Annotated in this window: 196 protein-coding genes, 2 pseudogenes and 1 riboswitch (2 of these 199 running past the window's edge); of the genes and pseudogenes, 105 read left to right on the top strand and 93 right to left on the bottom strand. The window is 65.0% G+C overall.

Annotated features, from left to right (window positions below; all coding sequences use genetic code 11):
• From LRC39_RS20665 to LRC39_RS20605, 13 genes are all read right to left on the bottom strand, one after another.
• On the bottom strand, positions 1 to 220 hold the start of the coding sequence (locus tag LRC39_RS20665; RefSeq protein ID WP_346295490.1) for an ABC transporter substrate-binding protein. Its footprint begins 1061 nt before the window's first position; only the first 220 of its 1281 coding nucleotides appear in the window; its start codon is at positions 218 to 220; its stop codon lies beyond the left edge, outside the window.
• 57 nt (positions 221 to 277) lie between these two features.
• On the bottom strand, positions 278 to 1351 hold the full coding sequence (locus LRC39_RS20660; protein ID WP_346295489.1) for a branched-chain amino acid ABC transporter permease: 1074 nt from the start codon (positions 1349 to 1351) through the stop codon (positions 278 to 280).
• 163 nt (positions 1352 to 1514) lie between these two features.
• Positions 1515 to 2408: a branched-chain amino acid ABC transporter permease gene (locus LRC39_RS20655; protein ID WP_107346705.1), complete on the bottom strand. Its 894-nt coding sequence runs from the start codon at positions 2406 to 2408 to the stop codon at positions 1515 to 1517.
• 253 nt (positions 2409 to 2661) lie between these two features.
• Complete coding sequence (locus LRC39_RS20650) at positions 2662 to 4593, bottom strand: long-chain fatty acid--CoA ligase (RefSeq protein ID WP_346295488.1); 1932 nt, start codon at positions 4591 to 4593, stop codon at positions 2662 to 2664.
• Positions 4590 to 5417 (bottom strand): ABC transporter ATP-binding protein, encoded by an 828-nt coding sequence (locus LRC39_RS20645; RefSeq protein WP_264074461.1) that lies wholly within the window; start codon positions 5415 to 5417, stop codon positions 4590 to 4592. Before LRC39_RS20645 ends, LRC39_RS20650 begins: the two co-directional genes overlap by 4 nt.
• A 280-nt stretch (positions 5418 to 5697) precedes the next feature.
• Complete coding sequence (locus tag LRC39_RS20640; protein WP_346295487.1) at positions 5698 to 7650, bottom strand: glycosyltransferase family 39 protein; 1953 nt, start codon at positions 7648 to 7650, stop codon at positions 5698 to 5700.
• A 120-nt stretch (positions 7651 to 7770) separates the two neighbouring features.
• Complete coding sequence (locus LRC39_RS20635) at positions 7771 to 8349, bottom strand: hypothetical protein (protein WP_346295486.1); 579 nt, start codon at positions 8347 to 8349, stop codon at positions 7771 to 7773.
• Positions 8350 to 8520: 171 nt separating this feature from the next.
• A complete protein-coding gene (locus tag LRC39_RS20630) occupies positions 8521 to 9216 on the bottom strand; it encodes an ABC transporter ATP-binding protein (RefSeq protein WP_107345718.1) in 696 nt (231 codons plus the stop codon).
• Entirely contained in the window at positions 9216 to 9965 is a 750-nt protein-coding gene (locus LRC39_RS20625) for an ABC transporter ATP-binding protein (RefSeq protein ID WP_346295485.1), read from the bottom strand. Before LRC39_RS20625 ends, LRC39_RS20630 begins: the two co-directional genes overlap by 1 nt.
• Positions 9962 to 11263 carry a branched-chain amino acid ABC transporter permease gene (locus tag LRC39_RS20620; RefSeq protein WP_107356697.1) on the bottom strand — a complete coding sequence of 434 codons (1302 nt, stop codon included), beginning with the start codon at positions 11261 to 11263 and terminating at the stop codon, positions 9962 to 9964. The genes LRC39_RS20625 and LRC39_RS20620 overlap by 4 nt, the downstream gene beginning before the upstream one ends.
• Positions 11260 to 12207, bottom strand: a complete 948-nt coding sequence (locus tag LRC39_RS20615; protein ID WP_107345715.1) for a branched-chain amino acid ABC transporter permease — start codon at positions 12205 to 12207, stop codon at positions 11260 to 11262. The genes LRC39_RS20620 and LRC39_RS20615 overlap by 4 nt, the downstream gene beginning before the upstream one ends.
• 128 nt (positions 12208 to 12335) lie before the next feature.
• Complete coding sequence (locus LRC39_RS20610) at positions 12336 to 13568, bottom strand: branched-chain amino acid ABC transporter substrate-binding protein (protein ID WP_107345714.1); 1233 nt, start codon at positions 13566 to 13568, stop codon at positions 12336 to 12338.
• Between the two features lie 243 nt (positions 13569 to 13811).
• Positions 13812 to 14657 (bottom strand): uroporphyrinogen-III synthase, encoded by an 846-nt coding sequence (locus LRC39_RS20605; RefSeq protein ID WP_346295484.1) that lies wholly within the window; start codon positions 14655 to 14657, stop codon positions 13812 to 13814.
• Between the two features lie 131 nt (positions 14658 to 14788).
• Here LRC39_RS20605 and purU point away from each other — a divergent pair, with 131 nt between their 5' ends.
• Positions 14789 to 15652: a formyltetrahydrofolate deformylase gene (gene purU, locus LRC39_RS20600; protein WP_107346704.1), complete on the top strand. Its 864-nt coding sequence runs from the start codon at positions 14789 to 14791 to the stop codon at positions 15650 to 15652.
• Positions 15653 to 15654: 2 nt separating this feature from the next.
• On the opposite strand, the gene LRC39_RS20595 is transcribed toward purU, so the two are convergent.
• Both LRC39_RS20595 and LRC39_RS20590 read right to left on the bottom strand, forming a co-directional pair.
• Complete coding sequence (locus LRC39_RS20595) at positions 15655 to 16242, bottom strand: DUF2939 domain-containing protein (RefSeq protein ID WP_346295483.1); 588 nt, start codon at positions 16240 to 16242, stop codon at positions 15655 to 15657.
• Positions 16243 to 16297: 55 nt separating this feature from the next.
• Entirely contained in the window at positions 16298 to 16594 is a 297-nt protein-coding gene (locus LRC39_RS20590; protein WP_346297534.1) for a hypothetical protein, read from the bottom strand.
• A gap of 340 nt (positions 16595 to 16934) precedes the next feature.
• Here LRC39_RS20590 and LRC39_RS20585 point away from each other — a divergent pair, with 340 nt between their 5' ends.
• From LRC39_RS20585 to LRC39_RS20560, 6 genes are all read left to right on the top strand, one after another.
• The gene (locus LRC39_RS20585; RefSeq protein ID WP_346295482.1) at positions 16935 to 18113 is read left to right on the top strand and encodes an ABC transporter substrate-binding protein; all 1179 of its coding nucleotides are present in this window, start codon (positions 16935 to 16937) and stop codon (positions 18111 to 18113) included.
• 150 nt (positions 18114 to 18263) lie between these two features.
• On the top strand, positions 18264 to 19130 hold the full coding sequence (locus LRC39_RS20580) for a branched-chain amino acid ABC transporter permease (protein ID WP_164573241.1): 867 nt from the start codon (positions 18264 to 18266) through the stop codon (positions 19128 to 19130).
• A complete protein-coding gene (locus LRC39_RS20575; protein WP_346295481.1) occupies positions 19130 to 20158 on the top strand; it encodes a branched-chain amino acid ABC transporter permease in 1029 nt (342 codons plus the stop codon). The genes LRC39_RS20580 and LRC39_RS20575 overlap by 1 nt, the downstream gene beginning before the upstream one ends.
• A complete protein-coding gene (locus tag LRC39_RS20570; protein WP_346295480.1) occupies positions 20155 to 20907 on the top strand; it encodes an ABC transporter ATP-binding protein in 753 nt (250 codons plus the stop codon). The genes LRC39_RS20575 and LRC39_RS20570 overlap by 4 nt, the downstream gene beginning before the upstream one ends.
• A 38-nt stretch (positions 20908 to 20945) precedes the next feature.
• Positions 20946 to 21662: an ABC transporter ATP-binding protein gene (locus LRC39_RS20565; protein ID WP_346295479.1), complete on the top strand. Its 717-nt coding sequence runs from the start codon at positions 20946 to 20948 to the stop codon at positions 21660 to 21662.
• Positions 21663 to 21677: 15 nt separating this feature from the next.
• Complete coding sequence (locus LRC39_RS20560) at positions 21678 to 22799, top strand: cobalamin-independent methionine synthase II family protein (protein ID WP_107345705.1); 1122 nt, start codon at positions 21678 to 21680, stop codon at positions 22797 to 22799.
• Positions 22800 to 22912: 113 nt separating this feature from the next.
• On the opposite strand, the gene LRC39_RS20555 is transcribed toward LRC39_RS20560, so the two are convergent.
• The 7 genes from LRC39_RS20555 to LRC39_RS20525 all read right to left on the bottom strand — a co-directional run bounded on the left by LRC39_RS20555 (position 22913) and on the right by LRC39_RS20525 (position 30385).
• Entirely contained in the window at positions 22913 to 23872 is a 960-nt protein-coding gene (locus LRC39_RS20555; RefSeq protein ID WP_142884215.1) for an IS110 family transposase, read from the bottom strand.
• Positions 23873 to 24154: 282 nt separating this feature from the next.
• Positions 24155 to 24859: an ABC transporter ATP-binding protein gene (locus tag LRC39_RS20550; protein WP_107357596.1), complete on the bottom strand. Its 705-nt coding sequence runs from the start codon at positions 24857 to 24859 to the stop codon at positions 24155 to 24157.
• Positions 24852 to 25634 (bottom strand): ABC transporter ATP-binding protein, encoded by a 783-nt coding sequence (locus tag LRC39_RS20545; RefSeq protein ID WP_107356687.1) that lies wholly within the window; start codon positions 25632 to 25634, stop codon positions 24852 to 24854. The genes LRC39_RS20550 and LRC39_RS20545 overlap by 8 nt, the downstream gene beginning before the upstream one ends.
• Positions 25631 to 26575 carry a branched-chain amino acid ABC transporter permease gene (locus LRC39_RS20540; RefSeq protein ID WP_346295478.1) on the bottom strand — a complete coding sequence of 315 codons (945 nt, stop codon included), beginning with the start codon at positions 26573 to 26575 and terminating at the stop codon, positions 25631 to 25633. Before LRC39_RS20540 ends, LRC39_RS20545 begins: the two co-directional genes overlap by 4 nt.
• Positions 26576 to 26578: 3 nt before the next feature.
• On the bottom strand, positions 26579 to 27451 hold the full coding sequence (locus tag LRC39_RS20535; RefSeq protein WP_346295477.1) for a branched-chain amino acid ABC transporter permease: 873 nt from the start codon (positions 27449 to 27451) through the stop codon (positions 26579 to 26581).
• Positions 27452 to 27618: 167 nt separating this feature from the next.
• The gene (locus LRC39_RS20530) at positions 27619 to 28800 is read right to left on the bottom strand and encodes an ABC transporter substrate-binding protein (RefSeq protein ID WP_346295476.1); all 1182 of its coding nucleotides are present in this window, start codon (positions 28798 to 28800) and stop codon (positions 27619 to 27621) included.
• A 274-nt stretch (positions 28801 to 29074) separates the two neighbouring features.
• The gene (locus LRC39_RS20525) at positions 29075 to 30385 is read right to left on the bottom strand and encodes a UDP-glucose dehydrogenase family protein (protein WP_264053220.1); all 1311 of its coding nucleotides are present in this window, start codon (positions 30383 to 30385) and stop codon (positions 29075 to 29077) included.
• Positions 30386 to 30595: 210 nt separating this feature from the next.
• On the opposite strand from LRC39_RS20525, the gene LRC39_RS20520 reads away from it, so the two are divergent.
• From LRC39_RS20520 to ahcY, 3 genes are all read left to right on the top strand, one after another.
• Positions 30596 to 31948, top strand: coding sequence for a hypothetical protein (locus LRC39_RS20520; RefSeq protein ID WP_164573095.1), 1353 nt, complete (start codon positions 30596 to 30598; stop codon positions 31946 to 31948).
• Between the two features lie 64 nt (positions 31949 to 32012).
• Positions 32013 to 33209, top strand: coding sequence for a methionine adenosyltransferase (gene metK / locus LRC39_RS20515; RefSeq protein WP_107345697.1), 1197 nt, complete (start codon positions 32013 to 32015; stop codon positions 33207 to 33209).
• 238 nt (positions 33210 to 33447) lie between these two features.
• Positions 33448 to 34857 (top strand): adenosylhomocysteinase, encoded by a 1410-nt coding sequence (ahcY, locus tag LRC39_RS20510; protein WP_264074447.1) that lies wholly within the window; start codon positions 33448 to 33450, stop codon positions 34855 to 34857.
• Positions 34858 to 35060: 203 nt separating this feature from the next.
• Here the strand turns inward: ahcY and LRC39_RS20505 are convergent, their stop codons facing one another.
• The 4 genes from LRC39_RS20505 to LRC39_RS20490 form a co-directional block, all read right to left on the bottom strand.
• Positions 35061 to 37175 carry a DEAD/DEAH box helicase gene (locus LRC39_RS20505; protein ID WP_346295475.1) on the bottom strand — a complete coding sequence of 705 codons (2115 nt, stop codon included), beginning with the start codon at positions 37173 to 37175 and terminating at the stop codon, positions 35061 to 35063.
• Entirely contained in the window at positions 37175 to 38098 is a 924-nt protein-coding gene (locus tag LRC39_RS20500) for a HamA C-terminal domain-containing protein (RefSeq protein WP_346295474.1), read from the bottom strand. The genes LRC39_RS20505 and LRC39_RS20500 overlap by 1 nt, the downstream gene beginning before the upstream one ends.
• Positions 38099 to 38276: 178 nt before the next feature.
• Positions 38277 to 38534, bottom strand: coding sequence for a type II toxin-antitoxin system Phd/YefM family antitoxin (locus LRC39_RS20495; RefSeq protein ID WP_346295473.1), 258 nt, complete (start codon positions 38532 to 38534; stop codon positions 38277 to 38279).
• A gap of 182 nt (positions 38535 to 38716) precedes the next feature.
• Entirely contained in the window at positions 38717 to 39418 is a 702-nt protein-coding gene (locus LRC39_RS20490) for a helix-turn-helix transcriptional regulator (RefSeq protein ID WP_346295472.1), read from the bottom strand.
• A gap of 114 nt (positions 39419 to 39532) precedes the next feature.
• On the opposite strand from LRC39_RS20490, the gene LRC39_RS20485 reads away from it, so the two are divergent.
• The gene (locus tag LRC39_RS20485) at positions 39533 to 39988 is read left to right on the top strand and encodes a PaaI family thioesterase (protein ID WP_346295471.1); all 456 of its coding nucleotides are present in this window, start codon (positions 39533 to 39535) and stop codon (positions 39986 to 39988) included.
• 85 nt (positions 39989 to 40073) lie between these two features.
• Here the strand turns inward: LRC39_RS20485 and LRC39_RS20480 are convergent, their stop codons facing one another.
• The 4 genes from LRC39_RS20480 to LRC39_RS20465 form a co-directional block, all read right to left on the bottom strand.
• Positions 40074 to 40460 carry a hypothetical protein gene (locus LRC39_RS20480; RefSeq protein WP_346295470.1) on the bottom strand — a complete coding sequence of 129 codons (387 nt, stop codon included), beginning with the start codon at positions 40458 to 40460 and terminating at the stop codon, positions 40074 to 40076.
• Positions 40461 to 40660: 200 nt separating this feature from the next.
• Positions 40661 to 41212, bottom strand: coding sequence for a DUF6790 family protein (locus tag LRC39_RS20475; protein ID WP_346295469.1), 552 nt, complete (start codon positions 41210 to 41212; stop codon positions 40661 to 40663).
• A gap of 135 nt (positions 41213 to 41347) precedes the next feature.
• Positions 41348 to 41749 (bottom strand): DUF1398 domain-containing protein, encoded by a 402-nt coding sequence (locus tag LRC39_RS20470; RefSeq protein WP_346295468.1) that lies wholly within the window; start codon positions 41747 to 41749, stop codon positions 41348 to 41350.
• A gap of 12 nt (positions 41750 to 41761) precedes the next feature.
• Complete coding sequence (locus tag LRC39_RS20465; RefSeq protein ID WP_346295467.1) at positions 41762 to 42217, bottom strand: MarR family winged helix-turn-helix transcriptional regulator; 456 nt, start codon at positions 42215 to 42217, stop codon at positions 41762 to 41764.
• A 251-nt stretch (positions 42218 to 42468) separates the two neighbouring features.
• Here LRC39_RS20465 and LRC39_RS20460 point away from each other — a divergent pair, with 251 nt between their 5' ends.
• Positions 42469 to 43740 (top strand): acyl-CoA dehydrogenase family protein, encoded by a 1272-nt coding sequence (locus LRC39_RS20460; RefSeq protein ID WP_107356676.1) that lies wholly within the window; start codon positions 42469 to 42471, stop codon positions 43738 to 43740.
• 104 nt (positions 43741 to 43844) lie between these two features.
• Here the strand turns inward: LRC39_RS20460 and LRC39_RS20455 are convergent, their stop codons facing one another.
• Complete coding sequence (locus LRC39_RS20455; RefSeq protein ID WP_346295466.1) at positions 43845 to 45965, bottom strand: DEAD/DEAH box helicase; 2121 nt, start codon at positions 45963 to 45965, stop codon at positions 43845 to 43847.
• A gap of 216 nt (positions 45966 to 46181) precedes the next feature.
• Entirely contained in the window at positions 46182 to 49499 is a 3318-nt protein-coding gene (locus tag LRC39_RS20450) for an adenylate/guanylate cyclase domain-containing protein (RefSeq protein WP_346295465.1), read from the bottom strand.
• 122 nt (positions 49500 to 49621) lie between these two features.
• On the opposite strand from LRC39_RS20450, the gene LRC39_RS20445 reads away from it, so the two are divergent.
• The 4 genes from LRC39_RS20445 (at position 49622) to LRC39_RS20430 (ending at position 52294) form a co-directional block, all read left to right on the top strand.
• On the top strand, positions 49622 to 50665 hold the full coding sequence (locus LRC39_RS20445; RefSeq protein ID WP_346295464.1) for a radical SAM protein: 1044 nt from the start codon (positions 49622 to 49624) through the stop codon (positions 50663 to 50665).
• A 4-nt stretch (positions 50666 to 50669) separates the two neighbouring features.
• Positions 50670 to 50903: a PqqD family protein gene (locus LRC39_RS20440; RefSeq protein ID WP_264053206.1), complete on the top strand. Its 234-nt coding sequence runs from the start codon at positions 50670 to 50672 to the stop codon at positions 50901 to 50903.
• A 2-nt stretch (positions 50904 to 50905) separates the two neighbouring features.
• Entirely contained in the window at positions 50906 to 51442 is a 537-nt protein-coding gene (locus LRC39_RS20435; protein ID WP_346295463.1) for a hypothetical protein, read from the top strand.
• 141 nt (positions 51443 to 51583) lie between these two features.
• Positions 51584 to 52294, top strand: coding sequence for a Crp/Fnr family transcriptional regulator (locus LRC39_RS20430; protein WP_346295462.1), 711 nt, complete (start codon positions 51584 to 51586; stop codon positions 52292 to 52294).
• Between the two features lie 39 nt (positions 52295 to 52333).
• On the opposite strand, the gene LRC39_RS20425 is transcribed toward LRC39_RS20430, so the two are convergent.
• The gene (locus tag LRC39_RS20425; protein WP_346295461.1) at positions 52334 to 52792 is read right to left on the bottom strand and encodes a hypothetical protein; all 459 of its coding nucleotides are present in this window, start codon (positions 52790 to 52792) and stop codon (positions 52334 to 52336) included.
• A gap of 315 nt (positions 52793 to 53107) precedes the next feature.
• On the opposite strand from LRC39_RS20425, the gene LRC39_RS20420 reads away from it, so the two are divergent.
• Positions 53108 to 54145: a sensor domain-containing diguanylate cyclase gene (locus tag LRC39_RS20420; protein WP_346295460.1), complete on the top strand. Its 1038-nt coding sequence runs from the start codon at positions 53108 to 53110 to the stop codon at positions 54143 to 54145.
• Between the two features lie 6 nt (positions 54146 to 54151).
• Here LRC39_RS20420 and LRC39_RS20415 read toward each other — a convergent pair whose 3' ends face one another.
• Positions 54152 to 60106 (bottom strand): DUF3320 domain-containing protein, encoded by a 5955-nt coding sequence (locus tag LRC39_RS20415; protein WP_346297533.1) that lies wholly within the window; start codon positions 60104 to 60106, stop codon positions 54152 to 54154.
• 290 nt (positions 60107 to 60396) lie between these two features.
• Here LRC39_RS20415 and LRC39_RS20410 point away from each other — a divergent pair, with 290 nt between their 5' ends.
• Positions 60397 to 61254 (top strand): NAD-dependent epimerase/dehydratase family protein, encoded by an 858-nt coding sequence (locus LRC39_RS20410; RefSeq protein WP_346295459.1) that lies wholly within the window; start codon positions 60397 to 60399, stop codon positions 61252 to 61254.
• Here the strand turns inward: LRC39_RS20410 and LRC39_RS20405 are convergent, their stop codons facing one another.
• The 4 genes from LRC39_RS20405 to galE form a co-directional block, all read right to left on the bottom strand.
• Complete coding sequence (locus LRC39_RS20405; RefSeq protein WP_263989448.1) at positions 61255 to 61383, bottom strand: hypothetical protein; 129 nt, start codon at positions 61381 to 61383, stop codon at positions 61255 to 61257.
• A gap of 82 nt (positions 61384 to 61465) precedes the next feature.
• Entirely contained in the window at positions 61466 to 62167 is a 702-nt protein-coding gene (locus LRC39_RS20400) for a fumarylacetoacetate hydrolase family protein (protein WP_346295458.1), read from the bottom strand.
• Between the two features lie 60 nt (positions 62168 to 62227).
• On the bottom strand, positions 62228 to 64030 hold the full coding sequence (locus LRC39_RS20395; RefSeq protein ID WP_107356670.1) for an ABC transporter ATP-binding protein: 1803 nt from the start codon (positions 64028 to 64030) through the stop codon (positions 62228 to 62230).
• Between the two features lie 121 nt (positions 64031 to 64151).
• Entirely contained in the window at positions 64152 to 65165 is a 1014-nt protein-coding gene (gene galE / locus LRC39_RS20390) for a UDP-glucose 4-epimerase GalE (protein ID WP_346295457.1), read from the bottom strand.
• Between the two features lie 182 nt (positions 65166 to 65347).
• On the opposite strand from galE, the gene waaC reads away from it, so the two are divergent.
• The gene (gene waaC, locus LRC39_RS20385) at positions 65348 to 66292 is read left to right on the top strand and encodes a lipopolysaccharide heptosyltransferase I (RefSeq protein WP_346295456.1); all 945 of its coding nucleotides are present in this window, start codon (positions 65348 to 65350) and stop codon (positions 66290 to 66292) included.
• Here waaC and LRC39_RS20380 read toward each other — a convergent pair.
• From LRC39_RS20380 to waaF, 3 genes are all read right to left on the bottom strand, one after another.
• A complete protein-coding gene (locus tag LRC39_RS20380; RefSeq protein ID WP_346295455.1) occupies positions 66289 to 66831 on the bottom strand; it encodes an HAD family hydrolase in 543 nt (180 codons plus the stop codon). The two genes, waaC and LRC39_RS20380, sit on opposite strands and share 4 nt — an antisense overlap.
• On the bottom strand, positions 66828 to 67415 hold the full coding sequence (locus LRC39_RS20375) for a D-sedoheptulose 7-phosphate isomerase (protein ID WP_346295454.1): 588 nt from the start codon (positions 67413 to 67415) through the stop codon (positions 66828 to 66830). The genes LRC39_RS20380 and LRC39_RS20375 overlap by 4 nt, the downstream gene beginning before the upstream one ends.
• 70 nt (positions 67416 to 67485) lie before the next feature.
• Positions 67486 to 68562, bottom strand: coding sequence for a lipopolysaccharide heptosyltransferase II (waaF, locus tag LRC39_RS20370; RefSeq protein WP_346295453.1), 1077 nt, complete (start codon positions 68560 to 68562; stop codon positions 67486 to 67488).
• 182 nt (positions 68563 to 68744) lie between these two features.
• Here waaF and rfaD point away from each other — a divergent pair, with 182 nt between their 5' ends.
• The 3 genes from rfaD to LRC39_RS20355 are packed head-to-tail and all read left to right on the top strand — an operon-like array spanning position 68745 to position 73188.
• Complete coding sequence (gene rfaD / locus LRC39_RS20365) at positions 68745 to 69725, top strand: ADP-glyceromanno-heptose 6-epimerase (protein WP_346295452.1); 981 nt, start codon at positions 68745 to 68747, stop codon at positions 69723 to 69725.
• A 24-nt stretch (positions 69726 to 69749) separates the two neighbouring features.
• Positions 69750 to 71222, top strand: coding sequence for a D-glycero-beta-D-manno-heptose-7-phosphate kinase (gene rfaE1, locus LRC39_RS20360; protein WP_346295451.1), 1473 nt, complete (start codon positions 69750 to 69752; stop codon positions 71220 to 71222).
• A 40-nt stretch (positions 71223 to 71262) separates the two neighbouring features.
• Positions 71263 to 73188 (top strand): polysaccharide biosynthesis protein, encoded by a 1926-nt coding sequence (locus LRC39_RS20355; protein WP_264053191.1) that lies wholly within the window; start codon positions 71263 to 71265, stop codon positions 73186 to 73188.
• 20 nt (positions 73189 to 73208) lie between these two features.
• Here the strand turns inward: LRC39_RS20355 and LRC39_RS20350 are convergent, their stop codons facing one another.
• Together LRC39_RS20350 and LRC39_RS20345 are read right to left on the bottom strand one after the other, a co-directional pair.
• Entirely contained in the window at positions 73209 to 74213 is a 1005-nt protein-coding gene (locus tag LRC39_RS20350; protein ID WP_346295450.1) for a glycosyl transferase, read from the bottom strand.
• Between the two features lie 57 nt (positions 74214 to 74270).
• Positions 74271 to 75230, bottom strand: a complete 960-nt coding sequence (locus LRC39_RS20345) for a lysylphosphatidylglycerol synthase transmembrane domain-containing protein (protein WP_346295449.1) — start codon at positions 75228 to 75230, stop codon at positions 74271 to 74273.
• Between the two features lie 183 nt (positions 75231 to 75413).
• On the opposite strand from LRC39_RS20345, the gene LRC39_RS20340 reads away from it, so the two are divergent.
• The 4 genes from LRC39_RS20340 (at position 75414) to murJ (ending at position 80463) form a co-directional block, all read left to right on the top strand.
• Positions 75414 to 76406, top strand: a complete 993-nt coding sequence (locus tag LRC39_RS20340) for an NAD-dependent epimerase (RefSeq protein WP_346295448.1) — start codon at positions 75414 to 75416, stop codon at positions 76404 to 76406.
• 140 nt (positions 76407 to 76546) lie between these two features.
• Positions 76547 to 77542, top strand: a complete 996-nt coding sequence (locus LRC39_RS20335; protein WP_107356659.1) for a Gfo/Idh/MocA family protein — start codon at positions 76547 to 76549, stop codon at positions 77540 to 77542.
• 55 nt (positions 77543 to 77597) lie between these two features.
• Positions 77598 to 78749, top strand: coding sequence for a DegT/DnrJ/EryC1/StrS family aminotransferase (locus tag LRC39_RS20330; protein ID WP_346295447.1), 1152 nt, complete (start codon positions 77598 to 77600; stop codon positions 78747 to 78749).
• A gap of 184 nt (positions 78750 to 78933) precedes the next feature.
• Positions 78934 to 80463 (top strand): murein biosynthesis integral membrane protein MurJ, encoded by a 1530-nt coding sequence (gene murJ / locus LRC39_RS20325; protein WP_346295446.1) that lies wholly within the window; start codon positions 78934 to 78936, stop codon positions 80461 to 80463.
• Here murJ and LRC39_RS20320 read toward each other — a convergent pair whose 3' ends face one another.
• A complete protein-coding gene (locus tag LRC39_RS20320; RefSeq protein ID WP_346295445.1) occupies positions 80464 to 82269 on the bottom strand; it encodes a carbamoyltransferase family protein in 1806 nt (601 codons plus the stop codon).
• A 425-nt stretch (positions 82270 to 82694) separates the two neighbouring features.
• Between LRC39_RS20320 and LRC39_RS20315 the strand changes: the two genes are divergently transcribed.
• The 4 genes from LRC39_RS20315 to LRC39_RS20300 all read left to right on the top strand — a co-directional run bounded on the left by LRC39_RS20315 (position 82695) and on the right by LRC39_RS20300 (position 87080).
• Positions 82695 to 82988 (top strand): hypothetical protein, encoded by a 294-nt coding sequence (locus tag LRC39_RS20315; RefSeq protein ID WP_107345668.1) that lies wholly within the window; start codon positions 82695 to 82697, stop codon positions 82986 to 82988.
• Between the two features lie 245 nt (positions 82989 to 83233).
• Positions 83234 to 85555 (top strand): xanthine dehydrogenase family protein molybdopterin-binding subunit, encoded by a 2322-nt coding sequence (locus LRC39_RS20310; protein ID WP_346295444.1) that lies wholly within the window; start codon positions 83234 to 83236, stop codon positions 85553 to 85555.
• A gap of 111 nt (positions 85556 to 85666) precedes the next feature.
• Positions 85667 to 86116 carry a c-type cytochrome gene (locus LRC39_RS20305; protein WP_346295443.1) on the top strand — a complete coding sequence of 150 codons (450 nt, stop codon included), beginning with the start codon at positions 85667 to 85669 and terminating at the stop codon, positions 86114 to 86116.
• 34 nt (positions 86117 to 86150) lie between these two features.
• Complete coding sequence (locus LRC39_RS20300) at positions 86151 to 87080, top strand: c-type cytochrome (protein WP_346295442.1); 930 nt, start codon at positions 86151 to 86153, stop codon at positions 87078 to 87080.
• A 7-nt stretch (positions 87081 to 87087) separates the two neighbouring features.
• Here the strand turns inward: LRC39_RS20300 and LRC39_RS20295 are convergent, their stop codons facing one another.
• Complete coding sequence (locus tag LRC39_RS20295; RefSeq protein ID WP_107345664.1) at positions 87088 to 87333, bottom strand: Lrp/AsnC ligand binding domain-containing protein; 246 nt, start codon at positions 87331 to 87333, stop codon at positions 87088 to 87090.
• Positions 87334 to 87471: 138 nt separating this feature from the next.
• Between LRC39_RS20295 and thiD the strand changes: the two genes are divergently transcribed.
• The 5 genes from thiD to LRC39_RS20270 all read left to right on the top strand — a co-directional run bounded on the left by thiD (position 87472) and on the right by LRC39_RS20270 (position 91969).
• Positions 87472 to 88272 (top strand): bifunctional hydroxymethylpyrimidine kinase/phosphomethylpyrimidine kinase, encoded by an 801-nt coding sequence (gene thiD / locus LRC39_RS20290; RefSeq protein WP_264053181.1) that lies wholly within the window; start codon positions 87472 to 87474, stop codon positions 88270 to 88272.
• 92 nt (positions 88273 to 88364) lie between these two features.
• Positions 88365 to 89021, top strand: coding sequence for a class I SAM-dependent methyltransferase (locus LRC39_RS20285; protein ID WP_107345662.1), 657 nt, complete (start codon positions 88365 to 88367; stop codon positions 89019 to 89021).
• A gap of 54 nt (positions 89022 to 89075) precedes the next feature.
• Entirely contained in the window at positions 89076 to 89873 is a 798-nt protein-coding gene (locus LRC39_RS20280; RefSeq protein WP_164636744.1) for a UDP-2,3-diacylglucosamine diphosphatase, read from the top strand.
• Positions 89873 to 90928 carry a glycosyltransferase family 4 protein gene (locus tag LRC39_RS20275; RefSeq protein ID WP_346295441.1) on the top strand — a complete coding sequence of 352 codons (1056 nt, stop codon included), beginning with the start codon at positions 89873 to 89875 and terminating at the stop codon, positions 90926 to 90928. The genes LRC39_RS20280 and LRC39_RS20275 overlap by 1 nt, the downstream gene beginning before the upstream one ends.
• Before the next feature lie 45 nt (positions 90929 to 90973).
• The gene (locus tag LRC39_RS20270; protein ID WP_346295440.1) at positions 90974 to 91969 is read left to right on the top strand and encodes a threonine/serine dehydratase; all 996 of its coding nucleotides are present in this window, start codon (positions 90974 to 90976) and stop codon (positions 91967 to 91969) included.
• A gap of 44 nt (positions 91970 to 92013) precedes the next feature.
• Here the strand turns inward: LRC39_RS20270 and LRC39_RS20265 are convergent, their stop codons facing one another.
• Positions 92014 to 93480: a hypothetical protein gene (locus LRC39_RS20265; protein ID WP_346295439.1), complete on the bottom strand. Its 1467-nt coding sequence runs from the start codon at positions 93478 to 93480 to the stop codon at positions 92014 to 92016.
• A 76-nt stretch (positions 93481 to 93556) separates the two neighbouring features.
• Between LRC39_RS20265 and LRC39_RS20260 the strand changes: the two genes are divergently transcribed.
• Positions 93557 to 94765 (top strand): MFS transporter, encoded by a 1209-nt coding sequence (locus tag LRC39_RS20260; protein WP_346295438.1) that lies wholly within the window; start codon positions 93557 to 93559, stop codon positions 94763 to 94765.
• Here the strand turns inward: LRC39_RS20260 and dgcA are convergent.
• Positions 94735 to 95730, bottom strand: coding sequence for an N-acetyl-D-Glu racemase DgcA (gene dgcA, locus LRC39_RS20255; RefSeq protein WP_346295437.1), 996 nt, complete (start codon positions 95728 to 95730; stop codon positions 94735 to 94737). The genes LRC39_RS20260 and dgcA overlap by 31 nt on opposite strands.
• 104 nt (positions 95731 to 95834) lie before the next feature.
• Here dgcA and LRC39_RS20250 point away from each other — a divergent pair, with 104 nt between their 5' ends.
• The 3 genes from LRC39_RS20250 (at position 95835) to LRC39_RS20240 (ending at position 98793) form a co-directional block, all read left to right on the top strand.
• The gene (locus LRC39_RS20250) at positions 95835 to 96986 is read left to right on the top strand and encodes an ABC transporter permease (protein WP_346295436.1); all 1152 of its coding nucleotides are present in this window, start codon (positions 95835 to 95837) and stop codon (positions 96984 to 96986) included.
• 2 nt (positions 96987 to 96988) lie between these two features.
• A complete protein-coding gene (locus LRC39_RS20245; protein WP_107345654.1) occupies positions 96989 to 97762 on the top strand; it encodes an ABC transporter ATP-binding protein in 774 nt (257 codons plus the stop codon).
• A gap of 137 nt (positions 97763 to 97899) precedes the next feature.
• Positions 97900 to 98793, top strand: coding sequence for an MlaD family protein (locus LRC39_RS20240; protein WP_263989422.1), 894 nt, complete (start codon positions 97900 to 97902; stop codon positions 98791 to 98793).
• Between the two features lie 248 nt (positions 98794 to 99041).
• Here LRC39_RS20240 and LRC39_RS20235 read toward each other — a convergent pair whose 3' ends face one another.
• The 3 genes from LRC39_RS20235 to LRC39_RS20225 all read right to left on the bottom strand — a co-directional run bounded on the left by LRC39_RS20235 (position 99042) and on the right by LRC39_RS20225 (position 108087).
• Positions 99042 to 99845 carry an NYN domain-containing protein gene (locus LRC39_RS20235; RefSeq protein ID WP_346295435.1) on the bottom strand — a complete coding sequence of 268 codons (804 nt, stop codon included), beginning with the start codon at positions 99843 to 99845 and terminating at the stop codon, positions 99042 to 99044.
• 255 nt (positions 99846 to 100100) lie between these two features.
• Positions 100101 to 101585 carry an amidase gene (locus LRC39_RS20230; RefSeq protein WP_346295434.1) on the bottom strand — a complete coding sequence of 495 codons (1485 nt, stop codon included), beginning with the start codon at positions 101583 to 101585 and terminating at the stop codon, positions 100101 to 100103.
• A gap of 424 nt (positions 101586 to 102009) precedes the next feature.
• Complete coding sequence (locus LRC39_RS20225; protein ID WP_346295433.1) at positions 102010 to 108087, bottom strand: negative regulator of septation ring formation; 6078 nt, start codon at positions 108085 to 108087, stop codon at positions 102010 to 102012.
• 440 nt (positions 108088 to 108527) lie between these two features.
• Between LRC39_RS20225 and LRC39_RS20220 the strand changes: the two genes are divergently transcribed.
• Positions 108528 to 108887, top strand: a complete 360-nt coding sequence (locus tag LRC39_RS20220; RefSeq protein WP_346295432.1) for an Hpt domain-containing protein — start codon at positions 108528 to 108530, stop codon at positions 108885 to 108887.
• 96 nt (positions 108888 to 108983) lie between these two features.
• Positions 108984 to 109304, top strand: coding sequence for a 2Fe-2S iron-sulfur cluster-binding protein (locus tag LRC39_RS20215; protein WP_011159492.1), 321 nt, complete (start codon positions 108984 to 108986; stop codon positions 109302 to 109304).
• Between the two features lie 180 nt (positions 109305 to 109484).
• Here LRC39_RS20215 and LRC39_RS20210 read toward each other — a convergent pair whose 3' ends face one another.
• On the bottom strand, positions 109485 to 109940 hold the full coding sequence (locus LRC39_RS20210) for an acyl-CoA thioesterase (RefSeq protein WP_107356641.1): 456 nt from the start codon (positions 109938 to 109940) through the stop codon (positions 109485 to 109487).
• Between the two features lie 161 nt (positions 109941 to 110101).
• Between LRC39_RS20210 and LRC39_RS20205 the strand changes: the two genes are divergently transcribed.
• The gene (locus tag LRC39_RS20205; RefSeq protein ID WP_346295431.1) at positions 110102 to 111130 is read left to right on the top strand and encodes an NAD(P)/FAD-dependent oxidoreductase; all 1029 of its coding nucleotides are present in this window, start codon (positions 110102 to 110104) and stop codon (positions 111128 to 111130) included.
• A 175-nt stretch (positions 111131 to 111305) separates the two neighbouring features.
• Positions 111306 to 112583: a chloride channel protein gene (locus tag LRC39_RS20200; protein ID WP_346295430.1), complete on the top strand. Its 1278-nt coding sequence runs from the start codon at positions 111306 to 111308 to the stop codon at positions 112581 to 112583.
• Positions 112584 to 112609: 26 nt separating this feature from the next.
• Here LRC39_RS20200 and LRC39_RS20195 read toward each other — a convergent pair whose 3' ends face one another.
• Positions 112610 to 113662 (bottom strand): glycosyltransferase family 2 protein, encoded by a 1053-nt coding sequence (locus LRC39_RS20195; protein ID WP_346297532.1) that lies wholly within the window; start codon positions 113660 to 113662, stop codon positions 112610 to 112612.
• A 136-nt stretch (positions 113663 to 113798) separates the two neighbouring features.
• Between LRC39_RS20195 and LRC39_RS20190 the strand changes: the two genes are divergently transcribed.
• The 3 genes from LRC39_RS20190 (at position 113799) to LRC39_RS20180 (ending at position 117206) form a co-directional block, all read left to right on the top strand.
• Complete coding sequence (locus LRC39_RS20190) at positions 113799 to 115139, top strand: glycosyltransferase family 4 protein (RefSeq protein WP_346295429.1); 1341 nt, start codon at positions 113799 to 113801, stop codon at positions 115137 to 115139.
• Between the two features lie 7 nt (positions 115140 to 115146).
• On the top strand, positions 115147 to 116415 hold the full coding sequence (locus LRC39_RS20185) for an O-antigen ligase family protein (RefSeq protein ID WP_346295428.1): 1269 nt from the start codon (positions 115147 to 115149) through the stop codon (positions 116413 to 116415).
• A gap of 89 nt (positions 116416 to 116504) precedes the next feature.
• Positions 116505 to 117206 (top strand): DUF2147 domain-containing protein, encoded by a 702-nt coding sequence (locus LRC39_RS20180; protein WP_346295427.1) that lies wholly within the window; start codon positions 116505 to 116507, stop codon positions 117204 to 117206.
• Positions 117207 to 117349: 143 nt separating this feature from the next.
• Here the strand turns inward: LRC39_RS20180 and LRC39_RS20175 are convergent, their stop codons facing one another.
• On the bottom strand, positions 117350 to 119431 hold the full coding sequence (locus LRC39_RS20175; protein ID WP_346295426.1) for a hypothetical protein: 2082 nt from the start codon (positions 119429 to 119431) through the stop codon (positions 117350 to 117352).
• A 93-nt stretch (positions 119432 to 119524) separates the two neighbouring features.
• A complete protein-coding gene (locus tag LRC39_RS20170) occupies positions 119525 to 120631 on the bottom strand; it encodes a UPF0104 family protein (RefSeq protein WP_346295425.1) in 1107 nt (368 codons plus the stop codon).
• Positions 120632 to 121025: 394 nt separating this feature from the next.
• On the opposite strand from LRC39_RS20170, the gene LRC39_RS20165 reads away from it, so the two are divergent.
• On the top strand, positions 121026 to 121532 hold the full coding sequence (locus tag LRC39_RS20165; RefSeq protein ID WP_104512319.1) for a ferritin-like domain-containing protein: 507 nt from the start codon (positions 121026 to 121028) through the stop codon (positions 121530 to 121532).
• Between the two features lie 101 nt (positions 121533 to 121633).
• Here the strand turns inward: LRC39_RS20165 and LRC39_RS20160 are convergent, their stop codons facing one another.
• The gene (locus tag LRC39_RS20160; RefSeq protein WP_107345639.1) at positions 121634 to 122071 is read right to left on the bottom strand and encodes a hypothetical protein; all 438 of its coding nucleotides are present in this window, start codon (positions 122069 to 122071) and stop codon (positions 121634 to 121636) included.
• A 116-nt stretch (positions 122072 to 122187) separates the two neighbouring features.
• On the opposite strand from LRC39_RS20160, the gene LRC39_RS20155 reads away from it, so the two are divergent.
• The gene (locus LRC39_RS20155; RefSeq protein ID WP_346295424.1) at positions 122188 to 122817 is read left to right on the top strand and encodes a hypothetical protein; all 630 of its coding nucleotides are present in this window, start codon (positions 122188 to 122190) and stop codon (positions 122815 to 122817) included.
• Positions 122818 to 122838: 21 nt separating this feature from the next.
• On the opposite strand, the gene LRC39_RS20150 is transcribed toward LRC39_RS20155, so the two are convergent.
• Entirely contained in the window at positions 122839 to 123270 is a 432-nt protein-coding gene (locus LRC39_RS20150; RefSeq protein WP_346295423.1) for a universal stress protein, read from the bottom strand.
• 46 nt (positions 123271 to 123316) lie between these two features.
• Complete coding sequence (locus tag LRC39_RS20145) at positions 123317 to 123847, bottom strand: SixA phosphatase family protein (protein WP_107345636.1); 531 nt, start codon at positions 123845 to 123847, stop codon at positions 123317 to 123319.
• 140 nt (positions 123848 to 123987) lie between these two features.
• Between LRC39_RS20145 and LRC39_RS20140 the strand changes: the two genes are divergently transcribed.
• The 3 genes from LRC39_RS20140 (at position 123988) to LRC39_RS20130 (ending at position 127728) form a co-directional block, all read left to right on the top strand.
• Positions 123988 to 125448, top strand: coding sequence for an NAD(P)/FAD-dependent oxidoreductase (locus LRC39_RS20140; protein ID WP_346295422.1), 1461 nt, complete (start codon positions 123988 to 123990; stop codon positions 125446 to 125448).
• 134 nt (positions 125449 to 125582) lie between these two features.
• Positions 125583 to 126080, top strand: a complete 498-nt coding sequence (msrB, locus tag LRC39_RS20135; protein ID WP_346295421.1) for a peptide-methionine (R)-S-oxide reductase MsrB — start codon at positions 125583 to 125585, stop codon at positions 126078 to 126080.
• Positions 126081 to 126234: 154 nt separating this feature from the next.
• Complete coding sequence (locus LRC39_RS20130) at positions 126235 to 127728, top strand: glycosyltransferase family 39 protein (protein ID WP_346295420.1); 1494 nt, start codon at positions 126235 to 126237, stop codon at positions 127726 to 127728.
• A 36-nt stretch (positions 127729 to 127764) separates the two neighbouring features.
• On the opposite strand, the gene LRC39_RS20125 is transcribed toward LRC39_RS20130, so the two are convergent.
• Both LRC39_RS20125 and LRC39_RS20120 read right to left on the bottom strand, forming a co-directional pair.
• Positions 127765 to 128037 carry a hypothetical protein gene (locus LRC39_RS20125; RefSeq protein WP_107345633.1) on the bottom strand — a complete coding sequence of 91 codons (273 nt, stop codon included), beginning with the start codon at positions 128035 to 128037 and terminating at the stop codon, positions 127765 to 127767.
• Between the two features lie 189 nt (positions 128038 to 128226).
• Entirely contained in the window at positions 128227 to 132384 is a 4158-nt protein-coding gene (locus tag LRC39_RS20120; protein ID WP_346295419.1) for an ATP-binding protein, read from the bottom strand.
• 357 nt (positions 132385 to 132741) lie between these two features.
• Here LRC39_RS20120 and LRC39_RS20115 point away from each other — a divergent pair, with 357 nt between their 5' ends.
• From LRC39_RS20115 to LRC39_RS20040, 16 genes are all read left to right on the top strand, one after another.
• Positions 132742 to 134538 (top strand): flagellar hook-basal body complex protein, encoded by a 1797-nt coding sequence (locus LRC39_RS20115; RefSeq protein ID WP_346295418.1) that lies wholly within the window; start codon positions 132742 to 132744, stop codon positions 134536 to 134538.
• Positions 134539 to 134576: 38 nt separating this feature from the next.
• Complete coding sequence (flgK, locus tag LRC39_RS20110; protein ID WP_346295417.1) at positions 134577 to 136448, top strand: flagellar hook-associated protein FlgK; 1872 nt, start codon at positions 134577 to 134579, stop codon at positions 136446 to 136448.
• 8 nt (positions 136449 to 136456) lie between these two features.
• Entirely contained in the window at positions 136457 to 138064 is a 1608-nt protein-coding gene (locus LRC39_RS20105; protein ID WP_346295416.1) for a flagellar biosynthesis protein FlgL, read from the top strand.
• 307 nt (positions 138065 to 138371) lie between these two features.
• Positions 138372 to 141038, top strand: coding sequence for a DUF1522 domain-containing protein (locus tag LRC39_RS20100; protein ID WP_346295415.1), 2667 nt, complete (start codon positions 138372 to 138374; stop codon positions 141036 to 141038).
• A gap of 155 nt (positions 141039 to 141193) precedes the next feature.
• Positions 141194 to 142114 carry an FkbM family methyltransferase gene (locus LRC39_RS20095; protein ID WP_346295414.1) on the top strand — a complete coding sequence of 307 codons (921 nt, stop codon included), beginning with the start codon at positions 141194 to 141196 and terminating at the stop codon, positions 142112 to 142114.
• 122 nt (positions 142115 to 142236) lie between these two features.
• Positions 142237 to 142905 carry an SIS domain-containing protein gene (locus tag LRC39_RS20090; RefSeq protein WP_011159463.1) on the top strand — a complete coding sequence of 223 codons (669 nt, stop codon included), beginning with the start codon at positions 142237 to 142239 and terminating at the stop codon, positions 142903 to 142905.
• A 141-nt stretch (positions 142906 to 143046) separates the two neighbouring features.
• Positions 143047 to 143985: an NAD-dependent epimerase/dehydratase family protein gene (locus LRC39_RS20085; protein WP_346295413.1), complete on the top strand. Its 939-nt coding sequence runs from the start codon at positions 143047 to 143049 to the stop codon at positions 143983 to 143985.
• Positions 143982 to 145019, top strand: coding sequence for a GDP-mannose 4,6-dehydratase (locus LRC39_RS20080; protein WP_346295412.1), 1038 nt, complete (start codon positions 143982 to 143984; stop codon positions 145017 to 145019). The genes LRC39_RS20085 and LRC39_RS20080 overlap by 4 nt, the downstream gene beginning before the upstream one ends.
• A gap of 8 nt (positions 145020 to 145027) precedes the next feature.
• On the top strand, positions 145028 to 145687 hold the full coding sequence (locus LRC39_RS20075; protein WP_346295411.1) for a class I SAM-dependent methyltransferase: 660 nt from the start codon (positions 145028 to 145030) through the stop codon (positions 145685 to 145687).
• Positions 145684 to 146661: a thiamine pyrophosphate-dependent dehydrogenase E1 component subunit alpha gene (locus tag LRC39_RS20070; protein WP_346295410.1), complete on the top strand. Its 978-nt coding sequence runs from the start codon at positions 145684 to 145686 to the stop codon at positions 146659 to 146661. The genes LRC39_RS20075 and LRC39_RS20070 overlap by 4 nt, the downstream gene beginning before the upstream one ends.
• An 11-nt stretch (positions 146662 to 146672) precedes the next feature.
• Positions 146673 to 147725 (top strand): alpha-ketoacid dehydrogenase subunit beta, encoded by a 1053-nt coding sequence (locus LRC39_RS20065; protein ID WP_346295409.1) that lies wholly within the window; start codon positions 146673 to 146675, stop codon positions 147723 to 147725.
• A 150-nt stretch (positions 147726 to 147875) separates the two neighbouring features.
• On the top strand, positions 147876 to 148931 hold the full coding sequence (locus tag LRC39_RS20060) for a zinc-binding dehydrogenase (protein WP_346295408.1): 1056 nt from the start codon (positions 147876 to 147878) through the stop codon (positions 148929 to 148931).
• 5 nt (positions 148932 to 148936) lie between these two features.
• On the top strand, positions 148937 to 150421 hold the full coding sequence (locus LRC39_RS20055; protein WP_346295407.1) for a PfkB family carbohydrate kinase: 1485 nt from the start codon (positions 148937 to 148939) through the stop codon (positions 150419 to 150421).
• Positions 150418 to 151332: a nucleotidyltransferase family protein gene (locus LRC39_RS20050; RefSeq protein ID WP_346295406.1), complete on the top strand. Its 915-nt coding sequence runs from the start codon at positions 150418 to 150420 to the stop codon at positions 151330 to 151332. The genes LRC39_RS20055 and LRC39_RS20050 overlap by 4 nt, the downstream gene beginning before the upstream one ends.
• Positions 151329 to 152135 carry an SDR family NAD(P)-dependent oxidoreductase gene (locus LRC39_RS20045; RefSeq protein WP_346295405.1) on the top strand — a complete coding sequence of 269 codons (807 nt, stop codon included), beginning with the start codon at positions 151329 to 151331 and terminating at the stop codon, positions 152133 to 152135. Before LRC39_RS20050 ends, LRC39_RS20045 begins: the two co-directional genes overlap by 4 nt.
• 22 nt (positions 152136 to 152157) lie before the next feature.
• Complete coding sequence (locus LRC39_RS20040; RefSeq protein ID WP_346295404.1) at positions 152158 to 153960, top strand: thiamine pyrophosphate-binding protein; 1803 nt, start codon at positions 152158 to 152160, stop codon at positions 153958 to 153960.
• Positions 153961 to 153972: 12 nt separating this feature from the next.
• Here LRC39_RS20040 and LRC39_RS20035 read toward each other — a convergent pair whose 3' ends face one another.
• Positions 153973 to 156120 (bottom strand): tetratricopeptide repeat protein, encoded by a 2148-nt coding sequence (locus LRC39_RS20035; RefSeq protein ID WP_346295403.1) that lies wholly within the window; start codon positions 156118 to 156120, stop codon positions 153973 to 153975.
• A 520-nt stretch (positions 156121 to 156640) separates the two neighbouring features.
• Between LRC39_RS20035 and LRC39_RS20030 the strand changes: the two genes are divergently transcribed.
• The 3 genes from LRC39_RS20030 (at position 156641) to flaF (ending at position 160269) form a co-directional block, all read left to right on the top strand.
• Positions 156641 to 159301 carry a DUF1522 domain-containing protein gene (locus LRC39_RS20030; protein WP_346295402.1) on the top strand — a complete coding sequence of 887 codons (2661 nt, stop codon included), beginning with the start codon at positions 156641 to 156643 and terminating at the stop codon, positions 159299 to 159301.
• Between the two features lie 215 nt (positions 159302 to 159516).
• On the top strand, positions 159517 to 159897 hold the full coding sequence (gene flbT, locus LRC39_RS20025; protein ID WP_264074367.1) for a flagellar biosynthesis repressor FlbT: 381 nt from the start codon (positions 159517 to 159519) through the stop codon (positions 159895 to 159897).
• 3 nt (positions 159898 to 159900) lie between these two features.
• Positions 159901 to 160269 (top strand): flagellar biosynthesis regulator FlaF, encoded by a 369-nt coding sequence (flaF, locus tag LRC39_RS20020; protein ID WP_107345617.1) that lies wholly within the window; start codon positions 159901 to 159903, stop codon positions 160267 to 160269.
• A 116-nt stretch (positions 160270 to 160385) separates the two neighbouring features.
• Here flaF and LRC39_RS20015 read toward each other — a convergent pair whose 3' ends face one another.
• From LRC39_RS20015 to LRC39_RS20000, 4 genes are all read right to left on the bottom strand, one after another.
• Positions 160386 to 160757: a hypothetical protein gene (locus LRC39_RS20015; protein WP_164636656.1), complete on the bottom strand. Its 372-nt coding sequence runs from the start codon at positions 160755 to 160757 to the stop codon at positions 160386 to 160388.
• Between the two features lie 179 nt (positions 160758 to 160936).
• Positions 160937 to 161428, bottom strand: a complete 492-nt coding sequence (locus LRC39_RS20010) for a hypothetical protein (RefSeq protein WP_164636654.1) — start codon at positions 161426 to 161428, stop codon at positions 160937 to 160939.
• A 17-nt stretch (positions 161429 to 161445) separates the two neighbouring features.
• Positions 161446 to 161781 (bottom strand): flagellar assembly peptidoglycan hydrolase FlgJ, encoded by a 336-nt coding sequence (gene flgJ, locus LRC39_RS20005; RefSeq protein WP_107345614.1) that lies wholly within the window; start codon positions 161779 to 161781, stop codon positions 161446 to 161448.
• Positions 161781 to 162902 (bottom strand): flagellar basal body P-ring protein FlgI, encoded by a 1122-nt coding sequence (locus LRC39_RS20000; protein WP_107345613.1) that lies wholly within the window; start codon positions 162900 to 162902, stop codon positions 161781 to 161783. The genes flgJ and LRC39_RS20000 overlap by 1 nt, the downstream gene beginning before the upstream one ends.
• Positions 162903 to 163199: 297 nt before the next feature.
• On the opposite strand from LRC39_RS20000, the gene LRC39_RS19995 reads away from it, so the two are divergent.
• Both LRC39_RS19995 and dksA read left to right on the top strand, forming a co-directional pair.
• Positions 163200 to 163610: a flagellar assembly protein FliX gene (locus tag LRC39_RS19995; protein WP_346295401.1), complete on the top strand. Its 411-nt coding sequence runs from the start codon at positions 163200 to 163202 to the stop codon at positions 163608 to 163610.
• Between the two features lie 138 nt (positions 163611 to 163748).
• Entirely contained in the window at positions 163749 to 164159 is a 411-nt protein-coding gene (gene dksA / locus LRC39_RS19990) for an RNA polymerase-binding protein DksA (protein ID WP_107345612.1), read from the top strand.
• A 110-nt stretch (positions 164160 to 164269) separates the two neighbouring features.
• Here the strand turns inward: dksA and LRC39_RS19985 are convergent, their stop codons facing one another.
• Together LRC39_RS19985 and LRC39_RS19980 are read right to left on the bottom strand one after the other, a co-directional pair.
• Entirely contained in the window at positions 164270 to 164551 is a 282-nt protein-coding gene (locus tag LRC39_RS19985) for a DUF3551 domain-containing protein (protein ID WP_263989384.1), read from the bottom strand.
• A gap of 197 nt (positions 164552 to 164748) precedes the next feature.
• A complete protein-coding gene (locus LRC39_RS19980) occupies positions 164749 to 165312 on the bottom strand; it encodes a TetR family transcriptional regulator (protein ID WP_346295400.1) in 564 nt (187 codons plus the stop codon).
• A gap of 154 nt (positions 165313 to 165466) precedes the next feature.
• On the opposite strand from LRC39_RS19980, the gene LRC39_RS19975 reads away from it, so the two are divergent.
• Both LRC39_RS19975 and LRC39_RS19970 read left to right on the top strand, forming a co-directional pair.
• Positions 165467 to 166654, top strand: coding sequence for an efflux RND transporter periplasmic adaptor subunit (locus LRC39_RS19975; protein ID WP_263989382.1), 1188 nt, complete (start codon positions 165467 to 165469; stop codon positions 166652 to 166654).
• Between the two features lie 12 nt (positions 166655 to 166666).
• Entirely contained in the window at positions 166667 to 169798 is a 3132-nt protein-coding gene (locus LRC39_RS19970) for an efflux RND transporter permease subunit (protein ID WP_346295399.1), read from the top strand.
• A 266-nt stretch (positions 169799 to 170064) separates the two neighbouring features.
• Here LRC39_RS19970 and flgH read toward each other — a convergent pair whose 3' ends face one another.
• The 4 genes from flgH to flgF are packed head-to-tail and all read right to left on the bottom strand — an operon-like array spanning position 170065 to position 173431.
• Positions 170065 to 170823 carry a flagellar basal body L-ring protein FlgH gene (gene flgH / locus LRC39_RS19965; protein ID WP_264074362.1) on the bottom strand — a complete coding sequence of 253 codons (759 nt, stop codon included), beginning with the start codon at positions 170821 to 170823 and terminating at the stop codon, positions 170065 to 170067.
• A gap of 5 nt (positions 170824 to 170828) precedes the next feature.
• Positions 170829 to 171857 (bottom strand): flagellar basal body P-ring formation chaperone FlgA, encoded by a 1029-nt coding sequence (flgA, locus tag LRC39_RS19960; protein WP_346295398.1) that lies wholly within the window; start codon positions 171855 to 171857, stop codon positions 170829 to 170831.
• 11 nt (positions 171858 to 171868) lie between these two features.
• Positions 171869 to 172657, bottom strand: coding sequence for a flagellar basal-body rod protein FlgG (gene flgG, locus LRC39_RS19955; protein ID WP_011159436.1), 789 nt, complete (start codon positions 172655 to 172657; stop codon positions 171869 to 171871).
• Positions 172658 to 172669: 12 nt separating this feature from the next.
• A complete protein-coding gene (gene flgF / locus LRC39_RS19950) occupies positions 172670 to 173431 on the bottom strand; it encodes a flagellar basal-body rod protein FlgF (RefSeq protein WP_107345605.1) in 762 nt (253 codons plus the stop codon).
• A gap of 364 nt (positions 173432 to 173795) precedes the next feature.
• Between flgF and fliL the strand changes: the two genes are divergently transcribed.
• The 6 genes from fliL to LRC39_RS19920 all read left to right on the top strand — a co-directional run bounded on the left by fliL (position 173796) and on the right by LRC39_RS19920 (position 179043).
• On the top strand, positions 173796 to 174296 hold the full coding sequence (gene fliL / locus LRC39_RS19945) for a flagellar basal body-associated protein FliL (protein ID WP_107345604.1): 501 nt from the start codon (positions 173796 to 173798) through the stop codon (positions 174294 to 174296).
• A 6-nt stretch (positions 174297 to 174302) separates the two neighbouring features.
• Entirely contained in the window at positions 174303 to 175505 is a 1203-nt protein-coding gene (gene fliM / locus LRC39_RS19940; RefSeq protein WP_011159433.1) for a flagellar motor switch protein FliM, read from the top strand.
• Positions 175502 to 175933, top strand: a complete 432-nt coding sequence (locus tag LRC39_RS19935) for a DUF6468 domain-containing protein (protein WP_346295397.1) — start codon at positions 175502 to 175504, stop codon at positions 175931 to 175933. The genes fliM and LRC39_RS19935 overlap by 4 nt, the downstream gene beginning before the upstream one ends.
• Complete coding sequence (locus LRC39_RS19930) at positions 175930 to 176694, top strand: MotE family protein (protein WP_107345602.1); 765 nt, start codon at positions 175930 to 175932, stop codon at positions 176692 to 176694. The genes LRC39_RS19935 and LRC39_RS19930 overlap by 4 nt, the downstream gene beginning before the upstream one ends.
• A gap of 176 nt (positions 176695 to 176870) precedes the next feature.
• Positions 176871 to 177494 carry a TetR/AcrR family transcriptional regulator gene (locus tag LRC39_RS19925; RefSeq protein ID WP_346295396.1) on the top strand — a complete coding sequence of 208 codons (624 nt, stop codon included), beginning with the start codon at positions 176871 to 176873 and terminating at the stop codon, positions 177492 to 177494.
• 25 nt (positions 177495 to 177519) lie between these two features.
• The gene (locus LRC39_RS19920) at positions 177520 to 179043 is read left to right on the top strand and encodes a carboxylesterase/lipase family protein (RefSeq protein ID WP_346295395.1); all 1524 of its coding nucleotides are present in this window, start codon (positions 177520 to 177522) and stop codon (positions 179041 to 179043) included.
• A gap of 29 nt (positions 179044 to 179072) precedes the next feature.
• On the opposite strand, the gene LRC39_RS19915 is transcribed toward LRC39_RS19920, so the two are convergent.
• Complete coding sequence (locus tag LRC39_RS19915; RefSeq protein ID WP_346297531.1) at positions 179073 to 179402, bottom strand: GrlR family regulatory protein; 330 nt, start codon at positions 179400 to 179402, stop codon at positions 179073 to 179075.
• Between the two features lie 476 nt (positions 179403 to 179878).
• On the opposite strand from LRC39_RS19915, the gene LRC39_RS19910 reads away from it, so the two are divergent.
• Positions 179879 to 183622: a tetratricopeptide repeat protein gene (locus tag LRC39_RS19910; protein ID WP_346295394.1), complete on the top strand. Its 3744-nt coding sequence runs from the start codon at positions 179879 to 179881 to the stop codon at positions 183620 to 183622.
• 168 nt (positions 183623 to 183790) lie between these two features.
• On the opposite strand, the gene fliP is transcribed toward LRC39_RS19910, so the two are convergent.
• Together fliP and LRC39_RS19900 are read right to left on the bottom strand one after the other, a co-directional pair.
• Positions 183791 to 184555 (bottom strand): flagellar type III secretion system pore protein FliP, encoded by a 765-nt coding sequence (fliP, locus tag LRC39_RS19905; RefSeq protein ID WP_164574507.1) that lies wholly within the window; start codon positions 184553 to 184555, stop codon positions 183791 to 183793.
• Positions 184552 to 185707, bottom strand: a pseudogene (locus LRC39_RS19900) (flagellar biosynthetic protein FliO). Before LRC39_RS19900 ends, fliP begins: the two are co-directional and overlap by 4 nt.
• Before the next feature lie 319 nt (positions 185708 to 186026).
• Between LRC39_RS19900 and flgB the strand changes: the two are divergent.
• The 9 genes from flgB to LRC39_RS19855 all read left to right on the top strand — a co-directional run bounded on the left by flgB (position 186027) and on the right by LRC39_RS19855 (position 194564).
• Positions 186027 to 186434, top strand: a complete 408-nt coding sequence (gene flgB / locus LRC39_RS19895) for a flagellar basal body rod protein FlgB (protein WP_012497251.1) — start codon at positions 186027 to 186029, stop codon at positions 186432 to 186434.
• A 21-nt stretch (positions 186435 to 186455) separates the two neighbouring features.
• The gene (gene flgC / locus LRC39_RS19890) at positions 186456 to 186881 is read left to right on the top strand and encodes a flagellar basal body rod protein FlgC (RefSeq protein ID WP_011159423.1); all 426 of its coding nucleotides are present in this window, start codon (positions 186456 to 186458) and stop codon (positions 186879 to 186881) included.
• 35 nt (positions 186882 to 186916) lie between these two features.
• Positions 186917 to 187222 carry a flagellar hook-basal body complex protein FliE gene (fliE, locus tag LRC39_RS19885; RefSeq protein WP_104513080.1) on the top strand — a complete coding sequence of 102 codons (306 nt, stop codon included), beginning with the start codon at positions 186917 to 186919 and terminating at the stop codon, positions 187220 to 187222.
• A 157-nt stretch (positions 187223 to 187379) separates the two neighbouring features.
• The gene (fliQ, locus tag LRC39_RS19880; protein WP_011159421.1) at positions 187380 to 187643 is read left to right on the top strand and encodes a flagellar biosynthesis protein FliQ; all 264 of its coding nucleotides are present in this window, start codon (positions 187380 to 187382) and stop codon (positions 187641 to 187643) included.
• A 106-nt stretch (positions 187644 to 187749) separates the two neighbouring features.
• Positions 187750 to 188517, top strand: coding sequence for a flagellar biosynthetic protein FliR (gene fliR / locus LRC39_RS19875; RefSeq protein WP_107346693.1), 768 nt, complete (start codon positions 187750 to 187752; stop codon positions 188515 to 188517).
• Between the two features lie 26 nt (positions 188518 to 188543).
• Entirely contained in the window at positions 188544 to 189617 is a 1074-nt protein-coding gene (gene flhB / locus LRC39_RS19870; RefSeq protein WP_346295393.1) for a flagellar biosynthesis protein FlhB, read from the top strand.
• A gap of 187 nt (positions 189618 to 189804) precedes the next feature.
• Positions 189805 to 192369 (top strand): cell cycle histidine kinase CckA, encoded by a 2565-nt coding sequence (gene cckA / locus LRC39_RS19865; protein WP_430624949.1) that lies wholly within the window; start codon positions 189805 to 189807, stop codon positions 192367 to 192369.
• A 329-nt stretch (positions 192370 to 192698) separates the two neighbouring features.
• Positions 192699 to 193730: a Tim44 domain-containing protein gene (locus LRC39_RS19860; RefSeq protein ID WP_346295392.1), complete on the top strand. Its 1032-nt coding sequence runs from the start codon at positions 192699 to 192701 to the stop codon at positions 193728 to 193730.
• A gap of 123 nt (positions 193731 to 193853) precedes the next feature.
• On the top strand, positions 193854 to 194564 hold the full coding sequence (locus LRC39_RS19855; RefSeq protein ID WP_346295391.1) for a glutathione S-transferase: 711 nt from the start codon (positions 193854 to 193856) through the stop codon (positions 194562 to 194564).
• A 157-nt stretch (positions 194565 to 194721) separates the two neighbouring features.
• On the opposite strand, the gene LRC39_RS19850 is transcribed toward LRC39_RS19855, so the two are convergent.
• The 3 genes from LRC39_RS19850 to LRC39_RS19840 all read right to left on the bottom strand — a co-directional run bounded on the left by LRC39_RS19850 (position 194722) and on the right by LRC39_RS19840 (position 196077).
• On the bottom strand, positions 194722 to 195081 hold the full coding sequence (locus LRC39_RS19850) for a GFA family protein (protein WP_164607741.1): 360 nt from the start codon (positions 195079 to 195081) through the stop codon (positions 194722 to 194724).
• A gap of 145 nt (positions 195082 to 195226) precedes the next feature.
• The gene (locus LRC39_RS19845; RefSeq protein WP_205512636.1) at positions 195227 to 195397 is read right to left on the bottom strand and encodes a hypothetical protein; all 171 of its coding nucleotides are present in this window, start codon (positions 195395 to 195397) and stop codon (positions 195227 to 195229) included.
• A 215-nt stretch (positions 195398 to 195612) separates the two neighbouring features.
• Complete coding sequence (locus LRC39_RS19840; RefSeq protein WP_264053134.1) at positions 195613 to 196077, bottom strand: hypothetical protein; 465 nt, start codon at positions 196075 to 196077, stop codon at positions 195613 to 195615.
• Between the two features lie 449 nt (positions 196078 to 196526).
• Between LRC39_RS19840 and LRC39_RS19835 the strand changes: the two genes are divergently transcribed.
• Together LRC39_RS19835 and LRC39_RS19830 are read left to right on the top strand one after the other, a co-directional pair.
• Positions 196527 to 198023: a hypothetical protein gene (locus LRC39_RS19835; protein WP_346295390.1), complete on the top strand. Its 1497-nt coding sequence runs from the start codon at positions 196527 to 196529 to the stop codon at positions 198021 to 198023.
• A gap of 89 nt (positions 198024 to 198112) precedes the next feature.
• Positions 198113 to 199768, top strand: coding sequence for a fumarate hydratase (locus tag LRC39_RS19830; RefSeq protein WP_164572130.1), 1656 nt, complete (start codon positions 198113 to 198115; stop codon positions 199766 to 199768).
• Positions 199769 to 200120: 352 nt separating this feature from the next.
• Here the strand turns inward: LRC39_RS19830 and LRC39_RS19825 are convergent, their stop codons facing one another.
• Positions 200121 to 200417, bottom strand: coding sequence for a hypothetical protein (locus tag LRC39_RS19825; protein WP_011159411.1), 297 nt, complete (start codon positions 200415 to 200417; stop codon positions 200121 to 200123).
• 260 nt (positions 200418 to 200677) lie between these two features.
• Between LRC39_RS19825 and LRC39_RS19820 the strand changes: the two genes are divergently transcribed.
• Positions 200678 to 201388 carry an Ig-like domain-containing protein gene (locus LRC39_RS19820; protein WP_346295389.1) on the top strand — a complete coding sequence of 237 codons (711 nt, stop codon included), beginning with the start codon at positions 200678 to 200680 and terminating at the stop codon, positions 201386 to 201388.
• Positions 201389 to 201395: 7 nt separating this feature from the next.
• Here the strand turns inward: LRC39_RS19820 and LRC39_RS19815 are convergent, their stop codons facing one another.
• Both LRC39_RS19815 and LRC39_RS19810 read right to left on the bottom strand, forming a co-directional pair.
• Positions 201396 to 201989 carry an inner membrane-spanning protein YciB gene (locus LRC39_RS19815; protein WP_107356588.1) on the bottom strand — a complete coding sequence of 198 codons (594 nt, stop codon included), beginning with the start codon at positions 201987 to 201989 and terminating at the stop codon, positions 201396 to 201398.
• A 153-nt stretch (positions 201990 to 202142) separates the two neighbouring features.
• Positions 202143 to 202772 carry a hypothetical protein gene (locus tag LRC39_RS19810; protein ID WP_346295388.1) on the bottom strand — a complete coding sequence of 210 codons (630 nt, stop codon included), beginning with the start codon at positions 202770 to 202772 and terminating at the stop codon, positions 202143 to 202145.
• A 139-nt stretch (positions 202773 to 202911) separates the two neighbouring features.
• Here LRC39_RS19810 and LRC39_RS19805 point away from each other — a divergent pair, with 139 nt between their 5' ends.
• Complete coding sequence (locus LRC39_RS19805; protein WP_346295387.1) at positions 202912 to 203652, top strand: SET domain-containing protein; 741 nt, start codon at positions 202912 to 202914, stop codon at positions 203650 to 203652.
• Between the two features lie 119 nt (positions 203653 to 203771).
• Here LRC39_RS19805 and LRC39_RS19800 read toward each other — a convergent pair whose 3' ends face one another.
• A complete protein-coding gene (locus LRC39_RS19800; protein WP_346295386.1) occupies positions 203772 to 204185 on the bottom strand; it encodes a hypothetical protein in 414 nt (137 codons plus the stop codon).
• A gap of 135 nt (positions 204186 to 204320) precedes the next feature.
• Here LRC39_RS19800 and LRC39_RS19795 point away from each other — a divergent pair, with 135 nt between their 5' ends.
• Both LRC39_RS19795 and LRC39_RS19790 read left to right on the top strand, forming a co-directional pair.
• A complete protein-coding gene (locus LRC39_RS19795; RefSeq protein ID WP_346295385.1) occupies positions 204321 to 205142 on the top strand; it encodes a helix-turn-helix domain-containing protein in 822 nt (273 codons plus the stop codon).
• A gap of 72 nt (positions 205143 to 205214) precedes the next feature.
• Positions 205215 to 205880, top strand: a complete 666-nt coding sequence (locus tag LRC39_RS19790) for a DsbA family oxidoreductase (RefSeq protein WP_346295384.1) — start codon at positions 205215 to 205217, stop codon at positions 205878 to 205880.
• Here LRC39_RS19790 and LRC39_RS19785 read toward each other — a convergent pair whose 3' ends face one another.
• Positions 205881 to 207035 (bottom strand): GNAT family N-acetyltransferase, encoded by a 1155-nt coding sequence (locus tag LRC39_RS19785; protein WP_346295383.1) that lies wholly within the window; start codon positions 207033 to 207035, stop codon positions 205881 to 205883.
• Positions 207036 to 207263: 228 nt separating this feature from the next.
• Here LRC39_RS19785 and LRC39_RS19780 point away from each other — a divergent pair, with 228 nt between their 5' ends.
• A complete protein-coding gene (locus tag LRC39_RS19780) occupies positions 207264 to 208715 on the top strand; it encodes a caspase family protein (protein ID WP_346295382.1) in 1452 nt (483 codons plus the stop codon).
• Positions 208716 to 208771: 56 nt separating this feature from the next.
• Here the strand turns inward: LRC39_RS19780 and LRC39_RS19775 are convergent, their stop codons facing one another.
• Complete coding sequence (locus LRC39_RS19775; RefSeq protein WP_346295381.1) at positions 208772 to 209233, bottom strand: PaaI family thioesterase; 462 nt, start codon at positions 209231 to 209233, stop codon at positions 208772 to 208774.
• A 128-nt stretch (positions 209234 to 209361) separates the two neighbouring features.
• On the opposite strand from LRC39_RS19775, the gene LRC39_RS19770 reads away from it, so the two are divergent.
• From LRC39_RS19770 to LRC39_RS19760, 3 genes are all read left to right on the top strand, one after another.
• Complete coding sequence (locus tag LRC39_RS19770; protein WP_107345578.1) at positions 209362 to 209490, top strand: peptidylprolyl isomerase; 129 nt, start codon at positions 209362 to 209364, stop codon at positions 209488 to 209490.
• A 40-nt stretch (positions 209491 to 209530) separates the two neighbouring features.
• Complete coding sequence (locus LRC39_RS19765; RefSeq protein WP_346295380.1) at positions 209531 to 209797, top strand: hypothetical protein; 267 nt, start codon at positions 209531 to 209533, stop codon at positions 209795 to 209797.
• A gap of 160 nt (positions 209798 to 209957) precedes the next feature.
• Positions 209958 to 210635, top strand: coding sequence for a Crp/Fnr family transcriptional regulator (locus LRC39_RS19760; protein WP_107345576.1), 678 nt, complete (start codon positions 209958 to 209960; stop codon positions 210633 to 210635).
• Positions 210636 to 210706: 71 nt separating this feature from the next.
• Here the strand turns inward: LRC39_RS19760 and LRC39_RS19755 are convergent, their stop codons facing one another.
• From LRC39_RS19755 to LRC39_RS19745, 3 genes and pseudogenes are all read right to left on the bottom strand, one after another.
• A complete protein-coding gene (locus tag LRC39_RS19755; protein WP_164571537.1) occupies positions 210707 to 210847 on the bottom strand; it encodes a hypothetical protein in 141 nt (46 codons plus the stop codon).
• A gap of 293 nt (positions 210848 to 211140) precedes the next feature.
• Positions 211141 to 211525, bottom strand: a pseudogene (locus LRC39_RS19750) (hypothetical protein).
• A 388-nt stretch (positions 211526 to 211913) separates the two neighbouring features.
• The gene (locus LRC39_RS19745) at positions 211914 to 212060 is read right to left on the bottom strand and encodes a hypothetical protein (protein WP_164571538.1); all 147 of its coding nucleotides are present in this window, start codon (positions 212058 to 212060) and stop codon (positions 211914 to 211916) included.
• A 293-nt stretch (positions 212061 to 212353) separates the two neighbouring features.
• Between LRC39_RS19745 and LRC39_RS19740 the strand changes: the two genes are divergently transcribed.
• Positions 212354 to 212542: a hypothetical protein gene (locus LRC39_RS19740; protein WP_346295379.1), complete on the top strand. Its 189-nt coding sequence runs from the start codon at positions 212354 to 212356 to the stop codon at positions 212540 to 212542.
• 17 nt (positions 212543 to 212559) lie between these two features.
• Here LRC39_RS19740 and LRC39_RS19735 read toward each other — a convergent pair whose 3' ends face one another.
• Positions 212560 to 212817, bottom strand: coding sequence for a hypothetical protein (locus LRC39_RS19735; protein WP_264053120.1), 258 nt, complete (start codon positions 212815 to 212817; stop codon positions 212560 to 212562).
• Positions 212818 to 213313: 496 nt separating this feature from the next.
• Between LRC39_RS19735 and recA the strand changes: the two genes are divergently transcribed.
• On the top strand, positions 213314 to 214405 hold the full coding sequence (gene recA / locus LRC39_RS19730; RefSeq protein WP_107345572.1) for a recombinase RecA: 1092 nt from the start codon (positions 213314 to 213316) through the stop codon (positions 214403 to 214405).
• Between the two features lie 414 nt (positions 214406 to 214819).
• Here the strand turns inward: recA and gcvP are convergent, their stop codons facing one another.
• From gcvP to gcvT, 3 genes are all read right to left on the bottom strand, one after another.
• A complete protein-coding gene (gene gcvP / locus LRC39_RS19725) occupies positions 214820 to 217726 on the bottom strand; it encodes an aminomethyl-transferring glycine dehydrogenase (protein ID WP_346295378.1) in 2907 nt (968 codons plus the stop codon).
• 182 nt (positions 217727 to 217908) lie between these two features.
• On the bottom strand, positions 217909 to 218274 hold the full coding sequence (gcvH, locus tag LRC39_RS19720) for a glycine cleavage system protein GcvH (protein ID WP_013501273.1): 366 nt from the start codon (positions 218272 to 218274) through the stop codon (positions 217909 to 217911).
• Between the two features lie 9 nt (positions 218275 to 218283).
• Entirely contained in the window at positions 218284 to 219432 is a 1149-nt protein-coding gene (gene gcvT / locus LRC39_RS19715) for a glycine cleavage system aminomethyltransferase GcvT (RefSeq protein WP_346295377.1), read from the bottom strand.
• Between the two features lie 133 nt (positions 219433 to 219565).
• Positions 219566 to 219670, bottom strand: a riboswitch (glycine riboswitch).
• A gap of 228 nt (positions 219671 to 219898) precedes the next feature.
• On the opposite strand from gcvT, the gene alaS reads away from it, so the two are divergent.
• The gene (gene alaS, locus LRC39_RS19710; protein ID WP_346295376.1) at positions 219899 to 222568 is read left to right on the top strand and encodes an alanine--tRNA ligase; all 2670 of its coding nucleotides are present in this window, start codon (positions 219899 to 219901) and stop codon (positions 222566 to 222568) included.
• Position 222569: 1 nt separating this feature from the next.
• Positions 222570 to 223325 carry a GNAT family N-acetyltransferase gene (locus LRC39_RS19705; RefSeq protein ID WP_346295375.1) on the top strand — a complete coding sequence of 252 codons (756 nt, stop codon included), beginning with the start codon at positions 222570 to 222572 and terminating at the stop codon, positions 223323 to 223325.
• A gap of 87 nt (positions 223326 to 223412) precedes the next feature.
• On the opposite strand, the gene LRC39_RS19700 is transcribed toward LRC39_RS19705, so the two are convergent.
• On the bottom strand, positions 223413 to 225191 hold the full coding sequence (locus tag LRC39_RS19700) for a cation:proton antiporter (RefSeq protein ID WP_346295374.1): 1779 nt from the start codon (positions 225189 to 225191) through the stop codon (positions 223413 to 223415).
• A 166-nt stretch (positions 225192 to 225357) separates the two neighbouring features.
• Between LRC39_RS19700 and ybaL the strand changes: the two genes are divergently transcribed.
• Positions 225358 to 227109 carry a YbaL family putative K(+) efflux transporter gene (gene ybaL / locus LRC39_RS19695; RefSeq protein WP_346295373.1) on the top strand — a complete coding sequence of 584 codons (1752 nt, stop codon included), beginning with the start codon at positions 225358 to 225360 and terminating at the stop codon, positions 227107 to 227109.
• 30 nt (positions 227110 to 227139) lie between these two features.
• Here ybaL and LRC39_RS19690 read toward each other — a convergent pair whose 3' ends face one another.
• The 3 genes in view from LRC39_RS19690 to LRC39_RS19680 are tightly spaced (at most 20 nt apart) and all read right to left on the bottom strand, a layout consistent with a single transcriptional unit that may run on beyond the window.
• Positions 227140 to 228222, bottom strand: a complete 1083-nt coding sequence (locus LRC39_RS19690; protein WP_346295372.1) for a PepSY-associated TM helix domain-containing protein — start codon at positions 228220 to 228222, stop codon at positions 227140 to 227142.
• 20 nt (positions 228223 to 228242) lie between these two features.
• A complete protein-coding gene (locus tag LRC39_RS19685; RefSeq protein ID WP_346295371.1) occupies positions 228243 to 228773 on the bottom strand; it encodes a hypothetical protein in 531 nt (176 codons plus the stop codon).
• A gap of 18 nt (positions 228774 to 228791) precedes the next feature.
• Positions 228792 to 230686 carry the 3' portion of a TonB-dependent siderophore receptor gene (locus LRC39_RS19680; protein WP_346295370.1) on the bottom strand. 328 nt of this gene lie beyond the right edge of the window, so 1895 of the gene's 2223 nt are visible here — the last part of the coding sequence; its start codon lies beyond the right edge, outside the window; it ends in the stop codon at positions 228792 to 228794.

The raw sequence follows: 230686 nt of genomic DNA, 5'->3' as shown, positions 1-230686 counted from the left end.
CGTTGGTGTCGACGTTCAACTGCTTTCCGGCGACGCCGCCGTTCTTGTTGACCCAGGCGAAGGTATCGGCGACGGCCTGGCCGTAGGGCGTGCCGACGTCCGAGGTGCCGCCCGAATAATCGGCCAGGTGGCCGATCGCGATCTGCGCCTGCGCGGTCGCGGAGGCGCCGGCGATCACCAGCGCCAGCGCGGCGCTGCTGAGCAGGGATTTCATCGTCATGGTGTTCTCCTCCAGTGTCGTTTTTATTGCCGTCTCGTGGTCCGTCCGTTCACGCGCTCAATGCGAGAACGGGTAGAGTTTCCAGTACGCCTTGATCTGCCGCCAGCGGTGCGCCAGCCCATCGGGCTCGAACACCAGGAACAGGATGATGATCAGGCCGATCGCGATTTCGCGCAGGAAGGTCAGGTTGTTGTTCAGCCCCAGCGCTTGGTCGATCGCGCTGCCCTTCAGGCCGCTGCTGAGCCACTCCATCGTCTCCGGCAGCAGCACCACGAAGGCGGTGCCCATCAGCGTTCCCGAGATCGAGCCGATGCCGCCGATGATGATCATCGCCAGGAACAGGATCGAGCGCTCGATGCCGAAGCCCTCGTTGGAGACGACGAGCTGGTAGTGCGCGTAGAGCGCGCCGGCGATGCCGGCAAAGAACGCCGCGAGCGCGAACGACAGCGTGCGATATTTGGTGAGGTTGATGCCCATGATCTCGGCCGAGAGATAATGGTCGCGCACCGCCACCAGCGCGCGGCCGTCGCGGGTCCGCATCAGGTTGGTCACCAGGATATAGCTGACCAGGAGATACGCCAGCACGACGTAGAAATACTGCTTGTCGCCCTGCAGGACGTAGCCGAACAGCGAGAACGGATTGGCCATCGCCGGCACCGAGCCGCCGGAGAACCATTCGGCGCGCGAGAAGAAGTCGATCAGGATGTATTGCGCCGCCAGCGTGGCGATGACGAGATACAGCCCCTTCAGCCGCGCCGCCGGCACGCCGAACACCAGCCCGACCAGCGCGGTGACGAGACCGGCGAGCGGGATCGCGAAGAACACCGGGATCGGGAAGTGGTTGTTCAGATAGGCCGAGGTGTAGGCGCCGAGCAGGAAGAACGCGGCGTGGCCGATCGAGATCTGGCCGGTGAAGCCGACCAGGATGTTCAGCCCGAGCGCCGCGATGCCGAAGATGCCGATCTGGATCAGGATGCTGAGCCAATAGCCCGACAGCACCAGCGGCGCGAAGCACACCAGCACGACGCCCAGGATCGCCATGTTGCGGCTGGTCCTGGTCGGGAAGATCGTGGTGTCGGCGGCGTAGGAGGTGCGGAAATCGCCGGCGGGGATCAGAGAAGCATTCGCCATCGTTAGAGTCCTCCAGCCTTCCACATCATCCTTCGAGACGCCCGGTTTCGCCCTCCGGGCTGCACCGGGCTTCTCAGGATGAGGCTGCCCTCATGGTGAGGAGCGCGGCGGCACGCCTCGCGTCTCGAACCATGAGCTGTTCCGTTTCGGCCCGCGCCTAAGCTCATATCCGCTCGATGTCCTTGGTACCGAACAGGCCGTAGGGCTTGATCATCAGGATGATGATCAGCACGTAGAACGGCGCGATTTCGTAGAGATTGCCCCAGTGCAGATATTCGCTGTCGACATACTGGGCGATGTTTTCCAAGAGGCCGATAATGATTCCGCCGAGCACGGCGCCGCCGATCGAGTCGAGTCCGCCGAGGATTGCGGCCGGAAACACCTTGATGCCGTAGGCGGACAGGCCCGACGATACGCCGTTGACCACGGCGACGACGACGCCGGCGACGGCTGAGACGGTGGCGGAGATTGCCCAGGCCATCGCGAACACGCTCTTCACCGAAATGCCGAGCGACTGCGCCACCTGCTGGTTGAACGCGGTGGCACGCATCGCGAGGCCGTATTTCGACACTTTGAAGAACCACGCCATGCCGATCATCATCGCGACCGAGACGACCAGGCTCATCACATAGACGGTCTGGATCTGCAGGCCGCCGATCGAGATCGATTGGGTGGTGAAGATCTGCGGGAACGGCTGCGGGTTGACGCCGTAGATCCACTTCAGTGCCGCCTGGAATACGGTCGACAGCGCGATCGTCACCATGATCACCGAAATGATCGGCTCGCCGATCATCGGCCGCAGCACGATGATCTGCACCGCGATGCCGAAGATAAACATGAACACCAGCGTGATCGGCATGCCGACCCAGAACGGCAGCTGATATTTCGCCAGCAGCGTCCAGCACACCCAAGCGCCGATCAGCAGCAGTTCGCCCTGCGCGAAATTGACGACCTGGGTGGCCTTGTAGATCAGCACGAAACTCATCGCGACCACGCCGTACAGCGTGCCGACCACGAGGCCGTTGACGAGGAGCTGGATCAGGAGGTGTGAGTTCATCTTCTTGCCTCCCACGTCATTGCCGGGCTTGACGCGCCTGCGCGGCCGTAGCCGCTTCGGCGCGGCGAAGGCCCGGCAATCCATCTTCTTTGAACGATGGATGCGCGGGTCAAGCCCGCGCATGACGCCGTTAGACGACGATGCTTTTCCACGTCATGGCCGGGCTCGTCCCGGCCATCCACGTCTTGCCGCCGCCGCTGTTCGTGGATGCCCGGGACAAGCCCCGGCATGACGGTAATGGGGAGGGCGCGGGTCATTCCGCAGCCTCCGCATGGGCGTGGCCGCCACCGAGATCCACCACCTTCAGCGTGGTGCGGATCCGCTGGGTGGTGCCGTCCTGGAACTGGATGGTGGTGTCGACCGGGATGTCGCTCTTGCCGCCATAGATGCCGTCGATGATGTCTGCGTATTTGTCGTTGATCACGCTGCGGCGGACCTTGCGGGTGCGGGTCAGTTCGCCGTCGTCGGCGTCGAGCTCCTTGTAGAGCAGCAGGAAGCGGGCGATTCGCTGCGCCGGCGGCAGGGTGGCGTTGACAGTCTCGACCTCGCGCCGCAGCAGCTCGTACACTTCGGGACGGGAGGCGAGGTCCGAATAGGTGGTGAAGGCGATCCGCTTCTTCTCCGCCCATTTCGAGATGATCGAGTAGCGGATGCAGATCATCGCCGCCAGCATGTCGCGGCCGGCGCCGAGGATCACCGCTTCGGCCACGTAGGGCGAGAATTTCAGCTTGTTCTCGATGTATTGCGGCGAGAACCGCTCGCCGTGCGACAGCTCGGCGAGATCCTTGATGCGGTCGATGATGACGAGCTGGCCGGCGCCGTTGAAATAGCCGGCGTCGCCGGAATGCATCCAGCCGTCTTTGATGTCGGCAGTCGATGCTTCCGGGTTCTTATAGTAGCCGAGGAACATGTTGGGGTGGCGCACCACCACCTCGCCGATGCCCTGGACGTCAGGGTTCAGGACCTTGATCTCGATCTCGGCGCCCATCGGCACGCCGGTGGTGTCGGGATCGACCGCGTCTGGCTTGTGCAGTGTATAGGCGCCGAGCAGCTCGGTCTGGCCATACAGCGTGCGCAGCGGCACGCCCATGGCGCGGAAGAACCGGAAAGTGTCGGGGCCGAGCGCGGCGCCGCCGGTCGCCGCCGAGCGCAGCCGCGTGAAGCCGAGCCGGTCGCGCAGCGCGCGGAACAGCACCGCGTCGGCGAACGCCGAATGCTGCCCCTGGTCGAGCGCGGCGAGCCCGGCCTTCATGCCGACTCCATACAGCCGCTGCTTCAGCGGCGAGGCGTCCATCACCCGGGCGCGGACGTCGGCGGCGATGCCTTCCCAGACCCGCGGCGCGAACAACACGAAGGTCGGTGCGATCTCGCGGAAGTCGTTCATCATCGTGTCGGGTTCTTCGACGAAGTTGACCTTCATCCGGCACAGCAGCCCTTTGCCGAGCGCGTAGACCTGCTCCATGATCCACGGCAGCGGCAGTACCGAGACGTATTCGTCGTCCGGTCCCTTCGGATCGAAGCTCAGATAGGTCGCGCAGTGTTTCAGCACGCGCCCGGATGCCAGCATCGCCAGCTTGGGATGCGCGGTGGTGCCCGAGGTGGTGCAGAGGATCGCGACGTCCTCGCCCTGCGTGGCGTCGACCAGCCGGTCGTATAGGCCCGGCTCCCGGCCGGCGCGATCGCGCCCCAGCTTGGCGAGCTGATCGGCCGGCAGCAGCCGCGGATCGTCGTATTTCCGCATCCCGCGCGGATCGGAATAGACGATGTGCTTCAGATGCGGCGCGCGGTCGGCGAGGCCGAGCAGTTTGTCGACCTGCTCCTCGTCCTCGGCGAACACCAGCTTGGCCTCGCCGTAATTGAGCAGATAGTCGGCTTCCTCATCGAGCACGTCGCGGTACAGACCGAGGCTGAGGCCGCCGATCGCATGCGCGGCGATTTCGGCCGCGACCCAGTCGGGCCGGTTGTCGCCGATGATGCCGATCACGTCGCCGCGGCCGAGGCCGAGTTCGATCATGCCGAGGGCGAAGTCGTGCACGCGGGCCTGATAATCGGCCCAGGTGAACACCCGCCACAGCCCGAGATCCTTTTCGCGCAATGCGATCTGGTTGCCGAATTCCTTCGCATTGAGCCGCAGCAGCTTTGGGAAGGTGTCGGCTGCCGCGACGCGGCCGGCATAGTCCATCATGCCACGCGCTCCGCCGCCGTCGGGTGATCCGGCGCATCGTCAGGATCGACCAGCACCTCGTCCTCTTCGCCGAGATAGGCGCGCTTGACGTGCGGATCGGCCAGCACCTCGGCCGGATCGCCCTCGGCGATCTTGCGGCCGAAATCCAGCACCACGACGCGGTTGGAGATGTCCATCACCACGCCCATGTCGTGTTCGATCATCACCACCGTCATGCCGAACTCTTCGTTGAGGTCGACGATGTAGCGGGCCATGTCCTCCTTCTCTTCGAAGTTCATGCCGGCCATCGGCTCGTCGAGCAGGATCAGCGTCGGCTCCAATGCCATCGCGCGGGCGAGTTCGACGCGCTTGCGCAGGCCATAGGACAGGGTGCCGGCGGTCGCCTTGCGCACCGACTGGAGGTCGAGAAAATCGATGATCTCTTCGACCTTCTGGCGGTGGACGAGCTCCTCGCGGCGCGCGCCAAACCAGTACAGCGCGCCGGTCAGGAAGTTGTTTTTGAGGAGGTGGTGGCGCCCGACCATGATGTTGTCGAGCACGCTCATGTGGTGAAACAGCGCGAGATTTTGGAAGGTGCGGCCGATGCCGAGCGACGCGCGGGCGTTCGGCTTCAGGCCGGTGATGTCGCGGCCATGGTAAAACAGTTGGCCTTCGCTCGGCTGGTAGCGGCCGGAAATGCAATTGACCACGGAGGTCTTGCCGGCGCCGTTCGGTCCAATGATCGAAAACAGCTCACCGTGATTCACGGCAAAGCTCACCTCGCTCAGCGCGCGGACGCCGCCAAAGCGCAAGGAGACATTGCGCACTTCCAATGCATGTTCCAAGCCCGATTTCCTCCCGGACACCGGCCGGCGCGTTGCTCGCGCCTGATCCTCGTGCCGCAGCATTCTTTTGAGCCGCCTTCTGGGAGGCGTTGCTGTCATTTTGCCGAAGCGTAGCTTAGCCGGCCACCCGACGATATTCGACTATTTGAGTTTGGGAAGAGAGACTTGACGCAAGCCGCTGCGTAATCCCGCCTATCGTTACCGTTGACGCAGATATCGGGCCGGCAAGGCGACCCGATGCCGCAGCGGTCGTGTTTTATCGCAATGCAACAAACACGGTTTAGCGGCGGCGCCAGACCGTTGCAGTGGCATCGCCGATGGGCAGCGCGTAGCTGGTGCCGCGTAAGTAGCGGGTCTGGTCGGCCATCGCATCGACGATGCCGACCATGTTGGCGTACACCCATCCGAAGGCGGGGCCTTCGTCGCGGCTGTGGGGCGCGTCGATGATCACCACGACATCGGCGGTCGATTGCGCGATGCGCTCGCTCATCAGCGCCCGGGCGTCCTCGCGCGAGGTTACGCCGGCGATAAACGGGTCATCCACGATGGTGTGGCAACGGCAGCGTTCGCGGACCACCCAGGCGAACAGCTTGCTCATGCCGAACGTGGTGAACATCGCCACCTCGTGCGCGCCGTCGAGTTCGGCCAGATACGGGCGGATCAGTTCGAGATCGCTCGGACCTGAAGCATCCTGCAGTGCGTAAGTTGCAGCCGCTTTAGGCATCGGCGACGTCAGGTTCACCGCGAGCAGCACAACGGCCAGAGCGGTTGCGACCGCCACTCGCCACAGCGGTGACAGCCAGCGACGGGTCAGAGCCAGCAGCACGCCGGCGCCCACGCCGGAGCAGATCCACACCGAAAACACCCAGGTCGACATGAACCGGCCCTGGTGCTGCGGATGCGCGATCACGCCGACCCAGGCCAGCAGCGCGAACAGGAAGACGGCGCGGGCTCCAGGCGTCAGCTTCGGAATCGCGATCAGTCCGATCAGCGCCAGAGCGATGGCAATCGGCGCCAGCCACGGCACCAGATGAAAACCGTCGGCGAACACGCGCCAATAGAACTGGAGGCCGAGGGAGAGGCTGTGGTTCGGATCGGGATTATTGGCGGGGCTGACGAACCAAAGGAATTTCGACAGCCGGTGCGGCAGCAGAAACGAGATCGCGATCGGCGTCAGGTGCCAATACAGCAGCGCCCGCCCAGTGGTGCCGAGGGTCCGGTCGATCGTGGCGCGGTGCCGCAACCAGGTGAACGTCCACCAAAGGAAGATCAGCGCATAGGCGGCCGTGGTCAGGTTTTCCGGCGGATACAGCGACACCGAGCGGCCGAACAGCTCCAGCGCGGTCGGCCCGTGCGCATAGATCGCTGCGACCAGGCCTGCCACCAACGCTGCGAGGATCAAGAACGGTGAGCCGGTGGTAGCCTTCAGCACCGCCTTCACACGTGTCGCCGTCCAGATCTGCCGAAGCGTTCGGACGATTGGTGCCCAATGCTCGGAGGCATAGGCGATCGCCAGCGGCGCGATAAGCAGTCCCCAATAGTTGCCCTTGTGGAAGAACAGCACGGTCAGGATCAGCGCCAGCAGCCGCCAGCGTCCGGGTGCATCCGGCGTGGCTTCGGCCCGCAGATAGGCCCACAGTCCGGCAGCCGACAGGCCGGCGCCGGCGCCTTCCAGCATCACGTCGGCGCTGATCAGGCGGAAGGCCGGGCTGGCGGCGGTGAAGATCACCGCAACCGCCGCGGCGAACAGGCCGCTGCAACGGTCGACGAACAGCCGCCGTGCGATCAGCCAGACGAAAGCGACCGTCATCACCCAGCCGATCAGGCTGGGGACGATGCCGAGCCGATGGTCGATGCCGCCGAGCAGCAACACGGCGCTCAGCACCAGCCCGTGAAACGGCGGCCAGACCTTGGCCTTCTCGAGCTCGCCGAAAAACCAGGCGGGATCGAAGGTCCGGATCGCCAGTGCGAGATCGAGTCCAAAGCTGTAGTGCGAATTGCGGTCGTGGTGAAAACCGCGCCACAGTAGGTCAGGCGCGTGATAGTAGCCGGCGAGCATGATCCCGGCGATGCCGATCGCCGCGGCGAGCACGATCAGGAACGCCCCGATGTCGAGCCAATCGCGGGATTGGTCGCGTAGCTGGCCGACAGCCGGAGATGCCGCAGGGATCGGACGTGGCGCGATCACCTGCGTGCCTGTCGTCCGGTCGTCCTGCCGCCCAACATCCACCATCGAGATCCCCAGCGATCGCGACCACCGTGATGTCCGGCCGCTCCGATCATCCGATAGCATGCCTGCGGCGGCTGCGATAAGGCGGGGTGTTTCTCGATCTTTCTGCTGACGGCAGAAACGCTATGCGCCGGTCCGGTCAGCCGCGTACAGGCGCGAGAAGACCATGCCGATGAAGATCGAGATCATGGCGGCGCTGAAGGCGTTCATCGAGAACAGGCCGGCATATTCGGCCGGCTGGTAGCTGTGCGGCGGCGGCGCGTAGCGATCGTGCAGGAAGAGGTAGGCCGCGACCGGCACGCCAGACAGCGGCAGCATCAGCAGGCGCTCGCTGGGACGAAACAGCACGCTGGCCAGCATCGCGCAGGGCAGTAGAAACAGTTCGACGCCGGAGGGCACGCCGAGCAGCCAGGTGCAGAATATCGTGTTGCCGGTCGCGATCAGGGACAGCGTCACCCGCCCGAGCCGTGATTGGAGACGGGCCAGCGCCGGCACCGCGAGGAAGCACGGAAACGACAGCAGCGTCAGCAACAGCCATGGCATCCCGCCTGTGCCCCCGACGAATGCGACATACAGCGGATAAAACGGCCCGTTGCCGGCCAGCACCAGGGCCACCAGGTTGCCGGTGGCGGCGAGGGGATCGGGATTATCGGCGTAAGCGCGAAACCAGTCGGTGGCGCGGAGCAGGGCAGGGGGCAGCATCGGTCTCACAAGGGATCGGCGATCGGGCCGGAAGGGTAGCCTGGAACCTGACCGCCGGGAAAGCGTCCGTGATGTGCGCTGCTCGGGTGCCAGGGCTCACACCGCGGGGATCTTCCCGTCCGGAGAGGCAAGTCCAAGCCGCCTCCTTGCCGAAACTGAGCCGCTCGCGGCTTACACCTCCAGCCATTCCTTGCGGATGGCGGCGTTGGCCTTGAGGTCGTCGGGGGTGCCTTCGAACACGATCTTGCCGTGGCCCATCACATAGACCCGGTGCGAGATCCGCATCGCGATCGACAGCTTCTGTTCGACCAGCAGGATGGCGACGCCGCGGCGGGCGATTTCGGCGATCAGGTCGCCGACCTGCTGCACGATGATCGGGGCCAGCCCTTCGGTCGGCTCGTCGATCATCACCAATTCGGGATCGCCCATCAGCGTCCGGCAGATCGTCAGCATCTGCTTCTCGCCGCCGGACAGCACGCCGGCCGGAGTGTCGGCACGGGCCTTGAGGTTGGAGAACATGTCGAGCATGTCCTCCAGCTTCCATTTGCCGGGGTTGCGCGGGTTCTTGATGCCGAGCATCAGGTTCTGCCGGACCGTCAGGCCCGGGAAGATGTCGCGATGCTCGGGGACGTAGCCGAGTCCGAGATGTGCGATCTTGTAGCTCGGCAGCCCGGCGATGTTCTTGCCCTTGAACAGGATGCTGCCGTGCGGAGGCACTTCGCCCATGATCGCCTTGACCGTGGTGGAGCGGCCGACACCATTGCGGCCGAGCAGGCTGACCACCTCGCCGGCGTCGATATGCATGTCGACGCCCTGCAGGATGTGGCTCTTGCCGTAATAGGCGTGCAGGTCTTTGACCTCGAGCATCAGGCCGCTTCCTCGCCGAGATAGGCTTCCTTGACCTTCGGATTGCCGCGGATTTCGTCCGGCGTTCCCGAAGCGATGATCTGGCCATAGACCAGGACCGAGATGCGGTCGGCGAGGCCGAACACCACGCTCATGTCGTGCTCGACGATCAGCAGCGTGCGGCCTTCTGTGAGGCGGCGGATCAGCGTCACCGCGCGTTCGGTCTCTGCATGGCTCATGCCCGCGGTCGGCTCGTCGAGCAGGATCACATTGGCGCCGCCGGCAATCGTGATGCCGATCTCGAGCGCGCGCTGCTCGGCATAGGTGAGCAGGCCCGCAGGGACGTCGCGACGCGAGGTCAGGTGGATGTCTTCCAGGATCTGCGCGGTGCGCTCGCGCACCTCGGGCAGATTGTCGACGTTCTTCCAGAACGCGTAACGATGCCCCGTCGCCCACAGCACCGCGCAGCGCAGGTTTTCCCACACCGTCATGTTGGCGAACACGTTGGTGACCTGGAACGAGCGCGAAAGCCCGCGGCGGTTGATCTGGAACGGCTTCATGCCGGCGATCTCTTCGCCGCGCAGCAGGATGCTGCCGGTGGTCGGCCGCATGTAGCCGCTGATCAGGTTGAAGGTGGTCGACTTGCCGGCGCCATTCGGGCCGATCAGCGCGTGGCGTTCGCCTTGGGCGATCGTCAGGTTGATGTTCTGGATCACCTTGGTGACGCCGAAGCTCTTTTCGACGCCGCGGAGTTCGATCGTGGTGCTCATAGGGCATGAACCTTGGCGCGGGCGGCGGTCAGCGTGGTGTCCCAGGTCTGTGTGACCCGGCTCCACGCCATCTTGGCGAGGATGAAGCCGCCGATGATCAGCACGGCCGAAGCCGCCCAGGTCAGCGGGCTGGCGGCATTGAACGGAATGCCGAACGCCACCCGGTTCGGATCTTCGTGCGGATTGACGGTGTAGTGCACGGTGGTCTCGATCATCAGCATCAGCCCGACGCACAGCGCCAGCGTCGGCAGGGCGGCCATCACATAGCTCGGCAGCATCCGCGTCAGCATGCCGGCGCGCAGCAGCGGTCGATGCATCATCAGCACGCCGGTGATGCCGCCCGGTGCGAACAGCACCACGATGATGAAGAACAGGCCGAAATACAGTTGCCAGACCTGGGTGAGGTCGCTCAGCACCAGCGACAGCACGGTGACGAAGATCGCGCCGACGATCGGGCCGATGAAGAAGCCGATGCCGCCGATATAGGCCGCGAACAGCACGGTGCCGGACTGCACCGCGCCGAGATAGGCCGAGTTGGCGATTTCGAAATTGATCGCCGCCAGCGCGCCGGCGATGCCGGCGAAGAAGCCCGAGAAGCAGAACGCCAGATAGCGCACCACGTGCGGATCGTAGCCGACGAATTGCACCCGCTCCGGGTTGTCGCGGACGGCGTTGCACATCCGGCCCAACGGCGTCCGGGTCAGCGCGTACATCGCGATGATGGCGATCAGAGTCCAGGCGGCCACCAGATAATAGATCTGAATCTGTGGGCCAAACGACAGGCCGAATACCTTGAACAGCTTGGTGCGGTTGGCCGAGATGCCGGCCTCGCCGCCGAAGAAGCTGCGCAGGATCAGCGCCGAAGAGGCGACCAGCTCGGCGAGGCCGAGCGAAATCATTGCGAACGCGGTGCCGGAGCGCTGGGTCATCACCCAGCCGATCAGAGCGGCAAAGAACAAGCCGGCGAACCCGCCGATCAGCGGCACAAATGGCAGCGGGATCGGCCATTTGTTGAAGCCGAGAATGTTGATGGTGTGGATCGCGAGGAATCCGCCGAGGCCGTAATACACCGCGTGGCCGAACGACAGCATCCCGGTCTGGCCGAGCAGGATGTTGTAGGACAGCGCGAAGATGATCGAGATGCCGACCAGGCTGAACGTCGTCAGAGATCCGCCGGAAGCGAACAGCTTCGGCAGCAGCAGCAGCACCAAAGCGGTGGCGATCCAGAGTCCGTAGAACTTGGCACGTTCGGACAGCGTCGGCCGGGGCGGCGCGGCGCTGGAGGCGAGGTCGGTCATGTTTCGCGGGTTCCCAACAGCCCCATCGGCCGGAAGATCAGGATGAGCACGAGCAGCAGATACGGCATGATCGGCGCGATCTGAGCGATGGTCACGTTCCAGATGTCATTGAGCCAGGAGGCCGCGAGATCAGGACCGAGCGGACCGAACAGCGAGGCGGGCGAGGCATTGATCGACACCGCAAAGGTCTGCAGCAGCCCGATCAGCAGCGAGGCGATGAACGCGCCGGGCAGCGAGCCGAGGCCGCCGACCACCACGACGACGAACAGGATCGGGCCGAGCAGCGCAGCCATGTTCGACTGCGTCACCAGCGACGGGCCGGCGATCACGCCGGCAACGGCGGCAAGCGCGGTGCCGACGCCGAACACCAGCATGAAGATGCGTTCGACGTTGTGGCCGAGATGGGCGACCATGTGCGGGTGGGTCAGCGCCGCCTGAACGATCAGCCCGATCCGGGTCTTTTTCAGCGCGACCAGAAGGCCGACGAAGATCACCACCGACACCGCCAGCATGAACATCTTGTAGGCGGGATAGTTGGTCGAGAAGATCGTGAAAGCCGGGAAGTCGAGCAGCGCAGGGGTGCGGTAGTCGACCGGGACCTTGCCCCAGATGATCGAGACCACTTCCTCGATCGCGAAGGCGAGCCCGAAGGTGAACAGCAGTTCGGCGACATGGCCGTTGCGGTGGACGCGGCGCAGGCCGAAACGTTCGACCGCGGCACCGATCGCGCCAGCGAGCAGCGGCGCGATCAGCAGCGCCGGCCAGAATCCGGTCCAGCGGCTGATCTGATAGCCGAAGAACGCGCCGAGCATATAGAAGCTGGCATGAGCGAAGTTCAGCACGCCGAGCATGCTGAAGATGACGGTGAGCCCGCTCGCCATCAAGAACAGCAGCATTCCGTACAGAACGCCATTGAGGGTGGAAATGACGATCAGTTCGAGCATGATGGGATGAGGCCGCCTGACGATGTGAGGTCGTCATGGCCGGGCTTGTCCCGGCCATCCACGTCTGTTGTCAGTCCACGCCGAAGGCGTGAATGCCCGGCACGCGGCCGGGCATGACGGGGTGAGGCTTACGGCCGGTCCATCTTGCAGGTGGTCGGCAGCATGGTCTGAGCGGTGTCGATCTTGGCGACCTGCTTCCAGCCCCAGCCGGTCTTTTCTTCATCGAACTGGCCGGCCGGAATGTCACCGAACGACGAGATGTAGATCGGCTGGAAGAACTGGTGGTCGTCCTTCCGCATGATGCCTTCGCCGCCGTCCAGCACTTCGAACTTCATGTCTTCGAGCGCCTGGGCGACCTTCACCGGATCCAGCGACTTGGCCTTTTCGGCCGCGGCCGCGAACATCCGCATCTCGTTCACGGCGCGCGGATACCAGAGGCTCAGGTCGACCTTGGCGCGGAACGCCTTTTCGAAGTCCTGCGACGGCTTGTGGTCGACGTTGGCGAAGCCTTCGGTGATCTGGAACACCTGATGGTTGAGGCCGGTCTGCTTGATCGCGGTCGGGCCACCGGCGCCGCCGGCGTAGTAGGTGTACCAGCTCACCTTGAGGCCGGCGTCGGCGGCCGCTTTCAGCAGCAGCGCGATGTCCTGGCCCCAGTTGCCGGTGACGACGGTGTCGGCGCCGGACGCCTTGATCTTGGCGACGTAGGGCGCAAAGTCGGAGATCTTGAGCAGCGGATGCAGTTCGTCACCGACGATCTGGATGTCCGGACGCTTCTTGGCCAGCATCGCCCGGGCCTGGGTCCGCACCGACTGACCGAAGGAGTAATCCTGGTTGATCAAATAGACCTTTTTGATCGCCGGGACGTCCTTCATGTAGTTGGTGAGCGCCTCCATCTTGATGTCGGAGTTGGCGTCCCAGCGGAAGTGCCAGAAGCTGCACTTTTCGTTGGTCAGTACCGGATCGACCGCGGCGTAATTGAAGTAAAGAACTTCCTTGCCGGGGTTGCGCTCATTGTACTTGGTGAGGAAGTCGGACAGCGCGCCGGCGACCGACGAGCCGTTGCCCTGGGTCACGTAGCGCACGCCGGCGTCGATCGCCTTCTGCGCCTGGATCAGGCTTTCCTGCGGATTGGTCTTGTTGTCGAGCGGAACGATCTCGACCTTCTTGCCGAGGATGCCGCCCTTGGCGTTGAGCTCGTCGGCGAGATATTGGAAGGTCTTGAGGCCGCCTTCGCCGACGCTGGCGCCGCCGCCGGACAACGGATCGATGTAACCGATCTTGACGGTTTCTTGCGCCATCGCAACCGATCCGAACATCGGCAGCGCGATAGCGACGGCTGCAAGCAGAGCTTTACGCATTTAGCAGTCCTCCCTGAAATCTTTATTCGTTAGATCGTTGTTTCGGTGTTAGCCCAGATCAGTCGTGCGTTTCAACCGCCCTTTGCTGACGATTAGTTAATAAACACCGGCTCAGTCATTGGTCGGTAGCTAGTTGCCGAGCGCCGCATCATGCCGTCCAAAAGATGGACGACGCCTCCGGTTCAAATTCCGTGCAATGGAACCAAAACGATCGGCTGGGCCGAGGGTGGACGACGTGGCGCATTAACCTGCCGCGGTGTTACGCGGCGTGCGTCTGCCGAGTGCGACGATCATCGCGCTGATCAGCGGTTTCATGAAGAATGCTTCATTGGCAGGGGTGATGGTCGGTGCAAAGCCGTGCGCGGCGAGTTCCTCGGTGACCACCGGCCCCACCGAAGCGATCGGCGTACGGCTCAATCCCTCGCGCAGGCGGTCTTCGCAGGCGTGTGTGCGGGCGACGTCGAACAGCCGCCGCACCTGACCGGAACTGGTCAACGCCAGCGCATCGACGCGGCCTTCCGCCATCTCCTCGACAGCGGTGACAACGGTCTGTTCAGCCGCGCGCGCGTCGTAGGCATAAGGCAGCACCGCATCGATGGTCGCCCCTTGCGCCGTGATGGCATCGAGCAGCGCGGCGTGGTCACGTTCGGGATAGAGCTGAACGCCGATCCGGCGACCCGCGAGATTATAATGTTTCAGCGTGGCGGCGACGCCCTCGGAGGTCGGCGCTTCGGCAGTCACCTGCGGCTCCAGCCCGATCTCCCGCAGGGCCCGGCCCGGCTTTGGTCCCCGGATGAAGGTTCGCGTCCGGCCCACGGCCGCGACGAAAGACTGTTCGCGGTCGGTCGCGCGGGCAAGCTTGGTCAGGCGCCGCAGCCCTTCGCCGGTCAGCAGCACCAGATCGTCGAACGGCGCAGCGATCATCCGGTCGATCCAGGCCGAGACCGGGGCCGGGTCGGGCGCATCGCGGATTTCGAACATCGGGCACTGCAGGACGTCGGCGCCCTGTTCAGCCAGCAGCCGGGCGAACTGAGCCTCCTCGCGCGTCTCCAGGATCAGGATACGGGTGCCTTGGAGCCGTTCGGCCATGCAGTCTCGCCCTTCGCCCATTGTCGGGGCATCTTGCGCCGGTCTCCGGGATTGGCGCAAGCGATGCGGCGATGCTACAGCAGGGCACCGCAACGAGTTCCAGCGCCGTCGGCGCTGCCGCCCAGATCGCCATGCCCCATCATCAGTATGTCCTGACTCTGTCGTGCCCGGATCGTGCCGGGATCGTCTCCGCGGTGAGCACGTTTCTGTTCGAGAACGGGCAGAACATTCTCGACGCGCAGCAATACAACGATACCGAGAGCGGCCACTTCTTCATGCGGGTGGTGTTCAACGCCGCCGAGAAGGTGATTCCGCTGGCGTCGCTGCGGACCGGCTTCGGCGTGATCGCTGCCAAGTTCACGATGGGCTGGCACATGCGGGACCGCGAGACCCGGCGCAAGGTGATGCTGCTGGTGTCGCAGTCCGACCACTGTCTGGCAGACATTCTGTATCGCTGGCGGGTCGGCGACCTGCACATGATCCCAACCGCGATCGTCTCCAACCACCCGCGCGAGACCTTCAGCGGGTTCGATTTCGGCGACATCCCGTTCTACCACTTCCCGGTGAACAAGGAGACGCGACGGCAGCAGGAGGCGGCGATTACCGCACTGATCGCCCAGACCCACACCGATCTGGTGGTGCTGGCGCGCTACATGCAGATCCTGTCGGACGAGATGTCGGCGCGGCTCGCCGGCCGCTGCATCAACATCCACCACTCGTTCCTGCCCGGCTTCAAGGGTGCGAAGCCGTACCACCAGGCGTTCGACCGCGGCGTCAAGCTGATCGGCGCCACCGCGCATTACGTCACCAGCGCGCTCGACGAGGGCCCGATCATCGATCAGGACGTCGAACGCATCAGCCATCGCGACACCCCGGCCGATCTGGTGCGTAAGGGCCGCGATATCGAGCGCCGGGTGCTGTCCCGGGCGCTGCACTATCACCTCGACGACCGGGTGATCCTGAACGGTCGCAAGACGGTGGTGTTCACCGATTGAGGCTATTTCACCGGTAGCGTTGCCGCGAGCTCGCGGACGGTGTTGCCCGGCAGCACGAGGCCGGCGAGCTGCCAGCCCGAGCCGGCGAAGTGTAGCCGGATTTCGCTGTAGCTGTCGGCATCGGTGGTGTCGCTGACCCGCACCGCGAACTCGACCGACTCGACGAAGCGGAACCGGCCGAGCGTCGCCAGCACGTTCTTGGTGTCGATGGTGCCGAGCTGCGGCAGGCCGGCGATCGGTGGCAGGTCCTGAACGCCGTCGAGCTTTCCGGTCTTCAGCAGCTGCGTCAGATGGTCGGGCGTCAGCATCTTGGCGATCATCGCGTCGGCGATGCCGAGGCCGGCGGCGCGCACCAGCATGCGCTCGGAGGGACGGATCTCGCGGGTCTGTCCGATCCGTTCGAGATAGGCCGCGACGATCTGTTCGGCCAACGACTGCGTCAGCGATTTGACGTCGGTGCGGGCGATCACGCCGGCGCCGTCGCCGCTGCGCACTGCGTCGGCAAGGCCGCCGAGCGAGGCGACTGCGGAGCCGACATAGACGATGACCAGAATGATGAGCGCGGCGAGGCCGCCGAACAACCAGCGCATGATGGTCCAAAACTCCGAAAGGCGCGGGAGTTGAGGACGACCGCTGAGGTTCGTCCTATCTGGCCGGCGCGCCCGCGGGCGGCTGTCCGGTTTCGGCGGCCCTTGCCGCTTCGAGCTTTTCCCGCTCGGCCGCCGGCATTTTCCGGAGCCGTTCCTGCTCCTTCATATAGGCGTCGTACCTGGCGGTACCAGGGCGCGGCGGGGCGTCCGCCGGCAGTCCGCCGGCCCACTGCGGCACATAGTCCGCCATCCCGGTGGTGAGCGCGCTGTTGATCGAGCCGCAGCCCGTCAGCGCGCCCAGCATCACCACGGCGCACGCCAAGCGCAGTCCCCGAACCATCCCAACTCGCATCGATACATCTCGCTTCGTCGTCACCGGCAGAAGGCGCCGGCGCGGCTGTCTACCGCGTTCGGACGATCGCTCCAAACCCGCACCGCTATTGGATAACAGCATACCTGATATCGCACCATCATTTCAGTTTCCGTGGCAATGATATGGCCAAGCCTGCGGCGGGACCGTGGACGTCGGATCGTCGGCAATCTCGCTGTCGTTGGCCGGTGGGACATCATCCGGCGCCTCGACGTGTCGCCCGCCGACCATCACGCGCTTCGTGAGACAGCGCGGCGCCGCGTCGGCTAAGGTGGGATGGGCCATAAGCCTCGACAAAGAGGCAAGGGAAAAGGAAACACTCATGCGGATGGGCAGACGAACGCTGTTGCAGGCAGCCTGCATCGCACTGGCAGGCGCCGCGCCGATCGCGGTAGCGCACGCCGAGGATACCGTGAAGATCGGTCTGATCGTGCCGATGACCAGCGGCCAGGCGTCGACCGGCAAGCAGATCGACAACGCCATCAAGCTTTACATCAAGCAGAACGGTGACACCGTCGCCGGCAAGAAGATCGAAGTGATCCTGAAGGACGACGCTGCGGTTCCGGACAACACCAAGCGGCTCGCGCAGGAACTGATCGTCAACGACAAGGTCAACGTGATCGCCGGCTTCGGCATCACCCCCGCCGCATTGGCCGCGGCGCCGCTCGCCACCCAGGCGAAGGTGCCCGAAGTGGTGATGGCGGCCGGCACCTCGATCATCACCGAGCGCTCCCCCTACATCGTCCGCACCTCGTTTACGCTGCCGCAGTCCTCGACTGTGATCGGCGACTGGGCGGTGAAGAGCGGCATCAAGAAGGTGGTGACGCTGACGTCCGACTACGCGCCCGGCAACGACGCGCTGGCTGCGTTCAAGGAGCGCTTCACCGCCGGCGGCGGCCAGATCGTCGAAGAGGTCAAGGTGCCGCTCGCCAATCCGGACTTCGCGCCGTTCCTGCAGCGCGCCAAGGACTCAAAGCCGGACGCGATGTTCGTGTTCGTGCCGGCCGGGCAGGGCGGCAACTTCATGAAGCAGTTCGCCGAACGCGGCCTCGACAAGTCGGGCATCAAGGTGATCGGCCCCGGCGACGTGATGGATGATGACCTGTTAAACAGCATGGGCGATGCCGCGATCGGCGTGGTCACCGCGCACATCTACTCGGCGGCGCATCCGTCGGAGAAGAACAAGGCGTTCGTCGCCGCTTACAAGAAGGAATTCGGCCAGCGGCCGGGCTTCATGGCGGTCGGCGGCTACGACGGCATCCACTTGATCTACGAAGCGCTGAAGAAGACCGGCGGCAAGGCCGACGGCGACTCGCTGATCGCCGCGATGAAGGGCATGGCCTGGGAGAGCCCGCGCGGCCCGATCTCGATCGATCCCGACACTCGCGACATCGTCCAGAACGTCTACATCCGCAAGGTCGAGAAGGTCGACGGCGAGCTCTACAACGTCGAGTTCGACAAGGTCGACGCGGTCAAGGACCCGGGCAAGACGAAGAAGTAAGCGACCGCGCGCTCCGGATTGAATGTTGTCATTCCGGGGCGCGCGAAGCGCGAACCCGGAATCCATAACCCCTGCAGGGAGTATGGATTCCGGGCCTGCGTCCCAAGAGGGGCGCATCCCGGAATGACGAACGCTGATGATTGAATCGCGATGACCCTGCTCACCATCCTGTTCGACGGCGTTGCTTACGGCATGCTGCTGTTCGTGCTCGCGTGCGGGCTGGCGGTGACGCTGGGCCTCATGAATTTCGTCAATCTCGCGCACGGCGCGTTCGCGATGGCTGGTGGCTATGTCTGCGCCGTGCTGGTCAATCGCGCCGGTTGGCCGTTCTTCGCTGCGCTGCCGCTTGCCTTCCTCGCCAGCGCCGCGATCGGTGCGGTGCTGGAGCGGCTGCTGTACCGGCATCTCTACACCCGCTCCCATCTCGATCAGGTGCTGTTCAGCGTCGGGCTGGTGTTTATGTCGGTCGCAGCAGTCGACTACATCATGGGCTCGTCGCGGGTGTTCATGCAGCTGCCGGAGGCACTGCAGGGGCAGATCGACCTGTTCGGCGTCGGCATCGGCCGCTACCGGCTGATGATCATCGTGATCTGCGGCCTTCTGACCGTCGGCCTGCAACTGACCCTGGCGAAGACACGGTTCGGCAGTCGGCTGCGCGCCGCGGTCGATGATCCGCGCGTCGCATCCGGCCTCGGCATCAACGTGCCGCAGGTGTTCGCGCTGACCTTTGCGTTCGGCTGCGGGCTGGCCGGCTTCGGCGGTGCGCTGAGCGCCGAGATCCTCGGGCTCGATCCGTATTTCCCGCTGAAGTTCATGATCTACTTCCTGATCGTCGTCACCGTCGGCGGCTCCTCTTCGATCACCGGGCCGTTCCTTGCCTCGCTGCTGCTCGGCATCGGCGACGTTGCCGGCAAATACTATCTGCCCAAGCTCGGGCCGTTCGTGATCTACACCATCATGATCGTGATCCTGATCTGGCGTCCCAATGGCCTGTTCGGTCGCACCGCGGCGCGCTGATGAGCATGTCGACTCCTCCCGAAATCGTCGGCTTCCACGCCCGCCGTACCGCGCGATGGCACTGGTCTGAATTGGCGTTCTGGGTCTTGCTGATCGGCTGCGGCCTGCTGTTTCCGTCGCGCTATCTGATCATGACCGAGATCGTCCGGCTCGGCCTGTTCGCGCTGTCGCTCGATCTGATCCTTGGCTATGCCGGCATCGTCTCGCTGGGTCATGCGGCATTCTTCGGCGTCGGCGCCTATAGCGCCGGCCTGCTGGCGCTGCACGGCATCGTCGGCGAGCCGGTGCTGGCGCTGCTGGTCGCAGGCCTCGGCGCCGCGGTGCTCGGCTTCGCCACCAGCTTCCTGGTTATTCGCGGCGTCGATCTCACCCGGCTGATGGTGACGCTCGGCATCGTGCTGCTGCTCGAAGCGCTGGCGGAGCGGTTCTCCAACATCACCGGCGGCACCGACGGCCTGCAGGGGATCGTGATGCAGCCGCTGCTCGGCATCTTCGAGTTCGACATCTTCGGCAAGGTCGGGTTCTGGTACACCGTTGCAGTGCTGTTTGTGCTGTTCCTGCTGGCGCGCCGGGTGGTGCATTCGCCTTTCGGCTTGAGCTTGCGCGCGATCCGCAACAACCCGCTGCGCGCCTCGGCGGTGGGTATCCCGGTCAACAGCCGGTTGGTCGCGATCTACACTTTCGCGGCGTTCTACGCGGGTATCGCCGGCGCGCTGTTTACCCAGACCACCCAGCTCGCCTCGCTCGACGTGTTCTCGTTCGAGCGTTCGGCTGATCTGATCCTGGTGCTGGTGCTCGGCGGCACAGGTTATCTGTATGGCGGACTGATCGGCGCGGTGGTGTTCAAGCTACTGCAGGAGACCTTCTCGATCCTTACGCCGCAATACTGGCTGTTCTGGATCGGCCTGGTGCTGGTGGTGATCGTGCTGATCGGCCGCGAGCGGCTGCATCGCTGGGTGCTGTTCCTGCCGCGTGCGATTGCGCGCGCGGTGCGCGGCGGTAAGCCGGCGGCGGGAGGCGCGAAATGACCCTGGCGCTGCAAACCATCGGGCTGGAGAAGCACTTCGGCGGGCTCAACGTCACCCGCAACCTGTCGCTCAGTGTCGAAGCCGGCGCGCGCCATGCCCTGATCGGTCCCAACGGCGCCGGAAAGACCACGGTGATCAATCAGCTCACCGGCGTGCTCAAGCCCAACGGCGGGCGCATCCTGCTCGAAGGCCACGACATCACCCATATGCCGGTGCACGCCCGCGTGCTGCGCGGGCTGTCGCGCACCTTCCAGATCAACCAGCTCTACGCCGACCTCACCCCGCTCGAGACCATCGGGCTCGCGGTGTCGGAGCGCTCCGGCCACGGCCACGACTGGTGGCGGCGGATGGGCACCCGCGCCGACATCAACGGCGAGATCGCCGAGAACCTCGAGCGCTTCAAGCTGCTCGACGTGATGAACGAGCCGACCGGCACGCTGCCCTATGGCAAGCAGCGGCTGCTCGAGATCGCGGTGGCGATCGCTACCAAGCCGCGGGTGCTGCTGCTCGACGAGCCCGCCGCGGGTGTGCCGGAGAGCGAGCGCCACGACATTCTCGCCGTGGTCGCCGGCCTGCCGCGCGAGGTGACGGTGCTGCTGATCGAGCACGACATGGACCTGGTGTTTTCCTTCGCCGACCGCATCTCGGTGCTGGTCTCCGGTGCGCTGCTGACCGAAGGCACGCCTGAAGAGGTTGCGCGCGATCCGCAGGTCAAGGCGGTGTATCTCGGCGAGGATGCCCATGTCTGAGCTCGTAATGTCTGAGCGCGAAATGCCTGAGCTGGCCAATGTCTGACTTGCTTACGATCGATCAGCTTCGCGCCGGCTATGGAGAGGCGGTGGTGCTGCCGTCGATGTCGCTGCGTCTTGCCGAAGGCGAAGTGCTGGCGCTGCTCGGCCGCAACGGCACCGGCAAGACCACGCTGATCAACTCCATCGTCGGCGTCACCCGCCGCTTCTCCGGCACCATTGCGGTCGGCGGCGTCGATGTCACCGCGCTGCGCCCGGATCAGCGGGCGCGCGCCGGCATTGGGTGGGTGCCGCAGGAGCGCAACATCTTCAAGTCCCTCACCGTTGAGGAGAACCTCACCGCGGTGGCGCAGCCGGGGCTGTGGACGGTGGCGCGGGTGTACGAGATGTTTCCGCGGCTGGAGGAGCGCCGCAGCAATTTCGGCAATCAGCTCTCGGGCGGCGAACAGCAGATGCTGGCGATCGGCCGTGCGCTGACGCTCAATCCCAAGGTGCTGCTGCTGGACGAACCGACCGAGGGCCTCGCGCCGATCATCGTTGACGAATTGCTAACCGCGCTCGGCACCATCACCCGCTCCGGCGGCATCTGCTCGATCATCGTCGAGCAGAACGCGCGAAAAATCCTCCAGCTCGCGGATCGGGTTGTGATATTGGAACGCGGCGCGATCGTGCATGATGCGGCGAGCGCGGCGCTGAAGGATGATGCCGCAACGCTGGAACGCTATCTGGGCGTCTCCGGCGGAGCCAAGAGCTGACCTTGGGGAGTGACAATGACGCAAAGAACAAAGCCACCGTTCCGCGCCGACGAGGTCGGCAGCCTGCTGCGGCCGCAGAAGATCAAGGAAGCCCGCGCCAAGCTGGAAAAGGGCGAGATCACCGCCGCCAATCTGCGCGAGATCGAGGATATGGAGATCGAGAAGGTCGTCCATAAGCAGTCGGCGATCGGGCTGAAGCTTGCGACCGACGGCGAGTTCCGCCGCTCATGGTGGCACTTCGACTTCCTGAGCCATCTCACCGGCTGTGAGCTCTATCACCCCGACACCGGCATTCAGTTCGCCGGCGTGCAGACCCGCAACGATTCGATCCGCGTCATCGGCAAGCTCGACTTCCCCGATGACCACCCGATGCTCGATCACTTCCGTTTCCTCAAGAAGCACGCCGACATCGCGCATGTGACGCCGAAGATGACCATTCCGTCGCCGGCCGTGCTGCACTTCCGCGGCGGCCGCAAGGCGATCTCCAGCGAGGTCTATCCGGATCTCGACGGCTTCTTCCAGGATCTCGCCAAGACCTATCGCAAGGCGGTGAAGGCGTTCTACGACGCCGGCTGCCGCTATCTGCAATTCGACGACACCGTGTGGGCGTATCTGTGCTCGCAGGATGAGCTGCAGAAGGCGCGCGCTCGCGGTGACAATCCGGACAATTTGCAGCAGATCTATGCGCGGGTGATCAACTACGCGATCGCCGATCGGCCGGCCGACATGGTGATCACCACCCACGTTTGCCGCGGCAATTTCCGTTCGACCTGGATTTCCTCCGGCGGCTACGAGCCGGTGGCGGAGACGCTGCTCGGCGGGATCAATTACGACGGCTACTTCCTGGAATACGATTCCGAGCGCGCCGGCGGGTTCGAGCCGCTGCGTTTCCTGCCCAAGGGCAACAAGGTCGTGGTGGTCGGCGTCATCACCTCGAAGTTCGGCGAACTGGAGAGCAAGGACGCGATCAAGCGCCGGCTCGAAGAGGCGTCGAAATTCGTGCCGCTCGACCAGCTCGCGCTGTCGCCGCAGTGCGGCTTCGCCTCGACCGAAGAGGGCAACATCCTGTCCGAGCAGGAGCAGTGGGACAAGCTCCGCCTCGCGGTGGAAGTGTCCTGGGACGTCTGGGGCAAGTAAGCGTCTCGTTCCGACCTTTGGATCTGCTTGATGGCCGGGCTTGTCCCGGTCATTTGCGTTTCAAACGAGCCCCGTCATTCCGGGGCGCGCGAAGCGCGAACCCGGCGACTGTCTCATGTGTCAAGGGTCTTACCTTGATATGGCGTGTCGGCTTTGACGAGTGCGTTGGCCGTGACGAGCAGTTTTCGGGCGATTGCGATGAGCGCGACCTTTCCGGGTTTTCCTTGCAGGCGAAGGGCGTTGTAGTCGTCGCGGAGCTTGGGGTGGTGGCGGGCGGCGACCAGGGCTGCCATGTAGAGGGCGGCGCGAACGCAAGGACGTCCGCCGGCGATGGCGGCGCGAGGCGGTGCTGCGCCGGATTGGCTGACGTGCGGCGCGAGCCCTGCGAGGCTGGCGATGGCCTTGCGATCGCGCTGGCCGAGTTCGGGTAGGTCGGTGATGAGGAGCGTAGCCACCCGTTCGCCGATGCCGGGGATCGATTTGAGGATGTGAAGGACGCGGCGGAGTTCGGCGTCGTCGCCGATGCGCCTGGCGAGTTCGGCCTCGATGGCTTGGCACTGCGCCGACAACGCGGCGATCGCGGCCCGATGACTATCGAGCAGGAGCGTGCCGCGGACCTGCTTCATCCGGGTCTTCTCCATCGCGATCATCTCGGTGAGCTGGCGGCGTCGCAGCGACAACGCCTTCAGCTCGAGTTGGGTGTCGGTCGGCAGGGGGCGCAGGGTCTCGGGCATAGTGAGAGCGAAGCGCGCAATCAGCCGCGCGTCCAGCCTGTCGGTCTTGGCGCGACCGCCTTCGGCCTCGCGGAACGCCTTGATCCGGCGCGGATTGACGATGCCGACTTCGAAGCCGGCGACCGAAAGCGCTTTGACCAGCGGTTCGGCATAGGGACCGATCGCCTCCAGAACCACCCGCCTGACGCCGGAGCGTTCGAGGCGGGCGATGATCTCGGCGATGCCCTCGGCCAGATTAGGCATCCGGAAGGTCTGGCCCGACGGAGCCAGCGCGACATCGAGGAAACGTTGGCCGGCATCGACGCCGGCCGCAACCGCAAGCGGCACTGCAATCGTCATGGGCATCGGTCCTGTATGCGGGCGATCACCGCAACGGCAATGCCCGTGCGACTGTTCGATCAAGCAACACCGACAGAGGCGCCCGCACCGGGTTACGGCGAGATGATCGGCCGGGAATCCACCGAGCGGCCTCCGTCGTGCTGACTATGCACCAGCACCTCGCAGATACAGGAATCCAGGAGTTATGGCGATGCCGGGTGCTCAACAGCTCCGAATTCCGGGGGGCGGGCTCCGGAATGACGGTGTGGGGAGGGAGACTGACGACGCGCCTATCGCCTGCCGTCAATCGATCCCCAGATACGCCGCCTTCACCTTCGGATCGGTGAGCAGTTCTGCGGCCGGCCCTGCGTGAACGATGCGGCCGGTTTCGATCACGTAGCCGCGGTCGGCGATTTCAAGGGCGGCCGCGGCGTTCTGTTCGACCAGCAGGATGGTGATGCCACTGTTGCGCATGGCCACCACGGCGTCGAGGATCTGGTCGACCAGGATCGGCGACAGCCCGAGCGAGGGCTCATCGAGGAGCAGCAGCTTCGGCTGGCCCATCAGGGCGCGGCCGATCGCCAGCATCTGCTGTTGGCCGCCGGACAGGCCGCTGGCTTGCTGGTCGCGCTTGTCCTTCAGGATCGGAAACATCGCATAGACGCGCTCGCGGTCGGCCTCGATGCCGTCGTCCTTGCGCAAATAAGCGCCGAGCCTGAGATTGTCGGCGACACTGAGCGGGCCGAAGATCTGGCGCCCCTCGGGCGACTGGGTGATGCCGAGGCCGACGCGCTTGTGCGGCGCCAGCTTGTCGATGCGTTGGCCGAGAAACCGGATTTCTCCGCCGGACACCGGCTGCACGCCGGACAGTGCGCGCAGCAGCGTGGTCTTGCCGGCGCCGTTGGAGCCGATCAGCGCCACTACCTCGCCAGCACGCACCTCAATGCCGATGCCCTTGAGCACGTCGATCCGGCCGTAGCCGCTGTGCAGGTCCTTCACCTCAAGCACGCGCCGCCTCCCGCGCGCCATGGCGTCCGAGATAGGCTTCCGCCACCAGCGGATTGTGCCGCACCTCGTCGGGCGTGCCTTCGACCAGCATCCGGCCCTGATTGAGCACCAGGATGCGATGCGAGATCTTCATCACCAGCTTCATGTCGTGCTCGACCAGCACCACCGCGATGCCCTGGTCGGCGACGCGGCAGATCAGGCGGTCGATTTCCTCGGTCTCGACCGAATTGCACCCGGCTGCCGGCTCGTCGAGCAGCAGCACCCGCGGTTCGGCGGCGAGCGCGCGGGCGATTTCCAGCCGCTTGCACGCGCCATACGACAACGAGCCCGCCGCGACGTCGGCGACGTCGCGTAGGCCGACCTGATCGAGGAGCATCAGCGCTGCCACGCGGGTGGCGCGGTTCTGCCGCGTCACCGAGGGCAGGCGCAGTAGATCGGCAAACAGGCTGCAGCGCTCCTGCAGATGCCGACCGACCATCACGTTTTCGGCGGCGGTCATGCGGTGGAAGATCTGCAGGTTCTGGAAGGTGCGCGATAGCCCGCGGGTGGCGAGTTCGTCCGGCGGCAGGCCGGTGACGTCGCGGCCGTCGAGCTCGATCCGGCCGTGGTCGGCGGCGTACATGCCGGAGACGACATTGAACAGCGTGGTCTTGCCGGCGCCGTTCGGGCCGATGATCGACAGGATTTCGCCGGGCGCCACCGTGAAGCCGACGCCGTCGATCGCTTTGACGCCGCCGAATGCGATGCCGACGTCGCAAACCTTCAGAAGCGTCATCGCCGCGCCCTCATGGTCAGCTTTGCCAGCATCGGCACCATGCCGTCGCGCATGAAGATCATCGACACGATGATGATCAGGCCGAGCAGGAAATGCTCGTAGTCCTGAAACACCGTCAGCAGCTGCGGCAGCACCACCAGCACCGCGGCGCCGACGATGCTGCCGACGATCGAGCCGAGGCCGCCGAGCACCACCATCGTCACCAGCTCGACCGAATGCAGGAAGCCCGCCTGATCCGGATTGACGAAGCCGTTCATCATCGCCAGCGCCGAGCCGGCGATCGAGGCGTACACCGCCGCGATGACGAAGGCCTGCAGCTTGAAGCGTTCGACATGCACGCCGGCGGTGCGCGCGGCGATCTCGCTGTCGTGCAGCGCCCGGAAGGCACGTCCGGTGGGCGTGTCGTCGAGGTTGAGCGCGAACCAGGTGCCGATCAGCAGCAGCCCCGCCGTGATCCAGTACCAGGTGTTCGAGCCGGAGACGCGCCAGCCGAACAGACTGAGCTTCGGCACCGGCATGCCGTCAGGCCCCCCGGTCCAGCCGCTTTCGGTGGTGATCACCATCGCCACCAGCACGCCAAGCCCGAGCGTGGCGATGGCGAGGTAATGTCCCTTCAGCCGCAGGATGGGGCGGCCGACCAGAAAAGCGAGCAGGGCGGAGAGCAGAGCGCCGACCAGCACCGCGAGCAGCGCGTTGAGGCCTAAATGCGCCGGCCCGATCGCCACCGCATAAGCGCCGATGCCGAAGAAACCGGCATGGCCGAGGCTGACCTGGCCGGCTTTGCCCATCAGAATATTGAGCCCGACCGCCGCAAGCGCCGACACCCAGACCAGCGAGGCGACGCGGAAGTAATAGCTCGATGGAAACAGCAGCGGCAGCACCGCCATCATGACGGCGAGCGTGACCAGAATGACGGACCGGCGTCCGAACAGGTTCAGCATCACTCAAACCCGCTCGACGGTACGACGGCCGACCAGCCCCTGCGGCGCGACGAACAGCACGGCGAGGATGACGATGAAGGCGATGGCGTCCTTGTAGGTCGACGACACGTAGCCGGCGCCGAACGATTCCAGCAGGCCCAGCAACAGGCCGCCGATCACGGCCCCGAGCGGGTTGCCCATGCCGCCGAGCATCGCGGCCGCAAAGCCCTTCAGCGCCAGCAGCGTGCCGACGTCGTAGCTGGTCAGGGTGATCGGGGTGATCAGGATTCCGGCGATGGCGCCGATCGCGGCCGAGCCGCCGAAGGCGAGCGCCATCACGGTGGCAACGTTGACGCCGACCAGCCGTGCCGCGAGCCGGTTGGCGGCTGTGGCGACCACAGCCTTGCCGATCAGCGTCCGCTCCATCACGTAGTACAGCGTCAGCACCACCAGCGCTGCGCCGCCGAGCACCCACAGGCTCTGCGGCTGAATCACCGCGCCGAGCAGGTGGATCGGCATGTCGCCGGAGAATGCCGGCAGCTTGTGGAATTGCTTGTCGAACACGATCTGGGCCGCGCCGCGCAGCAGGATCGAGGCACCGATGGTGATGATAATCAGCGACACCGCGGAGGCGCCGCGTGCCGGTGCGATCGCCAGCCAATACAGCAGCAGCCCGACCACCACGGCGACGATCACCGCCAGCAGGGCCGCCAGCGGTAGCGGCACGCCAGCCGCGTACGCAAACACGGTGACCATGCCGCCGAGCATGACGAATTCGCCCTGGGCGAAATTGACGACGTCGGAGGCGTGATAGACCAGCGTGAAGCCGAGCGCGACCAGCGCATACACCGCTCCGACCGTCAGCCCCGAGATCAAGAATTGCAGTAGTTCGGACATGGCGCGGGAGTGACTTTCAGATCGATTGAACGCGCGACAGATCGCCCAGAGCTCTCGTCATTCCGGGGCGCGCGTGAAACGCGCGAACCCGGAATCCAGAAGTTGTTAGGTCGAGATTCCGGGTTCGCGGGCGGGTGCCCACGCCCCGGAATGACATCCGACTTTGCTCAGCTTCCCGGCTGTACCAGCATCCAATCGCCGTTCTTGACCTCGAGCATCCGGAACGCCGACAGGTCGAGGCCGAGGTGATCGGTCGGCGACATGGTGACGATGCCGCCGGTGCCGACGAAGCCCTTGGTGGCTTCGATCTCGTCGCGAACCTTCTTCGGATCGGTCGACTTCGCCCGCTTCATCGCATCCACCAGGATGTAGAGGCCGTCATAAGCGTGACCGCCGAAGGTCGAGACCGGCTGCTTGGTGGTGTCTTCGTAGGTCGCCTTGTACTCGGTCACGACCTTCTTCTGCGGATCGTTGTCCGGCAGCTTGTCGGCGACGAGCAGCGCGGCGGCGGGCAGCCGCACGCCTTCAGCTGCGGGGCCGGCGAGCTCGATGAAGCTCTTCGAGGCGACGCCGTGGCTCTGGTAGAACGGCGTCGACGACATGCCGAGCTGCGCGTAGTTGCGGGTGACGATCGCCGGGCCCTGGCCGAAACCGGGATTGACCACCGCCTCCACGCCCGGAGCGGCCTTGATCTTGGTGAGCTGCGCCGTCATGTCGCTGTCGCGCGGGCCGTAGGTTTCTTCGGCCACGATGCTGACGCCGTAGTTCGGCGCGACCTTGAGGCACTGCGCCCGCATCGACGAGCCGAAGCCGTCGGTGCCGGAGATCATCGCCACCTTGGTGAATTTGCGCGCCTTGATGTTCTCGAAGATTTTCTCGCACGCCATCTTATCGGTGTGCGGGGTCTTGAACACGTATTTGCGGATCGGATCGATGATTTCGACCGCGCCGGCAAACGAAATGAACGGGATCTGTGCTTCCTCGAACACCGGGATCATCGCCATCGTGGTGCCGGTGGTCGAGCCGCCGATCATCGCCACCACCTTGTCGTCCTCGACCAGGCGGGTGGCGAAAGTGCGCGCCTTGTTGGCGTCGCCGCCGTCGTCATAGACGACGAGTTCGATCTTCTTGCCGTCGACGCCGCCCGCGGCGTTGATCTTGTCGACATACATCTTCAGCGTCTTGTCCTCGGGATCGCCGAGGAAGGACGCGGGGCCGGTGATCGACAGTACCGAGCCGAGCTTGATGGTGGATTGCGCGAGCGCGCTGTGCATCAGCGAAAAGCTGGACAGTGCCAGAGCCGTCGCGCCGACGGCGACGCTGCGCAGGACATGCGTGTAGCGAGACATGAATCTGTTTCCTCCGTTGCAGGCTGCGCTTCTTGCGAGCGTCTTTGGCCTGATCCAATCCCGGTGCCTTGTATACGACGCCGACCGCGCCGATCGCACCTTATGCTTTCTGCTGATCGTAAAGCTTAACCGAACGGTCGGTCAATAGTGTTACGCAAGCGCGCGCGACCGCGACCGCTGGTGCGGCGCGATCAGCAAGCAGGATGGAGATCGGAGAGGCGGGTGCCGTGCCGCCGCGACCGGCGCTAAGAAATCAGCAGCGCCGGCGGCGTAACTACGCGTCGCCGCGGCCGACGCTGTGATAGTCGAAGCCGTGCTCGGCCATTTCGGCGGGACGGTAGATATTGCGCAGGTCGACGACGATCGGCTGGGCCATTGCGGCTTTCAGCCGCGGCAGATCGAGCGCGCGGAATTGCACCCACTCGGTGACGATCACCAGCGCGTCGGCGCCCTTGGCGCAGTCGTAGGCGTCTTCGCAATAGGTGATATCCGGCAGCTCCGCCTTGGCCTGCGCCATGCCGGCGGGATCGAACGCCTTCACCTTGGCGCCCATGTCAGTCAGCCCGGTGACGAGCGGAATCGACGGCGCCTCGCGCATGTCGTCGGTATCCGGCTTGAAGGTCAGGCCGAGCACCGCGATGGTCTTGCCGCGCATGTTGCCGCCGAGCGCGTGCGAGACCTTGCGGGCCATTGCGCGCTTGCGGTTGTCGTTGACGGCGAGGACCGCTTCGACGATCCGCACCGGCACGTCGTGGTCATGGGCGGTCTGCACCAGCGCGCGGGTGTCCTTGGGGAAGCACGAGCCGCCGAAGCCTGGGCCGGCGTGGAGGAATTTGGAGCCGATCCGGTTGTCCATGCCGATGCCGCGGGCGACGTCCTGGACGTCGGCGCCGACCTTCTCGGCGAGGTCGGCCATCTCGTTGATGAAGGTAATCTTTGTCGCCAGGAACGCGTTGGCGGCGTATTTGATCAGTTCGGCGGTGCGCCGCGCGGTGTACATCAGCGGGCCCTGGTTCAGCGACAGCGGACGGTAGATCTCGCCCATCACCTTGCGGGCGCGCTCGTCGGCCGTGCCAATCACGATCCGGTCGGGGAACTTGAAGTCGCGGATCGCCGCGCCCTCGCGCAGGAATTCGGGGTTCGAGGCCACCGCCGCGTCGGCGGTGGGATTGGTCTCGCGGATCAGCCGCTCGACCTCGTCGCCGGTGCCGACCGGAACCGTCGACTTGGTCACTACGACCGTGAAGCCCTTTAGGGCAGCGGCGATTTCCTTTGCGGCGGCATACACATAGGACAGGTCCGCGTGGCCGTCGCCGCGCCGCGACGGAGTTCCGACGGCGATGAACACCGCGTCCGCTTCGCCCACCGGGGCGGTCAGATCGGTGGTGAAGTCGAGCCGCCCGGCCTTGACGTTGGCCGCGACCAGCTCGTCAAGTCCTGGTTCGTAAATGGGAATTTCGCCCCGATGCAGGGCCGCGATCTTGCCGGCATCCTTGTCGACGCAGGTCACCTGGTGGCCGAAGTCCGCAAAGCAGGCCCCAGACACCAACCCCACATAACCCGTCCCGATCATCGTGATGCGCATCGCTCAATCCGTTCCGTAGGCTACCCAGCCGTTCCAGGGCTCGCCCGCCTCTTAGCAGATCGATTGCTGTTTCCCAATGACAGACTATTAGGCGCTTAATCGGATTTGCACCGATTTATCGATGGTACTCATCTCATCGTCGCCCTTCCGGCGGTGGGAAATGCGTGCTATGGGACTTCACCGAAGTGGAATTGCCCACCCCGCCGTTGCATGAATAACGATCAGCTTCTCAACCGGATATCGGACTACTGCCGTCAGGCCGGGATGGCCGAGACGACGTTCGGCCGGCGTGCGGTCAATGACGGCAAGCTGGTGTACCGGCTGCGCGAGGGTAAACGCATCACACTGGACACTCTGGAGCGGATTGAGGCGTTTGTTGCTGCTGGGCTGGGCGTTGCGCCGCCGCCGCGGGGGCTGGTGGTGCCGCTGGAGCGGCGGGACCCGCGCAGCAACTTCCGGTTCTTCGAGAACCGCCAGAAATATCTATTGTTCGTCCACACTTGCGGGGAAAAGCGGGTGGTGGCGGACCGCGTCGCGCTGGAGCTCGCCAACATTCACCCCCGCCCGCCCGCGCTGCGCGTGTTCGATGCGGGGTGCGGCGACGGGACGGTGCTGGCGCGCGTGTTGCGCGCGATGCATGGGCGGTTCCCCCAGATACCGTTCTACGTCTCCGGCAAGGAGCTCAGCGTCGAGGACCTGAGGCTGACGCTCGACAAGGTGCCGGACCGGCTGTTCGAGCACCCGGCCTCGGTGTTCGTGTTCACCAACATGAACTACGCCGAGGCGCCCTGGCTGACGCCGGCGTCTTCCGCGGCCGCCGCCGGGATGATCTGGCACGAGGTGGCGCTGCGCGGCGGCTCTTCGGGCGAATTCGAGACCCAGATCGCCGAGCTGGCGCCGTTCCTGCAGGACAACTGGCGCGCCAATGTCAGTCCCCGCACCGGGATGCCGGTGTACGAGCGCCCGGTCGCGATCGTGCTGTACCGCGAGGACCACCGCTTCCTGCTCGACGCGGTGATCCCGCGCGCCGGCCGCACCGAGGCCAATTTCGACCTGATCATCGCCTCGCAGCCCTACCGGGCGAAATCATCCGTCAACTTCCGGGCCAAGCGGATCATCGCGCCGCTGGCCCGCGCGCTGCGCCCCGGCGGCCGGCTGATCGGCATCCATTCCCACGGCCACGATCCCGGATTGGAAATCGTCCAATCGATCTGGCCGGACGAGAACCCGTTCTCGGTCAGCCGCCACGAATTGTTGCGCGCGGTCAAATACGAGCTCGGCTCTGCTGGTAGAGACCTGAACTTCAATGCCTACGCCGATAACCGCTCGATCTTTCGCTACGATATGGAGGCTTTGCCCAATGAGGTCACCGGACCGATCGGCAATTCGACGGCCTTTGCAGCATGGAATGCCGCGGTGTATGTCGCGCAGATCGAGGACGACCGGCTCACGGAAGTGACCCGGGACGGCCAGTACTTGGAAGCCACCAGAGAAGTTCTGCGCAAGCACAGCGGTCTCTGGTTCAACGACGAATCCTACGTCATCTCGCGCAGGCGCGACTGACATCTCTCAGGATAGGTATCTTTCACGAAAACACCGCCGGGGTCCGGCGGACAAGGGGTTGGTGATGCGCGCGTCTTATATGTTCACGAGTGAGTCCGTGTCCGAAGGCCATCCGGACAAGGTCTGCGACCGGATTTCCGACGAGATCGTCGATCTGTTCTACCGCGAAGGGCCGAAGGCCGGGATCGATCCGTGGGCGATCCGTGCCGCCTGCGAAACGCTCGCGACCACCAACAAGGTGGTGATCGCCGGTGAGACCCGCGGCCCGGCCTCGGTCACCAACGAGCAGATCGAGCACGTCGTCCGCGAAGCCATCAAGGACATCGGCTACGAGCAGGACGGCTTCCACTGGAAGACCTGCGATATCGAGATCCTGCTGCATCCGCAGTCGGCCGACATCGCGCAGGGCGTCGACGCGCTGCAGCCCGGCACCAACAAGGAAGAGGGCGCCGGCGACCAGGGCATCATGTTCGGCTACGCCACCAACGAAACCCCCGACCTGATGCCGGCGCCGATCTTCTACGCCCACAAGATCCTACGGCTGATCTCGGAAGCCCGCCACTCCGGCAAGGAGAAGGTGCTCGGCCCGGACTCCAAGAGCCAGGTGACGATCCAGTACGAGAACGGCAAGCCGCAATACGTCCGCGAGATCGTGGTGTCGCACCAGCACCTGGTCGAGGATCTGACCTCGAACCAGGTTCGCGACTGCGTCGAGCCGTATGTGCGCCAGGCGCTGCCCGCCGGCTGGATCACCGACAAGACGATCTGGCACATCAACCCGACCGGCAAGTTCTTCATCGGCGGCCCGGATGGTGACTCCGGCCTAACCGGGCGCAAGATCATCGTCGATACTTACGGCGGTGCGGCCCCGCATGGCGGCGGTGCGTTCTCCGGCAAGGACCCGACCAAGGTCGACCGCTCGGCTGCTTATGCGGCGCGCTACCTCGCCAAGAACGTCGTCGCCGCCGGCCTCGCCGACAAGTGCACCCTGCAGCTCGCCTACGCGATCGGCGTGGCGCGCCCGCTGTCTATCTACATCGACACCCACGGCACCGGAAAGGTCGCCGAGGACAAGCTCGAGACCATCGTGGCCGAGGTGATGGACCTGACCCCGCGCGGCATCCGCACCCACCTCGACCTCAACAAGCCGATCTACGCCCGGACCTCGTCCTACGGCCATTTCGGCCGCACCCCGGACGCCGACGGCGGCTTCTCCTGGGAGAAGACCGATCTTGCCGACGCCATGAAGCGTGCGGTGTAACTAGAGCGATACCCGCCCTCTCGACCTCTCCCCGCCTGCGGGGAGAGGTCGACCGCGAAGCGGTCGGGTGAGGGGGCGCTTCAGCGCAGCCGAGCCTCTCGGCCTCGCGGCGACGCCCCCTCACCCCACCCCTCTCCCCGCGAGCGGGGAGAGGGAGCGCAAATGCACTGCCTCAAACTGCCCGATTCAGTTCGTAGTGCTCAGTTCGACTGACACAGACATCAGGAAACCCATCCGCATGACCGCCAAGTTCACCGATTACATCGTCAAGGACATCGGCCTCGCCGAGTTCGGCCGCAAGGAGATCTCGCTGGCCGAGACCGAAATGCCGGGCCTGATGGCGACCCGCGAGGAATACGGGCCGAAGCAGCCGCTGAAGGGCGCCAAGATCGCCGGCTCGCTGCACATGACGATCCAGACCGCGGTGCTGATCGAGACGCTGGTGGCGCTCGGCGCCGAGGTGCGCTGGGTGTCGTGCAACATCTACTCGACCCAGGATCACGCCGCCGCCGCGATCGCCGCAGCCGGCATTCCGGTGTTCGCCGTCAAGGGCGAGACGCTGAAGGATTACTGGGACTACACCGCCAAGCTGTTCGACTGGTCGGACGGCGGCACCCCGAACATGATCCTGGACGACGGCGGCGACGCCACCATGTTCGTGCATCAGGGCCTGCGCGCCGAGAACGGCGACACCATGTTCCTTGATCAGCACAATTCGGAAGAAGAAGAGATCTTCTTCGCGCTGATCAAGCGCATCCTCAAAGAGAAGCCGAAGGGCTACTTCGCCACGCTCGCCAACAACATCAAGGGCGTGTCGGAAGAGACCACCACGGGCGTGCATCGTCTGTACGATATGGAGAAGGCCGGCAAGCTGCTGTTCCCGGCGATCAACGTCAACGACTCGGTCACCAAGTCGAAGTTCGACAACCTCTATGGCTGCCGTGAATCGCTGGTCGACGGCATCCGCCGCGGCACCGACGTGATGCTGTCGGGCAAGGTCGCGATGGTCGCCGGCTTCGGCGACGTCGGCAAGGGCTCGGCCGCTTCGCTGCGCCAGGCCGGCTGCCGCGTGATGGTGTCGGAAGTCGATCCGATCTGCGCCCTGCAGGCGGCGATGGAAGGCTATCAGGTGGTGACCATGGAAGACGCGGCGCCGATCGCCGACATCTTCGTCACCGCCACCGGCAACAAGGACATCATCACCATCGACCACATGCGCGCGATGAAGGATCGCGCCATCGTCTGCAACATCGGCCACTTCGACAACGAGATCCAGGTCGCGCACCTGAAGAACCTGAAGTGGGACAACATCAAGCCGCAGGTCGACGAGATCACCTTCCCGGACGGCAAGCGGATGATCCTGCTGTCGGAAGGCCGCCTCGTGAACCTCGGCAACGCGATGGGGCACCCGAGCTTCGTGATGTCGGCGTCGTTCACCAACCAGACGCTGGCGCAGATCGAGCTGTTCCAGAACCAGGGCAAGTACGAGAAGAAAGTCTACGTGCTGCCGAAGACGCTGGACGAAAAGGTCGCCCGCCTGCACCTCGCCAAGATCGGCGTCAAGCTCACCGAGCTGCGCAAGGACCAGGCCGACTACATCGGCGTCAAGGTCGAAGGCCCGTTCAAGGCGGATCACTACCGGTACTGATAGTTCAAGTCGTCATGGCCACGCTTGACCCGGCCATCCATCGCGCGCGAAGCGGGGCGCTCTAGGAGCGCTTTTCACGCAGAGGATGGATTGCCGAGGCAAGCCCGGCAATGACGGTCGAACGGCAGCCATTCATCGGACAACAAAAAAGCCCCGGAGCGATGCTCCGGGGCTTTCTGCTTGCCGGCACTCCGTCGACCACTTCACCCAAATACATCGACCAGCTCAGGCTCATCAGCAGTGATTCCATCAAAGAAGAATTTTACGATATAGCGGTCGAATGGTCCTAACGTTTGAGCGGCGAGAACGCCTTCTATACCAAGTGAATTGAACTCGCCGATGCTTTTGAGAAGGTCCATGTCTGGATCCTCAAAGTTGATTAGACCTGCCGCATGGATTTTCTTGGAAACTGTGCGTGGAAGTCCGTATTCCTCTAATTGGTAAACGGCGCCTGGCAAGAACGCATGACTCATTCTGCCGACAAAAGCCGAAACATCGACTGTGGGGTTGATGATTGTTTTGTGTAATTGGTTTACGTCGCTTATCAGTGCCGACAGCTTGAATGTTATTGTGCGCTCTAATCGAAAGAATTCTTCGATTTGAATGCCAGCTTTCCTCAGGCTGCTAATTATTTCAGATAGGCTCAATCTCCAATTATTGGCGATTGTTCTAACAACCGTCACGACGTTGGAGTGGCGAGTCTCCCACGCTCCGGCCTTGAGTTTCAGGATCTTATATAGCGTCGAATCCCAATCGTTTGGGTTTGATGAATTCAAATAGGCGAATCCGCGCCATTCCTCCGGGCTTTCTTTCATGTCACTAGCTAATTTAAGCAAGAAATCGGCGTCGCTGTCTTGGAGGAGATTCTGCTTCATGAGTCTGGTGAAGTGCTCTTCACCGACTATGGATGACATTTGCGCGCGATATTGAATAATCCTGTCAATTTGTTGCTTGGAGAGGCGTTCTGCATCTTGGTCTTCGTCCAGAGTTCCTAGTATTTGCTCTGGAAACTCGATTTCTAGCTGCGCATCTTCCGCTTTCGGCGGGGCGTCCAAAAGATAGATGTTGCCAATAAAATACTTAAACATCCGGCCGCCGCGCCCAATGATGTTTTTGTAAGTGAAGTCTTTCAGATTTGCTGAGCCTGTTCTGCTGCGCCAGACAATTACGTTCTGAGCAGATGTGTTAACTCCTTCGATTATGGAAGATGTGGAGACGATGCTGTCGAGCCCGTCGCTGTATTCGAAGAGCTTTATCTGAATCTGGCTGAGGCATCTGTGCATACTGCCGTTGTGAACGCCAACGGCGCGCTCAATTAGGTCGGCTAATACCCAGTCAGATTGGTAGTTTTCTCTAAGCCATTTCGCGAATGGTGAGGTGTAAATTCTATCGACCGGATCCATATGCTTGATGACTAAATCAGATACGTTGCGAATTTCACTATACGTTCCTGCGTAAACTAATGTCTTCGCTTCTCTTGGAGAGATCAATTCAATTAGCTTTGCAGATTTCCTATCTGGGTCTTTGTCAAATTCCTTGAATGGTTCTTGGATGTTGAGATAGACCGTATTGAAATCGAGTAATTCAATAAATTCCATGTCTTTGGTAAGGGGGTTTTCGCCCAAGCGCTTGATGTTCGGTGCTAGGTAGTATCGTTGTTTTGAGATTTTCGAGAGTTTTAGAAGTGCCTTTATTAAAGAAGGGGAGCGTTCGCGGTCATGTGTGCTGCTGGCTTTGTAGAATTCGTCGACAACGAGTAGGTCGATGGCTTTGAGTTGTTGCAGATAGCCGAAGGCTCGTTCCTGAGGAAAAATGAGTATGTTCTTGGAGCCAAGTCTGGTGTCTGGTGCGGTTATCACCGTGTGAGTTTTGGAGAATTTCTTAAAAATGCGCCTGCGTGTTTCGTCCATCAAGGCAATCGTTGGGACGATGATGACGACCGTGTCGGGATTCTTTGCGGCAATAAAGGCGTCGATTATGAAGCTCTTGCCGAAGCTTGTTGGAGCGCTAACCGCGATGTTCTTTCCATCCAGCAGTTTGGAGAGCACGCTGGATTGTTCTCGATGAAGTGTCGCTATTCTCTGGCCAACATTTACAGCAAATGCGCTATGTACGTATTTTTGATCCCATGATGCGCTTTCGATTTGAATGTATGGGAATAGGCCGGTCGCTCGGATCATCTCGTTCACAAGCGCTGAGTATTGCAATTTATCGCGATCGAGATCGGCTAGGAGGCGAATCAATAGATTGCGCGCTGCTGATTCTTGATGTTCGGTCAGTAGGCTGTTGATCTCTTGGCAGGTAGCGAAAACATCCATTATTGTCGCCTCTTATAGAATGTGGCTGCTTCCACAAAGGTCTCGACGATTTGTACTTTGCTCGGGACTGGAAATAGAATGATGTGAAAATTCAGTTCGTTGTATTTGTGGATGTGTCCGGATGCCTCGAGCTGCTTCGCGAAATATGTCTCGGCGCGCGATTTGTGGAAGGCGATTATCTCTTCTCTATATTGAGGGGTGAGTTCCGTCGCTGTCGCTGTCGCTGTGCATTCGTGTAAGAGCAAGATCGGAATGTGGATACGCGACTTGAGGTTGTCGATCGACTCTCTGTTGTCTAGAGCGGCCTTGATTTTTTCCCGAAGGCGAGGAGACATTTCAAATTCATCAAGGTCCGACACGTTGGTGATGATGGAGTTCTCTTTTTTCAGCTTGTCGGTCGATAGCGAGTTCATCACCGATTTCACTATGGCATCTAAGCGAGCGTCAGCGATCGAATTGTAAAATTTGGCCTCGCCAAACCAGAGCGTGAAATCGTCTTCACTCAATACTATGTGAACGCTATCAGCGCCTTTCGCGTTGTCCTGAGAGTTCTGTTTGTAGAAAATCTTAGGCACCACAGGCAGTGCGCCGAACCTGTGGTGCATCAGTCCGTATAAGAAGACTTCCGCAATCTCGCTCCCTTGGCCGACTTCGTCGTTGTCGGTGAGTCGTAGGTTGCGTGCCGCGGCGACTAGGCTGCTGTGGGATCGATTCACAAGAGCGAGGCGCTCTCGGCGGGACAGGGCGGTTTCAGCAACATTGTCCCAAAGGAAACTCTGAAATTTTGAATAGCGCCATTTGGCGTCTTCAAAATCATTTATCAGGCTCAAGATGCGCTTGTTAAGAACTGTTCTCAGATGGTCGGCTGAGGCGATCTCAGACAGCGTGTCATCGATAAGTATTTCAAACACTAAATCTGGCATGGGATTTCGATCGGAGGGTTGATTCTAGTTCCTACAATTTTCGCGCGAAAGTTCCTAGTCGCGCCCTTGGAAATGACGCCGGTGACTGTTCGGCGGGTTACGCCTTTGGCTAACCCGCCTTACGATGGTGCAGCTGTTTTTGTAGTCTGAGACAGCGTGACGGCACCGATCTGGAACGTCACTGCTCGACGTCGCGTATCCGCACGGCGTCGCGCGAAAAGTCGCCATCGTCCTGCGGTATCGCCAACAGCACATCGGCGGACGACGGGGCGGTGGCGCGTTCGAGTTGCTGGAGTCGTTCGTACTCGGCCACGTCGATCACGACGACAGCGGGCTTGCCGTGCTTCGTCACCGTCTGCGGACTGCGCCGCGCGGCCTCGACCAGCTCGCTAAAGCGGTTCTTCGCATCCTGCATCGACCAACGGTGCTCTGTCATCTGCGTGGTTCTTTGGAGCTAGGATTGCGAGCCAGAGTGCGCAGCGGAACGATTGCGGTCAAGTCGTGGCAGGAGCCATCCGTATTGGTGGAATAGCCCGCCGCCTATGGGCTTCCGCACCTTCACGCCGAGCTATGCGCCTTGAATTGGCGGACATTCAGGTCATAAGCTGGGCCGACCATTCATCTACGCGCGCCCCGACGATAAGATTCATTCCCGCGTTCCGAAAAGTAGGCCGCCAGTTCGCGCTCGGCTTGGTACGGGAAGGTTTGCTTCGAAAGCTCGCAAGCCAGAATGCGGTCGAGGCGGAAGACTCGGAAGGCGCCGCGGTGATTGCACCACGCAATCAGCAGCCAGCCGGCATGAAACGCGCGGAGCCCGAGCGGGCGGACGTCGCGGGTGGATCGGCCTCCATCCTCGGCCGCATAGTCCAGCTTGATGATGCGGCGCTCCCGAATGGCTCGGCGGATCGAACTGGTGAAGGGCGGGGCTTTGCGGTGCGGCAGCTCGCGCGCCAACAGATGTCGCTGCGATGGCGCCGGTGTCGGTTGGTCGCCCCAGGTCGCGTCGATCTTGGCGCGGGCGCTGACGGCTGCCTGCGCGAGGTCGTCATCGCCGATCCATTCCACCAGCGACAGGCCGAGTGACACCGCGTCGAGCTGATTGTGGCTGAGTGTCAGCGCCGGCAGGTTCACGTTCCCGCGCAGCATGTAACCCACGCCGGCTTGGCCATCGATCGGGAGCCCCTGCGCCTGCAAGGTAGCAATATCGCGGTACACGGTGCGAACCGACACCTCCAATTGCTCGGCCAATTGCTCCGCAACAACCAGTTTCCCGCCCTTCAGCCGCGCGATCAAATCCAGCAGTCGATCTGCCCGCCGCACCGTCGCCTCCTGACACCACGCTGTCAGGAGCCATCCTATAGCGAATATCCATCGCGGGCACGTGCCGGGTTGTCTTTCAGCCCGGGCGAAGCGTCTTCCAAAGGAGAGTCTTCGATGACAAATCGGGTGGGACAGTTCTGGGACATGATTGAAGGCCGCCGGACCGCACCGCCCGCCGCGCAGCTATTGGGTTGGAAGCTGCTAGCCATCGATCCGGCAGCGGGGAGCATCGAGGTCGAGTTTCTGGCAACCGAATCCTTCCTCAATCCGGCCGGATCGGTCCAAGGCGGCCTTCTAGGCGCGATGCTCGACGATACGGTTGGACCGGCGGCGATGGCCTTTCTTGGCGGCGACCGGATGGCGCAGACCCTGGAGCTGAAGGTGAGCTTCATGCGGCCCGCAAGGCCCGGACGACTGGTCGGACGAGGTCGCGTGGTACACAGAGGTCGCGAAATCCTGTTCCTCGAAGGGGAGCTGCGCGATTCCGATCACAGGCTGATCGCGACCGCCACGGCAACCGCGAGAGCGGTTGCGGTGCACCGCGGCCCTCAGCAGACGAAGCTCGCTTGAAGATGCGTGGCCCGGCTGAGCGCGGCGGCACGCGGCCTTGAAACGCTCGCTCACGCGGATATCGCTCCCTTATCCGCGCCGCCGCTCACCGCCATCTGTTCACCACCCAGATCGCGCCCCACGATCCCGCCAGCGTGACGATCATCGCGCCCGCGAGCGCGGCGGCCATCACCGGGCCGCCGGCGGCGGCGAGGGAGGAGGAGCCCTGCACGAACGGGGCGAGCAGCATGGTCACGGCCATGCCGCCGAGCGGGGCACAGAGGAAGGCGCCGGTGAGTGCGACGGCGATGCTGACGATCCAGCCGAGCGGACCGCGTTGGCTCGTTCGGGCATCGTGGATGCCGACCGCCACGGCGCCGAGCAGGAAGGCCAGCGCGATCAGCATCGGCCCGCCGACGCTGCCTGCCGGGATCGCGCCGGTCGCTTGCAGAAACAGGATGCCGATCACGGCACTCAGCATGATGATGGGCATGCGGCGCGTCCTCGCTGCTGGGCGGCGCCGAGAAGCTCGCGGCGGCCCGTCGGCATGATCGAGATGGGGGCGGCGCGGAGCCGCCGGCTGCGGCGTCGGTCGACTTTCCCCTTTGTTCGGCAAGCGGGCTTGCAAGTTCAACGCGCTGCGCTCGGGATGATCACCCGGCCTATCGCTTGTTTGTCCGGCGCGATCGGCGCTCAGGCCGCGCGGCCTGACGGCGCCGCAGTCACGCGATCGGCTCGGCTGCGATGCTGCAGCCACAGCAACGCCGCGCCGAAAAGCGGGATGAGGATGTCGGTGTAGAACACCACGCCGGCGTTGCCCGGGGCGAAATTGTGCTGCGTCACCATCTGATTGATATGACCGGCGGCGGCGCCGAGCGTGAACAGGCCGGGGCCGACGATCGCAGCGAGGCGGAGGTCGAAGCTGCGGAAGGCGGCGAGGAAGCCGACGACGGAGTATCCGAGGCTCGCGGTGGCGACTTCGAACTGGAACGGACTGTCGGCCCAGCCGATGAACGCCGCCGACATCTTGCCGAAGAAACCGTGCATCACGAAGTTGTAGAAGTAGCAGACGCCGATCGACCAGAACAGGTGCCAGGCCAGCAGCCGGTCGATCACGTCCGGGAAGCGCAGCGGCTTCGGCGCGCGCGCGATCGCGACCAGCCCGAACAGCAGGCCGATGACGAAGAAGCTCAGGGAAAAGTTCGACAGCACGAATACGATTGTCGCCTTGATCACTTCCGCCATGCCTGGTTCTCCGTTCGGTGATGATCGCCGCAGCCATGGAGCTGCAGCGGCGCGATCGGGTCGATGGTAACACTCATTCGGACCGCAGCAATCGAGCGCGACGCCGTTGGATGATCAGCAGGCGAGGGCGCTTCGCTAAGTCGGGAACTGCTCGACGTGGAACTCGGCGGTGCGGCCGAGATACACCGCGCGGCGCCCGCTGAACGACACGACATAACAGGCGCAGCCCGCCGCCATCACCCGGCTGCAGAAACCCGCATAGCTGTAGCCGGGCGCAAGCTGCTGCGCGTCGCGGATCGCGGCCTGCACCGCCGGGGCGTCGAACGCGGCTGCGACCGGCACCTCGTGCCGATACGTCGCCAGTTCGATGCTGTCGCCATCGGCGCGATAATAGATCGCCGTGGCGCGGCGGAAATCGACCGCATAGCTTTCGAACCCCGCTTCAATCAGCGCGCCGACGATCTGTGGGAAGGTCATGGTGCCATCTTCCGCTGCTCGCAGGCAGTGTTCGGCGACGGCGGCAAGGCGAGTGTCCATCGCGCAATCCTTTCAGTCGACCGCGACCGCGGTGATGCCGAGCCGGGCAACGCTGTCGCGCAGGATGCGCTGCAGCGCGGCCCGATCCCTGTCGCTGAGATGCGCAAAGCACTCGCGCTCGTTCTGATCGGCCAGCGCGGCGAGTTGCGGCACCAGCCGCGCGCCTTGCTTGGTCAGCCGCAGCGTCTGCGCCCGGCCGTCGGTGGCGCTGGCCTGCCGCACCACCAGCGATTTTGCGATCAGCCGCTCCGCCAGTTTGGAGATCGCACCGCGCGTCATCCCCATCTCGTCCGCCAGCCGGCTGGGCGCGACGTTGCCGGTCTCGTACAGCACGCGCATCATCGCCCATTCGGCGACGGTGACGCCCTTGGCCGCGACCTTGCGGGCGAAAGCCTGCGAGACATGGTTCGACACCTGGCGCAGCCAGTAGCCGAGGTGATCGGTGAGGTCGGGGACGGCGGCGGTCATCACGGGCTCGACTAATTGACTAGGAAACCAAATAGGTCGCTGCGGTTGCCTAGTCAACTATCTTCGGTGCGGTGAGCGCGGAGACGATTTTTCGCAGTGCGGGATTAGGTTCACACGCTGTTTTAAACGCAGTTCGATCAAGACAACCCGGCGGGTTCGTGTCTATAACCGGTGCGCGGCTGTCCCACGCGGGACGGCTGCCAACGACGCCAAGAAACGCAACCAAGAAAAGCCACGAGGAGCACGCCCGCATGCAGACGGCCTACGTCCCCCGCCAGACCCCTTACACGCTCGCGCCCGAAGACGCGCTCAACGATCTGCGGATGAGCGAAGCCGTCCGGCCGCTCTACGACCATGTGAAGAAGTTCATCGCCGAGACCGTCGAGCCGATGCAGCACGAGTTCGATATCGCGGAAGCGAAGAATCCGAACCGCTGGTCGTTCTCGCAGGAACAGCTCGATCTGCTCGGCAAGGCCAAGGCCAAGGCCAAGGAAGAAGGCCTCTGGAACTTCTTCCTGCCCGACGCCGAAACCGGCGAAGGCCTGAGCAATCTCGACTACGCCTATATCGCGGTCGAACTCGGCAAGGCGCCGCTCGCCTCCGAAGTGATGAACTGCTCGGCGCCCGACACCGGCAACATGGAAGTGCTGGAGCGCGTCGGCACCCCTGAGCAGAAAGAGAAGTGGCTGAAGCCGCTGCTCAACGGCGAGATCCGCTCGGCCTATGTGATGACCGAGCCGAACGTCGCTTCGTCCGACGCCAAGAACGTCTCGACCTCGGCCGTGCTCGACGGCAACGAGTGGGTGATCAACGGCGAGAAGTACTACATCTCCGGCCTCGGCGATCCGCGCTGCAAGATCATGATCGTGATGGTCAAGACCGATCCGACCGCCGCGCCGAGCAAGCAGCAGTCGCAGATCCTGGTACCCGTCGACACCCCCGGCGTCGAAGTGCTCGGCCCGATGCATGTGTTCGGCCACGACCACGCGCCGCGCGGCCACATGCACATGCGCTTCAACAATGTCCGGGTGCCGAAGGAGAACATCCTGCTCGGCGAAGGCCGCGGCTTCGAGATCTCGCAGCTCCGGCTCGGCCCCGGCCGCATCCATCACTGCATGCGCACCATCGGCAAGGCCGAGAAGGCGCTCGACCTGATGGTGGCGCGCGGCCTGACCCGCGAAGCGTTCGGCAAGAAGCTGGCGCATCTCGGCGGCAACATGCAGATCATCGCGCAGGCGCGCTGCGAGATCGAAGCGATGCGGCTGATGGTGCTGAAGGCCGCCAAAGCGATGGACGTGCTCGGCAACAAGGAAGCGCGCGTCTGGGTCAGCATGGTCAAGGCGATGGTGCCTGAGCGCGCCTGCAAGATCATCGATCAGGCGATCCAGATGCACGGCGCCACCGGCATCTCGCAGTGGACCCCGCTCGCCGAGATGTACACCGACGTCCGCCACCTCCGCTTCGCCGACGGTCCGGACGAAGTGCACTGGATGGTGGTCGGCCGCCACGAGCTGACGCTGTAAGCCACTGCTATCGGCTTGACGACATCAGGGCCGGGGGCATTGTCCCCGGCCTTGTTATTTGTGGGATGCGCGGCGCGAGGCCGGCGTCACGACGAACTCACGCCTCAGCGAAACTTCTTCTTCGCCTTCTTCTTGAACGGCGGGTTCTTGGCCGACGGATCGGCGCGGCGGGCCTTGCTGACGTAAGCCGGCTTGTCGCCCTTCGCCTTGCCCGCCTTGAAGCCGTCTTTCTTGAACGGCTTGGCTTTGAAATCGCCCTCGAAGGACTCCTCGCCGCGCGGCTTGAAGCCCTTGTCGTTGAAGCCCTTGTCCTTGAAGCTTTTGTCCTTGAAGCTTTTGTCCTTGAACCGCGCCGGCTTGCCGCCGCGCGGAGCGTCGTCGTGCGGCGCGCGCTTGCCCGGACGCGGCGCGCCCTGCTCGCGCGGATCGGGCAGCGGTTCGCCCGACAGCGGCGACCACGAGTCGGGGCGCTTGGCGCGGCGCGCGTCGCGATCCGGCTTGCGCTCCGCATCTTGCCGCGGCGGACGTTTGTCATCGCGCGGCGGGATCGGCTTGGCGCCGATCAAGGGCTCGATCCGGATGTTGTCGTCGTGATCCGGCCGCTTGATCTGCGCAGCGAAGGCGTCCGCGGCGGCCGGCGAGATCTCGAACTCGGTGGTGGTGTCGAGGATGCGGATCGCGCCGATGTCCTGCCGGGTGATGCCGCCGCGGCGGCAGATCATCGGCAGCAGCCAGCGCGCCTCGGCATTCTTGCGCTTGCCGATCGCGGCGCGAAACCACACACCGCCCGCCATCGCGTGCTTCTCGCCGGCCTTGGCCGAGCGTGTCCGCGGCGCCTTATCGCGCGCCTCGTGATCGCGCGGCTCGCGCACAGCCTTGCCGCCACGCTCGTCGCGGCCGCGGGTCGGCCGCTCGCCGGGATCGAGAATGTCCTCCGGTGCCGGCATCCGGGCGCGTACCACCCTGGCCAGCGCCACTGCGATCTGCTCGGGCGAGCGCTCGGCGAGCAGCGCCTGCGCCAGCGCCTGATCCTCGGCGGTCGGCTCCTCGGTGAACAGCGGGTCCTGCAACATGCGCTGCTGATCGAGGCTGCGGATCTCGTCGGCCTGCGGCGCGGTGCCCCAGTTCGCCTCGATGCCGGCGAGCTGCAGCAGCAGCTCGGCGCGCCGCCGCCGCGCCGGCGGAACTAACAGGACGCTGATGCCCTTGTTGCCGGCCCGCCCGGTGCGGCCGGAACGATGCTGCATCACTTCGGCGTCGTTCGGCAGCTCGGCGTGAATGACGAGGCCAAGGTTCGGCAGATCGATGCCGCGCGCCGCGACGTCGGTGGCGACGCAGACCCGGGCGCGGCCGTCGCGCAGCGCGTTGAGCGCACCGGTGCGTTCATTCTGGGTGAGTTCGCCGGATAGCGCCACCACGGCGAAGCCGCGCTCGAGCAGCGCGGTCTGCAGATGCGTCACGGCGCTGCGGGTGTTGCAGAACACGATCGCGGTCGGGGATTCGACGTAGCGCAGCACGTTGACCACGGCGTGCTCGACATCGCTCGGCGCAATGCGGATGGCGCGATACTCGATGTCGGCGTGGCCGCCCTCGGCGCCTTCGACCTCGATCCGCATCGCGTCGTGCTGATAGGTCTTGGCCAGCGCGATGATGCCGCGCGGCAACGTCGCCGAGAACAGCAGGGTGCGGCGGGTCTCGGGCGTGGTTTCGAGGATGAACTCCATGTCCTCCCGGAAGCCGAGATCGAGCATCTCGTCGGCCTCGTCGAGCACCACGGCCTTGAGCTGCGAGACATCGAGCCGGTTGCGGCGCAGATGGTCGCACAGCCGCCCCGGCGTGCCGACCACGATGTGGGCGCCGTCTGCCAGCTCGCGCTGCTCGCGCCGCGGGTCCATGCCGCCGACGCAGGAGACGATCCGGGCGCCGGCGTGGCGATACAGCCAGCTCAGCTCGCGGTGTACCTGCAGCGCCAATTCGCGGGTCGGCGCCACGATCAGCGCCAGCGGTGCGGCGCCGGGCTCGAACTGCTCGGCGTCGCCGAGAAGATCGCGCGCGATCGCCAGCCCGTAGGCGACGGTCTTGCCGGAGCCGGTCTGCGCCGACACCAACAGGTCGCGGCCGACCGTGTCGGGCGCCAGCACCGCGCTCTGCACCGGCGTCGCCTGGAGATAATTACGCTCCGCCAAAGCTCGCGCGAGCGGCGGGGGACTGGTCGGAAATGTCACGAACGACAACCTTCTGGGCGATCACGCCGAATGGGAAATCCCGGGACCGGATCGGTCGACCGGCGGGCCTTGGACGATGTACGTCGCAACAAGCCGCCGATGATGGGAGGTTGCGCTCTTTTAGGCTAATCCTGGTCCCGGCGCCATTGGTTCCTCACCCAGGTCCGATGAGCGGCCCCAAAAGCCCCCGTAATGGCTGTGGCGCCCCACGTTCGCCTAGCGGCGATGCGTTGCCGCCAGTTCGATGACGCGCGCGGCCTCGGCAAGGTCGGCGGTGGCGAAGCCTTCGGTCATGGCGGCGCGCAGCCGCTCGAGACGCTGGAACGGAGCCGAGCTGTCCCGATGCGGCGAAGCCGAGACGAGACTGACGAGGGCCCGCAATTCCAGCATCGGCGAGCCGAGCGCGTGCGCCAGATCGGCCGCTTTCTCAAGGTCGTGGCCGCCCGCGTCGTCCTGCGGGTCCGCCGCCAGCAACAGCGATCCGCGAAGCCGGTACAGTTCTGGCCCGCAAAACAGCGTCCTGTTGGCCTCTGTGATGTCGAGCGCTTCGTTCAGCAAAGCCAACGCATCCTCAACCGCGCCTTCGGCACCAAGTGTCTCGGCGAGCAGCATCAGCCCGTAGGGCCGGATCAGCTCGGCGCCCGTGGCGCGATAATCGTCCAGCCCGGCTTTAATTTCGACTACGCCCGCTGCCGGGCGGACCAGCCTGCCGATGGCCCAGCCGCGCAAGATCCGCCCCCAGGCGCTCCAGTAGGGGAAGCGATAGCTCTGGCCGATCTGAATTGCCTGCTCGGCGGCGTGGAGCGCTTCGTTCGACTCACCACGGCTCTGCCGGATTGAGGCCTCGAAGCTGAGCGCGAAGCCGAGGCTGTGGGGATGATTGAGCTGGATCGCCCGCGCCATCGCCTGTGCGCTGTCCGCGACGGCCGTATCCGGCAAACCGACGAACCACTCGGTCCAGGCGAGATTGCATTGCGCCAGAACCGCCGGATCGGAGCCATATTCGAACCGATGGTGATGATGCCGATCGGGATCGTACAGCTGCAGCGCCTGCTTCAAAGTCTCCTTCGCGCTACTGAATTGGCCGAGATAGAACTGGGTCAGTCCAAGCGGCCGCTTGGCCTGCAGCTGAAGGCCGTCGTCGCCGGCGCGCTCTGCCTGTTCGATCAAGCGCACGCCGCATTGATGCGCCTTTTCGAGCTGACCTCGCACGATGAAGAACATCATGAGCCCATAAAGGGCCCTGAACAGCAGCCGGTGCTCGCCCAGTCTCCAGCTGAGCTGATAGGCACGGGTGAAGACTTCCTCCACCTGCGGCGCGGCATTCCCCTTGATGGCGAGAAGTTGCGAGCCGCGCTCCAACTCGAGCGATAGTTCTCGCCGTGCCCGCTCGGCCGTGTCGGGTAATCGTCGAAGGATCGCAAGAGCACTGGCAAAGTGGCTGGCAGCCTCGACATTGGCCGAACGCTCGGCGGCCTTGTTGCCGGCCGCCTCCCAATGCGCGATCGCCGCTTCCGCAAGATCCGCAGCTGCATAATGCTCGGCCAGGACCTCGGGAGTTGCCGCGACGACATCAGCGAATTGGGTGGAGATGACTTCCGCGATTCTGCGGTGCATCGATCGTCTCTCGCTTTTGAGCAGCGAGTCGTAGGCAGCCTCCTGGATCAGGGCGTGCTTGAACGAGTATTTGGCCTGAACCTGCGTTCCGTGCTGATGGATGAAGCCCTGGCGCAACAGTTCGTCGAGCTGCGCGCGGAGCGCGGGCTGACTCTCTCCGGTGACGGCCGCCAACACTTCGCTGTCGAACGTCCGGCCCAGCGTCGCGGCGACCTGCGCCAGCGGCTTTGCGATCTGAAGGCGGTCGAGCCTTGCCGCCAACGAGCCACGGAGCGTGGATGGAATGCTATCGACGAGCGCCGTCAGTTGCACCGGATCATGATCGGCGGAAGAAGCCCCGGCGAGAACCGCTTTGGTGAGCTCTTCGATGAACAACGGAATTCCGCCGGTCTTGGCGACGATCGACGCAATGATGTCTTCCGGGACGGTCGAGGTCTCGGCAATCTGTGCAGTCAGCGCTCTTGCTTCGTTCTTGGAGAGGCGGCGCAGGCCTAGCCGGGTGACCTGCGGTCCCAGCAGCCATTCGGCCGTCAATTCCGGTCGGAAGGTGAAGATGGCCATCACCCGCCAGTTCGAGAGCCGTTCCACGATGTGCCGGAGCAGCGTGGTGGTGGACGCGTCTGCCCAATGCAGATCCTCGATGACGAGGACGACAGGAACGTGCTCGGATTGTTTGAGGACCCACTGCGTCAGCACTTCCAGCAGCAGTTCGCGACGTCGGGCCGGCGGGATGTCCTTGATCGCGGCGGAAACCGGCAACTCGAGTAGCTCGGCAACCAGCGCCGTGGCCTCCGGGGTGATCGTCTCCAAGCCGACGAAGGCGCGCTGCAGATTCGCCGCCAATTCGTCGGCATCCGCCTCGCCGTCAGGTCTCACGACGCGACGGATCATCTCGATGATCGGATAGAATGCGCTGGAGCGGCTGTAGGCCGAGCAGTAACAGGTCATCGGCAGAAACGCTGCTGGATCGAGGCGGGCCTTGAATTCCCGCACCAGCCTGGTCTTGCCGGCGCCGGCTTCGGCTGTGATCTGCACGACCTGGCCTTCACCGTCCTGTGCGCGGAAGAACCGGTCCTGTAGCAGCGCCAGTTCCTGCTGGCGCCCGATCATCTTGTGGCTGGCGGCAGGCCGTTCCCGGACCGCCTCAGTCCGCTCGCCGGCAACCTCAAACAGATGCAGCAGTTCATCGAGGCCGCGGACCTGCTGCAATCCGAGATCGATGAGATCAAATCGTTCGCCGAGGAGTTGCGCGGTCTGATTGGTGATTATCAAACGATCAGGAGCGGCGAGGCTCTGCACCCTCGAGGCAATATTAGGCGTTTCGCCGAGGATACCCATTGCCTCGAAACTGTCCGAGGATCTGAGGTCGCCTGCGATGACGATTCCGGTGTGCATGCCCATCCGCACGTGGATCGCCTTCATCTCCTCTTCGGCATTGAAGCGCTGCAGATTGTCGAGAAGTGCAAGGCCGGCGCGCGTGGCCCGGATCGGATCGTCCTCATGGGCGAAGGGAAAACCGAAACATATAAGGATGCCGTCGCCGATATAGCGGACGATGCAGCCATCGAATTGACGTACCGCGCTCGCGCAGATGTCGCGGTAGCAATAGATGACCTCCTTGAAGTCTTCTTCGTCGAGACGGACCGACATTTCGGTCGAGCCGATCATATCGACGAACAAAATCGTGACCTGGCGCCGCTCCGGTCGCTGATCGCGAACGGGCGCAAAGCCGCTCGACGCACCGGTGACGGCCGTCTCGGAAGCCTCGATGAGGGAAGCGCCGCAGCCGCCGCAGAAGTGCGACCCGAGCGGGCTCCGAAATCCGCAACTCTGGCAATGCAGGCTGAGCTTTGCGCCACAACGTGGGCAGAAGCTCGCCTCCGTCGGGGCCGAGAAGCCGCAGGCAGAGCAACGCATACTGATTAGTGTCCGTTGCTATTTAGACGATAGTATGATTAGCTCACTCCCATCTCTAACGATCGAACATTGGACGACAGGGGCTTAGATTCGTTCATCTCACAGCGAAATGGTTCAAGGCCATGGCGCAAATCGAGAATCCGTTCGCCCTCGAGCAGCCGCTGAAGCTCTCGATCTGTTTTACTGAGACCTGCAACCTCGCGTGTCAGCACTGCTATTCCGATTGCTCGCCTGACAAGGCGGGGGCGGAATTGAGCAGCGAAGACTGGTCACGCTTTCTGGATGAGATTGCCGAACTCGGCGTGATCTATCTCTACATCGAAGGCGGTGAGCCGTTTCACCGGCCGGACTTCCTGCCGTTTTTGGCATCCGCATCCGGCCGTTTTCTCACCGAGGTGCGTACCAACGGCACGCTGATCACGCCGCAGACGGCCCGCTATCTGAGGGACATTCGTGTCGGCATCGTGCTGGTCGATCTATTCAGCGCACGGGCGGAGGTGCATGATGAGATCACCGGCGTATCCGGGAGCCACGCTCGCGCTTGCGACGGGATCAGCTCCATGTTGCAGGCCGGCATCGAGGTGCAGACTCTGTGCATCCTCAGCCGTAAGAACGTTGCCGATCTTCAAGGTTACATCGATCTCGCCGACCGGCTTGGGGTCAAAACCGCCGGTGTTCTGCGCCCTTATCCCCTCGGTCGGATGAAGTATCGCTGGGCGGAGTTCGCGCTGTCCCTGGACGAGATGCATGCGGCGCTCGATGCGCTCCGCCTGCCGCCCGGCATGAAGCTGATGCAGTCGTGGCATCCGAATGACGGCAACTCCTGCTGGCAGATGGCGGCGGTGAATGCCTTCGGAGATTCGATCGGCTGCGCTTATCTGCGCGAGTACGTCAACTACGGCAACATCAAGCGGGTCTCCTTCATGGAGACCTGGGAGCATCCGCTCTACCGGGAACTCAGATCCGGGCGCGTCAAGGATAGTTGTCCGAGTTGTGCATCCAGCCAAGGTTCGCATGGGGGGTGCCGTGCGACAGCTTATGCGTTTCACGGGGCCTGGGACGCCCCCGATCCGTTCGATAAGGTGCTGAACAGGGGAGTAGACCTGCGTGTCCTACCCGAATGGCTGTTACAACCACACCCAAAACCTCCGACTGCGACCACTTAAGGAAATGAAGAGCTGCGTGGTGTTTCGGCCTGATCCGCCGAAGCTGTTCATGCTGAATCTGAACGCGTGGTTTATCCTCGAGCTCTGTGACGGCAGCACCGCCGAGCAGATCGAGCAAAAGTACGTCGAACAGGTTGCGACCAAGAACCCGGAGGAGGATGCACGAAATCACCTCAGAGCTGGACTTCAACGATTGCAGGAACAGGGATTGATCGAACTGACACACCAAGGAGATTGATCATGGCTAACATCGAGTCCCCCGGACTTGCCGCCAGTTTGATTGCTGGCGAAACGCTGGTGCCCCCAACCGTTGCGGCAATTGAGCCGGAGGTCCGATCGGGCGGTTTCTTTCCATTTTGCGATCTTCTCAAGCACGGCGAAGGCAAGCAGGAGATCGAGAGTCTCCTGAATGACAGCGTTCTGCTGGGAGCTCTGGTGATCGAGTGGGGCTACGATGTTCCTTTCAACAAGCATGACGAGTTTCGGAAATGGCTGATCGCCAACGAACAGAAACTCGATCAGGTAACCCCCGAGGGGGTCACCTATCGCGGGACCTACGCGGTTTCGTCGACGAGTGAAAAGGGCAGTGGCCTCTACCGCACGATCTGGGCATTTCGGACGCTCGCGGCGCTGCAGACGTTCAACGATGCGATGCACGCGGGCACTGATTTTGCCCGTCTGATCCACGATCTGTCGAGTTATCGTGATCGCGAGCGCGGTGCCGCAAACAGTCAGCAGATCTATCAACCGGTTCGCTGCGCCGATCGGCTAGGATGATCAAACTGGCATTGTGACCAACCATTCTGGACGGCAGAGCGGAGGCCTCCGCTCTGTGGCAAGCAAGCGGCCCCGGCAAACGTGTCGGGTGAGGAGGAACGGGCTTGAGTCTCGTTGGGGACTTGGCCCGTCGAAACACTGATGACGTCGATGACAACGAACCTGGGTCGCAGGTCGACCAAGATAATTGATGTCGTCCGTGCCCACCGGCTGTTTCAGGATCTTGCGCCCGACGCGCTCGACCAGCTCTGTCGTTCCGCATGCATCGTACGGTTCAGACGGGGAGAGACGATCTTCCTCAAGGGAGACGCCGCCAACGCTCTCTTCATTGTGGTCGAAGGCGCGATCCGGGTGAGCTCGGGGTCGGCCGATGGACGCACCGCGATGCTCAATCTGATCGGCAATGGCGAGATCTTTGGTGAAGTTGCCGTGTTGGACGGGCTGCCGCGGACGACGGATGCCATCGCGCACTGCGATTCCGTCTTGCTGTCGATCGCGCGGCGCGAACTCATCGATCTGATCGACATGCAGCCTCATCTGATGATGAAGCTCATTGTTCTGCTCTGCGGGCGGGTTCGCGCGACCAGTCAGCAGGTCGAATGGTTGATGCTGCAGTCGATGCCGGCTCGGCTCGCCGGCACGATCATGCGGCTGGCGGAGCGTGACACCGACCGGGCTCGGCTTCGTATCGAGCTGACCCAGCAGCAGGTCAGTGAGATGGCTGGGATGTCACGTGAGAGCGTCAACAAGCAGCTGGCGCGCTGGGCTTCGCAAGGGTGGATCAGGCTTGGACCGCAGACCTTGGAGATTGTTCAGCCTGACGCCCTCCGTGCGGTTGCAGGTGAAGGTTGATTAGTTCCTTGTCTCCTCTTGGAGGTTAAGCCGGCCGCCTCAGGCGGCGTCGCGAAGCTGGGCGGGGGCCACCAGGATCGACCGCCGAGGCGGTCGATTGTCACCATAGCGCGCCACGCCGGCTGCCGCGATTTGAAGGACCACGCCGCCGATCCAGCTGGCGGCGAGCAGGGAAAGCCAGACGGCCGGAGGGTCTGCGCCGATGACGAGCACACCGACCGATGTCAAAGCCATGACCGAGGTTAGAAACGTGCCGGCGGCGCACAGCAGACAAACCGGATCGAGTCCTGAGCGTCGCGTCTCCCGGTACTGAAGTCCGCTCGCGGCAGCAAAGCCGATCCCCCCTGCCACCACAATGACCAGCGACGCCCATTCGGACTGCAGGATGCCAATATCGGCATGACCGACCGAAGCCGCGACGAATGTGCCGCAAGCAAGTCCGGTCATTGCAAGACCGATCCGCTCGATGAGTTGCGTCATATGCTTGATCGTATCCATGATGCTCGCTCCCGAACCATCTCCTCTGCTCACTGTAGTTCGAGGTAGCGCGCACCGTTGTGAACTGGTTCACACCGTCGACACTGGCGCTATCAAGGATCGGTGACATGAGTCGGTTATCTGGCGGCTGGTAATCGAGTCTGACGTCGCACTTCACGAGGCTCATCTGTGGCCGTCGCTGATGCGCCGCGGCCGCTGTCTTCATTGTGTATTAACCACGCGGCCGAAATGCTGCTGTGCAATTTATTAGTTGTTGTCTGCTGCCGTGCAACTCGTGGTGTAAGTGAGTCACTGGCGCGTCCTGGAGGCGTGACAATGCACAAGAGACGACCTGAGGAAACGCACTACGCCGCGGGATCGCCGGATCAGCCGGCGACCGCGGGGCTGCGGCGCGAGCTGGCCGAGGCCAGGCAGGCGCTGGAGACGCTGTACGCCGCGCTCGACAATGTCGACGCCGGGCTGTTGATTCTGAATGAAGAGCTGCGCGCCGTTTACAGCAATCCGGTGCTCCACGTGATGTTCAGGGCCAACAGCGCCGAAGAGATCCGGCAGAACCGTCCGCTCTATGCCGAGATGCTGGCCGCCTCCGCGCAGGCGGTTGCGGTCAATCTCGACGACTACGTCTCGCGGCGACTGGCCTGGGTGCAATCCGGCGATCCGAAGCCGATGGATCTGGCGATGACCGACGGTACCGCGCTGCGCTGCCATCTCGCCGTGCTGCCCGGCGGCGGCCGGATGCTGATCTACAGCGATGTCACCGACATCGTGCGTAACGCTGAGGAGCTGGAACGGTTGGCGACCACCGACGGCATGACCGGGGTGTACAATCGCCGTCACTTCCTGACGCTGGCCGACCGTGAATGGTCGCGCGCCCGCCGCTACGAGCGGCCGATGTCGTTCCTGATGATCGACATCGATTACTTCAAGGCGATCAATGACGGCTTCGGGCATCAGGTCGGCGACGAGATGATCGTGCATCTTGCCAGGCTGGCGCGCGACTGCAAGCGGGATTGCGACGTGCTGGCGCGGCTCGGGGGCGAGGAGTTCGCGCTGCTGCTGCCGGAGACTGATCTGGCGCAGGCGGAAGTCGTCGCCGAACGGCTGCGCCGCGAAGTCGCCGGCAACGCCCTGGTGGTCGCCTCGCACGCGATCCCCGCGACGGTTAGCATCGGCGTCGCCACCGCATTGCCGGGCATGAAGGACGTCTCCGACCTGATGAAGGCCGCCGATCAGGCGCTCTACGACGCCAAACACGCCGGCCGCAACCGCGTCATCTGCCGCGCCTGTCAGGATCCGGCGCCGCCCCTGGTGCCAGCCCTCACGCCGCGCTGCGAGGCGGCGACAATGAGGTGAGCGGCATCAGCCCCTCAGTGTCTGAGCTTTCTCAATCGCCTCTTGAAGCCGCTCCCGCGAGGGAGCCGCTAGTCTTTCGATGTCCAGAAGTCGGGCATAGACCAGGGGCGGGTCGTCCTCGTTGAGGGCGTGCGTGTGCGCGAGTATAAAGTCGACCAGTTCCGCGAGCGCGATCTCGGCCAGAGGTCGGCGGTGATCCGGGCCGTGGGGCCTGCGAAACGCAAGACGTTCAGTCACCGTGCCCGGCAGCCACAAGAACGAGCCGGGCGTTTCGTTCGTCTGCTCGTAGTTCTCAAGGTGCCGCGACACCTGATCCCGAATGCGCGCGCCCGTCCGCTGCCAGCCATGCGCTCGTGCGATGCGCTGAGCGAGGACGTCCTCCCTCACAGGAGCTTCGGCGATCATCACGGCATCGATCATTGCCTCGATCGTTGGGCGGTACGAGAACTCGAAGAAGCGATCCGCCTCCGTATTGAAGCCGGAGAGATCGACAATGCGGAACGTCGTGCGGGTTTCCTGTGCGGCATGACCGGCCGACGCAATCCGGGCTTCGCTCACCTGCTGCGCGGCCGTAATCGGAAGCTCCACGTCGTCGTCGGCGGTGGCGCGCTCACCGTTTTCCTTCGGCCCCTCCGATTGTTGGGTGTCGAGGACATCGACCGACAGGTCGATCTCGTCCGCAAAGCCGGCATTGCTCTTGCTGGCCGGTTCGCCCGCACGTTCGCTTTCAGCATCGGCACGGCTGGCCGTCAGGAGATTATTCAAGGCGGTATGGACTCGCTCGATCGCATCGTCCGCATTGAACCACCAGTCGGTCGACCAGATCCGCAGGATGTTCCAGCCCAGACCACGCAGCACTTGCTCGCGCACCTTGTCGCGATCGCGTGCGGTGGCTGAGCTATGGTAGGTGGCGCCGTCGCATTCGATGCCGGCGAGATACAGTCCCGCATGATCGGGATGGCGGATGCCGAGATCGATCCGGAAGCCGGACACGCCGACCTGCGTCACGACCTGCCAGCCGCGGGTTTGAAGCGCGACTGCGACGGCCTGCTCGAACGGCGACTCGAGCCCGCCGAGCGATCCCTCGTCCTGTGCGGGCAGGGCGAGCGCGCCGCGAGCCGCGTAGTCAAGAAACGCCTTCAGGTGACGGACGCCGACCGCTTTGCTGCGGTCGAGATCGATGTCGTCGGCACGTATGCCCGAGAACACTTTCAGTTCACTTCGGGCGCGCGTGACCGCCACGTTCAGGCGTCGTTCGCCGCCGTCGTTGTTGATGGCGCCGAAATTCATCGGCAGCTTCCCGGCGGCATCGCGGCAGAAGGTGATCGAGAAGTAGATCACGTCGCGCTCGTCGCCTTGGATGTTCTCGAGATTCTTCACGATCACCGGTTCGATTCGGTCGTCAGAGAAGAACCACTCAAGGTCGGGATCCGCGCGGCACACCTCGTCGAGCAGGTCCTGAATCAGCGCCTGCTGCTGGGCATTGAACGTGATGACGCCCACCGTAGGGCGCTCGGCCTCCGGCAAGTCGAGCCAGCTCTTCAGCTTGGTTCGGATGTCGGTGGCGATTGCGCGCGCCTCCTCGCGATTGGTCCGGCTCTTGCCCCGATCATAGACGCCGGTCGGCACCAAGTTCAGGGAGACCGCACGATCCTCCGTCACCGGGCTTGGGAAGGTGACGAGATGATTGTCGTAGTAATGCCAGTTCGAGAATGCGATCAGGGATTCATGACGGCTTCGATAGTGCCACCGCAGGTGCCGAACAGGGAGCCCTGAAGCCCGCGTTTCGTCGAGAATACTCTCGAGATCGCGATCGAACTCAGGCACGCTGTCATCTTGATCGTCGGCGCGACCGAAGAAGTTCGTCGGCGGCAATTGCTTGGGATCGCCCACGATAATCGTCTGCCGGCCGCGGGCGATCGCGCCGACCGCGTCCCAGGTGGCGATCTGCGACGCCTCGTCGAAAATCACGATGTCGAACAGCGCTTGATCGGGTGGAAGATACTGCGCGATCGACAACGGTGACATCAGTACGCACGGCGCGAGCTTGCCGAAACTCTCCGGCATCGCAGAGATCATCTCGCGGATCGAACGGCTTGGCCGCTTCAGGCCCATCTGATGCCGCAGCTGTCCCAGTTCGGATTGTCGAGGCACCGATTCGGAGGACGGAAGGCCATGCGCCAGCGCGCTGACCACCTTGTCACTGGCATGGGCACGGACCAGATCGTCCACCGCTCTGAAATCGTCGATCGCATTCTCGTGGGCGAAGCGGCGGAAGCTCCGTAGCTCTTTGCTGTCGTCGATCGCGAGCGGCAGCCACCAACGTGCGTAGCCGAGCCTGAACGCCGACACGCTGCTGTCGGCCGGCACGGCGCCGGTCTGGAGAGACTCCACGAGGGGAGCCAGTCCACGTGCGATGGCGCGCTTGCGGACCAAGCACCACGACGACCAATCGCGGAATAACGAGCGAGCATGTTCGATCTCGTCCATCTGTCGAATGATCGTGCCGAGAAAGTCATCGTCGTTATGGTCGAGCGGCAGACCGGCCGCCTGTTCGAAGCTGGCGATGCAAGCCTGCAATTCCTGGTAGCGGGCCAGATAGTCCCTGGCGGCCGAAAGCTGCGGCTGGTTGACCTGTCCCTTCAGGTTGGCAGCGATGCTGGCCGCGACCTTTTGCACGTCGCCGGCAAATTCACCGAGCTGGACCAGCGAGGTCCTGAGCCGCTCTGCCTTTTCCAGATGGCCTGTCAGCGCCTTGCAGTCGGTATCGAGGCCATTGAAGGCCAGTGGGGCTTGTGCGATCGCATTGTTCTGGATCGACCGAAGCTTTGCTTGCAGATCGCGGAGCAGCCCAATGTCAGTGCCCGGGTCGGTCGTTTTGGCTCCGGCGTATGATCCGAGCAGCCGTTTTACGCGCCGCGTCCCGAGCCAGGACTTCGGCCACATGGCTGCTTTCGCTTCGTGCCAGTCGCGCTCGATCTCGGCGATCGGAATGCGTGCCACGGTGTCGGGCGCGTAGCGGACCGACAGGCCGGTTTCACTGTGGCGATAAGCCGAAATCGCCGTTTCGAGCTCGGACAGCGCGCGGGCCAGGGCGGCGAAGTCGCGATGCAGAATGATCGTTTGATCTTCGCCGGAGGTTGCGATCAGATCCTGCGCGAGGTCGGCGAAGTATTTCAAGCCGTCCGCACGGCAGTCCTTAAAGCCATCGAGCCCGAGGCGGGGACTGATCCCGGCTAGCGCCGTGCGTGCTTCAGTGGCGGCCCGTGCGAGAGCCCGTGCTGCAGTCAGCAGCTTCTCCTGCCAGGCATTGGTCCATTCTTCAACATGCAGCAGGCGGAGCACGGGACGGACGGTCACGGCCGCATAAGTCCGACCGAGGTCGCCGGCTAGATCTTGCAGTTCCGTGTAGGTCCGCGCGTCGTGGGTATCCTTGCTTGGCCACTCGAACTTCGGCGCATAGTTGTCTTGTCCGAGAGTCGCGATGCCAATCGCCGCGTAGGGCGTCAGTCCATTCGGTGACTTGTGATGCAGCGCATCGACGTAAGCGTTCAACTCGTCGCGCCGGATCTGCAGCCGATGATTGAGCGTGACCCATTGGGTTTCGCGATTGGCCGCGCGCTTCTCCCACGAGTTCTTCAATTGGCCGAAGAAGTGCTTTCGATCCGCTTTGCTCGAATGCAGTTCGAGACAGTGGTCGCCGAGCCGGTGCTCCCGCAAACGCCGATACACGACGTCGAGGGCCGCGGTCTTCTCGGCGACGAACAGCACGGTCTTGCCGGCGGCCAGGCACATCGCGATCATATTGGCGATCGTTTGGCTCTTGCCAGTGCCGGGCGGACCGATGATGACGAAGTCGCGCCCCTGTGCGGCCGCAAGGCATGCGGCGATTTGAGACGAGTCCGCCGGGAGCGGCAGCACCAGATCGGCCGAGGCGTATTGGCGGTCGATATCGGCTGCATCCGGGAACGGCTGGTCGGCGCCCTCGAGAATCCGATCGGGATTGTCGATGAGGTGTTTGACGACACGATTCTGCCGCAACGCCGTAACGCGGTCGGTCAGATCCTTCCACATAAGATATTTGGCGAAAGAGAAGGTCGACAGGGCGATGTCATCGACGACTTCGAAGCCCGGAACGTCGCGCACGCTTCGGCGCACGCTGTCGAGGACTTTCGAAACATCGATGCCTTTGTCGTCCTTCGGAAGGCCTTCGCGAAAGTCCGGAAGCGAGACCTCGAAATCCCGCTTCAGGAATTGCAGCAGCGTCGCATTCAGTTGTGGTTCGTCTTCGTGGAATTTGAGGCGGAAGCGATCTGACGCGCCCGAGCGTTCGAGTTTCACCGGCAGCAACAGCAGTGGTGCACGATAGGTTCTCTCGTCGGTCGGTGTCTTCTTCCACTTCAGAATTCCGACAGCGAGATAAAGCGTATTGGTACCACCTTCGGTCAGGTCATTCTTGGCCTGGCGATACAGATCGGTCAGCCGAGACGACAGGTCCTTGGGCTCGAGCTTGGAGGAGAGTTCGTCTCGCTTCAGTGCTTCGGCTGCGAACGTCCGATTCAGGTCGTCGCCGCGCCGATCGCGATGGAGAGACGCGTCCCGATCACCCAGCGGATTTTGCTGGGGCAGCGAAATGATCTTGATCGAAGCTCCCTCGGCTAGACGATCTTCGAGATAGGCGACATCGGGGCAAACAAAGGGGATCGTCCGTTTGCCTTCGGAAAAGTTCAGTAGGCGGTTACGGAGCGATAGATCGAGCAGCCGAGATCGCCACCGTTCGATGCGTCCCTCCGGCGTCGTCGGCTTCTCGTCGACTTGGTCGGCTGGGGAGAGAATGTCAGGTGCGGGAGGCAGGGGGAGTTCGGCGGACGTTTCTTCCTCATCGACCACCGCCTCCATCCTCGGCGTGTGGGATGCCAATGGCAAGATGCCGGACGAGCGCGAGCGCGCGACGTCGACTGCGGCCACGAAAGGCTGCAGCGCTTCTTCGTTGAGTTTGTCTTCGCCGACCTTCCGGGCTTGTTCGAACGTCATCGCAGGCCGGTGCGTGACCCCGGTCGCTTCGAACACGATAAGCTCCCGGGCCGCGATTGCCTTGCGGAGTTCGCTGACATCGTCTTCGATGGTTTTCGGCAGAGTTCTTTTAACGAGCCAAACACCGACAAACGCATGGCCGTCGAGCAAGACGGAGACAGGATTCAAACCGACAGCCTCTAGGGCGGCAGCGAAAAGAAGAGTAACGTCAAGGCAAGTCCCGAGCTGATCTTGGATCAGTTTGCTCGGTCCGCGCACTTTCTGCCCGCGCTTCTCGAAACTGGCAGGCGGCTCGGCGTAGTGCAGTCCCAGTGCCGCGATCGCCGAATAGACTGCTGCCGCGAGCATGTAGGCGCGCTTCGGATCGTTGCTCTGGTAGCCGTCCAGGGCCGATGAGTGGCCATGCGAGGCAAGGCATTCGGCTGCCGATCGCAGCACCCGATGAATTGCCGGGTCGTTCGGCATCACAAATGCCGGAAGCAGCTGTGCCATGTCAGACACGCCGCCCCATTCGTCACGGGCCAGCAGGCGCACAGGAACGACGGCCTCAGCGATAAGGGTATCTGCCTGGAGCAGCCGCAACGTGATGTCGCCTGCCTCGGCTTCATCAAGGCCTGCCAGATAAGAGGGATCCAGATCCACGCGTCGGTCGCTGAGCGTATGTCTGTCGCCCGCGATGATCCTGTCGATCGTCCAGGTTTTTGGCCGCAGGAATGCGGGACTCGAGACCAGCTCCAGACGAAGCCTCTCAAGCGGCTCTTGGCTAGCGTTGCTGATCGCAACCGCGCGGAGGACGGGAATCGAATTCTGATGCGAGGCGAAGGTGAATTTCTCAGCCAGATCGGCTTCGATCTTTACGGTGTGGTCTTGCGCGCTCGAACTCGCACCGTCAGCTGCAAGTTCGGCGAATTCACTTTCAGCCTTCATCACCCAACGTCACTCCTCACTGCAATCATTGCGGCATTGAAAATTCATCCGCAAGCATGAAGTGTGCAGTCTTCGACAGGTCAGATTGGTTCTCCAGAGCATTTAGCTACCGAAGAGCTTTCGGACAGGAACGGCCGGGGCTGGCCTCGAATCCAATCCGTCGATCCTTTCGCTCGTTCGGTCGTCGCGCCTCTCGCGCCATCGGGCCCCTATTCCTGCTATTCAACCTTACTAAATAGCAGCGAATCAAATCCTGGCCCTGTCTGGCTGGGACGAGCCGTGGAGTCGCAATGAGTGAGCCGCAGCCTTTCGTGATCGGGGCCACCGGGATGGTCGGTGGTGCGATCGTTCGTCGGTTGATCGCGGAAGGCGCGCAGCCGGTGGGGCTGTCGCGACAGACGCGGTCGCCTGCGGATGGTGTGCGGTGGATCGCGGGGGATCTCGGCGATCTGAGCCGCGCCTCGCTGCCGCCGCTCGATGTGGTGTTCGCGACTGCGCCGGTTGGGCGCGTTGCTGATGCGGTGCCGGTGCTGGCGGCGGCCGGCATGACCCGGCTTGTGGTGTTCACCTCGACCAGCATCGAAACCAAATGGGATACGCCCGATCCCGACGAACGCGCTTTCATTCGCGACTGGGGCGCCGGCGAAGCGCGCGTCATCGCGGCCTGCGCGGCCCACAATGTCGGCTGCACCGTTCTCCGGCCGACCCTGATCTATCTCGAAGGCCGCGACGGCAATGTCAGCCGGATCGCCGGACTGATCCGGCGCTTCCGGTTTTTTCCGCTGATGGCGGGCGGCGAGGGGCTGCGCCAGCCGGTGCATGCCGACGATCTGGCTGCAGCGGCGGTCGCTGCCGCGGCGCGGCCGCATGCGATCGGCAAGACCTACAATCTGCCGGGCGGCGAGACGCTGACCTATCGTGAGATGGTCGGCCGGATCTTCGATGGGCTCGGCCTGCTGCGGATCATTGTGCCGGTGCCGGATTGGGCATGGCGGATGATCCTGCCAGTGGCGGTGAAGGTATTGCCTGGGCTGTCGGCCACGATGGCGACCCGGATGGCGAAGAATATGACGTTCGACGTCGGCCCGGCTGCGGCCGATCTCGGCTTTCAGCCGCGCCGGTTTCGGCCGCAGTTCAGGTCGAACTGACTACTGATTGGCCGCGATCGCGATCTGAGGTTGGCCGCGCCAGCTCAGGCCGCCGGCAGTCTGGGCCGTGGCCAGAAACGCCACGGTCGCGAGGACAGCCAGAAGATATCTTCCGAAGTCGGACATCATCGCGGCAGCTCCTGGTCAGCCCCCGCCGCGATACTCCCGGTTTATGGTTAATGGCTTGCTAACGCGCCACCAACCGGCCCGGTCAGGCCGGCTTGCCGATCGTCACGTTGAGGGTGCCGATGCCGTCGACGCCGCAGGCGATGCTGTCGCCGGGCGACAGCGCCGCGACGCCGGCCGGGGTGCCGGTCATGATGATGTCGCCGGCGGCGAGCTCGACCTGCGCCGACAGCTTGGCGATGATCTCCGGCACGTTCCAGATCATCTCCGACAGATCGCCGGTCTGCCGCTCGGTGCCGTTGACCGACAGCCAGATCTTGCCGGTGGCGGGATGGCCGATTTCGGAGGCCGGGCGCAGCGCGCCGCACGGCGCCGAGGCGTCGAACGACTTGCCGATCTCCCAGGGCTGCTCCTTCTTGCGCGAGGCGATCTGCAGGTCGCGGCGGGTGAGGTCGATGCCGACCGCATAGCCCCAGACGTGATCGAGCGCCTTCTCGACCGGAATGTTCAGCCCGCCGCTCTTCAGCGCGACCACCAGCTCGACCTCGTGGTGCAGATCCTTGGTCAGCGGCGGATACGCGATGGTGGCACCATCGGGCGCGACCATGTCGGCGTGCTTGGCGAAGAAGAATGGCGGCTGGCGCTCGTCATTGCCCATCTCGCGGATGTGTTCGAGATAGTTGCGGCCGACGCACCAGATCCGGCGCACCGGAAAGCGGTCGGCCGAGCCGGCGACGGCGAGGGCGGGCTGCGGCGGCGGGGCGATCACGAAACCAGCATTGCTCATGAGTGTCTTTCGCAAGCCAAGGAGGCGGGGCGGGAGGGCGCGGGATCAGGTCCGGTCAGGTTAGGCGGTGGCGGCGGCCGGCGCCAGCGGCGCGGTGTGGCGCTGTTGCAGCCGGAAGAACGAGGCATAGCGGCCGCCGCGGCGCAGCAGGTCGTCATGGCGGCCCTGCTCGACGATCTCGCCGGCTTCGACCACCAGGATGGAATCGGCATGCATGATGGTGTGCAGCCGGTGCGCGATCACGATCGTGGTGCGGCCGCGGGCGAGATGATCGATCGCCTCCTGCACCAGCTTTTCCGATTCCGAATCGAGCGCTGCGGTGGCTTCGTCGAGCAGCACGATCGGCGCGTCGCGCAGCAGCGCGCGGGCGACCGCGATGCGCTGGCGCTGGCCGCCGGACAGTTGCGCGCCGTGCTCGCCGACCGGAGTGTCGTAGCCGAGCGGGAAGCTCATGATGAAGTCGTGCGCGCAGGCGGCCTTGGCTGCGGCGACGATCTCGTCATCGGTAGCGCCGAGCTTGCCGAACGCGATGTTGGCGCGGACGGTGTCGCGGAACAGATAGACGTCCTGGCCGACATAGGCGGTCTGCTGCCGCAACGACTCGCGCGAGATGGTCGCGGTCGACTGTCCGTCGATTCGGATCTCGCCGGATTGCACTTCGTACAGCCGCAGCAGCAGCGCCAGCACCGTCGATTTGCCGCCGCCGGAAGGACCGACCAGCGCGGTCGTCTGGCCGGGCTCGGCGACGAAGCTCATATGATTGAGCACCGGCTCGTCGGGCCGATAGGCGAATGAGACGTGATCGAACTCGACCCGCGCCTTGGTGAGTTGCAGGGCCGGCTTGTGGCTGTCGTCCGGCTCGCTCGGCGGGCTGTCGATGATCTCGAGCAGCATCCGGGCGCCGACCAGGCCGCTGTTGAGTTCGATGTTGAGCCGCGCCAGCCGCTTGGCCGGCTCGTAGGCGAGCAGGAACGCGGTCAGGAACGAGAAGAACTCGCCGGGCGTGGCGCCGGTCGCGACCACGCGGTAGCCGCCATACATCAGCGAAGCCGCTACGGCGAAGCCGCCGAGCGTTTCCATCAGCGGGCTGGAGCGGTTCGACACCTTCGCCATTTTGTCGGCGTTGGCCTGCACCGCGGCGATGTTGGCGTCGATCCGGTCGCTCATGGTCTTTTCGAGCGAGAACGCCTTCACGGTGCGGATGCCCTGCAGCGACTCCTGCATCGTCTCGAGAATCTGCGCGTTGCCGGTGAACTGCGTCAGCGCCAGGCCCTTCACGCGCTTCACCAGCTTGCGCACCACAAACGCCGCCGGCGGCGCGACCAAGAGGCCGAACAGCGCCATGAACGGATCCTGCACCACCATCACGATCACCAGACCGATCAGGGAGAGGAAATCGCGGCCGATCGCGTTGATCAGCAGATTGAGCACTTCGGTGACGGAGTTGGCGCCGGCGGTGAGGCGGGCGAGGAATTCGGACGAATGCCGCTGCGAGAAGAAGCCGATGCTTTCGCTCATCAGCTTGTGGAACATCCGACGCTGATTATTGGCGAGGATCGCGTTCTTGATCTGGGTGAGGATCACCGACTGGCCGTAAGTTGCCGCGCCCTTCAGGCTGAACACCACAAGGGTGACGACCGACCAGAACATGATGCCCTGCAGGTCGCGATCGACATAGGCCTGGTTGATCACCTTGCCGAGCAGGAAGGCCGAGCCGGAGGTCGCGGCGGCAGCGATCGCCATCAGGCCGAAGGCCAGCGCATAGCGCCGCCAATAGGCTGCGGCCTGTTCCATCACCAGGCGGCGGATCAGCTGCCACGCGCCATAAGGGTCGTCAGTGATCTTGCGTGGGGCTTCGGTCATTCCCGCATTCCATCGACGGCGTCGGACAAGGGTCGCGCGCGAGGAAGGCGTGCGTCTTGGCGGAGTCCTTGCCCCCGATGGGCCGGATTTTCAAGCCAAAACGGCGGAACCAGAGGCGTTGTCAGGCCGGAATCGCTTGCAATTCAACCACTTGGCGTTGGCGCAGCAGCTTTTCCTCCCACGCCAAAGCGTGGGCCGCGATGGTGTCGAGATCGTCGTAACGCGGGGTCCAATCCAGCGTGCGGCGGATTCGGCGGGTGTCAGCGACCATCGTCATGATGTCGCCGGGCCGGCGCGGTGCCGCGGCGACGGCGAAGTTGCGCCCCGCGACGCGCTTCACCGCATTGATGGTTTCGAACACCGAATAGCCGTGGCCGTAGCCGCAGTTCAGCGTCGCCGGACCGCCGCCCGCGCGCAAGTAACCGAGCGCGGCGCCGTGCGCTTCGGCGAGATCGGCGACGTGAATGAAGTCGCGAATGCAACTGCCGTCCGGGGTCGGATAGTCGGTGCCATAGACGTCGATCCGGCTGCGCTGCCCGGTCGCAGCTTCCACCGCAATTTTCAACAGATGCGTGGCGCCCACGGTGGCAAGCCCGATCCGGCCCAGCGGATCGGCACCGGCGACGTTGAAGTAGCGCAGCGCCACGTAGTTGAGGCCGTAGGCTTCCGCCGCGTCATGCAGCATGATCTCGGTCATCAGCTTGGAGCGGCCATACGGCGACAGCGGCCGTGTCGGCGCGTCTTCGCCGACCGGAATGCGGTCCGGGTTGCCGTACACCGCTGCGGTCGAGGAGAAGATGAAGTTCCTGACGCCGCGCCGCGTCGCGGCGGCGAGCAGATTGCGCGACGTCGAGGTGTTGTTGCGATAATAGCCGAGCGGATCGAGCATCGAGTCCGAGACGATCACCGAGCCTGCGAAATGGATGATGGCGTCGACGCGGTGCGAGGCGATCACGCCATCGACCAGGTTTTCGTCGCCGGCATCGCCGATGAACAGCGGAACGCCCTCAGGCACAAACTGCGAAAAGCCGGTGGAGAGGTTGTCGATCACCACCACGCTTTCGCCGGCCTCGACCAGCGCCAGAACCGTGTGGCTTCCGATGTAACCGGCGCCGCCGGTGACGAGTACGGTCATCGTGGTTTCCGTCCAAGGTGCTGGTTCGTCTCGCGCATTTGCGCCAGCCTGTCGACAAACAATGGAATTGCGGTATAGCGGGGCCGCCTCAGCGGCGAATTGCCAGCGTTTTTGCCGGGGATTCGACTCTATGGTTGTCAATCCTGTAACGAGGACCGCGCAATTGCGGGCCTTTTGCGTCAATGTCGGACATCCTCATCATCAAGACCTCTTCCCTCGGCGACGTGGTGCATCAGATGCCCGCGGTCACCGACGCTGCGCGCGCCCAGCCCGGCTTGCGCATGAGCTGGGTGGTGGAGGAGGCGTTCGCGCCGCTGGCACGGTTGCATCCCTCTGTGACCGAAGTGATTTCGGTGGCGACGCGGCGCTGGCGGTCGCATTTGGCGAGCCGTGCCACCTGGCGCGAGATCGGCGATTTCAACACCCGTTTGCGTGAGCCTGAGTTCGACAAGGTGATCGACACCCAGGGCCTGATCCGTTCGGCGATCATCGCCCGGCTCGCGCAAGGCGAGCGCCACGGCTACGACGCGCAGAGCATCCGCGAGCCGCTGGCGTCGCGGTTCTACGACGTCCGCCACAGCGTCAGCCGGTCGCTGCATGCGGTGGCGCGCAACCGCGCGCTTACCGCGCTGTCGCTGGGCTATCAGCCGGCGGACGACATCGACTACGGGCTGATCAAGCCGGCGCGTGGCGCTGATGCGCCTTACGCACTACTGCTGCACGGCACCTCGCGCGTGTCGAAGGAATGGCGCGCCGAGGATTGGATCGAAATCGGCCGCTGGCTGCAAGCCCGCGGGTTGCAGCCGGGTCTGCCGTGGGGGACCGACACCGAGCGGCAGACCGCCGAACGGCTGTCGAGCGCGATTCCCGGAAGTCGCGTGCTGCCGCGTCAGCCACTCGATCTCACCGCCGGTGTGATCGCGGGCGCCACGGTGGTGATCGGCGTCGATACCGGCTTGCTGCATCTGGCCGCCGCGTATCGGGTGCCGCTGGTCGGGATCTATGTTGCGACCGATCCGGGACTGACCGGTCCGGTCGGCAGCGGTTCGCTGCGAGTGCTCGGCGGTAAGAGCGGCGGCCCCTCGGCGCGGCAGGCGATCGAGGCGGCTGAGCAGCTGCTCGGTTAGTTGGATGCAGCGGCGCGCTGCATCTTGATCAGCACCTGTTTGACGAAGCCGTCGATGTCTTCGCCTTCGAAGCGAAACCCGGGAATGCCGGCAGCCTGCGCGGCTTCGACATCACTTGGGCTGTCGCCGATCACGAAGCTGCGGGTCATGTCGACCGGCCAAGCCTTGGCCAGATCCAGGATCATTCCGGGGCCCGGCTTGCGATGCTCGCAGGCGACCCGATAGGCGTCGATCGTTCCTTCGACATGATGCGGGCAGAACCGGACATCGTCAATCTGCGCGCCTTGCGCCTGCAATTCATCCTGCATCCAGCGATGCAGGGCACGGACGTCGTCCTCGCTGAACATGCCGCGGGCGACGCCGGACTGGTTGGTGATGACGAAGACGTAGTAGCCGGCGGCGTTGAGCTGCCGGATCGCCGCGGCGATGCCCGGCATCCAGCGCAAGCGTTCGCGCGTGCCGACATAGTGATCGTTGTAGTTGATGACGCCGTCGCGATCGAGGAAGGCCGCGGGACGGCGCGGCGCGGAAGCGGTCATGGCGACGGCTTGCCCAGCACGACTTCAATCTCGTCGCAGATCGCATGCGCGGCCATCAGATGAATCTGCTGAACCAGCGCGGTTTCGGGGGCAGGCGCAATCAGAAGATGATCGCACAGCGTGCCCATCGATCCGCCGCTCGGGCCGGTCATGCCGACGGTGACGAGGCCGCGTTGACGCGCGACTTCGAGGGCCGCGATGATGTTCGGCGAGCGGCCGGAGGTGGTGATGCCGATGAAGACGTCGCCGGGTTGCCCGAGTCCTTCGACCTGCCGGGCGAACACCCGCTCGAAGCCATAGTCGTTGGCGATCGCCGTGAGTGCCGAAGTGTCGGTGGTCAGCGCCACTGCCGGCCAAGCGGCGCGGTCACGCTTGTAGCGACCGATGATCTCCGCAGCGATGTGCTGGGCGTCGGCGGCACTGCCGCCATTGCCGGCGAGCAGAATCTTGCGGCCCTGCTGCAGCGCCTGGATCGATGCCGCAGCGATCGCCCGCGATGCGGACAGCAGCGCTGCATCGCCGGCGGCAGCAGTCATCGCGGCAAGCGAGAGCTGGAAATGGGCGGCGATCTTGTCCTGGCTCACGTCACACCTGAAGGCTGAAACTGAAGGCTCTGGTAAAGCCCAGGGCCGGGTCCGGCGCAAGCCGAAGGGCTCAGACTGCCGGTGCGATGCCGGCGGCCTGCAGCGCGTGCAGCGCCGCGTTGGTCACGTCCTCGACCGCGATGTCCCGCATACAGCGGTGATGCTGCATCCGGCAGACCGGCTTGTGGCAGGGCCGGCAGGGGATATCCCCGGGCGCATGGATCACCGTCTCGATCGGGTTGAGCGGGGCATAATGCCAAGGGCTGGTAGGGCCGAAGATGCCGATGGTTCGGCTGCCAATCGCGGCGGAAACGTGGAGCAGGCCGGAATCGTTGGAGATCACCAGATCGGCCGCCGCCAGCGCCAGGATGCCGTTGCGCAGGTCTGTGCCCGTGAGATCGCGGACATGCGGGCCGCCGGCTGCGACGATTTCCTGCGCCTTGGCGGTTTCGCCCGGGCCGCCGACCACCCAGACCTCAAAACCACGCTCAGCCAGCGCCTTGCCGGCCTCGACGTAGTAGCTCCAGCGCTTCGCCGGCCCGACAGCGCCGGGCGCGAGCGCCACCACGGTCCGGCCGTGCAGGCCTTTGGCCTGCCGCCAAGCCGCAATCTCGGCTTCCGGCACCTGAAGCTGCGGCTCGGGCCAGTCCAGCGGCAGTTCCGGCAGCGGCGGCAGCGCCAGCGCGGCGCAGCGGTCGATCATCCGCGGCAATGCCTTTTCGCCGCGCCGCCAGTCATTGAGCAGGCCGAACCGGACCTCGCCGATGAAGCCGGTGCGTTTCGGAATACCGGCAAGCCAGGGCGCGATGGTGGATTTGAAGGTGCGCGGCATCACCACCGAGGCGCCGTAGCCCTGCTGCCGCAGCTTCGCTGCCAGCGCCCGCTCTTCAGACAGCGAGATCTTGCTGCGCGGCAGGTCCCAGACGATGCCCTGGCGCACCCCGGGCATGTAATCGACCAGCGGCGCGCACAGCGTGGTGGTGAGGACGTCGACCGGCCGGTTCGGCCAACGGTCCTTCAGGACCCGCACCACGGTGTGGCAGCGCACGAAATCGCCGATCCACATATACGGGACCAGAAGCACCGGGCTGGTCTCGTTGCGGTCCGGCGCAGTCGCCAGGCTGGCTTTGAGTGATTCGTAATTCATCGTTTGTTCTGTTGCCCTGCCTAGCAGGGGCTGATCGGCCCAGCCGGTTAACGCCTGCGGCGGCCCGCGTCCAGCCGGCATTTCGCGCCGTGCCCATTCCGCATTCACAGCAATTCAGAGTTGAAGTTGCCTGCCCCGGCGGAGTGGGGCAAAGGTGGCGCGCAAATCGAGGCGGAGAAGTCATGCTGCTGGTCACCGGGGGCGCCGGGTTCATCGGATCGAATCTGGTCGCGGCTCTGAACGACGCCGGGCGGGCCGACGTCGCTGTGTCCGACTTTCTCGGCCACGACGGCAAGTGGAAGAACCTCGCCAAGCGGCAGCTGGCCGATTTCGTGCCGCCGGCGGAACTCGCCGACTGGCTGAAAGGCCGCAGGCTCGACGCCGTCTTCCATATGGGGGCGATCTCCGCGACCACCGCCACCGACGGCGACATGGTGATGGAGAACAATTTCCGGCTGTCGCTGCGGCTGCTGGACTGGTGCACCGAGACCGGAACGCCGCTGATCTACGCCTCGTCGGCGGCGACCTATGGCGACGGCGAACACGGGTTCGACGATGACTCCTCGCTGGCGGCGCTGAAACAGTTGCGGCCGATGAACCTATATGGCTGGAGCAAGCATCTGTTCGACCTGGTGGTAGCGGAGCGCGCCGCCAAGGGCCACAAGCTGCCGCCGCAATGGGCCGGCCTGAAGTTCTTCAACGTGTTCGGCCCGAACGAATATCACAAGGACACCATGGCCAGCGTGCTGGCGCGGCGGTTCGACGACATCAAGTCCGGCCGGGTGGTCCAGCTGTTCAAGTCGCACCGCGAAGGTATTGCCGACGGCGACCAGCGCCGCGACTTCATCTATGTCGACGACGTAGTGCGGGTGATGATGTGGCTGTTCGCTTCGCCTAGCGTCAGCGGCATCTTCAACGTCGGCACCAGCCATGCCCGGAGCTTCCGCGACCTGATCCTGGCCGCCTATGCGGCGCTCGGCACGGCGCCGCAGATCGAGTACATCGACATGCCGGAACAGATTCGCGGCAGCTATCAATACTTCACCCAGAGCGAGGGCGACCGGCTGCGTGCCGCTGGCTACAATGGCGGATTCACCCCGCTCGAAGAGGCGGTCACGTCTTACGTCACTGGTTACCTCGACCGCAGCGATCGCTTCCGCTGATCGCACGCAACCGTTTGGATTCGGATGTTCAGCTTCGACGCCTTGCTGCAAGCGATCGCTCGTCAGACCGTCCTGTGTGTCGGCGACCTGATGCTCGACGAGTTCGTCTATGGCGAGGTGTCGCGGATTTCTCCGGAAGCTCCGGCACCGGTGATCGCGGTTCAACGCAGCGAGACCAATATCGGCGGCGCCGGCAACGTAGCTCGCAATATCGCGGCGATCGGCGCGCGCTGTATCTTCGTTGGCTTGATCGGTGATGACGCTACAGGGCGTTTTTTGGAATCTGAGCTAGGCAGCGAGCCGCGGATCGAGCCGGTGCTAGTCCGTGATGCCTCGCGGCCGACGACCCGGAAAGTGCGATTCGTCTCCGAGCACTTTTCGACCCACATGCTGCGGGCCGATTGGGAGACGGCGGCGCCGGCCGCTACGGACGTCGAGCAGCGCCTGCTCGATGCGATCCTGCCGCAGCTTGCCCGTGCCGACATCGTGCTGCTGTCCGACTATGCCAAAGGCGTGCTGACGGCGAGGGTCATTCGCGACACGATCGATGCCGCCAAAAAACTCGGCAAGCGGGTGATCGTCGATCCGAAAAGCGCCAACTTCGCGATCTATCGCGGCGCCACGCTGCTGACGCCGAACCGCAAGGAATTCACCGCGGCGACGCGAAGCGCAGCAGCGACCGATGACGAGATTGCCACGGCGGCTCAGGACGCGATGGCGCTCGCCGAATGCGAGGCGATGCTGGTGACCAAGAGCGAGCACGGCATGACGCTTGTGCCGCGCGGAGGCGAACCGATCCATGTACCGGCGCTGCCGGTAAAGGTGCGCGACGTCTCCGGCGCCGGCGATACGGTGGCGGCTGTGCTGGCCGTGGTGTTGGCTTCCGGGGCGAACTGGGCAACCGCGATGCGGGCGGCGAGTGCGGCAGCGGCGGTGGCGGTGAGCAAGAACGGCACCGCAGTGGTGACGCCGGCCGAACTACGCCGACGAATCCTGCCGCATGCCTCGCTGGCGGCGGAAGAGAAGATCATCGGCAGCGATGCCGAGCTCGACGAGCGGCTGAAGCAGTGGCGCCGCGAAGGCCTTCGGGTCGGGTTCACCAACGGCTGCTTTGACATTCTGCACCCGGGCCACGTCAAGGTGTTGACCGCAGCGCGCGGTGCTTGCGATCGGCTGATCGTCGGGCTGAACAGCGACGCCTCGGTGCGCCGCCTGAAGGGCGAAAGCCGGCCGGTGCAGCACGAACGCGCCCGCGCCGAGGTGCTGGCCGCGCTCGAAGCGGTCGACCTGGTGGCGATCTTTGAAGAAGATACCCCGCTCCGGCTGATCACGCGGATCGAGCCGAGCGTCCTGGTCAAAGGCGGCGACTACACCCGCGAGCAGGTGGTTGGCCACGAGATCGTGGCGGCCAAGGGCGGCGACGTGCTGCTGGTCGACGTGCTGCCGGGTTTCAGTACCACCTCGCTGGTAGCGCGAGCGCGCGAGGGGCAGTCCTGATCATGGTGACCGTGTCGGATCATCGCGAGAAAGCCGCACGATGCTGACGTCGATCCGGTCGTTTACCTATCGCAATTGGCTGATCGCGCTCCACGATCTGCTCGCGACCGCTGCCGCTGTGTTGCTCAGCTTCTATCTGCGGTTCGACGGCGAGAACCTGCTGGATCGTTTGCCGCTGCTGCTGAAGATCCTGCCGTACTTCGTCGTCTTCAGCTTTTTCGTTTGCTATCTGTTCCAGCTCACCACCACCAAGTGGCGGTTCATCTCGATCCCGGACCTGCTCAACATCCTACGGGCCGCGAGTGTTCTGACGATCGCGCTGCTGGTGCTCGATTACATTTTCCTCGCGCCCAACATGTACGGGACGTTCTTCCTTGGGAAGACCACCATCGTCCTGTACTGGTTTCTCGAGGTGTTCTTCCTCGCCGGCTCTCGGCTCGCGTACCGTTACTTCCGCTATACCCGCACCCGCAACAAGGCGCGACGTCTGGATGCGGCGCCGACGCTGCTGATCGGCCGTGCAGCCGATGCCGAGGTGTTCTTGCGTGCCGTTGAGAGCGGAGCGGTGCAGCGGCTGTGGCCGGTCGGGATTCTGTCGCCGGCGTTCTCGGATCGGGGGCAGACCATCCGCGGCCTTCCAGTACTCGGCGGCATCGATGATCTACACAATGTCGTCGCCGACTTTGCGCACCGGAACAGGCCGATTGAACGCGCCGTGATGATGCCGTCTGCCTTCGAGGCGGAGGCTCAGCCGGAATCGGTGCTGATGCGGGCACGCAAGCTCGGGCTGACCGTCAGCCGCCTGCCCTCGCTCGAGGAGAGCCGTGATACGCCCCGCCTGGCTCCGGTCGCGGTCGAAGATCTGTTGCTGCGCCCAAGCGTCAAGATTGACTACGACAGGCTCGAAGGTCTGCTGAAAGGCAAATCGATCGTCGTCACCGGTGGTGGCGGATCGATCGGATTCGAGATGTGCGACCGGGTGACGACGTTCGGTGCCGCCCGATTGCTGGTGATCGAGAATTCGGAGCCGGCGCTGTACGCAGCGATGGAGAAGCTCTCGGGCAAGGTCAGCAAGACCAAGGTTGAAGGCCGGATCGCCGATATCCGCGACCGTGAGCGAGTCTTCGACCTCATCGGTGCCTTCAAACCCGACCTCGTGTTCCACGCCGCCGCGCTGAAGCATGTGCCGATCCTCGAGCGCGACTGGGGCGAGGGCGTCAAGACCAACATTTTCGGCTCGGTCAACGTTGCCGATGCGGCGCGCGCCGCTGGCGCCGAGGCGATGGTGATGATTTCGACCGACAAGGCGATCGAGCCGGTGTCGATGCTCGGCCTCACCAAGCGGTTCGCCGAACTGTATTGCCAGGCGCTCGATCGTGAACTCACCACTTCTCTAGGTGACAAGCCGGCAATGCGGCTGATCTCGGTGCGGTTCGGCAACGTGCTGGCGTCGAACGGCTCGGTTGTGCCGAAGTTCAAGGCGCAGATCGAGGCTGGGGGACCAGTGACGGTGACGCACCCGGACATGGTCCGCTACTTCATGACCATCCGCGAGGCCTGCGATCTTGTCATCACTGCTGCGACCCACGCTCTCAGGTCAAAGCATGCCGACGTGTCCGTGTTCGTGCTGAGCATGGGCCAGCCGGTGAAGATCGTCGAACTGGCAGAACGGATGATCCGGCTGTCCGGTCTGCAGCCGGGTTACGACATCGAGATCGTGTTCACCGGCGTTCGACCGGGTGAACGGTTGCATGAAATTCTGTTTGCCGAGCACGAGCCGACCACCGAGATCGGCATTCCCGGCATCATGGCTGCGTGTCCGAACGAGTTGCCGTTGGCGACCTTGCGCCAGGGCCTCACCGCACTCGAGACGGCGATCGCGGCAGGTCGCCATGATGAGGTCGTGGCGATCTTGAAGGGGGCGGTGCCTGAATTTCGGATCGAACCGACAGTGCCTGCGCCGTAGCTGCACCCGTGGTTGACGCGTCACGCTTTACGACGCGCAAACCGCATTAGTAGGGCCGCGACCACCGCGACGCCGACGGCGAACAGCACGCCATCTGCGGCGATGGAACTCAGCGCGATCGAGACTCCGGCCAGTAGCGCCAGCGCCAGATTGGTCAGCAAGACAAGCCCAACGACTTCGCGTACCGAAAAGCCGTTGTCGGTGGCTCGCTGATAAAAATGGGACCGGTGCGCCAGCCAAAACGGTTCGCGCCGCAGCATTCGCCGCAACAACGTCAGGGTACTGTCGGCGAGATAGTATAGCGGCAGGAGCAGTGCCGCGGTGACATGCCCTTGCAAGGCAAGCTGCAGCAGGCACCAGCCGAGCAGGAGGCCGATCGGCAGACTGCCGACGTCGCCGAGAAAGACTTTGGCCGCTCCCGGCCGGTTGAACGGGGCGAAACCCACGAGTGCTCCACCGAGCGCAGCCGCAATCAGCATCGGCGACTGCGTCAGCGCACCGAGCAAGCCGAACACCGCCAGGGCGGCCGTGACCGGCACGCCTTCGGCAACCGTCATCCAGTCGAGTCCGTCCATGAAGTTCACGAGGTTGACGAACCACAACCCGCCGATCAGCAATGCCGCGCGTTCGAACCACAGCGGCAGGACAGGGATGATCTGCTGGTCGGAGGGCAGCGTGAGCACGACCGCCCCGACGCACAGCGCCTGCAGCGTAAAGCGTGGCAGCACAGGGATCGGTCGGATGTCGTCGATCGCACCAACGATGGCAATGATGATGGCTGCGGCAAATAACGGCAGGAGCGCCAGCGCCGGCGTGGTCGCGCCGAGAGCCAAGGTCGTAACGACCAGTGTTGCGGCGATGACGGCAATTCCGGCACCCTGCGGCGTGGGGATTTTGTGCGACGAGCGCGCGTTCGGACGGGCCAGCGCGTAGCGGGCCAACAGCGGCATCAGCGCCCAGGTGAGCACGGCACATCCGACTGCTGCGGACATGAAGGCGAATAGCGCGGTCAGACTCGTCCCCATTAGTCGTTGAGCCTGACGCTTAAAGACATCCTGTCGCCCGTGGCGCTGCGCATCGCGCTACTCCGGAACTTCGATCGGCGCATCGCCCTTGGCGGCCTTTTCGGCACTCATGATCCAGATCAGTCCGCCGATGCCGCCGACGACGAAGTACACCGCGCCGAACAGCAGCGAGACGGCGACGCCGTCGCTGGGGTTGAGGCCGGCATAGCCGAACGCCAATCCCATGCTGGCTTCGCGCACGCCCCAGCCGGCGATCGAGATCGGGATCATCGTGATGAGCATGATCGGTGGGACGAGCTCGAACAATTGCACGAAGCTGCTCGGCGATTCGATCGCCCGCGCCACGCACCAGGCGATCACCACCGCGAGAACTGGAATGATCAACGAGGTGGCGACGAGGATCGCTGCGCTTTTCGGAGTTGACAGAACCTTCAGGGCGACTTCGGAGCAGCCGCGCATATGGCGGGTGGCCCAGATCCGGTCGAGCAGACCGAACCGCAGAAACGGCAAAGCCAGGAACACGATGCCGGCGCCGAGCGCGGCAAAATCGAGCAGCATCAATCCGAGACGCCCGTCGGCATTGTCGATCAATCGCAGCGTCCACGGCAGCGTCACGAAGATGATCGCCGACAAGGCGATCAATCCGGTCGCCCGATCGACGAAGACCGAATAGGTGGCGGCGCGCCAGCCGGCACCGGCCCGCGCCAGCAGCCAGACACGCACCGCGTCACCGCCGATCGCGGACGGCAATGTCTGATTGAAGAACGAGCCGATCATCGCGTAGCGCATCGATCGCCCCGTGGTCAGCGGCGCTTCGCAGCACGCACCGATCGCGCGCCAGCGCACCGCGTTGACGAACAGCTGGAAGATCGTTGCAGCGACGGCAGCCGCCAGCCAGCCCAAGCTGGTCGCATCGATCCGTGCGGCGAGGGCGGCAAAATCGGTCTTTCGGAGCGCCAGATACAACAGCGCCGCTGAAACCAGGATCTTGGCTGCTGAAAGCAGAAACCGGCGCATGAGAGATCGCTGGGGTCGGAAGTTAACAGGTCGTCAAGAGCGAGCGGCGCCCGGCCATCACGAAAGTCGCCGCCTTGGTAGGGACTTGCGTCCAATCTGGCAATAGCGCCCCGGTTCCCCTTGCCGCTTCGGTAGCCGGCTGGCTAAACAGGCGCGCATCGGATCGCGAGGGGCGGAAACGAGATGGCAGAGACAGCGGTCCTGGTCACGGGCGCAGCAGGCTTCATCGGCTATCACATCGCCCGGGAGCTGTTGCAGGCGGGACATGCGGTCGTCGGCCTGGACAGCCTCAACACCTATTATGACCCGGCGCTGAAGCAGGCGCGGCTCGATCTGCTGACGCCTTATCCGCGTTTCAGCTTCGTTCATGCCGATCTGTCCGACCGGAGGACGATCGCGGACTTGTTTGCAAACCACCGTTTTCCGGTGGTGATCCACCTCGCCGCCCAGGCCGGGGTCCGACATTCGCTCAGCCATCCACACGATTATGCGGACTCCAATCTGGAGGGCTTCCTTAACGTGCTGGAAGGCTGCCGCCACAATGGCTGCGGCCACCTGATCTATGCCTCCTCGTCGTCGGTCTACGGCGCCAATACCAAGCTGCCGTTCTCGGTGGATGATCCGACCGACCACCCGATCAGCCTGTATGCGGCGACCAAAAAGGCCAATGAATTGATGGCGCATTGCTACAGCCATCTGTACCGGCTGCCGACCACGGGCCTGCGGTTCTTCACGATCTACGGACCATGGTACCGACCTGATATGGCCCTGTACCTGTTCGCCAAAGCCATCACCGAAGGCCGTCCGATCAAGCTGTTCAACCACGGCCAAATGCGGCGCGATTTTACGTTCATTGACGACGTCACGCGCGTCGTGACCCGGCTGATCGAGCTGGTGCCGACAGCCCAGCCCGGCCAAAATGGCGGCGCACCCGCGCGAGTCTACAATGTCGGCAACCATAGCCCCGAAGACCTGATGCACGTGGTGGCGTTGCTCGAGGACGCACTCGGCCGGCCTGCCGTCAAGGAGATGCTGCCGATGCAGCCGGGCGACGTGCCGGCGACGTTTGCGGATGTCGAAGCTCTGGTTCGGGATGTCGGCTTCCGGCCTTCGACCCGAATCGAGGATGGGGTCCGCGCCTTCGTGACCTGGTTTCGCGACTACCACCGGGTGTAGTTTCCTGCGTCTAATTCGCAGCTTTGGCCTTTCGTGTAATCAATTGAATCAAAACGTGTTTGGGTAGGTTTCCCGAACGTTCGCCACATCTGTGGCCGCGTGCTAGGAAGCCGCACCTTCAATTTCCAAGGCGCGATGCCATGACTTCCAGCACTGAAACGGCCAAGACCCCCTCACTCCGGATCGGCGTCATCGGCGCTGGGGTTATGGGAACCAACCACGGCCGGGTGCTGGCGGGATTGCCGGGAGTGACGCTGGTCGGGATCGTCGATCCGATGCCTGAGCACCGCGACCGCGCGATCGAGCTGATCGGCTGTAAAACCTTCGCAACGCTGGACGAATTGCTGCTTGCCGGGGTCGACGCGGTGACCATCGCGGCCCCCACCCACCTGCACCATGAAGTGGCGCTGACCTGCATCGGTCGCGGTATTCACGTGCTGGTCGAGAAGCCGATCGCTTCGACGGTGGCCGAAGGCCGCGAGATCGTCGCCGCCGCCGAGAAGGCTGGTGTCACGCTGATGGTCGGCCATGTCGAGCGCTTCAATCCGGCGGTTGCGGCGATCAAGCAGGCGATTCGCGACGAGGACATCCTGTCCATCGGCATCACCCGGGTCGGCCCGTTCCCGCCACGGATGTCCAATGTCGGCGTCGTCATCGACCTCGCGGTCCACGACATCGACCTGATCCGCTGGTTCACCGACTCGGAAATCACCGAGGTGCAGCCGCAGCTCTCGAGCGCCATCGCCGAGCGCGAGGACATCGCGCTGCTGCAATTCCGCACCGCCTCGGGCGTGCTCGCGCACATCAACACCAACTGGCTGACGCCGTTCAAGGCCCGCACCGTGACGGTTGCGACCCGCGGCAAATACGTGATGGGCGATCTGCTGACCCGTCAGGTCACCGAGTGCTTCGGCTTCAAGGCGGACGGCAGCTATTCGATGCGCCATCTGCCGGTCGGCCACGACGAGCCGCTGCGCGCCGAACTGATCGGCTTCATCAATGCGGTTCGCGCCAAGCTGCCGCCGCCGGTCACCGGCGAAGAGGGCGTCGCCAGCCTCGAAATCGCGATCAAGTGCCTCGATCAGCCGGCCCGGCCCGCAGCGAGCGCGACGGCGCCCCGCCGCGCCGCCGGCTAGACCGACTTAGCGACCCTTCTCAGCGCTTTCCCGTCATCCGAACCCGGCAGGACCCATGAATCAGCATCTCCGCAACGACCCGGTGCCCTTCATTGACGTCGGCGCTCAGCGCCGCAGGTTGGGGGCCGGTATCGACGAGGCGGTCGGCAAGGTGCTGAACCACTGCCAGTTCCTCAACGGTCCGGAAGTGATCGAGCTGGAGGCGAAGCTCGCCGCCTTCGCCGGCGCGCGCCACGTCGTGACCTGCTCCAGCGGCACCGATGCGCTGTTGATGGTGCTAATGGCCAAGGGCATCGGTCCCGGTGACGCGGTTCTGTGCCCCTCCTTCACCTTCTGCGCGACCGGTGAAGCGGTGGCGCTGACCGGCGCCACGCCGCTGTTCGTCGACGTCGACGAGGTCACCTTCAACATCGATATCGCGTCGCTGAAGCGCGGCATCGGCACCGCCAAAAAGCTCGGCTTGAAGCCGCGTGCGATCATTCCGGTCGATCTGTTCGGCCAGGCCGCTGATCACACCGCGGTCGGCGCGGTTGCGACGGACGAAGGGCTGTTCGTGCTCGATGACGCGGCGCAGGGCTTCGGCGCCAGCCATCGCGGCAAGAAGCTCGGCAGCTTCGGCCTCGCCACCGCCACCAGCTTCTTCCCGGCCAAGCCGCTCGGCTGCTTCGGCGACGGCGGCGCGATCTTCACCGATGATTCCGAATTCGCCGAAGCGCTGAAGAGCGTTCGCGTTCACGGCCAGGGCACCGACAAGTACGACAACGTCCGGCTCGGCCTCACCGGCCGTCTCGACACCATCCAGGCGGCGATCCTGCTGCAGAAGCTGACGATCTTCGAAGACGAGATCGCGGCGCGCAACGTCGTCGCCGAGCGCTATTCGGCAGCGCTGGCCGATGTCGTCACCGTTCCGCGCCTTGCCGAGGACTGCACCTCGGTGTGGGCGCAGTACACCATCCGGTTGCCGCACGGCGTCGACCGCGACGGTTTTGCCGCAGCGCTGAAGGCGCAAGGCATCCCGACCGCGATCTACTATCCGAAGTCGATGCATCAGCAGACCGCGTATCGCGGCTTCCCGGTTGCCGACGGCGGCCTGCCGGTGTGCGAGCGGCTGTCGCGCGACGTCATCGCCCTGCCGATGCACGCCTATCTTGATGCGCCGACGCAGGATCGCGTGATCCAGGCGGTGCGCGGCGCGCTGGGGCGGTAAGGCCGTTAGCTGCCGTCATTCCGGGGCGCTCGCGTAAGCGAGCAAACCCGGAATCTCTGCCTTCACCACATCGGGATTCCGGGTTCGCGCCCTGACCGGCGCGCCCCGGATTGACCCCCGTGTGAGGGGACCGTAGCCAGCCATTCCTGTTTTGCGGTCTCGCGACTTCCTGTAGAAGCGCCTCATGCTCAAGCGCATCTTCACCGTCGGCGGCTTCACCCTGCTGTCGCGTCTGACCGGATTTGCCCGCGACATCATGCTGGCGGCGATCCTCGGCGCCGGTCCGGTGGCGGATGCGTTCTTCGTCGCGCTGCGCCTGCCGAATCACTTCCGGGCGATCTTTGCCGAGGGGGCGTTCAACGCTGCCTTCGTGCCGGCCTATGCGCATGTCCATGGCGAGAAGGGCGAGGCCTCGGCGAAGCTGTTCGCCGACCGCATCTTCACGCTGCTGTTTCTGTCGCAGTTGGTGCTGCTCGCCGTCGCGCTCGCGTTCATGCCGCAGATGATGAGCATTCTGGCGCCGGGTTTCACCGACGATCCAGAGCAGCGCGCGCTGGCGATCGAGCTGACGCGGATCACCTTTCCTTATCTGCTGTTGATTACCCTGGTGACGCTTTACGGCGGCATCCTCAATGTGATGCAGCGCTTCGCCTCGGCTGCTGCCGCCTCGATCTTCCTCAACATCTCGATGATGGCGACGCTGGCGCTTGCCGCGTTCTTCCCCAGCGCCGGCCATGCCGCTGCCTGGGGCGTGCTGATTTCCGGCGTGCTGCAGTACTTCCTGCTCGCCGGCGACCTGTCGCTGCACGGCGGCCTGCCGCGGTTTTCCCGGCCGAAGCTCGATGAGGATGTCCGCGCATTCTTCCGGGCGCTGGGGCCGGCGACGCTCGGTTCGATGGGCACGCAGCTTGCGCTGTTCGCCGACACGATCATCGCCACCTTCCTGCCGGCCGGAGCGCTGTCGGCGTTGTACTATGCCGACCGGCTCAACCAATTGCCGATTGGCGTGATCGGCATCGCGATCGGCACCGTGCTGCTGCCGGAGATGTCGCGGCAGCTTACCGCCGGTGATGATGCCGGCGCCAAGGCATCGCAGCGCCGCGCGTTCGAATTCACGCTGTTGTTCTCGGTGCCGTTCGTCGCCGCATTTCTCACAGTCCCGGACGAGATCATGCGGGCCATGTTCGCGCGCGGCGCCTTCACCCGCGCCGACGCGATCTCGGCCGGCACCACGCTCGCCGCCTATGCGATCGCGCTGATCCCGTTTGTCCTGATCCGCAGCGCGGTGGCGCCGTTCTATGCACGCAAGGACACTGCGACTCCGGTGAAGGCGGCGCTGACCGGCGTCGCCACCAACGTTGTGCTGAAATTCGCCCTGATGGGCTCGCTGGCGCAGGTCGGTCTGGCGCTCGCGACCGCTGCAGGCGCCTGGATCAATCTGCTGCTGGTGATCTTCTTCTCGGTGCGGGCAGGCTACCTCGAGTTCGATCGCGAGCTGGTGCGCGCGATCCTGAAGTTCGGCGTTATCGGCGTGCTGCTCGGCGCCGCGTTGTGGCTGACCGCCTGGTTCGCGCCGCCGTATCTCGCACTGTTGCCCGCGTTGCGCAGCGAAGCCGCGCTGGCGCTGTTGATCGCGGTCGGCGCCGTCACCTACGGCGCCGCGATCCTGATCCTGTTCGGGCCGCGCTGGATCAAGCGCCTGCTGCGCGGCTGATCAAGCCGCGGTGGTCGACCGCACCAGATTGGTGACGTCGGAATACACCTGCAGCACCGGGTTGATGAAACGGTGCGCCTTGTTCTTCGACACGATGGTGTCGTGCATCACCAGATGATCGATGCCCGTCGTGAGGAAGCAGGCCATCGCGTCGCGCGGCGTTTCGACGATCGGCTCGCCCTTGATGTTGAACGAGGTGTTGACCAATACCGGCACGCCGGTCAGCGCTTCGAACTCTTTCAGGATGTAATAGAGGTCGGGCGCGGTCTCTTCGTCCACCGTCTGCACGCGGGCGGAGCCGTCGACGTGGACCACGGCCGGAATCTTGTCGCGCCATGCCGGCGCCACCGGTTTGGCCATCAGCATGAACGGCGAGTCGCCCTTGCCCTCGAAGATCTCATCCGCGCGCTCCTTCAGGACGATCGGGGCGAACGGGCGGAATGGCTGGCGATGCTTCACGCGGCTGTTGAGGATGTCCTTCATCTCGGCCCTGCGCGGATCGGCCAGCAGGCTGCGATGGCCGAGCGCGCGGGGGCCGAATTCAGAGCGGCCCTGAAACCAGCCGATCACCTTTTGATCGGCGAGTAGCCGCGCGGTTTCTTTATAGACCTCGCTCGAGCGGACCACGTTGATCTGCGGTTTGACGAAGAAACGTTGGGTCGCTTCTTCGACCTCGGCATCCGCATAGGGCCGGCCGACGTAAGCGTGCTTCATCTCGAAGCCGCGTGGTTTCTGCTGGATCACCAGGTGGCCGTAATAGGCACAGCCGATCGCGATGCCATCGTCGCCAGCCGCGGGCTGGATCCAGACATTCTCGAAGCCCGCCTCGCGGGCGATCCGGCCATTGGCGACGCAGTTGAGCGCGACGCCGCCGGCGATGCACAGGTTCTTGGCGCCGGTGGTTTCGCGCAGCCAGCGCGCGCGCTCCAGCAGCACCCGCTCGGTGTCGTCTTGCACCCGCCAGGCGAGATCTTCCCAGTGCCGCATCGACGGGCTGTCTTCCCACTTGCCGGGGCTGTCCATGATGTAGGGCTGGTCCAGCTCCGGCGTCCAACGTGGCACGGTAAGCTTGTTATTCTCGAACTGCAGCATCGGCGGGATCGCGTCGGGGCGGCCGTAAGGCGCCAGCCCCATCAGCTCGCCGCATTTGTTCCAGTCGCCGAACACGTAGGTGGAGGCCCGGCTGTAGTACGCGCCAAGACCCGGCATGTTGTAGAATTCGTCGCTGAGGAAGCCGCGTTCCGGCTCCATCCAGATCTTCTTCAGGCACTCCAGCTTGGTGCCGCTGAATTTGTAGTAGCTCTCGGATTCGCGGGCGAGCGGCGAGGCGTCGTCGCCGGGAAACTGCTCGTCGACATCGGCCCGGTAGCTGCCGACGCCGTCGACGATCATCACCACGCCTTCTTCGAACGGACACGGCGCGAACGCGCTGTAGGCGTGCGCGAGGTGATGCGAGATCGTCGCCACCTTGTTGGTGTGATTGCGGAACAGCGGGTGACTGCGGGCTGTGCCGCGCTCGTGTTCGGGCAGGAAGCCCGGCATGTCCTGGAAGATCAGGCGGTCTTCCATCTCCGGCACCGGCAGAATGTAACAGTTGCGCACCACCAGATCGACGTCCGCCATGGTGATGCCTTCGGCGCTCAGGCAGTAGTCGACGACTTCCTTGTAGAAGCCGGAGGCGTGCTTCTCCCGAGTGATGCGCTCCTTGGCGATGCCGAACGCGATCTCGCCGTCCCGGAGCAGGCAGGCGCTGACGTCGTGGTCGTAGGTGTTGAGGCCGAGGATGTAAGTGTGCTGACGGGACATGGGCTGCTTTGTTGTGCGCGGGAGCGGCGCGGGTGAGGCGAGGGTCGTCACCTGACAGTCGATCCGCACCGCGATGCGGTTCAGTTGAATGGCACTATAGCTGGACCAGTAAAGTTGGACATCGGTGAGACGTCTGCCGGCGCGTCGTGTTCCCCGAGCGATCGGTCCGGCCCATGCGGCGTTGCACGCGAGAGAGCGGGCATCGGTGTGGCTGGAACATCTCGGCCGCTTCGACGTTTGGCAGCATCTCGCCGCGTTCAGCGCCGATCGCGGCTTGACCAAAACCCTAGCTTGATCATAAGCTTGACCGCCGAGGCCGATCACGGGGGCGCATTGACCCCGCGCATTTGAACCGTCTTCCCGCACGACCCCACCAACAACGGGACATGACGGTAACCTGCTCAACGACCGGGAGAACAATCCATATGGCTCAAACTGCTTCCAAGGCCCGCAAGGGATGGACGACGCGCGTTCTCGCCGCCGTCACGCTGACGGCGATTTACGGCTTCAGCCTCGTCGGAACCTCGGCGCTGTTCCTGACCGCAAGCACCGGCAAGGCTGAGGCCCAGCGCGGCCGCGGTCGCGGCCGTGGACGCGGCTATTACGGCCGTGGCCGTGGTTGGGGCCCTGGCTATTATCGCGGCCGTGGCCGTGGCTACTATCGTGGCTATGGCGGCTGCGTGTTCAATCCGGTTTACGGCCGGGTGATCTGCTACTAATTCGCCGCGGCGGGGCGGAGACGCCCCGACCTGCGTGAGCTTCCAAACAGGTGTATCGGGCAACCGATGCACCTGTTTCTTTTTGCGCCGGGCGTGTGGGCGAGCGCGCTGCAGGCGCAAATGTGCAGATTGCTGCCACTGGGTTCATATTTCGGTGTTCGGTCGCAAAGCTCGCGCCGGCGCGTTTGCTCCTGTCATCGATCCGCTGCAAGATGCTTTCCAATCGCATCGGAGGTGACGGTCCCATGGCTCCAACCAAGTTGGCTCCCACCAAGTTCGGCGTCGGCCAGAGCGTATTGCGCAAGGAGGACGATCCTCTGATTCGCGGCAAAGGCCGCTACACCGACGACGTTGCGCCGGCTTCGTCCGCTTACGCGCTGGTGCTGCGCTCGCCGCATGCCCATGCCACCTTCGAGCTCGATGCGAATGTGGCGCGCGGCCTCCCCGGCGTGCTGACGATCCTGACCGCGGATGACGTCGCCGATCTCGGCGGTCTGCCGTGCCTGTTCAATCTGCCGGACAAGCCGTTCAAGGCGCCCGACTATCCGATCCTGGCGCGCGATGAGGTCCGCCATGTCGGCGATGCGATCGCATTCGTGGTAGCCGATACGCTCGCGCATGCCCGCGACGCGCTGGAAGCGATCGCGGTGGAGTGGACGCCGCTGCCGGCCGTGGTTGGCGCCGCGCGCGCGGTCGAGCCCGGCGCGCCGGAGGTGTGGCCCGACTACGCCGGCAACGTGCTGTTCGATGCCGGCATCGGCGACAAGGCCGCGACCGACGAGGCGTTCGCCAAAGCGCATGCGGTCGCTGAAATCCGCATCGTCAACCCGCGCATCGTCACCAACTACATGGAAACCCGTGCGGCAGTCTGCGAGTATGACGCCAAGCGCGATCACTTCACGCTGACGGTCGGCAGCCAGGGCAGTCACCGGCTGCGCGATATCCTGTGCCAGACCGTGCTGAAGATCCCGGTCGAGAAGATGCGGGTGATCTGTCCGGATGTCGGGGGCGGGTTCGGCACCAAGCTGTTTCCGTATCGCGAATACGCGCTGCTCGCGGTCGCCGCCAAGAAGCTGCGTAAGACCGTGAAGTGGACCGCTGATCGAGGCGATCACTTCGTCGGCGACTCGCAAGGCCGCGACAACGTCACGACCGCGCGGATGGCGCTGGCGGAAGACGGCAAGTTTCTCGGGATGGATGTCGACCTGATCGGCGACGTCGGCGCCTATCTGTCGACCTTCGGCCCGTACATTCCTTACGGCGGCGCCGGCATGTTGCCGGGTCTGTACGACATTCAGGCGTTCCACTGCCGGATCCGCACCGTGTTTACTCACACCGTGCCGGTCGACGCCTACCGCGGCGCCGGACGTCCCGAAGCTGCTTACGTGGTCGAGCGTCTGGTCGATGCCTGCGCGCGTAAACTGTCGATGTCGCCGGATGCGATCCGGCGCAAGAATTTCATTCCGCCGCGCAAGCTCCCCTACAAGACCGCGACCGGCAAGGTTTACGACTCCGGCGACTTCGCCGCGCACCTGAAGCGCGCGATGGAGATCGGCGAGTGGAAGGACTTCGGTAAGCGCGCCAAGGCCGCCAAGAAGGACGGGCTGGTGCGCGGCATCGGGCTCGCGTCCTATGTCGAGGTCTGCGGCACCATGGGCGAGGAAACCGCCAAGGTGGTGCTCGATCCGGACGGTGACATCACCGTGCTGATCGGCTCGCAGTCGAGCGGGCAGGGCCATCAGACCGCCTACGCGCAGATCGTCGCCGAGCAGTTCGGCGTGCCGCAGGAGCGGGTGCGCGTGGTGCAGGGCGACACCGACCGGATCGCCACCGGCCTCGGTACCGGCGGCTCGGCGTCGATCCCGTCCGGTGGCGTCAGCGTGCAGCGCGCCACCCATCAGCTCGGCGAGCAACTCCGCGACATCGCCGCCGATGCGCTGGAGACCAGTGACGCCGACCTCGAAATCAGCGACGGCACCATCCGGATCGCCGGCACCGACCGCTCGATCAGCTTCGCTGATCTTGCCAAGCGGCCCGGCGTCGATCCTGCCAAGCTCAATGCCAGCGCCACCTTCGCCAGCGCCGACGGCACCTATCCGAACGGCACGCATCTGGTCGAGATCGAGCTCGATCCGGCGACCGGCAAGATCAGGATCGTCAACTACGTGATCGTTGATGATTTCGGCGTGACGCTGAATCCGCTGCTGCTCGCCGGCCAGGTTCACGGCGGCACCATTCAGGGCATCGGCCAGGCGCTGATGGAGCAGGCGGTTTACAACGCCGAGGACGGCCAGCTCGTGACCGGTTCGTTCATGGACTACGCGCTGCCGCGCGCGGCTGATGGCGCGCCGATCACTTTCGAAACACACAACGTGCCGTGCGCCACCAATCCAATGGGCGTGAAGGGGGCGGGCGAGGCGGGGGCGATCGGCTCCTGCCCGGCGGTGATGAATGCGATCATCGACGCGCTGTGGCGGGAATACCGGATCGACCACATCGATATGCCGGCGACACCGGAGCGGGTGTGGATGGCGATCCGCGAACACGAGCGCCGGCACCGGCTGTGAGCCGGGTCGATCGAACGAGACCTAGAAGAGTGGCGTTAAGCCACCGCTGCGAAGGCCTCCGAACCGGCGGCCGGTGACGGAGTTTGAAACAACCAAGCGGGAGGAATTGCGATGTTGCGAACTGTGATCGTGGCCGGAGCGGTGTTGTTGACGGCGAGCGCCGTGATGGCGCAGCAGGATCTGGTCGATAAGACCCAGAAACTGATGAAGGACAACGGCCGGAACATGATGGTGCTCGGCGCCATGGCCAAGGGCGAGAAGCCCTACGATCAGGCCGCGGTCGATGCGGCGCTGAAGCAGTTCGATGAGACCGCCAAGGACCTCCCCAAGCTCTTCCCGGACAGCGCCAAGGGCCTGAAGCCGTTCGACAGCAAGTACAGCGCCTCGCCGAAGATCTGGACCGAGCGTGCCAAATTCGACGGCGAGATCTCCGACTTCGCCAAGGCGGTCGACGGCGCCAAGGGCAAGGTCAAGGACGTCGAAACGCTGAAGGCCGCGATGCAGCCGATCGGCAAGGCATGCGGCAGCTGCCACGAGAACTTCCGTCAGAAGGAAGGCTAACGCGGCAAGCGCCGCCGGCAGCGGAGAATCGGCCGTGGCCAGGACTCTCGGAGTCGTGATCGTGATCGCGGCGATGATCGGCATCGCCGTGTTCTGGCTGCTGACGATGCCGGCTACGGTGTCGGCTGACCGCCTGCCGCCACGCACCGCCAACCTCGAGAATGGCCGCACCGCGTTCTTCGCCGGAGGTTGCGCCGAATGCCACGCCACACCGAAGCAGGACGATCGCACCAAGCTCGGCGGCGGGCTGGGGCTGAAGTCGGAGTTCGGCACGTTCTACGTGCCGAACATCTCGCCCGATCCGAATGACGGTATCGGCAAATGGACCGAGGCGGATTTCGTCAGCGCGGTGATGCGCGGCACGGCGCCGGGCGGCGTGCATCTCTATCCGGCGTTTCCATATCCGTCCTACGCACACGCGCGGCTCGACGACGTCCGCGATCTGTTTGCTTACATCAAGACGCTGCCGGCGGTCGCCGGCCGAGCTCCGCCGAATGAGGTGCCGTTCCCGTTCAACATCCGCCGCGCAGTCGGGCTGTGGAAGCTGCTGTTCTTCAATGACACGCCGTTCACGCCGGATCCGGCGCAATCGGCGCAGTGGAATCGCGGCGCGTATCTGGTGAACAGCTTCGGCCATTGCGCCGAGTGCCATAGCCCGCGCAACGCGCTCGGCGGCATCGTCGCGGCGCAGCGCTTTGCCGGCGGGCCCGATCCGGAAGGCAGGGGCTGGGTGCCGAACATCACCCAGAAGGGGCTCGGCGCCTGGAGCGCCGGCGACATCGCCTATTTCCTGGAGACCGGCATGACGCCGGAAGGCGACAGTGCCGGCGGCTCGATGGCGCAGGTGATCCGCAACACCTCGCAGCTCGGCAAGGATGACCGCGAGGCGATCGCGGCCTACATCAAGTCGCTGCCGCCGGTGCAAGGGCCGGTCCGGCCGCCGCGCAAGGCCAAGGCCGAGTGACCGGCGATCACTTCGGCCCGAACGCCTTGAAGGTGATGATGGTGTGGGTGTCCTTGATGCCGGGGATCACCTGGACCTTGTCGGCGACGAAATGGCCGATATCGGTCGAGCGATCGACGTAGAATTTCACCAGCAGGTCGTAGTCGCCGGCGGTCGAATAGATCTCCGAGGCGATCTCGGCTTCGGCGATCGCGTTGGCGACGGCGTAGGACTGGCCGAGCTGGCATTTGATCTGGACGAAAAACGGCACCATCGCGGGTCTCTCCGGCAGCTTGATTTGCGCCATCAAGCCCAAAACACCCTGTCGGCGCAAGCTCTTGCCGCTGCGGCGTGGGCGCGCTACGACCGCGATCGGCTGCCGGTCCGCACTCTCATTCAATCGAGCACGTTGATGGCCATTCCGATCGCACTCACCATCGCCGGCTCCGACTCCGGAGGCGGCGCCGGCATTCAGGCCGACCTCAAATCGTTTTCGGCGAACCGTGTCTATGGCGCCTCGGTGATCACCGCGCTGACGGCGCAGAACACCCGCGGCGTCACCGCGATCCACGACGTGCCGGCCGCGTTCGTCACCGCGCAGATCGATGCGGTGTTCAGCGATCTTGCGGTCGCCGCCACCAAGATCGGGATGGTGGCGCAGCGCGGCGTGATCGCAGCGATCGCCGAAGGGCTCGATCGCTGGCACGCCGCCAATGTAGTGCTCGATCCGGTGATGGTCGCGACCTCCGGCGACCGGCTGATCGCGGATGACTGCGTCGAGGCGCTGCGCAGCACGCTGATCCCGCGCGCCCGCCTCATCACGCCGAACCTGCCAGAAGCCGCCGCACTGCTCGACGAGCCGGTTGCCGACGAGCCGGCCGAAATTGAACGCCAGGGACAGCGCCTGCTCGCGCTCGGCTGCGAAGCGGTCCTGATCAAAGGTGGCCACGGTACTGGGCCGACCAGCACCGATTACCTGTTCGTGGGAACCGAGGTGGAAGCGTTGGCGGCGCCCCGGATCATTACCAACAATACCCACGGTACCGGCTGCTCGCTGTCCTCCGCGATAGCCGCCAATCTCGCCAAAGGCCAGTCATTGCAGGCCTCTGTGGCCGCCGCCAAGCAGTGGGTGAGCGCCGCCATCGCCGCGGCTGACAAGCTCTCGGTCGGGCACGGCCACGGTCCGATCCATCATTTCCACGGCTTCGACTAAGGCCCAAACCGGCCGACCATGCGCTGTCGTCCAGTCGTCGTACTCCGCTGATAATCCGAATTCGTAAGTAATTTACGATTCGAACGGAACCGATGACTCCCGATCTCGACAAGTCCCTGATTGAAACCGCCTACGCTCGCTGGGCTCCGATCTACGACGCGGTATGCGGACCGGTGATGGTGAAGGGACGACGCGCCGCGGCTGCTGAAGCACGCGCGCATGGCGGCAAGATTCTCGAAGTCGGTGTTGGCACCGGACTATCATTCGACGACTACGACGCCACGACCGAAATCACCGGGATCGATCTGTGCGAGCCAATGTTGGAGAAGGCGCGCGCCAAGATGGCGACCGGGCGCTATCCGTGGGTCAAAGACGTGCGCCAGATGGATGCGCACGCGATGGAGTTCGCCGACGCGACGTTCGATTGTGTTGTCGCGCAATTCGTCATCACGCTGGTCGCTAATCCCGAGCAGGTGCTGTCGGAGTGCCACCGCGTAGTAAAGCCGGGCGGGCGCATCATCCTGGTCAATCATCTGTACTCGGAAGTCGGCGTTGCCGCGGCGGTCGAGCGCTGGGCGGCGCAGAAGACCCGCGCGCTCGGTCTGCGTCCGGAGTTTCCGTTCGCGCGGCTGCAGGCCTGGGCTCAGGCCACCTCCGACGCGATCCTGGTCGAGCGGCGCAAGCTGAAGCCGTTCGGCATCTACACGCTGGTGTGTTTCGAGCGGACTCCCACGCCGATGGCGGCCTGAGACCCGGGTTCGAAACGTCGCCGCCCGCGGGCGGCCTTGGATGGGACAAGACCGATGAGCGACGACGGTCCGGAACGACGCTTTCGCACCCTGTTCATTTCCGACGTCCATCTCGGCGCGCGAGGATCGCAGACCAATCTGCTGCTCGACTTCCTCCGCGTCCACGATGCCGACACCATCTATCTGGTCGGCGACATCATCGACGGCTGGGCGCTGAAATCGAGCTGGTACTGGCCGCAGTCGCACAACGACTTCGTGCAGAAGCTGCTGCGCAAGGGCCGGAAGGGCGCGCGCATCATCTACGTGCCCGGCAACCACGACGAGTTTCTACGCAACTACTACGGCACGCATTTCGGCGGCATCGAAGTCGTCGAGAACGCGATCCACACCGGCGCCGACGGCCGCCGCTATCTGGTGATCCACGGCGACATCTTCGACCTCGTGGTGCAGAACGCCAGGTGGCTCGCCCATGTCGGCGACAAGGCCTACGACCTCGCGATCCGGCTCAACCGTGTCGTCAATGCGTTCCGCCGCTGGTTCGGCGTGCCGTATTGGTCGCTGTCGCAATGGGCCAAGCACAAGGTCAAGAACGCGGTCAACTACATCGGCGCGTTCGAAGAGACGCTGGCGCAGGAAGCCCGCCGTCATGGCACCGACGGCGTGATCTGCGGCCACATCCACACCGCCGCGATCCGGGACTTCCACGGCATCAACTACATGAACTGCGGCGACTGGGTAGAAAGCTGCACGGCGCTCGCCGAGCACGAGGACGGCCGGTTCGAGATCATCACCTGGACCGATCTGCTGAAGCGCAATCTGCCGGTGCCGACGGTTGCTGCGCGGGCCGCCTGATGCGCATCCTGATCGCGACCGACGCATGGCACCCGCAGGTCAACGGCGTGGTGCGGACGCTGACGATGATGGCCGAAGCGGCGAAGTCGCTCGGGGTCGACGTGGTGTTTCTGACGCCCGAGACGTTCCCGACGGTTGCGCTGCCGAGCTACCCGGATCTGCGGATCGCGATCCCCAATCCGATCCGGGTCGCACATCTGATCAATGCCGCACACGCCGATTGCATTCACATCGCGACTGAAGGCCCGATCGGGCTGGCGGCGCGACGCTACTGCCGCAAGCGCGGGCTGCGCTTCACCACCAGCTTCCACACGCGTTTCCCCGAATACGTCTCGGCCCGTGCGCCGATCCCGGAGTCCTGGGTGTGGTCGCTGCTGCGCCGGTTTCACGGCGCCAGCCATGCGGTGATGGCGGCGACCCCGGCGCTGGCCGACGAACTGCGCGGCCGTGGCTTCCGCAACGTCGTGCTGTGGCCGCGCGGCGTCGACGGGCATCTGTTCCATCCGCGCGAGGATGCCGATCTCGGCTTGCCGCGGCCGGTGTTCCTGTCGGTCGGGCGGGTCGCGGTCGAGAAGAACCTCGAAGCATTCCTGTCGCTCGATCTGCCCGGCACCAAAGTGGTGGTCGGTGACGGGCCGGCGCGGGCGGCGCTGGAGCGCGATTTCCCGAACGCGGTGTTCCTCGGCGCCAAGCATGGCGAGGCGCTGGCGAAGGTCTATTCCGCCGCGGACGTGTTTGTGTTTCCGAGCAAGACCGACACCTACGGGCTGGTGCTGCTCGAAGCGCTGGCGAGCGGCGTGCCGGTCGCGGCGTTTCCTGTGACCGGGCCGCGCGACGTGATCGGTGATTCCCCGGTCGGTGTGCTGAGCGAGGATCTGCGCGCGGCGTGTCTCGGCGCCCTGGAGATCTCGCGCGAGGCGTGCCTGGAGTTCGCTGCCGATCACACCTGGGAAGCCTCCGCGCACGCCTTTCTCGACAACGTCCGCCGGGTGTCGATGCTGGATGCAGACCGGCTTCATCCTCACGGCGTCAAACCGCATCGCATGGTGGCCTGAGGCGCGTATCATCGCACCTTGTCGGCGCGCGCGGCGCGGCGTTAGATGCCGGCCATGACCAATTCCCCTGTGCTGCCTGTTTCCGTCGCCGATATCGATGCAGCTGCCGAGATGCTCGCGCCCGTTGCGGTGCGGACGCCGCTGCTCTCGTCACCGGCGCTCGACGCCGCGACCGGGGCGCGGGTGTTCCTCAAGCCCGAAGTCCTGCAGCGCACCGGCTCGTTCAAGTTCCGCGGTGCCTTCAACAAGCTGGCCTCGATCCCGGCCGATGCCCGCCGTGGCGGCGTGGTGGCGTTCAGCTCGGGCAACCATGCGCAGGGCGTTGCCGCCGCGGCGCAGCTGCTCGGCGTCCACGCCACCATCGTGATGCCGTCGGATGCACCGGCCTCGAAGCGCGAGCGCACCGCCGGCTATGGCGCCGAGGTGGTGCTGTACGATCGCGACCGTGAGGACCGCGAGGCGATCGCCCGCGACCTTGCCGAACGCAGCGGCGCGACGCTGGTGCGGCCGTTTGACGATCCGATGGTGATCGCCGGGCAGGGCACGGTCGGTCGCGAGATCGCCGAAGACCTTGCGGCGTTGGGTATCGCGCCGGATCTGGTGGTGGCGCCGGCCTCGGGCGGCGGGCTGATCGCCGGCACGGCGCTCGCCGTCAAGGCACGGTTTCCGCAGGCGCTGGCGATGTCGGCGGAGCCGGAGGGCTTCGACGACCACGCCCGCTCGCTGGTGGCGGGTCGGCGCGAGTCCAATCCGGCCGGCGGACGCACGATCTGCGATGCGCTGATGATGTCGATCCCGGGCGAGGTCACCTTCGCGATCAATCGCGTGCTGCTGGCGGGTGGCGTTGCGGCGTCCGATGCCGAGGTCGGCCATGCGGTCGGCTTCGCATTCCGCGAGCTGAAGCTGGTGGTGGAGCCGGGCGGCGCGGTGGCGCTGGCGGCGCTGCTCGCCGGCAAGCTCGACGTCCGCGGCAAGACCATCGCGATCGTGCTGTCGGGCGGCAATGTCGATGCCGACCTGTTCAGCCGCCTGATTGCCTGATTTCGAGCCTGATTTCGAAAACGCGTTCGCGCCGCAGCCACTGGTTACGAGAAGAACGCGATCTTCTCGGCCTGGCTCATCCGCCGGATCGGCACCAGCGCGTCGCTGCGCATCGGCGGCGGGGCCGCAACCGCGCCGCTGGCGATCGCCGCAGCGCCGAGCGAGGACGGCGCAGCAGCAGCGACTTCGCCGGCGACGGCAGCGGAAGCCATCGCCACCGGTGCAGCGGCCGCATGGATGGCGATCGGCTCGGCCATGGCCTCCATAGGCGCGGCTTCACCGATTTCGCCGACCGGCTCGAACGCGGCTTCCGGCTCCGGCTCCGCGTCGAATGCCTCTGCGGCGGAAGCCGGTGCGTCGTCGATCGCCATCGGCTCCGGCGACACCGCGATCTCTTCGCTCAGCGCCTGCTGCAGCGCTGCGATGTCGGATTCGATTTCCGCGGCGGTGCTGGCCGCGGCCGCCGCATAGGCATCATCCTCGGGCCGATATGGCTCCGAGACCTCGGGCGCCGACATCTCGCGGGCGACCAGATCGAGCACCGCGTCGTCTTCCAGACCCTCGGCGTCCAGCGCCACCACCTCGTCGAGCAGGTGAGCGGCTTCCGACTGCTCAGCCGCGTTGACGGCGGCAGGAGCTTCGGCGGGCGCAACCGCCACCGCCACTGCAGCGGGGGCAGGCGTCTGGTCTTCGGCTTCGACGAATTCGAGTTCTTCCGACGGCGTGCCCTTGACCACCACGAACGCCGGGGCAGCTTGCGCCTGCGGAGCTGGAGCGGGTTCTGCCGCCTCGGGAGCGGGAGCCTGCGGCGCAACCGCCTGCGGTGGAACGGGCTCAGCGGCGGCCGGCTGCGGCGCGACGGCTTCGGGCTCAGCGACGGCCTGCGGCGCGGCGGCGGGCTCGTCCGTCGCCGGTGTAGCGGCAGAGGCCGCCGCGGCTGTCGTCTCCGGCGTGGCCCGGCTTGCCGCGGCTTCGGAAGCGACGCCGGAGATTGCCGCGACGTGCTGCAGCATCCGGTCGAACGCTGCGTCGATCGCATCGCGATCGATTCCTGCGACCAGCCGGTGGCCGCTGTCGATGGCGGCGACCTGCTGGTCGAGCAGATCGCAGATCCGGGAGTCGGCGCCGCATTCGCGCAAGGTCGAAGCGACCTCGCTGATCGCGCGGGCGCCGCGATGCGCAGCCACCAGGGTCGCGGTGTCGTCGAGCGTCGCGATCGCCTTGGCGACGCTGGCTCGCGCCTCGCCGATCACCGCGCGGATCGCGGCCAGCGACTCCACGGCGGCTTCGGCCTGCGCCTGCTTCTGAGCGGCGAGGGTCTGTTCGATCCGCGCCACCGCGTCGAGCACCATGCTGGTGTCGGCGTTGCGGTTACGCTTGGCGTATTCGGTGAGGAACCAACGGCCCCGCGAGGTCTCCATGAAGGCTTCGCGGATCGCATCGTAGTCCGCATCACTCGGCATCACCGGGCGGGCGGAGATCGGCGAAAGGGCGAAGGCTTCGTCGGTCATCAAGGGACTCGTTGCACAATTCACTGCGCGTCACGATAACGATCACCACGATCCGCGTCGAATCGCAATTGAATTGATGTCTCCCGAATCACAAATCCCCACCCCATCACCGGATGCGAAGCGATTCGCGTCGCGGCTCGCCGTGTTCTACGCGACCAGCTTCACGGTCGCCGGCACCTACCTGCCGTTCTTCACGGTGTGGCTGAAGGCCGTTGGAATCGAGGCTTCTTTGATCGGCCTGATCGTCGCGGCGCCTGCGGTGACGCGCTTCACGCTTCTGCCTTTCATCACTGCCGCGGCCGAACGGCGCAACGCGATCCGCGCCGCGATGATCATCACCGCGGTGATCACTGCCCTCGGATTCACCCTCCTCGGGATTCTACGTGCTCCGCTGCTGATCTTCGTGGTGTTCGTGCTCACCGCCTGCTTCTGGACGCCGATCGTACCGCTGACTGACGGCTACGCGCTGAAGGCCGTGGCACGCTATGGGCTGAATTACGGGCCGCTGCGGTTGTGGGGCTCGGCGGCGTTCATCGCCGGCGCGCTGGTGAGCGGCGTGCTGGCCGATCTGGTGGCGGCGGAGCAACTGATCTGGCTGATCGTCGCATTCGCCTGGGTCGGTGCGCTGGCCGGCTTCGGCTTGCGGCCGTTGGATGCACCGGCGAAATCGGCGACGCCGCAGCGCGGCGCCTCGCTGCTACGCAATCCGACCTTCCTGACGATCGTGGTCGCGGCGGCGCTGATCCAGGGCAGCCACGCCGCGTACTACACCTTCGCGTCGATCGCCTGGCAGGGCGCCGGTCTCAGCGGCACCACGATCTCGGTGCTGTGGGTGCTCGGCGTCGTCGCCGAGATCGTGGTGTTCGCGCTATCGCCGCGATTCACCTGGTCGCCGATGTGGCTGATGCTCGGCGGCGCGCTGAGTGCGGTGCTGCGCTGGTCGATCACCGCCCAGGATCCGTCGCTGCCGGTGCTCACCGTGGTGCAGTTACTTCACGGCTTCACCTTTGGTCTGACCCAGGTCGGTACCATGGGGCTGCTGGTGCGCCATGTGCCCGGCCATGTGATCGCGCGCGGGCAGGGCTACTACACCGCGGCCGCGGGCTTTGTCATGAGCGCCGCGTCGATTGCCTCCGGCGCGGTGTTCGCTCGCTACGGTCTTGCCGTGTACGACATGATGGCGGCGATGGGGCTGGCGGGTGCCATTGTGCTGGTGGTGATGCGTCACCGGCTGCTTGCGCCGGCAAGCGCCGATCAGCCCCACAGCGCCGGTTCGGGCGGATAGACCGTGCTGCCGTCGTAGCGCAGGCCGTCATCGCGATCGCGCGCCAGCAGCAGCGGGCCGTCGAGATCGATGAAGCGGGCGAACGGCGTCAGCAGCATCGCCGGGGCCATCGCCAGCGAGGTGGCCACCATGCAGCCGACCATGATCTGCAGGCCGAGCGCGTGCGCGTCCTGCGCCATCGCCATCGCTTCGGTAAGGCCGCCGGTTTTGTCCAGCTTGATGTTGACCGCATCGTAGCGGCCGCGCAGCGCGGCGAGCGAGGTGCGGTCGTGCACGCTCTCGTCGGCACACACGGCGATTGGGCGTGCGATGGTGGCCAGCGCCTCGTCATGCCCGGCCGGCAGCGGCTGCTCGACCAGCGTCACGCCGGCGTCGGCGCAGGCAGCGAGGTTGCGGGCGAGATTGTCCGGCGTCCAGGCTTCGTTGGCATCGACGATCAGTTCGGCATTCGGCGCGGCGCGACGTACCGCCGCAATCCGTGCGTCATCGCCATCGCCGCCGAGCTTGATCTTGAGCAGCGGCCGCGACGCAGCCTTGGCGGTCGCCTCGGCCATCGCTTCGGACGTGCCGAGCGAGATGGTGTAGGCGGTGGTGGCGGGGCTTGGCGCAGCGCTGCCGAACAGCTCCCAGGCGCGCTGTCCGCTGATCTTGGCTTCGAGATCGACCAGCGCGCAGTCGAGTGCGTTGCGCGCGGCGCCGGGCTGCATTGCGGCCTGCAGCGCGCTGCGATGGAGACCGCCCGCCAGCGGCGCGCACATCGCCTCCAGTGCGGCGAGCGCCGCTTCCGGGGTCTCGCCGTAGCGCGCATAGGGGACGCATTCGCCGCGGCCGACGTGGTCGCCGCTGCGCAGCTCGGCCACCACGACGATCGCTTCGGTCTTGGCTCCGCGGCTGATGGTGAAAGCGCCGGCGATCGGCCAGCGTTCGATGCGCCCGGTCAGTTCAGGCGCTATCAGGGAGTTCATTTGCAGGCCTTGTCAGCTCAAACCGAGGGTTGCCCGGAGCTGACAAGTATGGCTGGTAATGAGCTTGGCCCGCAAGGCGGCGTTCGAACCCGGATTGGCTCAAAATGACACAGCAGATAGCGTTGGAGGGCGGTCCGTCGCTCGAACGGATCGCGCGTGGCGAAGAGCTGGCGCTGCGCGCCTCGGGAACATGGACCGCGCGGTTCGCGCCGGCGCTGGAGCGGCTGGTCACCGAAGCTGAGAAGATCGGCGAGACCAAGCCCAACGTCTTCATCGACGTCTCCGGAATTTCGCGGCTCGATACGTTCGGCGCGTGGTTGATCGAACGGATGCGGCGCAATCTCGGTCAGGACGGGACCGAGGCGCGGATCGCGGGTCTGTCGACCAACTATGCCAGCCTGGTCGACGAGGTGCGCCAGGTCGGCGACACCGGACCCGCGCCGCGGCGCGGCGGATCGCTGCGCGCGCCGATCGAGCGGCTCGGTCGCACCATGTACGCGTTCTTCGACGACATCGTCGCGCTGATCAGCATGATGGGCGCGGTGATGGCCGGCGTGCTGCGCGTGATCGTCCGGCCGACCTCGTTCCGGTTGACCTCGACCGTGCACCACCTCGAGCAGGTGTGCTGGCGCGCGGTGCCGATCATCCTGCTGATCACCTTTCTGATCGGCTGCATCGTCGCTCAGCAGGGCATCTTTCATTTCCGCAAGTTCGGCGCCGACGTGTTCGTGGTCGACATGCTCGGCGTGCTGGTGCTGCGCGAGCTCGGCGTGCTGCTGGTGGCGATCATGGTGGCGGGCCGGTCGGGCAGCGCCTACACGGCCGAGCTCGGCTCGATGAAGATGCGCGAGGAGATCGACGCGCTGCGGACCATGGGGTTCGATCCGATCGACGTGCTGATCGTGCCGCGGCTGATCGCGCTGGTGCTTGCGGTGCCGATCCTCACCTTCCTCGGCGCGATGGCGGCGTTGTATGGCGGCGGGCTGGTCGCCTGGCTGTATGGCGGCGTCGATCCGGAAGCGTTTCTGCTGCGGCTGCGCGATGCGATCTCGATCGATCATTTCACCGTCGGCATGATCAAGGCGCCGGTGATGGCGGCCGTGATCGGCATCGTCGCCTGCGTCGAGGGGTTGGCGGTGCAGGGCAGCGCCGAGTCGCTCGGCAGCCACACCACCGCGTCGGTGGTGAAGAGCATCTTCTTCGTGATCGTGATGGACGGCGTGTTCGCGATCTTCTTTGCGGGAATTGGAATCTGACGATGACGGGTGCGGCCGATCCGATCATCCGGGTGCGCGACGTTTCCGTGCAGTTCGGCGCGACGCGGGTACTGAACGGGCTCGATCTCGACGTCCGGCGCGGCGAGATTCTCGGCTTTGTCGGCCCCTCCGGCGCCGGCAAGTCGGTGCTGACCCGGACCATCATCGGCCTGGTGCCGAAGCTGAGCGGCAGCATCGAGGTGTTCGGTATCGATCTCGACAAAGCCAGCAAGTCCGAGCGGCGCGGTGTCGAGCGGCGCTGGGGCATCCTGTTTCAGCAGGGCGCGCTGTTCTCGTCGCTGACCGTGCGGCAGAACATCCAGTTCCCGGTGCGGGAATATCTGAAGCTGTCGCAGCGGCTGCTCGATGAGATCACCATCGCCAAGCTGGTGATGGTCGGACTGAAGCCGGAAGTGATCGACCGCTATCCGTCCGAACTCTCCGGCGGCATGATCAAGCGCGTGGCGCTGGCCCGCGCCCTCGCGCTCGATCCGGAGCTGGTGTTCCTCGACGAGCCGACCTCTGGCCTCGACCCGATCGGCGCGGGCGATTTCGACGAGCTGGTGCGCACGCTGCAGCGGACTTTGGGCCTGACGGTTTTCATGGTAACCCATGACCTCGACAGCCTGCACACCGCCTGCGACCGCATCGCGGTGCTGGGGGATGGCAAGGTGATCGCAGCCGGAACCATCGCCGACATGCAGGCCTCGCAGCATCCGTGGCTGCGTTCGTATTTTCACGGCAAGCGCGCCCGCGCGGTGGTCGGTTCGCCATGATCGGGGCGCGTCAGGAAATTTCGACCGCCGCACCGCGGCTGCGTCGTTTTGCTTCCGCATTCTGCGCTCAAAGCCTGCCGCGTGGCGCGGCGGCTGATGAGCCGGCGGCGCCGCAGATTGGTTTGGAGTAGAGGCGAATGGAAACGCGTGCGAATTACTTCCTGATCGGGACGTTCACCCTCGCGGTGATCGCCGCGGCGTTCGGGTTCGTGCTGTGGTTTCAGAGCCTGCACACCACCAAGGCGCGCAGCCCGCTGCGGGTGGTGTTCGAAGGCGCGGCCTCCGGCTTGCGCAACGGCGGCAGCGTGAATTTCAACGGCGTCCGGGTCGGCGAAGTGGTGTCGGTCAAGCTCGACAATCCGCGCCGCGTGGTGGCGCTGGCGATGGTCGAGAACACCGCGCCGATCCGCAAGGACACCCAGGTCGGCCTGGAATTCCAGGGCCTGACCGGCGTCGCCGCGATTTCGCTGAAGGGCGGCTCGGAGACCGCGCCGCCGGTGCCGCTGGACGACGACGGCACCCCGGTGCTGACCGCCGATCCCGAGCTGCTGCAGGACATCTCCGAGTCGATCAAAGCGACGCTGCGCAACGTCAACCGCCTGGTCTCCGAGAACCAGGAGTCGGTGAAGACCTCGCTGGAGAATTTGCAGACCTTCACCTCGAGCTTGGCGCGCAGCTCCGACAAGATCGACAGCATCATGTCGCGGGTCGACGGCGTCATCGCCAAGACCGACAGCGTGATGCAGGGCATCGACGCGCTGGCCGGCGGCAAGGATGGCGGCGAGCTGTTCCAGGCGGTGAAATCGTTCCGCGAACTCGCCGACAATCTCGACAAGCGCTCCGGCGCCCTGATCCTCGATGGCCGCCGCACACTCGCCGACATCAGCCGCGCGGTGAACAATTTCGACCGCAACCCGACCCGGGTGCTGTTCGGGCCGAGCAACACCGCTCAGCAGGAGCAGCCGGCCGCAGCGCCGCCCACTGCCGCCCGCGCCGAACAGCCGCGCCCGCCGCGCCGCCGACAGCAGTAAGGCGGCTCCGGGAGAGCCCTCATCAACTCGCGGCGCATGGGTCGAGACAGCGCTTCGCGGCCCCTCACCATGAAGTTGAGCCTGTCGTAAGCGCGCCGAAGCACGGTCCCACTTCGATCGCAAGCAATGCTCGGATTTCAGCGCGCCCGCTGACGTCTCAAGTCACGGATGCGGCTTCGCACGTCCGTGCGGCGCTTGCTGATACCAGGATCTGCACGCCAAGCTGATCCGCGATCCTCGTTGAACGATCAGGACGCAGCACCGCCGGTGCGGCGCGTGTCCTGTCTTGCCGGACGCTTCCTCGGGGATGTCGGCTTGTCGGCCGGAGTGCCGTGCGGCTTCAGGCGAATCCGCATCGCGTGGCCGCCCTGATGCTCCAATTCGAACGCGTTGGTCTTGCGCACGAGGTCGCTCAGCTTGCGGAAGCCGAAGGTTCTGGGATCGAAGTCGGAAGCCAGATTGGACAGGTGCTTGCCGACTTCGCCGAGCGACACCCAGCCGTCTTCGCTTTCCATCTGTTTGATCACCCGCTCGATGATCGGAGTGGCTGCGCTCGGCGGCTGAAGCGGTTTCGCCGTCGATGCCGTACCCTTGCTGTCGCTCGCTCCGGCGATCAGGTTCTCGGTGTAAACGAAGCGCCGGCACGCCTGCCGGAAACTCTCCGGGGTCTTCTGCTCGCCAAAGCCGAATACATCGACGCCTTGCTCGCGGATCCGCGAGGCGAGGCGGGTGAAGTCGCTGTCGGACGAGACCAGGCAAAAGCCTTCGAAGCGGCCGCTGTGAAGCAGGTCCATCGCATCGATCACCAGCGTGATGTCGGAGGCGTTTTTGCCGGTGGTGTAGGCGAACTGCTGCTGCGGGATGATGGCGTGTTTCGCCAGAATGTCGGCCCAGCCTTTCGAGCGCGAGGTGGAGAAGTCGCCGTAGATCCGGCGAACGCTGGCTTCGCCGATTTTCGCGATCTCCTCGAACAGTCCGTCCGCGATCTTGGCGGATGCGTTATCCGCATCGATCAGAACGGCAAGGCGAGGCGAGCGGTGTTCAGAAGGCATGGTGCGTCCTAGACTGAGGTGGCCCAGAAACTGTAAGGCGTCTTGGTGGGAGACGAGATAGTGCAATCGCCCGGTTTCATCAAAGGCCCAACGAAAATCAAACTATAGCGCAGACGAGCGCACCCACATCCGCATAAGCCGTTCCCGCCGCAAGTCCGGCTCCTGTTGCGCTCATCCGAGCTGCACCTGCCACAGCCCTTGCCGAACAGCAGCGCATGCCGCGCCGCCGATCGCAGCAGTAGCTTCAGAAAGCAGTTATCCGGCGAACACCGGCGGATATTTGCCGGCCCAGGGCTGCGCAGCCTCGAGCTGATACGCCAGTTCTAGCAGCGTCTTCTCGCCGCCGCGCGCGGCGGAGAACTGGCTGCCGATCGGCAGGCCGGCGTCGTTCCAGAACAGCGGTACCGACATTGCCGGCGTGCCGGCGAAATTATGCAGAGCCGTGTAGGACGCGTAGGCGAGCGAACGCTCGCGCAATGTCGCGTAGGGGACGGTAGGGGCGAATTCGCCGAGCTTCGGCGGCGCGCGATCGACCACCGGCGTCAGCCACGCATCGTATTTGGCGAAGAACGCATCGAGCCGGCGGACGATCTCCTGCCGATAGGCGAGCGCCTTCTGCACCGCGTCATTAGGCAGCTTCTCAAACACGGCGGCGTTGCCGAGCGTCCACGGCTCCAGCACCGAGGAAGGATCAAACCCGCGCTTCCTGGCGAGCTTGACCAGGGCCGCTGCGTCTGTGGCGAACAGGGCAATGTAGGCGTCGATGATCTGGTGATCGCCGGCCAGCGGATGCGCGGCCGGGATGACCTCGTGACCGAGATCGGCGCAGAGCTTCGCGCTACGCTCGATCGCCGCTTTGACGTCGACCGCCGGCGCCGCCCCGAGGGCGTTGTCCATCGTCAGCGCGATCTTCAGCTTCTTGTTGCCGGGTCTGGAAACGTAGCCGATCGGCGCAAAGGCCGCCTTGCGGCCGGTGGCTTCGGTGATCGACAGCGCCATGGCGCTGTCGCGCACGCTGCGCGTTTCCATGTGATCTGCCACCATCACGCCGGAGATGTCGGCATAGCCGAGCTCGATTCGGCCGAAGCTCGGCTTGAGACCGAAAACGCCACAGCACGACGCCGGAATCCGGATCGAACCGCCAATGTCGTTGGCGTGGGCGAACGGCACCATGCCGGCGGCAACGGCCGCTGCGGCGCCGCCGGATGAGCCGCCGGTCGAATGCTCGGTATTCCAGGGATTGCGGCAGGGCCCGAGCAGCAAAGGCTCGGTGGTCGGCAGGAAGCCGTATTCGGGCGTGTTACTCTTGCCGACGAAGATGATGCCGGCGCGGTCATAGGCGGCCAGCAGCGGCTCGGTCTTGGTCGAGATGTTGTCGGCGAACAGGCGGGAGCCGAAGGTGGTGCGGACGCCTTTGTAGTCGTTGACGTCTTTGGCCAGGCTGGGGACGCCGGCAAACGGACCGTTGGGTAGCGGCTTACGGGCGGCCTTGCGCGCCCGGTCGAACATCGCGGTCACCACCGCATTGAGCTTCGGGTTGACCTGATCAATGCGGTGGATCGCGGCGTCGACAAGTTCGAGTGCGGTGACCTCGCGTTTGCGGACGAGCTCGGCCTGGGCCAGCGCGTCGAACCGGGCGAGATCCGGTGCAGCGGTAGCCTTGGTGACGAAACCGGGAATGGCGGAGGCGACCACGCAGGCGGCGGTCGATTTCAAGATGAAGCGGCGGGAGCAGGGCATCGGTGGCCTCTGAGCGATCAACAACAGAACGCCGAAAACGGACGCACGCGTCGATATCGAGCGACCGGCGGAATGCTGCGGGCCGCTTGGTCACCTCGGCTGAGGGCAATGGAGCCGAGGTGAGTCGATTGATTACTTGTAGGACAAACTAAGCGATCGCCGCGCGAGAAGCGATCCTCGGGATCGACCGATATCCGCCTGCGGAGCGGTAAAGCGTCTGCCGTGGTTGCCGGCGCGTGAGTACGTCCCGGCAAAAACACGTCGTCTGGTAATCAGATGCAGCGAAAGGCCGCCCACTTTATTGGGCGCTGGCAATTGGGATCGTTTGCCCTGGAGGCCGGTTTGCATCGGGCAAAGAAAAAGCGGAGGCGCGAGGCCTCCGCTTGAATCGTTATGGCGTCCTTGTCGCCGCGAGGCCGACCGATCAGCCCAGCCGTCCGGCTGCGTGGGCCAGCAACGTGTAGACCAGTCCGGTCTCGGACGAGAGGTGACCGCGCAGAGCCTGCGGGGCGTTGTCGTCACGGGCGACCTCGTCGAGCAGGCGCTCGAACTCGGCGATGTAGCGGTCGACGGTCTGCTTGAAGCTGCGCTCGCTGCGATATTTGCGGGCGACTTCGTCGAACGCCTTCTGGCCGGCCGGAGTGTAGAGCCGCTTGGTGAAGGACTTCGCCTCACCGCGCTGGTAGCGCTCCCACATCTCCAGCGCGAGGTTGCGGTCCATCAGCCGGCCGATGTCGAGCGACAGCGACTCCAGCGGATTGCCGCTCATCGCAGCCTGGGCCTGCTGGGCGGCGCGACCGCGCGGCGGTTCACGCTCGGCACTGGTGTCGGCGCGGTTGAGCAGCTCCGACAGCCAGCCGTCACGGCCCTGGTCGGCGTTGCTCGGCGCGACCGGCGGCGCTTCGGTGCGGCGCGGACCGACCGGCATGCCGAGGTCCGGCGGCGGCAGCGTCGCGGCGCTGGATTCCCGGCTGCGCGGGGCAGGGCGGGCGGCGACCGTTTCGGCACGTCCAACGTTGGCGGTGGCCAGCACCGGCTCTTCCTCGCGGGCGGTCACGGTGGCGGCGCGGGTCGGCGTCACCACGTCCATACCGCGGCCGTGGCGGGCGACGATGCGGTTGAGTTCGGCCAGCGCCTCGATCTGGTCGACGATCACCTTGCGCATCTGCGCGGTGCTCTCGGCGGCCTCCTGCGGGATTTCGAGCACGCCGCGGCGCAGCTCCTCGCGGGTGGATTCGAGCTCGTGCTGCATCTCGGCGGCCATCTGCTTGATGCCCTGGACGATCGAGGTGAAGCGATCGGCCGATTGCTTGAACAGCGCATCGGCTTCCTGGGTGCCTTGCTTATAGACCTGATGCATCGCCTCGACGGTGAGACGGCGCTCCTGCTCGGCGGCGCTGCGCACCGCTTCGAACTGCTGCGTGATGCTGGCGGAGCCGGCACCGGCGGTTTCGGCCACGATCCGCGCGACGTCGCGGGCGCGCTCCTCGGCGGCGGCGAGCGATTCATCCAGCAGGCTGGTGAACCGGCCGAGCCGCTGGTCGAGATCCGCAGTGCGCAGATCGAGGGTGGTGACCAGCGATTCCAGTGCTTCCTTGCGATCGCTGACCGAGGTCGAGGCCTGGCGGTTGCTGTGCTCGAGCAGGTCGGCGGCCTCGGCCAGAGCGTGGCCGTGAGCTTCGAACTGCGCCGACAGCGCGCCGAGATCTTCCAGCGCCCGCGCGGTCTTGGTGTGGAAGCCGGTGAGCTGGTCTTCCAGCGTCTGCGTGGCGGCACCGCTGCGGGCGTTGACCTCGTTCATCGTGGTGACGAAGTCGGCGACGCGGGTGACCAGCGCGCGTTCCAGCGAGTTGAGGTTCTCGTGGGCGCCGGTGAGCACTTCCTGCAGCAGGATGTTGCCTTCACGCAGCCGCTCGAACAGCGCCACGGTGTCGGTGCGCAGGATCTTGCTGGTCTCCTGCATCTCGGTAACCGCGGTGATCGAGACCTGGCGCGACTGTTCGATCGCCGACCGCGACGCGAGGTCGAGGTCCTTGAGCGACTTGTTGATCGCATTGGTGGCCAGATCGCCGGCGCCGGTGATCGAGCGGGCGACTTCGGTACCGTTGGTCAGGATCGAGTTCGAGAAGGTCTTGCCGCGCGTCTCGATGGCGTTCAGCGCGTCGCTGGTGACGCGATCGATTTCATTGGTGAGCTGGTTGGTCTTGCCGGCGATGGCTTCGACCAGTACGCCGCGCTTGCCGTCGATGATCAGCGACAGCCGCTCGGCCTGCTGCTGCACATAGCCGACGATCTCCTCGCTCTTGGCGGTGATGGTCGAGCCGAAGCTGCCGCTGGCGGCGAACACCGAACGCTCGACGTCGGCCGAGGTCGACTTGATCTTGGCGCTGACCTCGTTGGACATCGCCACCAAGGTGGCCTGGGCCGCCGAGGCGCTGACCTGGATGTGGTCGGTGGTGTTGGCGGTCACAGCCGACAGCGTCTGCTCGATCTCGGCAGAGAGCGCCTTGATATGGCTGGCGGCATCGACCGAGCTGGTGGTCAGCGTCGACTGCACCTGGCGGGCGCTGTCGAGGATGGTCGAGGCGGTCGCGGCACCGACGCTGGTCAGCGTGCGCTCGACATCGATCGCCAGCGACTTGACGTGGTTGGCAGCTTCGCCGGACGCAGTGGCCAGCGAGGTCTGGGCCTCACGGGCACTCGCCACGATCGAGTCGGCGGTGCTGCGGCCAGCAGCCACCAGCGTGCGCTCGACATCGGCGGCGATCGAGCGGACCTGATCGGCCGACTCGGTCGACGTCGACACCAGGGTGGTCTGGACTTCGCGCGCACTGGCCAGCAGCGTGCCGGCGGTTGCGCTGCCGGCGGCGGTCAGCGTGCGCTCGATGTCGCTGGCCAGCGACTTCACCTGGTTGGCGGCCTCGGTCGAGGTTGCCACCAGCGTGTTCTGCGCTTCACGCGCACCGGCCACGATGGTCTCGATGGTGTTGGCGCCCGAAGCGGACAGCCGGCGCTCGACGTCCGCGGTGAGGGTCGTGACCTGGTTGGCCGCTTCCGACGACGCAGCGACCAGCGTGCGCTGGATGTCGTCGCTGAGCGACTTGACCTTGTCGGAGGCTTCTTCCGAGGCCGAGACCAGGGTGGACTGCGCCGACCGGGCGCCGCTGAGCACGGCTTCGGCAGTGGCGTTGCCGGCCGCATACAGCGTGCGTTCGATGTCGGTCGACAGCGAGCGGATCTGGCCGGTGACTTCGGACGAGGCCGACACCAGCGTGGCGTGAGCCTCGCGGGCGCTCGCCAGCACCGAGGCCGAGGTGGTGTCGCCGGCGCCAGTGAGGGTGCGTTCGATGTCGACGGCCAGCGACTTCACCTGATTGGCGACGTCGGCCGAGGTGGTGGTGAGGGCGGTCTGGGCCTCGCGGGCGCTGCTGAGCACCGACGCTGCGGTGCTGCCGCCGGCTTCGGTCAGGCTGCGCTCGATCTCCGAGGCGAGCGACTTCACCTGGGTGGCGACTTCGGTCGAGGTCGAGGTCAGCGTGCTCTGCGCTTCGCGCGCGCTGCCGAGCAGCGACGCAGCCGCATGGCCGCCGACTTCGCTGAGGGTGCGCTCGATGTCGGACGCCAGCGACTTCACCTGAGTGGTGACGTCGGTGGAGGTCGCGACCAGCGTGGTCTGGGCCTCGCGGGCGCCGGCCAGCACGGTAGCGACGGTGGCGGTGCCGGCAGCCGACAGCGTGCGTTCGATGTCGTCGGACAGCGAGCGGAACTGCATCGCGGCTTCGCTCGACACCATGGTGAGCTTGGCCTGGGCTTCGGTCGCGCTCGATACCACGGTGGCGGCCGCGGTGGTGCCGACCGTGGTGAGGGCGCGTTCGATCTCTGCCGAGGTGACCTGCAGCTGGGCGCCGACATCGTTCGACACCGACAGCATCGAGTCGCGTGCCGACTGGGTGCTGCTGCGGATGGTGTCGCTGGTGCTGACCACCAGATGGGTGAGGGTGCGTTCGGCGTCGGCGACGTTGGTCTTGATGCCCTGCGACAGCTCTTCGGCACGCGCCATCAGCATCTCGCTGGCCTCGCGGCCGCTGCTCTCGAACCGGCCGGCGACCGCTTCGATGCGCGAGCCGAGCAGGTCTTCGAACTGCGACACGCGAAGGTCGACGTCGTTGATCACCGCAGTGACGCGGTTCTCCAGGCCGTCGTGGATCTCCTGGAAGCGTGCGCTGACGGTGGTGCTGAGATTGGCGGTGCGGCTGTCGATGGTCTCGGTGACCGCGCCGATGCGGCGGTCGATCGCGTCGATCGCCTGGGCGGTGCCGTCGGTGAGCGAGTGGGTGAGGTGGGTGAGCCGGGAATCGATCGCTTCGATCGCCTGCACGGTCCCGGTCGACAGCGTGGTGGTGAGCGTGGTGATGCGGTCGTCGATTACTTCGACGGCGTTCGCGGCGCCGGTCGACAGCGTCGTGGTCAGCGTCGCGATGCGGCCGTCAATGATGTCCGCCGCACTGGAGGTACCGGTCGACAGCGTGGTGCTGAGCTGCACGATCCGCGAGTCGATCGCTTCCACCGCGTTGGCGGCGCCGGTCGACAGCGTCGAGGCGAGCTTCTCGATGCGGCCGTCGATGTTGCCGGTGACGGCTTCGGTACGGGTGTCGAGGATACGTTCGAGCGAGTTGAGATGATTGCCGACGGTGTCGTCGAGCGACTTCAGGCGGTTGTCGATCGTGCCGTCGAGGCTGCCGACGCGGGTGTCGAACAGGCTTTCGAATTGATGCAGACGGTCGTCCAGCCGCGCGGTGATTTCGCCGGAGCTGCTCGCGACGCGCTGATCGAAATTGTCGACGTAGGTCTTCAGGGTCTCGTTAATGTCCTGGGTGCGCTGGCCCATCCGCTCGACGATCTCGCCGCCGAACGTCTTCACGGTGCGGTCGAATTCGGAGATGTGGCGGGTGATCAGCGCGCCGAGCGTGCCGCTGTCGCGCGCGAACTTCTCGGCGAGCTCGGTGCCCTGATGCTTCACCAGGTCGTCGAACGCGCTCATCTGGATGCTGAGCGTGTCGTGGGTCGCTTCGGTCTGGCTCACCACCTTGGCGACCAGCGTGTTGACGGTGACGTCGAGTGCTTCGCTCGCCTTGTCGCCGCTGGTCAGGATCTGATCGGCGAGGCGATGGCCGGCGTCGTCGATCTTGTTGACCAGATCGGTGCTGCGCAGCTCGAGTTCGAGCAGCAGCGAGTCGCCGGAGTTCTTCAGCGAATCCTGCACCTGCTCGGTGCGCTCCGAAATGCCGTCGATGATGGTCGAGGAGCGCTGCTCGAAATCGGTGGTGATGCGGTCGAGCCGCTCGTTCATCATGTCGTGGACGCGATCGGCCAGTTCGACGAACTCGGCGTGCACGTGGCCGGTCTTGAAGTTCAGGCTGGTGGTCAGCCGCTCGCTGGCATCGAGCACCGCGCGGGTGGTCTCGGCGCTGGCTTCTTCGAGGCGGTCGAGCAGTTCGCCGCCGCGCTCACCGAGCGCGAGAATCATGTTGTCGCCGGCGTGGCTGAGGGCGCTGGTGATATGGGCGCCACGCTCTTCCAGGGCGCTGGTGATGCTCTTGGCGACTTCGTCGACGCGGCTGGCGATCGCGTCCGAGATCAGCGCGATGTCGTGGCGGAGGTCGATCTGCACGCCGGAAATGGCGCTGCGAACCTGCTCGGCCTGACCGACCAGGTTGTCGCGCTGATGCGCGATGTCCTGCAGCAGCGCGCGAATGCGTACTTCGTTGTCCGAATAGGCGCGCTCAAGCGCCGACACTTCGTTGGCGACCAGCGCTTCCAGTTCGCTGGCGCGCGCAATCGCACGCTCGACGCCGTCTCCCATCGCGGCGACCTCGCGGCGGATCGCCTGACCGACGGTTACCACCGAGTCGCTGGCGGCGATTTCGGGCTCGGAGAAACGGATCGCGACCTGCGCCATCGACTGCGCGATCATCCGCAGCTCCTGGCCGCGCCACGCGAGGCTGGCGAGGAAGTAGAACAGCATCACCGGCGCGAAGAACAGCGCGGCGAGGCCCGCGAGCGCCAGCGTTCCGCCGCTGCCCTGGCCGACCAGCGCCTGCAGGGCGGGCAGGAAGCTGACGGTCAGAATGATGCCGCCGAACACCCAGACGCCGGCGAAAATGGTGGCGAGCGTATAGACGTTACGGGTGGTGCGACCCTTCTGCAGCGACTGCAGCAGCTGGCCGATGGTCTCGCGGTCGTCGTTGGCGGGGCGGCTGGCGAAGCTGCGCTCGGCGGCCGGCTCGAAGCTCGGCGCCGGCGGCGTGATCCGCGGCTCCCCGGCCAGCTCCGTCAGCTCGGAGAAGCTGGGCTCGGGGCTGTCCGAATTTGGCACACTTTCCTTTGGCCCGGCGGCCTGATCGTCACCGGCCGGAGGCGCGTCGGGGATATTCAGGGCTTCCTGAATCGCCGACAGCGCGACTTCGGTCGGATCTTTGATCTTCTTAGGATTGTTCGCCATCTTGATTTACGCCCTTGTTACGCATCCGGGGACGTCGGTTCAGTGGAGACCGCAGAAAGGCCCCTCGGTGCTCCCCCAGCACGGCGAAGTTGAACCCCATTCCCACCGCGCTTTTGTCCGCCACTTCCTGAAACATCCTATTGGCTCGATCGCGCGAATGAAATGGTTCGGATTAAGACTTTCTTAATCATCGTTAACGGCATACCCGGCTAAGCCCTTCGGAGGACGCAAAAATCCTACCGGCCCGAGCGGTAACGGTGGCATTTTAGCGACATCATCGCGGCAACTCGGCGACGTTGTGCCAAAACGGTGCGGCTGCACCTGCAAGGATGCGTTAACTAGACTCGTGGTTCGCTTCTCGGCCTGGATTGCCGAGATGTGGAAAACCGCAATTCTGTGCCGAGGTGAACGTGCCGATACAGGTCGAACGGATCGAATGGATGCCATCGCCGCCGCTGGTTCCGGACTTCGAGCCGATCGATGACGCGCATCTTTATAAGATGACGCTGGGCGACGCCGCGCTCGAGCGGGAAGTGCTGCTGCTGTTCACCGCGCAGGCCGCAAGCCTGATGGCGCTGCTCGCCTCCTGGCCGGCCGACGCCGCCGCGCTCGCGCACACGTTGAAGGGCTCGGCCCGCGCGATCGGGGCGTTCGCCGTGGCGGAAGCCGCCGCGAGTCTCGAGGACGCCTTGCTCCGCGGCGAGGATGCGGCGGAACCGCTCGCCGTATTGGAAGCTGCGGTCGATCATGCCCGGGCCGCGATCGACGACCGCTTCAACCCGACTCGTCCTGGCTTTTGAAAGGCGTAACGGCTGGCGGAACGTCGGCCGAGACGCTATAGGACTGGCGCGTCAGCCCATAATTCATAAAACGAGCAAAGCGTCCGACGAGCAATCATGGCCAAGATTAACTTCGTTGATCACACCGGTGAAACCCGCACTGTCGAAGTCGAAGAAGGCGCGACCGTGATGGAAGCGGCGATCCGCAATGCCATCCCTGGCGTTGAGGCAGAATGCGGCGGCGCCTGCGCCTGCGCGACCTGCCACGTCTATGTCGACGAAGCCTGGCGCGAGAAGGTCGGCGGCCCGTCGCCGATGGAAGAAGACATGCTCGACTTCGGCTACGACGTGCGCCCGAACTCGCGGCTGTCGTGCCAGATCAAGGTCTCGAACGAACTCGACGGGCTGATCGTCACCACGCCCGAACGCCAAGCCTGATTTCCGCTATTGCTATCGGAGGCGTGTCGCGCGGTCCGCTGCGCGACAGTCTCTCGTGTTAGTTTGTTTCTCAGAACTAAGCCTGCCGCGCTCAGCGCGGCGGCTGTCCGCTTCGTTGGGCGCGCGCAGCCGCCATTTTGTCTCGGCTGATTTCAAAGCTCAGCAGCAGCGCCGCTGATATCAATCGTGTTCGATGCCGCGGCGCCACCACGGCCCGAGATTGGTGATGATCTGTTCGGTCAGCGGCGTCGGCTTGCGGCTGCTCTCGTCGACCAGTACCGTCACGGCGCGCGCCGAGGCGACGCAGACGCCCTCGGAAAACACCACCTGATCGAAATGCGTCGACGTGCGCCCGAGTTTCACCAGGCCGAGCCCGAGCTCGATCTTGCCCGGCCAGTGCAGCTCACTGCGAAAGTGAATATCCAGCCGCACCAGTACCCAAGATAGTCCCGGCGGGATCAGTCCGGCGTTCGGATCCTTCATCAGCGTGACCCGGCCGGTCTCGAAATAACTGGCGTAAACCGCGTTGTTGACGTGGTTATTTGGGTCGAGGTCGGCGAAGCGGACGTTGTCGGCGAGACGGAAGGGGAAATCAGCGAGCTGCGGCAGCGCGTGGTCACGAGATCGTGCGGTCAAGGGCCATTCTCCGGGCTTTTTAGAACCATTGAACGCAAAACTTGCGCTAGAACAAGATACCAATATCCATTTATGTCTTTTCTCCCCTGCCGGCCTTGGTTAGACAGGCCGCGACCGGACCGCCCGCGTCCGAACATCTTCAACTGACAAAGAAAACAAAGATGACCGAAACGATCAAAACCGATGTGCTGATTGTTGGCGCGGGTCCGTGCGGACTGTTCGCCGTGTTCGAGCTGGGCCTGCTGGACGTCAAAGCGCATCTCGTCGACATCCTCGACAAGGTCGGCGGCCAGTGCGCCGAGCTCTATCCGGAGAAGCCGATCTACGACATTCCCGGCATTCCGATGGTGACCGGCCATGGCCTCACCGAAGCGCTGATGGAGCAGATCAAGCCGTTCAATCCGACCTTCCATCTCAGCGAGATGGTCGAAAACGTCGAGAAGATCGGAGACCCCGGGTTCCGTGTCACCACTAACGCCGGCAAGGTGTTCGAATGCACCGTGCTGGTGGTCGCGGCCGGCGGCGGCTCATTCCTGCCGAAGCGTCCGCCCGTGCCGGGCGTCGAAGCTTATGAAGGCACCTCGGTGCACTACGCCGTCCGCAAGATGGAAGACTTCCGCGGCAAGGACATCCTGATCGTCGGTGGTGGTGACTCCGCGCTCGACTGGACGCTGAACCTCAACCCGATCGCCAGGAGCATGACGCTGGTGCATCGCCGCGATGACTTCCGCGGCGCGCCGCATTCGGTCGAGCAGATGCGTCAGCTCGTCGCCAGCGGCAAGCTCGATCTCAAGATCGGTCAGATCACCGAGCTGCAGGGCGACAACGGCCAGCTCACCGGCGCGACCGTGAAGCTGAACGATAACTCGACCGCGCAGATCAAGTGCGACGCGATGCTGCCGTTCTTCGGCCTGACGATGAAGCTCGGCCCGGTTGCCAACTGGGGCCTGGATCTGGAGAACAACCTGATCCCGGTCGATACCGGTACGTTCGAAACCAACGTCCCCGGCATCTTCGCGATCGGCGACATCAACACCTATCCCGGCAAGCTGAAGCTGATCCTCTCGGGCTTCCATGAGGGTGCGCTGATGGCGCAGAAGGCCGTCAAGTACGTCTACCCGGACAAGCGCGTGGTGTTCCAGTACACCACCTCCTCCACCAATCTGCAGAAGAAGCTGGGCGTGAACTAAGAGCGCCGGCTTATTTGATCCTTGAAGAGCGCGCCCGGTCGGCGCGCTCTTTTGTTTTGGGGCCTACCCCTCGTAGGTCACGTCAAAGTGACGCCGGTATGCGCTGGACTTGCCTGAGCGATGCGCGTCAAGAAAGACTTCTCATTCAAGCCTTTCCAAGCTGCTTTTCACGGCAATGAAGTTCGCTCTGTCCCATCGCCACAAACGCATCCTGATCATCGCATCCACGCGGTCGCGGCGGCGGGCGATCTTTCTGCTCGGTGGCGTCGTGGTCGGCGCTGCGGCGGCAGTGCTGGCGCAGCTTGCCGATTGTGCGCAACTTCTATTCTCCGAACTCCTCGGACACTCGCGTTACCTGCCGTTTTTGGTGACGCCGCTCGGCTTTCTGCTGTCGGTGTATCTGACCAACCGCTTCTTCCAGAATGCGCAGGGCAGCGGCATCCCGCAGGCGATCGCGGCGCGCCGTCTCACCGACCAGACCGCGCGGGCCAAGCTGGTGTCGCTGCGGATCGCGATCGGCAAATTCCTGCTGACGCTGTTCGGCCTTCTGGTCGGCGCTTCGGTGGGCCGCGAGGGGCCGACCGTGCAGATCGGCGCTTCGATCATGTTCGCGCTCGGCCGCTTCTCGCCCCGCCGCCAGCCCGGGCTGATCCTGGCGGGCGCCTCGGCCGGCGTCGCCGCGGCATTCAACACGCCGCTGGCGGGCATCATCTTCGGCATCGAGGAAATGAGCCGCTCGTTCGAAACGCGATCGAGCACGCTGATCATTGCGGCGGTGGTGGCGGCCGGCCTGACGTCGATCGCTCTGCTCGGCAACTATACGTATTTCGGCACCAGCGCGATGGGATTGCGCGGCGGTATCGATTGGCTGGCCATTCCGGCGTGCGGCATCGTCGGGGGAGCAGCCGGCGGGCTGTTCATCCGATGTGTTGTCGCCGCAGGCGCCAGCACGGCGTTCAATCGCCGTCCGCTGATCGTGGCGCTGCTCTGCGGTCTGGCTGTTGCGGTCTGCGGTTTCGTCTCCGGTGATACGATCTACGGCACCGGCTACAGCCAGGTGAAGACGGCGCTGGAGAGCGGCACGGCGCTGCCAGAAGATTTCGGCGTGCTGAAATTCCTCGCGACCACGCTGTCCTCCGTCAGCGGCCTGCCTGGCGGCATCTTCTCGCCCTCGCTCGCCGTCGGCGCCGGGCTTGGCAGCAACGTCGCGACATTGTTTCCGGCAACGCCGATTGCGGCGATCATGCTGCTCGGAATGGTGGCTTATTTCTCCGGCGTGGTGCAGGCGCCGATCACAGCCTTCGTCATCGTGATCGAGATGACCGACAACCACGCGATGGTGATCCCGCTGATGGCCGCCGCCCTGATCGCCTACGCGACCTCACGGCTGATCGCCGAGGAAGGAATCTACCACGCTCTCGCCAAGCGTTTTGTGCAGCCTGCAGCGAAATAGTCTGATGTGACCGAAGACGCTGCGACTTACTTTGCGATTAGCAGCTTGGCTGCCCTTAAGGGACCGAGCCTGAACAGCAACCAGTATAGTTTCAAGCGCGAGATCCCCGGCACACCGTGGGGTAGGCGCAACAGATTGAGCAGCGCCGCCTGTGCGAATTTGCGCTCGCCGGCCGTCAGGGTGCGAAGCTGCGAGGCGATCGCTTCGAGATCCATCGCCGAGGAGGGGATGCGGGCCGCGGCGGCCGGGTCGGCGAGCTCCAGCATTCGGAACAGCCGCGAACTGTCGCGCTCGAACGGGCCGGGGCTTGCATCATGCCACTCTGGCGGTGCGGCGAGTGCGGCCGAGGGGTCGGGTTGCCCGGCTTGGCGTGCGGCGGCGGCGAGCTTGGCGAGGCGGGCGGAGTAGATCTGACGCAACTGTCGTGTGCGGGTGACGCTGCTGCTGTGTTCGCGGTAGCGGATCAGCAATTCCGGAAGGATCGCGAGCTCGCCGATATCAGCGAGTCGGAGCCAGAAATCGTAATCCTCGCCGGCCTCGAAGGCGGCGTGATAGCCGCCGACCCGGCGCGCCGCTTCGGCGCGGAACATGACGGTCGGATGGATGAACGGGCTCTTCTTCATCAGCGTCGCCCGTAAATCGTTCGGGCTCGGGCGCATCTCGCGACCCTTCGGCTGGCCGTTCTCGTCGATAATGGTGGCCCAGCCGCCGAGCAGCACCACATCGGAGTGGGCCGCCATATAATCCACCTGCCGGGCCAGCCGGTTCGGCAGGGCGATGTCGTCGGCGTCCAGCCTCGCGATCAAGGGGGCGCGTGCCGCGGCCAGTCCGCGATTGAGGCCAGCCACCAGACCATCGCGGTGCTGGGTGAGCACGACAATGCGCGGGTCGGCTGCAGCCGCATCAGCCAGAATTGCGGGTGTCGCATCGGCGGAGCCATCGTCGATCACCAACAGCTCGAAATCGCGGAAGGTCTGATTTTGAACGCTGTGGATCGCCTCGGTGACCCAGCGTTCGCCGTCGCGCACCGGCATGATCACCGAGACTTTGGGCTGCTCCGGCGGCACGCCATCCCTCATTGCTGTTCCGCCCTGGAAGGCGGGCGGCGAGGAACTTAGACTGCGGGCGGGCTGGCAATGCAAGCGGCCGGCATTGACGCTGCAAAGCCGGACCCGCTAGACCCGCCGGTCAGCGGCCGAGGGGCCGATCTCGGAAATGACGGACAGCACCTTGGATCACACCGCCGACCGGCACGATCAGCCCTGGCTGTGGATGGACGTCTCGACCAGTGCGCGGGCGCGCTCCGGCCAGATGAACGGCACCCTCCGGGTTGAACAAAGTTACATCCGCGCGCTATCCGCCGAGATGGCTCCAGCGCTGCGGTTCTGCCGCTATGACCCGCTCCGTAGCGACTACGTTGCGGTCGCGACTCCGCCCGACCTGAGCGGCAAGCCCGTCGCCGGCAGGGCCAAGTCGAAGCAGGCGAGCGGGATCGCCGCCGTCCTGAGGCCGATCGGCAAGTCCGTTGAACGCACCATCAAGACCGCAGTCCGCGGCGCGACCGCGTCGCTGCTGCGCAAGACCAGCCAGGCCGAGCCGCTGCCGAAACTTGGAGGGGACGGCCTCGGCGAGGTGCTTTTTCTCGCTGGTGAGAACTGGTCGCGGGTCGACTTTGCCACGGTTGCCCGGATGCGCCGCGAGCGCGGCACCAAAGTGGCGGCGCTGTGCCAGGACTTCATCCCGGCCGTCGCGCCGCAGTTCTTCGCCGGCGGCGATTTCGTCACCAAGTTCGACGCCTACGCGCAGTTCCTGATCAAGGAGGCCGACTTGATCGTTTCGATCTCGGAGGCGACCAAACGCGATATTCTCGGCTACGCTCAGCGCCACGGCGGTATGCGCGGCGCTGTCGAGATCGTGCATCTCGGCGCTGATATTCCTGCGCCGCAGACGGCGCGACGACCGGAAGCGCTGACCGATACGCAGGCCGCGCGCTTCGTGATCAGCGTCTCGACCATTCAGTCGCGCAAGAACTTTGATCTATTATACCACCTCTGGCACAGGCTCACCGAGCAGAACACGCCCGACCTGCCGACGCTGGTGATCGTTGGTCAGCCGGGGTTCGGCAGCAGTGATCTGTTGTGGCAGATCGCCAATGATCCGGTGACTGCCAGATCGATCCTGCATCTGCCGCGCGCCGGCGACGATGAGCTGGCGTGGCTGTATCAGCACTGCCTGTTCACGCTGTATCCGTCGTTCTATGAGGGGTGGGGGTTGCCAGTATCCGAGAGCCTCGCCTTCGGCAAATACTGCCTCGCCTCCGATGCCTCGTCGCTGCCGGAAGCCGGCGCAGGGCTTGCGCGCCACCTTGATCCGCTCGATTTCCCTGCTTGGCGAGCCGCCGTCCTTGACCTGATCGCGGCGCCTGAGCAACTTGCCCGCCACGAAGCCGCGATCCGCGCCGGTTATCGCCCAGTGACCTGGGCCCAATCGGCAACGCGACTCGCCGACGTGCTACGCGGCCTGGCCGCGACGGGGGCCACCGCCCACCCCAGATAGAGGTCTTATGGTGTCAGTTGTCGCCCATTCGTCACCGTCCCATTCGGTGTTTGACCGGAGCCGTGCCTGGCTGGTGGCGGTGAAAGCGCCCGAGCGGCTGTTCGTGTTGGTGATGTGCCTGATGTATGTGATGCATAACATCTGGTTGGCCCGCACCATCCTGTGGTTCCTGGTGCTTCCGACCCTGCTGATCACCGCCCTGCCGCTGCGCAATCTGACGCCGATCATCAAGTCCGGTGTCTTCCTCGCCTCGGCGGCCTTCCTCGGCGTCATCATCGTCACCTCCTCATTTGGAGATGGCGTTTCAGGATCGCTGCTGTGGAAGAACATCCGTTACGTCGCAGCGGTGCTGGTGTTCATCACCATCGTGGCTCATCTCGCCAGCCGCGACGGCGATTTTCTTCGCCTGCTGTTCTTGTGGCTTGCGCCCGTGGCTGCGCTGGCCGCGATCCGTGACGTCGGCACGTTTAGCCATTGGTCGGTGACGGAGATGCTGACGGTGCGGTTGCAGGGCACCAAGGGGCTCAGCCTGTACTACAATTCCAACGTCGTCGGCCTGATGTACGCGATGCCGTGTGTCGGGGCAGTAGCGATGATGGCAACCCGCCGTCTGCGGTCCTGGCAATTTGTGTTGCTGTTTGTTTCTGCGCTGGTGCTTCTCGCGGCTGTGCTGCTGTCGGGCAGTCGGGGTTCGCTGATGGCCGCGCTGGGAGGCATCGGAGTGGCGGTGCTGCTGGCAGCCAATTGGCGGATCGCGGTGGCGGTCGCGGCTTTGCTGGCGATCGCGGCCGTCGCTGCCCTGCTGACGCCGCTTGCCGGTGAATTGGTGCAGCGGAAGGACAGTCTGCGGTTCGAGCTGTGGCCGGTGTATCTGCACATGGTCACATTGAAGCCGTGGCTCGGCTATGGACTTGCGTTCGACACCAGGGTCATCCTGCCGAGTGGCATGGAGGTGATGAACGGCCACAATATCTTCATGTGCGCCGCGGTCCGTGGTGGTGTTATCGCGGCGCTGGCGCTGGCGGCAGTGGTCTTGGCCGCGGCGGCGAGCGGATGGCGGGCATTTCGCAAGTCCGGCGAAGTGACCGCGCTGGCGCTCCTCGCGTCCTGCCTGGCAGCGAGCGCTGTCGACTACGAGATCATTCCGAGCGATCTCAACTATCTCTATATCCTGTTCTGGCTGCCGGTCGCGATCTGCCTCGGTGCTGCCTTGGCGACACTACGGGTTCCCGTTCAGCGACCTGCTACGCCGCCTGCTGACATCGCTGTGTCATAGAATCGATCCCGAACCGCCGCGCTCTGCTCACTGGATTGCCGGATCGATCCGCCATATTGTCGTCCCATCGCGGTGTTTCAGGTGTTGCTATGATCACACATCGACCGACTACACATCGACCGACTACACATCGACCGACTACACATCGACCGATCCGATTAGTCGCGCGGGCTGCTGTCGCGGCTTTCGCGCTGTTGCTATCCGCGGCCGCCCCGTCGGTTGCCGCGGAACCGACCGCCGCCGGCCTCTGGCAACGCACCGACACCGGCAAGCCCGGCGGAAAGCCGGTGGTCTGGGTGCTGATGCTCGATCGCGGCAACAACATGTACGAGGGGATCGTCGCCAAGAGCTTTCCGCAGGCCGGACAGCCCAACCTGACGATCTGCGAAGAGTGTGAGGACGATCGCAAGAACCAGCCGATCCTCGGCATCTCGCTGATCCGCGACATGAAGCGGAAGGGCCGTGTCTATGAGAACGGCAACATCCTCGATCCGCGCAACGGCGACGTGTGGAAGGCGATGCTGACGGTCAGTCCCGACGGCCAGACCCTGACGCTGCGCGGCTATCTGATGACGCCGGCGCTCGGTAAGGACGAAGATTGGTTCCGGCTGCCCGACACCGCGATCTCCCAGCTCGATCCGGAGATCGTCACCAAGTTCATGCCAGAGCAGGCGGCCATGCAGGCAGCCCAAGCCGGCAAGCCGCCGGTGGCTGCGCCTGGAACGGCCGGCAAGGCCAAGGCTCCGCCGGCCCCGGCCCCGAAGGGCGGCGCGATGGCGCCGGCGAAGTAGCGCTTCACTTCCTGAGTCGGACGTCAGAAATCTTCGAGCTTGCAAAGAGCGCTCTCCGCGGAGGGCGCTCTTTTCATTTGCCGGAGGCGGAGCCTCGTCGAGTCTGACCTCTCCCGTTCCAGAAGCGGTCCGACCCAACGATCCTACTCAACGCGCTGCGGAATGGCTCCCGCCGGCGGAGGCAACGGCTGGCTGGTGACGTCGGGGCCGGGCTGCAGCGACAGCACAGTCTCCGCGGCCGGCAAGGCGGCGTCGGCCATGGCGGCGTGGCCTTCGGCGGTCGGATGGATGGCACCGCCATACACCGCCGACACCACGCCCCAGGTTGCGTCATGGATATCGGCCGGCTGGATCGCGGCGGCGAGGCCCTGCGGATAGGTCATCGCCGCGAAGTAACTGTCGTTGGCGTCGCGGATCCAGCGCGCGCGGGGCAGGTAAGCCCGGTAGTTGCTCGCCCCGGCGCCGCAGGTCATCGGCGAGTTGCCGGCGGTGACGATATCGGCGTTGAAGCTGTTGCCGCTCTGCGAGAAACAGACGCGATCGAATTCAGGATCGGTGGCGGCGCGGGCGCAGAAGCCGTGGTCGGCGAATACCCGCTGATGCGAGTCGACGAACGTCATCCGCTCGGTTGACGGATCACGGCACAGCACGCCATTGGAGCATTGCGCCAGATCCTTCAGCCGCGGCAGGAACTCATTGTCGACGAACGATGTGACGGCGCCGAGCCGGGTCGGATCGGCATTGAACGAGGGGTGGATGTCGAAGCCCGCCGGCCCGCCGGGGCAGGGTGTGCCACGGTTCGACAGCGCCGGATTGCCGTAGGCGACATAGACCACCCGCGACAGATCTTCGACCATCGGCTTCAGCGCCTCCCGTAGCCGGGCGAAATCGCGCGGCAGCGTGCGGGCCAGCGCGGTACGAGATTCTTCCACCGAGCCGATCACGCCGGAGCGTCGGAACAGCGCGCGCTCGGTCGGTGAGTCGACGATGACGTCGGCGACGAGGCCCGAGAAGTTGATGTCGTTGGCGCCGATCGACAGCAGCACCAGGTCGAGCGTGCGGTCCGGCTGACGGCGGTGCGCCGCTGTGAGGGCGGCGCGCAGTTCGCCGAGCTGACCGTCGACGCTGCCAGGACACGAGGTTCCGGATTTGGTGCGGAAGCACTCGCGGGCGCGCTGCGAGCCGAACAGCCCGTCGGTGATGGTGGCGCCGGTGCAGGCGAGCGGCAGATAGGTCACGGCGATGTGCGGATGGCGGACCGCCAGAGCCAGCGCCGTGCGGGTCTGGTAGCTGTACAGCGAACGGTGGCAGGCGGCGTTGAACCAGGTCGCCGAATAGCGCTGCCAGTTCGCCAGCGTATCCGGAGCCTCGCAGGCGCGGCCGCCTTTGAAGCCGGCCCGGCTCGGCCGGTAGAACTGGCCGATCCCACTGCCGAGATACGACTTGAAGCAGAATCCTTCATCCGACAGCGCAATGGCGCGGTCCGGATTGCCTTCGCCCGAGCCGATCGAGTCACCGAGTCCGGCGATGAAGAAGTCCCGCACCATGATCTGGGTGGTGACGCGGAGCGGCGCGTCGGCGCCGCTGGTGATGTCCACCGTGGCGACCGTCGGCTTGCCGTAGCGGGCGCGGAAGTTGATCGGCTCGGCGCAGTCCTGGGTGGCGTTACGCGGCCCGTCGCCGTCGTCGAACGTCCATGCGCAGATCGCGCCGACCGGCACGGCGCCGGCGAGGCGGACTGTCACCGGGTGCTCGGTCGGGGTCAGGTAGCTCTCCTTGACGCCATCGCGGGTGCACGGCTCGTTGACCCGCCCAGTGAGGTCGATGCACAGCCGGTTGACGACGTTGCGGGCCCAGCCGCGGCCTTCGCTCTGCCGGCCGAGGGTCTGCTCGGAGGCCAGCACTGTTAGCCCGTTCAGGGCGTCGACCTGCTCGCGGAAATCGCGCTCCTCCCGGAACAGACGGAAGCGGTTGCGGACCTCCCAGGCGATCTGGATCGAGCCGTCGATGACCGGCACCGCGGCAACGGCGGCCGGTGCGGAGGAAGGCGGGGCGACAGGCACCGCCGGGGCCGGAGCTGCCGCCGGGGGCGGCGCGGTGGTTGCAGCCGGTTCGGGGCTGCTCGAGCCGCCGAACAGGGGGATTTGAGCGGAAGCAGGGAGCGACGAGGCGCTCGCCGCCGCGGTCAGCAGCAACAGGAGCGCCAGGGAGCGGAAACGGGACATGTCACCACGCGGCCATGAGGAGATCGCGGCCATTGACGCCGCTGTTGAGGCCAAAATATGGGCCTCGGCGGCGTCGACAAGTGATTGCCGCTGTCAGAGCTTTGAGGAGCGCTGGACGACTTGGCCGACCGGGACCTGGCCGACCGGGGCCCGGGCGGGCGCGGTGGCCGGAGCGGCGGGGGCCGCATGCTCGTTGCCGTTGCAGGCGTTGCGGCGTTCCTGCCATGGCTTGATCACGCTGAGCCAGATTTCCCGCACGCCCATGATCGAGATCGCGATCCCGAACGGCAGCAGGAAGTACAGCACGCGATAGATCAGCAGCGTCGCGATCACGTCTTCGCGGGCGAACATCGGCAGCGCCACCAGCATCGCGGCGTCGAACACGCCGAGGCTTCCAGGCGCATGGCTGGCGAAGCCGAGCAGGGTGGCGAGGATGAACACCACCGCCAGCGACACGTAGTCGATGTAGGGGGCGGACGGCATCAACAGGTACATCGCCAGGGCGCAGAAGCCGAGATCGACGACGCCGATCAGCACCTGCACAAGCGTCAGCTTGGCCGACGGCAGCACCACCTTCCAGCCGTTCTGGCCGAGCTCGCGGCGCTTCTTGCCGGTCGCGAGCCAGACGAAATAGGCGGCGATACCGGCCAGACAGGCGACGCCGATCAGCCGGTTGATCTCGTCCGGCAGCAGATCCATCGCGCTGGCGGCGGCCGGATGCCAGATCATGCCGATGCCGAGGACGAACAGATTGCCGAGCCAGAACGTCAGGCCGGAGATGAAGCAGATCTTGGCGACATCGATCGCCGACAGGCCGTAGTCCGAATAGATCCGGAACCGGATCGCACCGCCGGTGAACACTGTGGCACCGAGATTATGGCCGATCACGTAAGAGGTGAACGCCGACATCGCGGCGATGCGGTACGGCACATGCAGCTTGCCGATCGTACGCAGCGCGAAGAAATCGTAGAACGTCAGGGTGCAGAACGCACCGACCACGCAAAGCGCCGCCATCCCGATTTGGGCCGGGCTCTTGTCGGTCAGCGCGGTCAGGATAACGTTGTGATCGACTCCCTTGAGGGTGCGGATCAGCGACGAAATCGCAAAGCCGATAATCAGGATGCTGGCGACGATACCGACACGTTTCCAGCCGATATACGTCTTGAAGCCACGCCCCAGCGCGCTCAGCAGTCGATGCATTCGTCCTCCCGGCGGGGCGGCAACGCGACGGACTCCGCCTGCAGCGCGACCCTGCTCCCGGCGTCCGACTTACTCATCCGCGCAATTCCTTAGGGCATAAACGGCCCGTCGTGCAATCCGCCGTACTGTCGCGTGCGGACCGCTCATCCATGGGACGGGCGGCGGAATGCGCCCTTGACGTGGCGCAAACGAGCCGTCCGGCGGCTACATGGCGGCCCCGAGAGGAGCCCGCCAAGCCGGCCCGTCCGATATAGGCGCCAGACGCGCTGCGCGCCATTGCGACTCGATGCGCGGATGGAACCCGGAACGGTGATCGCTGCCGCTGGTTAACGCCGCGACGGCCACGGCAGGCTCGGAAAAGGGCCGCCGGGCGCAAACCGAAAGAGGATCCGCAATGGGACTTTTCACCAAAGACATCAAGACGATGGATGACCTGTTCGTGCACCAATTGCAGGACATCTACTACGCCGAGAAGCAGCTCCTGAAGGCGATCCCGAAAATGGCCGACAAGGCCTCGGACCCGATGCTGAAGCAGGGGTTCCTGACGCATCTGGATGAGACCAAGGGGCACGTGAAGCGGCTGGAGCAGGTGTTCGAAATGCACGGCGTACAGCCGAAGGCGATCGATTGCCCGGCGATCGACGGCATCATCGAGGAAGCCGATGAGACTGCGGGCGAAGTCGAGGACAAGAAGGTGCTCGATGCGGCGCTGATCAACGCCGCTCAGGCGGTGGAGCACTACGAGATCGTCCGCTACGGCAGCCTGGTATCATGGGCCAAGCTGCTCGGCCGCAACGACTGTGCCGCGGTGCTGCAGAAGACCCTCGATGAGGAGAAAGCTACCGACAAGAAGCTCAATACGCTTGCGGAGAGCCAGATCAATCTTCGCGCCGCCGGCTGAGCCGGTTACGACATTGATGTGACGTCACGATGAGGCCAAAGGCCGCGCGAATATTCGTGTGGCCTTTGGTGTTTTCAACAGCAGTCCTGACGCGGTCGCGTTCAGACTTTGCGCAAAGCGAAATAAGCGCCGCAGAATGCCATCGCGGCGCCCAGCAACAGGGTCGCCAGCCCGGCAAGCACGCCGGCTGCGGTGGGCACCGCGGACGGCGCCGAAGCGGCTTGGCCGGCTGCGGCCAGCACCAGCACCAGCACCACGATCAGAAACTGGCGCAGCTTGGGCGGGATCTGTCCGGCGACCGCATGATTCATCAGCCGCGCCGTGAAGTAACCGCCGGCGAAGCCTCCGGTCGCGACCAGCCACCACGCCAGCGCGGCGCTCGCCGGCATGAAGCTGCCGGAGTCGTTGCGCCACAGCCCGCCGAGGTCGAGGCCGACGCTCTGGCCGAGCATATGCAGCGCCAGCGCCATCAACAGGCCGGACATCAGGGCGCCACCCAGGATCAGGTGGCGAGGGTAGTGCGCTTCGGTGTTCGGCATGATCCGGTCCGTGTGTCACCGAATTGTAGAAAACCGAGGCCCTGCCGACAAGTTATCCGGTACGGGCGACACCCGGTGGGCTGAACGCCGCATTGCATCGCCGCGCCGGCTCCGGCATGGACGGCGGGACTGGCAACAGGGGCTTTCGGGTGACGCCACGATCCAACCGAGACGACGACGGCGATTCAGGCACGGCTTACGCCTACAAGGCCTCGCTGATCGGTGCTGCCCAGCAGTTCGAACTCGGCGACGACGGGCTGATCTGGCGGATCGGCCCGAAAGCCGGGGTGTGGCCCTACGCGACGATTGCGAAGGTTCGGTTGAGCTATCGGCCGGTGTCGATGCAGTCCCGCCGCTACCGGGCCGATCTCCAGGACGTCTCCGGCGGTCGGCTGCGGATCGTATCCACCACTTGGCAGACGGTGGCGCTGATGGCGCCGCAGGATCAGGCCTATCGCGCGTTCATGATCGAGCTGCACCAGCGGATGCGCGATGCGGGCAGCCGCGCCGAACTGATCGGCGGGCTGCCGCCGGCGGTCCATACCGGTGCATTGGTGCTGATCGCGCTGGTGGCGGCCGCACTGACCGGGTTGCTGGCGCGCGCGGTGGCGGTGGGGTCATGGTCTGGCGCGTTGTTTCTGGCCGGCTTTGCGCTGCTGTTCGGCTGGCAGATCGGCGGGTTCATCCGTCGCAACCGCCCACGCCGCTACACCTTCGACGATGTGCCGAAGGATCTGCTGCCGTAAAGCGGTCCGTGTCGCTCGGGGCTATGTGCCGTCCCGCACCACCAGCACCGAGCACGGTGCGTAGCGCACCACGTGGCCGGCATTGGAGCCGAGGAAGTAGCTGCGCATCGCCGGCCGGTGCGAACTCATCACGATCAGATCGGCGCCGACCGCCGCGACCTCTTCGAGGATCTCGTGGTAGATGCCGCCCTGGCGCACGCTGCTCGACAGCCGTTGTGCCGGAATGCCCGAGGTGCGGGCAATCTCGGCCAATGCGGCTTCCGCCGATTGCCGCTGCTGATCGTCGAAATCCGCAGGGACATATTCGGCCAGCATTACAGGGGTGATCGCCAGCACGTGCAGCAGCCGCACCTTGCCGTCGTAGCTGTCGGCGAGCTTGGCCGCGGTGGCGATCGCGGGCTGGGCCAGCGCGGTATCGGCCAGGTCGATCGGGACGAGGATGGACTTGAACATCTCCGGCGCCTCCTGATCAGGGGAAGGGCGACGCCATGCTCCTCCGTCAGCTCGCTTCGCGCAACACTTTCGGGCTGACGAAATGCTGCAGCTTGCCAGTGCCGAACGAGGCATCCGCCCAGTCAGCGATCGGGAAGTCGATCACCACCACCGCCGCGGTCGGCATGCTGCCGGAGAGCTTGCGCCGCTCGGCCTCGTTGCAGGTGCAGGTGAGGGCCAACGCCAGTTCGTGCAGGCCCGGATTGTGCCCGATCAGCATCAGCTGGTTGATGCCGGCCGATACCTCATGGATCGCCTGCAACAACTGCGAAGAGCTCGCGCTGTACATTTCCGGCAGGTACTCAACCTGCGGTTCGCGGTTCGCCGGAAACAGTTCGGATAGAACGTCCCAGGTCTGCCGGGTCCGGGTCGCGGTCGAGATCAGCACCTGATCGGGGACCAGATGCTCGGCGGCGAGCCAGGCGGCGATCTCGGCGGCGTCGCTGCGGCCGCGATCTTCCAGGCGGCGATCGTGGTCCTTGCCGCTCGGCGCGTCCCTTTCGGTTTTGGCGTGTCGCAGCAGGATCAGACGGCGCATGAGTTCTTTCCAAAGGGCAGAGCTTGCGGATTAATCGAGACCGGCCGGCAGGACAAGGTGACAACCGTCCGTGCTGTCCGTATTGAACGCGTATCTCGCAAGATAGCCTCGTTTGCGGATGCGCTCTTTTAGGAAACGGCATGGATTCGCTCCCGACAAGTGCGACGAATGGACCGGCCGGCTTGTCCGCCGAAGCCGATGCGGAACCGCATGCGCGGCTGACCTTCGACCTCGACGTCGATCTCTGCGTGATCGGCGCCGGCCTTGCCGGACTATCGGTTGCGCTGGAAGCCGCGCAGGCCGGGCTCAGCGTCGCCGTGCTGGAGAGCGGGCGGATTGGCTGGGGTGCGTCAGGGCACAATCTCGGCACGGTGACGCCGGGTTACGGCGTGCCGATCGCCGATCTGATTGCCCGGGTCGGGCTGGATCACGCCAGCGCGCTGTGGGCGCTGACCCGCGAGGGCATGGAGATCGTCCGCGCTCGCGCCACCGAGGAGACGATGCCCGGCGTCGCGCTGTCGGACGGCGCGCTGGAAGTCTCCAATGTCGATATCGGCGACCGTATCGTCGAGCGGCTGCAGACGCTCGGCGTCGATTTCGGCTCCGAAGTCGAAGGCTGGCCGATCGACAAGGTCCGCGATGTGTTGCGGACCAACCGCTATTTCCACGGCATCCACTACCCGACCGCGTTTCAGCTCGACAGCCGCCGTTACTTGCGCGGCCTGGAGCGGCTGGCGCGCCAGGCCGGGGCACGGATCTTCGAGGAAACGCCGGCGGTCAGCATCGATTTCGCCGGCATCCGCAAGCGGATCTCGACGCCGAATGCGCGGCTGCGCGCTTCCGACATCGTGCTCGCCGGCAGCGTGCATCTCGGCGCGCCGTCGCCCCGCGTCGCCGAAACCCTGCTGCCGGTCTGGCGCACCGCAGCGCTGACGGCGCCGCTCGGCGAGAAGCTACCGGAGGCGATCGCGTTCGCCGGATCGATTGCCGACACGGACGGGGTCGATCACTACAGGATCGTCGGCGGTGACCGGTTGCTGTGGGCGAGCGGCGAGACCACTTTCGATGTTGCACCGCAGCGGCTCGCTGGAATCATCCGGCGGCGGATCGCATCGCTGTTTCCCCAGCTCGGGCAGGTCGAAATAACTCAGACCTTCGGCGCCGCAGTCGGGATGACGGTGCACGGCATGCCGCAAATCGGCGAATTGCGGCCGGGGCTGTGGGTCGCCAGCGGATTCGGCCGGCAGGGGCTCGCCACCACCGCAATCGCCGGGCGTCTGATCGCTCGCGGCCTGACCCATAGCGACGAGCGCTGGAAGCTGTTTTCGCCGTTCGATCTGGTGTGGGCAGGGGGCACCATCGGCCGCATCGTCGGGCAGGGGGTGTATTTCGCCACCCGGGAGGGCGCACTCGCCGCCGGCGCGCTGGCCCGTTACCGCGAGCGGGCCGCCGCGCGGAGCCGGGTCCGCGATGCCCGTGCCGAGGTCAAGCGGGAGGAGCGTCGCGCTCGTGTTGCGCTGCTGCGGGCTGCCGAGGCCGCAAATGTGCCCCCTCCCAATGCGCCGTCGCGCCGGCCGGTGCCGCCGCCTTCGCCGGAATAGCTTCCGGCTGCGTCGACGTTCTCGCGACAATGTGAGCGGGCTAAAATACCGGCGGTGTAACCTGAGGCGCGGCACTTCGTACCTGACGGAAGTGCCGCCGGGGCGCCCGCGCCCGTCACGCAGGGAACATCACCATGATCGATCGCCGCATGCTGCTCGCTTCTGTCGCCCTTGCCGCCGTGTTCGGTTTCCGCTGGCTGCGGCCGGACGCCGCCCGCGCGGCCGAGAAGTTCGAGATCGAGAAGACGCCCGAGGAATGGCGCAAGCAGCTCACGCCGATGCAGTACCACATCCTGCGCGAAGAGGGCACCGAGCGGCCGTTCTCCAGCCCATTGCTCAAGGAGCATCGCAAGGGCACCTTCGCCTGCGCCGGCTGTGATCTGCCGTTGTTCTCGTCCGATACCAAGTTCGATAGCGGCACCGGCTGGCCGAGCTTCTGGCAGCCGCTGCCGAATGCGGTCGGCGAGCGCAGCGACTCCACGCTCGGCATGACGCGCACCGAAGTGCATTGCCGCCGCTGCGGCGGTCATCTCGGCCACGTGTTCGACGACGGGCCGAAGCCCACCGGGCTGCGCTACTGCATGGATGGCTACGCGCTGACCTTCCATCCCGCGACGCCGAACGCGAGCTGACGCCCACGGTTGTGACAATCCCTCGAAAGGCTTGTTTCCGCGTCTCAAATGCTGCGGCTGGCGTGGGGAAGTCGCCCGCTTGAGTTGACAATCCGAGCGCCGCCCCCGCATATCCCCAGCACATTAACTTTCAGAAACGTGGCGGCCGGCCCTGATGCAACCTGTGGTGTCGCAGCCGGGGGGCTCCCGTAGCCTGCTGGCCATTCTCGCGGCGGCGATCGTCCTGCCGGTGGTCCTCGCGGCGATCGTATTTCCGACGCCGCTCTACGACACCCGCGAACTGGTCGCCTGGGGGCGCCACTTTCCGCTGATCACCCCGGTGCATCCGCCGATGATGGTGTGGGCCGGCGGCGTGGTCGACCGCCTGTTCGGGCCATCCGGCACCGCTATCGTGGCCGCCAATCAGGTGCTGATGGCGATCGGCTTCGCGTATCTGTACGCGATCCTACGGCTGCTGGTCGAACGGACGATGGCGATCTACCTCGTCGTGCTCGCCGGGACGTCGTTCTACGCCGTGTTCGCGCCGCTATCCTGGGCGCTGAATGCCGATATCCTGCAGCTCACCTCGTGGCCGGCGGTGGTCTATCACTTCCTGCGGGCGCGGCAGGACAATCGCTGGCGGGATTGGATCCTGCTCGGCGTGTGGGCCGCGATCGCAGCGCTGACCAAATACAACGCGGCGGTGCTGTTTCTGGCGATGGCGATCGGCGTCGTCGCGCTGCCCTCGTTCCGCCGCTGCCTGACGCGGCCCGGCCTGTATGTGGCGATGCTGATCGCCACGCTGCTGCTGCTGCCGCATGTGATCACCGCGGTGAAATTCGGTAGCACCATCGCTTACGGCGAGCGGCATTTCACCGGCTTCGGGTCGATCGGGGATAGCGCCCGCCGCATCGGCCTCCTGGTTGCCGGCTATCTGCCGATGTTGCTGCCTGGTGCGGTGATCATCGCGGTGTCGAGCGCCCGCCGGATGATCAATGTGCGGGTGCCACGGTTTGCCGAAGCCAGCGAAGAACTGAAGTTCATCGTCATCATCGATGTGGCGATGGTGTTGATCCTGCTCGGCATGATCATCGGGCTCGGGCTGGAGTACATCGCCCGCTACGGTGCGCCGTTCTCGCTGCTTGCAGTGCCGGCACTGGCGCCGCTGCTGAGCTGGAACGAGGCGCGGCGCGACACCTGCGAACGGCAGACCGGTTGGACGCTGTCGGGACTTTATACGGTGATGAGCGCGGCGGTGATGATCGCTTATCTCGGCCCCGCCTCGCACAGCGGGCTGCAGGAGCCGACCGCCGACGCGGCGCGCCTGATCCTCGAGGACTGGCGCAGTCAGTACAGTTGCGGACCCGGCTATTTCCTCGGAGATCGCCAGACGGTGTACGGCATCGGCATCGCGGCCGGGCCGGAGGGCGATTCGGTCACCATTCACTTCATTCCGGCGACCCGCTGGTTCGACCAGCGCAAGCTGGAGGATCAGGGCGCGGTGCTGGTCTACACGCTGCCGCAGGTGCCGGCGCATTTTGCCGCTGCCTATCCGGGCCGGGCGATGTCGGATGAGAAGCGCATCGATGTGCCGGTGCTGCGCACCCACAACGGCAAAACCAAAGAGTATTTCTATCGCTTCGTGGCGCCCAAAGCGTGCAGCAAGTAGCTGGCGGGATTTAGCTCAGAAGACTCGACCGGCGGCTCAGCCCGCCAGCGCCCGCCATTTTTCGGCGGCATCGATCGCGGCGGGGCGCAGGTTGTCGGCCGGCAGGCCGCGATGCAAGGCCTTGGCGTATTCGCAGATCGCCATGAAGGTCGATGAGCGGGCCTCGTCGACCTCGCAGGAGTGCACGGTACCAGCGCCGTGGATGTAGCTGATCAGTCCCTTCAGCGACGACACTGCAGAATGCGGCTCCGCCGTTTCGGTCTGGTGCAGGCAGGACAGCACCTGCTGGGCGATCTCGATCTCGGTCATGGGTACGCTCTTCGCAACGCTCGCGGACAAACATGCTCGGGCCGGAATGAGGGCCTCGATGCCACGCTTGAATGTCCGGAGAAATGATCTGCCTCAATGCGATAGCGCAGGCCCGACAGGCTGGCGATCACATTGACGCGAACGTTGCATCTGCCGTGCATTTGCCGGTTCCGCGGGGCGGAACGACGCTCAGGTCCGTTCGGCCATCGCCTTGCGTAAGACTTTCGACAGATCCTCGACCGAGTACGGCTTGTGCAGCAGTTCGAAGCCGTGGTCCTCGTCGGCCAGCATGTGGGCGTAGCCAGAGTTCAGCACCACGGGCAGCTCCGGCAAACGCTTCTTGATTTCCCGGCCCAGAGTCACGCCGTCCATGCCCGGCATTGCAACGTCGCTCAGCACCAGGTCGAAACGTTTGGCGTTGTCGCCAAGTAGCGCCAGCGCCTGTTCGCCGGAGGCGGCGAGGACGGTCTGATAGCCGAGATCGTGAAGCAGCTGGGCGGAGAACTCGCCGACCTCGGCGTTGTCCTCGACCACGAGGATGCAGCCGCGCTGCCGGCTGTCGACGGCGTTGGTGCCGTTGCCGTTGCGGCGCTGGATCGGTTTGTCGCTGAGCGGCAGCCGAAGCGTGATCGTGGTGCCGCGGCCGATCGCGCTGTCGACATTGATGCTGCCGCCTGACTGCTGGACGAAGCCGTAAACCTGCGACAGCCCGAGGCCAGTGCCGCGGCCGATGTCCTTGGTGGTGAAGAACGGCTCGAAGATCCGTTCGATCTGCTCGCGTGGAATGCCGCAGCCTGTGTCGGCGATCGACACCTCGACGAAGCCGCCGCGGCCTGCGGCGGCTTCCTGGGTTGTCGGCGCCGAACGTGTGACCGAGATGGTGAGGGTGCCGTGACCGTCCATCGCGTCACGCGCGTTAGCCACGAGATTGACCAGTGCGGCGTCGAACTGATTGGTATCGGCCTCGACCGGAAGCGGTCGCTCGGCGATGTGGAGATTGAACACAGCGCGCGAGCCGAGTGCTGTCTTCAGCATGTCGGAGACGTGCTCGATGTGATCGGCCGCGTCGAACACTTCGCGGTTCTGTGCATGGCGACGTGCGAAGGTGAGGAGCTGGCCGGTCAGCTTCGCTGCGCGATCAGCCGTATCGGAGATCGCATCGACGTAGCGGCGGATCCGCTCCGGCGGCAGCTCGCGCCGGCGCAACAGATCGGCGGACGACCGGATCACTGTCAGCATGTTGTTGAAGTCGTGGGCGACGCCGCCGGTGAGCTGGCCGATCGCTTCCATCTTTTGCGCCTGCCGGAATGCTTCTTCGGCTTTGCGGCGTTCGGTGATGTCGACCGCCTCAGGCACGATCGCGATCACCTTGCCCTGCGTGTCCTGCACCGGGCGCATCTGCAGATCGAACCAGCGCCAGCCGCTGGCTGGCAGATTGACGTGAAGTTCGCGTCGCACCGTCTCACCGGACGCGACAGCGGCGATATCGCTGCGGACCATCTCAGGCAGCCCCGGTGTGCTGCCGAACCACGGCGTGGCCCAAACCGGCTTGCCGACCACGTCCTCGAGTTCGGCCGCTATGCCGGCGAGTGCGGTGCGGTTGGCGTCGATCACCACGCCGTCGACATCGAGCAATGCCTGATAGGTGTAGCTCGCCGCGAAAATGGTGCGGAGCCGGGCTTCCTTCTGCTGCAGCTCGGCTGTGCGCTGCGCCACCTGTTCCTCGAGCTGCTCGTTGATGTCGCGTAGCGCCGCCTCGGCCTTCTTCTGCTCGGTGATGTCGCGGAAATACACCGAGATGCTCTTGCCGTTGGTCGGCGCCACCCGCAATTCGAACCAGCGCTTGCTCGGCGGATGATAGCTTTCGAACTCGCATGCGACGCGTTCGGTCATCGCCCGCCGATATGCCTGCTCGATCTCGGTGCCGAGCATCATCGGATAGACGTCCCAATACACCTTGCCGACCAGCTCGCCGGCTTTGCTGTTGATCAGCCGTTCGGCGGCGGCGTTGACGTAAGTGAACCGGTACTGTTCATCGAGCGCGATGAAGCCGTCGCTGATCGAGGCCAGAATGCCTTCGGCGTGCTTCCGGGCAGCCTGTGCTTCCTGGCGCAGCACGTATTCGGTCCGGAGCGCCGTCCGCCGGATCGCAGCGGTGTCGAGATTGGCGCGGACGCGCGTGAGCAATTCGCGGGCGCTGAACGGCTTGCTGAGATAATCGTCAGCGCCGGCTTCCAGCCCCTCCAGCTTGGCTTCTTCGCCGGCCCGGGCGGACAGGAAGATCACCGGCAGATCGGCCATCGCCGGATCACCGCGCAGCGCTTTTAGAAGTCCGAGGCCGTCGAGCCGCGGCATCATCACGTCGCTGAGCACCAGATCCGGCCGGCGCTTCTTTGCGGCTTCGAGCGCTGCGGCTCCGTCGGCAACGGCTTCGACCTCATAGGCATCGCCGAGCAACCGGGCGACGTAGTCGCGCATGTCGTGGTTGTCGTCGGCCAGAAGAATGTGAGGTCGTCCTGTGGCAGGCGCGGTGACGACGCCGAGATCCTGAGCGCCGGAAGCTGGCGGCAGATCGGCATCGCCACTGTCATCGAGCCAGCCGATCGCCTCGTCGAGATAGGCCTGGGCGCGGACATTGGTGGAGACCTGGAGCGCGGCATGTCGCGGCCGCTCGGCCGGGAGATGCGCGGAGCCGAACGGCAGGGTCACGCGAAAGGTCGAGCCGCGGCCGATCTCGCTCTCGACGGCGATCGATCCGCTGTGCAGCTTGATCAGCTCCTGCACCAACGCAAGTCCGATACCGCTGCCCTCGATCGAGCGCCCACGCGCGCCCTCGACCCGGCGAAACCGCTCGAACAGATGCGGGATCTCGGCCTGCGGGATGCCGGTGCCGGTGTCGCTGACTTCGATCACGGCGTGACGGCCGTCCGGATCGGTGCGGACCCGGACCGCGATTTCGCCTTCGAAGGTGAACTTGAATGCGTTGGACAGCAGGTTGAGGACGATCTTCTCCCACATGTCGCGGTCGACATAGACCGGCTGCGGCAACGGCGGCGCATCGATCACGAAGCGCAGGCCGGCACGGTCGAGCGCGGAGCGGAAGTTCGAAGCGAGTTCGGCGGTGAACGACGACAGATCGACCGGGGTGAAGTGCGCGGTGACGCGGCCGGCTTCGATCCGGGCGAAGTCGAGCAGGGTGTTGACCAGCTTCAGAAGGCGCAGACCGTTGCGGTGGGCGATGCCGAGGAGCGATCGCTGTTCGTCCGCAATGCCGTCGCGGCCGAGCGCTTCTTCCAGCGGGCTCAGCATCAGCGTCAGCGGCGTGCGGAACTCATGGCTGACGTTGGAGAAGAACGCGGTCTTGGCGCGATCGATCTCGGCCAGCGCCTCCGCCCGGCGGCGTTCCTCCTGGTAGGCGTCGGCATTGGTGATTGCTGTGGAGATTTGGCCGGCGACCAGGGCGAGGAAGTCCTGGTAGGCCGTGTCGTACAGCCGGAACGGATTGAGCCCCGTGATCAGGAAGCCGGACCGGCCGGTGTCGCCGCTGGCCGGGATCGGTAGCACCACCGCCCGGGTCGGCGGCTGGCGCCAGCCGCCGGTCGGAAACGTGATCCCGAACCGGCCATGGAGATCCGGCACCACGACCGGCGCGTTGAGACGGAAGGCTTCGGCGACCGGCCAGGGCTCGTCGCCGTCCGCGAGCGACAGCGTCGGCTTCACCGCGGGATGGCCAGCATCGATCCCGGATGTAGCGGCCAGTTCGGCGTGACCGCCGCCGAGGTCGGTCAGATAGATCAACGCGAACGGTAGGTCCTGGGGATTGGTGGCAAGCGCCGCTGCGCTGCGTTCACATGCCTGGCCGACGCTGCGGGATTGGGCTGCGCTGGCGGCAAGGTCGCGCAGCAGCGACAGTTGCCGTTCAGTGATGACCCGTTGGGTATCGTCGGTGTTGGCGCAGAAGATGCCGCCCGGCGAGCCGTCATCGGTCGGAATCGGGCTGTACGAGAAGGTGTAGTAAGTCTCCTCGGGAAAGCCGTTGCGCTCCATAATCAAAAGCTGGGCTTCCACATAGGTGCCCTCGTGGCCGCTGGTCGCCTTGGCGAGCAGGGGGGCGATGTCCTCCCAGATTTCCGACCAGACTTCCGAGGTCGGCCGGCCGAGCGCCCATGGGTGCTTGCCGCCGATGATCGACTTGTAGGGATCGTTGTAGAGATAGGTCAGCTCCGGGCCCCAGCCGATCCAGATCGGCTGTTGCGAGGTCAGCATGATGCGAACCGCTGTCTTGAGCGCCTGCGGCCAGCTCTCCGGCGGCCCGATCGGGGTCGATGCCCAATCGAACGCGCGCATCAGCGACGCCAGTTCGCCGCGGCCCAGAAAAAGACTGTCTGGGACCGCGTCTGTGCGGCCCAGGTGCCCGCCGGGCGTATCTTCAGCCAAGTGATCCCCCGATCAACCCCTCGCTGTCCCGGTTCGCAACGCGCGGGCTTGTGTTTGGTTCCCGCCGTCAGAGGGACCCCTTTCGCCAAATGGTCTCGGCAATAGTTGCCCGACCCGGCAAAACCGCCCCGGCCTCAGGACCCGTTGCTAATCTCCAACTCTTTGAAATGACGTTGGTTTGTTCGTTGGCACGAGGCTTGCGGGAAGCCTCATTGGATCTTGCTGTCAACAGCCGCCACGGGGCGGCCGCATCGGGAGAAGTCAGTAATGGGTATTTTCGGCGCTCTCACCACGTCGGTCGCGGGCCTGCGCTCCAACTCCTATGCGCTGGAGAACATCTCCGGAAACATCGCCAACTCGCAGACCACGGCATTCAAGCGCATCGACACCTCGTTCCTGGATCTGATCCCGCAGGCCGGCAACAACCAGCAGCTCGCCGGCTCGGTGACTGCGGGATCGCGCCTGACCAACACCACGCAGGGCTCGGTGCAGTCCGCCTCGGTGTCGACCTACATGGCGATCAATGGCGAAGGCTTCTTCGTGGTGCAGAAGCCGAGCTCGTTCAGCGACAACAACCCGATCTTCCCGGGCGTCGACAACTTCACCCGCCGCGGGGACTTCTCGCTCGACAAGAACGGCTATCTGGTGAATGGCGCCGGCTACTATCTGGAAGGCGTCAAGATCGACCCGACCACCGGCAACCCGGTCGGCGGCAGCCCGGGCGTCCTGAAGTTCCAGAACGACTTCCTGCCCTCGCAGGCCACCACCAAGATCAGCTACCGCGCCAACCTGGCCTCCTATCCGCTGACCACTAAGCACGACAAGTCGATCCCTGGCTCGGAACTGCTGCGCGCGGCTGACTTCGCTACCAACCCGCAGGTCCTCGGTACGACTCCGCCCCCGTTCAGCGACAACTCCAAGACCGGCCTGCAGATCAACAACAAGCAGGGTGTCCCGATCACCGGCGCGACCAAGCTGAGCGGCGTGGCGGGTAGCGACTCGATCGGCGTCGACTTCGCAGTGGGCAACACCATCACGGTGAACGGCACGGCCATTACCTTCACGGCTTCGGGCGGCACCGACGACGCGACCCACATCCCGATCGACTCCACGATCGCCAATCTGTTGAGCAAGATCGACGCGATCTCGGCCGGCGGTGCGGCTTCGACCGTGACCTCCGGCGCGGTGGTGCTGCACACCGGCGTCGCCAGCGATCTGGCCATCACGTCCGGCGCCGCGGCGTTCGCTTCGCTCGGTCTCACCAGCCCTGTCAACGTGGTTCGGAACGGCGGCGGTTCGGTCGGCACCGGCAAGGTGACCGGCGTCGACAACCAGACGTTCCTCGACGAGTCGGTCTCGGGTGGCTCCACCACCGCATACGACGGCAACGGCGCCCCGGTGAACGTGCAGTTCCGTTGGGCCAAGGTTGACTCCGCTACCCTCGGCACCGGCCACACCGACGTCTGGAACCTGTTCTATCAGGTCAATCCGAACGCCACCGGCACGCAGACCGCGTGGCAGAACGTCAACACCAACTTCACCTTTGCCTCCAACGGCCAGATGAGCCCGGTGATCGGCCAGATCACGCTGACCGGTCTGACGGTTTCGGGTGTGTCGCTGGGCGACGTGACGATGGCGTTCGGCACCGGCGGTCTGACGCAGTTTTCCGACACCAACGGCAACGTCCAGGTCAACCAGCTGCAGCAGGACGGCTACTCGGCCGGCCAGCTCGTCAGCGTGTCGGTCAGTAATGACGGCCGCGTGGTTGGTGCCTATTCCAACGGCCGCAATATCGACCTCGCCGAAGTTTCGGTCGCGACCTTCAACGGTGCGAATTTCCTCAAGCGCACCGATGGCGGCGCATTCGAAATCACCAATGAATCCGGCCAGCCTCTGTACGGCAAGGGCGGCTCGGTGTCGGGCTCATCGCTCGAATCGTCGAACACCGACATCGCTGACGAATTCACCAAGCTGATCGTGACGCAGCAGGCTTACTCGGCGAACACCAAGGTGATCACCACGGCCAACACCATGGTGCAGGATCTGCTCAACGTGATGCGCTAGGCGGTGCGGTCCGCCCTCCAAACCCCGGGTAGGTAGTCATGAGTCTCGGAGACGCACTCGCAATTGCAATGGCCGGCCTTCGGGTGAACCAGGCGACGATGTCGCTGGTGTCATCCAACGTCGCCAACGCCGAGACGCCCGGCTATGTCCGCAAGACGGTCAACCAGTCGGCGGTGAATGCGGGGGAGACCGGAACCAGCGTCAAGGTCGTCGGCGTCGACCGTCAGCTCGACGACTACATCCTGGCGCAGCTTCGAACCGAGACCTCAGGAGGCGCCTACGCGTCGCTGCGATCGGACTTTCTGAAGCAGCTGCAGGGGCTGTTCGGCGATCCGAATTCCACCGGCACGCTCGAAGACTCCTATAACGGCCTCACCACCGCGCTGCAGGCGCTGGCGACCAGCCCGGACAGCACCTCTGCGCGGATTGCCGTGCTGAACGCCGCGCAGGCAATTTCCAGCAATCTGAATTCGACGTCGAACGGCATCCAAACGCTGCGCGCCGGTTGCGAGACCGGCATCGCCGACGCGGTAACCACCGCGAACAACTTGATGCAGCAGATCGCCAACATCAACACCCACATCCAGGCCAATCCGCTCGGCGGCACATCGACCGATGCGGCGACCTCGGCGATGCTCGATCAGCGCGATAAGGCGATCAATCAGTTGTCGCAACTGATGGACATCCGTGTCGTCACCAACGGCGCCAATCAGGTGACGGTGTTCACGGGCTCCGGCGTGCAACTGGTCGGCATGGAGGCGGCGACCCTGAGCTTCAATGCGCAGGGCACGGTTTCGCCGACCACGGTGTGGAATCCAAACACGGCAATCAGCGATCTCGGCTCGATCCGGGTCGGTTACGCCAACGGCTCCTCGTCCGATCTGACCAGCTCGCTGAAATCCGGCAAGCTGGCAGCCTATGTCGAGCTGCGCGACAAGACCCTGGTGCAGGCGCAGACCCAGCTCGATCAGTTCGCCGCCTCGCTGTCGAGCGCGCTGTCGGACAAGACGACGGCCGGCACGGCGGTCACCTCCGGTACCCAGGCGGGCTTCAGTCTCGATCTGTCGTCGATGAAGACCGGCAACACCGTCAACATCTCGTACACCGATACGCTGACCGGTGCGCAGCATTCGGTGACGGTGGTGCGGGTCGATGATCCGTCCGTGCTGCCGCTGCCGCAGAACGCCACGGCCGATCCGAACGACTACGCGGTCGGAATCGATTTCTCAGGCCTGTCCGGCTCGGTGGTGTCGCAGCTCAATGCGGCACTCAATAGCCGCAACCTGCAGTTCAGCGGCACCGCGCCGAATATTACGGTGCTGAACAACGCTGGCTTCTCGACGATTACGGCAGCCTCCGTCACCACCACGGAGACGTCGCTGACCGGCGGCACCGCGTCGGTGCCGCTGTTCAACGACAACGGAGCGGCTTACACCGGCGCGATCAACGGCTACGGCAGCCAGATGACCGGCTTCGCGCAGCGGATCTCGGTCAATGCCGACCTGATCAAGGATAACTCCCGCCTGGTGGTGTATTCGACCTCGCCGCTGACGGCCGCGGGCGACACCACGCGGCCGGACTTTTTGGTCAAGCAGCTCAACACCAGCAAGTATCTGTACTCGGCGAAGACCGGCATCGGTTCGGATGCGGCGCCTTACAAGGGTACGTTGCTGAGCTATCTGCAGCAGTTCGTCAGCCAGCAGGGCTCCAACGCGGCGGCGGCGAAGCAGCTGTCCGAGGGGCAGAACGTGGTGCTGAACACGCTGCAGCAGAAGTTCTCGACGTCCTCCGGCGTCAACATGGACGAGGAGATGGCGCATCTATTGTCGCTGCAGAATGCCTACGCGGCGAATGCGCGTGTGATGTCGACCATCAACCAGATGTATCAGTCCCTGATGCAGGCGATTTGAGGCGAGCCATGGCGATCGACGGCGTAAGCGGGCGTACTTCCTACATCGGCACCGGGATCCTCAATCTCCGCAGCCAGATCGATGATCTGAGCCAGCAGCTCTCGAGCGGGCGGATCTCGAACACCTATGCCGGCGACGGCACCGGCCGCAGCCTTGCGATCGGCCTGCGGGCGCAGATGTCGAACATCGCCAGCTACGGCGACACGATGACCAACATCACCACCCGCATCAGCGTTGCGAACCTGTCGCTGCAGCGGATGGCGACGATCAACAGCGAGGTGAAGGGCGCGGCGGTGAGCGCCGGCTCGACGCTGGACAACACCGGCCAGACCCCCGGCCAGAAGACCGCGTCGCTCGACTTCTTCGACTCGGTCGACATGCTGAACGCGCAGGTCGGCGACCGCTATCTGTTCGGCGGCCGGATCACCGACACCGCGCCGGTGACCGCCGCCGACAAGATCATGAACGGCGATGGCGCGGCGATCGCCGGGCTTAAGCAGGTGATCAGCGAACGCCACGATGCCGACGTCGGTACCAACGGCATGGGCCGTACGATCGTGTCGACCGGCGCGACTGTCACAACCGTGCAGATCGGGGAGGACTTCGCGGCCAATCCGTATGCCACTCCGACCCCGATCGGGCCGTCGCCGTTCGGCATGAAGCTGAATGCGGTTTCGACCACGATCAGCGGCGCGGTGGTGACGCAGCCGACCGAGACGCCGCCGACCACCCCGCCGGCGGCCCCCAATCCGAAGGCGATGTCGATCGACCTCAACGGCGTCATTCCGAACGAGGGCGACGCGGTGAAGTTCACGTTCGACATGCCGGACGGAACGCAGGAGACCATCACGCTGACCGCGTCGTCAAAGACGCCGCTGCCGGACGGCTGTTTTGCGATCGATCAGGGCTCGCCGACCGCAGTGCCGCCGGTGGCGCCTTCACCGTCCGTCACTGCGGCCAATTTGCAGACAGCACTGACGGCTGCAGTGAAGAAGATGGCCAATGGGCCGCTCGCGGCGGCCTCGGCGATCAAGGCCGGCGACGACTTCTTCAACAACACCCCGCCGCTGCGGGTCGCAGGTACCGCGCCGTTCGGCGCTGCCACGGCGCAAGTCGCCGGCACCAAAGCTAATACCATTTTCTGGTATAACGGTGAGCCGGACTCGGCGACAGACCCAGCCCGTGGCACGGCGGTTGCCAAGATCGATGACGCCATCACGGTGCAATACGGTGCCCGAGCCGATGAGCAGGCGCTGCGCAAGCAGTTGCAGACCGTGGCGGTGTTCGCGGCGGTGACCACCTCGGCGACCGATCCCTATAGTTCCGGCAAGATCGCTGCGCTCAACCAGCGTGTGGCTGCTAATCTGGCGGTCGTTCCCGGCCAGCAGTCGATCCAGAATATGCAGGCGGAATTGGCCGGTGCTCAGGCTTCGATCAAGGCCACGGCTAACCGGCAAACGCAAAGCAAGGCGCTGGCGCAGACGATGCTGAGTTCGATCGAAGGCATCAACAACGATGAGGTCGCGACCAAGCTTTTGGCGCTACAGACCGCGCTCCAGGCCTCGTATCAGACGACGTCGAAACTCTATCAGCTCAGCCTCGTCAAGTTTCTCTAGTTAATTATCTCTGAACGGCGGGCCGCCGCTTCGGCGGCCCTGCGGCGACCGATTTGGCGCCGCTTAGCTGCCGCAGCTGCAGCACAAGTCCCCCTAAACGCTCACTGATCCCGGCAAACCACGTAGTCTTGCGAGGCTGCGGGTCGCGTCTCGACGCCCGTGTCATCTTGCACAAACCAGTGATTTTACGGGCGATTCCTTCCATTAAACCCGATTCTCTGCCTTTACGCATTTTTAGAGTCTGGCCGGCAAGGTTCCGCGACCGATCAAGAAGATCGCGTTTGCACACCAGGAAGGTAGCATCACAATGTCCGGTATCGTTCTATCCAACGCCGTTCGCCAGAATCTTTCTTCGCTCCAGGCCACGGCTGACTTGCTCGCCACCACCCAAAGCCGCCTCTCGTCCGGCAAGAAGGTGAACACGGCGCTCGACAATCCGACCAACTTCTTCACCGCCGCTTCGCTCGACAGCCGCGCCAGCGACATCAACAACCTGCTCGATGGCATCGGCAACGGCGTGCAGATCCTGCAGGCCGCCAATACCGGCATCACCTCGCTGAACAAGCTGGTGGACAGCGCCAAGTCGATCGCCAACCAGGCCCTGCAGACGACCTCCGGCTACGCCACCAAGTCGAACGTGTCGGCGACCATCTCCGGCGCCACCGCTGACGACCTGCGCGGCACCCAGAGCTACTCGAACGCGGTTGCCACCGGCAACGTGATCTTCGACGGCACCGCGGGCGGCAGCACCGCTGCGTCCGGCACCGACACCCTCGGTGGCGCGATCGTCAGCATCGCGGCGGGTACGGCTGTGACCGTTCTCGGCGCCGCTGACAACACCGCGCTCGGCAGCGTCCTCAGCGTCGGCACCGCCGCCGCCACCGCGGCCGGCTCCAACCTGATCAGCGACCTCACCAACGGTTCGACCACCACGGCGACCGGTCCGGCTGCGGGCGACTCGATCACGGTGAACGGCAAGACCATCACCTTCACCACTGCCGGTGCCGCCAGCAAGGACAGCAACGGCAACTACACGATCGGTCTCGACCAGACCCTGACCAAGCTGGCCAACACGATCGACGATATCAATGGCAACACCGGCCACTCGTCGACCATCACCGCCGGCAAGCTGGAACTGCACTCGGGCACCAACAGCCCGCTGACCATCGGCGACAATGCCGGCGGCGCCGTGCTGGCCAAGCTCGGCCTGACCGCGCAGACCGTCGACACCGCGGCTGCGACCGCCTCGGCCAACATCTCGGCCACGACGCAGCTGTTCAACACCCATGGTGGTCTCACCACCGCGGCGATCGCTGACGGCACCCAGCTGACGGTCAACGGCAAGACGATTACGTTCAAGACCTCCGACGCTCCGCAGGGCAACAACATCCCGACGGGCACCGGCGTTCTCGGCCGTATCGGCACCGACGGCAACGGCAACTCGACGATCTATCTCGGCGACCAGACCAAGTTCAGCAACGCGACCGTTGGTGACCTGCTGACCGCGATCGATCTGGCCAACGGCGTCAAGTCGGCGACCATCTCGTCGGGTGTCGCAACGATCAGCACCAACTCCGGCCAGACCGCTTCGGACGTCACCGGTGGTATCACCACCATCCGCAGCTCGACCGGCGCTGACCTCAACGTCACCGGCTGGACCGACCTGTTCAAGAACCTCGGTCTGACCAGCGCCACCGGTACCGGTCCGCTGACTCTCACCAAGCAGCGCACCACCAGCGGCACCACGATGGGCACGCTGATCGCGGACGGCTCCACGCTGAACGTGAACGGCAAGACCATCACCTTCAAGAACGCCGCTGTTCCGACCGCGTCGTCGACCCACCAGGGCATCTCCGGCAACGTCGAGACCGACGGCCAGGGCAATTCGACCGTGTACCTGCAGAAGGGCACGATCGATGACGTCCTGAAGGCCATCGACCTCGCCACCGGCGTCCGCACCGCCGCGCTCGGTGTCTCCGGTGCGACGATCTCGACCGCCAACGGCACGGCCAACTCGTCGATCACGAGCGGCTCGCTGAAGCTGTCGACCGGCCTTGCCTCCGACCTTAGCATCACCGGCACCGGCAACGCGCTGGCCGCCCTCGGCCTCACTGGCCCGAGCGGCAGCTCCAGCTCGTTCTCCGCGGCTCGTGGCGCTTCGGCCGGCAGCCTGAACGGCAAGACGCTGACCTTCACCTCCTTCAACGGCGGTGCGGCCACCAACGTCACCTTCGGCGACGGCACCAACGGCACCGTCAAGTCGCTCGCTCAGCTGAACGCTGCGCTGGCGTCCAACAACCTGACGGCGTCGATCGACAACGCCTCCGGCAAGCTGACCATCGCAGCGTCGAACGACTACGCTTCCCACACTCTGGGTGGCTCGGACGGCGGCGTGATCGGCGGCACTCTGGCTTCGACCCTGACCTTCTCGGTGCCGAACGCGCCGGTGGTCGACGTCAACGCCCAGACCACCCGCGCCGGCCTAGTCAAGCAGTTCAACGACGTGCTCGACCAGATCAAGACCACGGCTCAGGACGCTTCGTTCAACGGTGTCAACCTGCTGAACGGCGACACCCTGAAGCTGGTGTTCAACGAAACCGGCAAGTCGACGATCTCGATCCAGGGCGTCACCTTCAACCCGACCGGCCTCGGCCTGTCGAACCTGAGCTCTGGCGTCGACTTCATCGACAACAACGCCACCAACGCGGTGCTGAGCAAGCTGAGCACCGCCTCGACCGCCCTGCGGTCGCAGGCCTCCGCGTTCGGTTCGAACCTGTCGATCGTGCAGGCCCGTCAGGACTTCTCGAAGAGCCTGATCAACGTGCTGCAGACCGGTTCGTCGAACCTGACGCTGGCCGACACCAACGAGGAAGCGGCGAACAGCCAGGCGCTGACGACCCGCCAATCGATCGCGGTGTCCGCGCTGTCGCTGGCCAACCAGTCTCAGCAGGGCGTGCTGCAGCTCCTCCGCTAATCGCCGCGTAGCTGATCGAACGACTGAAGGCGGCGGGGGCGACCCCGCCGCCTTTCTTTCTGCCCCGGCTGCCGCCCTCCCGAGGTTCGTGTTGTGAGCGGGGATGCAGTAAGGTGCAGGTGATTCGGGCTCATCTTTTTCAACGGCGCCGTTGCATGACCGATACCGCTCCGAGGGCCGATTCCAGTGCTGCGCCGGCGCCATATGCGCCGGGGCCCGACCGGATCCTCGCTGATATCATCACCGCTCTGCCCGAGCTGGCGCGGCATCACGCGCCGGGCGGGGCCGCCTATACGGCGCTGGCCTCGGCCGCGCGCAGCGCGGTGGTGGCGCTGTTCGCCCGCGGCGGCACCGACGTGCCGTTCGGGCCTTTCGGGGCGATCAGCTTTCCGTATCACCGGATGGGAGCGGTGGACTCGCTCGACCTGTTCGGGCTCGACGAGCTGATCCTGTTTTCGTTCTACTGGCAGAACCGCGGCCGCTATCGGCACGTCGCTGATATCGGCGGCAATATCGGCCTGCACAGCCTGGTGATGGCGCGCTGCGGCTTTACGGTCGAAACCTACGAGCCGGACCCCGAGCACATCGCACTGTTTCAGGCCAATATGCGCGCCAACGGAGCCACCACGGTCCACGTCAACGAGGCGGCCGTGTCGGCGCAGGCGGGTGAGGCGGAGTTCCTCCGGCTGCGCGGCAACACCACCGGCAGCCACATCGCCGGCGCCAAGCTCGATCCCTATGGCGAGATCGACCGTTTCAAGGTGCGGCTCGCCGCTTTCGATGACATCGCCGCAAAGGCCGACTTCGCCAAGATCGACGCCGAAGGCCACGAGGCGGTGATCATCACCTCGCTGCCGCGCGAGCGCTGGGCGACGATGGACGTCATGCTCGAGATCGGCAGCGAAGCCAACGCCGCGGCGATCTTCGACTATGCGCGCGGCGCCGGCGTGAAACTGTTCACCCAAAAGACCGGCTGGCGCCGGGCGGAGACACTGGTCGACCTGCCGACCTCCTACAAGCAGGGCAGCGCCTTCCTCACCGCCAAGGACGCGATCCCGGGACTGCCACCGTCATGACCTCACGCAAGGGCCAGGTAGTATTCCGAGGCGATTGGCGCCGGACGCCGCGGCCGGTCATGATTTACACATTGCTAACGAATCACGCGCAACCGTGATGGCTCGGAATGCCGAGGACGCCGATGACGCAGTCGCGTAACAGCACCGCCCCCATTCCCGACGACGTCCCAGAGGATGTCGCCGCGACGCCGCTGCTGTCGAAACGGCAGATGCTCGGCTATTACGACCACCTCCGGGCTACCCTTGCCGCCGCGCAGGCTTCCGATTGCGAAGGCCGGCCGTTCGCGCAGGAAGTCGCCGCCTCGCTGGTGATTGCCTGGGCCCGCGAAGTCCATGCCGATGGTCGCAAGCTGATGTTCATCGGCAACGGAGGCAGCGCCGCGATCGCCAGCCATATGGCCACCGACTATTCCAAGAACGGCGGCATGCGTGCGCTCTGTCTCAATGACGGTGCGATGCTGACCTGTCTCGGCAACGACTACGGCTACGAGCAGGTCTTCGCAAAGCAGATCGAGCTGTTCGCGCAGGAAGGGGACCTGTTGATCGCGATCTCCTCGTCCGGTCGCTCGCCGAATATTCTCAACGCCGTTGCTGCGGCCCGTGCGCGCGGCTGCCGGGTGATCACCTTGAGCGGGTTTTCGGCCGACAATCCGCTGCGCCGCGAGGGCGACATCAATTTCTATCTCGCCTCCGATCAATATGGGTTTGTCGAGCTCGGCCATCTGACGATCTGCCATGCCATCCTCGATTTCGCCTGCGGCCAGCGCGTGCCGCTGCCGGCGGCCGGCTGACCGGACCAGGCGAGCGGCGATCCGCGCGGCCCTATCAGGGCGTGCAAAAATGCGTGTATCTCTTGCTTTCAGACTTGCAGTGATTCGTCGGCGCCGTGCTCTGGCGCGCCGTGGGACTGGCTTATCAGTAGGAATGACACGATGAAGATCCTGGTGACCGGCGCCTGCGGCTACGTCGGAACCACACTGGTGCCCAAACTGCTGGCGCGCGGCGATAAGGTGGTGGCGTTCGACATCATGTGGTTCGGCAACGATCTGCCGCCGCATCCCGCCCTCACCGTCGTGCGCGGCGACGTTCGCGATACCAGCTCGATCGACCTCTCCGGGATCGACGCGATCGTGCATCTGGCTTCGGTCGCCAACGATCCGTGCGGCGATCTCGATCCGAAGCTGACCTGGGAGATCAGCGCGCTTGCCACCATGCAGCTCGCCGACCGTGCCGCGCGCGCCGGCATCCAGCGCTTCGTCTATGCGTCGTCCGGCAGCGTCTACGGCATCAAGGACGAAGAACAGGTCACCGAAGACCTGACGCTGGAGCCGATCTCCGAATACAACAAAACCAAGATGGTGGCCGAGCGGGTGATGCTGAGCTACGCCGGCGACATGGCGGTGCAGATCGTCCGCCCGGCGACCGTGTGCGGGCCGTCGCCGCGGATGCGGCTCGACGTCTCGGTCAACATGCTGACCATGCAGGCGCTGACCAACGGCGAGATCACCGTGTTCGGCGGCAATCAGGTCCGCCCCAACATCCACATCGACGACATCACCGATCTGTATCTGATGCTGCTCGATCGGCCCGAACTGCGCGGCATCTACAATGCCGGCTTCGAGAACATCTCGATCCTGGACATCGCCAAGATGGTCGACGCGCAGGTGCCGACCAAGATCACCGTCACCGCCTCGAACGATCCGCGGTCCTACCGGATCAACTCCGACAAGCTGCTGGCGACCGGCTTCAAGCCGAAGAAGACGGTGAATGATGCGATCCGCGAGATCATCGTCAAATTCCAGCGCGGCGAATTGAAGAACGAGGATCGTCACTACAACCTGCGCTGGATGCAGCGGAGCCTGCAAGCGTGACCGGAATCGTTCCCGCGTCCGCGCCGTGTGCGATGGCCCGCGCGGGCTTCGACAAATATCTGGTGATCGGTTCGAACTCGTTCACCGGCGCCTCGATGGTCAGCTATTTGCTCGACCAGGGCGCCGACGTCGTCGGCATCAGCCGCTCCGACGAGCCGCATCCTGCGTTTCTGCCGTATCGTTGGAAGAAGGCCGATCGCTTCCGCTTTCGCAAGCTCGACCTCAACCACGATCTCGATGCGATCATGCAGCTGGTGACCGCCGAGCGGTTTCCCTGCATCATCAATTTTGCAGCCCAAAGCATGGTCGGCGAGAGCTGGGCCAACCCGGACCATTGGTTCATGACCAATGTGGTGTCGACGGTGCGGCTGCACGAGCGCCTGCGGACTTGCGACTTTCTCGAGCGCTACGTCCACGTCACGACACCGGAAGTGTACGGCAACGCCACCGGCACGCTGACGGAGGACGCGGTGTTCGATCCGTCGACGCCCTATGCGGTGTCGCGTGCGGCCGGCGACATGAGCCTGCGCTCGTATTTCCGCGCCTACGGCTTTCCGGTGCTGTTCACCCGCGCCGCCAATGTCTATGGGCCGGGGCAGCGCCTTTACCGGATCGTGCCGCGCACCATTCTGTTCATCAAGCTCGGCCGCAAGCTGCAGCTGCACGGCGGCGGTACCTCGGAGCGCTCGTTCATTCATGCCGCCGATGTGGCGGATGCGACCCGCCGGATCGCCTGCAACGGCAAGCTCGGCGACAGCTATCACATCTCCACGGACCGCATCGTCACCATCCGCGCGCTGGTCGAAATGATCTGCGCGATGATGGGGGCGCGGTTCGAGGATCAGGTCGAGATCGTCGGCGAGCGGCTCGGCAAGGACGCCGCCTACAAGCTCGACAGCAGCAAGCTGCGCAGCGAGCTGGGCTGGAGCGACCAGATCACGCTGGAGCAGGGCATTGAACAGACGATCGCCTGGATCGATCGCTGGTTCGAGGAACTGAAGAGCCAGCCGTTCGACTACGCGCACAAGCCTTGAGGGCCGCAATGGGTCAGGAAATCGATCTGCTCGTCAACTATCCGCGCACCAAGCGCAATGTCGACGAGCGCGGCCAGACCAAATCGGAAGAGGATCGCGCGATTGCGCGGCGCTTCGGTGAGGAATTCTTCGACGGCGACCGCCGTCACGGCTATGGCGGCTTCAACTACATGCCGCGGTTCTGGCAGCCGGTGATTCCGACCTTCCAGCAGCATTTCGGCCTGTCGGCGTCGTCCTCGGTGCTCGACGTCGGCTGCGCCAAGGGCTTCATGCTGCACGATATGGCCGAGCTGATCCCCGGCATCACCGTGAAGGGCGTCGATGTTTCGGACTACGCCATCGCGCATGCGATCGACGACATGAAGCCGCATGTCAGCGTCGCCAGCGCGACGAAGCTGCCGTTCGCCGACAAGTCGTTCGACGTGGTGATCTCGATCAACACCGTCCACAACCTCGTCCGTGACGACTGCGCCACCGCGCTACGCGAGATCGAGCGGGTGGCGCGCAAGGGCGCGTTCATCACCGTCGATGCCTATCGCGACGACGAAGAGAAGCGCCGTATGATGGCGTGGAACCTGACCGCGCAGACCATCATGCACGTCGACGAGTGGAAGGCATTCTTCGCCGAGATCGGCTACACCGGCGATTACTACTGGTTCATCCCATGAACCCCGAGACGTCGCGCCGCCTGTTGTTCGACATGCTGCGGATCCGCAGCGTGGAGGAGACCATCGCGGCGCGTTACGGCGAGCAGAAGATGCGCTGCCCCACGCATCTGTCGGTCGGGCAGGAAGCGGTTGCCGCGGCGGCAGGCGCGGCGCTGAGGCCGACCGATCTCGCGGTCAGCGGCCATCGTGCCCACGCGCACTATCTCGCCAAGGGCGGCAGCCTGAAAGCGATGATCGCCGAGATTTACGGCAAGGTCACCGGCTGCGCCCGCGGCAAGGGCGGCTCGATGCATCTGGTCGACGAGAGCGTCGGCTTCATGGGCTCGACCGCGATCGTCGGCGGCACGGTGCCGGTCGGCGTCGGGCTGTCCTATCCGATGAAGCTGAACAACACCGATCAGATCTCCTGTGTGTTCCTTGGCGACGCGGTGCCGGAGACCGGCGTGTTCTTCGAGTCGGTGAACTTCGCGGTAGTGAAAAAGCTCCCCGTGCTGTTCCTGTGCGAGAACAATGGCTACTCGGTGTATTCGCCGCTGTCGGTGCGGCAGCCGCCCGGCCGCAAGCTGTATGAGCTGGTCGCCGGCTTCGGCCTCGAGACGCATCACGGCGACGGCAATGATGCGCGCGCGGTGTACGCGGCGCTGAGCGAAGGCGTGGCGGCGATCCGGGCGGGCGGGGGGCCGCGGTTCTACGAGTTCGAGACCTATCGCTGGCGCGAGCATTGCGGCCCGATGTACGATAACGACCTTGGCTATCGCGCGTTGGCTGAATACGAGGCGTGGAAGCTGCGCGATCCGGTGCTGGCGCTGCGGCGCGCGCTGATCACCGAAGCCATCGTGACCGACGCCGACGTGGCCGACATGCAGGCGGAAATCGATGCCGAGATCGAGGAGGCGTTCGCCTTCGCAGAAAGCTCGCCGTTCCCGCCGCCCGAAGACGCGTTCACCGACGTCTATGCGTCGGCAGCAGGCTAAGGGAGGGCGGAATGGCAACCACCTTCGCCGCCGCCGTCCGTGACGGGCTCGCCACAGCGCTTGCGGCCGATGACGACGTGATCTGCTTCGGTCTCGGCACGGATGATCCCAAGGGCGTGTTCGGCACCACGCTCGATCTGCACAAGCAGTTCGGCCCGGATCGCGTGTTCGATATGCCGACGTCGGAAGCGGCGATGACCGGTTTTGCGATCGGCGCGGCGCTGAACGGCATGCGGCCGGTGCTGACGCATCAGCGGCTCGACTTCGCGCTACTGTCGCTCGATCAGCTCGTCAACAATGCCGCCAAATGGCGCTTCATGTTCGGCGGCAAGCGCGGCGTGCCGATCACCATCCGGATGATCATTGGCCGCGGCTGGGGCCAGGGGCCGACGCATTCGCAGAGCCTGCAATCCTGGTTCGCGCACATTCCCGGCCTGAAGGTGGTGATGCCGACCACCGCCGAGGACGCCAAGACGCTGCTGCTCGGTGCGATCTTCGACGACGATCCGGTGATCTTCCTGGAGCATCGTTGGCTGCACAATATGAAGGGCGAGGTCCCGGCCGGCGATGTCCGCGGGCCTTTGGGCAAGGCGCGCGTGGTCCGAAGCGGCGACGCGGTGACCATCGTGGCAATGAGCTACATGACGGTGGAGGCGCTGCACGCCGTCGATCATCTCGCCGCGCAGGGCATCGCTTGCGATCTGATCGACCTGCGCTGCATTCGTCCGTTGGACTGGCCGACGGTGATCACCTCGGTGCAGAAGACCGGGCGGCTGCTTGCGCTCGACAGTGGGCATCTGACCGGAGGCGTGGCCGGCGAGATCGTGGCGCGGATTGCCACCGATCACTTCGCCAGCCTCAAGAGCGCGCCGCAGCGCCTCGCCGCGCCCGACGTGCCGGAAGCGACCAGCCCGGCGCTGACCAAGAATTATCACGTCCGCGCCGAGCACATCGTCGATGCCGTCGGCCGGATGCTCGGCCGCGACGTCGAAGCCGCCTCTCTGGTCGCCCAGCGCACCTTCCCGCACGACGTGCCGGGCACCTGGTTCTCGGGACCATTTTGAGGGCGCGATGATGGCACAACCTGACACTGTCATTGCGAGGAGGCGAAGCCGACGAAGCAATCCAGGGGCCCAGTGCACGGGGCTCCTGGATTGCTTCGCTTCGCTCGCAATGACGGGGATGGTGTGGGCGTCTGCACAGCGGAGGCCATTATGCCTGTGACCTTCCGTGCCGCGGTGCTGCATGAACTCAATCAGCCGCTGCGGATCGAGACGGTCGAGGCGCCGCCGCTCGCGGCGGGGCAGGTGCTGGTCAAGCTGGCTTACTCCGGCGTTTGCCACAGCCAGGTGATGGAAGCGCGCGGCGGACGCGGGCCGGATCGCTATCTGCCCCATATGCTCGGCCACGAAGGCTCGGGCGTTGTCGTCGAGACCGGCGCGGGCGTCACCAAGGTCAAGCGTGGCGACCGTGTCATTCTCGGCTGGATCAAGGGGCAGGGCGCCGACACCCAGGGCGTGCGCTACGCCAGCGGGGAGCGGGTCATCAACGCCGGCGCAGTGACGACATTCAACGAATACGCCGTGGTTGCCGAGAACCGCGTCACGCCGCTGCCGGCCGGACTGCCGATGGATGTCGCGGTGCTGTTCGGGTGTGCGCTGCCGGTCGGCGCCGGCATCGTTATCAACATCGCCAAACCGCAGGCGGGCAGCACGCTGGCGATCTTCGGTCTCGGTGGCATCGGTCTCGCCGCACTGATGGCCTGCAAGCTGTTCGCCTGCAAGCAGGTGATCGCGGTCGATGTCGAGCCCGCAAAGCTCAAGATGGCGACCGAACTGGGCGCCACCTCGGTGATCGACGCGTCGATTTCAGATCCGGTCGAGGAGATCCGCAAGCTGACCGGCGGCCTCGGCGTCGACTACGCGATTGAATCCGCCGGCCTCACTCGCGTGATCGAGCAGGCGTTCGACGCCACGCGGCGGTTCGGCGGGCTGTGCGTGTTCGCCTCGCATCCGCGGAGCGGCGAGAAGATCGCGCTCGATCCGTTTGAACTGATTTGCGGCAAGCGGATCCTCGGCACCTGGGGTGGCGACAGCAAGCCGGAACGCGACATCGAACTGCTGGCGGGGCTGTATCGTGACGGCAAGCTGCCGCTCGATGCGATGTTCACCCGCCGCTATGCGCTCGACGAGATCAACGAGGCGCTGGACGATCTGGAGCATCGCCGCAGCGTGCGCCCGCTGATCGAAATCGATCCGTCGCTGAGGTGATGCCGATGTTGCATCCCGAGACCAGTACCGAGCTTGCGGAGATCCGGAAAAAGGCGGGTCGTCGGCGCAGCATCGTGTTCGTCGCCGGCAATTTCAACATCGTTCATCCCGGCCATCTGCGGCTTCTGAAATTTGCCGCCGATTGCGGCGACTATCTGGTGGTCGGCGTCACCGCCGAAACAGGTTACGACTGGATGCTGCCGGCCGAGCTGCGGCTCGAAGGTGTGCGTGCCATCGGCGTGGTCGACCACGCCTTCCTGCTGCACGATGCTGCGGAGGATTTCATCGCGGCGCTGAAGCCGAATGTTGTGGTGAAAGGCAAGGAGCACGAGGGCGCCGACAATCCCGAAAAAGCGGTGCTCGATGGCTACGGCGGTCGCCTGGTGTTCTCGTCCGGTGAGGTTGCGTTCTCGTCTCTCGATCTGATTAAGCGCGAGTTCCGCGAATTCAATCCGTCGTCGATCGTCAAGCCGCTCGACTATCCGCGTCGGCATCGCTTCGAGCTGCTTGAACTGAAGAACGTGCTGGCCGGATTTCCGAAGCTGCGCGTGCTGGTGATCGGCGATCTGATCGTCGACGAATACATCGCCTGCGATCCGCTCGGCCTGTCGCAAGAAGATCCGACCATCGTGGTGACGCCGGTGCTGCGCGAATTGTTCGTCGGCGGCGCCGGCATCGTCGCCGGTCATGCGGCCGGCATGGGCGCGCAGGTCAGCCTGCTCACCGTCGGCGGCGGCGACGCGATGGCGGACTTCGCTCGTGAGCGGCTGGCGTCGTACAACGTCGACGCCACCATCCTCACCGATGAGAGCCGTCCGACCACTACCAAGCAGCGGTTCCGCGCCGGCAACAAGACGCTGCTGCGGGTCAGTCATCTCAAGCAGCACGACGTCGATGCCGATCTGCAGACGCGGATGCTGGAGACGATCGAGCATCGGCTGCCGACGACTGATCTGGTGGTGTTCTCCGACTTCAATTACGGCTGCCTGCCGTCTCGGCTGGTCGAGTCGATCGGGCAGGCGTGCCGCGCCCGCGGCGTGCCGATGGTGGCGGACAGCCAGTCGTCGTCGCAGGTCGGCGATATCTCGCGGTTCACCGAGATGCTGCTGATCAAGCCGACCGAGCGCGAAGCGCGGCTGGCAATGCGCGATTTCGATTCCGGTCTCGTCGTGCTGGTCGAAGCCCTGCGCGAAAAGGCACGCGCCAAGAACGTCATCCTGACGCTGGCAGCCGAGGGCCTCTTGGTCCACGCCGAAACCGGTAGCGCCGGCACGGTGGTGACCGATCGGCTGCCCGCGTTCAACACCGCGCCGAAGGACGCGGCGGGCGCCGGTGACTCGTTCTTCGTCTGCGCCGCGCTGGCGCTGGCGATCGGCACCGACATCTGGCGCAGCGCGTACTTGGCCTCGATCGCTGCCGCCTGCCAGGTCGGCCGGATCGGCAACATCCCGGTCACCGCCCGCGATATTATCCGGGAGCTCGACACGTGAGCGGCGGCGCCAAGGCGCTGCTGGTCGCGGCCGGCCTCGGCACGCGGCTGGCGCCGCTCACCGACGTGCTGCCGAAGTGCCTGATGCCGATCGCCGGCCGTCCGCTGCTCGGACTGTGGCTGCAGATGCTGAGCGAGGCCGGCTTTCCCGAGATCGTCGTCAATCTGCATCACCACGCCGATCTCGTGAGCGAGTACATCCGCCGCAGTCCGTGGGCGGACCATATCGTGCTCGCACCTGAGGAGACTCTGCTCGGTACCGCCGGCACGCTGCTCCGGCATCGCGAGCGCTTCACGGAAGCGCCGACGCTGTTCGCTCATGCCGATAATCTCAGCCTGTTCGATCCGCGCGCCTTCCTCGACGCCCATGCGGGGCGGCCGTCCGATGCGGCAATGACGATGATGAGCTTCGTCACCGACCAGCCTCAAAACTGCGGCATCCTCACGCTCGACTCCGCTGGGCGCGTGCTGGAGATGGACGAGAAGCCGCAGCATCCCAACGGCGATCTCGCCAACGCCGCGGTGTATATCGTCGAGCCCGAGGTGATCGACTTCATCGCCTCGCTCGGCAAGCCGGTGGTCGATTTCTCGACCGAAGTTCTACCCGTCTTCATGCGGCGGATCTTCGCGTTCCACAACGGCAGCTATCACCGTGATATCGGCAATCCGGCGAGCCTGGCGCTGGCGCAGCTCGATTTTCCGCTGGCGTTGTTGTCCGCAGCCTTTTCCCGTCATTGCGAAGAGCTCCGCGACGAAGCAATCCATCGCCGAGCAGCGAAGTCCCTGGATTGCTCCGCGTCGCTCGCAAGGACGAGCGACGATCCCTGGTATGGCCTGATGACCGACAATAACGGCGCTCTCGCCCAAGCCTTTTCCCAGGCTGCGGCAAAGACCTATGGGGGCCAGCGATGAACGGCAGCGTCATCATCGCGGCGATCTCGAGCGACATCGGCATCAAGCTGGCGCAGCTCTATCGGGCGCAGGGCTACGATGTCATCGGCTCGTATCGGTCGAGCGAGAATTTGAGCGAGCTGCAGGCGGATGCCGGCATCCATCTGGTGCATTGCGATCTGACCGACGCCAGCAGCGTGCGGAGCGCGGCGGCGGAGATCGCGGCGCTCGGCAGGCCGTGGGGGCGGCTGATCAGCGCCGCGGGGCAGTTGTCGCCGATCGGCGATTTCTTCGGGCGTGATTTCGAAGACTGGGCGGCGTCGCTGTCGCTGAATTCGGTGGCACAGATGCGGCTGCTGCACGCGCTGTATCCGCTGCGTGCGCACGACTCGACCGCCAAGGTCGCCTTCCTGGTCGGCGGCGGCATCAACGGCCCGTTCCGCAACTACTCGGCCTATTGCCTCGGCAAAGTGATGCTGGTGAAGCTGTGCGAGTTGCTCGACGACGAGTATCAAGACGTGCACGCGATCGCGGTCGGCACCGGCTGGGTCAACACCAAGATCCATCGTCAGACCGTCGAAGCTGGCGACGACGCCGGAGTCAATCTGCGCCGCACGCTGGAATTTCTCGACAGCGGCGCGCAGGGGACGTCCTACGAAGACATCTTCGGCTGCATCGAATGGGCTTTCGAGGCCGGCCGCGCCGCGACCGGCGGGCGCAATTTCTCGGTGGTGCACGATGCCTGGCGGGGCGGCGGTGCGGCGCTGATGGAACGGCTCGCCGCTGATCCGAACATCTACAAGCTGCGCCGGCACGGCAATTGACAGCCGCGCAAGGAGGACACGCGTGAAGCTCTCCGACTACGTCATCGATTTCCTGGCGCGGCGCGGCGTCACCCACGTGTTCGGCATTTCCGGCGGTGCGGCGGTGCACATGTTCGATTCCGCCCAGCGCCATCCAGACGTCACTCCGATCTTTCCGCAGCATGAGCAGGCGGCCGCGATTGCCGCGGACGGCTATGCGCGTGCCACCGGCAAGCTGGGCGTCGCCATCACGACCTCGGGCCCCGGCGCCACCAATCTGCTGACCGGGGTGTGCTGCGCCTATTACGATTCGGTGCCGACGCTGATGATCACCGGGCAGGTCGCCACCCATCGGCTGAAGGGCAAGAACCAGATCCGTCAACTCGGCTTTCAGGAGACCGACGTCACCTCGATCTTCGCCACTGTCACCAAGTACGCGGTGCAGATCTCCGATCCCACCACGATCCGCTATCATCTGGAGAAGGCGTATCATCTCGCGTTCGAGGGACGGCCCGGTTCGGTGCTGATCGATCTGCCGGACGATCTGCAGCGCGCCGAAATTGATCCCGACGCCCTGCCGGGTTTCACGCCCGAGCCTGCGGCCGCGACGAGCGATCTCGACGCGGAGATTGCGGCGCTGCTGCCGCTGATCGTGCGTGCGAAACGTCCCGCGCTGATTCTCGGCGGCGGGCTTGCGACGCCACGGATCGGGTCGATGCTGGATCAGCTCATCGACCGCCTCGGCATGCCGGTGCTGACCACCTGGGCCGCCACCGATCTGATCGCGGCTGATCATCCGCTGCGGGTTGGGCCGTTCGGCGTCTACGGGCCGCGGCTCGGCAACTTCACGGTGCAGAACGCCGATCTGATCCTGTGCCTCGGCAGCCGGCTGTCGCAGAACGTCACCGGCGGCATCCTGCCGTCGTTCGCGCGCGAAGCGACGATCGTGATGGTCGATGCCAGCCGCGGCGAGATGGACAAGTTCGATGATCGCGGCATCCGTATCGCCACTCGCATCGCGGCCCGACTGGACGAATTCGTGCCGAAGCTGCTCGCCGCAGTCGAGGCGGCGCCGCCGCGCGAGGCTTGGCTGAACACGATCGCGCATTGGCGCAGCGCGTTGCCGGACGATCGACCGGGCCCCGCTCCCGACAATGCCGGCTTCGTCGATGCTTATGATTTCGTCGATAAGCTCAGCGATGCGGCGCCGGCCAATGAGCTGCTCTATGTCGATACCGGCGGCAACCTGACCTGGACATGCAATGGCTTTCGTATCAAGCGCGGCCAGCGGCTGATCTCGGACTGGAACAACACCGCGATGGGCTACGCGCTGGCGGCATCGATCGGCGCCGCGGTGCAGGCGAAGGGCGGCGTCACCTGCATCATCGGCGACGGCGGTCTGATGCTGTCGCTGGGCGAACTGGCACTGCTCAAGCGTCACGAGCTGCCGGTGCGGCTGATGCTGTTCAATAACCACGGCCACGGCATCCAGAAGCAGACGCTGGAGACCTGGCTCGATGGCCACTATGTCGGCGTCGATGCGCCGAGCGGATTGTCGTTCGTGGACTTCCGCAAAGTTGCCGAGGCGATGGACCTGCCGGTGGTCACGATCAGCCGCAGCGCCGATATCGCCGAGCAACTCCGCGAGGTCTATGCCCGCAAGGGACCGGTGTTCTGCAACGTCGAGATCAACCCGGGGCAGAAGCTGTATCCGGTGCTGAAGTTCGGCGCGCCGCTGGAGAGCCAGTTGCCGTCGATCGACGATGAGCTGATCAAGCGCGAGATGCTGATCGCGCCGTTCCTCCCCGGCTCCGCGCCGAAGCACAGCGGCGGCGCGGGCGTCTAGCGGGAATGGGGCTCAGCGCCCGCGGCGCAGCGCCCGATCCTTGGCTTCGTCGAATGGCGTGGCGCACCAACGCTTCCACATCGTCCGGTAGGCGTCTTCGACCGCGCGGGTGTAGGCGGCCGGGCCACAGCGCTGCAGGATAAAGTCGCGCAAGCCGCGACGGATCGAACGCAGCCGCTCAAGGTCCGGCTTGCTGGCGATTTCGATGTAGCGCGCGTCGTTGGGCGCAATGAAATCCGGCAGCCCAGCGGCGGCGAGCACTGCGCAGCCGACCCGGCTGGGCACGGTGTGGCCGAGACGGCTGACAACCGGCACGCCCATATGCAGCGCTTCCCAGGTCGAGACGCCGCCCGCCTGAGGGAATGGATCGAGGCAGAGGTCGATCTGCTTCAGCGTTTCCAGATGGTCCTGACGCGAGCTCGAGCCCAACAGGGTGATGCGGCCGGCGGCGATGCCGCGTGTAGCGAACTTCTCCAGCAGCGTCTGCCGCACCGCAGGGTCGTCGATCTGATGGTCTTTCAGGATCAGCCGCGACGTCGGCGACGCCGCGAGAATCTGCGACCACACCTCGATCGCCGCGTCCGAGATTTTTGAAATGCGGTTCAGCGAGCCGTAGGTCAGATAGCCATTGCGGTCGAACGGCAAGTCTTGCGACCGCCACTGCGCCGGCAGCGGCTCGATGATGACGATCGACGGCAGGTCATAGACCACTTCGGCATAAAAGTGACGATCTTCGACCGGGATCGCCACCGGGTCTCCGAGCAGATAGTCCATCACCGGAAGACCAGTGCCGGTGGCGTGGCCCCAGGCGGTGACTTGAACCGGAGCGGGCTTGCGTGCGAACACGCGCAGCCGGTTGCCGTTGGAGTGGCCGGACAGGTCAACCAGAATATCGACCTTGTCCTGCTTGATCTGATCGGCGAGCCCTTGGTCGCTCATCAGCGTCGCGTCTCGCCATTTGTCGGCGATCGCTTCGAAGGCTCGGGTGGAATCGTCCGGTACCACCACGCCCGAATACAGCACTACTTCGAACTGGCTATGGTCGTGATGCTCGATCACCGGCCGGAACGAGAACGCCGCCGAATGCGCACGGAAGTCGGCCGAGACGTAGCCGACCACCAGGCGCCGGTCGGGATCGCGGTCGTTGGTGGGCGGAGTGGCGAAGGCGCGATAGATCGGCGCGCCGATCTGTGTCCACCAGCTGCTGCGAACGGCCTGCTGCGCCTCGACGTCGGAGGCGGCGCAGAAGTCCATCGAGAAGATCTTGCTGGAGATTGCCGCTTCGTAGTTCGGCATCAGCTCCAGGGCGCGGCTGTGCAAGGCGATTGCGGTCTCGGCATCGCCGAGCGACGCCATGCAGTTGCCGAGCAGCGTGAGCGCGATCGCGGAATTCGGCTCGACCTTCAGCACCGCCGTGCAGGTCGCCATCGCGTCCTTGACGTTGCGCATGAACAGCAGAGTTTCGGCACGGGCGAGGCCTGCTTGGACCGGCCGCTTGCCGATCGACAGCGCGCGGTCGTAACTCGCCAGGGCTTTATCTAACTGCTTCAGATCCTTGTAGGTGCCGGCGCGGTTCATGAAGGCGACGTCGTTGAGCGGGTCGATCTCGATCGCTTTGTCGTAGCTCTCCAGCGCGTCAGTGTAGCGTCCGAGCTTGTGCAGCGCATTGCCGCGATCGTTCCAGGTATCGGCCCGATCCGGCATCAGTTCGATCGCCTTGTCGAAACTGGCGATGGCGTCTTCGTAGCGGGCCAGACCGGAGAGGGCGAGGCCCCGATTGGCGTAAGCCAGCATCAGCGTCGGATCGATCGCGATCGCTTTGTCGCACGACGCCAGAGAGTCCGCGAAGCGGCCGACGGCAATCAGCATGCTGCCCATGTCGGACTGCGCCTGCGCCGATTTCGGATCGGCCAGGAGCGCACGCTTCAGCGTCCTGATGCCCAGTTCGGCGTTGCCGCTCTGATATTCGGCGAGTGCGTAGAAGTGCAGCGCCATGAAATTGTCCGGCGCCTTCTTGAGCACCTTCTTATATGCAGAGCGCGCTTCGTCGAGCTGGCCCTGCTGATGGAGCACGCGCGCACGCATCAGCAGCACCGCTGGCTCGTAGGCCTTGTCAGAGGCGTTGCGGGAGGGGATGGCCTTGCTGCGTCCGGGCTGCATCTCAGGATCCGAATCCGACGGAGTGATGGTAGCTCCTCAGGCCCTGTGACGCACCTCAGAGAGACCCGTAGGGCTGCTGGATCCTGCGCCAGCGGCTGTAAATAATTCATAAACCATACTGCCCCGGCCCAATAATCGCCGTCTCGCCAAGGCGGTCGGCCGGTTTGGGGCGGGCCGCCGGTGCCCAATGAGCGAATCAGTTAATAAACTGGTTGCAAACCGGGCAGCGGCAATCGCGGGCAAACATTAGATCTGTTGATTTAATTGACCTTTTCCCCTTAAGACGCTGTTAACCATATTTTAAATGGCCCCCGCCATAGTCCCGGGTGCTCAGGAAGAAGGTAGGTCGAGAATCGGCCGCGTTGATCCGGTGCGCACGTGTGTCGTGCAGCCGAGGTCCCTCTCCAGAACAGGCGTCTAAACACAACCGGCAAGTGTCGCAGCGGCAACGACCGTTCGACGCGAGCAGCGACGTGCGACTGAAGGTCGACGTCCAGCGCGGATCAGGAAGGTTTGCACCATGGCTGATGTGGTTCTCTCGGCAGCGGTTCGCCAGAATCTGCTATCGCTGCAGTCGACTGCCGATCTGTTGGCGACGACGCAGAACCGTCTTGCTTCCGGCAAGAAGGTCAACACCGCGCTCGACAATCCGACCAACTTCTTCACCGCAGCAGGGCTCGATAGCCGCGCCAGCGACATCAACAACCTGCTCGACGGAATCGGCAACGGCGTCCAGATCCTGCAGGCGGCCAACACCGGCATCACCTCGCTGAACAAGCTGATCGATACTGCCAAGTCGATCGCCAACCAGGCGCTGCAGTCCAACGTCGGCTACTCAACCAAATCCAACGTTGCGGCGACCATCGCGGGCGCCACTCCGAACGATCTGCGCGGCACCCAGACCTTCGCCAGCGCGATCGCGACCAGCAACGTGATCTATGACGGCACTGCCGGCGGCACCAGCGGCGTGTCGCTGACCGACACGCTGGGCGGCGGCATCGGCGCGCTGGTCGGCACCGCGGTCACCAAGAACGTCCCGACCGATGCGACCTCGACGGGCGGTGTGCTCTACACCGGCACCGCGACGGCGACTGCGACCGGCACCGATCTGATCTCGTCGCTGACCAACGGTTTGACCACGACCCCGACCGGCCCGCAGGCCGGCGATGTGCTGGTCGTCGACGGCAAGACCATCACCTTCACCGCCACCGGCACTCCGACGGTCGACAGCAACGGCAACTATACGATCGGCGTCAATCAGCCGATCAACGCGCTGCTCGCCACGGTCGACACCATCAACGGCAACACCAGCAATCCGTCGGTGGTCAACGCCAGCGGCCACCTCGAGTTGCATACCGGCACCAACCGCGCGCTGTCGGTTTCCGACACTTCGGGTGGCACCGTGCTGGCTAAGCTCGGCTTCAGCGGACCGGTGTCGACGTCGCTCGGCACCGGCACCTCGGCGCCGATCACCGCCAGCACCAAGTTGTTCAACACCGTCGGCGGCCTGGGCGCTGCGATCGCCGACGGCACAACGCTGACGGTGAACGGCAAGACCATCACCTTCAAGGCGTCCGATCCGCCGTCGCCGGCCGGTCTGTTGGTCGGCTCGGGCGTGCTCGGGAACATCGTCGCCGACTCGCAGGGCAACTCGACGATTTATCTCGGCACCAGCAACACCTTCACCAACGCCACGGTCGGCGACGTGCTGACGGCGATCGATCTCGCCAGCGGCGTCAAGTCGGCCAACATCTCTAGCGGCGTTGCGACCTTCACGGCCAACGGAACTCCGTCCTCGATCAGCGGCACCGGTGTGGTGACGCTGAATTCTTCGACCGGCGCCGACCTCCACGTCACCGGTCCGGCAGACTTCCTGAAGTCGCTGAATCTCACCACCTCGACCGGTTCCGGTCCGACCACGCTCGACGTGCCGCGCATCACGGGCCCCACCACGATCGGCACGCTGATCGATGACGGCTCGATCCTCACCGTCAACGGCAAGACCATCACCTTCAAGAACGCGCCTGTCCCGCTCGCTTCGGCGACCCACACCGGCGTGACTGGTCACGTCGAGACCGACGGTCTCGGCAATTCGACAGTCTATCTGCAGGGCGGCACCGTGGCCGACGTGCTGAAGGCGATCGACCTTGCCACCGGCGTGCAGACCGCGACGCTGTCGCAGACCGGCGCGACGCTGACGACCCAGCTCGGCTCCGCCAATTCGTCGCTGTCGAGCGGCTCGCTGAAGATCTCGACCGGTAGCGCCTCCGACCTCACCATCAGCGGTACCGGCAACGCCATGCTGGCGCTCGGCCTCGCCGGCAACACCGGCACCTCGACGGTGTTCCAGGCGTCGCGCGCCTCCGGCGCCGGCGGCGTCTCCGGCAAGACCATGACGTTCACCGCCTTCAAGGGCGGCACGCCGGTCAGCGTCACCTTCGGCGACGGCACCGGCGGCACGGTGAAGACGCTGGCGCAGCTCAACGCCGCGCTTGCGCCGAACAACCTCACCGCGCAGGTCGACGCCAACGGCGTGCTGATGATCTCGGCGAGCAACGACTATGCGTCGTCGACACTCGGCTCGGTCGCGGACGGTGGCGTGCTCGGCGGCTCGATCACCTCGACGCTGACCTTCACCACGCCGAACCCGCCGGTCGCCGATCTCAATTCGCAGGCGGCGCGTGCCAAGCTGGTCGAGCAGTACAACAACGTCATCGCGCAGATCACCACCACGTCGCAGGACGCGTCGTTCAACGGCGTCAACCTGCTGAACGGCGACACGCTGAAGTTGGTGTTCAACGAAACCGGCAATTCGACGCTGACCATCGTCGGCACCGCGCTGACGCCCGCGGCGCTTGGCCTGCCGACGCTGGTGGCCGGCACCGACTTCATCGACAACGCCGCGACCAACAAGACGCTCGCCGCGCTCAACACCGCGTCGACCACGCTGCGCTCGCAGGCGTCGTCTTACGGTTCAAACCTGTCGATCGTGCAGATCCGTCAGAACTTCGCCAAGAGCCTGATCAACGTGCTGCAGACCGGCTCGGCGAACCTGACGCTCGCCGATACCAACGAAGAAGCGGCCAACAGTCAGGCGCTCTCGACCCGGCAATCGATCGCGGTGTCGGCGTTGTCGCTGGCCAACCAGTCGCAGCAGAGCGTCCTGCAATTGCTGCGGTAATCGCAACGGCCCCGGCCTCGCGCCGGGGCGGCGATCACGGGGCGGCCACGTCCCGGACGGCGGCGCGATTCGGCGCCGCGCAATCTCCCGTTGCATTTTTCCCCTGAAAGTACGGCGCGTTTGTACTGGATCGATTCGCAAACCCTGCGCATAAGGAAAAAGGGCTGGAGGATGAGTCGATCTCGGTCCCGTGACCATATGCGAAGGGAGAAGCGATGCCTCTGCGAGTCGAATTGAAGCCGTTCGAGCGGATCGTGATCGGCCAGAGCGTGATCACCAACTCCGACACCCGCACCACGTTTCTGATCGACGGCGATGCGCCGATTCTGCGCGAGAAGGACATTCTCACCGCGGAGACGGCGAACACGCCGGTGAAGCGAATCTATCTGTGCGTGCAGATGATGTATCTGCAGAACGACATCCCGGCTTATCAGGATTTGTATCTAGGTTTCATCAAAGAGTTGATCGAAGCCGTGCCGAGCTTCCGTGAAACGATTGAAGCAACCAGTAATCTTATCTTAAGCGGCAATCTCTATAAGGCACTCAGAGAGCTGCGCCCCCTCATCAAGCGTGAAGAAGAATTGTTGTCGAGGTAGCCGATGTCGAGTGCCGCGCAAGCTTACGCCAGAACGGCGCAGAGAACTGCATCTCCCCGCGAGATCGAAGCGCAGGCGCTGCTGAAGGCGGCTAAGCAATTGCAGGACGTCGTCACGAACTGGGACGAGAAGGGCGCGATCGGACTTCAGGAAGCGCTGCTGTTCAATCGCAAACTTTGGTCGATCTTCGTCACCGAGGCGATGCGCGACGACAATCCGCAGTCGATCGAGATCCGGCAGAACATCGCCAACATCGGCGTGTTCGTGATGAGCCAGTCCAGCGCCTTGCAGATCAAGCCGGAAGTCGAACGCCTGCAGGCGCTGATCGACATCAACCGCAACATCGCCGCGGGTCTCAGCGGCCGTCCGTAACACGACCGACGTCGTGATGTTGCTGTGGTCCGCTTCCAATTCTTTCTTTGCCCAGCACGAAGCGCCCGCGCCCGCAACCGACGGGCCGGGAGATCCGGTCTCATTCCAACTCGGCGTCAGGCGACGCGGTCGGTTGCGAGCGATCCGATGCGCTGTGGCTTCGATTGATCGAGTTCGCGGAAGTAAGCGCGTGCCTTGAGCTGCCAGGAGTCAGGATACTGGCTGATCACCGACTGCGTGTTCTGATCGACCGCCACGTACACCATCTCGGCCGCAGCCTGATCGAAGATCACCTGGCGGGCGATCGAAGACGCAGGGTTGCTTCCGGACTTTGTGGCAGTCGTCGCCGATCCGCCGTCTGCCGCGGTGACGCTTTGTGGCGCTGGCAGATCGGTCGGTACGGCCGCTTGCACCGCCTCAGGCTCCGGCCTGAGGATCGGCGTGATCACCGGCGCCCCCACCGGCTTGATGTTGAAATCGATACTCATGTCAGCCTCCTGGCCTCCATCAGGTCAATCCCACACCTCCTCCAGCATCGTGGCAAACAGTTCTGAAATTCCTCCTGCAAAGATTCCGATGATTTAAATCGAAAGCTCTGCATCGCGCAGGCGTGCAACATCCCGCGCCAATGCGCGTCGGGCCCGCAAGGTCGTCGTGAGGGGAGGCGTTACAGCGAGCGGCTGACTGCGATGGGCGTCAGCTGGCGCGGGCTCGGACCGGTGTGACGGCCGTAGGCGGTGTAGGTCTGCGGCGCGTTGCGCTTCTGCACTTCGGCGTTGACGCCTCGCACGATGCCTTCCGACACCGCATGCGCGGTGGCCAGCACGGTGAGGTTGACCTGCAGCATCGCGCGGAACACTTCGTGATGCCGGTGCAGCGTCGCGAGCAGGTCCGGCGTCGCTTTCGACATGTAGGGCTGGCTGGCGCGCACCAGCGTGATCGCGCTGATGTAGCGCTTGGTGCCTTCGGTCTTGTCGACCTCGAGCCGCATCGCTTCGGCGATCTTGCCGGCACGGACCAGCTCGGTCTCGTGTTCGATCACCTTCAGCAGCGAATCCATCAGCGTGATCAGGCCCTCGGCGAGCTTGCGCGCGTCGGCGGGCGTTGCCACCGGTTGAACGGCGGCGGGCTGGGCTTGCGGGCGTTGCATCGCGGTCATGGCGTCGTCCTTTGCGCTTAGGAGCGGGCTGCCTGTTGCAGGATCAGCGAGCGGTACACGTCGGTGGCGATGCCGACGCCACCGGCCTTGGCGACCATCTGCGAATGCTGTTCGGTCAGCATCGAACGCCAAACGCCGGTACCGACGGTGTCGCCGAACGGTCCTTCGCCCTTCAGCCCGGAAGTCATCTGCGAGAACATGGTGTTGAGAAACATCGCCTCGAAGTCCTTGGCGGTCTTCTGGGCCTTGTCCTGGACCTGCGCCGGCACCTTTGACAGCGCTTCGGCGAGGGCAAAGTCGGGCCGCCCATTATAGGTCGGTAGAGTCGGCCCGTAGGTCGTGGCGATCGTCATCACATCACCTCGATGTCGGCTTCGATGGCACCGGCGGCCTTGATCGCCTGCAGGATGCCGATCAGGTCGCGCGGGCCGATGCCGAGGCTGTTGAGGCCGTCGACGAGCTGCTGCAGCGACACCCCGTCCTTGACCACGGCGAGTTTCTTGCCGTCTTCGGTGACCCCGATCCGCGAATTCGGCGTGACGACGGTGCGGCCGCCGCCGAGCGGATTCGGCTGGCTCACCTGCGGGCTTTCGGAGATCGACACCGTCAGGTTGCCCTGGGCCACCGCCACAGTGGCGACTCGGACGTCACGGCCCATGACTATGATACCGCTACGTTCGTCGATCACGATCTTGGCGGCCTGATCCGGTTCGACCTGCAACTGCTCGATCTCGGTGAGCAGCGCCACCGCGTTGCCCTTGAACTCGCCCGGGATTGAAAGCTGGACAGTCGACGGGTCGAGCGGCTCGGCGCATTTGGTGCCGAGGTAATCGTTGACGGCGGCGGCGATCCGCTTGGCGGTGGTGAAGTCGGCATTGCGCAGCGCCAGCCGCACGTTCGGCAGCCGGTTCAGGGCGAATTCGATCTCGCGCTCGATGATGGCGCCATTGGCGATCCGGCCGACCGTTGGCACGCCGCGGGTGATCTTGGCGGCTTCGCCCTCGGCCTGGAAACCGCCGATCGCCAGTGAGCCCTGGGCGACCGCGTAGACGTTGCCGTCGGCGCCGAGCAGGGGGGTGACCAGCAGGGTGCCGCCCTGCAGGTTCTTGGCGTCGCCCAGCGCCGACACGGTGACGTCCATCCGGGTGCCCTGGGTGGCGAACGGCGGCAGATTGCCGGTGACCATCACGGCGGCGACGTTGCCGGTGCGGATGGTGGCGCCGCGGATGTTGACGCCCATGCGTTCCAGCATCGCCTGCAGCGACTGCTTGGTGAAGGGGATGTTGTTGAGGGTGTCGCCGGTGCCGTTGAGGCCGACCACCAGGCCGTAACCGATCAGCTGGTTCTGGCGGATGCCTTCGATATTGGCGAGGTCCTTGATGCGCGAAGTCGCATTGGCCCCCACGCCCGACAGGAGCAGCACGCACAGCGCCGCCGCAGCCAGCCTTACGAGTTGGGTCGATACGCGCGGCATTTTCGGCTCCTGTCGATCCATCGCCGCTGTTGCGAACGATGCGGTCAGTCTTTCCTTGCCAGTCCTGTGCCACCCGCGAATCTGAAGCAACTTGTTGATTTTCCGAGGGGAAGTTCCTCTCTCCGGAGTTCCGTTTGGGTTCCAACCGCGGCGAAACTGCCGTCACCGGCAATTCTTGCCGGGCTGTTTACCCATCGTTAACCATAAACCGGTTTGCTGCGGGTCGGGGGCCTCAGCCCTGTTGCCGCCCTGGGTGTAAGCTGTTCCGCGGCGAGCCTGGACACGGCGAGAGACACGATGCGCATTTACGGTCCGAACGGCACCACCACATCGACCGGCTCCGGTACTGTCCGGCGCTCCGGATCGAGCACGTTTTCGCTCCCCACCGCCCCCACGCAATCGGAAGCCAAGCCGATCGGTGCGCCTCGGCCGCCGGCTGCGCTGGATGCGCTGCTCGCCATGCAGGGGGTGGAGGATGCCACCGAACGCCGCAAGCGCTCGGTGCAGCGCGGACGAACGGCGCTCGATGCGCTCGACGATCTGAAGATCGGCCTGCTGTCGGGGATGCTGGACGGTGCAACGGTGGCGCGGCTGCGCGCGGCGGCGGCCGAACTGAAGAACTCCTCCGGCGATCCCGGCCTCGACGCGGTACTGGCGGAGATCGAGCTGCGGGTCGAAGTCGAACTCGCCAAAGCCGGCCAAGCCTAAGCCTGCGATTCGTGTTCCCCAGCTATTCCGCCGTTCCGGTGCGATCGGTGCGGACGATATTGTCTGTCACAACCCAGCGCTATATAAGCTGCCGCGCAGGCGGGGTGTTTACCGCCTGATGTGGATCATGGATTGCCCTTGGAAAAGTTGAAAGACTATCGACCATCCGAGAAAGAGCCGTTCATGAACGAGCGGCAGCGCGATTATTTTCGCGCCAAATTGTTGGCTTGGAAGGACGAGATCCTGCGTGAAGCCAAACTCACGCTCCAGGCACTACAGGAAGAGAACGTCAATCATCCCGACTTGGCTGATCGCGCCTCCTCCGAAACCGACCGCGCTATTGAGCTGCGCGCTCGCGACCGTCAACGCAAGCTGATCGCCAAGATCGACGCAGCATTGCAACGTATCGAAGATAACACCTACGGCTATTGCGAAGAGACCGGCGAGCCGATCTCTCTCAAGCGGCTCGAGGCGCGCCCGATTGCGACGCTCTCGGTCGAAGCCCAGGAGCGCCATGAGAAGCGCGAAAAGGTGTATCGCGACGAATAGGTCGGTGGCCTGATCAAAGTTTTACGGCGTCGCTTCCGAGAGGAAGCGGCGCCGTTGTTTTTTGGAGCTGGCGTTTTGGGCCGTTGCGCGCGCGAAATAAGCGCAGCTGATTAGTGCCGGCGCTTGCGCGGCTGCTGTTGCGGCGGCGGAACGTCTTGCGGCTCGGCGGCCTGCTGGCGCGCACTGAACGCGACCACTGGATTGATGTCGCAATAGGCGCGGGTGCCTGAAGCGGTCACCATGCACTGCTGGTAGGAATCGAACTGGCAATTACCTGGATAGCCCCATTCGCCGCCTTGCAGGCAGTAGGGGAAATCGCGGGCCGAGGCCGGAGCCGCCGCCAGGGTGAGGATGGTCGCTGCCGCGAGCAACGCGGCGCCGGTCTTGGTCATCTGATCTCTCCATTCAGCCCGGCTATTCCTCGCAGGAATCGCCGAACACGGCGGAACGTAGCGTCCCCGGGACGCGATACAACTACGATCGGGGGATGCCGTCGATGCGCCGGATCATGTATGCGGATGTCTGGGCAAGTAAGTTGTGATCGGTCGTGATGCGGCGTGTGCGTCTCGCGGGTCTTCAGCTTTCCCGCTCAGTCTTTCCGAGTCATTGCCAACAGTCGCGCCAGCAGCTTCTTGGGGTCCATCCGAAGATCCGGGGCGATGTGGCTGAGGTCGGCGAGCCAGGCGCCATCGGCGGCGAGTCGCACGATCTCCAGCGCCGGCGCCGAGTCGGTTTTTTTATACTTCGTCAGCCATGCCCGCATTCTGGCAGACCAGCGCGGTCGCAACAGCGGGTCGGTCATCATCGATACCGCCAAAGCGCCGCCGCACTGGCTTTCGTCTTGTTCGCTGAGATTGAAGGTCGCCCGGACGTAGGCGCGGGTGAAGCAGCCGTAACTGGAATGATCATCCTGTAGCGCCTCTTCGACGGCGGCACCGAAGATGTCGAGCTGGGCGTCGAAGACCGCCTCGATTAACTTCTCCTTGGTCGCAAAATGATGAAACAGGCCGCCTTTTGTGACACCGGCGGCGGCGGCAACGGCCTGCACCGTGACCGCTTGCAGCCCCCGCTCCATCGCCAGAGCGGCGGCACAATCGATCAGGGCGCGGCGGACGACTTCCGGTTGTTTCTTTCGCTCATGGGCGCTGCTCATTGCGGCGAGGCAACTTTCTTGAGAACGACTGTGGTGAATCCTGGCGTCGCCCCGTTGTCATTGTCAAGAATGTAATATACCAACCGGATGGTATCTTTTGAACGGTTTGCGGCGGCCGGGGGGCTCGCAGCCGTGCGGAGCAAAGGTGAGTTGCGTGACGACGAAGACAAAGGCCGCCCTCCGGGCCGCTTGCGCGTTTGGCGTGGTGGTGAGTCTGGCCGGCTGCGGTGACGGCAAACAAGCAGGAGCCGACAAGCAGGCGCCGCCGGTCGTGGTGAGCGTGGTCACAGTCGCGCCGGAGACGCTGCGCATCGTCAGCGATCTGCCCGGCCGCATCGCACCGACGCGGATCGCCGAGGTGCGTCCGCGGGTCTCGGGCATCATCATCGAGCGCGTGTTCCAGCAAGGTACCATCGTCAAGCAGGGCGACGTACTGTACCGGCTGGACCCGGCGCCGTTCCAGGTTCGTGTCGCCAGCGCCAAGGCGACGCTGCAGCGTGCAGTGGCAACCCGCACGCTGGCGGCCCAGCAGGCCGAGCGCCAGACCCGGCTGAAGGATCGCGACGTCACCACAGTCCAACTCTACGACAAGGCAGTCGCCGAATTGGCCCAGGCCGAGGCGGATGAGGCCTCCGCACGCGCCGGCCTGCAGGCCGCCGAGCTCGATCTGCAATACACCGAAGTCCGCGCACCGATCACCGGCCGCATCGGACGGGCGCTGATCACCGAAGGCGCACTGTTCACCGTCGGTGGCAGCGAAAGCCTGGCGACGATTCAGCAGCTCGATCCGGTCTATGCCGACTTCACGCAGTCTGCCAACGAGCTATTGGCGCTGAAGCGGGCCGCGCAACAGTCGGCGAAGGCCGGCGATGCGATCGAAGCAGAGGTGCGCCTGCGGTTCGACGATGGCGCGAGCTACGCGCATCGCGGCCGCCTCTTGTTCTCTGAAGCTTCCGTCGACGCCACCACTGGCCAGGTCACGCTGCGCGGCGAGTTTCCTAATCCGGACGGCGATTTGTTGCCCGGCATGTATGTCCGCGTGCAGCTGGTGCAGGGCGAGCAGCCCAATGCGCTGGCCGTGCCCGAGCGCGCGCTCCGCCGCGATCCGGGCGGGCAGGCGCAGCTCTACGTCGTCTCGGCCGATCGCAAAGCCGAGTTGCGGCCGGTGACGCCGTCGCGGCTGGTCGATGGTCGCTGGATCATCGCGAGCGGTCTCCATCCCGGCGATGCCGTCGTCGTGCAGGGCTTTCAGGCTCTGTCGCCGGGAGCGGCGGTCGATCCGAAGCCGTGGCCGAACGCGGCGGCCGCTGGTACGACCAGCGCCGCCTCGCAGGCGAAGTGAGGCTCGGCGGTCATGCCCGATTTCTTTATCGCGCGGCCCGTGTTCGCGTGGGTCGTCGCCATCTTCATCATGATCGCCGGCGCGCTGGCGATTCCGTTCCTGCCGGTGGCGCAATACCCCAACATTGCCCCGGCGAAGATCTCCGTCACCGCGAACTATCCGGGCGCGTCGTCCGAAGAGATCTACCAGGGCGTCGTCCGGCTGATCGAAGATCAGCTCGCCGGCATTCCTGGCCTGATGTACTTCGAGTCGACCACGGATGCGACCGGCCAGATCTCGATCGAGGTGTCGTTCCAGCCGGGAACGTCGCTGGCGCAGGCGACGGTGGATGTGCAGAACCGCATCCGCCGGGTGGAGTCGCGGCTGCCCAGCGCCGTGACCCAGCGCGGCATCCTGGTCGACGAAGCCTCCAGCACCTTCCTGATGTTCATCTCGGTGCAGACCATCGACGGCTCGCTCGATAGCATCGCGGTCGGCGACTACATCACCCGCAATATCATCAGCGAGATCCGCCGGATCGAGGGCGTCGGCAAGGCGCAGCTGTTCGGCACGCAGCGGTCGATGCGGGTGTGGATCGATCCGGACAAGCTGTTCGGCGTCGGCTTGACCGTCAGCGACGTCTCGGCCGCGATCGCCGCGCAGAACGCGCAGGTCGCCGCCGGGCGGATCGGCGCGACGCCCAACCCGGTGTCGCAGGAAGTCACCGCGCCGGTCCTGGTCAAGGGCCAGCTCGGCACGCCGGAGGAATTCGGCGCCATCGTGCTGCGTGCCAATCGCGACGGCTCGTCGGTGCGGCTGCGCGACGTTGCCCGGGTTGAGGTCGGCGGCGAGGATTACAATTCCGACAGTCGGCTGAACGGCCATCCCGCGGCGTCGATCGGCGTCCAGTTGTCGGCGACCGCCAATGCGCTCGCCACCTCCAGGGCCGTCACGGCCAAGATGAAGGAACTGTCGCAGTATTTCCCGAAAGGGATGACCTACGAGATTCCCTACGACACCACCCCGTTCATCAAGGCATCGATCGAGAAGGTGCTGTACACGCTCGCCGAAGCCATTGCGCTGGTGTTCGTGGTGATGTTCCTGTTCCTGCAGAACATCCGCTACACCCTGATCCCGACCCTGGTGGTGCCGATTGCGCTGCTCGGCACCTGTGCGGTGATGTTCGTCACCGGCTTCTCGATCAACGTGCTGACGATGTTCGCGATGGTGCTGGCAATCGGCATCCTGGTCGACGACGCCATCGTGGTGGTCGAGAACGTCGAGCGCCTGATGGCGACCGAAGGCCTGTCGCCGCGCGAGGCGACCATCAAGGCGATGGGGCAGATCAAGGGCGCGATCGTCGGCATCACGCTGGTGCTCACGGCCGTGTTTTTGCCGATGGCGTTCTTCCCCGGCGCGGTCGGTATCATCTATCGGCAGTTCAGCCTGACGATGGTGGTGTCGATCCTGTTCTCGAGCTTCCTGGCGCTGACGCTGACGCCGGCGCTGTGCGCGACGTTCCTGAAGCCGGTGCCAGACGATCACCACGAGAAGGGCGGCTTCTTCGGCTGGTTCAACCGGACTTTCGTGCGCATCGCGGGTCGTTATCGCAATGGCGTCGGCTGGGCGACCAGCCGCACCGGGCGGCTGATGGTGGTGTATCTGGCGCTGCTGGCGGGGCTCGGCTGGGCTTACTTGCGGTTGCCTTCGTCGTTCCTGCCGACCGAGGATCAGGGCTATCTGATCGTCGACATGCAGGCGCCGACCGAGGCGACGCAGACCCGCGCGATGACGTCGATCGAGCAGGCCGAGAAGGTGTTCCTCGCCGACCCGAGCGTGTCGCAGGTGTTCACTGTTTCGGGTTTCAGCTTCTCCGGCAACTCGCAGAGCGCAGCGGTGGCGTTCGTGACGCTGAAGGACTGGAGCGAGCGCGGCCACGACAGCGCCGGTGCGATCGCCCGGCGTGCCAATGTCGAACTGGCGAAGATCGGAGACGCCACGGTGATGGCGTTCGAGCCGCCGCCGATCGACGGCCTCGGCAACTTCACCGGCTTCACCTTCCGCCTGCAGGATCGCGGCAGCCGCGGCAGCGCGGCGCTCGACGATGCCGCGACGCGCCTGACTGCGGCAGGCGCCGCCAGTCCGGTGCTGGCGGGCGTTCGGATCGAGGGGCTGGCCAATTCGGCCCAGCTTCATCTGGTGATCGACCGTGAGAAGGCGAATGCGCTCGGCGTGTCCTTCGCGGACATCAACGCCACCATCACCGCCAGTCTCGGCTCGGCCTACGTCAACGACTTCCCCAACGCCGGCCGGATGCAGCGCGTCACCATCCAGGCGCAGGACGATCGCCGCATGCAGGCGGACGATCTGCTCAAGCTGAACGTCCGCAACGCCAGCGGCCGGATGGTGCCGCTTTCCGCATTCGCGCGGACCGAATGGTCGAAGGGGCCGATCCAGGTGATCGGCTTCAACGGCTATCCGTCGGTGCGCTTTGCCGGCGATGGTGCGCCGGGCCACTCCTCGGGCGAAGCGATCGCCGAAATGGAACGGCTGGCCAAGCAGTTGCCGAGCGGGTTCGGTTTCGAATGGGCCGGGCAGTCGCTGCAGGAAATCAAGTCGGGTAATCAGGCGCCGTTCCTGCTCGGGCTCAGCGTCCTGTTCGTGTTCCTGCTGCTGGCGGCGCTGTACGAAAGCTGGTCAATCCCGCTGTCGGTGATGCTGGTCGTGCCGCTCGGCATCATCGGAGCGCTGCTCGCCGTGATGCTCCGCGACATGCCGAACGACATCTACTTCAAGGTGGGCCTGATCGCGATCATCGGTTTGTCCGCCAAGAATGCGATCCTGATCGTCGAATTCGCCAAGGACCTGCATGCCGAGGGCAAGTCGCTGCGCGAGGCGGCGATCGAGGCGGCGGCGATCCGCTTCCGCCCGATCATCATGACCTCGCTCGCCTTCATCCTCGGCGTCACGCCGCTGGCTTTTGCGAGCGGCGTCAGCGCCGGCAGTCAGAATGCGATCGGCACCGGCGTGTTCGGCGGCATGCTGTCCGCGACCGTGCTGGCCGTGCTGTTCGTGCCGGTGTTCTACGTCTTCGTGCTGCAGAAGGTGGAGCGGCGGAAGGCGGCAGGGAGCAAGGGCGAGCCGCAATCGACGACGGTTGCGTGATCGCAGGTACTAACGCCAACTCTCTCGTGCCCGGGCTCGTCCCGGGCACGACGTCTTTGCAGTCTCTCCGCGAGCCAGACATCCTCAGATCAAGCACGGCCGCGACGTTGATATTTGGCCACCAACTCACCGTCAGCAGCGCTCACGGGTCAGTAAAAAGGCCGCGGCCTCCGTCCGGAGGGAGAGCCGGAGGAGGCCGCGTTGGAACACCTGACCGCGCCTAGGTTCGCGGCCGGGTGTGGGAGCTCGTTGTCAGGTCATGACGATCAGAACGGGAGCAGCACGTCCATCACCTGCTGGCCGTAGCGCGGCTGCTGCACGTCGGTGATCTGGCCGCGGCCGCCGTAGGCGATGCGGGCCTGTGCGATCTTGCTGCTGTCGATGGTGTTGTCGCTCTGGATGTCTTCAGGCCGCACGATGCCGGCGACGATCAGTTCGCGAATTTCGAAATTGACCCGGATCTCCTGCTTGCCCTCGACCACCAGATTGCCGTTCGGCAGCACCTGCGTCACCACCGCGGCGACGTTGGTCTGCAACGCTTCCTGGCGCTGCACCGAGCCCTTACCGTCGGAAGACGAGGTGGAGTCGGTGGTCAGGATGCGGCCCGGCAGCACCGCGGTCGCTGGCGTCGTGATCGTCTTGCTGCCGATGAAGTCGGTGATGCCGGAGTCTTCCTTGCTGGTGCGGCTGCGCTGGGTCTCGTTGGCGATGTTGGCCTTGTCGGTGAAGTTCACCGTCACGGTGAGAATGTCGCCGACCTTGGCGGCGCGCTGATCCTTGAAGAACGCGCGGCTGCCGTTCCGCCACAGCGAGTTGGCGTTGTAGGACGCGACCTCCGGCTTCGGCATCGGCATCTGCACCGGCTTGTAGCCGGGCTGCGTGGTCGGGTTTTCGATCGGAGTGAGTGCCGGCCGTTCGCCGATCGCGGCGAGACGATCGATCGAGGAGCAGCCCCCGGCGAGTCCGCCCGTCGCCAGCAGGGCGGCGACCAGAACGATGCGTTGCAACGGCACAGACTTGGACATGAATGTTACTCGGTTTTCGCGTCGGCCACGACGCGCGGAGAGATGACGGTGATCGCGACCTGGCCGCGACCGATCACCGTGCCGGTGATGGTGCGCTTGGACTGCAGATTGAGCACGTTGACGACGTCGCCCTCGGCACCGGTGTCGAGTGCCTTGCCGCGCGCGGTGAGATAGATGCCGGCCGCGCGATAGATCAGCGTGACGCCCTGGTCGCGGGTCACGAGATCCGGCTTGGCGAGGTCGGCGCCGCGCAGCACCTGTCCGCTGCGCAGCGTCTGGCGCGCCTGCATGCCAAGGGCGGCATCGCGAGACGCCGCATCGGACGCGACTTCGCTCTTCGGCCGGCGCTCGACGGTGATGTCTGAGGCCTTGATCACTTCGTTACGCTGCACCGGCCGGGTCAGCACGGTTGCCACAACGGTTTCGATCGCGGTGCCGGTCACCCGCATCCGGGCCGGCGCGCTACCTTCGCCGCCGTTGATTTCGTAGCTGATGTCGAACCGGCCGCTGCGCGGATCGAATTTTTCGTTGATGAGCTGCAGTTTGCCGGCGTAGTTCGCCGGCAGCGTCTTGGTCTCGACGTCGCGGTCGAAATTCACCGTCAGGTCTTCGGGCTCGCCGAGGCCGTGGCGCTGCTGCAGGGTCTGGACAACCTGCTGTTCAATTTCCTTGGCCGCCAGCGTGCGTGCCAGCCGGGTCACGGTGACTTCGGTGATGTCGCGGGTATCGACGCCGATCACCTGATGGGCGCGCAGCGCCGCGAGGACGGTCGCGGTCGGCAGCGCGCCGGTGGTGCCGAGGTCGGGTGAGCGATAGATTGCAATGCCGGCGGCGGCGCCGGCGTTCTCGATCACGTCGCCGATCCGGACCAGTTCGCCGGTGACTTCGACATGCGGGCGAAGCACCGGCGACTTCAGCACGTCGCTCGGGCGCAGTTCGCCCTCCGGCTGTGCCGCGGGCGCTGCGGTCTGGCCGATCGCGCCACTGCCGGCGGCGGCGATCAGGGTGGAGGCGAGGAGGAGAGCGCGGATCATCAGCCGTCTCCTCAGCGGAACATATTAGAGGTCGATTGCAGCATCTGGTCGGCGGAGCTGACGACCTTGGCGTTCATTTCGTAGGCGCGCTGTGCCGAGATCAGGTCGGAGATTTCCGTCACCACTTCGACGTTGGCCATCTCCAGCGTCTTCTGCATGATGTCGCCGAGACCATCGGCAGACGCGATGCCGTCCTGCGGCGTGCCGGACGCCGGGGTTTCGATGAACAGGTTGTCGCCCTGCGGCTGCAGGCCGGCCTTGTTGATGAAACGGGTCAGGCCGATCTGGCCGATCACGGTGGGCGTGGTCGAACCGGAGATCGTCACCGACACCTGGCCGTTGGCCGCGACGGTGATGCTGGTCGCGCCGTTCGGAACGGTGATGGTCGGCTGCACCGGGTTGCCGTTGGCCGTGACCATGCGGCCGGTGTTGTCCTTGGTGAACGAGCCGTCGCGGGTGTAGGCGAAGGTGCCGTCCGGCATCTGGATCTTGAAGAAGCCTTCGCCGCGCACCGCGAGGTCGAGATCGTTGCCGGTGGGCGACAGCGTGCCCTGGGTCATCAGCCGCGGCGTACCGACCGTCTTGACGCCACCGCCGATGTCGACACCGACCGGCAGGATCGTGCCCTGGTCCGACGCCTGCGCGCCGACGCGGCGGACGTGATCGTAGATCAGGTCCTGAAACTGCGCCGTCTGCTTCTTGAAGCCGGTGGTGCGCATGTTGGCGATGTTGTTGGAGATCACCTGAACGTTGAGCTCCTGGGCCGCCATCCCGGTCGCCGCAGTGTAGAGTGCGCGCATGGTCAGTCTCCGTTAGGCCGGCACTTCGGCGAGTTTCTCGATCGCGGATTTGCGCAGCTCGCTCTCCTGCTGCAGCATCGCCGAGATCTGGGTGTAGGTTCGGGTGACGTCGATCATCTTGGTCATTTCCAGGACCGAGTTGACGTTCGACTTCTCGACATAGCCCTGGCGCAGCATCGACTTGGTGTCGGGCGTGCCCTGGTCGGATGTGGCTGCGAACAGATTGCCGCCCTGCTTGATCAGGCTCTGCGGCCGGTCGAACGTCACAACCCGCAGCTTGCCGCGCAGCGAGTCGATGATCGAGGTACCTTCGACCACGCTGACGCGGCCGTCGGACGAGATCGACAGTTCCTTGTCGGTCGGCTGGATCACGATCGGGCCGCCGGTGCCGAGCACCGGGAAGCCGGAGCCGTTGACGAGCTGGCCCTGGGCGTTGATCGTCAGCGATCCGTCGCGGGTGAAACGCTCGCCCTGCGGCGTCTGCACCACCAGAAAGCCCTTGCCGTCGATCGCGACGTCGAGCGGGTTCTTGGTCTCTTGCAGCGCGCCGGTCGACAGATCGTGGTAGGTGGCGCGGTCCTGCACGAAGCTGACGCGCCGGTCCGGCCGCGCGAAATTGTCCTCGTGCGCGCCGGTGTTAAGAAATTCCTGGAACACCGACCGCTCCGCCTTGAAGCCGTTGGTGTTGAGATTGGCGAGGTTGTTCGCGACGACATCCATCTGCCGTTCGAGCACGACCTGCCGTGACAGTCCGACGAGAAGTGCATTCTCCATCGGTGGTTCTCCCTTGAATGACCCGCCGCCAAGTCCTCCCAGACCGGTGGCGGATCGTGCGAACCGCAGGCGCTCTCCCAAGCGCGCGGCTCACCAGATACCTAGCGAAGCTCGTGCCAACTCAGAAAAATCATCAAAATCAGTAGCTTGCCAATTCTAAGGGAGCGGTCGGGCCGGCAATAAAGGACTTGTTGACCATACCGGCCGGCAAAATCTTCCTACCCGCCACCGCCGTGGAAAGGTTCCGTTAACCATTGCCCCATAGCGTCGTGTCATCAGAGCCTTGGGCGCTGGCGGCGTTAGTCTCGCGTTTACGGTTCGCCTCGGCTGCGGCTCGCTTTTTGGGATATGGGCGATTCGGCCGATGGCGGACGCAGAGAAACCGGAAGAAGGCGCCGAAGCCGCCGAAGGCGGGGCGCCAAAGAGCAAGAAGAAGCTGATCATCATCGCTGCGGCGGCCGTGCTGCTGCTCGGCGGCGGTGCCGGTGCTTATTTCTTCCTGTTCGCCGGTCACGGCGAAGACGCGCATCAGGCCGAAGCCGCCAAGGAAGTGAAGCCGCCGAACTTCGTCGAAGTGCCGGAGATCATGGTCAACCTCGCCGGCACGCCGGGCGAGCGGGTGCAGTATCTCAAGGCCAAGGTCGTGCTCGAGGTGAAGGACGAGAAGCTCGCCGAGCAGATCAAGCCGAACATGCCGCGGATCACCGACCTGTTTCAGACCTACTTGCGGGAGCTGCGCTCGGGCGACCTGAACGGCTCGGTCGGGATGTTTCGGATGAAGGAAGAGCTGACCCGGCGCGTCAACATGGCGATCGCGCCTGCGCAGGTGTCGGCTGTGTTGTTCAAGGAAGTGCTGGTGCAGTGAGCTGACATGGCCGGCCAGGACCAACTCGACCAGGACGCAATTGCCGCCCAATGGGAAGCCTCCATGGCGTCGGAGGATCCCGAGGCCGCGGCAAAGGCGGCAGCGGAGAACGAACTAACCGGGACGATGGCGGAGCAATGGGCCGCCATGGTCGAGGATGGCGGCCGCGATCTCGGCGGCGGCAAGAACGGCGGCGAGCGGGTGCTGTCGCAGGAGGAGATCGACAATCTCCTCGGCTTCAGCGTCGGCGAGGTGCACCTCGACGAGAACTCCGGCATCCGCGCGATCATCGACTCCGCGATGGTCTCCTACGAGCGTCTGCCGATGCTCGAAATCGTCTTCGACCGCCTGGTGCGGTTGATGACGACCAGCTTGCGTAACTTCACCTCGGACAACGTCGAAGTCTCGCTCGACCGCATCACCTCGGTCCGGTTCGGCGACTACATGAACTCGATCCCGCTGCCGGCGGTGCTGTGCGTGTTCAAGGCCGAGGAGTGGCAGAACTTCGGGCTCGCCACCGTCGACTCCAGCCTGATCTATTCGATGATCGACGTGCTGCTCGGCGGCCGCCGCGGCCAGGCCGCGCTGCGCATCGAAGGCCGGCCCTACACCACAATCGAAACCAATCTGGTGAAGCGGCTGCTCGAGGTCGTGCTCGCCGACGCCGAACAGGCGTTCCGCCCGCTGTCGCCGGTGTCGTTCAGCATCGATCGGCTCGAGACCAATCCGCGTTTCGCCGCGATCAGCCGGCCTGCCAACGCCGCGATCCTGGTCCGCCTGCACATCGACATGGAAGACCGCGGCGGCAATATCGAGCTGCTGCTGCCATACGCCACGATCGAGCCGATCCGCGGCGTGCTGATGCAGATGTTCATGGGCGAAAAATTCGGCCGTGATCAGGTCTGGGAAGGCCACCTCGCCACCGAGATCGTCCAGGCCGATATTTCGGTCGACGCCGTGCTGTACGAAGCCGAACTGCCGCTGCGGCAACTGATGGCGCTGCAGGTCGGCGACACCCTGCCGCTGGAGCTGCGGGCTGACGCCACCGTGGCGGTGCGTTGCGGCAGCGTCGTGCTCACCGAAGGCCGGATGGGCCGGGTCGGCGACCGCGTCGCCATTCGCGTCACCAAACCGCTGCGCAAGCCGCTCACCACCTACGCCATGTTCGAACGTACCGACGAGCAGAGCAAAATGATGGAGGCACAATGAGCCACATTTTCGCAATCGTGATCGAAAGCCTGGTCGCCGTGCTGCTCCTCGTCACCGTCGGTTATTGTTGGCTGCTCAACAAACGCCTGCTGCGGCTGAAAGCCGACGAGCAATCGCTGAAGGCGACGATCGGCGAGCTGATCACCGTCACCGAGATCGCCGAGCGGGCGATCGGCGGCCTCAAGCTCACGGTGCGCGAGGTCAACGAAAACCTCGGTCGTGACATCGCCGCGGCCTCCGCGCTGTCCGACCAGCTCAAGAAGCAGCTCGGCGAGGGCGACAACGTGCTGCGGCGCTTGTCGAAGATCGTCGCGGCGGCGCGTCCTGGCGGCGAGCAGCCGGCGGCGGCGGTGTCGGCCGCGCAGGCCAATGCGGTGGCGGCGCAGGCTTTTGCGGAACGCAGGCGACATAACGGCTTGGCTGCATGAACGCACTTCGGGATATCCGCATCCTTCCGGTTGTTCTGGTCGCGGTCTTCGGCCTCGCTGTGCTGAAGATCGCCGGACTGGTGCTCGATGGCGGCTACGTGTTCGATTACGATCCGAACGCGACCAAGCCGTCATGGGCTCAGGAGAACTTGAACTTCCCCGGACGGAAGCCGATCGATCCCGACATCACCGGCTCGGTGCATGGCGAGCCGAAGAAGAAGGAAGAAGAGAAGCCCGCGGTCGCGCCGCCGGAACAGACCAAGCCGGCCGAGACCGAGCCCGAGACCCCGGCAATTTCTCCATCCGAACGCGCGATCCTCGAGCGGCTGCAGGCGCGACGCCAGGAGCTCGAAGCGCGCGCTCGCGAAGTCGAGATCCGGGAGAGCCTGCTCAAGGCTGCGGAGAAGCGGATCGAGTCCAAGGTCCAGGAGATGAAGGAGACCGAGGGCCAGATCGGCAAGGCGACCGAAGAGAAATCGGAAGCCGAAGCGGCGCGCTTCAAGGGCATCGTCACGATGTACGAGTCGATGAAGCCGAAAGATGCGGCGAAGATCTTCGATCGTCTGGAAATGCCGGTGCTGATCGAGATCGCCACCCAGATCGCGCCGCGAAAGATGTCCGACATCCTCGGCCTGATGTCGGCAGAAGCCGCCGAAAAGCTCACCGTCGAAATGGCGCGGCGCGCCACCGGGAAGGCGTCGGTGTCCGCATCGGTCGCGGTGCTGCCGAAGATCGAAGGCCGCCCGACGCCGCGGCAGTAGGCTGTCGGCTTCGAACCACACTAAGCCGCTTGGACCACTTGCAAAATTTGCCTGGACTGCTGGATGCTGCGCCAGCCAGTAGCCGAATTGGTCTGTCGAAATTTAATGCAACGATAGCGTTGCATTAATGCCTGGCCTGCTCCATAGGATCGTTCGGGCAATGGTGGTGAGGCGGAATGAGCCGGCGCGGACGTCCAACACTTGAGCAGTCGGAAGAACTGACGGAGCGCATTGTCGCGGTGGCGATCGAGATGTTTCTCGAGAAGGGCTTTGCCGAAACGACGATCGACGAATTGGCCGTGCGGCTGGGCGTTGCCAAGCGCAGTCTCTACAGCCGCTTTCCAACCAAGGCGGAGTTGTTCCGAGCGGCTGCGAACAGTTACGCGGCATCCAGGATCGACGCGCTTCCACCGGTGGAGCCGGACGATCGTCCGCCGGCGGAGCAGTTGTTCGATGTCTGCGTCGTTCTTCTCAACTACTTCCTGCACCCTGATATCATCGCCATGGAACGCAGGTTCCTCGCGGAGGCGGTGCGGTTTCCGCAAATCGTCCCGGTGCTGGAGGATGTGCGGCTTCGAGCGATGAGCCGGCTTGATGTCGTGCTGAGCTCGATCGGTGCTGACCCGGAGGTTGATGCGCAGATCCTCTGGGATCTGGTGGTCGGCCCTCGCATGCGGGCGGCGGCCTTGGGGCTTTATCCGTGCGCGGTTACGGATGAGACCTTGGCGCTCGCCCGTCAGCGGATCGCGCTGTTCTTGGCTGCGCGCCGCGAACCATCAAGCTGCTCCAACTTACGATGACGTTGCTGATCGCACGAGGTCTCGAATGTCCAATCATCATCAAGACAGTGACCTACTCGTTGAGACTGAATGCGGCTCCGTTCGTGGGATCGTCGCCGATGGCGTGAGGACGTGGCGCGGTATTCCGTTCGCCGCCGCGCCTGCTGGTGCACTGCGCTTTAACGCGCCGCAGCCTCCCAATGCTTGGCAAGGCGTGCGCGACGCTTCCGAGTTCGGTCCGATCCCGATGCAGAAAAGGGGATACGAGGCGATCGGCGGAGCCGGAAAGACAACGCCGATCTCAGAGGACTGTCTGACCGTCAATGTTTCGGCGCCGCTCCAACCGAGCGGCAACCTTCGCCCCGTCATCGTCTGGATTTACGGCGGTGGCTTTTCGGTCGGTGGCACTCGAGCTCCGCTGTACCGCGGCGATGGGCTGGTGAAATCCGGCGACGTGATCTACGTGAGTTTCAATTATCGCGTCGGCGTCTTCGGCTTCTCCGATTTCTCCGCGTGGTCGACGCCGGAAAGCCCGATCCAGAGCAATCCGGGCTCGCGTGATCAGGTCGCAGCGCTCGGATGGATCAAGCGCAACATATCAGCCTTCGGCGGCGACCCGGATCGCGTGACGATCGTCGGACAGTCGGCGGGAGCGATGTCCGTCGTCACCTTGATGTGTATTCCATCCGCCGCTGGGCTCTTCCATCGGGCCATTGCGATGAGTCCGAACGCGGGGTCGGCTTTCGGGCCAGAGAGGCATCGAACCTGGGCCGCAGAGATTGTTAAACTGCTGGGGCTCGATCCGGACGACAAGGCCGCAGTCTCCCATTCATTGAAGCGGCTTTCGGCCGAGACGCTTTGCGAGGCGTCCGGCCGGTTCTTCTACGACGTGGCGCCGGACGCCGTTGCCGGAATGCTGCCCACCTCGCCGGTGGTGGACGGCGACTTCCTACCTTTCTCCCCAATTGATGCGTTTCGTTTGGGGAAGGCGCACCCAGTACCACTCGTTATCGGCACGATGTCGCGCGAGGGAGCTATTCTCGACAAGGTGCTTACGGTGATCGCCACCCGACCAAATCGGTTGGAGGACATGTTCAAGCGATCTGGTCGGGCTGTTCGCGAACGGATCGCGTCGGTCTATCATGGCTATCCGTCCAAGCGCGCGGCTATCGATGTCGGAGGCGACTTCACCTTTTGGCATCCGTCTGTGCTGATAGCGGAGGGCCATGCTCGGGTCGCGCCCTGCTGGGTCTATCGGTTCGACTATGCGACGCCATTGACGCGGTTGATATTTGGCGCCGCCACTCACGGGCTCGATTTGTCGATGCTGTTTGGAACGACCGGCGAGGGCGATTTGGGAAAGCTGGACTTGTTCAGCAAAAAGGTCTCGCGGGAGATGAGCTGCCGCTTTCAGGGCGATCTTCTCGGTTTTGCCCGCGGTGCCCAGCCGCGCTGGCCAACCTACGATCTCGATAGGCGTATGACGCGGATCTTTGATCACACCGACCGCGACGAAAGTGACCCCCGACGCGATCGCCGGTTGGCATGGGGCGAATTCGTCGTGACCTGACGTGCAGGGCTCGACCATACCTTTTTAAGCTATTGGCTGATCCGGGTCAGCAGCGCCCTGAAGCCGAGCGATGGGGCTTCCGCCGCCATGCCTTCGACCTGCGCGTAGTCGCCGATCGTCGAGCCGTGGAAGTCGACCCGCACCTCGTCGACGCCGAACACCGACTGGATCGCCGGATCGCTGGTGTGCCGGCGCGCCGTGATGGTGCCGTGGATGGTCTGGCCGTTCTGTTCGTAGGCGCCGACATAGGCGAATGCCGAACTGCCGCCGTGCAGCCTTCCATCGGATGCGAAGATCACGCCGACCGCTTTGCGCCGCGGCGTTTCGAATTCGACCTTGTAGAGACCCTTCAGCAGCATGGCGGTCGTCAGTCCAATTCCCAGTGGCATATCCGCGCGCCAGATCGGCGGCGGGCGCAGCTTTGATCGTCCATCGTTCCTCGGTGGCGCGAGCCGATCCGAAGCGTCGTCGCGTCGTGCGGCGTCCGTCAGGACGGCCGACAACGGCGGGCGGGAAGGGCACGGCGATCGCGGTCACACAAAAGGATGGTTCGGGCGGTTGCGCTCCCCGCCTTCTGCATCACTATCAAAAACGTGTTTACCTCGACAATCTAAATCTCTGATTGTGACGCGGTGCCGTGCCGAAGCAGGGTGAGCCTGCCGCAGTCGACGATGGTTAAACCACCGTTAACGGCTTTTGTGCCCTAGTGGGGCAGGCTGCGGTTCTGCGCGCTTCCGCCGCGCCGACGCGCATGCGTGAAGCGTAGTATCTTTGTTGGCGGCGAAGCCGCCTAGGACCGGCAGACGACAGAGTCGTTGACTGAAAGACACGACGGATGGCGCGGATGGCTGCCGCTGGAGTTTGGTCACAGGCGCTGGTCAGGCGCGTCGCACGACTCTGCCTTGCCGGCTTGCTGCTGCTGATCGCAGCCGCGCTGACCGTTGCGCCCGCGGCCGCGCAGGTGCGCGGCGAAGCCAGCTTCGAAGCGAAAGGTGGATACGGCCGGCTGCTGCTGAAGATGGCCGAGGACGTCGACTCCGACGTCGCCACTGCGGGCCTGATCGTGGTGATCCGCTTCAAGCGACCGATCGATATTCCGGTCGACAAGCTTGCCGATTCCGCGCCCGGCTATATCGGTTCTGCGCGGCTTGATCCTGACGGCTATGCGCTGCGTCTGGCTCTGACGCGTAAGCTCACTGTCAACGCGATGGCGGCCGGCGAACGGCTGTTCGTCGATCTGCTGCCAGAAAACTGGACCGGCGCGCCGCCCGGACTGCCGCAAGACGTGGTGAAGGAACTGGCTGAACGCGCCCGCGCGGCCGAGCGCGCGCTGAAGGCGCAACGCGCCACCGCCGAAGTGAAGAAGCGGCCACCGATCCGGGTGCGGACCTCGGTGCAGCCGACCTTCGTGCGTTACGTGTTCGAAGTCCCGTCCGACGTGCGGGTGGCGTCGACGCTGACCGACCGCAAGCTGTCGGTGCAGTTCAACACGCCACTGACCTTCGACCTCGCCGACGCGCAGCTCGCCTCGCCGCCGGGCGTCGCTTCGATCGCGCAGAACATCGACGGCGGTAATTCCACCGTCGACTTCACGCTGATTGGCGGCGCCGATGTGCATTCGTTCCGCGAAGAGAAGAACTTCATCATCGATGTCGGCTTCCAGCCGGGCGGCGCCGAGTCCGGTCAGACCATGGGGCCGCAGGCACTGAAGCTGCCGGAGATCGGCAAGCTCGATCCCAAGGCGCTGCAGGCGGAGATCCAGAAGCAGGAGCTCAAGGCCGACAACGGCCACAAGCCCGACGCGAAGGACACAGGCCACAAGCCTGACGCCAAGGAAGCCGATCACAAGGCGGAGGCCAAGCCCTCGCCGGCTCCCGCGGAAGCCAAGGCCATGAAGCCGGCGACGCCGGCCGGTCCGCAGCCTGCAGCTGCGGCTGCGGCGGCTGCTGCGCCATCTCCGTCTGTGGCGGGGCCCTCAGCGACGCCGTCGCCAGCCGGCCCGCCTGCCAAAGGTGGTCAAGTCGCGGCCGCGCCAGCGGGACCTGCGGCGCCGAGCATCGCGCCGCCGCAGACTGCTCCGGCTGCGCCTCAGGCTCCCGCACCTGTGCCGTCAGTGGCCGCCAAGCCGGTCTCGAATGAGGGGCGGCCGGTCGAGGTACGGCTGAATACGGATGGGCTTCGCCTGAGCTTCGCGTTTTCTGCTCCGACCCCGGCGGCACTGTTCCGCCGCGGCGATGTGCTGTGGCTGGTGCTCGACAACACCGCGGCGTTTGATCTGTCGGCGATCCGCCGCGAGGGCAGTGCGGTGGTCAGCGACGCCAGCCGCCTCCCGCTCGCCAACGGACAAGCAATTCGGATCCGGCTCAGCCGCCCGCAGATCGCGACGCTTACCGAAGACGACGGTGCAGGCAAAGGCTGGACCGTGACGCTTGCCGATGCCGGCCGCGCGGCGTCGCAGCCGCTGTCGGCGGTACGCAACATCGCCGATCCGACCCGCGCCAGTGTCTCGGTGTCGTTGCCGGCGCTCGGCCAGGTTCAGAAGCTCGCCGATCCCGACGCGGGCGATACGCTGACGGTGGTCACCGCGCTGCCGCCGCCGCGCGGCTTCATCAAGCGGCAGAACTTCGTCGAGTTCAATCTGCTGGAGTCGATCCACGGCGTCGTTGTCGAGCTGAAGTCCGATGACGTCACCGTTGAAACCACTCCCGATGCCGTGCTGCTGACGCGGCCTGGGGGCCTGACGCTATCCTCCGCCGCGGAGAGCGGCGGCGGTGATGCTGCATCCGAGAAGCCGTTCTTCGATGTCCGGCAATGGGCGAAGGATCAGACCGGCAGCTTCAAGGACATGCTCGACGAGCGTCTCAACGCCGCGTCGGTCGCGGGCGGTGACGACAAGCTGCCGGCCCGGCTCGATCTGGCGCGGTTCTACATGGCGCGCGGTCTTTATCCCGAAGCCAAGGGCGTGCTCGATCTTGCGCTGTCCGCCACCAAGCCCGGCCAGGAAGATGCCGCCACCATGCTCGGCCATGCGGCCGCGAGCGCGCTGATGTGGCGGCCGGAGCAGACGTTGAAGGACGTCGCCAATCCGGCGATCGCTTCGACTTACGACGCTCAGATGTGGAAGGGCGTAGCGCTGGCGCGGCAGGGCAAATGGGCCGAGGCGCGCGAGAAGCTGAAGAGCGTTCAGTTCGCCATCACGGCGCTGCCGCTCGACATCCAGCGCGCCGTGCTCGCCGCGGCGATGCGGGCCTCGCTGGAAGTGCGTGACTATTCGGGCGCCGCAAAACTCAGCACCGATTTCGATTTGGTCGGCATCCCGCCGGAGATCAAGCCGCAGGTCGCGGTGATGCGCGGCTGGCTCGACGAGGCGCTCGGCCGCGAGCCGGAGGCGCTGAAGAAGTACAAGGACGCGATGGCTTCGTCCGATCGCCAGGCCGCCGCCGAAGCACGGTTTCGCGAGATCGTGCTGCGGCTGAAGCGCGAAGAACTGACACCCGCGGAGGCGCTGCCCGATCTGGAGCGGCTGTCGGTGAACTGGCGCGGCGACCAGCTCGAAGTGAACACTCAGCAGCTGCTGACCAAGATGTACGCGGATGCGGGCCGCTATCAGGATTCGCTGCAGGCGGCCCGGGTTGCGACCCAGCTTGCGCCGAATTCGGAAGCTGCCCGCAAGGCGCAGGACGATGCCCGCGCGCTGTTCGCGCAGATTTTCCTCGGCAGCAAGGGCGACGACCTGCCGCCGATCGAAGCCCTCGCAATGTTCTACGAGTATCGCGAGCTGACACCGATCGGCCGGCGCGGCGACGAGATGATCCGCCGGCTCGCCGACCGTCTGGTCGCGGTCGATCTGCTCGATCAGGCCAGCGAGCTTCTGCAGTATCAGGTCGACAAGCGTCTCGAAGGCGCGGCACGGGCGCAGGTCGCCGCCAAGCTGGCGATGATCTACCTGATGAACCGCAAGCCGGATCGCGCCATCGGTGCGCTGCATTCGTCGCGCATCGCCGATCTTGCCGGCGAACTCCGTCAGCAGCGGCTGTTGCTCGAGGCGCGCGCGCAGAGCGACATCGGCCGCCACGATCTGGCGCTCGACATCATCAGCAATATCAGTGGACGCGAGGCGATCCGGCTGCGTTCCGACATCTACTGGGCGGCGCGGCGCTGGCGCGAATCCTCCGAGCAGATCGAGCTGTATCTCGGCGATCGCTGGAAGGACTTCACGCCGCTGTCGTCGGCCGAGAAGAGCGACGTGATCCGTGCCGTGGTCGGTTACGCGCTCGCCGAAGACGCCCTCGGCCTCGATCGTTTCCGCGAGAAGTTTGCGCCATTGATGACCGATCCGGCCGATCGCGCTGCCTTCGACATCGCCAGTCAGCCGAGTGCCGGCAACAGCGCTGCGTTTGCGGCGATCGCCAAAATGGCCGCCAGCGTCGACACGCTGGAAGGCTTCCTGCGCGAGATGAAGCAGCGCTTCCCCGATGCCAGCGCCCGCCTCAACCCGCCGCCCGGCGCCGATCTCACCGCCACCGGCACGCTGCCCCAGGTGCCGCCGAAGATCCGCGCCATCCAGGCGACGCGGTAGCAGTTCTTCGCGGTCTCCAACCGTCATTCCGGCGCGCAGGCGAAGCCTGCGAACACGGAATCCCGAGGTTGTTGTGCGCAGCTGAGCGTCCGGGTTCACGCGCTTCGCACGTGCACCGGAATGAGCCGTGGAGAAGAGAGCCAATCCGCAGCGTTGATCTCGGCGAGACTATCCGCCGCCGGTGTAGCTCTGCACCAAGCTGCCAGCGACAAGCGACCAGCCGTCCACCAGCACGAAGAAGATCAGCTTGAACGGCAGCGACACCACGACGGGTGGCAGCATCATCATGCCCATCGACATCAGGATCGATGCGACGACGAGGTCGATGATCAGGAAGGGCAGGAACAGCAGGAAGCCGATTTCGAAGGCGCGTTTCAGCTCCGAGATCAGGAACGCTGGCATCAGGATGCGGAGCGACAAATCTTCCGGCGTTGCCGGTGGCGGTTCGCCAGACAGGTCGAGGAACAGCTTGAGATCTTTCTCGCGGACGTTCTTCTGCATGAAGATCCGCAGCGGCCCGGACGCCCGCACCATCGCGTCGTCGACGCCGATCTCGTTGGCGATCAGCGGCTTGATGCCTTCGTCATAAGATTTCTGCAGCGTCGGTCCCATCACGAAGGCGGTCAGGAACAGCGCCAGCGCGATGATCACCGCATTCGGCGGCGCGGTGGCCGTGCCCAGCGCCGTGCGCAGCAGCGACAGCACCACGACGATGCGGGTGAACGACGTCATCATCACCAGGATCGACGGTGCGATCGACAGCACCGTCAGCAGCGCGATCAGCTGGATCGCGCGCTCGGTGACGCCGGGGCTATTGCCGCCGAGATTGATGCTGATGTCTTGGGCCTGCGCAGGCACGATCATCGCGAGAACCGCGATGATCAGAACCGATGAACTGATGAAAACTCTACGCGGGCCGGCCGAGGCGCTCACGTAGGGGACTTCGGGCGGCCGAGCAGCGCGGCCATTTCGTCTTCGAGGCTCTCGAACCCGGTCTTACCGGCGGCGGGAGACGCCTCCGCTGCGGCCGGCTCTTCGGGGCAGGCTCGGAAGCGCGTGGGGTCGGCGGATTGGGACGGGCTGGCGGCTCCGGCGCGACCGGAGGAGCCGGCTCGGCCGGCGCATTCGGCGGACGGCGCAGTGCGGCTTCGAGCCGGTTGGCCATCTCGGCGAGATTCTGGTCCGCGGTTGAAAGCGCTGCGGTGACAGGCGCAGCGGGAGCGGGAGCGGGGGCGGGGCCAAGGGCGCGGGCGGCGGCGCGGGGCGCTCAGTGCGAATTGGGGCGGGCTTGGGTTCCGGACGCGGCGGCCGCGGCATGGCCGGCTCGGCGCGCGGACGGGGGGCCGGCTCCATGCGGGGCTCGGGGCGCGGCGGCTCCGGGCGCAGCACCGGCGGCTCCGGGCGCAGAACGGGTGGCTCGGGGCGCAGGATCGGGGGCTCAGGACGGGTGATCGGCGGCTCGGGCCGCATGATCGGCGGGTCCGCCCGCATGATCGGAGGTTCGGCCCGCATGATCGGCGCCTCGACGCGGGGCATCGGGGGCTCGGGGCGCGGCAAGGGCTGTAGCGGCTGTTCGGGGCGGGCGATCGGTTCAGGCATCAGGCTGGCGAACGGATCGGCCGGACGGCGCTCCGGCATTGGCGGCGGCGCGCGACGCGGCTCCTCGGCCACACCTGGGCGCAACGGTCGTGTCGGGATCGGCGGCAGTTCCGGCTCCGGCAGCTCGGCGGCGGTATCGGATTCCCACTGGCCGGGCTCCGGCGCCGTCAGGCGCGGCTCGACACCGGCGCGGGTCGGCAACTGATCCCGCGACGGGGTGGCACGGACGATGTTGGGCTCGATCACGATGTCGCTCGGCCCGCCGATCATCAGCAGATGTTCGACATTGTCGCGCCGGACCAGAACCAGACGGCGGCGGCCATCGACGGCGGCAGCGTCGATCACGGCGAGCCTCGGCATCCGGCCGCGGCTGGCATTGGTGCCGAGCCGATTGCCGGCAAAGCGGCGCACCAGCCAGGCGGCGGCGCCAATCAGCGCCAGAACGGCCAGAAATGCGAGAAAAAACATCAATGGCTGCGATGACATGCTGTATCCCCGGCAAACAACGCTGGCGCCCTGGCGCTTTCCGGAAGCGCCCATTCCGGAATGCGAACGCGACCAGTTCCGGTGACGCGCGGCGGCCCGCCTCGTCCCTTCTTAATAATCCCCGGCAAGAACTGCCATCCGTTTCTTCTTATAATCCACCAATCATGCCGCCCAAACCGCGTTTGGTGCCGTTTTCGCCGCAGTTACCACTGCGTCCGGCATGCAGCTCGGACCTCTTAACCAGTCGTTAACCATAGGGGCGGCAAATTCTGCCTACCCGGCGGAATCGCGTGGCGGCAAGACCGGGGCGGAGGCGGCTATGCCGATCAACGATCTCCCCGAGCTCAACGCGTTGCGCACCAAGATGCAGTGGCATCAGGAGCGCCAGAAGGTGCTTGCCGAAAATATCTCCAATTCCGACACGCCGAACTTCCGGCCGCGGGATCTGGTGGAGCCGAAATTCACCCCGGAGGGACAAGCCGCCGGCGGTCCTGGCGGATCGCTGCCGCTGATGCGCACCAGCGCGTCGCATCTGACCCCGCCGGGCGGCTCGCCGAGCTTCTCCACCAACAACAACGGCGGCTTCCAGACCCGTCCGGCCGGCAACGCCGTGAACCTCGAGGACGAGATGCTGAAGGTCTCGTCCAACCAGATGGACTACGCCGCCGTGACCTCGCTCTACAGCCGCAGTCTCGGCCTGCTCAAGACCGCAATCGGCAAGCGCTGAGAAGCGCCGGGAGGCTAAACCATGGCAGACGACGGCAACGACTTCGCCCGCTCGATGGGTATCGCCACTTCCGGCCTGCGCGCGCAGGCGGGCCGGATGCGGGTGATCTCGGAAAACGTCGCCAACGCCGACTCCACGGCGCAGAACCCGGGCGGCGACCCGTATCGCCGCAAGGTGCCGACCTTCACGTCGGCGCTGGACCGCACGCTCGACGCCCGCGTCGTGGCGCTCGGCCGCGTCAAGCCGGACACCTCGGCGTTCCGCGTCAAATACGAGCCGACCAACCCGGCTGCCGACGCCAACGGCAACGTCAAGTACCCGAACGTCAATCCGGTGATCGAAATGACCGACATGCGCGATGCGCAGCGGTCCTACGAGGCCAACCTCAACGTCATCAGCGCCACCCGCCGGATGATCCAGCGCACGCTCGACATTCTCAAAGCCTGATCCGCTTCCCCAGCATCGCACCAGGACACTGACCCATGGCCTCCCCGATTTCAGCAGCGAATGCCTATGCGAGCCTCGCCCGCCTGGCCAAGCCGGCCGGCGCCGACAAGGGGAGCGAAGACGCTCCGTCGTTCGGCAACCTGGTCAAGCAGGCGATGGGCAGCGTGCTCGACGCCGGCCGCAAGTCCGACGCGCAGTCGATGGCGATGGCCTCCGGCAAATCCAACGTGATGGATGTGGTGACCGCGGTCGCCGAAACCGACGTCGCGGTGTCGACGCTGGTGTCGGTCCGCGACCGGGTGATCCAGTCCTACGAAGAAATCATGCGGATGCCGATCTGACGGCGGCAAGTTACCGATAGGCATCGTCATTGCGAGCGAAGCAATCCAGAGCCCAGCGCACCGCGCTCCTGGATCGCTTCGTCGCTCCGCTCCTCGCGATGACGATGGCGAGACCGAACACCACCACTGCCACAATCGTCGACACAAGGATTCTCTCATGACCGGCCCCGAAACCCTCGACGTCGCCCGCGACGCGATCTGGACCATCGTCGTGGTGTCGGCGCCGCTGATGGTGGTCGGCCTGGTGGTCGGCGTCGCGGTGTCGCTGGTCCAGGCGCTGACCCAGATTCAGGAACAGACGCTGGTGTTTGTGCCGAAAATCCTGGCGATGTTCGTCACCTTGGTGCTGGCGCTGCCCTTCATGGCCGACGCGCTGCACTCGCAGATGATGCGGATCTCATCGCGAATCATCGGCGGTTGACGCATGATCGGAGCCCGCGCCGCTTCGTTGGTCGCATCCGCCATCGCCGCATCGCGCGGCTGTGGCGCACGACCTTCTGACGCGCGCTCCGAATCAGACAGCCGCGATGCGCATCGACCTGACCTTCCTGCCGGCGCTCGCCGCCACCTTCATGCTGGTGTTCGCACGCATCGGCTCGATGGTGATGCTGATGCCGGCGTTCGGCGAGAGCAACATCCCGACGCGGGTGAAGCTGTCGATCGCGCTCATGCTGACGCTAATCATGCTGCCGCTGCATCGCTCGGCCTATCAGATCGACATGTCGTCGCTGACGCCGCTGTTGGTGCTGATGCTGCAGGAGATCGCGGTCGGCATCGTGCTCGGCGCCACCGCGCGGGTGACGCTGTCGGCGCTGCAGGTCGCGGGCGCGGTGATCGCCCAGCAGCTCGGGCTCGGCTTCGTTTCGGCGGTCGATCCGACGCAGGGCCAGCAGGGCGTGGTGGTCGGCAATTTTCTGACGATGCTCGGTGTCACGCTGCTGTTCGCCACCGACATGCACTATCTGGTGATCCAGGCGCTGAGCGACAGCTACAAGGTGTTCGCGCCGGGCGAATTAATGCACACCGGCGACGTCGCGGCGCTGGCCACCAAAGCGTTCGCGGCTGCGTTCAAGCTCGGCCTGCAATTGTCGGCGCCGTTCCTGGTGTTCGGCCTGGTGTTCAACATCGGGCTTGGCGTGCTGGCGCGGCTGATGCCGCAGATGCAGGTGTATTTCGTCGGCGTTCCGCTTTCGATCGTGATCGGCTTCATCGTGCTCGCGGTGGTGCTGACCACGATGATGGGCGCTTTCCTCGGCTATTTCGGCGGCGTGATGCACGATCTGATGCCACGCTGACGCTCGGCGTCGTTCGGAGCTGAACGATGTCCGAGGACAGTGACGAGAAAACAGAAGAGCCGACACAAAAACGTCTCGACGATGCACTCAAGCGCGGCGACGTCGTCAAGAGCCAGGAGGTCAACACCTGGTTCCTGATCGCCGGCGCGACGCTGGTGCTGTCCTCGTTCCACGAGTCGATCGGCGCCGGCATTCTCGCGCCGATGCGCAATCTGATCGAAAAGTCTTGGATGCTGCGCGCCGACGGCGACGGGCTGATCGCGCTCGCCAAGAGCCTGTCCTACGCGACGCTGGCGGCGATCGGCATTCCGCTGTTGATGCTGGTGATCGTCGCGATCGCCAGCAACATGATTCAGCACCGGCTGGTGTTTTCCGCCGAGGCGCTGACGCCGAAATTCAGCAAGCTGTCGCCGCTCGAAGGCGCCAAGCGGCTGTTCGGCAAACAGGCGATGGCCAACTTCCTCAAGGGCCTGTTCAAGGTCGTGGCGCTCGGCATCGTGATGGTGGCGGTGCTGTATCCCGAGCACGACCGGCTCGACGCGCTGCTGAAGATGGACGTTTCCGCGCTGCTCGGCGTCACCGTGGCGCTGACGCTGAAGCTGCTCGGCGCGGTGGTGGCGATGCTCGCCTTCGTGGCCGTCGGCGATTACTTCTTCCAGTATCGGCAGTGGCACGAAAAGCAGAAGATGTCGCTGCAGGAGATCAAGGAAGAATTCAAGCAGTCGGAAGGCGATCCGCACATCAAGGGCCGGTTGCGGCAGCTCCGCTATCAGCGGATGAAGAAGCGGATGATGGCCGAGGTGCCGAATGCGTCGGTGGTCATCACCAACCCGACCCACTTCTCGGTGGCGCTGAAATACGAGCGCGGCATGTCGGCGCCGATCTGCGTCGCCAAGGGTGTCGACGCGGTGGCGTTCAAGATCCGGGAAGTCGCCAAGGAACACGACGTGCCGATCGTCGAGAACGTGCCGCTGGCGCGCGCGTTGTACGCCACGGTGGAGATCGACGATGAGATCCCGGTCGAACACTACCAGGCGGTCGCCGAGGTGATCGGTTACGTCATGAACCTGAAGCGGGCGTGGTCCGGCCGCAGCAATTGAGCGGGGCGATGCATCAGCAGCGAGGAGCGGGGCGGGCGGCGCGCCGCCCTGGCGCGGGAAGCCGGAGCGGATTGTCCTTGATGGCCTGCGGACGGGCCGGAGGATGGTCTTGCGTTTCCGGCCGCGATTCAGGCAGTTGGAGCCGCGCCGCCGCGTGCCCGGCGGGCAAGGGACCGGTTCGGTGACCATGACCATCAACGATCAACAAGCTTCGCCCGAGCCGCGTCCGGCCTCGCCGGAGCCGGCCCGCCGCGGCGGCAGTATCGCGCTTGTGCTGCTGCTGGCCGGCGCCATCGTCGCCGCCGCCGTGGCGTTCATGACGCTCGGCCGAGCCGGAGCCCAGCCTTACATTCTCGGCCTGCTGGCGCTGCTGGCGATGGTCGGCCTGTTCATGCTGTTCGCGTTCGCGGCCGGTATCATCGGCTTCGCCGACCGTTCCGCCGAAGATCCGATCCTGCGGGCGATTCCCGAAAACGCTTTCGATGGTATCGCAGTCACCGACGCTGGCGGCCATGTCGTTTATGCCAACTCGACCTATCTGGCGCTGACGGGTGCGGCGACGATGCAGGACGTCCGCCCGGTGGAGCGGGTGTTCATCGGTAATCCCGATGTCTCCGAGGCGGTGTTCCGGCTGCTCAAGGCGGCTCGCGAGGGACGGCGCCTGCAGGAGGAAGTGCGGGTTGCCGGCGCAGACGGCACCCAGGGCCGCTGGATGCGGCTGCGGGTTCGCCCGCTCGGCACCAGCAAGCGCGAGGCGCGGCAGACGGTGTGGTCGATCGCCGACATCACCCGCGACCGCGAGCGCCAGGAGGACGTGTTCCAGACCCTGCAGCACGCGATCGAATATCTCGACCATGCGCCCTGCGGGTTCTTCTCGGTCAATCCGGCCGGCAACCTCGTCTATGTCAACGCCACGCTGGCGAACTGGCTCGATCATGACCTCGCCGAGATCGGCTCCGGTGGCCTGAAGCTATCGGACGTGGTTTCGGGCGACGGCGCCGCGCTGCTGACCTCGATCGTGCCGGAGCCGGGCGAGGTGAAGACCGAAGTCTTCGACATCGACCTGAAGAAGCGCGGCGGCCAGACCGTGCCGGTGCGGCTCTATCACAAGCTCGCCTTCGGCGCCGACGGCACTCCCGGCCCGTCGCGCACGCTGGTGATCAGCCGTGCCCGCGACGATCGGCTCGATCCGCAGCGCGCTGCCGAAATCCGCTTCATGCGGTTCTTCGACCAGACCCCGATGGCGATCGCTACCGTCGACAAGACGGGTGCGGTGGTCCGGGCGAACGCGCGGCTTGCCAAGCTGGCGCAGAGCCTCGACCCGGCCGGCGCTTCGGCGTCCAAGTCGATCCTGGCGGCGGCGTCGGCGCGCGACCGCGCGGTGCTGGCAGGCGCGATCGAGCAGGCCGCCAAGGGGCAGGCCGATATCGCGCCGGTCGAAGTGATGCTCGACAGCGCCAAGGAGCGCTGGGGCCAGTTCTTCGTGACCGCGGTCAGCGATGAGACCGACAACGAAGCGGCCATCGTCCACATGCTCGAAACCACCGAGCGCCGCGCCCTGGAGAACCAGGTCAATCAGGCGCAGAAGATGGACACCATCGGCCAGCTCGCCGGTGGCATCGCGCACGACTTCAACAACGTGCTGTCGGCCATCATGATGGCCAACGACTTCCTGCTGAACGCGCACAAGCCGACCGATCCGTCGTTCCAGGACATCATGCAGATCAAGCAGAACGCCACCCGCGCCGCGACGCTGGTGCGGCAGCTGCTGGCATTCTCGCGCAAACAAACACTGCGTCCCCAGGTGCTCGATCTCGGCGAGGCGCTGACCGACATCGATCGGCTGCTGAAACGGCTGATCGGCGAGAAGATCTCGCTGGAAATGCAGCACGGCCGCGATCTGTGGCGGACCAAGGCCGACGTCTCGCAATTCGAGCAGGTGATCGTCAATCTCGCGGTCAACGCCCGCGACGCGATGCCCGACGGCGGCAAGCTGACGATCCGCACCGCCAACGTCTCCGCCTCCGCCGCCTCGCAGCTCGGCCACAACGGCATGCCGGCGGCCGACTATGTCTGCGTCGAAGTCTCCGACACCGGCACCGGCATTCCGCCGGAAATTCTCGACAAGATCTTCGAGCCGTTCTTCTCGACCAAGGAAGTCGGCAAGGGCACCGGGCTCGGGCTGTCGACGGTGTACGGCATCATCAAGCAGACCGGCGGCTTCGTGTACGTCGACTCGGAAATCGGCAAGGGCACCACCTTCCGCATCTATCTGCCGCGCCACGAGCAGGTCGCCGAGCCGCAGGTTGAGACACCCGCGGCCAGCGGCACGGCACCCGAGCCGGCACCGGCCGCGCCCAAGCCCCGCGCTGACATGACCGGGCAGGGCACGATCCTGCTGGTCGAAGACGAAGAGGGTCTTCGCTCGCTCAATGCCCGCGGCCTGCGCTCCCGCGGCTATGAGGTGATCGAAGCTTCCAACGGCGTCGAAGCGCTGGAAGAATTCGATGCCCATGGCGGCGAAGTCGATCTCGTCGTCTCCGACGTGGTGATGCCGGAAATGGACGGCCCGACGCTGCTGAAAGCGATGCGCGCCCGCAATCCGGAGCTGAAGATCATCTTCGTGTCGGGCTATGCCGAGGATGCGTTCGAGAAGAGCCTGCCGGAGAACGAGCAGTTCGCCTTCCTGGCCAAACCGTTCGCGCTGAGCGCGCTGGTCGCGAAGGTGAAGGAGACGATGGCGCCGAACTGAACGCGTGCGGCGGACAGCGCTCGCTTCGATGAGCGCAACGCCCTTCAATTTCGTCGTGGCCGGGCTTGTCCCGGCCATGCACGTTTTTGTCGTTGATATCTCCGCGTGTCGCGGATGCCGGCACGAGGCGGCATGACGAGACTCATGGTGGTGCCAGTTCGCATTGCCGATCAGTTGCAATGCGACGGCGGATTTCTTAACGCCTCGTTAGGTTCACCGTACTCCCCGCGACCGAGGGCCGCAGGTGTGCGACGACGCGCCCGCTTCCTTTTTGGAGGCTGGTGCCCATTTTTACGGAGCTTCCCCCTGCCGGGGATTGAGGGAGTAACATGAATTTCTTGCACCGCACCCGCGGCTTTATGACCGCTCTTGCTGTGGCGATGTCGCTCGCGATGCCGCTGTCGTTGGCGCTGACGTCGGCGGCCGACGCGCGCATCGGCGGCGGCTCGAGCTCCGGTTCGCGCGGCTCGCGCAGCTTCTCGGCACCGCCCAGCACCAACACGGCGCCGGGTGCCGCTCAACCGTTCAACCGCACCTATAGCCAGCCGGGCGGCCCCGGCATGAGCGGCCCGGCGGCGGGCGCCGCCGCCAACAAGGGCGGCTTCTTCAACCGCCCGGGCATGGGCATGCTCGGCGGCCTTGCCGCTGGCTTCCTCGGCGCCGGCCTGCTCGGCATGCTGTTCGGCGGCGGCTTCCTGTCCGGTCTCGGCAGCTTCGCCTCGATCATCGGGCTGGTACTGCAGGTGGCGCTGGTCGTGATCCTGGCGCGTCTGGCCTGGGGCTGGTGGCAGCGTCGCAACAACCCGCAGGCGGCCTATGCGCCCGGTGCGGTGGCCGGCCAGGGCCCGCGGCCCGATGGCGCCTATGCGATGAACCAATCGGCCAACCCGGCGGCGCAGCCGGCCTCGCGCGGCGGCTTCGGCTTCGGTGGCGGCGCCAGCGCCAGCAATGACCGGCCGCTGGAGATCAAGCCGGACGACTATGAGGCGTTCGAGCGCCTGCTGGGTGACATCCAGGCGGCGTGGTCGAATGAAGACATCGACCGGCTGCGCCAGCTCGCCACTCCGGAAATGGCGTCGTACTTCGCCAAGGACCTGGAGGAGAACAAGGCCAACAACGACATCAACAAGGTGTCGGATGTGAAGCTGCTGCAGGGCGATCTCGCCGAAGCCTGGCGCGAGGGCGAAACCGACTACGCCACCGTGGCGATGCGGTTCTCGCTGGTCGACAAGACCCTGGAGCGCGGCACCAATCGCCTGGTCGCCGGCAGCGATACGCCGATCGAGGTCACCGAGATCTGGACCTTTACTCGGCGCCCCGGCGCGAGCTGGGAATTGGCCGCGATCCAGCAGACCAACTGACGCTCTGCTCCCGAGCGATCCAGCATCGAAGCGCCGCGGACCTTCCGCGGCGCTTTTTTGTTAGGCTCTGGAGCAGGGCGGCGCGGAGGCGGAGCCGCGTCGATCAGCACAGGGGCCGAACCGATGGCTTACGAACTGTACTACTGGCCGACCATTCAGGGCCGCGGCGAATTCGTGCGGCTGGCGCTCGAAGAGGCCGGCGCCGCCTATGTCGATGCCGCGCGCCGCAATAAGGCCGGCATGTCCACGATGATGAAGCTGATGCAGGCGGAGCAGGGCACGCCGCCGTTTGCGCCGCCGTTTCTCAAAGCCGGCAAGCTGATCATCGGCCAGACCGCCAACATCCTGCTGTATCTCGGCAGCCGTCATGGCCTTGCACCCGCGAGCGAAGCCGGCCGGCTGTGGGTGCATCAGCTGCAGCTCACGATCGCGGACCTGGTGCAGGAGGTGCACGACACTCACCATCCGATCGGCACCATGCTGTACTACGAAGACCAGCGGAAGCCGGCGAAGAAACGCACCGCCGAGTTCTGGGACAATCGCGCGCCGAAGTTCCTCGGCTATTTCGAACGCCTGGTCGCCGGCGGCGGCGGCACCTATCTCACCGGGCGCAAGCTGACCTATGCCGACCTGTCGCTGTTTCAGATCGTCGAGGGCCTGCGCTACGCCTTTCCAAAGCACATGAAGACGTTCGAGCGCGACATTCCGAAGCTGGTCGCGCTGCACGACCGGATCGCCGAACGCCCGAACATCGCCTCTTACCTCGCCAGCGACCGCCGCATTCCGTTCAACAAGGAAGGCATCTTCCGGCACTACAAGGAGCTGGATAAGTAACAGCCTGTCAGGTGGCGTTCGATCTCTCTGCGAGGTCATTCCGGGGCGCGAGCGAAAGCGCGCGAACCCGAAATCTGATCCGAGCACACCACTTCGAGATTCCGGGTTCGCGCGTTTCACGCGCGCCCCGGAATGACGCCGGTGGACTTGCGCGAACCTATCTGTGCCGTCCGTCGATCGGCGTCATCTTCAGCTGCGACAGCTCGATGCCGTCGATGCAGGAGACGTTCAGCGCCACCACTTCGGTGCCATCGGGCTTTGTGCCCCGGGCGAACACCTCGACGCCGCACTCGCTGCAGAGCTGGTGACTGACCGCGCGCTTGTTGAACAGATATTCTTTCAGGCTGTCTTCGCCGGCGCGCAGCTGAAAGCTCTTCGGCGGCAGGAAGGTGAAGTGCAGACCCTTCTTGGTGCAGATCGAGCAGTTGCAAGCCGTGACCATCGACAGGTCGGTGGTGCATTCGAACCGCACCAGACCGCAATGGCAGCCGCCGGTCAGGACTTTGGCATCGCTCATCAGGCTACCCCGCCGCTCGCGTCGGCCGAGTCTAGCAGAGCGCCGGCTGCGCGCCAGATGGCCACCAGCGCAGCGATCGGGCTGAAACAACAAAGCCCCGCGCGTGGCGGGTCCCGTCGTCGCTTCTGAACCGCGTCGTCGTGCTTTACGCGAGCTGGTCGACGCGGGTGCCCTGTCCGGGCGGCAGCGCCGCTTTCGGCGGCTGGATGCTGGTGGTGTCCTTGTCGTCTTTCGGCGGCGGAGGTGGCGGCGGAGGGCTCGCCTGAGTCGCCGGCTTGGCCACCGGTGTCGACGACACGCTCGAAATGCTGCTCATCAGTCTTTCCTCGTGTTGGCCAACGTCCCCCGATCAGATGGTGCGCCGGCGGCGGCTTGCCACCGACCGCGCCCGGGTAGGCATCGGATCAACCGCGATCATCGCGCTGCCCGGTGAACTTTGCGCGCACCCCTGCGCCGGCATTTGCTTCAAATGCCGGGCTTTGGATTGCGGGACATCACGAGGGGAGGGGCGCCGCCGGAGCGGCCGCGCAGCTACTCGCTGCTGTCGCGGGTGATCGAGATCGATGCGTCGGTCTTGGTGCGGATGCAGCGCATGTCGAGCCGGCGGAAGCGGGTCTTGATGTCGTTGCCGCGCAAAATGCCGACCCGGCCGAAGCAGCGCTTGACGCCGCGCAGCGTGTCCGGCTTCGGGATCGTGAACACGATTGCGGCGGCGCTGGCGATCAGGTCCTGAAATTCCGGCGACGGCTTTCGCGCCGGCGCCTGGCCGTAAACCTCGTTCTTCACCGTGCGGCTCGGACACCCCAGCCGCAGCGCCTTCGCGGCCGGATGCGACAGGTAGATCATGTTGGCCGCGGTCTTGCCGACGCTGATCCCATCGATCTGCGCCTTGAGCTGCTTGGCAAGATCGTCGCAGCGATCGGCCCGGGCGGGGGAGGCGGCGAATGTCGAGGCGATAGCAGCGGTGGCAATGAGATAGGGCAGGCGGCGCAGCATCAGGTCTTCTCCTCAGTCCCTGGCGGTACTGAAGCTTGCGCCGAAGCCAGATGCAAGAGGACCAAGTTCGCGGCTACTGATCAGCGTGCACATCGGCCATGGACAATCAGGAGATCAGAGTTTCCCCGGATCGTATACTTGCCGGGATCTCAGATCCGGCTGGATGTGGGGACGGAGTTGGATGCTCAGCTCGCTGTAACGGTCGGCAGTTTTCGTCGAGCCCACCGCTGCGATCCAGAACTCGCCGCTAGCAGCCCGTGCAAGGGGCAATACCTGTGCGGGAGGTGGGCAGAATAGGCGGTGTTTGGATGAGGGCGGTGACGCACGAGGGTTCCGCCTCCGCTTATCTTTGCGTTTCCCATACGGGATCGATGCAGATTTTCCGGCTTCCGGTTGGCGGGAAATCGCTGCAGTATTGCGACCCTGAGTTGCATTTCAGGGTGCCCCCGATGTTGGATATTCCAAGCTATTTAAGTCGCGGTGAGCGTGCTCGGCTTTTTCCGGTTCTGGCCGATACCTCAAAGGAAGGTCGAACGGCGTCGATCCTGTTGGCGTGTCTTGCCAATGTGGATGAGTTCGGTCGCTCGATGATGAATACGGTCGGCCAGCGCGCTGGGCCCCGAACGAGGATCGAGACCTTTACTGAGGTCTGCTTCTCATCTCAGTCAGACAAAATGAGGCCGGACGGCCTGATTGTTCTCACTACGGGTAATCGTCAGTGGCGGGCTCTGGTCGAAGCCAAGGTTGGAAATTCTGAACTGGAGGTCGGCCAAGTCGAAAGCTATTTAGCGCTTGCGCGCGAGAACGACATCGACGCCCTAATTACGATTTCCAATCAGTTTGCCGCTGTCCCGGCTGTTCACCCTTTGCAGGTTTCAGTATCCGCGCGACGTAAGATCGAGCTGTTTCACTGGTCTTGGATGCACGTCCTTACCGAAGCGAGCCTGCTACTTGCCAACGATGAGATCCTCGATCGCGATCAGAGGTTTGTCCTCAACGAAATGGTCCGCTTTCTCACGCACCCAAGCGCCGGAGTGAAGGGCTTTGATCAGATGCCCGCGTGTTGGACCGACCTGGTGGCATCTGTTCAGGCGGGGGCCGCGCCGTCGCCGAACTCTGCTGTGACACGCGAGATTGTTGGAGCATGGCACCAAGTCGTGCGCGACCTGTCGCTGACGATGAGCCGACAACTCGGCGTCGAAGTCTCGCCGCGAATCCCGAGGGAACATCTTCGCGACCTCGATGCGCGGGCCAAGGCTGATAGCTGTCACTTATGCGAGGAGCATTCTCTCGCCGCTACGTTGATCGTGCCGGACGCGGCGTCTCCTCTGGAGGTCACTGCAGACATCAAAACGCGCTCGCTCGCAGTTTCGATGCATCTGAGGGCACCTGACGACAAGAAGGGAACGAAGGCGAGGCTGAACTGGCTACTGCGCCAGTTTCCGCCCACGACGAACGAGAACTGGCATATCCGTCTGTACTGGCCGGGACGAACCAGTAGCACTCAGCGACCGCTCGCGGCGCTTCGAGAGAACGTCGATCAAGCTGTAGATGAGAAGGCGGGGCAGGTGGTGACGTCGTTCGACGTGATCATGGTGCGTGATATCGGCGCCCGCTTCGCACAGCGCAAGAATTTCATCGCCGAACTAGAGGCGATTGTCCCCCTCGCCTACGATCAAGCTGGGCAGCATCTGCGGGCTTGGCAGCGGACTGCACCGCGTCTTCCCGAGGCAAAGGCCGAGCCCGCGAGCGTCAATACGGAAGCGATGCGCGATGCGGCGGAGCAGGAGCTGACCGGACCGCAAGAGCGGCCTGTACTAGCCCAGCCCATCGTACTGAAATCTGAGCCGGATGTGGATGTCCCACAGGATGGCCTCCTGACGGAGCCGCCACCGGAAGATGCGGCAGGTCCAGTTGGTCCCGATCTGGCCGGGCAGGTCCCATGAAGCTCCCCACCCTCCCGTTTTGAACCCTTCAAAATCCCGCCGAAACCGCCTAGACAGGGCCGCGAATTTACCCATTCGAGGCCCTGTCCATGAACGCTCCCACGCCCGTTCCGTCTGCTGCCACCCCGGTTCCGCCCTATAAGCACACCCCGCTGTTTCCGCTGGGCAAGGACGACACCGTCTATCGCAAGATCACGTCGGACGGCGTGCGGGTCGAGAAGGTGCTCGGGCGCGACATGCTGGTGGTGGAGCGCGAGGCGCTGCGCGCGCTGTCGGAGGCGGCGTTCGGCGAGATCAACCATTATCTGCGGCCCGGCCACCTCAAGCAGCTCCGCAAGATCCTGGACGATCCGGAGGCGAGCCCGAACGACAAGTTCGTCGCGCTCGACTTCCTGAAGAACGCCAATATCGCCGCCGGCGGCGTGCTGCCGATGTGCCAGGACACCGGCACCGCGATCATCATGGGCAAGAAGGGCTCGAACGTCATCACCGACGGCGACGATGAAGCGGCGCTGTCAGAAGGCGCGCGCGACGCTTACTTGCGCCGCAACTTGCGCTACTCGCAGGTCGCGCCGCTGTCGATGTTCGAGGAGAAGAACACCGCCAACAACATGCCGGCGCAGTGCGAGATCTACGCCGAGGGCGATGATGCCTACAAGTTCATGTTCATGGCCAAGGGCGGCGGCTCGGCCAACAAGAGCTTCCTGTTCCAGGCGACGCCGTCGCTGCTGACGCGCGACCGGCTGCTGGCGTTCCTGAAAGAGAAGATCATGACGCTCGGCACTGCGGCGTGCCCGCCCTATCACCTGGCGATCGTGATCGGCGGCACTTCGGTCGAGACCACGATGAAGACGGTGAAGCTCGCCTCCGCGCGCTATCTCGATGCGCTGCCGACCCACGGCTCCGAACTCGGCAACGCGTTCCGCGACGTCGAGATGGAGCAGGAAATCCACAAGATGACGCAGAGCCTCGGCGTCGGTGCGCAGTTCGGCGGCAAGTATTTCTGCCACGACGTCCGCGTCATCCGGCTGCCGCGCCACGGCGCCTCGTTGCCGATCGGCCTCGGCGTATCGTGCTCGGCCGACCGGCAGATGCTCGGCAAGATCACCAAGGATGGCGTGTATCTGGAAGAGCTCGAGCACAACCCGGCGCAGTATTTGCCGGAAGTCGAGCAGGCGCTCGGCGGCGAGGTGGTGAAGATCGACCTCAACCAGCCGATGAAGGACATCCTCGCGACGCTGAGCAAGCACCCGATCAAGACCCGGCTGTCGCTGACCGGCACCATGATCGTGGCGCGCGACGCCGCCCATGCCAAGCTGCGCGACCGGCTGGAGAAGGGCGAGCCGCTGCCGGATTACTTCAAGAACCATCCGGTGTACTACGCCGGCCCGGCCAAGACCCCGGACGGCTACGCCTCCGGCGCGTTCGGCCCGACCACCGCGGGGCGGATGGACTCGTTCGTCGATCAGTTCCAGGCGGCCGGCGGCTCGATGGTGATGGTCGCCAAGGGCAACCGCGCTCCGGCGGTGCGCGAGGCGTGCAAGAAGTATGGCGGCTTCTATCTCGGCTCGATCGGCGGCGCCGCGGCCAACCTTGCCGAGCACTGCATCAAGAAGGTCGAGGTGCTGGAATATCCCGAGCTCGGCATGGAGGCGATCTGGAAGATCGACGTCGTCGACTTCCCGGCCTTCATCATCGTCGACGACAAGGGCAACGACTTCTTCAAGGAACTGAACCTGGGCTGAGGCGGCGCCGAGGGCCCACCACTCGCACCGTCATTCCGGGGCGCTCACGCAGTGAGCGAACCCGGAATCCCGAGGTTGTTGCGATCGGGTGTCTAATTACTTCGAGATTCCGGGTTCGCGCGTTTCACGCGCGCCCCGGAATGACTCCCTCGGAGGAGCCAGCCTAAGTTATCGTCAGGAGCAGTCATGGCCGGGCTTGACCCGCCTGCGGGGCCGAAGCCCCTTCGGCGCGGCGAAGGCCCGGCCATCCATCTTCTTCAAGTGATGGATCACCGGGTCTCGGCGCTGCGCGCCGGCCCGGTGATGACATTGGTAACTGCGGCTGCGGCGGAACCGCCGCGATCTCGACGCCTTACGCCCGGGTGCCGGTGAACGGGAACGAGCCCATCGGGCCGATGCCCATCTCGCCGGAGATGCTGTCGCCGCTCACCTTGCCGGTGTAGCTCAGCGTCAGCGGCATCGGGTTGGTGATCGACAGCTTCCAGGCGACGTCGTCGCCGTTCACGGTGCCGTCGAAGATCTCGCCGGCATCGCCGTCGGCGGATTGCGAGCCGGTGAGCGTCGAGCCGTCGGCCTTCAGCGTCAGGTCGGCCTGCCGCTCGCCCATCGGCGTGCTCATGGTGAGTTTCCAGTTTCCGTCGACTGCCATGTGTTTCTCCCCTTGGTCCCGGTCCTCGTGAGTTCACCGGGCCGCCCCTCTTAGTATGGTGCGGGAGCGACAAACAAGCCCGAACGTGCCGCCCCGCTGCGGCCAGGGGCCGCGATAGCTGGTCATCGTGAATCGGGCGGTGTTCTGCTCTGCCGGCCGCGCATGCAGATACCTGTGGTGCAGTGCACGCGTCGTGCTATCCTATGTTAACTTCGGAGGACGTCTCGAGGTTTCCAACGCCTTCAAGGTGGAGACCCGACATGCGTTTGTCATATGTGAGTGCCGCGCTTGCGGTTGCGGCGCTGCTGCCCGGACTGACCAGCCTCCCTGCCGCCGCGCAGGTCGAGGTGGTGTCCGAGACGACCGTCACCCGCCTGGATATCATCGCCGAGCCCAGTGTTCCCGGCCGGTTCGTGCTGAACGCGACCGTCCGCACCGGTTACGGCGCCGGCGTCCCTGACGGCCGGGTGGTGTTCTACGATCTGTCGACCAGCACCGTGCTGGGCTGGATCGATGCCGGCAAACCGAGCCTCACGGTCGACGGCCTCAAGCCGGGGCGGCATCTGTTGCGCGCCGATTACGCCGGCAGCGCCAGCCGGCTGCCGCTGATCGTGCTGCCGAGCCAGTCGGCCGATGTCGCGCTCGATGTGCTGGCCCATCCGCGCCTGACGCTGTCGTCGTCCGATGCTGCCCCGGCATCCGGTGCGGTGGTGACGCTGACCGCCGCCGTCACCGGTCCGCACGGCCTGCCGACCGGCACGGTAAGCTTCCGCGACGGCGACCGGGTGATCGCCGCGCACGTGCCGCTCGATCGCACCGGACTGGCGGCATTCACCACCTCGGCGCTGGACAATGGCGTCGGCGGCATCGTGGTGGTGTACGAAGGTGATCATCACTACGCGCGGGCCACTGCGCAGCTGGCACCGAACGAAGATCGCGCGCTGGCGCTCGCCGCCGCGCCGCGGATGTAAGTCGCCGCTAAGATTCGGCCGTGATCGGTGTCGATGCGGTCGTCGCTGCAGTCGCGGCTGCGGCCCGCCGCCGGCTGCGGATCGCGAAGCGAAACACCAGATACTGCGCGGCGAACGCTGCGACTTTGAACGCCGGCGCGATTACCATCACGTAGAACGTCCACAGCTTGATATCGCCGGTCAGCGCCGCGGCGATCACCCCGGCGCCGAGCACCAGCATCAGCGCCGCCCAGGCGTAGCCGGCGATCCGCACATAGTCCGGGATGGTGTCGCCGACGATCGGCGGCACGTAGCGCAGCATCCAGTCCCGGCGCAGCATCAGCAGCCCGACCGCGATGTGGCCGACGCTGGGCTTGATCAGCACGAAGCGCGGATCGTTGGTCAGCAGCGTGGCGCCGCCGAGCACCACCACCAGCGCGACGCTGGCATAGGCCATCACGTCGAGCCGCTGGCCCTTCACTTTGGCGTAGATGAACTGCCCGACTGCGCCGAGCACGGCGACGATCGTCGCCAGCGCGACGTTGCCGGTCGAGAAATACAGCACCACGAAGACGATGGTGGAGAAGAAGTCGCTGCCGAGCTTGGCGAACACCGCCTTCATTGCACGTTTCTCCGCTGTCGCCGCCTGCGGAGGACCGCGGCGGAGCGCCGTCGCCCCGCCCGATTGTGCGTGCCCCCTCGAGGGAAGTAAACCGCGGCAGCCCGGCAGCAAGGGCCGGGCACCTAATTTAGGCAGGCATCAGTTTAGACCACTTCAATTCGGCGCAGCCAGCGTGGTGGCCCGACCAGGGCTGCCGAATGGCTTGGGCTTGTCCTTGCCGCAGGCAAAGCCGCGCGCCAGCTCGTCGGCAGCCTGCCGTGCCACCTCGTTGGCGTTGCGGTTGGCGGCGACGTCCACATAGGCGACGTGGCACACCGCGCCGGGCGGCAGCCGCGTCACCACCAGCATCTGCTTGGTGTTGGGCCGGCCGCCTTTGCCGAGATCGTCGTTGTCAGCGAGGTGCCAGCGCTGGATGATGGCGAACGGCTTGCCGGCGCCGTCGAGCCGCCATTCGACCGTATCGGTGGTGGAGTTGAACGGGCCGAACGAGGTTTTGGCCGCCGGCTGGGCGCTGGCATCCTTGTAATTGCGGCCGACGCTGACGCTCTGGCGCAGGTCCATCTCCGATACGACCACCACCAGCCCGTCCTGGCCGGGGCACAGCCACTCGCCGCTATCCTCGGGCGCGCCGCCCGGCCGCGCGACCCGGCACGCCTTGGGAGCGGTCGAACTATAGACGCTGCTGGCGCCGTCAGCCTGGGCCGGCGCCACGAGGGAGGCTGGAATGGTGAGTGGGAGCAGCACGGCGAGGGCGGGGAGCAGTCGCATTGGCAGGCCTTGCATCGCAGCGGAACCTTTGTCGGTCGGCGTCCGGCTGGGGAAGGTTCGAGCAATTTCCGCTCAGGTACTGCCCTTTGCGGCGGAATCGCTCTAGAACGGCGCCTTCGTGTCCGTCCTTTAGCCGCGTTCGAATCGAAGAACCATGCCGCTGTTGTCGAATGACCATTACCGCGTTGGCCGCTCCAAAACCGGGCTCGGCCTGTTTGCCGTCAAGCCGATCAAGAAGGGCGCCAAGATCATCCGGTATTTCGGGCCGCTGCTCGACGCGCACAACAAGAAGCACGACGGCATCGAAAACAAATACCTGTTTGAGCTGAACAAGCGTTGGACCATCGACGGCTCGGTTCGCAAGAACGTCGCGCGCTACATCAACCACGCCTGCAAGCCGAACGCTGAGTCCGACGTCAATCCGCGCAAGAAGCGCGTGATCATCCGCGCGATCAAGAACATCGAGCCGGGCGAAGAGATCAACTACGATTACGGCACCGATTACTTCAAAGCCTATCTGAAGCCGATCGGCTGCAAGTGCGTCTCCTGCGAGAAGAAGCGCAAGAAGAAGGCCGCCGAAGCCCGGGCCGAGAAAGCCAAGCTGAAGCTGAAGGCCGAGCGCAAGGCGCAAGCCGAAGCCGAAAAGGCCGCCCGCAAGGCCGCGAAGGCGGCCGGTAAGGCCAAGCCGGAAAAGCCGTTGAAGCCGGAGAAGGTCGCCAAGTCGAAGGCGCCGAAAGCGGTGAAGGCAAAAGCGGCGGCGAAGACGAAGGGCGCCGGCAAGGCAGCGAAGACGAAGGTCGTGACGGCAAAGGCCGGCAAGACCAAAGCGGCGAAGCCGGCGAAGACCACGTCGTCGCGTAAGACGGCTGCTGCGAGCAAATCCAAGGCAGCCTGATTGTAGTCACAGCCTCTCCAATCGTCATTGCGAGGAGGCGAAGCCGACGAAGCAATCCAGATCCTTGCAAGAAGCTGGATTGCTTCGCTTCGCTCGCAATGACGGCGGAGGCTTTGGTGCTAACTGGCCAAGGCCGCATCACTCCGCTTTAGCCCAATGAACTGCAGCTCGGCGAAGATCCCGACCGCCGTCGCCTGCATCAGCACGAAAGCAATGCCGAGCGCATTCGGTGCGACTGCGCCGCTGAGCAGCAGTGCGACGCTCGCGAGCGTCCATAGTGCGTTGCCGCCGATCACGATCAGTACCAGCGCCCGTGGCAGCACGCTGCGGGTACCGAGCCAGCCGACCAGGGCGGCGTAGCCGATCAGGAACAGTCCGGTCTCCAGCAGCAGCGGCTGCGGCAGGGCGAGCAGGCGCGAGAGCGTGCCGGCCGCCAAGCTCAGCAGCAACGCCATCGCGCCGCTGATGACAGCGTCGGCCTGCAGGGCGCGGCGGAGCAGCGTGGACGGGCGGGTCATAGAGGATTGGATCATGGAACGTCTCCTTCGGTTGCAGCGATGCCCCGAAGGATGCCGGGATGCGCGACGCAATTCGATTACCTGGCAGGTCAGAAACGCTTTACCTCGGAGGTCATGGATGCTGTGCGGTGTGCGTGCTAGCGTTCGCGCATGAACACCAACGTGTCTTCGATCAATGCCGCCGCCGGCGCGCAGCCGGTCCGGATCGGTGATTACTTGCGGCAGTGGCGGCAGCGCCGCCGGCTCAGTCAGCTCGATCTCGCGCTCGACGCGGAAATCTCGGCGCGGCATCTGTCATTCGTCGAGACGGGACGCGCCTCGCCGTCGCGCGAGATGGTGCTGCGGCTCGCCGAGCGGCTCGACGTCCCGCTTCGTGAGCGCAACGTGTTGCTCGTCGCGGCGGGCTTCGCACCGGCGTTCCCGCAGCGCTCGCTGGATGACCCGGCGCTCGCCTCGGTGCGGGCTGCCGTCGATCAGGTGCTTGCCGCGCACGAGCCGAACCCTGCGCTGGCGGTCGATCGGCACTGGAACCTGGTGTCGGCCAACCGCATGGTCGCGCCGATGCTCGACGGCGTTGCGCCGCATCTGCTTGCGCCGCCGCTCAACGTGCTGCGGCTGTCGTTTCATCCCGAAGGTTTGGCGGCACGCACCGCCAATCTGGGCGAGTGGTGCGCGCATCTGCTGGAGCGACTACACCGGCAGTGCGAGACCAGCGCCGATCCGAAGCTGATCGCGCTGTACGACGAACTGAAGACCTATCCGGTGCCGGCGCGCGCCGCGCCGATCGCAGCGGATGCGGTCGCGGTGCCGTTTCGCCTGCAGCTCGGCGACGAGGTGCTGAGCTTCATCTCCACCACCATGGTGTTCGGCACGCCGATCGACGTCACCCTGTCGGAAATCGCGATCGAGACGTTCTTTCCGGCCGATGCGATCACGGGGACGCGATTGCGCGAACTGGCCACGCGGCTCTGATCCGCCTTGTCCGGCGTTGCCTGCGCCCCATCTGTGTGGGACTGTGCCGGCAACGACAACGAGGAGACGCCGATGAGCACGCTGAAGCCGCTAACGATCGACGTGGTGTCCGATGTGGTCTGCCCCTGGTGCTACATCGGCAAGAAGCGCATCGAGCAGGCGATCGCGCTGGCGCCGGAGGTGCCGGTCGAGCTGATCTACCGGCCGTTCTTCCTCAATCCTTGGGTGCCGCGCGAGGGCATCAGCCGCGACGAGTACCTGACCAAGAAGTTCGGATCACCGGAGCGCTACAAGGAAATCGCCGGCCGCATCGCCGAGACCGCCGCGCAAGAGGGCCTGGAATATCACCCCGAGCGCGTGCAGCGGCAGCCGAACACGATCGATTGCCATCGCCTGATTCATTGGGCGAGCGCGGTCGGCCACGGGCCGGCGATGAAGCAGCGGCTGATGGAATTGTACTTTCGCGACGGCGGTGATCTCACCGATCCTGAGGTGCTGGTGCAGGCGGCGGCCGAATGCGGCCTCGATGCCGACGACATCCGCGCCCGGCTCGCCACCGATCAAGACGTCGAGGAAGTCTCGGCGCAGGCGCAGGAAGCCGCCGACAAGGGAATCTCCGGCGTGCCGACCTACGTGTTCATGCACCAATACGCGGTGTCCGGCGCGCAGGAACCGGCGCTGATCGCCCGTGCCATCCGTAAGCTGTCGGCGGAGCTGAACGCCGAGGCTGCGGAGTAATCAGCGCTTCAACAGCCGCTTGGCGAAGTGCCGCAGCCGGTCGCGCGCCGACAGCGTAGCAACGATCGGCGCGAACAGCGGATCGCGTTTGCGCAGCGGCAACACCAGGTCGCCGACGGCGAACCGGCCGCGCCAGATCGGATCGATCATCGGATGCTGGGCGCTGGCAGTGGAGTCGGCAAAGCGGATGTCCGGATCGGCGCAGAGATGCCGGGTCAGCGCCAGTGTCAGCAGCACGCCGGGCGAACAGCGGGCGAAGCTCTCGTCGATGCCGAGCTTGAAGAAGTAGGCGCGGTCGGCGTGGCGCAGCACGATGCCGGCTGCGATCGGCGTTGTGCCGGCAGACAGGGTGATCACCTCGCATTGGCCGCGCGAGGCCAGCGCGGTCGCGGCGCTGCGCAGCCGGGCCGCAAGCTCCGGCTGCCGCTTCAGCGAGCTGCCGCGGCGGCCTTTCCAGCCGCTGTCTTCCAGCGCCAGAAAGATGTCGAACGCCCGCGCTGCCTCGTCGGCAGTTTTGGCCACGGCAAAGCGTACCTCGCCGTGCTCGCCGAGACGACGCTCGAGACGGCGCAGGTTCTTCAGCTTCTTCGTATCGAGATCCTGGCGCAGCAGGGCTTCGCCGTCGCGGCTGGCGTCGAGGCCGGCGCGGGTCCAGCCGTTGATCAGGCGCGGGCTGAGCCCTTCGGTGGCGAGCACGCGCGTGAACGCCGCCATCGCTTCGCCTTCGCGGGCGACGTCGCGTAGCACCAGGGCGCGGGCGCCGGCAGCGCGCGCCTGCGCCATCATCTTGGCGGCGGCGTCATCGGCTGCATCGCGGTCAAGTAGCGGCGTATCCAGCGAGCGGAACGGATCGGCTGACACCAGCGCCGGCAGCGGCAGACGGAACGCGTGCCAGCATGAGATCACCGGCAGGAGGCCGATCAGCCGGCCGGCGGAGTCCTGCGCGGTCAGTGCGCGCGGGACCGCGTCGTCACCGTTCGCTGCAATCACCCACTCCGGCAGGTAGTAACCGTTCGGCTCGATCACCCGGGTCGCCAGATCGCACCAGGCTGCCTTGTCGATTGCGGCGACCTCCGGCAGCGCGCCGGGAGCGGCGGTCGTTGGCGCGACGGCGCGGCGATGCACGAACGGCGTGGAGGGGAACGTCTCGGCCAAAGCTCTCGGTCCTAATTGTCGAAGCGCGCCCGAAGCAAGCCCGGGCGCGACGGCCAGGAGACTAACCGCCGACTCCCAACATCAGCTTGGTTCCACGAGGCAATTTGCCGACAATGTTAACCGCAGCTTTCCTCGCACGCCGCCATTCGGCGTCGATTTGCCACGTCGCCTGAACCCGCTGTTGCCGGGCTGCGACCAAGAGCGGTCATTGGTCGGCAAGGAGGCGCCATGCGACGCGCGATGCTGAGGGCCGCGGCGACCGCCGCCAGCCTGCTGTGCGGAGTGGCCGTTGCGGCCGCGGAAAGCCGGGTCGCGCTGGTGATCGGGCAATCGGCCTATCGGGCGGTGCCGGCGCTGCCCAATCCAATGAACGACGCCAAGGCGATCGCCGCGCTGCTCGGCGAGGCCGGCTTCGAAGTGACCGAGGCGTCCGATCTCGGCCAGACCGAGCTTCGCGCCAAGGTCGGCGACTTCGCCGCCACGGTCGCGGCGAAAGGGCCGGAGACCGTCGCACTGGTGTTCTATGCCGGCCACGGCATCCAGGTGGACGGCGAGAATTATCTGATCCCGGTCGACATCGATCCCAAGCGCGAGGCCGACATTCCGCTGCAGGCGGTGCGGCTCGACGACGTGCTCAATACGCTCGGCTCGGTGCCGAGCAAGAGCCGGATCATCATGCTCGATGCCTGCCGCAACAATCCGTTTCCGAATATCAACAAGACCACGGGGCAGGGGCTGGCGCTGGTCGATACCAAGTCTGGCGCGCCCGGCACGCTATTGTCGTACTCGACCTCGCCGGGCGCCGAAGCCGAGGACGGGGGCGGCGCCAACAGCCCTTACACCACTGCGCTGCTCAAAGCGGGGCGCGAGAACGGCCTGAAGATCGAAGACACGCTCAAGCGGGTGCGGCTCGCGGTGCATCAGGCCACCGAAGGCCGCCAGACGCCGTGGGAGAGCTCGTCGCTGGTCGACGACTTTCAGTTCTTCGCCGCATCCGCCGCCGCGCCGAGCGACACCGCGGCGCCGAAGCCGCGCACGGTCGAGGAATGGCGCGCCTTCTTGAAGGGCAAGCCGGTGGAGCAGGCCAACACGTTGATCGTGTCCGACGGTTCGGCCGACGCCTACGAAGCGTTTGTCGGACTCTACGCCGAGCCTCCGTTTGCGCCGGAGGCCAAGCGCTGGCTCGACCGCCATCGCCGGATGAAGGCGTGGAGCCGGGCGGTGCTCGTCAACACCGGATCGGCGTATTCGGCATTCCTGACCGAATATCCGGACAGCGACCTTACCGCGACCGCGCGCAAGCTCGCCGAGCGGCTGCGCAATCGCCCCGACAACGCGGTGGTGGTGCCGGCCGCGTTCGCGACGCCGGTGGTTGCCGCCGCGGCGCCGAGCTGTCCGTGCGGGCCGAGCGCGCCGGCGCTGCAGCAGAAGGCTGAGCCCAAGAAGACCGACGTGAAGAAGACCAAGAGCCGGGCCGCGCGCGACGATCCGCCCAAACGCGGCGGCAAGGCCTCACGGACCCGGGTCTATGTCGAGGAGGAAGACGACGTCGTGGTGCGGCGGCCGCCGATCTACGATCCGCCGCCGGGGCCGGTGATTCAATTCGGCGGCGGTTTCCGCGGCGGCTACGGCGGTCCGTATCGCGGCGGCCAGACCGGACCGAGCCGCGGCCGTTATTGAACGCGGCATCTGGACGGCTGTCGGCGCGGCGCCTGTGAAGCCGCCGCCCGGCCCGCTTACAGCATCGCAAACGCGCTCGACACCATCGCCACCGGCTTGCCGTCGGAGGCGCCGAGCAGCGTGACCCGTCCAAAGCTCATGGTGCGGCCGAGCCGGACCAGGCGGGCGTCGGCGATGACGTCGGTCGAGGCGACGGCTTTGAGGAAATGGGTGGTCTGATCGACCGTGGTCATCGGCCGGAAGCCGCGGTTGCCGGCGCAGACCGCAAACACCATCGCGGTGTCGGCCAGCGCCATCAGGGCCTGGCCGCAGACCACGCCGCCGCTGCGGCACAGCCGCTCGGAGAACGCCATCCGCAGTGTTGCGCCGGGCTGCCAGTCGGCCGGGCTGCCGGAAGGCGGATCGAGCTCGAGGGTTTCGATCGACAGGCCGAGGTCCAGCACCCAGGGCGCGAACGCCTGCTGCAGCATCTGCCGCGCCTCCTGAAGGCCGAACTCCGCCACCTGCTGCTCTGCCATGCGTCTCTCCCTGACTCGTTGATTATCCGCATGTTTCGCGGCGTTTCGCAGCATCCCATCCGATTCGGGACGGCTTGAAAACGACACGGTCGATCCCTTAAGTTCGGCGGCATCCGAAAGGGGACACGATGGTCAGACGAGTTGCGTTGGTGGTCGGCCTGGTGGTGACGGCGATCGTGCTGAACGGTTGCACCAAATGCGGTCCGATCTGGGAAGATTGGCAATCGCCGAAATCCTGCCGGTCGGATCATCTGTAGCGCTGCGGCCGGGCACGGCTCGCGCGAAAGGGAGTTTGCGATGAAGATTCTGCACGGCGTTGCCGTCCTGGCCCTGCTGACGGGGCCGGCTTTGGCCCAGGGCGAGGGCCCGCACGTCAATCTGGTGCCGGAGATCGAGCATAAGTCCCCGGAAGAGAAGGCCCAGGACGCGGTCCGGCAGAAGGCCTACCAGGAATCGCTGCGTAAGATTCCGGATGCGCAGGCGCCGAACGATCCGTGGGGCGGTGTCCGCGGCGCCGAGGCGACCCAGCCCAAGGCCAAGCGCAAGACTCAGCAGAGCAATTAAGCTCGTCTAACGGCCACTGCTGCGGCGATAGGCAGGTGGTCAAAACGGCACAGATTTTTTCTGCGATTTGAGGATGATGCGCGGACGGAACCCCGGCGTACGCAACTCGTTGCGCGGCCGGATCCGACTGACTCATTCGTTTTCGTTCGCAGGATATCACGTGACGTCGCGCGAGGTGCCGTTCGATCCAAAGGTCTTTCTTCGCAGTGCAGGTACGGGACGCGCCGTTCTGCAATTTCGCGCCGGCCAGACCATTTTCACGCAAGACGAAGCCGCCGACTGCGTGATGTACATCCAGCAAGGCCGCATCAAGCTGTCGGTGATGTCGGAGCAGGGCAAGGGCGCGGTGGTCGCCATCCTGCAGCCCGGACAATTCTTCGGCGAAAGCGGTCTGCTCGATCATCGCCGCCGCGCGACCGCGATTGCGCTGGAAGACTGTACCCTCACCAGCATCACCAACGCGTCGATGATGGCGACGCTGCAGCGTGAGCCGGCGATGTGCGAGCTGTTCACCCGGCACCTGGTGGCGCGCAATTCACGGGTCGAAGACGACCTGATCGATCAGCTGTTCAACAACAGCGAGAAGCGCCTGGCGCGGCTGCTGTTGCTGCTTGCGGACCCGGCCGAGGCGTCGCGGCCGGTGCCGATCGAGATCAGCCAGGAGACGCTGGCGGAGATGATCGGGACGACCCGGTCGCGCGTCAGCTTCTTCATGAACAAGTTTCGCAAGGCCGGCTTCATCGACTACAACGGCCGGATCGAGGTGCACCCCACCTTGCGCAATGCGGTGCTGCCGGACCGGCCGCGCGCGGTCGAGCCTGCCCGAAAGCCCGAATAGCCACAGCAATTGATCGATGGAGTGCGGCGGACCTCGTCCGTCTGTGCCCGGCGCGCTGTCGCGGGCGCCGGCTATTTCTTCTTGTCGCCGAGCAGGCTGCCGGTTCGGCGGTCGACGAAATGCATCTGCGCGCAGGCCGGGCAATGCACCAGCTCGAACGTGGTCTGCGCCGAGCTTCCGGGGTCTTCCTGCAGCCAAGCCTGGACCTTCATCCCGGTCCGGGGACACTGATAGAGCACATGCGACATTGGAAGGCCGGTTCCGCCTTTAGTTCTAGGAGAACGACTTGCCGGGTGCGGCCGTCCATGCGCTTGATCTAGATCAATTAGCGTATGATTTTACCGTTAAATTGCGACTGAATCGCATGCAAGCTTAATCCGGTTAATACTGCCGGTAATCGATGCGGGCGTTCACAACCGAATCGTCAAGCCGCTGATCCTGAACGCAAAAGGCCGCCGGCGTCGGACACCGGCGGCCTGTGCTGGTTTGCTCAACCCTCGCGCGATTACTTGCGGGCGCAGCTCACCTCGATGCGCACCGAGCTGGCGCCGCAGCGCGCGGTCATGATGCCGTTCTCGATCGTGATGTTGTCGCTGAACCGTGCCGAGCCGTTGCCGACGCACAGCGCCGAGACCAGCGCCTCGTCGGCACCGCAGGCGGTCGGGCAGCCGTTGGCCGGGCAGCTGGTCGAGGTCAGGGTGCGGACGCTGGAGATCGAGGCGCCGTCCTTGCCGGCAGGGCCGGCCGGTCACCGGGCCGGCAGGGCCTTGCGGACCGGCTTCGCCTTGCGGTCCGCGCGAGCCTTCGCCGCAGCCCGCCAGGGCGATCGCCGCGCCCGTCAGCGCAATCAGCGTGCCGATCCGAAATCTGTCCATGGCCTGCCGGCGCATTCCTGTCTCCTTGTCGGTAAGAGCCGGTGCCGAAGCTGCACGCGGCGGTGACGAGCCTGATTGATGCAAGGCGGCGCTGTCCTGCGCACCCGCGGCGCGAAGCCTAGAGCATGTCGGGTTCCGAATGAAACGGAACCTGCGCGGCACTCGCAATGATCAGAGGAGCGACGATAGGGAGGGTCGACGTGTCTGGCGCTGCGACGGGACGAGCGCGGTCACTGACCCACAAAAAACATCCCCGCAAAAAACAAGGAGCCCCGAACGAGGCCGTGTTCGGGGCTCCGGTCACGGTCGAAACTCCCCACCTCTAGAAAGCTCGGCAATGACGGCGGCAGGCTAGCGGCGGCCGCTCGGCGTTGCCTATGCGTAAAATCAAATACCGTTGGCGTTACGAACCGCCATGCCCCTGGTGGGCATGATGCTGGGTGAGCTGCGCGATCAATTGCTTCAGCACCCGGCGGCGGTCTTCGTCGGTCGTCTCCGACAGCAGTCGGCGATACAATTTCAGGTTTTCGTCGCGGAGAAATTTGTCCAAGACGCTCTCCTGTTCGTTTGCTCCCATAGGACGCGGCGGCCATCGCAGCGCGCGCGCCCGTCGGTCACGTCTCCTGTCGAAGCGGATGGCCCCCTCAGGCTAGTACGAGCGAAAATGCCTGTCGATCCGAAATGCTGTCCGCCAGTTCCAGGGGGAGCGGCCAGTGCTGTCAGGAAAACCCTGATCTGCCGATACCGCCGCTGCGGCCGATTGCCCTCAGCCGAAGGAATGGATGGTGGAGCGGGGCGGCTGCGGTAAAGCTGGCGCGCGGTCATTGCACGGGACGATGGAAGATGAGTTTTTGGTACGTGGTCGACGCCGTCGCGGTCGGAATCATCCTGCCCTGGATCGTCGCGACCTATCGGCTGCTCGAAGCCTTCAAGCGCGGCACCGGCGCGGGCCTGACCAAATGGGCGATCTACGCCGCGGTCTGCGTGTCGGCGATGCTGTTGGTGATGTGGGGCATCCAGAACCTGCGCTGAGCCTTCCGGCGCAGCGTTCACAGCCGCTCAGTGCCGCCGCCATACACCGCCGCCGCGGCGCCGCCATTGCGGATCCGCCGTGCCTCGGTCATCGCCCGCTGCACGCCGAGATCGGCGGAGTCGCTGGAGAAGGTGATCAGCCGGTTGCAGTTCGGGCACTGGGTCTGAAACCCTTCCCGCATGTTCTTGATCTTCTCCCGGAACGGCACGCGGCAGCGGCCGCACAGCACCCGCACTTTGTCCGGGATCTTGGGAGTGGCAAGAAGGCTATCCATCCTTTCAGTTGTGGCGAAGCCGGGTTGAGAAAGGGTGAAGGCGCGGCACGGGACGGCGGTTCGTACGGCGGGACGCGAGCTGATTTGAGTAGGAAGCTCGACCAGGCTGCAAGCGCGAGCTAATCGCCTTGGTGATGCTCTCGGTCGGCAGGAACGGCTTAGCGACTTGCTGCTTAGCAGGCGGCCGTCCCGACCTGGTTAGTTTCGCAACTCCATAGCTTGGAGTTTCTGTTCGATGCCTTTGCGGCCGCCGGCTCGGCTCTGTTGGCTAATCGGCCCTGAGTCGCCTCCCACCGCACGTCGTCAGGACTGGGCGGATGCATTCCAGCCCGAGCGGCCGCCCGAATTCCGAAATTGTGCTGCTGGCCGTCGGGAAGGCTCCAGACTTCAACAAGAACATATTGCGAACGGAGAACAAATGGGGTACGTTGATTTTGCCGGCTGAGCCCGGCGCCTGTTTGTCCAGTTGGCGAATCCGTCCATAAGGAGCACGTTGATGGCTGCCCCCACCGCATTGCGTATCGTCGAAGGTTCTTCCATGGACAAATCCAAGGCGCTCTCCGCCGCGCTGTCCCAGATCGAACGTCAGTTCGGTAAGGGCTCGGTGATGAAGCTCGGCAAGAACGACCGCGCGATGGAAATCGAGACGATTTCCTCCGGGTCGCTCGGGCTCGACATCGCGCTCGGTGTCGGCGGTCTGCCAAAGGGTCGGATCGTCGAAATCTACGGACCGGAATCGTCGGGCAAGACCACGCTGGCGCTGCATTGCGTCGCCGAAGCCCAGAAGAAGGGCGGCATCTGCGCCTTCATCGACGCCGAACACGCGCTCGACCCGGTCTATGCCCGCAAGCTCGGCGTCAATGTCGACGACCTGCTGATCTCGCAGCCCGACCATGGCGAGCAGGCGCTGGAAATCGCCGACACGCTGGTGCGGTCCGGCGCGATCGACGTGCTGATCGTCGACTCGGTGGCGGCGCTGGTGCCGCGCGCCGAACTCGAAGGCGAAATGGGCGACGCGCTGCCCGGCCTGCAGGCCCGCCTGATGAGCCAGGCGCTGCGCAAGCTGACCGCGTCGATCAACAAGTCCAACACCATGGTGATCTTCATCAACCAGATCCGGATGAAGATCGGCGTGATGTATGGCTCGCCGGAAACCACCACCGGCGGCAACGCGCTGAAATTCTACGCCTCGGTCCGCCTCGACATCCGCCGCATCGGCGCGATCAAGGAGCGCGACGAGGTGATCGGCAACCAGACCCGCGTCAAAGTGGTGAAGAACAAGCTGGCGCCGCCGTTCAAGCAGGTCGAATTCGACATCATGTACGGCGAGGGCGTCTCCAAGATGGGCGAGATCCTCGACCTCGGCGTCAAGGCCGGCATCGTCGAGAAGTCCGGCGCCTGGTTCTCCTATGACAGCCAGCGGCTCGGCCAGGGACGCGAGAACGCCAAGTCGTTCCTGCGCTCCAACCCGGACATGACCGCCAAGATCGAAGCGGCGATCCGCCAGAACTCCGGCCTGATCGCCGAACAAATCCTCGCCGGCTCGCCCGAGCGCGACGCCGACGGCGAAGAGCCGATCGAGGAGTGAGATACGCTCGCGGCCGGCTGATGCCTGTCGCATGATTTCAGATCGGCGAGCGGTATGCCGGCCTGGAGCCTATCTTTCTTGAAGCCAACGTTTTTTAAGACGGCGAGTGTTGCGGCCCCCTGTTGCCGGGGATCCCGCGGCGCTCGCCGCATTCGTTTTGAGACGGCTCGATTGCTGATCAGGAGTGAACAGGCTGTGGCGAAGCGCTCTTCAAACAGACATCATGCGCGGGTTTGACCCGCCTGCGCGGCCGTAGCCGCCCCGGCGTGGCGAAGGCCCGCGCCTTCATCGCGCGGAGTGCGCTCAACCGAGGCAATTGCGAAGAGGATGGGTCGCCGGGTCGAGCCCGGCGATGACGTTGTTCTTCGTGGCCGAGGCTGCCGGCCTCTCCATGCGGCGAGCCACCGGCGGCAGCTACTCCGCGGCCCGCGCGTAGTCAGCCGCCAGCGCGTAGTCTTCGACCGGCGGGCACGAGCAGATCAGGTTGCGGTCGCCGTAGACGTTGTCGACGCGGCCGACCGGGCTCCAGTATTTGTCGGTGCGCGAGTTCGGCGCCGGGAAGCAGCCTTCGGTCCGCGGATAGGGCCGGGTCCATTCGGCGCTGGTGACATCGTGCGCGGTATGCGGCGCGTGGCGCAGCGGCGACTGTTCGATCTTGTAGCGGCCGTCCTCGACCTGCGCGATCTCGCGGCGGATCGCGATCATGGCGTCGCAGAACCGGTCGATCTCGGCCTTCGATTCCGACTCGGTCGGCTCGATCATCAGCGTGCCCGGCACCGGGAAGCTCATGGTCGGGGCGTGGAAGCCGTAGTCGATCAGCCGCTTGGCGATGTCGTCGACGGTGACGCCGGTGGTGGTCTTCAGCGCACGCGGATCGACGATGCACTCGTGCGCGACCCGGCCGCGGGCGTTGCGATACAACACCGGGAAATGCGGCTGCAGCCTTGCTGCGATGTAGTTGGCATTGAGGATCGCGATCTCGGTGGCCCGCTTCAGGCCGGCCGCCCCCATCATCAGGATGTAGATGTAGGAGATCGTCAGGATCGACGCGGAGCCCCACGGCGCCGCCGACACCGTACCGCCGCCATGCAGGCCGCCGTTCAGCGGTTCGCCCTCGGCCGGATGGCCCGGCAGGAACGGCGCCAGATGCGCGCGCACGCCGATCGGGCCCATGCCCGGACCGCCGCCGCCATGCGGGATGCAGAAGGTCTTGTGCAGATTGAGATGGCTGACGTCGGCGCCGTAATCGCCGGGGCGGGCGAGGCCGACCTGCGCGTTGAGATTGGCGCCGTCCAGATAAACCTGACCGCCATGGGTGTGGACGATGTCGCAGATGTCGCGGATATGCTCTTCGAACACGCCGTGGGTCGACGGATAGGTGATCATCACTGCCGCGAGGTTGGCCGAATGCGCCTCGGCCTTGGCGCGCAGATCGTCGACATCAACGTCGCCATGGGCGTCGCAGCCGACCACCACCACGTCCATGCCGGCCATCGCGGCGGAGGCCGGGTTGGTGCCGTGCGCCGACGACGGGATCAGGCAGACTTTGCGGTGCGGCTCGCCGCGCGACAGATGATAGCCGCGGATCGCCAGCAGGCCGGCATATTCGCCCTGCGCGCCGGAATTCGGCTGCAGCGACACCGCATCATAGCCGGTGATCTCGGCGAGCCAGGTTTCCAGCCTGGCGAACAGCACGTGATAGCCGGCGGCCTGCGCCTTCGGCACGAACGGATGCAGGCTGCCGAATTCAGGCCAGGTCAGCGGCATCATTTCGGTGGTGGCGTTCAGCTTCATGGTGCAGGAGCCGAGCGGAATCATCGCGCGGTCGAGCGCCAGATCGCGGTCGGACAGCTTGCGCATGTAGCGCAGCAGTTCGGTTTCCGAACGATAGTCCTGGAACGCCGGCTGGGTTAGGTAATCGCTGGTCCGCTTCAGCGCCGCCGGAAGCGCGGTGCCGATCGCGTCGCCTGCGTCGCGTTCCACAGTCGCGTAGTCGAGCGATCCACCGAAGGCGCGCCACAACGCTTCGACGATCGCCGGGGTGGTGGTCTCGTCGAGCGAGATGCCGAGCGAAGACGCATTGATCCGCAGGTTGATCTTCTCGGCTTCCGCGCGCGCCACGATGGCGTCGCGGCGATCGCCGACTTCGATCGTCAGCGTGTCGAAGTAGGTGCCGTGGGTCGGCGTCAGGCCGAGCTGCTGCAGTCCGGCAGCCAGCACGGCCGTGCGCCGGTGGACGCGGCGCGCAATCGCGGCAAGGCCATCGGGGCCGTGATACACCGCGTACATCGCATTGATTACCGCCAGCAGCACCTGCGCGGTGCAGATGTTGGAGGTCGCCTTTTCGCGGCGGATGTGCTGCTCGCGGGTCTGCAGCGCCAACCGATAGGCCGGCTGGCCATGGCTGTCGATCGACAGCCCGACGATGCGGCCGGGCAGGCTGCGCTTCAGGCTGTCGCGCACCGCCATAAAGGCGGCGTGCGGTCCGCCATATCCCATCGGCACGCCGAAGCGCTGCGCCGAGCCGATCGCGATGTCGGCGCCGAGTTCACCCGGCGGGGTGATCAGCGTCAGCGCAAGCAGGTCAGCGGAGACCACGGCCAGCGCGCCCTTCTTGCGTAGCGCCGCGATCACCGTGCGCGGATCGCTCAAATGCCCCGACGATCCGGGATATTGCAGCAACGCGCCGAACACGTCGGCGCCTTCCAGCTCGGTCTCCGGATTGCCGACGATGATGCGCCAGCCGAGCGGCTCGGCGCGGGTGCGTAGCACCGCGATGGTCTGTGGATGGGTATCGGCATCGACGAAGAATGCCTTGGCGTTCTTGGCCGCGGCGCGCTCAGCCAGCGCCATCGCTTCCGCTGCCGCGGTGCCTTCGTCGAGCAGCGACGCGTTGGCGACGTCGAGCCCGGTGAGGTCGCAGATCATGGTCTGGAAGTTGAACAGCGCTTCCAGCCGGCCCTGGCTGATCTCGGGCTGATACGGCGTATAGGCCGTGTACCAAGCCGGATTTTCCAGAATATTGCGCTGGATCACGGTCGGCAGGATCGTGCCGTAATAGCCTTGGCCGATCAGCGAGGTGAAGACTTGGTTCTGCGCGGCGAGTTCGCTCATATGCGCCAGCGCTTCACTCTCGGTCAGCGGCGCGCCGAGCTTCAGCGGCTCGCGATGCCGGATCGCATAAGGCAGCGTCTCGGCGACGAGCTGCTCCAGGCTGCCGGCGCCGGCGGTCGCCAGCATCGCCGCGATGTCCTGCGGCGAGGGCCCGATATGCCGACGCACGAAGTCGTTGGCGGCGTCGATCGGTCGGCGATGCGGCATGCTCTGGTCCTCGTCAAATGCAACGGCCCGCAAAGGCAGGTTGCTCGGAAATCTCAGGCGTCTAAATCTCAGCGTCGTCGTTGCGAAGAGCGAAGCGACGAAGCAATCCAGAGACACAGTGCGCTGGAATTGGATTGCTTCGCTTCGCTCGCAATGACGAATTCAGGCGAACGGACGGTCCGTCAGGCCGTGTGGGCCTTGTAGGCCGCTTCGTCCATCAGGCCGTCGAGCTCGCTCTTGTCGGCGATCTTCAGTTTGAAGAACCACGCAGCGCCGCCAGCGTCGGAATTCACCAGGCCGGGCTCGGTGCCGAGCGTCTCGTTGACTTCGAGTACTTCGCCGGTGATCGGCGCGTAGACGTCGGAGGCCGCCTTCACCGACTCGACCACCGCGGCGGCTTCAGCCTTCTTCACGGCGCGGCCGACTTTCGGCAGCTCGACAAACACCACGTCGCCGAGCTGTTCCTGGGCGTAGTCGGTGATGCCGATCGTGGCGACGTCGCCCTCGATCTTCAGCCATTCATGATCGGGGGTGTAGAGCGTGGTCATGACAAGTCCTCAGCGCTTGTAGGTATTCGGAACGAACGGCATGGCCGCGACGCGCAGCGGCAGACGCTGGCCGCGCACTTCGGCGAAAATGACGGTGTCGCGCACAGCCAGCGCGGCCGGCAGATAGCCCATTGCCACCGGCGCATTCAGGCTCGGCCCGAAGCCGCCGGAGGTGACGGTGCCGACCGCCTCGGTCGAATCGGCGCTGGCGAACAGCGGTGCATTCTCGCGCACTGGGGCGCGGCCCTCGGGTCGCAATCCAACGCGCAGCCGCGCGGTGCCGCCATCGAGCTGGCTGAGAATCGCCGAGGCGCCGGGGAAGCCGCCAGAACGGGCGCCGCCGCTGCGGCGGCTCTTCTGGATCGACCAGCTCAGCGCGGCTTCGACCGGCGTGGTCGTGGTGTCGATGTCGTGGCCGTACAGGCAGAGGCCCGCTTCCAGCCGCAGGCTGTCGCGGGCGCCAAGGCCGATCGGCAGCACGTCGGGGTTGTCGAGCAGCGCGGTCGCAAGCCGTTCGGCGCCGTCGGCCGGCACCGAGATCTCGAAGCCATCCTCGCCGGTGTAGCCGGAGCGCGACACGATGCAAGAAAGGCCGTCGAGGGTGAGCTCGGCCACGTCCATGAACTTCATCGTGGTGACGTCTGCACAGAATTTCGCCAGCGCGGCTTCGGCCTTCGGGCCCTGCAGCGCGATGAGCGCCCGATCGGTCAGCGAAGTGATGTCGCAGGCATCCGACAGATGCGCGCGCAGGTGCGCCTCGTCCTCGGCCTTGCAGGCGGCGTTGACCACCAGAAACAGCCGGTCGCCGAGATTGGTGACCATCAGGTCGTCGAGAATCCCGCCGGATTCATTGGTGAACTGCGCGTAGCGCTGGCGGCCGGGCGGCAGCGCCACGATGTCCTGCGGGATCAGCGCTTCGAGCGCGCGGGCGGCGTCTTCGAGCTTGCCGGACTTTGCCCGCAGCTCGATCTGGCCCATATGCGAAACGTCGAAAAGCCCTGCGGCACTGCGGGTGTGCAGATGTTCTTTCAGCACGCCAAGCGGGTATTGCACCGGCATGTCGTAGCCGGCGAAGGGCACCATCTTGCCGCCGCGGGCCAGATGCAGCGCGTAGAGCGGCGTGCGTTTCAAGGATTGGGTGTCGTCACCCGCCAGCATATCCAGGCTCCCAAGGTTCCCGAGACCGATTTCTCGTCACCGTTCGAGCCCCATCTGTCGCTGTGCCTGAGAGCATTATCCCGTCGGCGGACCCGTCCCGGGATCGCCCGGCAGGGTCTCTTTCCAGATGTCAGTCGGCCGCGCGGTCCGTTTGCCTGAGAGTTTCCGGGGCGGTTGCTCCTTCGGCGCCGGCCCCCTTCACCGAAGGATTGGGCCGATCTCTCCCGACGCGACTTAGTCTTAGGTAGGTAGGACACAAACACGGCTTCAACAAGGCTGTCAACGCGGCTCGGCGAGCTATCAACGGGTCTTCGTAAACGCCCGTGGAAGTGGGCCTCCCGGCTGGCAAACAACTGGATCTATGCCCACTTTCTAGACAGCGCGCGCCCCCGCGTCTAAAAGGCATGACACCGGAAGAGGTGGGTTCGGCGGGCGTTTCGCGGGCATTCCGGGTGATTGGACGAACATGAGCGGCGTTAACGAAATTCGGTCTACGTTTCTGAACTACTTCGCCAAGAACGGCCACGAGATCGTGTCGTCGTCGCCGCTAGTGCCGCGCAACGACCCGACCTTGATGTTCACCAATGCCGGCATGGTGCAGTTCAAGAACGTGTTCACCGGGCTGGAGAAGCGCTCCTATCAGCGCGCCACCACCTCGCAGAAATGCGTGCGCGCCGGCGGCAAGCACAACGACCTCGACAACGTCGGCTACACCGCGCGGCATCTCACCTTCTTCGAAATGCTCGGCAACTTCTCGTTCGGCGATTACTTCAAGGAACGCGCGATCGAGCTCGCCTGGAATCTGATCACCCGCGACTTCGGCCTGAAGAAGGACAAGTTGCTGGTCACCGTCTATCACACCGACGACGAGGCGGCCGGCTACTGGAAGAAGATCGCCGGCTTCTCAGACGATCGCATCATCCGCATCCCGACCAGCGACAACTTCTGGGCGATGGGCGACACCGGTCCGTGCGGCCCGTGCTCGGAAATCTTCATCGATCGCGGCGAGCACATCTTCGGCGGCCCGCCCGGCTCGCCGGACGAGGACGGCGACCGATTCCTCGAATTCTGGAATCTGGTGTTCATGCAATACGACCAGGTGACGAAGGACGAGCGCGTGGCGTTGCCGCGTCCGTCGATCGACACCGGCATGGGTCTGGAGCGGATGGCGTCCATCCTCCAGGGCGTCGACAGCGTGTTCGACACTGACCTGTTCCGTAGCCTGATCGACGCCACCTCGTCGGCGCTCGGCCGCGGCCCGACCGAGCAGGACGCCGCGTCGTTCCGCGTCATCGCCGATCACCTGCGCTCGTCGTCGTTCCTGATCGCCGACGGCGTGCTGCCGTCGAACGAGGGCCGCGGCTACGTGCTGCGCCGGATCATGCGCCGGGCGATGCGTCACGCGCAGCTGCTCGGCGCCAGCGAGCCGCTGATGTGGCGGCTGGTGTGGGCGCTGGTGCGCGAGATGGGCCAGGCCTATCCGGAGCTGGTGCGCGCCGAGGCGATGATCGAAGAGACGATGCGGTTGGAAGAGACCCGTTTCCGCAAGACGCTCGATCGCGGCCTCGCAATCCTCGACGAGAAAAGCGTCGGCCTGAAGAAGGGCGACATGTTCGACGGCGAGACCGCGTTCACGCTGTACGACACCTACGGCTTCCCGCTCGATCTGACCCAGGACGCGCTGCGCAACCGCGGCATCAACGTCGATATCGCCTCGTTCACCGACGCGATGGATCGGCAGCGCGCCAAGGCCCGCGCCTCGTGGGCGGGCTCGGGCGAAGCCGCGACCGAGGCGGTATGGTTCTCGCTGCGCGAGAAGCTCGGCGCCACTGAGTTCCTCGGCTACGACACCGAGACCGCCGAAGGCGTCGTCACCGCGCTGGTCAAGGACGGCGTTGAAGTCGACGCGCTGAAGGCCGGCGAGAGCGGTGCGATCATCGTCAACCAGACGCCGTTCTACGCCGAGTCCGGCGGTCAGGTCGGTGACACCGGCGTGCTCACCGCCGATGGCGTGCGCTTCATCGTCACCGATACGATGAAAAAGGCCGGTGATCTGTTCGTGCATCTCGGCACGGTCGAGCAGGGCAGCATCAAGCTCGGCGACGCGTTGGCGCTCGACGTCGATCACGCCCGCCGCTCGGCGATCCGCGCCAATCACTCGGCGACGCATCTGTTGCACGAGGCGCTGCGCCAGGTGCTCGGCGACCACATCGCGCAGAAGGGCTCGCTGGTCGCGCCCGACCGTCTGCGTTTCGACTTCGTGCATCAGAAGCCGATCACGCAGGACGAACTGCGCAAGGTCGAGGATATCGCCAACGACATCGTGCTGGAAAACGACGAGGTCGTGACCCGGCTGATGGCGGTCGACGATGCCCGCGAAGCCGGAGCCCGCGCGCTGTTCGGCGAGAAGTACGGCGACGAAGTCCGCGTGGTCTCGATGGGCAAGGCAGCGCGCGATCACGGCTCCAACGTGTTCGGCTGGTCGGTCGAACTGTGCGGCGGCACCCACGTCAAGCGCACCGGCGATATCGGCCTGGTGTCGATCACCGCCGAGAGCGCGGTCGCGGCCGGCGTGCGCCGCATCGAGGCGCTGACCGGGCGCGCGGCGCGGCACAACGCCAATGCGGCGATCTCCACCGCGAAGCTCGCGGCCTCCGAACTGCGGACCACGCTGGACGACATGCCGGCGCGTATTACTGCGCTGATGGACGAGCGCAAGAAGCTCGAGCGCGAACTCTCCGAGGCGCGCAAGAAGCTCGCGATGGGCGGCAGCGCCGCCGGCGACGGTGCCGCCTCCGACGTCCGCGATATCGGCGGCATCAAGCTGATGGCGCGTGCGGTCGAAGGCATCGAGATCAAGGATCTCAAGGGGCTGGTCGACCAGGGCAAGAAGCAGATCGGCTCCGGCGTGATCGCGCTGGTGGCGACCAGCGAAGACGGCAAGGGCTCGATCGTGGTCGGCGTCACGCCCGACCTGGTATCGCGGTTCTCGGCGGTCGATCTGGTCCGCAAGGCGTCCGAAGTGCTCGGCGGCAAGGGTGGCGGCGGCAAGCCCGACATGGCGCAGGCCGGCGGTCCCGACGGCTCCAAGGCCGGCGCCGCACTGGAAGCGATCGCGGCCGCCATCGGCGGCTGACGTGGATCACGCACTGGCGTGGCAGGTCGAACAGGCCTGCCACAACGCGTGGCCGTCGTTGCGGTGCGCGCTGATCGGCGATTGGCTGCTGCGGTTCGGCGACGGCGTGTCGCGCCGGATCAATTCGGCCAATCCGCTGCATCCGGGCATCGCCACGATCGCGCCGCATCTCGACGCATTCGATCGGCTCTATCGCGCGCAAGCGCTGCCGCTGATCGTGCGGCTGGTCTCGCTGCTGCCGCCGCAGGTGGAGCGCGAACTCGACACCCGCGGCTTCACGGCCGAAGGTGAAGCCTGCACGCTGTATCGCGACCTTTTGCGCGAAAGCTACGCCGCGGTGGGACCGGATGTCACCATCACCCCGCGCGCCGATGCCGAGTGGCTGGCGGCGATTGCGCGGCTGCAGGCGCAATCACCGTCGCATGCCTCCGTGTATGCCCGCGTCGTCGATGCGATCGCGCTGCCGACCGGCTTCTTCGCGCTCCGCCACGAGGATCGCATCGTCGCGACCGCCTGCGGCGTGCTGCACGGCGATCTGGTGGTGATCGAGTCGGTGGTGGTCGACGAAGCGCTGCGCGGTCACGGCTTCGGCAAGCGCCTGATGACCGCGCTGCTCGCCTGGGCCGCCGCCCAAGGCGCCACCGGCGCCTGTCTGCAGGTCGTTACCGACAACACCGCCGGCCGCGCGCTCTATGCCGGTCTCGGCTTCGACCGTGAGCTCTACCGCTACCACTTCCGCCGCGCGCCTACGAAGTAACAACTTCGCCCCGTCATTCCGGGTTCGCTCACTTCGTGAGCGCCCCGGAATAACGGGTGAGAAACGCACGTTTGCGGAGAAGACCGATCAGTCCGCCGGCACGCCGGCGCGGACGCGTTTCTTGCGGGTGTCGCGTTCGTCGTGGATCACGGCGATGACTTTGCCGACCGGCATGCCGAGCGCCTGCAGAACGGTGGAGGCGATCTCGAAGCTGGCCTCGAGCACTTCGCGGATCACCTCGGTGGCGCCAAGGGTGAACAGCCGCGCGGCGTGATCGGCATCGCGCGCGCGGACGATCACCGGCAGATCGGCGCGCTCGGCGCGGGCCGCAGCGACGACATGTTCGGCGGCCGCGGCGTCGTGCATCGTCACCACCACGGCGGGCGCGTCGCCGAGCCCGCATTTGCGCAGGAAGGCGCGCTGGGTGGCGTCGCCATACACCACATTGGCCCCGGCCTTGCGGGCGCGGGCGACCGCTTCGGGATCGACATCGATGCCGATGAAGGGCTTGCCCTGCTTGTTGAGGATGTCGCCGACGATGCGGCCGACGCGGCCGTAGCCGACCAGGATGATGCGCGGCGTGTCGCCCGGCGTCGGATCGGTGTGGCCGGCCGCCACCGCCACCGCCTTGCGGGCACGCGCGCTGGCCTTGCGGCTGAGCCGTGCCAGATACGGCGTCAGCATCATGGTGCCCGACGACACCAGCAACATGAACTGCTCAACCTCGCGCGTGACGAGGCCGCTGGAGCTGGCGAGCCCGAGCACCAGGAAGGCGAATTCGCCGCCACCGGCGAGCAGCAGGCTGGCCTCGGCGATCACCGGCCGCGACAGCCGGAACAGCCAGGTGAGGCCGGCGATCACCACCGCCTTCAGCGCGGTCATGCCGATCACCGAGGTGGCGACCATCGCCGGATAGCGAGCGACCTCCGCCAGATCGATCCGCATCCCGACCGAGATGAAGAACAGCCCGAGCAGCATGCCCTTGAACGGCTCGATATCGACTTCGACCTGGCGGCGGAATTCGGTCTCCGCGAGCACCAGACCCGCGAGGAAGGCGCCGAGCGCCATCGACAGTCCGGCGACGTGGGTGACCAGCGAAGTGCCGACCACGACGAACAGGATCGTCGCCATGAACAGTTCGCGGTTGTGGGTCGAGGCCACCAGGCGGAACAGCCGGCGCAGCACCAGGCGGCCGAAGCCGATGATCAACAGGATCGCGGCCGCCGCCTGCACCAGCGCCATGCCGAGACCGAGCCACACCGCGCCGGTGCTGGTGGCGCTGCCGCCCGCCGCATCGCCGGCGGCTTTGCCGAACACCACGATCAGAAACAGGATCGGCACCACCGCAAGATCCTGCGCCAGCAGCACCGCGAAGATGCTACGGCCGGCGACGGTGGCGAGCCGCTTCTGCTCGGCGAGAAGCTGCAGCACGATCGCGGTCGACGACAGCGCCAGACAGGCGCCGATCACCAGGCTCGATTCCACGGTGTTGCCGAAGACCAGCGCGATGCCGCTGATCGCTGCGGTGGTCAGTACCACCTGCGACATGCCGAGGCCGAATACCAGCCGCCGCATCGTCCAGAGGCGGTCGAACGACAGTTCGAGGCCGATGGTGAACAGCAGGAACGCGACGCCGAGTTCGGCGAGCCGGTCGACCGCATCCTGGGAGGTGATGGTGACGTAACTCAGCCAGGGCAGGTCGGCGCCGATCCGGCCGAGGCTGTGCGGGCCGAGCACCAGCCCGGCGACCAGAAAGCCGAGCACCGGGCTGACGCGAAATCGCGTCATCACCGGGATCAATACGCCTGCGGTCCCGAGAAACACCAAGGCTTCCCGGTAAACTCCGACATCGTTTTCGACTGACATCGTTCCTTCAATCACGTGAGGTAGCGGAGGGCGACGACATCGATCAAATCGTCGCAGGGCTGCGGCAATAGATCGCGATTCTGCACTTCGGCCCAAGCGGGTTCCCTGGCGCCAGCGTGCACTGCGGCGATCGGTAGCCGCCGCTCGGGTGGACGGTCGCGGCGTCATGCCGCACAACGGAACGATGGAGCACAACACCCCACTGATTTCCACCATCGTGGCCGGCTTGGTGCTGGCATTTGCCTTCGGTGTCGCGGCCCAGCGGCTGAAAATCTCGCCGCTGGTCGGTTATCTGCTCGCCGGCGTTGTGATCGGCCCGTTCACCCCCGGCTATGTGGCCGATCAGAGCCTCGCCAACGAGCTCGCCGAGATCGGCGTGATCCTGCTGATGTTCGGCGTCGGCCTGCACTTCTCGTTGAAGGATCTGCTCGAAGTCCGGGCGATCGCGATTCCCGGCGCGGTGGTGCAGATTGGCGCCGCAACCGTGCTGGGCGCCGGGCTCGGCCATGCGCTGGGCTGGCCGTTCGGCGCCGGCCTGGTGTTCGGTCTGGCGCTGTCGGTCGCAAGTACCGTGGTGCTGCTCCGCGCGTTGCAGGAGCGCCGGCTGGTCGACAGCGAGCGCGGCCGGATCGCGGTCGGCTGGCTGATCGTCGAAGACATCGCGATGGTGCTGACGCTGGTGCTGCTGCCCGCGGTCGCCGGTCTGCTCAAGGGCGAGGCGACCACCGCCAATTGGCAGACCGTGCTGTGGCCGGTGGCGCTGACGCTCGGCAAGGTGTTCGCCTTCATGGTGTTCATGCTGGTGGTCGGCCGCCGCATCATTCCGTGGATGCTGCACTATGTGGCGCACACCGGCTCGCGCGAGCTGTTTCGTCTCGCTGTGCTGGCGATCTCGCTCGGTGTCGCATTCGGCGCGGCGGTGCTGTTCGATGTATCGCTGGCGCTCGGCGCATTCTTCGCCGGCATGATCCTGTCGGAATCCGAGCTCAGTCATCGTGCCGCCAACGAGACGTTGCCGCTGCGTGATGCGTTCGCAGTGCTGTTCTTCGTCTCGGTCGGCATGCTGGTCGATCCCGGCATCGTGGCGCGCGAGCCGCTGCCGCTCTTGGTCACCGTGTTGATCATCGTGTTCGGCAAATCGATCGCCGCGTTCTTCATCGTGCGGCTGTTCGGCCATCCCAACATGACCGCGCTGACGATCTCCGCGTCGCTAGCCCAGATCGGCGAGTTCTCGTTCATTCTCGCCGGGCTCGGCGTCGCGCTCGGGCTGATGCCGGAGCGTGGTCGCGATCTGGTGCTGGCCGGCGCGATCATTTCGATCATGCTCAATCCCGTGATGTTCGTGCTGCTCGACCGCTTCAGCGCCAAAGTCGCGGCAGCGGCGGAAGCCGCAAAGCAGGCGGCGAAGGAGGCTGCGGCCGCTGCAATGCCGGCGCAGCCGCGCGGCCACATCGTGCTGGTGGGCCACGGCCGCGTCGGCTCCAATGTCAGCGCTGCGCTCCGCCGTTCCGGCGCCGACGTGGTGGTAATCGAGAACGACGACGAGCGGGTGGCGCGGCTGCAGCGCGAAGGCTTCACCGCGATCAACGGCAATGCGGCGGCGCAGGAGATCCTCGACGAGGCGGAGATCGCGCAGGCGCATGGTCTGCTGGTGGCAATTCCCAATGCGTTCGAAGGCGGTCAGATCGTCGCCAAGGCGCGCGCCGTCAATCCCGGCCTGCTGATCATCGCCCGCGCGCATTCGGCCGAGGAAGTCATCCATCTGCGCAGCAACGGCGCCAATCTGGTGATCATGGGCGAAGACGAAATCGCCCGCGCCATGATCGCGCGCCTCGGCGTCGATGCCATCAGCAGCGATGCGGCCGCCAGCCCGATCACCAGCGCTACGGCACCGGCTTCGGCCGGTGCTGCGGCTTGATCGAGACGGCTACGCGTACCCGCAGGGCACTCAGCCGTTTCGCCGGCGCCATATCCACAGCCACAGCCCGGTCGCGTACAGCGCTGGCAACGCCATGCCGCAGATGAACACGACGGCCTGTCCCAGCAGGCCGAGCCGCAGATCGGCGTGCAGTGGGTTCAGCCACTCGCGCCGGAGCGCGGAGTCGGTCTCAACCTTTTCCACCACAGGCGTGGCACATCCCGTTCTGACCTCGAAGGTCAGGTCGCTGGGGATCGATGTCGGTGAACGCAACCTGATTTGATAAGCGCCGGCGGGGCCTCGCGGTAGAACCACTCCGACAATCTGCCTGCCGGGCTGAGCCCGCGCCGCAGCGCTCAACGCGCCGCTCAGGTCATTGCCCGCAGCACAGGACGGGGGTGTCGCCTGGGACGCTGGTTTGGCCGGTGCCGGGCCGGACAGTCCCAGCCACTGCGGCTTGGACAGAGCCACTCCGGTTGCCGCCAACACCAGCATCGGTGCCAGCAAATATGCGGCCGACACGCCATGCCATTCGATGAGATGCCGCCGACCGGCAGCCGATGAGCCGATGGAGAATGATCGCCACCATTTTCGCTGCCGCGGCCACCACAGATACACGCCCGACAGGAGCGACAGCGCTAGGCCGATGCCGCACCAGGCGACCACGTCTGCGCCTAGCGAACTCAGCAACAGCAATCGGCGATGCAGATTCACCACCGCTGCGAACCACGATTGATCGAACGCGAACAGCCCGAGCGGCTCGGCGCTCTGGGGATGCACGAACACCACGCCGAGTTCGCCGGGAAGCAGGCGGCCGAATACGATCGCCGCGTCGCCGGGCAGGAATCCCGCGCCCGGCGCATTGGCTCCCATTACCCTCAGGTCGGGATAGCGCTCGCTCGCCCGCGCGATCCACGTATCGGCGCTGGCGTCCGGCCGCCCCGACATGCGGGGCGGTTTGACGATCTCTCGTCCGACTTCAAATGTGAGCAACGGCTCCTTCAGGACCAGCAGCGCGCCGCTCGCGCCGATCAGTGCAAAGGCAGCCCCGACGGTGAGGGCGAGCGAAAGGTGCAGCATGCGCCAGATGCGGCGGGCCGACAGCCGCCGCACGGGGCGATCCGGGCGCGTCATCACCGCGACAGCAGCTTCAATGTCCCGTTGCGATAGAAGGGCCCTTGTACCTTGCCGCCGGTGACCACGTTGGTCTGATATTGCTGGCTGACACCGTCGAGGTTCTTCGACAGTTCGGCACGAAAGCTGGCGAAACCAGCCGAGTCGATCTGCTTCGGCACCTCACCCTGCGCGAACAGCCGCTGCTTGGCCTCGTCCGGAGCCTGCGCGCGAACTCCGCCGCTGACCATGAGATCGACGATCAAGCGGTCGCCCCGCCACCGAGCAGATCCGCTGGCGCCGAGTTCGGCGTCGTCGAGCATCAACGAGCCGGCGACCAGATAATCGCCGCTCGGCAGCGCGGTGAAGCCGAGGCGCAAGGTGCCGGTTTCACCGTCCTCCGATCGCCACGCCCAGCGATGCTCGCCGCGATAGGTAACGTTGGTTTGGGTAAGCTCGGGCCGCAGCTCTTGTGCCGAAGCGGGGCACGGCATGGTTGCCGCCCACGCTGCAACGATCGCGGCCCGGGCCACGTAAGTCACGAAGCGCATTGTATCTCTCCTAAAAGCTCACCAACGGTAGCGAAGGCTGGCTATGACCGAGCGGTCGAAGCCGGCGTTGCAGCTCGTGGTGGAGCAGCTCACGTAGTACTGCTTGTTGGTGAGGTTGGTGGCGTTGATGGCGAGCCGCATTCCCTTCAGGTCGCGGTGAAGCTGGCCGAGGTCGTAGTGCAGCGCTGCGTCGAACAGCACGTAGGACGGCACGCCGATGGTGTTGGCGGCATCGGCGAACGTCTCCCCGACGTAGCGCGTTCCGAAGCCGGCGCCGAAGCCGGTCAGTGCTCCACTTTGGAAAGTGTAGTCTCCCCACAACGATGCGGTGTCCGCCGGCAGCCCGGTTGGGCGGTTGCCGAGCTCCACCAGGTTATTGCTCTTCGTCACGGTCAGGTCGGTGTGCGTGTAGGAGGCCACCAGATTGAGGCCTGCGATCGGATCGGCGACGCCCTGCAGTTCGAATCCGCGGGACCGCACCTCGCCGACCTGAAGACGATTGAGCGAGTTGTTCGGATCGGTTGTCTGCACGTTCTCTTGATAGAGGTCGAACACCGACATGGTGACGAAGCTGGTCGCCCCCGCCGGCTGGTACTTGACGCCGATCTCCGCCTGCCGCCCGGTGGTCGGCTTGTACGGCTGCCCGTAGAAGTCGGTGCCGAGCACCGGGCTGAACGAGGTCGAATAGCCGATATAGGGCGCGAGGCCGACGTCGCTGAGATAGACCAGCCCGGCCCGGTAGGTGAACGCTTTGTCGTCCTGCGTCGCAGTCGAGCTCTTGAGGCGGTTATCTGTGGCGGTGTTCGACCAGTCCTGCCGGCCGCCGAGGCTCAGCACCCAGCGTCCGTCGAATTTGATCTGTTGTTGGCCGTAAATGCCGACCTGGTCGGAGGTCTGCCACGTCGAGGCGTTTGGTGTGGCTGCCACGCCGATCGGTTGATCGTAGACGGGATTGAAGATGTCGATCGACGGAGCGCGACCGCTGTTGAGATAGTAGTCCTCGGTCGAACGGCGATAGTCGACGCCAGCCAGTGACACGAACTGCGTCGAGCCCATCCACCAGTCGGCCTGGATCTGATTGTCAGACGCGTAGGTGTCGCCGACGATGCGGAATTGATACAGCGCACGGTTGAGCGTCCGCTGGTCGGCCGCAAGGCTCATGCCCGACGCAGTGTTGGTCAAAAGGTCGACGTGGCCGTAGCGGAAATTCGACCGCATCGTGAAGGTGTCGTCGAGATGCCGCTCGAATAGGTGTCCGGCCGAGTATTGCGTGCGATCGTTGGCGAGCCCGGGCTGGTCGAGGAACTGGTTGCGCGGCAATTGCCCGTTCTTGTTCGGAAGCAGCGTGCCCTGGATCGGAATGTACGGGCGCGGCGGACCAAATTTCTCGTAGCTGTAGTCGGTCAGAATGGTCAGCGTGGTGTCGATATCCGGCCGCCAGGTGAACGCCGGCGCGATGAACAGCTTGTCGTCCGGGATCGCCTTGAACTGTGTATTGCTATCCCGCGCCAGTCCGGTCAGCCGATAGAGAAACTGGCCGTCCTTGTCGATCGGTCCGCTCAGATCGAACTGCCCCTGCAGCCGATCGAAGCTGCCGCCCTGCAGCATCACTTCGTTAAACGGTGTGTCGAGCGGTCGCTTGGTGATGAGGTTGACTAGGCCGCCCGGTGCGTTCTGACCGTACAGCACCGAGCTCGGCCCGCGCAGGACCTCGACGCGTTCGAGACCATAAGGCTCGGTCTTCGGCCAGGCTTGGGCGGTCGTGCCGCGCAGGCCGTCGCGGAGAATTCCGGTGCTGCTGGCATCGAAACCGCGAATGCTGAACGTGTCGAAACGTTGCGAGATCGCCGGCGTGGTCGTTGCGACGCCGGCCGAGTAACGCAAGGCGTCGGTCACCGACTGAACGTTCTGCG

Source organism: Rhodopseudomonas sp. P1 (assembly GCF_039642825.1).
Taxonomy (GTDB): Bacteria; Pseudomonadota; Alphaproteobacteria; order Rhizobiales; family Xanthobacteraceae; genus Rhodopseudomonas; species Rhodopseudomonas palustris_H.
Note: the sequence above shows the minus strand (reverse complement) of the source record. Positions and strands in the feature narration are given on the sequence as shown.

Bases quoted from the DNA above. Each gene is read 5' to 3' on its own strand.
- LRC39_RS20660 (WP_346295489.1), bottom strand. From the start codon at position 1,351: ATGGCGAATGCTTCTCTGATCCCCGCCGGCGATTTCCGCACCTCCTAC.
- LRC39_RS20655 (WP_107346705.1), bottom strand. From the start codon at position 2,408: ATGAACTCACACCTCCTGATCCAGCTCCTCGTCAACGGCCTCGTGGTC.
- LRC39_RS20650 (WP_346295488.1), bottom strand. From the start codon at position 4,593: ATGATGGACTATGCCGGCCGCGTCGCGGCAGCCGACACCTTCCCAAAG.
- LRC39_RS20640 (WP_346295487.1), bottom strand. From the start codon at position 7,650: ATGGTGGATGTTGGGCGGCAGGACGACCGGACGACAGGCACGCAGGTG.
- LRC39_RS20635 (WP_346295486.1), bottom strand. From the start codon at position 8,349: ATGCTGCCCCCTGCCCTGCTCCGCGCCACCGACTGGTTTCGCGCTTAC.
- LRC39_RS20630 (WP_107345718.1), bottom strand. From the start codon at position 9,216: ATGCTCGAGGTCAAAGACCTGCACGCCTATTACGGCAAGAGCCACATC.
- LRC39_RS20625 (WP_346295485.1), bottom strand. From the start codon at position 9,965: ATGAGCACCACGATCGAACTCCGCGGCGTCGAAAAGAGCTTCGGCGTC.
- LRC39_RS20620 (WP_107356697.1), bottom strand. From the start codon at position 11,263: ATGACCGACCTCGCCTCCAGCGCCGCGCCGCCCCGGCCGACGCTGTCC.
- LRC39_RS20615 (WP_107345715.1), bottom strand. From the start codon at position 12,207: ATGCTCGAACTGATCGTCATTTCCACCCTCAATGGCGTTCTGTACGGA.
- LRC39_RS20610 (WP_107345714.1), bottom strand. From the start codon at position 13,568: ATGCGTAAAGCTCTGCTTGCAGCCGTCGCTATCGCGCTGCCGATGTTC.
- LRC39_RS20605 (WP_346295484.1), bottom strand. From the start codon at position 14,657: ATGGCCGAACGGCTCCAAGGCACCCGTATCCTGATCCTGGAGACGCGC.
- purU (WP_107346704.1), top strand. From the start codon at position 14,789: ATGCCCCATCATCAGTATGTCCTGACTCTGTCGTGCCCGGATCGTGCC.
- LRC39_RS20595 (WP_346295483.1), bottom strand. From the start codon at position 16,242: ATGCGCTGGTTGTTCGGCGGCCTCGCCGCGCTCATCATTCTGGTCATC.
- LRC39_RS20590 (WP_346297534.1), bottom strand. From the start codon at position 16,594: ATGCGAGTTGGGATGGTTCGGGGACTGCGCTTGGCGTGCGCCGTGGTG.
- LRC39_RS20585 (WP_346295482.1), top strand. From the start codon at position 16,935: ATGCGGATGGGCAGACGAACGCTGTTGCAGGCAGCCTGCATCGCACTG.
- LRC39_RS20580 (WP_164573241.1), top strand. From the start codon at position 18,264: ATGACCCTGCTCACCATCCTGTTCGACGGCGTTGCTTACGGCATGCTG.
- LRC39_RS20575 (WP_346295481.1), top strand. From the start codon at position 19,130: ATGAGCATGTCGACTCCTCCCGAAATCGTCGGCTTCCACGCCCGCCGT.
- LRC39_RS20570 (WP_346295480.1), top strand. From the start codon at position 20,155: ATGACCCTGGCGCTGCAAACCATCGGGCTGGAGAAGCACTTCGGCGGG.
- LRC39_RS20565 (WP_346295479.1), top strand. From the start codon at position 20,946: ATGTCTGACTTGCTTACGATCGATCAGCTTCGCGCCGGCTATGGAGAG.
- LRC39_RS20560 (WP_107345705.1), top strand. From the start codon at position 21,678: ATGACGCAAAGAACAAAGCCACCGTTCCGCGCCGACGAGGTCGGCAGC.
- LRC39_RS20555 (WP_142884215.1), bottom strand. From the start codon at position 23,872: ATGACGATTGCAGTGCCGCTTGCGGTTGCGGCCGGCGTCGATGCCGGC.
- LRC39_RS20545 (WP_107356687.1), bottom strand. From the start codon at position 25,634: ATGACGCTTCTGAAGGTTTGCGACGTCGGCATCGCATTCGGCGGCGTC.
- LRC39_RS20540 (WP_346295478.1), bottom strand. From the start codon at position 26,575: ATGCTGAACCTGTTCGGACGCCGGTCCGTCATTCTGGTCACGCTCGCC.
- LRC39_RS20535 (WP_346295477.1), bottom strand. From the start codon at position 27,451: ATGTCCGAACTACTGCAATTCTTGATCTCGGGGCTGACGGTCGGAGCG.
- LRC39_RS20530 (WP_346295476.1), bottom strand. From the start codon at position 28,800: ATGTCTCGCTACACGCATGTCCTGCGCAGCGTCGCCGTCGGCGCGACG.
- LRC39_RS20525 (WP_264053220.1), bottom strand. From the start codon at position 30,385: ATGCGCATCACGATGATCGGGACGGGTTATGTGGGGTTGGTGTCTGGG.
- LRC39_RS20520 (WP_164573095.1), top strand. From the start codon at position 30,596: ATGAATAACGATCAGCTTCTCAACCGGATATCGGACTACTGCCGTCAG.
- metK (WP_107345697.1), top strand. From the start codon at position 32,013: ATGCGCGCGTCTTATATGTTCACGAGTGAGTCCGTGTCCGAAGGCCAT.
- ahcY (WP_264074447.1), top strand. From the start codon at position 33,448: ATGACCGCCAAGTTCACCGATTACATCGTCAAGGACATCGGCCTCGCC.
- LRC39_RS20505 (WP_346295475.1), bottom strand. From the start codon at position 37,175: ATGGATGTTTTCGCTACCTGCCAAGAGATCAACAGCCTACTGACCGAA.
- LRC39_RS20500 (WP_346295474.1), bottom strand. From the start codon at position 38,098: ATGCCAGATTTAGTGTTTGAAATACTTATCGATGACACGCTGTCTGAG.
- LRC39_RS20495 (WP_346295473.1), bottom strand. From the start codon at position 38,534: ATGACAGAGCACCGTTGGTCGATGCAGGATGCGAAGAACCGCTTTAGC.
- LRC39_RS20485 (WP_346295471.1), top strand. From the start codon at position 39,533: ATGACAAATCGGGTGGGACAGTTCTGGGACATGATTGAAGGCCGCCGG.
- LRC39_RS20480 (WP_346295470.1), bottom strand. From the start codon at position 40,460: ATGCCCATCATCATGCTGAGTGCCGTGATCGGCATCCTGTTTCTGCAA.
- LRC39_RS20475 (WP_346295469.1), bottom strand. From the start codon at position 41,212: ATGGCGGAAGTGATCAAGGCGACAATCGTATTCGTGCTGTCGAACTTT.
- LRC39_RS20470 (WP_346295468.1), bottom strand. From the start codon at position 41,749: ATGGACACTCGCCTTGCCGCCGTCGCCGAACACTGCCTGCGAGCAGCG.
- LRC39_RS20465 (WP_346295467.1), bottom strand. From the start codon at position 42,217: ATGACCGCCGCCGTCCCCGACCTCACCGATCACCTCGGCTACTGGCTG.
- LRC39_RS20460 (WP_107356676.1), top strand. From the start codon at position 42,469: ATGCAGACGGCCTACGTCCCCCGCCAGACCCCTTACACGCTCGCGCCC.
- LRC39_RS20450 (WP_346295465.1), bottom strand. From the start codon at position 49,499: ATGCGTTGCTCTGCCTGCGGCTTCTCGGCCCCGACGGAGGCGAGCTTC.
- LRC39_RS20445 (WP_346295464.1), top strand. From the start codon at position 49,622: ATGGCGCAAATCGAGAATCCGTTCGCCCTCGAGCAGCCGCTGAAGCTC.
- LRC39_RS20440 (WP_264053206.1), top strand. From the start codon at position 50,670: ATGAAGAGCTGCGTGGTGTTTCGGCCTGATCCGCCGAAGCTGTTCATG.
- LRC39_RS20435 (WP_346295463.1), top strand. From the start codon at position 50,906: ATGGCTAACATCGAGTCCCCCGGACTTGCCGCCAGTTTGATTGCTGGC.
- LRC39_RS20430 (WP_346295462.1), top strand. From the start codon at position 51,584: ATGACGTCGATGACAACGAACCTGGGTCGCAGGTCGACCAAGATAATT.
- LRC39_RS20425 (WP_346295461.1), bottom strand. From the start codon at position 52,792: ATGGATACGATCAAGCATATGACGCAACTCATCGAGCGGATCGGTCTT.
- LRC39_RS20420 (WP_346295460.1), top strand. From the start codon at position 53,108: ATGCACAAGAGACGACCTGAGGAAACGCACTACGCCGCGGGATCGCCG.
- LRC39_RS20415 (WP_346297533.1), bottom strand. From the start codon at position 60,106: ATGAAGGCTGAAAGTGAATTCGCCGAACTTGCAGCTGACGGTGCGAGT.
- LRC39_RS20410 (WP_346295459.1), top strand. From the start codon at position 60,397: ATGAGTGAGCCGCAGCCTTTCGTGATCGGGGCCACCGGGATGGTCGGT.
- LRC39_RS20405 (WP_263989448.1), bottom strand. From the start codon at position 61,383: ATGATGTCCGACTTCGGAAGATATCTTCTGGCTGTCCTCGCGACCGTG.
- LRC39_RS20400 (WP_346295458.1), bottom strand. From the start codon at position 62,167: ATGAGCAATGCTGGTTTCGTGATCGCCCCGCCGCCGCAGCCCGCCCTC.
- LRC39_RS20395 (WP_107356670.1), bottom strand. From the start codon at position 64,030: ATGACCGAAGCCCCACGCAAGATCACTGACGACCCTTATGGCGCGTGG.
- galE (WP_346295457.1), bottom strand. From the start codon at position 65,165: ATGACCGTACTCGTCACCGGCGGCGCCGGTTACATCGGAAGCCACACG.
- waaC (WP_346295456.1), top strand. From the start codon at position 65,348: ATGTCGGACATCCTCATCATCAAGACCTCTTCCCTCGGCGACGTGGTG.
- LRC39_RS20380 (WP_346295455.1), bottom strand. From the start codon at position 66,831: ATGACCGCTTCCGCGCCGCGCCGTCCCGCGGCCTTCCTCGATCGCGAC.
- waaF (WP_346295453.1), bottom strand. From the start codon at position 68,562: ATGAATTACGAATCACTCAAAGCCAGCCTGGCGACTGCGCCGGACCGC.
- rfaD (WP_346295452.1), top strand. From the start codon at position 68,745: ATGCTGCTGGTCACCGGGGGCGCCGGGTTCATCGGATCGAATCTGGTC.
- rfaE1 (WP_346295451.1), top strand. From the start codon at position 69,750: ATGTTCAGCTTCGACGCCTTGCTGCAAGCGATCGCTCGTCAGACCGTC.
- LRC39_RS20355 (WP_264053191.1), top strand. From the start codon at position 71,263: ATGCTGACGTCGATCCGGTCGTTTACCTATCGCAATTGGCTGATCGCG.
- LRC39_RS20350 (WP_346295450.1), bottom strand. From the start codon at position 74,213: ATGGGGACGAGTCTGACCGCGCTATTCGCCTTCATGTCCGCAGCAGTC.
- LRC39_RS20345 (WP_346295449.1), bottom strand. From the start codon at position 75,230: ATGCGCCGGTTTCTGCTTTCAGCAGCCAAGATCCTGGTTTCAGCGGCG.
- LRC39_RS20340 (WP_346295448.1), top strand. From the start codon at position 75,414: ATGGCAGAGACAGCGGTCCTGGTCACGGGCGCAGCAGGCTTCATCGGC.
- LRC39_RS20335 (WP_107356659.1), top strand. From the start codon at position 76,547: ATGACTTCCAGCACTGAAACGGCCAAGACCCCCTCACTCCGGATCGGC.
- LRC39_RS20330 (WP_346295447.1), top strand. From the start codon at position 77,598: ATGAATCAGCATCTCCGCAACGACCCGGTGCCCTTCATTGACGTCGGC.
- murJ (WP_346295446.1), top strand. From the start codon at position 78,934: ATGCTCAAGCGCATCTTCACCGTCGGCGGCTTCACCCTGCTGTCGCGT.
- LRC39_RS20320 (WP_346295445.1), bottom strand. From the start codon at position 82,269: ATGTCCCGTCAGCACACTTACATCCTCGGCCTCAACACCTACGACCAC.
- LRC39_RS20315 (WP_107345668.1), top strand. From the start codon at position 82,695: ATGGCTCAAACTGCTTCCAAGGCCCGCAAGGGATGGACGACGCGCGTT.
- LRC39_RS20310 (WP_346295444.1), top strand. From the start codon at position 83,234: ATGGCTCCAACCAAGTTGGCTCCCACCAAGTTCGGCGTCGGCCAGAGC.
- LRC39_RS20305 (WP_346295443.1), top strand. From the start codon at position 85,667: ATGTTGCGAACTGTGATCGTGGCCGGAGCGGTGTTGTTGACGGCGAGC.
- LRC39_RS20295 (WP_107345664.1), bottom strand. From the start codon at position 87,333: ATGGTGCCGTTTTTCGTCCAGATCAAATGCCAGCTCGGCCAGTCCTAC.
- thiD (WP_264053181.1), top strand. From the start codon at position 87,472: ATGGCCATTCCGATCGCACTCACCATCGCCGGCTCCGACTCCGGAGGC.
- LRC39_RS20285 (WP_107345662.1), top strand. From the start codon at position 88,365: ATGACTCCCGATCTCGACAAGTCCCTGATTGAAACCGCCTACGCTCGC.
- LRC39_RS20280 (WP_164636744.1), top strand. From the start codon at position 89,076: ATGAGCGACGACGGTCCGGAACGACGCTTTCGCACCCTGTTCATTTCC.
- LRC39_RS20275 (WP_346295441.1), top strand. From the start codon at position 89,873: ATGCGCATCCTGATCGCGACCGACGCATGGCACCCGCAGGTCAACGGC.
- LRC39_RS20270 (WP_346295440.1), top strand. From the start codon at position 90,974: ATGCCGGCCATGACCAATTCCCCTGTGCTGCCTGTTTCCGTCGCCGAT.
- LRC39_RS20265 (WP_346295439.1), bottom strand. From the start codon at position 93,480: ATGACCGACGAAGCCTTCGCCCTTTCGCCGATCTCCGCCCGCCCGGTG.
- LRC39_RS20260 (WP_346295438.1), top strand. From the start codon at position 93,557: ATGTCTCCCGAATCACAAATCCCCACCCCATCACCGGATGCGAAGCGA.
- dgcA (WP_346295437.1), bottom strand. From the start codon at position 95,730: ATGAACTCCCTGATAGCGCCTGAACTGACCGGGCGCATCGAACGCTGG.
- LRC39_RS20250 (WP_346295436.1), top strand. From the start codon at position 95,835: ATGACACAGCAGATAGCGTTGGAGGGCGGTCCGTCGCTCGAACGGATC.
- LRC39_RS20245 (WP_107345654.1), top strand. From the start codon at position 96,989: ATGACGGGTGCGGCCGATCCGATCATCCGGGTGCGCGACGTTTCCGTG.
- LRC39_RS20240 (WP_263989422.1), top strand. From the start codon at position 97,900: ATGGAAACGCGTGCGAATTACTTCCTGATCGGGACGTTCACCCTCGCG.
- LRC39_RS20235 (WP_346295435.1), bottom strand. From the start codon at position 99,845: ATGCCTTCTGAACACCGCTCGCCTCGCCTTGCCGTTCTGATCGATGCG.
- LRC39_RS20230 (WP_346295434.1), bottom strand. From the start codon at position 101,585: ATGCCCTGCTCCCGCCGCTTCATCTTGAAATCGACCGCCGCCTGCGTG.
- LRC39_RS20225 (WP_346295433.1), bottom strand. From the start codon at position 108,087: ATGGCGAACAATCCTAAGAAGATCAAAGATCCGACCGAAGTCGCGCTG.
- LRC39_RS20220 (WP_346295432.1), top strand. From the start codon at position 108,528: ATGCCATCGCCGCCGCTGGTTCCGGACTTCGAGCCGATCGATGACGCG.
- LRC39_RS20215 (WP_011159492.1), top strand. From the start codon at position 108,984: ATGGCCAAGATTAACTTCGTTGATCACACCGGTGAAACCCGCACTGTC.
- LRC39_RS20205 (WP_346295431.1), top strand. From the start codon at position 110,102: ATGACCGAAACGATCAAAACCGATGTGCTGATTGTTGGCGCGGGTCCG.
- LRC39_RS20200 (WP_346295430.1), top strand. From the start codon at position 111,306: ATGAAGTTCGCTCTGTCCCATCGCCACAAACGCATCCTGATCATCGCA.
- LRC39_RS20195 (WP_346297532.1), bottom strand. From the start codon at position 113,662: ATGAGGGATGGCGTGCCGCCGGAGCAGCCCAAAGTCTCGGTGATCATG.
- LRC39_RS20190 (WP_346295429.1), top strand. From the start codon at position 113,799: ATGACGGACAGCACCTTGGATCACACCGCCGACCGGCACGATCAGCCC.
- LRC39_RS20185 (WP_346295428.1), top strand. From the start codon at position 115,147: ATGGTGTCAGTTGTCGCCCATTCGTCACCGTCCCATTCGGTGTTTGAC.
- LRC39_RS20180 (WP_346295427.1), top strand. From the start codon at position 116,505: ATGATCACACATCGACCGACTACACATCGACCGACTACACATCGACCG.
- LRC39_RS20175 (WP_346295426.1), bottom strand. From the start codon at position 119,431: ATGTCCCGTTTCCGCTCCCTGGCGCTCCTGTTGCTGCTGACCGCGGCG.
- LRC39_RS20170 (WP_346295425.1), bottom strand. From the start codon at position 120,631: ATGCATCGACTGCTGAGCGCGCTGGGGCGTGGCTTCAAGACGTATATC.
- LRC39_RS20165 (WP_104512319.1), top strand. From the start codon at position 121,026: ATGGGACTTTTCACCAAAGACATCAAGACGATGGATGACCTGTTCGTG.
- LRC39_RS20160 (WP_107345639.1), bottom strand. From the start codon at position 122,071: ATGCCGAACACCGAAGCGCACTACCCTCGCCACCTGATCCTGGGTGGC.
- LRC39_RS20155 (WP_346295424.1), top strand. From the start codon at position 122,188: ATGGACGGCGGGACTGGCAACAGGGGCTTTCGGGTGACGCCACGATCC.
- LRC39_RS20150 (WP_346295423.1), bottom strand. From the start codon at position 123,270: ATGTTCAAGTCCATCCTCGTCCCGATCGACCTGGCCGATACCGCGCTG.
- LRC39_RS20145 (WP_107345636.1), bottom strand. From the start codon at position 123,847: ATGCGCCGTCTGATCCTGCTGCGACACGCCAAAACCGAAAGGGACGCG.
- LRC39_RS20140 (WP_346295422.1), top strand. From the start codon at position 123,988: ATGGATTCGCTCCCGACAAGTGCGACGAATGGACCGGCCGGCTTGTCC.
- msrB (WP_346295421.1), top strand. From the start codon at position 125,583: ATGATCGATCGCCGCATGCTGCTCGCTTCTGTCGCCCTTGCCGCCGTG.
- LRC39_RS20130 (WP_346295420.1), top strand. From the start codon at position 126,235: ATGCAACCTGTGGTGTCGCAGCCGGGGGGCTCCCGTAGCCTGCTGGCC.
- LRC39_RS20125 (WP_107345633.1), bottom strand. From the start codon at position 128,037: ATGACCGAGATCGAGATCGCCCAGCAGGTGCTGTCCTGCCTGCACCAG.
- LRC39_RS20120 (WP_346295419.1), bottom strand. From the start codon at position 132,384: ATGCGCGCGTTCGATTGGGCATCGACCCCGATCGGGCCGCCGGAGAGC.
- LRC39_RS20115 (WP_346295418.1), top strand. From the start codon at position 132,742: ATGGGTATTTTCGGCGCTCTCACCACGTCGGTCGCGGGCCTGCGCTCC.
- flgK (WP_346295417.1), top strand. From the start codon at position 134,577: ATGAGTCTCGGAGACGCACTCGCAATTGCAATGGCCGGCCTTCGGGTG.
- LRC39_RS20105 (WP_346295416.1), top strand. From the start codon at position 136,457: ATGGCGATCGACGGCGTAAGCGGGCGTACTTCCTACATCGGCACCGGG.
- LRC39_RS20100 (WP_346295415.1), top strand. From the start codon at position 138,372: ATGTCCGGTATCGTTCTATCCAACGCCGTTCGCCAGAATCTTTCTTCG.
- LRC39_RS20095 (WP_346295414.1), top strand. From the start codon at position 141,194: ATGACCGATACCGCTCCGAGGGCCGATTCCAGTGCTGCGCCGGCGCCA.
- LRC39_RS20090 (WP_011159463.1), top strand. From the start codon at position 142,237: ATGACGCAGTCGCGTAACAGCACCGCCCCCATTCCCGACGACGTCCCA.
- LRC39_RS20085 (WP_346295413.1), top strand. From the start codon at position 143,047: ATGAAGATCCTGGTGACCGGCGCCTGCGGCTACGTCGGAACCACACTG.
- LRC39_RS20075 (WP_346295411.1), top strand. From the start codon at position 145,028: ATGGGTCAGGAAATCGATCTGCTCGTCAACTATCCGCGCACCAAGCGC.
- LRC39_RS20070 (WP_346295410.1), top strand. From the start codon at position 145,684: ATGAACCCCGAGACGTCGCGCCGCCTGTTGTTCGACATGCTGCGGATC.
- LRC39_RS20065 (WP_346295409.1), top strand. From the start codon at position 146,673: ATGGCAACCACCTTCGCCGCCGCCGTCCGTGACGGGCTCGCCACAGCG.
- LRC39_RS20060 (WP_346295408.1), top strand. From the start codon at position 147,876: ATGCCTGTGACCTTCCGTGCCGCGGTGCTGCATGAACTCAATCAGCCG.
- LRC39_RS20055 (WP_346295407.1), top strand. From the start codon at position 148,937: ATGTTGCATCCCGAGACCAGTACCGAGCTTGCGGAGATCCGGAAAAAG.
- LRC39_RS20045 (WP_346295405.1), top strand. From the start codon at position 151,329: ATGAACGGCAGCGTCATCATCGCGGCGATCTCGAGCGACATCGGCATC.
- LRC39_RS20035 (WP_346295403.1), bottom strand. From the start codon at position 156,120: ATGCAGCCCGGACGCAGCAAGGCCATCCCCTCCCGCAACGCCTCTGAC.
- LRC39_RS20030 (WP_346295402.1), top strand. From the start codon at position 156,641: ATGGCTGATGTGGTTCTCTCGGCAGCGGTTCGCCAGAATCTGCTATCG.
- flbT (WP_264074367.1), top strand. From the start codon at position 159,517: ATGCCTCTGCGAGTCGAATTGAAGCCGTTCGAGCGGATCGTGATCGGC.
- flaF (WP_107345617.1), top strand. From the start codon at position 159,901: ATGTCGAGTGCCGCGCAAGCTTACGCCAGAACGGCGCAGAGAACTGCA.
- LRC39_RS20015 (WP_164636656.1), bottom strand. From the start codon at position 160,757: ATGAGTATCGATTTCAACATCAAGCCGGTGGGGGCGCCGGTGATCACG.
- LRC39_RS20010 (WP_164636654.1), bottom strand. From the start codon at position 161,428: ATGACCGCGATGCAACGCCCGCAAGCCCAGCCCGCCGCCGTTCAACCG.
- flgJ (WP_107345614.1), bottom strand. From the start codon at position 161,781: ATGACGATCGCCACGACCTACGGGCCGACTCTACCGACCTATAATGGG.
- LRC39_RS20000 (WP_107345613.1), bottom strand. From the start codon at position 162,902: ATGCCGCGCGTATCGACCCAACTCGTAAGGCTGGCTGCGGCGGCGCTG.
- LRC39_RS19995 (WP_346295401.1), top strand. From the start codon at position 163,200: ATGCGCATTTACGGTCCGAACGGCACCACCACATCGACCGGCTCCGGT.
- LRC39_RS19985 (WP_263989384.1), bottom strand. From the start codon at position 164,551: ATGACCAAGACCGGCGCCGCGTTGCTCGCGGCAGCGACCATCCTCACC.
- LRC39_RS19980 (WP_346295400.1), bottom strand. From the start codon at position 165,312: ATGAGCAGCGCCCATGAGCGAAAGAAACAACCGGAAGTCGTCCGCCGC.
- LRC39_RS19970 (WP_346295399.1), top strand. From the start codon at position 166,667: ATGCCCGATTTCTTTATCGCGCGGCCCGTGTTCGCGTGGGTCGTCGCC.
- flgH (WP_264074362.1), bottom strand. From the start codon at position 170,823: ATGTCCAAGTCTGTGCCGTTGCAACGCATCGTTCTGGTCGCCGCCCTG.
- flgA (WP_346295398.1), bottom strand. From the start codon at position 171,857: ATGATCCGCGCTCTCCTCCTCGCCTCCACCCTGATCGCCGCCGCCGGC.
- flgG (WP_011159436.1), bottom strand. From the start codon at position 172,657: ATGCGCGCACTCTACACTGCGGCGACCGGGATGGCGGCCCAGGAGCTC.
- flgF (WP_107345605.1), bottom strand. From the start codon at position 173,431: ATGGAGAATGCACTTCTCGTCGGACTGTCACGGCAGGTCGTGCTCGAA.
- fliL (WP_107345604.1), top strand. From the start codon at position 173,796: ATGGCGGACGCAGAGAAACCGGAAGAAGGCGCCGAAGCCGCCGAAGGC.
- fliM (WP_011159433.1), top strand. From the start codon at position 174,303: ATGGCCGGCCAGGACCAACTCGACCAGGACGCAATTGCCGCCCAATGG.
- LRC39_RS19935 (WP_346295397.1), top strand. From the start codon at position 175,502: ATGAGCCACATTTTCGCAATCGTGATCGAAAGCCTGGTCGCCGTGCTG.
- LRC39_RS19930 (WP_107345602.1), top strand. From the start codon at position 175,930: ATGAACGCACTTCGGGATATCCGCATCCTTCCGGTTGTTCTGGTCGCG.
- LRC39_RS19925 (WP_346295396.1), top strand. From the start codon at position 176,871: ATGAGCCGGCGCGGACGTCCAACACTTGAGCAGTCGGAAGAACTGACG.
- LRC39_RS19920 (WP_346295395.1), top strand. From the start codon at position 177,520: ATGTCCAATCATCATCAAGACAGTGACCTACTCGTTGAGACTGAATGC.
- LRC39_RS19915 (WP_346297531.1), bottom strand. From the start codon at position 179,402: ATGCTGCTGAAGGGTCTCTACAAGGTCGAATTCGAAACGCCGCGGCGC.
- LRC39_RS19910 (WP_346295394.1), top strand. From the start codon at position 179,879: ATGGCGCGGATGGCTGCCGCTGGAGTTTGGTCACAGGCGCTGGTCAGG.
- flgB (WP_012497251.1), top strand. From the start codon at position 186,027: ATGCCGATCAACGATCTCCCCGAGCTCAACGCGTTGCGCACCAAGATG.
- flgC (WP_011159423.1), top strand. From the start codon at position 186,456: ATGGCAGACGACGGCAACGACTTCGCCCGCTCGATGGGTATCGCCACT.
- fliE (WP_104513080.1), top strand. From the start codon at position 186,917: ATGGCCTCCCCGATTTCAGCAGCGAATGCCTATGCGAGCCTCGCCCGC.
- fliQ (WP_011159421.1), top strand. From the start codon at position 187,380: ATGACCGGCCCCGAAACCCTCGACGTCGCCCGCGACGCGATCTGGACC.
- fliR (WP_107346693.1), top strand. From the start codon at position 187,750: ATGCGCATCGACCTGACCTTCCTGCCGGCGCTCGCCGCCACCTTCATG.
- flhB (WP_346295393.1), top strand. From the start codon at position 188,544: ATGTCCGAGGACAGTGACGAGAAAACAGAAGAGCCGACACAAAAACGT.
- cckA (WP_430624949.1), top strand. From the start codon at position 189,805: ATGACCATCAACGATCAACAAGCTTCGCCCGAGCCGCGTCCGGCCTCG.
- LRC39_RS19860 (WP_346295392.1), top strand. From the start codon at position 192,699: ATGAATTTCTTGCACCGCACCCGCGGCTTTATGACCGCTCTTGCTGTG.
- LRC39_RS19855 (WP_346295391.1), top strand. From the start codon at position 193,854: ATGGCTTACGAACTGTACTACTGGCCGACCATTCAGGGCCGCGGCGAA.
- LRC39_RS19850 (WP_164607741.1), bottom strand. From the start codon at position 195,081: ATGAGCGATGCCAAAGTCCTGACCGGCGGCTGCCATTGCGGTCTGGTG.
- LRC39_RS19845 (WP_205512636.1), bottom strand. From the start codon at position 195,397: ATGAGCAGCATTTCGAGCGTGTCGTCGACACCGGTGGCCAAGCCGGCG.
- LRC39_RS19840 (WP_264053134.1), bottom strand. From the start codon at position 196,077: ATGCTGCGCCGCCTGCCCTATCTCATTGCCACCGCTGCTATCGCCTCG.
- LRC39_RS19835 (WP_346295390.1), top strand. From the start codon at position 196,527: ATGTTGGATATTCCAAGCTATTTAAGTCGCGGTGAGCGTGCTCGGCTT.
- LRC39_RS19830 (WP_164572130.1), top strand. From the start codon at position 198,113: ATGAACGCTCCCACGCCCGTTCCGTCTGCTGCCACCCCGGTTCCGCCC.
- LRC39_RS19825 (WP_011159411.1), bottom strand. From the start codon at position 200,417: ATGGCAGTCGACGGAAACTGGAAACTCACCATGAGCACGCCGATGGGC.
- LRC39_RS19820 (WP_346295389.1), top strand. From the start codon at position 200,678: ATGCGTTTGTCATATGTGAGTGCCGCGCTTGCGGTTGCGGCGCTGCTG.
- LRC39_RS19815 (WP_107356588.1), bottom strand. From the start codon at position 201,989: ATGAAGGCGGTGTTCGCCAAGCTCGGCAGCGACTTCTTCTCCACCATC.
- LRC39_RS19810 (WP_346295388.1), bottom strand. From the start codon at position 202,772: ATGCAAGGCCTGCCAATGCGACTGCTCCCCGCCCTCGCCGTGCTGCTC.
- LRC39_RS19805 (WP_346295387.1), top strand. From the start codon at position 202,912: ATGCCGCTGTTGTCGAATGACCATTACCGCGTTGGCCGCTCCAAAACC.
- LRC39_RS19800 (WP_346295386.1), bottom strand. From the start codon at position 204,185: ATGATCCAATCCTCTATGACCCGCCCGTCCACGCTGCTCCGCCGCGCC.
- LRC39_RS19795 (WP_346295385.1), top strand. From the start codon at position 204,321: ATGAACACCAACGTGTCTTCGATCAATGCCGCCGCCGGCGCGCAGCCG.
- LRC39_RS19790 (WP_346295384.1), top strand. From the start codon at position 205,215: ATGAGCACGCTGAAGCCGCTAACGATCGACGTGGTGTCCGATGTGGTC.
- LRC39_RS19780 (WP_346295382.1), top strand. From the start codon at position 207,264: ATGCGACGCGCGATGCTGAGGGCCGCGGCGACCGCCGCCAGCCTGCTG.
- LRC39_RS19775 (WP_346295381.1), bottom strand. From the start codon at position 209,233: ATGGCAGAGCAGCAGGTGGCGGAGTTCGGCCTTCAGGAGGCGCGGCAG.
- LRC39_RS19770 (WP_107345578.1), top strand. From the start codon at position 209,362: ATGGTCAGACGAGTTGCGTTGGTGGTCGGCCTGGTGGTGACGGCGATC.
- LRC39_RS19765 (WP_346295380.1), top strand. From the start codon at position 209,531: ATGAAGATTCTGCACGGCGTTGCCGTCCTGGCCCTGCTGACGGGGCCG.
- LRC39_RS19755 (WP_164571537.1), bottom strand. From the start codon at position 210,847: ATGAAGGTCCAGGCTTGGCTGCAGGAAGACCCCGGAAGCTCGGCGCAG.
- LRC39_RS19740 (WP_346295379.1), top strand. From the start codon at position 212,354: ATGAGTTTTTGGTACGTGGTCGACGCCGTCGCGGTCGGAATCATCCTG.
- LRC39_RS19735 (WP_264053120.1), bottom strand. From the start codon at position 212,817: ATGGATAGCCTTCTTGCCACTCCCAAGATCCCGGACAAAGTGCGGGTG.
- recA (WP_107345572.1), top strand. From the start codon at position 213,314: ATGGCTGCCCCCACCGCATTGCGTATCGTCGAAGGTTCTTCCATGGAC.
- gcvP (WP_346295378.1), bottom strand. From the start codon at position 217,726: ATGCCGCATCGCCGACCGATCGACGCCGCCAACGACTTCGTGCGTCGG.
- gcvH (WP_013501273.1), bottom strand. From the start codon at position 218,274: ATGACCACGCTCTACACCCCCGATCATGAATGGCTGAAGATCGAGGGC.
- gcvT (WP_346295377.1), bottom strand. From the start codon at position 219,432: ATGCTGGCGGGTGACGACACCCAATCCTTGAAACGCACGCCGCTCTAC.
- alaS (WP_346295376.1), top strand. From the start codon at position 219,899: ATGAGCGGCGTTAACGAAATTCGGTCTACGTTTCTGAACTACTTCGCC.
- LRC39_RS19700 (WP_346295374.1), bottom strand. From the start codon at position 225,191: ATGTCAGTCGAAAACGATGTCGGAGTTTACCGGGAAGCCTTGGTGTTT.
- ybaL (WP_346295373.1), top strand. From the start codon at position 225,358: ATGCCGCACAACGGAACGATGGAGCACAACACCCCACTGATTTCCACC.
- LRC39_RS19685 (WP_346295371.1), bottom strand. From the start codon at position 228,773: ATGCGCTTCGTGACTTACGTGGCCCGGGCCGCGATCGTTGCAGCGTGG.